Origin of the sequence: Allobosea sp. TAF32 (genome assembly GCF_052113585.1) — a bacterium.
Classification (GTDB): domain Bacteria; phylum Pseudomonadota; class Alphaproteobacteria; order Rhizobiales; family Beijerinckiaceae; genus Allobosea.
Map to the genome: position 1 here is coordinate 734,675 of NZ_JBFRDM010000001.1, position 209,792 is coordinate 944,466.

213 protein-coding genes, 1 other RNA gene and 1 riboswitch (1 of these 215 cut by a window edge) are annotated in these 209,792 nt (G+C 66.5%); of the genes, 79 read left to right on the forward strand and 135 right to left on the reverse strand.

What is annotated here, in order from left to right; all coding sequences use genetic code 11:
- Positions 1-309: the 3' portion of an amino acid ABC transporter substrate-binding protein gene (locus AB4Z16_RS03335; RefSeq protein ID WP_441509889.1), read on the forward strand. It extends 714 nt beyond the left edge of the window; the window shows 309 of its 1,023 coding nt (coding positions 715-1,023); its start codon lies beyond the left edge, outside the window; its stop codon occupies positions 307-309.
- 79 nt (positions 310-388) lie between these two features.
- Here AB4Z16_RS03335 and AB4Z16_RS03340 read toward each other — a convergent pair whose 3' ends face one another.
- The 6 genes from AB4Z16_RS03340 to AB4Z16_RS03365 form a co-directional block, all read right to left on the reverse strand.
- Positions 389-1,978 (reverse strand): copper resistance CopC/CopD family protein, encoded by a 1,590-nt coding sequence (locus AB4Z16_RS03340; RefSeq protein ID WP_441509890.1) that lies wholly within the window; start codon positions 1,976-1,978, stop codon positions 389-391.
- Between the two features lie 47 nt (positions 1,979-2,025).
- Complete coding sequence (locus tag AB4Z16_RS03345) at positions 2,026-2,541, reverse strand: YcnI family copper-binding membrane protein (protein ID WP_441510116.1); 516 nt, start codon at positions 2,539-2,541, stop codon at positions 2,026-2,028.
- Between the two features lie 344 nt (positions 2,542-2,885).
- Positions 2,886-3,278 carry a hypothetical protein gene (locus tag AB4Z16_RS03350; RefSeq protein ID WP_441509891.1) on the reverse strand — a complete coding sequence of 131 codons (393 nt, stop codon included), beginning with the start codon at positions 3,276-3,278 and terminating at the stop codon, positions 2,886-2,888.
- Between the two features lie 282 nt (positions 3,279-3,560).
- Positions 3,561-4,688, reverse strand: a complete 1,128-nt coding sequence (locus AB4Z16_RS03355; RefSeq protein WP_441509892.1) for a ribonucleotide-diphosphate reductase subunit beta — start codon at positions 4,686-4,688, stop codon at positions 3,561-3,563.
- A 154-nt stretch (positions 4,689-4,842) separates the two neighbouring features.
- Positions 4,843-7,758 carry a ribonucleoside-diphosphate reductase subunit alpha gene (locus AB4Z16_RS03360; RefSeq protein ID WP_441509893.1) on the reverse strand — a complete coding sequence of 972 codons (2,916 nt, stop codon included), beginning with the start codon at positions 7,756-7,758 and terminating at the stop codon, positions 4,843-4,845.
- 111 nt (positions 7,759-7,869) lie between these two features.
- A riboswitch (cobalamin riboswitch) is annotated at positions 7,870-8,070 on the reverse strand.
- A 130-nt stretch (positions 8,071-8,200) separates the two neighbouring features.
- On the reverse strand, positions 8,201-9,619 hold the full coding sequence (locus tag AB4Z16_RS03365) for a short-chain fatty acyl-CoA regulator family protein (RefSeq protein ID WP_441509894.1): 1,419 nt from the start codon (positions 9,617-9,619) through the stop codon (positions 8,201-8,203).
- A gap of 133 nt (positions 9,620-9,752) precedes the next feature.
- Between AB4Z16_RS03365 and AB4Z16_RS03370 the strand changes: the two genes are divergently transcribed.
- Both AB4Z16_RS03370 and AB4Z16_RS03375 read left to right on the forward strand, forming a co-directional pair.
- Positions 9,753-11,438 (forward strand): isocitrate lyase, encoded by a 1,686-nt coding sequence (locus tag AB4Z16_RS03370; protein WP_441509895.1) that lies wholly within the window; start codon positions 9,753-9,755, stop codon positions 11,436-11,438.
- A 60-nt stretch (positions 11,439-11,498) separates the two neighbouring features.
- Positions 11,499-11,738 carry a hypothetical protein gene (locus AB4Z16_RS03375; RefSeq protein ID WP_441509896.1) on the forward strand — a complete coding sequence of 80 codons (240 nt, stop codon included), beginning with the start codon at positions 11,499-11,501 and terminating at the stop codon, positions 11,736-11,738.
- Positions 11,739-11,851: 113 nt separating this feature from the next.
- On the opposite strand, the gene AB4Z16_RS03380 is transcribed toward AB4Z16_RS03375, so the two are convergent.
- From AB4Z16_RS03380 to AB4Z16_RS03455, 16 genes are all read right to left on the reverse strand, one after another.
- Entirely contained in the window at positions 11,852-12,301 is a 450-nt protein-coding gene (locus AB4Z16_RS03380) for a hypothetical protein (protein ID WP_441509897.1), read from the reverse strand.
- A 12-nt stretch (positions 12,302-12,313) separates the two neighbouring features.
- The gene (locus AB4Z16_RS03385; protein ID WP_441509898.1) at positions 12,314-13,255 is read right to left on the reverse strand and encodes an HlyD family secretion protein; all 942 of its coding nucleotides are present in this window, start codon (positions 13,253-13,255) and stop codon (positions 12,314-12,316) included.
- Positions 13,252-13,512: a DUF3302 domain-containing protein gene (locus AB4Z16_RS03390; RefSeq protein ID WP_441509899.1), complete on the reverse strand. Its 261-nt coding sequence runs from the start codon at positions 13,510-13,512 to the stop codon at positions 13,252-13,254. The genes AB4Z16_RS03385 and AB4Z16_RS03390 overlap by 4 nt, the downstream gene beginning before the upstream one ends.
- Entirely contained in the window at positions 13,499-14,806 is a 1,308-nt protein-coding gene (locus AB4Z16_RS03395; protein ID WP_441509900.1) for a BatD family protein, read from the reverse strand. The genes AB4Z16_RS03390 and AB4Z16_RS03395 overlap by 14 nt, the downstream gene beginning before the upstream one ends.
- Positions 14,803-15,444 (reverse strand): tetratricopeptide repeat protein, encoded by a 642-nt coding sequence (locus AB4Z16_RS03400; RefSeq protein ID WP_441509901.1) that lies wholly within the window; start codon positions 15,442-15,444, stop codon positions 14,803-14,805. Before AB4Z16_RS03400 ends, AB4Z16_RS03395 begins: the two co-directional genes overlap by 4 nt.
- The gene (locus AB4Z16_RS03405) at positions 15,441-16,358 is read right to left on the reverse strand and encodes a VWA domain-containing protein (RefSeq protein ID WP_441509902.1); all 918 of its coding nucleotides are present in this window, start codon (positions 16,356-16,358) and stop codon (positions 15,441-15,443) included. Before AB4Z16_RS03405 ends, AB4Z16_RS03400 begins: the two co-directional genes overlap by 4 nt.
- Positions 16,355-17,371, reverse strand: a complete 1,017-nt coding sequence (locus tag AB4Z16_RS03410; protein ID WP_441509903.1) for a VWA domain-containing protein — start codon at positions 17,369-17,371, stop codon at positions 16,355-16,357. The genes AB4Z16_RS03405 and AB4Z16_RS03410 overlap by 4 nt, the downstream gene beginning before the upstream one ends.
- Before the next feature lie 2 nt (positions 17,372-17,373).
- Complete coding sequence (locus tag AB4Z16_RS03415) at positions 17,374-17,856, reverse strand: DUF4381 domain-containing protein (RefSeq protein ID WP_441509904.1); 483 nt, start codon at positions 17,854-17,856, stop codon at positions 17,374-17,376.
- Positions 17,853-18,854, reverse strand: coding sequence for a DUF58 domain-containing protein (locus tag AB4Z16_RS03420; protein WP_441509905.1), 1,002 nt, complete (start codon positions 18,852-18,854; stop codon positions 17,853-17,855). Before AB4Z16_RS03420 ends, AB4Z16_RS03415 begins: the two co-directional genes overlap by 4 nt.
- An 11-nt stretch (positions 18,855-18,865) precedes the next feature.
- Entirely contained in the window at positions 18,866-19,849 is a 984-nt protein-coding gene (locus tag AB4Z16_RS03425; RefSeq protein WP_441509906.1) for an AAA family ATPase, read from the reverse strand.
- Positions 19,850-20,049: 200 nt separating this feature from the next.
- Positions 20,050-20,316, reverse strand: a complete 267-nt coding sequence (locus AB4Z16_RS03430) for a hypothetical protein (protein ID WP_441509907.1) — start codon at positions 20,314-20,316, stop codon at positions 20,050-20,052.
- Between the two features lie 60 nt (positions 20,317-20,376).
- The gene (locus tag AB4Z16_RS03435) at positions 20,377-21,336 is read right to left on the reverse strand and encodes a formylglycine-generating enzyme family protein (RefSeq protein WP_441509908.1); all 960 of its coding nucleotides are present in this window, start codon (positions 21,334-21,336) and stop codon (positions 20,377-20,379) included.
- A gap of 4 nt (positions 21,337-21,340) precedes the next feature.
- Positions 21,341-22,246 (reverse strand): polyphosphate kinase 2 family protein, encoded by a 906-nt coding sequence (locus AB4Z16_RS03440; protein ID WP_441509909.1) that lies wholly within the window; start codon positions 22,244-22,246, stop codon positions 21,341-21,343.
- A gap of 181 nt (positions 22,247-22,427) precedes the next feature.
- Positions 22,428-24,023: an arylsulfatase gene (locus tag AB4Z16_RS03445; RefSeq protein WP_441509910.1), complete on the reverse strand. Its 1,596-nt coding sequence runs from the start codon at positions 24,021-24,023 to the stop codon at positions 22,428-22,430.
- A gap of 113 nt (positions 24,024-24,136) precedes the next feature.
- A complete protein-coding gene (locus AB4Z16_RS03450) occupies positions 24,137-24,976 on the reverse strand; it encodes a hypothetical protein (RefSeq protein ID WP_441509911.1) in 840 nt (279 codons plus the stop codon).
- Between the two features lie 125 nt (positions 24,977-25,101).
- Positions 25,102-25,377 carry a hypothetical protein gene (locus tag AB4Z16_RS03455; RefSeq protein ID WP_441509912.1) on the reverse strand — a complete coding sequence of 92 codons (276 nt, stop codon included), beginning with the start codon at positions 25,375-25,377 and terminating at the stop codon, positions 25,102-25,104.
- A 146-nt stretch (positions 25,378-25,523) separates the two neighbouring features.
- On the opposite strand from AB4Z16_RS03455, the gene AB4Z16_RS03460 reads away from it, so the two are divergent.
- The 3 genes from AB4Z16_RS03460 (at position 25,524) to AB4Z16_RS03470 (ending at position 28,862) form a co-directional block, all read left to right on the forward strand.
- The gene (locus tag AB4Z16_RS03460; protein ID WP_441509913.1) at positions 25,524-26,546 is read left to right on the forward strand and encodes a SphA family protein; all 1,023 of its coding nucleotides are present in this window, start codon (positions 25,524-25,526) and stop codon (positions 26,544-26,546) included.
- A 138-nt stretch (positions 26,547-26,684) separates the two neighbouring features.
- Positions 26,685-27,158 carry a Cys-tRNA(Pro) deacylase gene (ybaK, locus tag AB4Z16_RS03465; RefSeq protein ID WP_441509914.1) on the forward strand — a complete coding sequence of 158 codons (474 nt, stop codon included), beginning with the start codon at positions 26,685-26,687 and terminating at the stop codon, positions 27,156-27,158.
- Between the two features lie 81 nt (positions 27,159-27,239).
- Positions 27,240-28,862 carry an ABC-F family ATP-binding cassette domain-containing protein gene (locus tag AB4Z16_RS03470; RefSeq protein WP_441509915.1) on the forward strand — a complete coding sequence of 541 codons (1,623 nt, stop codon included), beginning with the start codon at positions 27,240-27,242 and terminating at the stop codon, positions 28,860-28,862.
- A 9-nt stretch (positions 28,863-28,871) separates the two neighbouring features.
- Here the strand turns inward: AB4Z16_RS03470 and AB4Z16_RS03475 are convergent, their stop codons facing one another.
- From AB4Z16_RS03475 to AB4Z16_RS03490, 4 genes are all read right to left on the reverse strand, one after another.
- Positions 28,872-29,801 carry a glutaminase gene (locus tag AB4Z16_RS03475; RefSeq protein WP_441509916.1) on the reverse strand — a complete coding sequence of 310 codons (930 nt, stop codon included), beginning with the start codon at positions 29,799-29,801 and terminating at the stop codon, positions 28,872-28,874.
- Between the two features lie 80 nt (positions 29,802-29,881).
- On the reverse strand, positions 29,882-31,072 hold the full coding sequence (locus AB4Z16_RS03480; RefSeq protein ID WP_441509917.1) for a diguanylate cyclase domain-containing protein: 1,191 nt from the start codon (positions 31,070-31,072) through the stop codon (positions 29,882-29,884).
- Between the two features lie 144 nt (positions 31,073-31,216).
- Positions 31,217-32,008, reverse strand: coding sequence for a class I SAM-dependent methyltransferase (locus AB4Z16_RS03485; protein ID WP_441509918.1), 792 nt, complete (start codon positions 32,006-32,008; stop codon positions 31,217-31,219).
- Positions 32,009-32,128: 120 nt separating this feature from the next.
- Positions 32,129-32,884, reverse strand: coding sequence for a Crp/Fnr family transcriptional regulator (locus AB4Z16_RS03490; RefSeq protein WP_441509919.1), 756 nt, complete (start codon positions 32,882-32,884; stop codon positions 32,129-32,131).
- 164 nt (positions 32,885-33,048) lie between these two features.
- On the opposite strand from AB4Z16_RS03490, the gene AB4Z16_RS03495 reads away from it, so the two are divergent.
- Both AB4Z16_RS03495 and AB4Z16_RS03500 read left to right on the forward strand, forming a co-directional pair.
- Complete coding sequence (locus tag AB4Z16_RS03495; RefSeq protein WP_441509920.1) at positions 33,049-33,330, forward strand: hypothetical protein; 282 nt, start codon at positions 33,049-33,051, stop codon at positions 33,328-33,330.
- Between the two features lie 112 nt (positions 33,331-33,442).
- Positions 33,443-34,345 carry a transglutaminase family protein gene (locus tag AB4Z16_RS03500; RefSeq protein WP_441509921.1) on the forward strand — a complete coding sequence of 301 codons (903 nt, stop codon included), beginning with the start codon at positions 33,443-33,445 and terminating at the stop codon, positions 34,343-34,345.
- Positions 34,346-34,380: 35 nt separating this feature from the next.
- On the opposite strand, the gene AB4Z16_RS03505 is transcribed toward AB4Z16_RS03500, so the two are convergent.
- Genes AB4Z16_RS03505 through AB4Z16_RS03515 form a run of 3 tightly spaced genes read right to left on the reverse strand, consistent with a single transcriptional unit; the run spans position 34,381 to position 36,834 of the window.
- On the reverse strand, positions 34,381-36,033 hold the full coding sequence (locus tag AB4Z16_RS03505) for a sensor histidine kinase (RefSeq protein WP_441509922.1): 1,653 nt from the start codon (positions 36,031-36,033) through the stop codon (positions 34,381-34,383).
- On the reverse strand, positions 36,033-36,623 hold the full coding sequence (locus AB4Z16_RS03510; RefSeq protein WP_441509923.1) for a sigma-70 family RNA polymerase sigma factor: 591 nt from the start codon (positions 36,621-36,623) through the stop codon (positions 36,033-36,035). The genes AB4Z16_RS03505 and AB4Z16_RS03510 overlap by 1 nt, the downstream gene beginning before the upstream one ends.
- Positions 36,610-36,834, reverse strand: a complete 225-nt coding sequence (locus tag AB4Z16_RS03515) for a NepR family anti-sigma factor (protein ID WP_441509924.1) — start codon at positions 36,832-36,834, stop codon at positions 36,610-36,612. The genes AB4Z16_RS03510 and AB4Z16_RS03515 overlap by 14 nt, the downstream gene beginning before the upstream one ends.
- Positions 36,835-37,046: 212 nt before the next feature.
- On the opposite strand from AB4Z16_RS03515, the gene AB4Z16_RS03520 reads away from it, so the two are divergent.
- The 3 genes from AB4Z16_RS03520 (at position 37,047) to AB4Z16_RS03530 (ending at position 38,970) form a co-directional block, all read left to right on the forward strand.
- A complete protein-coding gene (locus AB4Z16_RS03520) occupies positions 37,047-37,841 on the forward strand; it encodes a response regulator (protein ID WP_441509925.1) in 795 nt (264 codons plus the stop codon).
- 131 nt (positions 37,842-37,972) lie between these two features.
- The gene (locus AB4Z16_RS03525; protein ID WP_441509926.1) at positions 37,973-38,137 is read left to right on the forward strand and encodes a hypothetical protein; all 165 of its coding nucleotides are present in this window, start codon (positions 37,973-37,975) and stop codon (positions 38,135-38,137) included.
- 275 nt (positions 38,138-38,412) lie between these two features.
- On the forward strand, positions 38,413-38,970 hold the full coding sequence (locus AB4Z16_RS03530; RefSeq protein ID WP_441509927.1) for an extensin-like domain-containing protein: 558 nt from the start codon (positions 38,413-38,415) through the stop codon (positions 38,968-38,970).
- Between the two features lie 7 nt (positions 38,971-38,977).
- On the opposite strand, the gene AB4Z16_RS03535 is transcribed toward AB4Z16_RS03530, so the two are convergent.
- A complete protein-coding gene (locus AB4Z16_RS03535; RefSeq protein WP_441509928.1) occupies positions 38,978-39,211 on the reverse strand; it encodes a hypothetical protein in 234 nt (77 codons plus the stop codon).
- Positions 39,212-39,327: 116 nt separating this feature from the next.
- Here AB4Z16_RS03535 and AB4Z16_RS03540 point away from each other — a divergent pair, with 116 nt between their 5' ends.
- Both AB4Z16_RS03540 and AB4Z16_RS03545 read left to right on the forward strand, forming a co-directional pair.
- A complete protein-coding gene (locus tag AB4Z16_RS03540; RefSeq protein WP_441509929.1) occupies positions 39,328-39,822 on the forward strand; it encodes a DUF992 domain-containing protein in 495 nt (164 codons plus the stop codon).
- Positions 39,823-40,043: 221 nt separating this feature from the next.
- Positions 40,044-40,421 carry a response regulator gene (locus AB4Z16_RS03545; RefSeq protein ID WP_441509930.1) on the forward strand — a complete coding sequence of 126 codons (378 nt, stop codon included), beginning with the start codon at positions 40,044-40,046 and terminating at the stop codon, positions 40,419-40,421.
- Between the two features lie 35 nt (positions 40,422-40,456).
- On the opposite strand, the gene AB4Z16_RS03550 is transcribed toward AB4Z16_RS03545, so the two are convergent.
- From AB4Z16_RS03550 to AB4Z16_RS03575, 6 genes are all read right to left on the reverse strand, one after another.
- Positions 40,457-41,845 (reverse strand): sensor histidine kinase, encoded by a 1,389-nt coding sequence (locus tag AB4Z16_RS03550; RefSeq protein WP_441509931.1) that lies wholly within the window; start codon positions 41,843-41,845, stop codon positions 40,457-40,459.
- A gap of 88 nt (positions 41,846-41,933) precedes the next feature.
- A complete protein-coding gene (locus AB4Z16_RS03555) occupies positions 41,934-42,359 on the reverse strand; it encodes a hypothetical protein (protein ID WP_441509932.1) in 426 nt (141 codons plus the stop codon).
- 2 nt (positions 42,360-42,361) lie between these two features.
- On the reverse strand, positions 42,362-42,721 hold the full coding sequence (locus tag AB4Z16_RS03560) for a glycine zipper domain-containing protein (protein ID WP_441509933.1): 360 nt from the start codon (positions 42,719-42,721) through the stop codon (positions 42,362-42,364).
- Positions 42,722-42,830: 109 nt separating this feature from the next.
- Positions 42,831-43,964, reverse strand: coding sequence for an AI-2E family transporter (locus tag AB4Z16_RS03565; protein ID WP_441509934.1), 1,134 nt, complete (start codon positions 43,962-43,964; stop codon positions 42,831-42,833).
- Positions 43,965-44,050: 86 nt separating this feature from the next.
- Complete coding sequence (gene polA / locus AB4Z16_RS03570) at positions 44,051-47,092, reverse strand: DNA polymerase I (RefSeq protein WP_441509935.1); 3,042 nt, start codon at positions 47,090-47,092, stop codon at positions 44,051-44,053.
- 188 nt (positions 47,093-47,280) lie between these two features.
- Positions 47,281-48,219: an aldo/keto reductase gene (locus AB4Z16_RS03575; protein WP_441509936.1), complete on the reverse strand. Its 939-nt coding sequence runs from the start codon at positions 48,217-48,219 to the stop codon at positions 47,281-47,283.
- 216 nt (positions 48,220-48,435) lie between these two features.
- Between AB4Z16_RS03575 and AB4Z16_RS03580 the strand changes: the two genes are divergently transcribed.
- Positions 48,436-49,275, forward strand: a complete 840-nt coding sequence (locus AB4Z16_RS03580) for a universal stress protein (RefSeq protein ID WP_441509937.1) — start codon at positions 48,436-48,438, stop codon at positions 49,273-49,275.
- 45 nt (positions 49,276-49,320) lie between these two features.
- Here the strand turns inward: AB4Z16_RS03580 and typA are convergent, their stop codons facing one another.
- Together typA and AB4Z16_RS03590 are read right to left on the reverse strand one after the other, a co-directional pair.
- Positions 49,321-51,144, reverse strand: a complete 1,824-nt coding sequence (gene typA / locus AB4Z16_RS03585) for a translational GTPase TypA (RefSeq protein ID WP_441509938.1) — start codon at positions 51,142-51,144, stop codon at positions 49,321-49,323.
- 153 nt (positions 51,145-51,297) lie between these two features.
- Positions 51,298-52,584, reverse strand: coding sequence for a TAXI family TRAP transporter solute-binding subunit (locus tag AB4Z16_RS03590; RefSeq protein ID WP_441509939.1), 1,287 nt, complete (start codon positions 52,582-52,584; stop codon positions 51,298-51,300).
- Positions 52,585-52,698: 114 nt separating this feature from the next.
- Here AB4Z16_RS03590 and AB4Z16_RS03595 point away from each other — a divergent pair, with 114 nt between their 5' ends.
- The 3 genes from AB4Z16_RS03595 (at position 52,699) to AB4Z16_RS03605 (ending at position 56,665) form a co-directional block, all read left to right on the forward strand.
- Positions 52,699-53,382 carry a phosphoribosylanthranilate isomerase gene (locus AB4Z16_RS03595; protein WP_441509940.1) on the forward strand — a complete coding sequence of 228 codons (684 nt, stop codon included), beginning with the start codon at positions 52,699-52,701 and terminating at the stop codon, positions 53,380-53,382.
- Positions 53,379-54,623 carry a tryptophan synthase subunit beta gene (gene trpB / locus AB4Z16_RS03600; protein ID WP_441509941.1) on the forward strand — a complete coding sequence of 415 codons (1,245 nt, stop codon included), beginning with the start codon at positions 53,379-53,381 and terminating at the stop codon, positions 54,621-54,623. Before AB4Z16_RS03595 ends, trpB begins: the two co-directional genes overlap by 4 nt.
- Positions 54,624-54,877: 254 nt before the next feature.
- Entirely contained in the window at positions 54,878-56,665 is a 1,788-nt protein-coding gene (locus tag AB4Z16_RS03605) for a glycosyltransferase family 2 protein (protein ID WP_441509942.1), read from the forward strand.
- Here AB4Z16_RS03605 and AB4Z16_RS03610 read toward each other — a convergent pair.
- The 7 genes from AB4Z16_RS03610 to AB4Z16_RS03640 all read right to left on the reverse strand — a co-directional run bounded on the left by AB4Z16_RS03610 (position 56,610) and on the right by AB4Z16_RS03640 (position 64,313).
- A complete protein-coding gene (locus AB4Z16_RS03610; protein ID WP_441509943.1) occupies positions 56,610-57,206 on the reverse strand; it encodes an SCO family protein in 597 nt (198 codons plus the stop codon). The two genes, AB4Z16_RS03605 and AB4Z16_RS03610, sit on opposite strands and share 56 nt — an antisense overlap.
- Positions 57,207-57,239: 33 nt before the next feature.
- A complete protein-coding gene (locus tag AB4Z16_RS03615; protein WP_441509944.1) occupies positions 57,240-57,407 on the reverse strand; it encodes a hypothetical protein in 168 nt (55 codons plus the stop codon).
- A 151-nt stretch (positions 57,408-57,558) separates the two neighbouring features.
- Entirely contained in the window at positions 57,559-58,992 is a 1,434-nt protein-coding gene (locus AB4Z16_RS03620) for an amidohydrolase family protein (protein ID WP_441509945.1), read from the reverse strand.
- A 173-nt stretch (positions 58,993-59,165) separates the two neighbouring features.
- The gene (locus AB4Z16_RS03625; protein ID WP_441509946.1) at positions 59,166-60,755 is read right to left on the reverse strand and encodes an ABC transporter substrate-binding protein; all 1,590 of its coding nucleotides are present in this window, start codon (positions 60,753-60,755) and stop codon (positions 59,166-59,168) included.
- A 43-nt stretch (positions 60,756-60,798) separates the two neighbouring features.
- Positions 60,799-61,710: an ABC transporter permease gene (locus AB4Z16_RS03630; protein ID WP_441509947.1), complete on the reverse strand. Its 912-nt coding sequence runs from the start codon at positions 61,708-61,710 to the stop codon at positions 60,799-60,801.
- Positions 61,710-62,651 carry an ABC transporter permease gene (locus tag AB4Z16_RS03635; protein WP_441509948.1) on the reverse strand — a complete coding sequence of 314 codons (942 nt, stop codon included), beginning with the start codon at positions 62,649-62,651 and terminating at the stop codon, positions 61,710-61,712. Before AB4Z16_RS03635 ends, AB4Z16_RS03630 begins: the two co-directional genes overlap by 1 nt.
- 15 nt (positions 62,652-62,666) lie before the next feature.
- Positions 62,667-64,313, reverse strand: coding sequence for an amidohydrolase (locus AB4Z16_RS03640; RefSeq protein WP_441509949.1), 1,647 nt, complete (start codon positions 64,311-64,313; stop codon positions 62,667-62,669).
- A 324-nt stretch (positions 64,314-64,637) separates the two neighbouring features.
- Between AB4Z16_RS03640 and AB4Z16_RS03645 the strand changes: the two genes are divergently transcribed.
- Positions 64,638-65,216, forward strand: a complete 579-nt coding sequence (locus AB4Z16_RS03645; protein ID WP_441509950.1) for a cupin domain-containing protein — start codon at positions 64,638-64,640, stop codon at positions 65,214-65,216.
- Between the two features lie 24 nt (positions 65,217-65,240).
- Here the strand turns inward: AB4Z16_RS03645 and tam are convergent, their stop codons facing one another.
- The 5 genes from tam to AB4Z16_RS03670 are packed head-to-tail and all read right to left on the reverse strand — an operon-like array spanning position 65,241 to position 69,806.
- Positions 65,241-66,026: a trans-aconitate 2-methyltransferase gene (tam, locus tag AB4Z16_RS03650; protein ID WP_441509951.1), complete on the reverse strand. Its 786-nt coding sequence runs from the start codon at positions 66,024-66,026 to the stop codon at positions 65,241-65,243.
- The gene (locus AB4Z16_RS03655) at positions 66,023-66,802 is read right to left on the reverse strand and encodes a class I SAM-dependent methyltransferase (protein ID WP_441509952.1); all 780 of its coding nucleotides are present in this window, start codon (positions 66,800-66,802) and stop codon (positions 66,023-66,025) included. Before AB4Z16_RS03655 ends, tam begins: the two co-directional genes overlap by 4 nt.
- A gap of 3 nt (positions 66,803-66,805) precedes the next feature.
- Positions 66,806-67,591 (reverse strand): ABC transporter ATP-binding protein, encoded by a 786-nt coding sequence (locus tag AB4Z16_RS03660; protein ID WP_441509953.1) that lies wholly within the window; start codon positions 67,589-67,591, stop codon positions 66,806-66,808.
- Between the two features lie 3 nt (positions 67,592-67,594).
- Positions 67,595-68,656, reverse strand: a complete 1,062-nt coding sequence (locus tag AB4Z16_RS03665; protein WP_441509954.1) for a FecCD family ABC transporter permease — start codon at positions 68,654-68,656, stop codon at positions 67,595-67,597.
- A gap of 13 nt (positions 68,657-68,669) precedes the next feature.
- On the reverse strand, positions 68,670-69,806 hold the full coding sequence (locus AB4Z16_RS03670; RefSeq protein ID WP_441509955.1) for an ABC transporter substrate-binding protein: 1,137 nt from the start codon (positions 69,804-69,806) through the stop codon (positions 68,670-68,672).
- Between the two features lie 300 nt (positions 69,807-70,106).
- On the opposite strand from AB4Z16_RS03670, the gene AB4Z16_RS03675 reads away from it, so the two are divergent.
- On the forward strand, positions 70,107-71,495 hold the full coding sequence (locus tag AB4Z16_RS03675) for an ethanolamine ammonia-lyase subunit EutB (RefSeq protein ID WP_441509956.1): 1,389 nt from the start codon (positions 70,107-70,109) through the stop codon (positions 71,493-71,495).
- Complete coding sequence (eutC, locus tag AB4Z16_RS03680) at positions 71,492-72,259, forward strand: ethanolamine ammonia-lyase subunit EutC (protein ID WP_441509957.1); 768 nt, start codon at positions 71,492-71,494, stop codon at positions 72,257-72,259. Before AB4Z16_RS03675 ends, eutC begins: the two co-directional genes overlap by 4 nt.
- A 72-nt stretch (positions 72,260-72,331) precedes the next feature.
- Here eutC and AB4Z16_RS03685 read toward each other — a convergent pair whose 3' ends face one another.
- The 4 genes from AB4Z16_RS03685 to AB4Z16_RS03700 form a co-directional block, all read right to left on the reverse strand.
- Entirely contained in the window at positions 72,332-73,396 is a 1,065-nt protein-coding gene (locus AB4Z16_RS03685) for a phosphotransferase family protein (RefSeq protein ID WP_441509958.1), read from the reverse strand.
- A 9-nt stretch (positions 73,397-73,405) separates the two neighbouring features.
- Positions 73,406-74,623 (reverse strand): acyl-CoA dehydrogenase family protein, encoded by a 1,218-nt coding sequence (locus tag AB4Z16_RS03690; protein WP_441509959.1) that lies wholly within the window; start codon positions 74,621-74,623, stop codon positions 73,406-73,408.
- Between the two features lie 8 nt (positions 74,624-74,631).
- Complete coding sequence (locus tag AB4Z16_RS03695) at positions 74,632-75,378, reverse strand: SDR family NAD(P)-dependent oxidoreductase (protein WP_441509960.1); 747 nt, start codon at positions 75,376-75,378, stop codon at positions 74,632-74,634.
- A gap of 130 nt (positions 75,379-75,508) precedes the next feature.
- Positions 75,509-75,715, reverse strand: coding sequence for a CsbD family protein (locus AB4Z16_RS03700; RefSeq protein WP_441509961.1), 207 nt, complete (start codon positions 75,713-75,715; stop codon positions 75,509-75,511).
- A 159-nt stretch (positions 75,716-75,874) separates the two neighbouring features.
- On the opposite strand from AB4Z16_RS03700, the gene AB4Z16_RS03705 reads away from it, so the two are divergent.
- Positions 75,875-76,210: a GIY-YIG nuclease family protein gene (locus AB4Z16_RS03705; RefSeq protein WP_441509962.1), complete on the forward strand. Its 336-nt coding sequence runs from the start codon at positions 75,875-75,877 to the stop codon at positions 76,208-76,210.
- A gap of 166 nt (positions 76,211-76,376) precedes the next feature.
- On the opposite strand, the gene lepA is transcribed toward AB4Z16_RS03705, so the two are convergent.
- On the reverse strand, positions 76,377-78,182 hold the full coding sequence (gene lepA / locus AB4Z16_RS03710) for a translation elongation factor 4 (protein ID WP_441509963.1): 1,806 nt from the start codon (positions 78,180-78,182) through the stop codon (positions 76,377-76,379).
- A gap of 249 nt (positions 78,183-78,431) precedes the next feature.
- On the opposite strand from lepA, the gene AB4Z16_RS03715 reads away from it, so the two are divergent.
- Together AB4Z16_RS03715 and AB4Z16_RS03720 are read left to right on the forward strand one after the other, a co-directional pair.
- The gene (locus tag AB4Z16_RS03715; protein ID WP_441509964.1) at positions 78,432-79,031 is read left to right on the forward strand and encodes a helix-turn-helix domain-containing protein; all 600 of its coding nucleotides are present in this window, start codon (positions 78,432-78,434) and stop codon (positions 79,029-79,031) included.
- A complete protein-coding gene (locus AB4Z16_RS03720) occupies positions 79,028-79,564 on the forward strand; it encodes a GNAT family N-acetyltransferase (RefSeq protein ID WP_441509965.1) in 537 nt (178 codons plus the stop codon). The genes AB4Z16_RS03715 and AB4Z16_RS03720 overlap by 4 nt, the downstream gene beginning before the upstream one ends.
- 16 nt (positions 79,565-79,580) lie before the next feature.
- Here AB4Z16_RS03720 and AB4Z16_RS03725 read toward each other — a convergent pair whose 3' ends face one another.
- On the reverse strand, positions 79,581-79,829 hold the full coding sequence (locus tag AB4Z16_RS03725) for a hypothetical protein (RefSeq protein WP_441509966.1): 249 nt from the start codon (positions 79,827-79,829) through the stop codon (positions 79,581-79,583).
- 6 nt (positions 79,830-79,835) lie between these two features.
- On the opposite strand from AB4Z16_RS03725, the gene AB4Z16_RS03730 reads away from it, so the two are divergent.
- Entirely contained in the window at positions 79,836-80,006 is a 171-nt protein-coding gene (locus tag AB4Z16_RS03730; RefSeq protein ID WP_441509967.1) for a hypothetical protein, read from the forward strand.
- A 2-nt stretch (positions 80,007-80,008) separates the two neighbouring features.
- Here the strand turns inward: AB4Z16_RS03730 and AB4Z16_RS03735 are convergent, their stop codons facing one another.
- The 4 genes from AB4Z16_RS03735 to hrcA all read right to left on the reverse strand — a co-directional run bounded on the left by AB4Z16_RS03735 (position 80,009) and on the right by hrcA (position 84,131).
- Entirely contained in the window at positions 80,009-81,274 is a 1,266-nt protein-coding gene (locus AB4Z16_RS03735; RefSeq protein WP_441509968.1) for an N-acetylmuramidase domain-containing protein, read from the reverse strand.
- Between the two features lie 14 nt (positions 81,275-81,288).
- Positions 81,289-82,497, reverse strand: coding sequence for a C40 family peptidase (locus tag AB4Z16_RS03740; RefSeq protein ID WP_441509969.1), 1,209 nt, complete (start codon positions 82,495-82,497; stop codon positions 81,289-81,291).
- Positions 82,498-82,645: 148 nt separating this feature from the next.
- Positions 82,646-82,900 (reverse strand): DUF3297 family protein, encoded by a 255-nt coding sequence (locus AB4Z16_RS03745; RefSeq protein WP_441509970.1) that lies wholly within the window; start codon positions 82,898-82,900, stop codon positions 82,646-82,648.
- 145 nt (positions 82,901-83,045) lie between these two features.
- Positions 83,046-84,131, reverse strand: a complete 1,086-nt coding sequence (gene hrcA / locus AB4Z16_RS03750) for a heat-inducible transcriptional repressor HrcA (protein WP_441509971.1) — start codon at positions 84,129-84,131, stop codon at positions 83,046-83,048.
- Positions 84,132-84,272: 141 nt separating this feature from the next.
- On the opposite strand from hrcA, the gene rph reads away from it, so the two are divergent.
- From rph to hemW, 3 genes are all read left to right on the forward strand, one after another.
- Complete coding sequence (gene rph, locus AB4Z16_RS03755) at positions 84,273-84,989, forward strand: ribonuclease PH (protein ID WP_441509972.1); 717 nt, start codon at positions 84,273-84,275, stop codon at positions 84,987-84,989.
- A gap of 141 nt (positions 84,990-85,130) precedes the next feature.
- A complete protein-coding gene (gene rdgB, locus AB4Z16_RS03760) occupies positions 85,131-85,778 on the forward strand; it encodes an RdgB/HAM1 family non-canonical purine NTP pyrophosphatase (RefSeq protein ID WP_441509973.1) in 648 nt (215 codons plus the stop codon).
- Positions 85,775-86,974: a radical SAM family heme chaperone HemW gene (gene hemW, locus AB4Z16_RS03765; RefSeq protein ID WP_441509974.1), complete on the forward strand. Its 1,200-nt coding sequence runs from the start codon at positions 85,775-85,777 to the stop codon at positions 86,972-86,974. The genes rdgB and hemW overlap by 4 nt, the downstream gene beginning before the upstream one ends.
- Positions 86,975-87,131: 157 nt before the next feature.
- Here hemW and AB4Z16_RS03770 read toward each other — a convergent pair whose 3' ends face one another.
- The 5 genes from AB4Z16_RS03770 to ugpB all read right to left on the reverse strand — a co-directional run bounded on the left by AB4Z16_RS03770 (position 87,132) and on the right by ugpB (position 92,096).
- Positions 87,132-88,211: a sn-glycerol-3-phosphate import ATP-binding protein UgpC gene (locus tag AB4Z16_RS03770; protein WP_441509975.1), complete on the reverse strand. Its 1,080-nt coding sequence runs from the start codon at positions 88,209-88,211 to the stop codon at positions 87,132-87,134.
- A 7-nt stretch (positions 88,212-88,218) separates the two neighbouring features.
- Complete coding sequence (gene ugpE, locus AB4Z16_RS03775; RefSeq protein ID WP_441509976.1) at positions 88,219-89,067, reverse strand: sn-glycerol-3-phosphate ABC transporter permease UgpE; 849 nt, start codon at positions 89,065-89,067, stop codon at positions 88,219-88,221.
- Positions 89,067-89,816, reverse strand: coding sequence for a creatininase family protein (locus tag AB4Z16_RS03780; RefSeq protein ID WP_441509977.1), 750 nt, complete (start codon positions 89,814-89,816; stop codon positions 89,067-89,069). The genes ugpE and AB4Z16_RS03780 overlap by 1 nt, the downstream gene beginning before the upstream one ends.
- Positions 89,816-90,697, reverse strand: coding sequence for a sn-glycerol-3-phosphate ABC transporter permease UgpA (ugpA, locus tag AB4Z16_RS03785; protein WP_441509978.1), 882 nt, complete (start codon positions 90,695-90,697; stop codon positions 89,816-89,818). The genes AB4Z16_RS03780 and ugpA overlap by 1 nt, the downstream gene beginning before the upstream one ends.
- Positions 90,698-90,770: 73 nt before the next feature.
- Positions 90,771-92,096: a sn-glycerol-3-phosphate ABC transporter substrate-binding protein UgpB gene (gene ugpB / locus AB4Z16_RS03790; RefSeq protein ID WP_441509979.1), complete on the reverse strand. Its 1,326-nt coding sequence runs from the start codon at positions 92,094-92,096 to the stop codon at positions 90,771-90,773.
- Positions 92,097-92,291: 195 nt separating this feature from the next.
- On the opposite strand from ugpB, the gene AB4Z16_RS03795 reads away from it, so the two are divergent.
- Complete coding sequence (locus tag AB4Z16_RS03795) at positions 92,292-93,470, forward strand: fumarylacetoacetate hydrolase family protein (RefSeq protein WP_441509980.1); 1,179 nt, start codon at positions 92,292-92,294, stop codon at positions 93,468-93,470.
- A gap of 76 nt (positions 93,471-93,546) precedes the next feature.
- On the opposite strand, the gene AB4Z16_RS03800 is transcribed toward AB4Z16_RS03795, so the two are convergent.
- On the reverse strand, positions 93,547-94,443 hold the full coding sequence (locus tag AB4Z16_RS03800; RefSeq protein ID WP_441510117.1) for a methylated-DNA--[protein]-cysteine S-methyltransferase: 897 nt from the start codon (positions 94,441-94,443) through the stop codon (positions 93,547-93,549).
- 219 nt (positions 94,444-94,662) lie between these two features.
- Between AB4Z16_RS03800 and AB4Z16_RS03805 the strand changes: the two genes are divergently transcribed.
- Positions 94,663-95,265: a class I SAM-dependent DNA methyltransferase gene (locus tag AB4Z16_RS03805; RefSeq protein ID WP_441509981.1), complete on the forward strand. Its 603-nt coding sequence runs from the start codon at positions 94,663-94,665 to the stop codon at positions 95,263-95,265.
- A gap of 5 nt (positions 95,266-95,270) precedes the next feature.
- On the opposite strand, the gene AB4Z16_RS03810 is transcribed toward AB4Z16_RS03805, so the two are convergent.
- A complete protein-coding gene (locus tag AB4Z16_RS03810; RefSeq protein ID WP_441509982.1) occupies positions 95,271-95,813 on the reverse strand; it encodes a DUF2244 domain-containing protein in 543 nt (180 codons plus the stop codon).
- Between the two features lie 20 nt (positions 95,814-95,833).
- On the opposite strand from AB4Z16_RS03810, the gene nth reads away from it, so the two are divergent.
- From nth to AB4Z16_RS03830, 4 genes are all read left to right on the forward strand, one after another.
- Positions 95,834-96,535 carry an endonuclease III gene (nth, locus tag AB4Z16_RS03815; RefSeq protein WP_441509983.1) on the forward strand — a complete coding sequence of 234 codons (702 nt, stop codon included), beginning with the start codon at positions 95,834-95,836 and terminating at the stop codon, positions 96,533-96,535.
- A gap of 130 nt (positions 96,536-96,665) precedes the next feature.
- Complete coding sequence (xylF, locus tag AB4Z16_RS03820; protein WP_441509984.1) at positions 96,666-97,712, forward strand: D-xylose ABC transporter substrate-binding protein; 1,047 nt, start codon at positions 96,666-96,668, stop codon at positions 97,710-97,712.
- A gap of 84 nt (positions 97,713-97,796) precedes the next feature.
- Positions 97,797-99,125, forward strand: a complete 1,329-nt coding sequence (locus AB4Z16_RS03825) for a sugar ABC transporter permease (RefSeq protein ID WP_441509985.1) — start codon at positions 97,797-97,799, stop codon at positions 99,123-99,125.
- A gap of 10 nt (positions 99,126-99,135) precedes the next feature.
- A complete protein-coding gene (locus AB4Z16_RS03830) occupies positions 99,136-99,954 on the forward strand; it encodes an ATP-binding cassette domain-containing protein (protein WP_441509986.1) in 819 nt (272 codons plus the stop codon).
- 45 nt (positions 99,955-99,999) lie between these two features.
- On the opposite strand, the gene AB4Z16_RS03835 is transcribed toward AB4Z16_RS03830, so the two are convergent.
- From AB4Z16_RS03835 to AB4Z16_RS03890, 12 genes are all read right to left on the reverse strand, one after another.
- Positions 100,000-100,362 (reverse strand): SPW repeat protein, encoded by a 363-nt coding sequence (locus tag AB4Z16_RS03835; protein WP_441509987.1) that lies wholly within the window; start codon positions 100,360-100,362, stop codon positions 100,000-100,002.
- Positions 100,363-100,558: 196 nt separating this feature from the next.
- Positions 100,559-101,917: an esterase-like activity of phytase family protein gene (locus AB4Z16_RS03840; protein WP_441509988.1), complete on the reverse strand. Its 1,359-nt coding sequence runs from the start codon at positions 101,915-101,917 to the stop codon at positions 100,559-100,561.
- A gap of 229 nt (positions 101,918-102,146) precedes the next feature.
- Complete coding sequence (locus AB4Z16_RS03845; protein ID WP_441509989.1) at positions 102,147-103,091, reverse strand: 2-hydroxyacid dehydrogenase; 945 nt, start codon at positions 103,089-103,091, stop codon at positions 102,147-102,149.
- Positions 103,088-104,413, reverse strand: a complete 1,326-nt coding sequence (deoA, locus tag AB4Z16_RS03850; protein ID WP_441509990.1) for a thymidine phosphorylase — start codon at positions 104,411-104,413, stop codon at positions 103,088-103,090. Before deoA ends, AB4Z16_RS03845 begins: the two co-directional genes overlap by 4 nt.
- Positions 104,414-105,175: a deoxyribose-phosphate aldolase gene (gene deoC, locus AB4Z16_RS03855; RefSeq protein ID WP_441509991.1), complete on the reverse strand. Its 762-nt coding sequence runs from the start codon at positions 105,173-105,175 to the stop codon at positions 104,414-104,416.
- A gap of 3 nt (positions 105,176-105,178) precedes the next feature.
- The gene (locus AB4Z16_RS03860; protein ID WP_441509992.1) at positions 105,179-105,988 is read right to left on the reverse strand and encodes a purine-nucleoside phosphorylase; all 810 of its coding nucleotides are present in this window, start codon (positions 105,986-105,988) and stop codon (positions 105,179-105,181) included.
- 38 nt (positions 105,989-106,026) lie between these two features.
- Positions 106,027-106,437, reverse strand: coding sequence for a cytidine deaminase (locus AB4Z16_RS03865; RefSeq protein WP_441509993.1), 411 nt, complete (start codon positions 106,435-106,437; stop codon positions 106,027-106,029).
- 1 nt (position 106,438) lies between these two features.
- Entirely contained in the window at positions 106,439-107,413 is a 975-nt protein-coding gene (locus AB4Z16_RS03870) for an ABC transporter permease (RefSeq protein ID WP_441509994.1), read from the reverse strand.
- The gene (locus AB4Z16_RS03875; protein ID WP_441509995.1) at positions 107,413-108,513 is read right to left on the reverse strand and encodes an ABC transporter permease; all 1,101 of its coding nucleotides are present in this window, start codon (positions 108,511-108,513) and stop codon (positions 107,413-107,415) included. Before AB4Z16_RS03875 ends, AB4Z16_RS03870 begins: the two co-directional genes overlap by 1 nt.
- 10 nt (positions 108,514-108,523) lie before the next feature.
- On the reverse strand, positions 108,524-108,937 hold the full coding sequence (locus AB4Z16_RS03880) for a VOC family protein (RefSeq protein WP_441509996.1): 414 nt from the start codon (positions 108,935-108,937) through the stop codon (positions 108,524-108,526).
- Positions 108,934-110,469, reverse strand: a complete 1,536-nt coding sequence (locus AB4Z16_RS03885; protein ID WP_441509997.1) for an ABC transporter ATP-binding protein — start codon at positions 110,467-110,469, stop codon at positions 108,934-108,936. The genes AB4Z16_RS03880 and AB4Z16_RS03885 overlap by 4 nt, the downstream gene beginning before the upstream one ends.
- Positions 110,470-110,664: 195 nt before the next feature.
- Positions 110,665-111,666 carry a BMP family lipoprotein gene (locus AB4Z16_RS03890; protein WP_441509998.1) on the reverse strand — a complete coding sequence of 334 codons (1,002 nt, stop codon included), beginning with the start codon at positions 111,664-111,666 and terminating at the stop codon, positions 110,665-110,667.
- Between the two features lie 161 nt (positions 111,667-111,827).
- Here AB4Z16_RS03890 and AB4Z16_RS03895 point away from each other — a divergent pair, with 161 nt between their 5' ends.
- Entirely contained in the window at positions 111,828-112,610 is a 783-nt protein-coding gene (locus AB4Z16_RS03895) for a HesA/MoeB/ThiF family protein (protein WP_441510118.1), read from the forward strand.
- A 160-nt stretch (positions 112,611-112,770) separates the two neighbouring features.
- Here AB4Z16_RS03895 and gshB read toward each other — a convergent pair whose 3' ends face one another.
- The 3 genes from gshB to rsmI all read right to left on the reverse strand — a co-directional run bounded on the left by gshB (position 112,771) and on the right by rsmI (position 115,194).
- Positions 112,771-113,709 (reverse strand): glutathione synthase, encoded by a 939-nt coding sequence (gene gshB / locus AB4Z16_RS03900; protein WP_441509999.1) that lies wholly within the window; start codon positions 113,707-113,709, stop codon positions 112,771-112,773.
- A gap of 184 nt (positions 113,710-113,893) precedes the next feature.
- Positions 113,894-114,289: a YraN family protein gene (locus tag AB4Z16_RS03905; RefSeq protein WP_441510000.1), complete on the reverse strand. Its 396-nt coding sequence runs from the start codon at positions 114,287-114,289 to the stop codon at positions 113,894-113,896.
- Positions 114,286-115,194, reverse strand: a complete 909-nt coding sequence (rsmI, locus tag AB4Z16_RS03910) for a 16S rRNA (cytidine(1402)-2'-O)-methyltransferase (protein WP_441510119.1) — start codon at positions 115,192-115,194, stop codon at positions 114,286-114,288. Before rsmI ends, AB4Z16_RS03905 begins: the two co-directional genes overlap by 4 nt.
- A gap of 183 nt (positions 115,195-115,377) precedes the next feature.
- Between rsmI and AB4Z16_RS03915 the strand changes: the two genes are divergently transcribed.
- Complete coding sequence (locus tag AB4Z16_RS03915; protein WP_441510001.1) at positions 115,378-116,574, forward strand: penicillin-binding protein activator; 1,197 nt, start codon at positions 115,378-115,380, stop codon at positions 116,572-116,574.
- A gap of 98 nt (positions 116,575-116,672) precedes the next feature.
- On the opposite strand, the gene AB4Z16_RS03920 is transcribed toward AB4Z16_RS03915, so the two are convergent.
- Together AB4Z16_RS03920 and AB4Z16_RS03925 are read right to left on the reverse strand one after the other, a co-directional pair.
- Complete coding sequence (locus AB4Z16_RS03920; protein WP_441510002.1) at positions 116,673-117,308, reverse strand: thioredoxin family protein; 636 nt, start codon at positions 117,306-117,308, stop codon at positions 116,673-116,675.
- Positions 117,309-117,337: 29 nt separating this feature from the next.
- The gene (locus tag AB4Z16_RS03925; RefSeq protein WP_441510003.1) at positions 117,338-119,506 is read right to left on the reverse strand and encodes a protein-disulfide reductase DsbD family protein; all 2,169 of its coding nucleotides are present in this window, start codon (positions 119,504-119,506) and stop codon (positions 117,338-117,340) included.
- 182 nt (positions 119,507-119,688) lie between these two features.
- On the opposite strand from AB4Z16_RS03925, the gene AB4Z16_RS03930 reads away from it, so the two are divergent.
- Complete coding sequence (locus AB4Z16_RS03930) at positions 119,689-120,537, forward strand: SDR family NAD(P)-dependent oxidoreductase (RefSeq protein ID WP_441510004.1); 849 nt, start codon at positions 119,689-119,691, stop codon at positions 120,535-120,537.
- Between the two features lie 13 nt (positions 120,538-120,550).
- Here AB4Z16_RS03930 and AB4Z16_RS03935 read toward each other — a convergent pair whose 3' ends face one another.
- From AB4Z16_RS03935 to AB4Z16_RS03945, 3 genes are all read right to left on the reverse strand, one after another.
- Positions 120,551-121,327: an ABC transporter ATP-binding protein gene (locus AB4Z16_RS03935; protein WP_441510005.1), complete on the reverse strand. Its 777-nt coding sequence runs from the start codon at positions 121,325-121,327 to the stop codon at positions 120,551-120,553.
- A complete protein-coding gene (locus AB4Z16_RS03940) occupies positions 121,303-121,986 on the reverse strand; it encodes an ABC transporter permease (RefSeq protein ID WP_441510120.1) in 684 nt (227 codons plus the stop codon). The genes AB4Z16_RS03935 and AB4Z16_RS03940 overlap by 25 nt, the downstream gene beginning before the upstream one ends.
- Positions 121,987-122,059: 73 nt before the next feature.
- On the reverse strand, positions 122,060-123,088 hold the full coding sequence (locus tag AB4Z16_RS03945; RefSeq protein WP_441510006.1) for an ABC transporter substrate-binding protein: 1,029 nt from the start codon (positions 123,086-123,088) through the stop codon (positions 122,060-122,062).
- Positions 123,089-123,246: 158 nt separating this feature from the next.
- Between AB4Z16_RS03945 and AB4Z16_RS03950 the strand changes: the two genes are divergently transcribed.
- From AB4Z16_RS03950 to AB4Z16_RS03975, 6 genes are all read left to right on the forward strand, one after another.
- On the forward strand, positions 123,247-123,714 hold the full coding sequence (locus AB4Z16_RS03950; RefSeq protein WP_149131741.1) for an Lrp/AsnC family transcriptional regulator: 468 nt from the start codon (positions 123,247-123,249) through the stop codon (positions 123,712-123,714).
- Positions 123,715-123,807: 93 nt separating this feature from the next.
- Entirely contained in the window at positions 123,808-125,085 is a 1,278-nt protein-coding gene (locus AB4Z16_RS03955) for a phosphopantothenoylcysteine decarboxylase domain-containing protein (protein WP_441510007.1), read from the forward strand.
- Positions 125,086-125,090: 5 nt separating this feature from the next.
- Positions 125,091-125,561, forward strand: a complete 471-nt coding sequence (gene dut / locus AB4Z16_RS03960; protein ID WP_441510008.1) for a dUTP diphosphatase — start codon at positions 125,091-125,093, stop codon at positions 125,559-125,561.
- Positions 125,558-126,010 (forward strand): RrF2 family transcriptional regulator, encoded by a 453-nt coding sequence (locus AB4Z16_RS03965; protein WP_441510009.1) that lies wholly within the window; start codon positions 125,558-125,560, stop codon positions 126,008-126,010. Before dut ends, AB4Z16_RS03965 begins: the two co-directional genes overlap by 4 nt.
- An 83-nt stretch (positions 126,011-126,093) precedes the next feature.
- Positions 126,094-127,056 (forward strand): cysteine synthase A, encoded by a 963-nt coding sequence (cysK, locus tag AB4Z16_RS03970; RefSeq protein WP_441510010.1) that lies wholly within the window; start codon positions 126,094-126,096, stop codon positions 127,054-127,056.
- Positions 127,053-127,505, forward strand: a complete 453-nt coding sequence (locus tag AB4Z16_RS03975) for a GNAT family N-acetyltransferase (protein WP_441510011.1) — start codon at positions 127,053-127,055, stop codon at positions 127,503-127,505. The genes cysK and AB4Z16_RS03975 overlap by 4 nt, the downstream gene beginning before the upstream one ends.
- Before the next feature lie 6 nt (positions 127,506-127,511).
- Here AB4Z16_RS03975 and AB4Z16_RS03980 read toward each other — a convergent pair whose 3' ends face one another.
- From AB4Z16_RS03980 to AB4Z16_RS03990, 3 genes are all read right to left on the reverse strand, one after another.
- Positions 127,512-128,381, reverse strand: a complete 870-nt coding sequence (locus tag AB4Z16_RS03980; protein WP_441510012.1) for a VOC family protein — start codon at positions 128,379-128,381, stop codon at positions 127,512-127,514.
- Between the two features lie 117 nt (positions 128,382-128,498).
- Positions 128,499-129,734: an NAD(P)/FAD-dependent oxidoreductase gene (locus tag AB4Z16_RS03985; RefSeq protein ID WP_441510013.1), complete on the reverse strand. Its 1,236-nt coding sequence runs from the start codon at positions 129,732-129,734 to the stop codon at positions 128,499-128,501.
- On the reverse strand, positions 129,734-130,783 hold the full coding sequence (locus AB4Z16_RS03990) for a YihY/virulence factor BrkB family protein (RefSeq protein WP_441510014.1): 1,050 nt from the start codon (positions 130,781-130,783) through the stop codon (positions 129,734-129,736). The genes AB4Z16_RS03985 and AB4Z16_RS03990 overlap by 1 nt, the downstream gene beginning before the upstream one ends.
- 176 nt (positions 130,784-130,959) lie before the next feature.
- Here AB4Z16_RS03990 and AB4Z16_RS03995 point away from each other — a divergent pair, with 176 nt between their 5' ends.
- Complete coding sequence (locus tag AB4Z16_RS03995) at positions 130,960-131,658, forward strand: outer membrane protein (RefSeq protein WP_441510015.1); 699 nt, start codon at positions 130,960-130,962, stop codon at positions 131,656-131,658.
- Between the two features lie 130 nt (positions 131,659-131,788).
- Here AB4Z16_RS03995 and recR read toward each other — a convergent pair whose 3' ends face one another.
- From recR to AB4Z16_RS04020, 5 genes are all read right to left on the reverse strand, one after another.
- A complete protein-coding gene (gene recR / locus AB4Z16_RS04000; RefSeq protein ID WP_441510016.1) occupies positions 131,789-132,394 on the reverse strand; it encodes a recombination mediator RecR in 606 nt (201 codons plus the stop codon).
- A 107-nt stretch (positions 132,395-132,501) separates the two neighbouring features.
- Positions 132,502-132,822 (reverse strand): YbaB/EbfC family nucleoid-associated protein, encoded by a 321-nt coding sequence (locus tag AB4Z16_RS04005; protein ID WP_441471122.1) that lies wholly within the window; start codon positions 132,820-132,822, stop codon positions 132,502-132,504.
- Between the two features lie 21 nt (positions 132,823-132,843).
- The gene (locus tag AB4Z16_RS04010) at positions 132,844-134,709 is read right to left on the reverse strand and encodes a DNA polymerase III subunit gamma/tau (protein WP_441510017.1); all 1,866 of its coding nucleotides are present in this window, start codon (positions 134,707-134,709) and stop codon (positions 132,844-132,846) included.
- 121 nt (positions 134,710-134,830) lie between these two features.
- An RNA gene (gene ffs / locus AB4Z16_RS04015) (signal recognition particle sRNA small type) lies at positions 134,831-134,927 on the reverse strand.
- Between the two features lie 64 nt (positions 134,928-134,991).
- The gene (locus AB4Z16_RS04020) at positions 134,992-135,558 is read right to left on the reverse strand and encodes a Chromate resistance protein ChrB (protein ID WP_441510018.1); all 567 of its coding nucleotides are present in this window, start codon (positions 135,556-135,558) and stop codon (positions 134,992-134,994) included.
- Between the two features lie 126 nt (positions 135,559-135,684).
- Here AB4Z16_RS04020 and AB4Z16_RS04025 point away from each other — a divergent pair, with 126 nt between their 5' ends.
- From AB4Z16_RS04025 to AB4Z16_RS04125, 21 genes are all read left to right on the forward strand, one after another.
- On the forward strand, positions 135,685-136,431 hold the full coding sequence (locus AB4Z16_RS04025; RefSeq protein WP_441510019.1) for a COG4280 domain-containing protein: 747 nt from the start codon (positions 135,685-135,687) through the stop codon (positions 136,429-136,431).
- On the forward strand, positions 136,428-136,643 hold the full coding sequence (locus AB4Z16_RS04030) for a hypothetical protein (protein WP_441510020.1): 216 nt from the start codon (positions 136,428-136,430) through the stop codon (positions 136,641-136,643). Before AB4Z16_RS04025 ends, AB4Z16_RS04030 begins: the two co-directional genes overlap by 4 nt.
- A gap of 197 nt (positions 136,644-136,840) precedes the next feature.
- On the forward strand, positions 136,841-136,975 hold the full coding sequence (gene rpmH / locus AB4Z16_RS04035) for a 50S ribosomal protein L34 (RefSeq protein WP_038364779.1): 135 nt from the start codon (positions 136,841-136,843) through the stop codon (positions 136,973-136,975).
- A 54-nt stretch (positions 136,976-137,029) separates the two neighbouring features.
- Positions 137,030-137,431 (forward strand): ribonuclease P protein component, encoded by a 402-nt coding sequence (rnpA, locus tag AB4Z16_RS04040; RefSeq protein WP_441510021.1) that lies wholly within the window; start codon positions 137,030-137,032, stop codon positions 137,429-137,431.
- 50 nt (positions 137,432-137,481) lie between these two features.
- Complete coding sequence (gene yidC / locus AB4Z16_RS04045; RefSeq protein ID WP_441510121.1) at positions 137,482-139,350, forward strand: membrane protein insertase YidC; 1,869 nt, start codon at positions 137,482-137,484, stop codon at positions 139,348-139,350.
- A 57-nt stretch (positions 139,351-139,407) separates the two neighbouring features.
- The gene (locus AB4Z16_RS04050) at positions 139,408-140,040 is read left to right on the forward strand and encodes a CatB-related O-acetyltransferase (RefSeq protein WP_441510122.1); all 633 of its coding nucleotides are present in this window, start codon (positions 139,408-139,410) and stop codon (positions 140,038-140,040) included.
- 147 nt (positions 140,041-140,187) lie between these two features.
- A complete protein-coding gene (gene yihA / locus AB4Z16_RS04055; RefSeq protein WP_441510022.1) occupies positions 140,188-140,853 on the forward strand; it encodes a ribosome biogenesis GTP-binding protein YihA/YsxC in 666 nt (221 codons plus the stop codon).
- A 7-nt stretch (positions 140,854-140,860) separates the two neighbouring features.
- The gene (locus AB4Z16_RS04060; RefSeq protein ID WP_441510023.1) at positions 140,861-141,229 is read left to right on the forward strand and encodes a DUF423 domain-containing protein; all 369 of its coding nucleotides are present in this window, start codon (positions 140,861-140,863) and stop codon (positions 141,227-141,229) included.
- A 103-nt stretch (positions 141,230-141,332) separates the two neighbouring features.
- Entirely contained in the window at positions 141,333-142,229 is an 897-nt protein-coding gene (gene argB / locus AB4Z16_RS04065; RefSeq protein ID WP_441510024.1) for an acetylglutamate kinase, read from the forward strand.
- A gap of 177 nt (positions 142,230-142,406) precedes the next feature.
- Positions 142,407-143,147, forward strand: coding sequence for a pyrimidine 5'-nucleotidase (locus AB4Z16_RS04070; protein WP_441510025.1), 741 nt, complete (start codon positions 142,407-142,409; stop codon positions 143,145-143,147).
- A 119-nt stretch (positions 143,148-143,266) separates the two neighbouring features.
- Positions 143,267-144,463, forward strand: a complete 1,197-nt coding sequence (locus AB4Z16_RS04075; RefSeq protein ID WP_441510026.1) for an O-succinylhomoserine sulfhydrylase — start codon at positions 143,267-143,269, stop codon at positions 144,461-144,463.
- A gap of 188 nt (positions 144,464-144,651) precedes the next feature.
- Positions 144,652-145,239 (forward strand): imidazoleglycerol-phosphate dehydratase HisB, encoded by a 588-nt coding sequence (gene hisB, locus AB4Z16_RS04080; protein ID WP_441510027.1) that lies wholly within the window; start codon positions 144,652-144,654, stop codon positions 145,237-145,239.
- 70 nt (positions 145,240-145,309) lie between these two features.
- Entirely contained in the window at positions 145,310-145,798 is a 489-nt protein-coding gene (locus AB4Z16_RS04085) for a DUF2628 domain-containing protein (RefSeq protein WP_441510028.1), read from the forward strand.
- The gene (hisH, locus tag AB4Z16_RS04090; RefSeq protein ID WP_441510029.1) at positions 145,795-146,451 is read left to right on the forward strand and encodes an imidazole glycerol phosphate synthase subunit HisH; all 657 of its coding nucleotides are present in this window, start codon (positions 145,795-145,797) and stop codon (positions 146,449-146,451) included. The genes AB4Z16_RS04085 and hisH overlap by 4 nt, the downstream gene beginning before the upstream one ends.
- On the forward strand, positions 146,439-147,194 hold the full coding sequence (hisA, locus tag AB4Z16_RS04095; protein ID WP_441510123.1) for a 1-(5-phosphoribosyl)-5-[(5-phosphoribosylamino)methylideneamino]imidazole-4-carboxamide isomerase: 756 nt from the start codon (positions 146,439-146,441) through the stop codon (positions 147,192-147,194). Before hisH ends, hisA begins: the two co-directional genes overlap by 13 nt.
- On the forward strand, positions 147,191-147,955 hold the full coding sequence (gene hisF / locus AB4Z16_RS04100) for an imidazole glycerol phosphate synthase subunit HisF (RefSeq protein ID WP_441510030.1): 765 nt from the start codon (positions 147,191-147,193) through the stop codon (positions 147,953-147,955). Before hisA ends, hisF begins: the two co-directional genes overlap by 4 nt.
- Positions 147,955-148,275 carry a phosphoribosyl-ATP diphosphatase gene (locus tag AB4Z16_RS04105; RefSeq protein ID WP_441510031.1) on the forward strand — a complete coding sequence of 107 codons (321 nt, stop codon included), beginning with the start codon at positions 147,955-147,957 and terminating at the stop codon, positions 148,273-148,275. Before hisF ends, AB4Z16_RS04105 begins: the two co-directional genes overlap by 1 nt.
- 55 nt (positions 148,276-148,330) lie before the next feature.
- Entirely contained in the window at positions 148,331-149,305 is a 975-nt protein-coding gene (coaA, locus tag AB4Z16_RS04110; protein ID WP_441510124.1) for a type I pantothenate kinase, read from the forward strand.
- 52 nt (positions 149,306-149,357) lie between these two features.
- Positions 149,358-149,804 carry a YqaA family protein gene (locus tag AB4Z16_RS04115; RefSeq protein WP_441510032.1) on the forward strand — a complete coding sequence of 149 codons (447 nt, stop codon included), beginning with the start codon at positions 149,358-149,360 and terminating at the stop codon, positions 149,802-149,804.
- 116 nt (positions 149,805-149,920) lie between these two features.
- Entirely contained in the window at positions 149,921-150,271 is a 351-nt protein-coding gene (locus AB4Z16_RS04120; protein ID WP_441510033.1) for a RidA family protein, read from the forward strand.
- A gap of 212 nt (positions 150,272-150,483) precedes the next feature.
- Entirely contained in the window at positions 150,484-151,791 is a 1,308-nt protein-coding gene (locus AB4Z16_RS04125; protein WP_441510034.1) for a coiled-coil domain-containing protein, read from the forward strand.
- 16 nt (positions 151,792-151,807) lie between these two features.
- On the opposite strand, the gene AB4Z16_RS04130 is transcribed toward AB4Z16_RS04125, so the two are convergent.
- Positions 151,808-152,956 (reverse strand): aminotransferase, encoded by a 1,149-nt coding sequence (locus AB4Z16_RS04130; protein ID WP_441510035.1) that lies wholly within the window; start codon positions 152,954-152,956, stop codon positions 151,808-151,810.
- A gap of 368 nt (positions 152,957-153,324) precedes the next feature.
- On the opposite strand from AB4Z16_RS04130, the gene AB4Z16_RS04135 reads away from it, so the two are divergent.
- The 3 genes from AB4Z16_RS04135 (at position 153,325) to AB4Z16_RS04145 (ending at position 157,609) form a co-directional block, all read left to right on the forward strand.
- A complete protein-coding gene (locus AB4Z16_RS04135) occupies positions 153,325-154,806 on the forward strand; it encodes a cobyric acid synthase (RefSeq protein ID WP_441510036.1) in 1,482 nt (493 codons plus the stop codon).
- A gap of 184 nt (positions 154,807-154,990) precedes the next feature.
- Positions 154,991-155,587 (forward strand): TetR/AcrR family transcriptional regulator, encoded by a 597-nt coding sequence (locus tag AB4Z16_RS04140; protein ID WP_441510037.1) that lies wholly within the window; start codon positions 154,991-154,993, stop codon positions 155,585-155,587.
- A 66-nt stretch (positions 155,588-155,653) separates the two neighbouring features.
- Positions 155,654-157,609: an SDR family NAD(P)-dependent oxidoreductase gene (locus tag AB4Z16_RS04145; RefSeq protein WP_441510125.1), complete on the forward strand. Its 1,956-nt coding sequence runs from the start codon at positions 155,654-155,656 to the stop codon at positions 157,607-157,609.
- Here the strand turns inward: AB4Z16_RS04145 and AB4Z16_RS04150 are convergent.
- The 3 genes from AB4Z16_RS04150 to AB4Z16_RS04160 form a co-directional block, all read right to left on the reverse strand.
- Positions 157,533-158,462: an NAD-dependent epimerase/dehydratase family protein gene (locus AB4Z16_RS04150; RefSeq protein ID WP_441510038.1), complete on the reverse strand. Its 930-nt coding sequence runs from the start codon at positions 158,460-158,462 to the stop codon at positions 157,533-157,535. The genes AB4Z16_RS04145 and AB4Z16_RS04150 overlap by 77 nt on opposite strands.
- Positions 158,455-159,471 carry an MraY family glycosyltransferase gene (locus AB4Z16_RS04155; RefSeq protein WP_441510039.1) on the reverse strand — a complete coding sequence of 339 codons (1,017 nt, stop codon included), beginning with the start codon at positions 159,469-159,471 and terminating at the stop codon, positions 158,455-158,457. The genes AB4Z16_RS04150 and AB4Z16_RS04155 overlap by 8 nt, the downstream gene beginning before the upstream one ends.
- Before the next feature lie 98 nt (positions 159,472-159,569).
- Positions 159,570-160,022, reverse strand: coding sequence for a hypothetical protein (locus AB4Z16_RS04160; protein ID WP_441510040.1), 453 nt, complete (start codon positions 160,020-160,022; stop codon positions 159,570-159,572).
- Here AB4Z16_RS04160 and AB4Z16_RS04165 point away from each other — a divergent pair.
- Entirely contained in the window at positions 160,021-160,446 is a 426-nt protein-coding gene (locus tag AB4Z16_RS04165) for a hypothetical protein (RefSeq protein WP_441510041.1), read from the forward strand. The genes AB4Z16_RS04160 and AB4Z16_RS04165 overlap by 2 nt on opposite strands.
- On the opposite strand, the gene rfbA is transcribed toward AB4Z16_RS04165, so the two are convergent.
- The 5 genes from rfbA to AB4Z16_RS04190 form a co-directional block, all read right to left on the reverse strand.
- Positions 160,422-161,294, reverse strand: coding sequence for a glucose-1-phosphate thymidylyltransferase RfbA (gene rfbA / locus AB4Z16_RS04170; protein WP_441510042.1), 873 nt, complete (start codon positions 161,292-161,294; stop codon positions 160,422-160,424). The genes AB4Z16_RS04165 and rfbA overlap by 25 nt on opposite strands.
- Before the next feature lie 3 nt (positions 161,295-161,297).
- Entirely contained in the window at positions 161,298-162,191 is an 894-nt protein-coding gene (gene rfbD, locus AB4Z16_RS04175) for a dTDP-4-dehydrorhamnose reductase (protein WP_441510043.1), read from the reverse strand.
- A complete protein-coding gene (rfbC, locus tag AB4Z16_RS04180) occupies positions 162,191-162,748 on the reverse strand; it encodes a dTDP-4-dehydrorhamnose 3,5-epimerase (RefSeq protein WP_441510044.1) in 558 nt (185 codons plus the stop codon). Before rfbC ends, rfbD begins: the two co-directional genes overlap by 1 nt.
- Before the next feature lie 16 nt (positions 162,749-162,764).
- Positions 162,765-163,820, reverse strand: a complete 1,056-nt coding sequence (rfbB, locus tag AB4Z16_RS04185) for a dTDP-glucose 4,6-dehydratase (protein WP_441510045.1) — start codon at positions 163,818-163,820, stop codon at positions 162,765-162,767.
- Between the two features lie 107 nt (positions 163,821-163,927).
- Complete coding sequence (locus tag AB4Z16_RS04190) at positions 163,928-165,016, reverse strand: 2'-deoxycytidine 5'-triphosphate deaminase (protein ID WP_441510046.1); 1,089 nt, start codon at positions 165,014-165,016, stop codon at positions 163,928-163,930.
- Between the two features lie 198 nt (positions 165,017-165,214).
- Here AB4Z16_RS04190 and apaG point away from each other — a divergent pair, with 198 nt between their 5' ends.
- Together apaG and argE are read left to right on the forward strand one after the other, a co-directional pair.
- Positions 165,215-165,607 (forward strand): Co2+/Mg2+ efflux protein ApaG, encoded by a 393-nt coding sequence (apaG, locus tag AB4Z16_RS04195; RefSeq protein WP_441510047.1) that lies wholly within the window; start codon positions 165,215-165,217, stop codon positions 165,605-165,607.
- Positions 165,604-166,782 (forward strand): acetylornithine deacetylase, encoded by a 1,179-nt coding sequence (gene argE, locus AB4Z16_RS04200; protein WP_441510048.1) that lies wholly within the window; start codon positions 165,604-165,606, stop codon positions 166,780-166,782. The genes apaG and argE overlap by 4 nt, the downstream gene beginning before the upstream one ends.
- A gap of 115 nt (positions 166,783-166,897) precedes the next feature.
- On the opposite strand, the gene AB4Z16_RS04205 is transcribed toward argE, so the two are convergent.
- From AB4Z16_RS04205 to AB4Z16_RS04215, 3 genes are read right to left on the reverse strand one after another with little or no spacing between them, the layout of a single operon-like run.
- Complete coding sequence (locus tag AB4Z16_RS04205) at positions 166,898-167,899, reverse strand: Hsp33 family molecular chaperone (RefSeq protein WP_441510049.1); 1,002 nt, start codon at positions 167,897-167,899, stop codon at positions 166,898-166,900.
- Positions 167,899-168,819, reverse strand: a complete 921-nt coding sequence (gene argF / locus AB4Z16_RS04210) for an ornithine carbamoyltransferase (protein ID WP_441510050.1) — start codon at positions 168,817-168,819, stop codon at positions 167,899-167,901. Before argF ends, AB4Z16_RS04205 begins: the two co-directional genes overlap by 1 nt.
- 38 nt (positions 168,820-168,857) lie before the next feature.
- Positions 168,858-170,078, reverse strand: coding sequence for an aspartate aminotransferase family protein (locus AB4Z16_RS04215; protein WP_441510051.1), 1,221 nt, complete (start codon positions 170,076-170,078; stop codon positions 168,858-168,860).
- A 542-nt stretch (positions 170,079-170,620) separates the two neighbouring features.
- On the opposite strand from AB4Z16_RS04215, the gene AB4Z16_RS04220 reads away from it, so the two are divergent.
- Positions 170,621-171,169, forward strand: coding sequence for a GcrA family cell cycle regulator (locus AB4Z16_RS04220; protein ID WP_441510052.1), 549 nt, complete (start codon positions 170,621-170,623; stop codon positions 171,167-171,169).
- 77 nt (positions 171,170-171,246) lie between these two features.
- On the opposite strand, the gene AB4Z16_RS04225 is transcribed toward AB4Z16_RS04220, so the two are convergent.
- The 3 genes from AB4Z16_RS04225 to AB4Z16_RS04235 all read right to left on the reverse strand — a co-directional run bounded on the left by AB4Z16_RS04225 (position 171,247) and on the right by AB4Z16_RS04235 (position 174,615).
- On the reverse strand, positions 171,247-172,290 hold the full coding sequence (locus AB4Z16_RS04225) for an amino acid ABC transporter permease (protein ID WP_441510053.1): 1,044 nt from the start codon (positions 172,288-172,290) through the stop codon (positions 171,247-171,249).
- Positions 172,287-173,450, reverse strand: a complete 1,164-nt coding sequence (locus AB4Z16_RS04230; protein WP_441510054.1) for an amino acid ABC transporter permease — start codon at positions 173,448-173,450, stop codon at positions 172,287-172,289. Before AB4Z16_RS04230 ends, AB4Z16_RS04225 begins: the two co-directional genes overlap by 4 nt.
- Positions 173,451-173,583: 133 nt before the next feature.
- Entirely contained in the window at positions 173,584-174,615 is a 1,032-nt protein-coding gene (locus AB4Z16_RS04235) for an amino acid ABC transporter substrate-binding protein (RefSeq protein ID WP_441510055.1), read from the reverse strand.
- 206 nt (positions 174,616-174,821) lie between these two features.
- On the opposite strand from AB4Z16_RS04235, the gene AB4Z16_RS04240 reads away from it, so the two are divergent.
- Positions 174,822-174,956: a hypothetical protein gene (locus AB4Z16_RS04240; protein ID WP_441510056.1), complete on the forward strand. Its 135-nt coding sequence runs from the start codon at positions 174,822-174,824 to the stop codon at positions 174,954-174,956.
- 10 nt (positions 174,957-174,966) lie between these two features.
- On the opposite strand, the gene AB4Z16_RS04245 is transcribed toward AB4Z16_RS04240, so the two are convergent.
- Entirely contained in the window at positions 174,967-176,010 is a 1,044-nt protein-coding gene (locus AB4Z16_RS04245) for a GMP reductase (protein WP_441510057.1), read from the reverse strand.
- Positions 176,011-176,153: 143 nt separating this feature from the next.
- Positions 176,154-177,218, reverse strand: a complete 1,065-nt coding sequence (locus AB4Z16_RS04250) for a DMT family transporter (protein WP_441510058.1) — start codon at positions 177,216-177,218, stop codon at positions 176,154-176,156.
- A gap of 213 nt (positions 177,219-177,431) precedes the next feature.
- Between AB4Z16_RS04250 and AB4Z16_RS04255 the strand changes: the two genes are divergently transcribed.
- From AB4Z16_RS04255 to hemA, 5 genes are all read left to right on the forward strand, one after another.
- Positions 177,432-178,544 carry an AbrB family transcriptional regulator gene (locus AB4Z16_RS04255; protein ID WP_441510059.1) on the forward strand — a complete coding sequence of 371 codons (1,113 nt, stop codon included), beginning with the start codon at positions 177,432-177,434 and terminating at the stop codon, positions 178,542-178,544.
- Between the two features lie 174 nt (positions 178,545-178,718).
- On the forward strand, positions 178,719-179,465 hold the full coding sequence (locus AB4Z16_RS04260; RefSeq protein WP_441510060.1) for an SDR family NAD(P)-dependent oxidoreductase: 747 nt from the start codon (positions 178,719-178,721) through the stop codon (positions 179,463-179,465).
- Positions 179,466-179,687: 222 nt separating this feature from the next.
- Positions 179,688-180,203 carry an invasion associated locus B family protein gene (locus AB4Z16_RS04265; RefSeq protein ID WP_441510061.1) on the forward strand — a complete coding sequence of 172 codons (516 nt, stop codon included), beginning with the start codon at positions 179,688-179,690 and terminating at the stop codon, positions 180,201-180,203.
- Positions 180,204-180,263: 60 nt separating this feature from the next.
- Positions 180,264-181,523 carry an allantoate amidohydrolase gene (locus tag AB4Z16_RS04270; protein WP_441510062.1) on the forward strand — a complete coding sequence of 420 codons (1,260 nt, stop codon included), beginning with the start codon at positions 180,264-180,266 and terminating at the stop codon, positions 181,521-181,523.
- 81 nt (positions 181,524-181,604) lie between these two features.
- Positions 181,605-182,816, forward strand: a complete 1,212-nt coding sequence (gene hemA, locus AB4Z16_RS04275; RefSeq protein WP_441510063.1) for a 5-aminolevulinate synthase — start codon at positions 181,605-181,607, stop codon at positions 182,814-182,816.
- A 129-nt stretch (positions 182,817-182,945) separates the two neighbouring features.
- On the opposite strand, the gene truB is transcribed toward hemA, so the two are convergent.
- The 6 genes from truB to rimP all read right to left on the reverse strand — a co-directional run bounded on the left by truB (position 182,946) and on the right by rimP (position 190,288).
- Positions 182,946-183,896 carry a tRNA pseudouridine(55) synthase TruB gene (gene truB, locus AB4Z16_RS04280; RefSeq protein WP_441510126.1) on the reverse strand — a complete coding sequence of 317 codons (951 nt, stop codon included), beginning with the start codon at positions 183,894-183,896 and terminating at the stop codon, positions 182,946-182,948.
- Positions 183,886-184,329 carry a 30S ribosome-binding factor RbfA gene (rbfA, locus tag AB4Z16_RS04285; RefSeq protein WP_441510064.1) on the reverse strand — a complete coding sequence of 148 codons (444 nt, stop codon included), beginning with the start codon at positions 184,327-184,329 and terminating at the stop codon, positions 183,886-183,888. The genes truB and rbfA overlap by 11 nt, the downstream gene beginning before the upstream one ends.
- 136 nt (positions 184,330-184,465) lie before the next feature.
- Complete coding sequence (gene infB, locus AB4Z16_RS04290; RefSeq protein ID WP_441510065.1) at positions 184,466-187,291, reverse strand: translation initiation factor IF-2; 2,826 nt, start codon at positions 187,289-187,291, stop codon at positions 184,466-184,468.
- Positions 187,288-187,980, reverse strand: coding sequence for an RNA-binding protein (locus tag AB4Z16_RS04295; RefSeq protein WP_441510066.1), 693 nt, complete (start codon positions 187,978-187,980; stop codon positions 187,288-187,290). Before AB4Z16_RS04295 ends, infB begins: the two co-directional genes overlap by 4 nt.
- A gap of 14 nt (positions 187,981-187,994) precedes the next feature.
- The gene (gene nusA, locus AB4Z16_RS04300; protein WP_441510067.1) at positions 187,995-189,587 is read right to left on the reverse strand and encodes a transcription termination factor NusA; all 1,593 of its coding nucleotides are present in this window, start codon (positions 189,585-189,587) and stop codon (positions 187,995-187,997) included.
- A gap of 5 nt (positions 189,588-189,592) precedes the next feature.
- A complete protein-coding gene (rimP, locus tag AB4Z16_RS04305; RefSeq protein WP_441510068.1) occupies positions 189,593-190,288 on the reverse strand; it encodes a ribosome maturation factor RimP in 696 nt (231 codons plus the stop codon).
- A gap of 217 nt (positions 190,289-190,505) precedes the next feature.
- Here rimP and AB4Z16_RS04310 point away from each other — a divergent pair, with 217 nt between their 5' ends.
- The gene (locus AB4Z16_RS04310) at positions 190,506-191,594 is read left to right on the forward strand and encodes a DUF2336 domain-containing protein (RefSeq protein WP_441510069.1); all 1,089 of its coding nucleotides are present in this window, start codon (positions 190,506-190,508) and stop codon (positions 191,592-191,594) included.
- On the opposite strand, the gene trmB is transcribed toward AB4Z16_RS04310, so the two are convergent.
- From trmB to hslV, 17 genes are all read right to left on the reverse strand, one after another.
- Positions 191,569-192,264 carry a tRNA (guanine(46)-N(7))-methyltransferase TrmB gene (gene trmB / locus AB4Z16_RS04315; RefSeq protein ID WP_441510070.1) on the reverse strand — a complete coding sequence of 232 codons (696 nt, stop codon included), beginning with the start codon at positions 192,262-192,264 and terminating at the stop codon, positions 191,569-191,571. The genes AB4Z16_RS04310 and trmB overlap by 26 nt on opposite strands.
- A 194-nt stretch (positions 192,265-192,458) precedes the next feature.
- On the reverse strand, positions 192,459-193,664 hold the full coding sequence (metK, locus tag AB4Z16_RS04320) for a methionine adenosyltransferase (protein WP_441510071.1): 1,206 nt from the start codon (positions 193,662-193,664) through the stop codon (positions 192,459-192,461).
- A 156-nt stretch (positions 193,665-193,820) separates the two neighbouring features.
- Positions 193,821-194,234 carry a helix-turn-helix domain-containing protein gene (locus AB4Z16_RS04325; RefSeq protein ID WP_441473720.1) on the reverse strand — a complete coding sequence of 138 codons (414 nt, stop codon included), beginning with the start codon at positions 194,232-194,234 and terminating at the stop codon, positions 193,821-193,823.
- A 129-nt stretch (positions 194,235-194,363) separates the two neighbouring features.
- Positions 194,364-195,956 carry an apolipoprotein N-acyltransferase gene (gene lnt, locus AB4Z16_RS04330; RefSeq protein ID WP_441510072.1) on the reverse strand — a complete coding sequence of 531 codons (1,593 nt, stop codon included), beginning with the start codon at positions 195,954-195,956 and terminating at the stop codon, positions 194,364-194,366.
- Complete coding sequence (locus tag AB4Z16_RS04335; RefSeq protein ID WP_441510073.1) at positions 195,956-196,945, reverse strand: hemolysin family protein; 990 nt, start codon at positions 196,943-196,945, stop codon at positions 195,956-195,958. The genes lnt and AB4Z16_RS04335 overlap by 1 nt, the downstream gene beginning before the upstream one ends.
- A complete protein-coding gene (ybeY, locus tag AB4Z16_RS04340; protein ID WP_441510074.1) occupies positions 196,942-197,523 on the reverse strand; it encodes an rRNA maturation RNase YbeY in 582 nt (193 codons plus the stop codon). Before ybeY ends, AB4Z16_RS04335 begins: the two co-directional genes overlap by 4 nt.
- Positions 197,520-198,701, reverse strand: a complete 1,182-nt coding sequence (locus AB4Z16_RS04345) for a PhoH family protein (RefSeq protein ID WP_441510075.1) — start codon at positions 198,699-198,701, stop codon at positions 197,520-197,522. The genes ybeY and AB4Z16_RS04345 overlap by 4 nt, the downstream gene beginning before the upstream one ends.
- A gap of 142 nt (positions 198,702-198,843) precedes the next feature.
- Entirely contained in the window at positions 198,844-200,214 is a 1,371-nt protein-coding gene (gene miaB / locus AB4Z16_RS04350) for a tRNA (N6-isopentenyl adenosine(37)-C2)-methylthiotransferase MiaB (RefSeq protein WP_441510076.1), read from the reverse strand.
- A gap of 107 nt (positions 200,215-200,321) precedes the next feature.
- The gene (locus AB4Z16_RS04355; RefSeq protein WP_441510077.1) at positions 200,322-201,122 is read right to left on the reverse strand and encodes a lysophospholipid acyltransferase family protein; all 801 of its coding nucleotides are present in this window, start codon (positions 201,120-201,122) and stop codon (positions 200,322-200,324) included.
- A 79-nt stretch (positions 201,123-201,201) separates the two neighbouring features.
- The gene (locus tag AB4Z16_RS04360) at positions 201,202-201,696 is read right to left on the reverse strand and encodes a GNAT family N-acetyltransferase (RefSeq protein WP_441510078.1); all 495 of its coding nucleotides are present in this window, start codon (positions 201,694-201,696) and stop codon (positions 201,202-201,204) included.
- 53 nt (positions 201,697-201,749) lie between these two features.
- A complete protein-coding gene (gene tsaB / locus AB4Z16_RS04365) occupies positions 201,750-202,433 on the reverse strand; it encodes a tRNA (adenosine(37)-N6)-threonylcarbamoyltransferase complex dimerization subunit type 1 TsaB (protein WP_441510079.1) in 684 nt (227 codons plus the stop codon).
- Between the two features lie 54 nt (positions 202,434-202,487).
- Entirely contained in the window at positions 202,488-203,048 is a 561-nt protein-coding gene (locus AB4Z16_RS04370; protein WP_441510080.1) for a NifU family protein, read from the reverse strand.
- A gap of 95 nt (positions 203,049-203,143) precedes the next feature.
- Positions 203,144-203,638 carry a universal stress protein gene (locus AB4Z16_RS04375; RefSeq protein ID WP_441510081.1) on the reverse strand — a complete coding sequence of 165 codons (495 nt, stop codon included), beginning with the start codon at positions 203,636-203,638 and terminating at the stop codon, positions 203,144-203,146.
- An 89-nt stretch (positions 203,639-203,727) separates the two neighbouring features.
- The gene (gene trpS, locus AB4Z16_RS04380; protein ID WP_441510082.1) at positions 203,728-204,774 is read right to left on the reverse strand and encodes a tryptophan--tRNA ligase; all 1,047 of its coding nucleotides are present in this window, start codon (positions 204,772-204,774) and stop codon (positions 203,728-203,730) included.
- A gap of 46 nt (positions 204,775-204,820) precedes the next feature.
- Positions 204,821-206,392, reverse strand: coding sequence for a murein biosynthesis integral membrane protein MurJ (gene murJ, locus AB4Z16_RS04385; RefSeq protein WP_441510083.1), 1,572 nt, complete (start codon positions 206,390-206,392; stop codon positions 204,821-204,823).
- The gene (hslU, locus tag AB4Z16_RS04390; RefSeq protein ID WP_441510084.1) at positions 206,392-207,702 is read right to left on the reverse strand and encodes an ATP-dependent protease ATPase subunit HslU; all 1,311 of its coding nucleotides are present in this window, start codon (positions 207,700-207,702) and stop codon (positions 206,392-206,394) included. The genes murJ and hslU overlap by 1 nt, the downstream gene beginning before the upstream one ends.
- Positions 207,703-207,754: 52 nt before the next feature.
- Positions 207,755-208,324, reverse strand: a complete 570-nt coding sequence (hslV, locus tag AB4Z16_RS04395; RefSeq protein ID WP_282568291.1) for an ATP-dependent protease subunit HslV — start codon at positions 208,322-208,324, stop codon at positions 207,755-207,757.
- Positions 208,325-208,693: 369 nt separating this feature from the next.
- Between hslV and AB4Z16_RS04400 the strand changes: the two genes are divergently transcribed.
- Positions 208,694-209,792: HAMP domain-containing protein (locus tag AB4Z16_RS04400; protein ID WP_441510085.1), on the forward strand; the 1,099-nt coding region annotated here is incomplete at its 3' end.

A 209,792-nucleotide genomic window follows, 5' to 3' on the forward strand; every position in this document is an offset into this window, starting at 1 on the left:
AATCTCGTACGCTGGACCCTGTTCGCCCTGATCAATGCGGAGGAGCTCGGCGTGACCAAGGCGAATGTCAAGGAGCTGGCGGAGACTTCAGCCAATCCCGAGATCCGCCGCTTTCTCGGCAAAGACGGGAAATATGGCGAAGGTCTCGGCGTGACCGCCGACTGGACCGTTCGGATCATCACCGCGGTCGGCAATTACGGCGAGAGCTTCGAGCGCAATCTCGGCATGAGCTCGCCCATGAAGCTCCAGCGAGGGCCCAACGCCCTCTGGATGGAAGGCGGACTGCAATACTCACCCCCGTTCCGGTAGAGCACCTCGTCACATCGCCCTGAGGCAGATAGCGAATGCGCTTGTTCATGGAATGCTCCCGCCGCCCGCGGTTTGAAACTCATGGCCGGATCAGGACGGCGTCCTTGATCCGGCGCATCTCGAAGTCGGAGATCAGGATTTCGAGCTCGACCTCCCAGCGGCCGGGTACCGGCAGGTTCAGCTCGTCCACCCGCCAGATGCCGTCCTCCCCAAGACGCGCGCGCCGCTCGATCGGCTCGACCCCGGCCGCGGGGTTGCTGAAGCCGAGGCTGAGCTCCTTGGCGGGCAGCGGACCGAACTCGCCGTTCATCAGCACCACATCGACCGAGACCCGTCCCACCCGGCCGGGCGAGACGGTGACGTCCGCCATAGCCTGCATGCTGTGGATATGGACCAAGGCTGGCTGCGTCTTCGCCGCCAGAATGGAGCGCGGCGGCGGCGTGAAGCGCCAGAGCGCAGCGGTGCCCAGGACCACGACCAGCACAGCAAGCTCGGCAGCGATGACACGCCTCATGACGCGTGCGGCGATGAGGTCGCCGGCCTCGGTCCGCCGCGTCAGGCGCCAGCGGTTGAATCCGGCCAGCGTGAAGGCCACGGCGACAAGGGCAAGCTTGGCGAGCAGGACGCGGCCATAAGCCGTCCAGAGCAGCGCCGCAGGCGTTTCGACCTGCACGACGGCCAGAACGAATCCACTGAGCAGAAGCGCGGCGACGACGATCGCAATTCCGGAGGAAAATCGCCGCAGTGCGCCACGACCTGCCTTGATCCGCAGGGCCAGAGACAGCGGCAGCAACGCGCCTGTCCAGAGGGCGATCGCGCTCGCGTGCAGGAACACGGCAGGACGCATCAGCCATTGTGGATGGGCGGCGCTGGCATGCCCGCTGCTCGCGAGGGCAACCCCGGCCAGCAATGCGCTGAGAAGCCCGGCTACGCCCGCCGCCGTTCCACGCAGCTGGATTCCGACGAAGGCGATGGCCAGGGCCATGGCCGCGCCGACGGCGGTCCAGAGATAGCTGGTCGACGCCGCGGCTTTCCAGATCGCCGGTTGGAAGAAGGCAACGAGCGAAGCCCCCATCGCGTCGAGGCCTTGCGCGCTCAAAGCGACGGGCACGCAGATCAAGCCGAGCACGGTCATGACGGTGGCGAAGCGCCTCGCCGGGCCGGGGAGCGGGCCGACCCATGCCCCACTCGCAGCGGCGCCGCAGCCGAGGAACAATCCGAGATAGAGACCCAGCCGGCTCAGCCAGACGAGCATTCGCACGCTCGTATCGAACTGCTCGCCGGTCTCGGGCGCCGTGCTGCTGGGCGCACCGATCGAAAACACCAACGTGCCGCCGACGGGGTGGCCGTCCTCCGAGACGACGCGCCAGCTCAGCGCGTAGGTGCCGCTCACCAGTCCGGCCGGAGCAGTGATCACGACCGTGCCGTCCTTCAGCGCGAAGCGATCGAGTATGCGGGCTGCGCCATCCGGCCCGAGCAGCCTCAGCGCAAGCGGCGAGACCGGCTCGCTGAAAACGAGATCAATCTGCCCCGGAGGAGCCACGAGCACGCTGCCATCGGCCGGAACGGCACGGTTCAGCGCCGCATGCGCCCAGGCGAGACCGGGCGCCCCGGCGCCAACCAGAGCAAGGAGAAGCAGCAGCACATAGCGGCGGAATCGGACTGACATGGCGAATCCTCGCGGCGGAGCGCAGGATGCGCCCCGCCGCCAAGCGGTCACTTCGCGGGGGTGAGCTTCACGCCCGGCGCCGGGAACTTGTAATCGTCCGCTACCTTCCCGGCGGCCGGAATCTCGATCCAGCGCTCGACGGCGCCGCCCTCGCATTCCTGAACGACCGGCATATAGAGCGTCGTGTCGGCCTTCAGATCCTTGGTCAGATAGCCGCGCAGGACGAACTCGTCGTAATGCTCGTCGAGCAGCTTGCCGCCGCTCCAGACCACTTCCCTCACGCCCTCGGAAGTCGGCGTGCCGTAGTAGTCGTAGGACTTGTCGTACTTGCCCTTGACGGTCTCGAGGGTCCAGCCCGGCTTCGGCATCGGCTTCACGGCGATGACGCCTTCCGGGATCTGGACGCGGACCTTGGTCGTCGCCGCGCCCTTGCAGCCATGCGGTACGCGGAGCACCGCCTTGTAGGTCGAGCCGAGGGCGGCTGAGGGGCCTTCAAGCGTGATATGCGCGAAAGCCGGACCGGCAGCGATGAGGCCGGCCACTGCGAGAAGATATTTCATGATGCTTGCCCTTGCTGATTGAGGCCGTTTCGTCGGCCGGTTTGCGACAGGCTGGCAGCCCGCCGGATTGAGAAAAGCGGGAAACGACGGTGCGGAAGCGATGCGCCATGCGGCAGCCCGGCGGCGGCAAGTGGCCGCTCGCGTCCGCCCAGGACATCATCGATGAGCGCGATGGCGGCTGCGATCGCGCCTGTCGCGAAGCGGCCCGCGAGGCGAGCCGGGGTATGGGATGGCATGGCACCGGATCCGCGCCGTGCCGGCGTCGGATCGGGCTATGAAGCGCGTCACAACGGCCGGCGGCAGGCTGAAGTCAGCCGTCGCGGACGCTCAGAGCGCCGGACGGCGGCTCAGACGATAGCCGGAGGGGCGCGCGGGTTAGCGGGAGAATGGTCGGACAGGAATCCGACGGGCCGGTCGAGCCGGCGAGCGAAGGCGACCTGATCGACCGGCCGATGCAGCAGCAGCTGGAATTCCGGCTGGGCCGGATCGGCTCCAGCGAGCATTGGGCAGCCGGCCGTGCAGCAGCTCATGCCGGCATGGTTCTGCGATTTGTCATGGTCGCTTCCCGTCTGCACATCGCCGCCCGGCGCGCAGTGCGTCAACGCGAGCGTGCGGTCCAGCGAGAGCGCATTGGCGTATGTCCCGGCGGCGAAGCCCGCGAACAGGGCCTGGATCACGAGCAGATAGGCCGCGAAAATCGCGACCCAGCTCCTGACATCCGATCCGCTGCGATGGCTCAAGGCATCGACCTCCGATGCCTCGATATCACCGACGCGGCCGAGATCAAATGGCTTTGCGGTCGCAGGCCGACAGGAACTTGCGTCGGCTTCTCCGCTCGCAGTTGGCCAGGAGCGCATTGATCCGCCTCAGGCGAGCCCCGGGGCATCGGGAAGCTCGGCGCGCCGCCGATGCGAGCCCGCTCGGTTCCGCCGCTGGTTCGCTTCCGAGCCCGTGTTCCGCGATAACGCGCTCTACGGCCAACTCGGCGGCGCCGCCATATTCGGTCGCCTCGCCGGTCGTCCTCACTCCCAGCTCAGCGCGCCGCCGTTCTGGTACTCGATGACGCGGGTCTCGAAGAAATTCTTCTCCTTCTTCAGGTCCATCGCCTCGCTCATCCAGGGGAATGGGTTCTCGGTCTCGGCGAACACCGGCTGAAGACCGAGCTGGGCGCAGCGACGGTTGGCGATGAAGTGCATGTACTGCTCGCACAGCGCCGCATTCAGTCCGAGGAAGCCCCTCGGCATCGTGTCGCGGCCATAGGCGGCTTCGAGCTCCGCGGCTTCCCGGAGCATGCCGCGCACCTCGTCCTGGAAGGCCTTGGTCCAGAGATGCGGGTTCTCGATCTTGATCTGGTTGATGACGTCGATGCCGAAGTTCAGATGGATCGACTCGTCGCGCAGGATGTACTGGTACTGCTCGGCGATCCCCACCATCTTGTTGCGTCGGCCGAGCGAGAGGATTTGCGCGAAGCCCGTGTAGAACCACATCCCCTCGAAGATCACGTAGAAGGTGATCAGGTCGCGCAGCAGGGCCTGGTCGTTCTCCGGCGTGCCGGTGCAGAACTCCGGGTTCTCGATGCTCTGCGTGTGCTTCAGCGCCCAGGCCGCCTTGTCGGTGATCGACGGCACTTCCCGATACATGTTGAACAGCTCGCCCTCGTCGAGGCCGAGGCTCTCGACGATGTACTGGAAGGTGTGGGTGTGGATCGCCTCCTCGAAGGCCTGGCGCAGCAGGTATTGCCGGCATTCCGGGTTGGTGAGGTGCCGATAGATCGCCAGCACGATGTTGTTGGCGACGAGGCTCTCGGACGCCGCGAAGAAGCCGAGATTGCGCTTGAGCATGCGCCGCTCGTCTTCTGTCAGCCCGTCCTTGGACTTCCACAGCGCGATATCGGCCTGCATCGAGACCTCGGTCGGCATCCAGTGGTTGTTGCAGCCGGAGAGGTACTTCTCCCAGGCCCATTTGTATTTGAGCGGCAGGAGCTGGTTCACGTCGGCGCGCGCATTGATCATGCGCTTCTCGTCGACGGTGACGCGCCCGCCATTGCGGTCGATCTCGCCGAGGCCGGTGGCGTCGGGCGCGGACGATGGGTCAGTCAGGATGGCGGGGTCGGCCGGGGTCGCCGGCTTGGTGTCGGACCAGTCGAGCATGGGATGTTCCGTTCAATGGAGTGCGGGGCGTCATGCTCGGGCTTGACCCGAGCATCTCTTGCCGAGGAGGCTCCAGCGCCTTGTCCTGACGGAGATTCTCGGGTCTGCGCTTCGCTTCGCCCGAGGATGACGCGGATTGCGATGAAGGCGGCCGTTACTGGCAGGCTTCGCAGGTCGGATCGTCGATCGAACAGGCGTTTGGCACGGCCATGCCGTTTTCCAGCGGGATATCGACGATGATCGGCGCGGCGGCCTTGGCAGCGACCGGCACCGTGGCCGAGACCGCGTTGAGCTTGCCATCGGTGCCCTTCAGCGTCGACTTCTCGACATGGGTCGCCGACAGCGCCCGCAGGTAATAGGTCGTCTTCAGGCCCAGCCGCCACGCCAGACGATACGCCTCGTCGAGCTTCCGGCCCGAGGGCTGCGCCATGTAGAGGTTCAGCGACTGGCCCTGGTCGATCCATTTCTGCCGGCGGGCGGCCGCCCGGATCAGCCATTCGGTGGGGATCTCGAAGGAGGTGGCGTAGAGTGCCTTGAGATCGGCGGGCACGCGGTCGATCTGGCTGACCTTGCCGTCGTAATATTTGAGGTCCGAGACCAACACCTCGTCCCAAAGGCCGCGCGCCTTGAGGTCGTGAACCAGCCCGGCATTCACGACGGTGAAATCGCCCGACATGTTCGCCTTGACATAGAGCTGGCTATAGGACGGCTCGATCGACTGCGAGACGCCGACAATGTTGGAGATCGTCGCTGTCGGCGCGATCGCCATCGTGTTCGAGTTGCGCATGCCGGTGGTCTTGACCCGCTCGCGCAGGCACTTCCAATCCAGCGTCGACGAGCGATCCAGTTCGACGTCGACGTCGCGGGCCTCCGAGAGGATATCCAGCGAGTCGATCGGCAGGATGCCCTTCGACCAGAGCGAGCCCTCGAAGCTCGGATAGCGGCCGCGCTCGGCGGCGAGATCGACCGAGGCCGAGATCGCATGAAAGCTGATCGCCTCCATCGAAGAGTCGGCGAAAGCGACGGCATCCTCGGACGCTGCAGCTAAGCGCAGTGTCTGCAGCGCATCCTGGAAGCCCATGAGGCCCAGCCCGACCGGCCGATGGCGCAGGTTGGAGCGGCGCGCCTCGGGGATCGTGTAGAAATTGATGTCGACAACATTGTCGAGCATCCGCATCGCCGTCTTCACGGTCCGCGCCAGCCGAGCCTGGTCGAGCCCGTCGGGGCCGACGTGGGCGGCGAGATTGACCGAGCCGAGATTGCAGACCGCGACCTCGTCGGCCGAGGTGTTGAGGGTGATCTCGGTGCAAAGGTTGGATGAATGCACCACTCCGGCATGTTGCTGTGGTGAGCGGAGATTGCAGGCGTCCTTGAAGGTGATCCAGGGATGGCCGGTCTCGAACAGCATGGTCAGCATGCGTCGCCAGAGATCGACGGCCTTCAACTTCTTATGGACACGCAGCTCGCCGCGGGCGGCCTTCGCCTCATAGGCCTCGTAGGCCGTCTTGAAGGGCTTGCCATAGAGATCGTGCAGGTCCGGCACCTCGTCGGGCGAGAACAGCGTCCAGTCGCCGCCTGCCTCGACGCGCTGCATGAACAGGTCGGGAATCCAGTTCGCCGTGTTCATGTCGTGGGTGCGGCGGCGGTCGTCGCCGGTGTTTTTCCGGAGCTCGAGGAACTCCTCGATATCGACATGCCAGGTCTCGAGATAGGCGCAGACCGCGCCCTTGCGCTTGCCGCCCTGGTTGACCGCGATCGCGGTGTCGTTGGCCACCTTGAGGAACGGCACCACGCCCTGGCTCTCGCCATTCGTGCCCTTGATATGGGCGCCGAGACCGCGCACCGGCGTCCAGTCGTTTCCCAACCCGCCGGAATACTTAGCCAGCAGCGCGTTGTCCTTCACCGCCTTGAAGATGCCGTCGAGATCGTCGGCGACAGTGGTCAGGAAGCAGGAGGAGAGCTGCGGCCGCAGCGTCCCGGAGTTGAACAGCGTCGGTGTCGAGGCCATGAAGTCGAATGACGAGAGCAGGTCGTAGAACTCGATCGCCCGCGCCTCACGGTCGATCTCGCGGATGGCGAGGCCCATCGCGACGCGCATGAAGAAGGCCTGCGGCAGCTCGAAGCGGGAGCCGCGGACGTGCAGGAAATAGCGGTCGTAGAGCGTCTGGAAGCCGAGGTAGTCGAATTGCAGGTCGCGCTCGGGCTTCAGCGCCGCCGCGATGCGGGCAAGGTCGAAGCGGCCGAGCTCGGGATCGATCAGTTCGTTCTCGATGCCGGTCTTGAGGTAGGCCGCGAAATAGTCGCCGTAGCCGGCGGCCATCTCGGCCTGCGTCGCCTGCTCGGTATGACCCTGGACGAAGGTGAGCGCCTCGCGGCGCAGCTTGTCGAGCAGCAGCCGAGCCGAGACCTTGGCGTAATTCGGTTCGCTCTCGATCAGGGTGCGCGCGGCCAGGATCGGCGCCAGCGCCAGCTCGTCGAGGGAGATGCCGTCATAGAGATTGCGGCGGGCTTCGGCGAGGACCGGCTCGGCCGAAACGCCGTCGAGATCCGCGCAGGCTTCGCGCACCACCTTCTCAAGGCGGCCGGCATCGAGCGGCACCATCGCGCCGTCAGCGAGCTTCATGCGCAATGCTGGTGCCGAGACGGCCTCCGGCTTCGTCTCGGCAACCGCCTTTGCCCGCTCCCGGGCTCGCTCCTCGCGATAAAGCACATAGGCGCGGGCGACCTTGTGGTGCTCGCCGCGCATCAGCGCGAGCTCGACCTGATCCTGGACGTCCTCGATATGGAAGGTGCGGCCGTTCGCGGCGCGGCGGGTCAGTCCTGCAACGACCTGCTCGGTCATTTCCGCGACGGCTTCGTGGATACGACGCGAAGCGGCGGCGTTCGATCCCTCGACCGCCAGGAACGCCTTGGTCAGCGCGACCGAGATTTTCGAAGGGTCGAACGGCGTCACTGCGCCGTTGCGGCGAATGACCTGGTAGCCGGGTTCGCTAGTCGCGGCCTTGGCCACCACAGGATCGGCGGTCGGAGCGACGGCAACCGGCCGTTCGGTTTCAAGAGAAAGAGACATGGCATCAACCCCAAATGTTGGGGGCAAAGGCCAGAGCGGTTGCGTCGAGAAGGCGCGCGGCACCACAAGGCCGCGACCTGCCAAGCGCACCACCGGGACACCCCGCCCGAGGACGTTCACTAGGTCGCGGCAGGTCTCCTGGCTCGCGGGTCGTCGCTCTGGTCCCGTCTTCCCAAAGCCTTCCGGCTTCAGTGACTTGGCTGGGCTCAGAACTCGCCGCTTACAGTTGCGGGGGCAGCGCCGGTATCGCACCGGCTTCCCTCTTAGCTCTCGATCTTGCGATTCGAGAGACCATCGACCACCAGATCTAGTGGCCAACGCTGTTCCGGTGTCAATAGGTCGCTATGCCCTTCATTCGGCGCCTTCGATGATCGCCACCGTCGGCCCGGCACGCATACCGCAACGCGAGCCCAAGGCCTCGCCACGCCCAGTATGAAAGGCTTTACACGGCATTGTACGGCACGAAGCCGTGCATGCGCTCGTCGATGGCGAGCGGCTTGCCGATCGGCGGGAAAGCCCGCTGCGGGCAGTTCGAGCGTTCGCAGACCTTGCAGCCGGCGCCGATCGGCGTCGCCGCGCTCGGGTCGCCCAGATCGAGCCCCTTCGAATAGACGAGGCGGCTCGCATGGCGGATATCGCAGCCAAGCCCGATCGAGAAGGTCTTGCCGATGTCGCCATAGCCGCCAACCGCATCGTTCACGGTGCGGGCGATCCAGAGATAGGTCCGCCCGTCCGGCATCTGCGCGGTCTGCGTCAGAATGCGCCCGGGCTGCGCGAAGGCTTCGTAGACGTTCCAGAGCGGACAAGTTCCGCCCACCCGCGAGAAGTGGAAATCGGTCGCGGACTGCCGCTTGGAGATATTGCCGGCCCGGTCGACCCGGACAAAAAAGAACGGCACGCCGGGCGCCCCCGGCCGCTGCAGCGACGACAGGCGGTGGCAGACGGATTCGAAGCCGACACCAAAACGCCGGGCGAGGCGGTCGATATCATAGCGCTCGGCCTCCGCTGCATCGAGGAAGGTGCGATAGGGCATGAGCAGCGCCGCGGCGAAATGATTGGCGAGGCCAATGCGGGCGAGCGCGTGCACCTCCGCCGCCCCGGCCGCAGCCTCCTCGGCCAGCCGCCCTATCGCCTCCTCCATTTCCAAGAAGCCGATCTGCGTGGCTATCTGGAAGGCGCGTTGTCCGGGATCGAGGAGAGCCGAAAGATGAAGCCGGCGCTCCTTCGGATCGTAGCGCCGCTGGGCCTGCCCCGCCATGTCATTGGAGAGTTGGATACGGACGCCATGCCGGCGATCGAGGCGGCGGGCTAACCCCTCCGCCACCTGCCCGACCTTCAAATCCGCCGTTTCGAAGATGCGCTCCGCCGCTTCGTCGAGTTCGGAAAAATGATTGTGGTGCGCGTAGAAGAAGTCCCGCACCTGCTCATGCGGCATCAGCGCCCGGAAGGTCGCCTCGCCGCCGCTGCCGAGCCCGAGTTCCCCCGCCATCGCATCGGCCCGCTCCAGCGCGTTGCGGTAGCGCCGATGCAGCGCGACGACCGCCCGGCCGAGCGCGGGCATGTTCTCCACCACCTCGCGGATCTCGCTGACACTCACGGAATCGCCATTGGCCGGATCGGCGAAGACCTCGCGCAGGTCGGCGACCATCCGCGCCTCATCCCCTTCCGAGAAGAGCTGGACGTCGACGCCGAAGACCGCGTTGATCTTCAGCAGCACCTGGACGGTCAGCGGGCGCAGATTCTTCTCGATCTGGTTGAGATAGCTCGGCGACACCTCGAGCGCCTGAGCGAGCGCAAGCTGGGTCAAGCCGCGCTCTTCGCGCAGGCGCTTAAGGCGGACGCCCGCAAAGACCTTCTTCATAGGCAAGTTCCATTCGCAAAATTCGCAAACACGTCCTATGCCATTCGCATTATTTCACATTTTCAGTCATTTTGCGCCGCAGCAATAGCGAATATTGTGTGAGTCATTCTTATCAAACGAGAGGGCTTTCGCAATGGATGTGATCGGTTTCGACCCAGCCGCCGGACATCGCGGGACGAACACCGCCGCCAAGGCGCAGGCGGCTCCGCGCAAGACCTATTCGGAACTGAGGGCCGAGCTTCTCGCCCGCTATCCCTCCGGCTTCGGCCCCGGCGGCGTCGCGGTGGATGATATCGTGCAGTTGCGGCAGCAGAACAGCTTCGACACGCATCTCGACATCGCCCGCGCCATGGCGAGCGTGGTTCGCCGCGACATGGCGATCTACGACGCCGACCCATCGCAATTCACGCAGTCGCTTGGCTGCTGGTCGGGATTCCACGCCCAGCAGATGATCAAGTCGGTCAAGCGGCTGCGCGGCACGGCCAAGGGCGCGTATGTCTATCTCTCCGGCTGGATGATCGCCGGCCTGCGCAACCGCTTCGGCCACCTGCCGGACCAATCCATGCATGAGAAGACGGCGGTCGCCGACCTGATCGAGGAGATCTATGTCTCGCTGCGCCAGGCCGACGAGGTCGCGCTGAACGACCTGTTCCGTGCGCTGAAGACGGCGCGGGAGGCGGGCGACGCCAAGGCCGAGGCCGAGGCGATCGCGGCCATCGACGCGTTCGAGACCCATGTCGTGCCGATCATCGCCGATATCGATGCCGGCTTCGGCAACGAGCATGCGACCTATCTGCTCGCGAAGGAGCTGATCAGGGCCGGGGCCTCATGCCTGCAGATCGAGAACCAGGTCTCCGACGCCAAGCAGTGCGGCCATCAGGACGGCAAGGTCACGGTGCCGCGCGAGGACTTCATCGAGAAGCTGCGCGCCTGCCGCCTCGCCTTCGAGGAGCTCGGCGTGACCGACGGCGTTGTCGTCGCCCGCACCGACAGCCTCGGCGCCGGCCTCACCCAGAAGATCCCCGTCAGCCAGCAGCCGGGCGACCTCGCGGCGGAATATACGAAATGGCTCAAGACCGAGCCGGTGACGGCCGAGGCGCCGCTACGCGACGGCGACGTCGCGCTCTGGAAGGACGGCAAGCTCGTCAAGCCGGCACGGCTGCCCAACGGCCTGTTCCAGTTCCAGGAAGGCTCGGGGCGCGCGCGCGTCATCGAGGACTGCATCGCCTTCATCAACGACGGCGGAGCCGACCTGCTCTGGATCGAGACCGACACGCCCAACGTCAACGAGATCGCTGCAATGGTCGCTGAAATCCGCAAGGCGGCACCGAGCGCCAAGCTCGCCTACAACAACTCGCCCTCGTTCAACTGGACGCTGAACCTGCGCAAGCAGGTCCGGGCCGAATGGCTGAAGGACGGTCGCATCAAGGCCGAGGACTACCCGGACAACAATGCGCTGATGGGCCCCGATTTCGACGACAGCGCGCTCGGGCGCGAGGCCGATGAGAGGCTCGCCTGCTTCCAGGTCGATATCTCGGCCGAGGCCGGCGTCTTCCACAACCTGATCACGCTGCCGACCTTCCACCTCACCGCGAAGAGCGTCGACGAGCTCTCCCGCGGCTATTTCGGGGCGGACCGGATGAAGGCCTATGTCAACACCGTCCAGCGCGAGGAAATCCGGCGCGGGATCTCGGCGGTGAAGCACCAGCACGAAGTCGGCTCCGATCTCGGCGACAGCTTCAAGGAAATGGTCGCCGGCGAGCGCGCGCTGAAGGCGGGTGGCCACGCCAACACCATGAACCAGTTCGCCGCCGCCTGATCCAATCGGCCGGCGCGCTCCCGCGCCGGCTCCTGCCCCATCAACCAGAGGGAGGCCGTCATGTCCCAGCCGGAATTCAAGATCGTCCCGAAGGCCGAACTTTCCACCGAGGATCGCGCCATCCACCGCCTTGCGGATGCGGTTCACCGCCTCAATGAGGCCGTCCAGCGCGCGGTCGAGGCGGGCATTTCGATCGAACTGGTGCGCGCCTCCCGCTTTCATGACGGCAGCGGCAACTGGGGCGACCAGATGGTGCCGCTGGTGCGCGCTCCGGCGGCGCCGGCACCGGCTCAGGGCTGAGGAAGACCGCCGACGAGGCCGAGGCGAGGACGCCCGGCCACCCCGCATTCGGTGCCGAGGCCGATCCGGGAAGTCGGCAGCCCGCGCAGACCCTGATCTGCGCGGGTTTCTCGTTATTTGAAGCCGATCAGCACGCCGTCGGCGCCCAGCGAAAGCTGCAGCCCCTTGCGGCGGGTGGCCAGCTTCAGGGTCACGCCCTTGTCGTTTCGCAGCCAGAGCGTGCCGCGCCCCTGGCCGCCAAGCGCCCAGCCTTCACGCAGCTGGAGATAAGCGCCCGGGAAGTCGTCGAGCCGGGTCAGCCCATAAACGGTTCCGTTCGCCGTCAGCTTCGATGCGCCGATGCCGCCGACGCCGAGGCCTCCGACAGTGATGCCGTAATTCCGCTTGCGGAAGTTGAGCGTGCCGCCACCCACCTGGCCAGAGCCGATGAACGCGACCTGGACTTGCTCGATATGGACCCTGCCCGTCGCCGGGCCAAGATTGCCTTGCTGCGCGCTGGCCGGCAGCGCCAGCATCAGGATCGCCACGAGCAGGAAAAGAGCTTTTGCAACGTGCTTCATCATGGTCTCCTCGCTTCAGAAGGGATTGATGTAGTTGGTGATCGCGATCTGCCGCAGCAGGACCTTGCGGATCAGGTGGGCCGGCTTGACCCGGTCAGTGAAGATCGCCGCCGTGCCTGTGCTGCCGGCCGGCAGGGAGCGGGCGAAGGCTTCGTCGTCGAGCTTCACGCGCACCACGAAAGGAGCGGCCCTGATCGCGGTCGGCGTAACGGCGGCACCCGAGGTCTGGACTTGTCCGGTCGAGACGGCCTGCAGAATGCTCTCGACCTTGCCGGCCTGGACCGTTCCCGGCGTCATCTTGAAGGTGAGCTCAACCGGCTGGCCCGGCGCGAGATAGCGCGAATCGACCTGGTTGATCTCGACCCCCGTGATCGTGTCTGCCGTGTCGATGAAGGCCATGACCGGCGAGAGCGGCAGGCTGGAGACGCGAGCGCCCTTGCGCAACGCGACATTCGTGACATAGCCGTCGGCCGGCGCGCGGACCGTCGTCTTGTCGAGATTCCATTTCGCGCCGTCGAGCTGGGCCCGGAGCTGAGCCACGGAGGCCTGGCGCTCCTCGACATCGAAGGCGCGGCCGGTGCCCTGGGTCTGCAATTGCGTCATCTGGGCAAGGCGCGTCTCCTGGAGCGAAAGCTGCGCCTGGATGGCGTCGACCTGCGACTGGAAAGGCGTCGGATCGATCCGGAACAGGATGTCGCCCGCCTTCAACGGCTGATTGGCCTGAACGGGAACGTCGATCACCTCGCCGGCGACATCGGGAACTATCGCGACGGAGTTGCGGACGACGAGCACGCTGCCCTGCGGCGCGCCCCAGCCCATCGGGATGAAAAGGCCGATGAGCAGCAGCAGAAAGACAAGGACGGGCGAGACCTTCCAGAAGGAGTTGAAGGGCACGATCCTGAGTTTCACCAGGATGAAGAGCAGGGCGAGATAGGCGTTGAGGAGGACGACGATCATCGCGCGGCCTCCGCTCCGGAGGATGGGCGCTCCGGCCTCGCGGGGATATCGACATAGGCCCAGATCAGCACGGCCGGCCAGAGCACGAAGCCCAAGAAGAGGGTGATCCAGCCGCCGATCGCCACCGCCTCGGCCCAGGGATGGTTGCGTCGTCTTGCGACCATGCCGGGCCACATCGCCATGAAGACGATGACGAAGACCGTGCTGGCGGCCAGCACGATCAGGACGATCCAGGCGAAGAGATCAAGGCCGGACATCGCTGGACGCTTTGTTCATGCTCGCGCTCCAAGCAGTTGGATTCAGTGGTGGCAGTGAATTCCCGGAGCCTCGCATTGAGCCGTCGCTTCGCTTGCGAAAGGCGACTGCCGCACCCGCCAGCCGTTCCCCCATCTTGCGATCCCAGGTCGCGCCGGCGCCGAAGAGGCTGCGCTCGAGCGACGCGATGGCCGAGCCCAGTTCGCCGGTCGAACGCGCATGTGCTTGCTGATCGGCCGGCAGACGCTGGAGCCATTGAATGAGCGCGCAGTAGGTCGCTGAAGCGTCTCCCGCCTTGGCCGTGCGCGTCAGCTCCCGTCGCGCCGCGCCTTCCGATGCGCGGTGGCGCTGTTCGGCCCGCTGCCGGAGCGCGGCCAACCTCCCGCGCAGCAGGATCAAACCAAGAGCGAGTGCGGCGAGAATGAAACCGGCTGCGAGCCATAGAGGTCTCGACGTCCAACCCAAGCGAACTTCGGGACGGCCCGCCGGCGCTGCGACCGTCACCGCGACGCCGGGCAGAGTTTCCGTCCGCGCCTGCTTGGCCGAGAGGCTCCACCAGGGCTGCGTCAGCGCCGGCAGATCATAGGCTCCGGCCTTCTCGAAGACATAGGTGACCTTGTCGGTGCGGTGGCCTTCGACGGCACCGCGCTCGCTGCGATCCTCGACGACCGGCGGATCGGCATAGATGCGCACGCCGTCAGGTGCGGCAAATGCGAACTCGGCCATGCCGAGCGCAGGCACGCCATCCGCCTGTCGCCGAATGGTCCGCACAAGCGCGCTCCCGGGCCTGAACTGCGCGGTCCGGGGATCCGGCGACCAGCTCTGCGCGACGCTGACGCCGTCGGCAGCGAGCACCGGACCCGACGGATCGAGACCGGGCGGCACCGTTACCGCGATCCGTATCGGGTCGCCCTTCGCTGCCCCCACGGAATCGCCATTGCGATCAAGCAGCGTCACATTCGGCGCGGGAACGGCTATCTCACCACTGCGGCGCGGAAAGACGATGAATTCGAAGCTCTGGCCGACATAGTCCTGATCGTCGATCCGGTCCCGCATCGTCGTCGCCTGCGTCTCGAAGCGCAGGATCTGCGCTCCGGGGGCTTCGGAGATGCTTACGCGTGGCGGATGAAGCATCTCGCCCGGAAACATGACCTGGACATCGAGCCGCACCGGCTGGCCGATCACGATGCCCTGAGCGGGGCTGATCGTCGTGCGGATCACCGGTTGGCCCGCAGGGGCCTGCGCCCAGGCCAAAGCCGGGATCAGCGTCCAGACGAACGCCATCGCGAGCTTCATGGCGCCGCTCCCTCCGCCTGCGACTGGAGCTGATAGGCGAACTTGGCCCGCAGGAAATCAGCGGGCTGCGTCTGGACGCGCTTCAGCCAGAGAGCGCGGACCTGCTCGTCCGACATCGGCTTTTCGCCCTCGACCGTCGAATCCTCGCCGCCCTTCTTCGTCTTGTCGAAGACGATCTCGTCAGGCTTGTCGTCCGTGTTGCCGGTCTCGCCGCCTTCCATCTTCTTCCGCTCGCCGCGGATACGGGCGATCTCGCGGTTGTTCACCGCCGCCGACCAGCCGGGGCGCAGCGCCAGCGCCCGGTCATAGCGCTTCATCGCGTCATCGTACTGGCCGAGCATCACCAGCGCATTGCCCTGATCGAAGGCGCCTTCGGCCGTATCGCGCGCGGCGAAGGCCTGCGCCGCTTCCTTGAATTCCCCGGCCCGGAACAGCGCGACACCGCGCCAGAGCGGATCCCGAAACGCCTTCGCGGCATCCGCCGGACGGCTGCGGCTCATCAATAGCCGACCACGCTGATCGGGCGTCAGCCAGAGATCGCGCCAGCCGATCCGATATGCCGCAGCCGACAGTGCCAGGATCGCAACAAGCGCGATGGCCGCATAGAGAGAAGACCACAGCGAGCGAGCGCTTTTCATGTCAGCACCCAACCGCGGCGGAACCAGAGCAAATTGAGCAGACCGAGCAAGGGAACCAGCCAGTAGCCGGCTTCGCTCCAATGCTCGCCCTCGCCCGCGACGCTGGCAGCGGCATCGCCGCTGTCGAGGCGGCGCACCACGGCGGCGACGTCCGTCTGATCCGGCGTGGTCGGAATCGTGGCGGCGCCCATAGCCCGCGCCGCATCGGCCACGCCGCTCGTATCGACTTCCGGCGGGACCAGGGCGAGCAGCGTCACGGCCGGCCCCTTGATCCGACTGAGATCGGCGACCGCCTCGGGCGCGATCGTATCGGCCATGACCAGGATCGAGCCGCCATCGGCACTGCCTGCGAGCGCGCGCCCGGCCAGCTTCAGCGCCCCCGCGAGATCGTCGCCCTCCTTCGGCATGATGCGCGGCGAGAGCGCCTTGGCGAGATCGAGCACGACGCTGCTATCCGGCGTCGTGGGCAGCACGAGATGCGCGGAGCCGGCATAGGCGACGAGCGCCGTCGAAGCTCCTTCGCGCGCCGCCATGATGTCGGCGAGCTTCTGCCGGGCACGGTCGAGCCGCGTCGGCGCGAGGTCCTGCGTCAGCATCGAGGGCGTGACCTTCAGCACGACCGCGACGGCAGGCTTGGCCTGCGCGAAGGGCGAGGGCTCGCGCTGCCAGGCAGGGCCGGCCACGGCGAGCGTCGCGATGATCCAGGCGAGGAAAAGCCAGTCCGACGGGGTGATGCGCTGGTGCCGATCCGCGCCGACGAGGAGATAAGGCAGCAGCGCCGGATCGATGACGCGGCGCCATTGCTGCAACGCGTCGGAGCTGCGGCGCTCGATCAGCCACAGCGCCGCCGCCGGGAGCAGCGCCAAAAGCCACAGCGGCCGCAGGAAATGGAAGGCGCCGAGTGCGTCCATCATCGCAGCGCTCCCGCGATCGCTGGGGGCTCAGACGCTCCCCGGCGCCGGTGACGCCGCAGAATGAACAGCGCCTGGGCCAGCATGCTCAGCACCAGCATGCCCGCCACCGGCACCCAGTAGATGTCGCGGCGCGGGCGAAAACTCACCGTATCGATATGGCGGGTCTCGATCTCGTCGAGCCTGCGATAGATATCGGCAAGCTGGGCACGGTCGAGCGCACGGAAGAAGCCGCCGCCGGTCGTATCCGCGACCTCCTTCAGCGCGGCTTCGTCGAGCTTGTCCTCGCCCGCCGCCTGCGGATCGCCGACCGCGACCGTATGGATGACGATGCCCTTGTCCCTGGCGACGCGCGCGGCCTCGGCCGGCGGGACTTTGCTCATGGTGTCGTTGCCGTCGGTCAACGCGATGATCGTCCTGGCCTTGACCGTGCTATGGGCGAACAGGCCGATCCCGAGGCCGATGGCATCGCCGAAAGCCGTGCGCGGGCCGGCCATGCCGACATCGGTGTCGCGCAACATCGCGCGGCACAACTCCAGATCGGTGGTGAAGGGCACGAGCGCGAAGGGTGCATCGCCGAAGACGACCACGCCGACGCGATCGCCCTTGCGGCGCGAGAGGAACTCATCGAGCACCTGCTTCACAGCCGTCAGCCGATCGACGGTCTTGCCGGATGCGTCGACGAAATCCTTGGTGTCCATCGAACCGGAGAGATCGACCAGGACGAGCAGGTCGCGGGTCGGCACATCGTGATGCAGGGGCGGTTCGATCCATTGCGGCCGGGCCAGCGCGGCGAGCGTCAGGAGCCACGCCAGCGTCAGGAGCAGCAGGCGTCCGAGATGGCGCCGCGCGACCACGCCGCCGGAATAGGGCTGCTCGCCACTCAGCCGCGCCAGCCTCTCGAAGAAGGGTACCCGCAGGCCGGCACGCCGTTCGGCATGGGCGGGCAGCGCGAACCAGACGAGCAACGGCAGGGGCGCGAGCAATCCGACCCAGGGATAGGCGAAGGAGAGCATCGTCACCTCCGCCCTGAGACACGGCCGCGCTGGCCGCGCAGCCAGGCCTTCGCTTCTGTGGCCAGCGCCACCTGAGCTGGAGCTTGCGCCCCGTCATTTGCCGCGAACAACGCGTCGAGGCGGGCGGCCAATCCGTCCATCGGCGTGCCGGAAGGTGCCGTCGCGCGGATAAAGGCCGTCCAGGACGAGCCGGTCAGGGCGGCTACGCGCTCGCGCCCATAGGCGACCATGGCTGCGCGCTTGAGTACGGCCGAAATGGCGCCGACCGCGTCGCCATCTCGCGCAGCGCTATCGACCTCCTTGGCGGCACGGCGCAGATAGCCGTCGGCGCGATAACGCTGCAGGGCGCGCCAGCCGAACACGGCGAGAGCCGCGACCGCAGCGCTTCCGACGATCCAGATGCCGACGGCCGGCGGCCAAAAGGCGATCGCCGGCGGCAGCGCCAGATCGGCCATGTTGGCGAGATCGCCGGGATCGCCGCTCATGGCGATCTCCCGCTGGCGCTTGCGAGCCTCTGCGCCTGCCGCCGGCCGATCAGCTCGCGCATCTGCTCGGCCACGTCGCGATCAGGCGCGATCGGCAGCACCGGGATGGCGCGGCTGCGCGAGAGCCCCGCCATTCGCGCACGCCATTCCACACGCTCGTCGAAAAAGCGCCGGCGCAGCGACGCCCCGGAGGCATCGACCTCGATCTGCGCCTGCCCCGAGCTGAAGGTCGCCCGGCCGATATCCGGCAGATCCTGCTCCAGGGGGTCCTGCACGAAGACCGCAAGCACGTCGTTATGGGCGCAGAGACGGGTCACAAGCCGCCGGGTTTCCTCGTCCTCGCCGGCGAGATCGGAGATGACGCAGATCAGCCCGTCATGCTTCACCATGCGCGCAGTCGCGCTCAGCGCTTCGTTGAGCCGGCCCGGGCTGCGGTCGGATGGCGAGGCATGTTCGAGCGCCGCATTCTGCCGGGCAACCTCGCTGAGGACACGCACGGCGCCCAGATCCCGGGCGCGCGGCTGGACCGCGACGACATCATCGTCACCGAAGACGACGGCCCCGACGCGATCGCCGAGGGAGGTGACACGCCAGGCCGCGAGCGCGGCGGCCTCGGCGGCCGCAACCGACTTCATCGCCCCCCTGCTGCCGAAGAACATCGTGCTGCGCTGGTCGACAAGCAGGATGACGGGGCGGTCGCGCTCCTCGGAATAGACCCGCACATGCGGGCTGCCGAGCCGCGCCGTCGCGAGCCAGTCGATGGTGCGGGTGTCGTCACCCTCGAAATAGTGCCGGAGTTCCTCGAAATTCAGGCCGCGCCCGCGCAGGTGCGAGGCGTGGCGGCCGGCGAGCAGGCTATGCACGGGCTGGCGCGGCAGGAAGCTGAAGCCAAGGGCGCGATGCTTGAGCCGAAGCAGGTCGTCGAGCGTGGCGAAGGCACGGGCTCCCGCGGCCGGAGCCGGCCCTCCCGTCCTCGCCCTCTCCCGCATCAACGCCATGACGCGCCTCGCTACGCCGCAACGGCGACCTGTTTCACCACCTCGTCGAGCACCGCATCGGCGCTGACACCTGCGGCACCCGCCTCGTAGCCGAGCGAAATCCGATGCCGCAGGCAGTCATGCGCCACGGCCTGCACATCCTCGGGGGTGACGTAGTCCCGCCCCTGCAGCCAGGCATAGGTCCGCGAGCATTTGTCGAGCGCCAGCGTCCCGCGCGGGCTGGCGCCGACCGCGATCCAGTTCTTGAGGTGCTCGCCATATTCGGCGGGCCGCCGCGTCGCCGCGACGAGCCCGACCATATAGGCCTCGACAACACCCTTCGTCGTCACCCGGTCGATCTCGGCGCGGGCATCGAAGATCACTTGCTGCGGGATCGACGCGGCTGTCTCCGGCGGCCTCACATTCGCGGCGGCGGTCTCGGAGCGCACCAGCCGCATCACCTTCACCTCGTCGGCATCGGAGGGGTAGTCGATGCGAACATGCATCAGGAACCGGTCCATCTGCGCCTCGGGCAGCGGATAGGTTCCCTCCTGCTCGATCGGATTCTGCGTGGCGAGCACCATGAAGAGCGGCGGCAGGTCGTAGCGCTTGCCGGCCACGGTGACGTGGCGCTCCTCCATCGCCTCGAGCAAGGCCGACTGGACCTTGGGCGGGGCGCGATTGATCTCATCGGCGAGGATCAGGTTGCCGAAAACCGGGCCCTTGCGGAATTCGAACTGGCCATTGGCCCGCAGGATCTCGCCGCCGGTCACATCGGAGGGCAGCAGGTCCGGCGTGAACTGGATGCGGCTGAACTCGGATTCGAGATTGGCCGAGAGGCTCTTGATCGCCCGCGTCTTGGCAAGGCCCGGCAGTCCTTCGAGCAGGACATTTCCGTTGGCGAGCAGCGCGACGACGATGCGCTCGACGACCCGCTCCTGCCCGATGATGTCGGCATTCATCCGGCTCTGCAGGTCATTCACGGTATCGCGCGCGGTCCGCCCGGCTCCATCCATGGCCCGATCCCTCAACTGCATCCGGATCGGACTGTGGCGAAAGCTGAGCTCAAGTCAGCCGCGTAACCGTTACGGCGGCAGGGGGCGGCCGCGCCCGCGCCATGGCGAGAAGCGGCTCTGTGCGGCCCATGCCTGCGTCGTCAAGCGTGTAACCGTAAATGCCGGGTCGGGGCCGAAGCCCCGAACCGGCATCGCCGGCTTCAGGGAATCTTGGGAACGAGATCGTTGCCGAAGCTGTCCGTCTGGCGCGCGAAGCTGTTCGTGCCGGCCTGGATGTAGGCAGGTCCGCCGGCGCGCGACGGGATCGGACCGGGATCAAGATAGCTGCGCGGCGGCGGCACCGACGTCACGCTGAGCTGCGGCTCCGGCGACGAAGCAGCCTCCTGGGTCGTACAGGCACCCAGCATGGCGGCGGGAACGATGAGCGTGAGCAAGGCGGAGAAACGGAGACTGCTGGTGTCGATCATGCGGATTTCGGCCTCAGCCGTCCTTTTGTCGCGCGTGGTTGCAGCTCATCTCTAGAGCGGTCAGCGCCCGCGGACAACACAGCGAAAGCCGACATGGCTGGTGGAGGTATCGATCGGTTCGGCGTGACGCGCCGCCGGCCGGTACCGCCGGCAATAATTCGGCGCGCAGAGATGGGAACCGCCCTTCAGGACCTTGCGCGGGATGCGGATGTCCGGCATGCGCGGATCATAGCTTTCGGCTTCGGGGCCGCCGCGCGGATTCTGCGGCACGCAGCAGGCTTTCGGCGCATCGCCCTGATGTTGCACCGACCAGAAATCGGCGGTCCACTCCCAGACATTGCCGATCATGTCATAGAGGCCATAGCCATTCGGCGGGAAGGTCCCGACCGGCGAGGTACGGGCCCAGCCATCCTCCTTGGTGTTCTCGAAGGGGAAGTTCCCCTGCCAGGTATTGGCCATGTGTCGGCCACCCGGCATGAGCTCGTCGCCCCAGGCGAATTCAGAATCGTCGCGGCCGCCCCAGGCGGCGAATTCCCATTCCGCCTCCGTCGGCAGCGCCTTGCCGGCCCAGGCCGCATAGGCTTCGGCATCGCGATAGGCGACATGGACCACCGGGTGATCGTCCAGCCCCTTGAGCGAGGAGCCTGCGCCATAGGGCTTGCGCCAGGTCGCACCGAACTTGAAGGTCCACCATTGCGACCAGTCGCGCAGATCGACGGGATGCGAAGGCGGGTCGAACATCAGCGACCCCGCCCGCAACATATGCGGCAGGGCGCCTGGATAGTCCTTCGGGTCCGGGGCGATTTCGGCGAAGGTGACATGGCCCGTCGCCTCCACGAAAGCGCGGAACTGCCGGTTGGTGACCGGCGTCACATCGATCCAGAACGGGTCTACGCAGGCACGATGGCTCGGCGCCTCCTCGGAATAGTGCTTGTCCGAGCCCATCCGGAACAGGCCGCCGGGGAGATGCACCATTCCATCCGTCCCGGCGCGGGCCTCGATCTCCGCGGCATCTGCCATGGCCCTAGTCTCCCTTGCCGTTCTTGCGTTCGCCATCGGCGAGAAGCTGCTTGCGCGCCTTCGCCATCGCCTTGCGCAGATCTTCGTCGAAGGCCGGAAAGCGCGGGTCGAGCTTTTCAAGGCGTTCGACGATCGTCGCCGCCACGACGAGCCGCGTGAACCATTTATTGTCGGCCGGCACGACATGCCACGGAGCGACCTTCGTCGCGGTGGCGGCGATCGCGGCCTGATAGGCCCGCTGGTAGTCGTCCCAATGTTCCCGCTCGACGATGTCGTTCAGATCGAACTTCCAGTTCTTGTCTGGCTCGTCGATGCGCGCGAGCAACCGACGCCTCTGCTCCTCCCGGGAGAGGTTCAGGAAGAACTTCAGCACGACCGTGCCATTCCGCGCGAGATGTTTCTCGAAGTCGCGAATGCTCTCGAAGCGCTTGGTCCAGAGCTCTTCGCCGGCGGGCTCGGGCGGCAGGTTCTGCTTGCGCAACAAATCCTCATGGACGCGCACGACCAGCACCTCCTCGTAATAGGAGCGGTTGAAGATGCCGATTTCGCCGCGCTCCGGCAGTTTGCAGCCGGCCCGCCACAGGAAATCGTGGCGAAGCTCCGACAGGCTCGGAGCCTTGAAGGAATGCACGATGCAGCCCTGCGGGTTCACGCCCGACATGACGTGCTTGATCGTGCTGTCCTTGCCCGCCGTGTCGATCGCCTGCAGAACGATCAGGATCGACCAGCGGCGCTCGGCGTAAAGGCGCTCCTGGAGGTCGTGCAGACGCTTGACGCCGAGCTGCAGTAGCTCCTTCGCCTCGTCCTTCTCGATGTCGAGACCGCAGGTCTCGGCCGGATCGAACTGCTTCAGTCGGAAGCTGTCGCCATCGGCGACCCGGAAACGAGCGATGATGTCATCCGGCCGCATCGCCAGCCCTTTCTCGCGAAGATCGGCCGCACAGGCAACGCCGCGGCATTCTGCTACACTTCCCCCGCTTGGATCGCATGCCGCCCCAAGAGGGCGCAATCGCCATTTGCGACCGCGCCCGTCCTCCGCCCCGCGAAACCTGGGTAGCCCGCCTTTGCAGGCCCCCCGGTTCGGCCAGCGGCTATTTTGAGGCGCCCGTGCGGTCCAGATTGCGCATCAGGGCATCGACCATCTGGTCGACGCTGAAGCTCGCCGGACGTTGGCTCGGCGGATACTCCTTGAAGGTCTGCAGGAACGGCGCGACCTTCCAGACGCCGTATTGGATCAGATAGGCGTTCTTCGCGAGCCAGTCATAATACTGGTCCGAGACGATGTCGGCCCGCTCCATCGGGTCCATGCGCAGGTTGAAGACTTTCGGCGCGCGCAGGCAGGTGAAGGGGTTCGCCCAGACGATGAAACCGCCGGGCTGACGCTGCTCGCAGAACACGATCTTCCAGTCGTTGTAGCGATAGGCGACGAGTTCACCATCGTCATTGAAGTAGAAGAACTCGTTTCGGGCCGATTTCGGCTGCTGGCCGGTCAGGTAGGGCAGCTGATTGTAGCCGTCGAGATGGACCTTGGCCTGTTGGTTGCCGAGCGTCGTGCCCTTGGCGAGCTTGTCCTTGATATCGCCATCGCCAGCGGCGGCGACCAGTGTCGGGAACCAGTCGAGGCCGGAGACCATCTCGTTCGAGACCTCGCCCGCCTTGATCTTGCCCGGCCAGCGGATCATTGCCGGGACGCGGAAGGCGCCTTCCCAATTCGTATCCTTTTCCGAGCGGAATTGCGTGGTCGCCGCATCGGGCCAGGACCATTGGTTCGGGCCGTTGTCGGTGGTGTAGACGACGATGGTGTTGTTGGCGACACCGAGATCGTCGAGCGCCTTCAGGAGCTTGCCGACATCCTCGTCATGCTCGAGCATCCCGTCGGCATAGTCGTTGCCGGGCATGCCGCTGCGGCCCTTCATCGACTCGCGCACATGCGTGTAGACATGCATGCGGGTGGTGTTCATCCAGGTGAAGAAGGGCTTCTGCGCCTTCACCTGCCGCTGCATGAAATCGATCGCAGCCGCGGTGGTCTCGTCGTCGATCGTCTCCATCCGCTTGGCCGTGAGCGGGCCGGTGTCCTCGATCTTGCCGTCGGCGGAGGTCTTGAGCACGCCGCGCGGTGAATTGGATTTGACGAAGTTGGCGTCGTTCTTCGGATAATAGGGGCGCTCCGGCTCCTCCTCGGCATTGAGATGGTAGAGATTGCCGAAGAACTCGTCGAAGCCGTGCCGGGTCGGCAGATATTCGTCACGATCGCCGAGGTGGTTCTTGCCGAACTGTCCGGTCGCGTAGCCCAAAGGCTTGAGCGCCTGCGCGATGGTGACGTCGCGGTCCTGCAGCCCGACAGTGGCGCCGGGGATGCCGACCTTGCAGAGGCCGGTCCGCAGACAGACCTGACCGGTGATGAAGGTGGAACGGCCGGCCGTGCAGCTGTTCTCCGCGTAATAATCGGTGAACATCGTGCCTTCCCGGGCAATGCGGTCGATGTTCGGCGTCCGGTAGCCGACGACCCCATGCGAATAGGCGCTGATGTTGCTCTGCCCGATGTCGTCGCCGAAGATCACGAGGATGTTGGGCCGAGCAGGGGCCGAGGCCGGGGCGGGTTGCTGGGCCTTTGCGGCCCCTGAGAGGCCCATGACGGTGGCCAACGCCGCCGCCGCCACCGCAGCCAGGAATTTTTGGCGTTCCATGAAATGCTCCTGGTTTCGCATCGCGACAGTGGAGACATTGCCGACACAGCGTTCGTCCGCGCACGCGATCGAATGCATCGCACGGGGGCATTCCGGGCTTAAGCTTGTAACAGTTACGGTCGCCCGGCGCCGCGCGCGTGCCGACGCAAGCCGATGGCGGCGGAGATCGCGCTCGTGGCTTCGGCGGCCAGGTTGTCGACGCGCTCATAGCCACATGCGCTCGCGACCACATAGTCCCGGAAACTGGTGGCCAGGACTTCTCCGGTGCCGAGATCGCCCAGGCGCCAGGAATAGCGCATCGTGCTGTCGACGGGGCGCACGGCGATATCGAGCGAAAACGCCTCATGCGGCGCGGAGTAGATGGCCTGAATCGACTCAACTGCCGCCCGGCGCTCATCCGACGGCACCACGCGGATGGAGAAGGAAGCCCTCTGCAGCATCATGGCGAGTGCATCGACGAAAAGCTCGGCCCGCGCCGCCATGTCGTCGTTGCCGCGTCCGGTATGGTCCTGCAGGATGACTTGCGGGGCGAACGACGAATGGTCGGCCCCGCTCTCGACGAGACCACAGCCAGCTTCGATACCGTCGACCACACAGGACCATGCGAAAACCGGGACGTAACCGCCTTTAGGAAGTGAAATCCGGAGAGCGGCATCAGATCCTGCCCCTTCGTAATAGGACGCCAGGGCCGTTCTCAGGCGGGTCGCCTCGATCCTGACGATCGGATCCGTCGTCGGGTCAAAGGCTTCGTCACGGCCGAAAACATCGACCCCGATGGTGTAGGCCTTGATGCGATCGGCCGAGCCCTTGACGGCCTGCGTCACCACAAATGCGAGAAAGCGTCGGTTGCGCTCGGACAGGCGCAGATCATCGGAATTCAGCAGTACTTCGAGGGCTCCGAGAACCTGATCGGCTCCTGGTGGCTCCTGCCCGCTATTCAAGCTCTCGCCCATCGCTCAGCCCCGCTGCTGGACCGAAACCACGTCGATATTCGCAATATGCCGATCGCACTATGACTCTCTGTCAATCCCGTGGGCAAGCGCGAATACGCATGGCGCGCTCGCGAATCTTCCCGACCTCAAGAAAGTCGATTCAAGATATCTTGCTCTGTCGCAATCATCAGCGAACGATATTCCTGCGACCGCTCGAGGGCGGCAGGAGCCGCAGACTTGTCCCAATAGGACGCCGCCTCGCAGGCGACCTCATAAGCTTCGCATAATTCCGCAATCCGCGCATCCCTGTCGAACAGGGTCTTGAGCGCCGCGCGTTTCTGTGGCCACCGAAGCATCAGGCGAGCCAGGCCGCGTCTTTGCGCCTTTTCCATCGGCCGCGCCTTCTTCAGTGGAACGGGCACGTCCGCATTCTGGCTGAGGTCATCGCTTGCTGAACATCATGTAACCGTAACAATGCCGGTCCTGGGACCAGAAACGGAAAGACCGCGCTTCTTGACGACTGAAGCAAATCAGCCCAGCGTCGACGGCAGGGTCAGGGAAATCGTTCATGCGGCGCATCGGTACGGCCGTCTTCGCAGCGACGGCGTGGGTCGTCGCCGGTGCAATTCCAGATACCGCATTCGCCACCGAGGGCGGCGCGAGCCTTTATGTTCCTGGATTTCGCGGACCCGGCGCAGGCATCGTCCCGCCGCCCGGCTTCTACTTCGAAAACGATATCTATTCTTATTCGGGGCGCCTCTCGGCGAGCCGGCAGACGCAGATCGGCGGCGCCGTCCTGGCCAATGTGAAGGTCGAGGCGCGGGTCGATTTCGTCACGCCGACCTGGGTAACGCCGATCGAGATTTTTGGTGGCAATCTGGGTTTCGCCCTGACCCTGCCGTTCGGGCAGCCCCGCGTCAGTGCGGGCGCGCTGATCGCCGCGCCCCGCCTCGGCCGCGCCTTCGGCGCAAAGCTGCGGGATTCGGACTTCCTGTTCGGCGACCCAGTTCTCACCAGCTTCGTCGGCTGGCATGCCGGCAACTTCCATTGGCAGGTCGGCGGCGCCGTCAACATCCCGTCGGGCACTTATCAAGACGGTTCGCTATCCAACCTCTCGTTCAACCGCTGGATCGGCGACATCTACGCCGCCGCGACCTGGCTCGATCCGAAGATCGGGCTGGACATCTCCGGCGCGGTCGGCCTCGAGATCAACGGCACCAACGACGCGACCGACTACAAGAGCGGCAACGCCGTGCATGTCGACCTCGCCGTCAGCCAATATTTCAGCAAGGAATTCTCGGTCGGCGCGTTGTTCGCGCATTACCAGCAGATCACCGGCGACAGCGGTTCGGGCGCGTCGCTCGGCCCCTATAAGGGCCGCGTGACCGCGGTCGGCGGCACGATCGCCTATTCCTTCGCCGTCGCCGGCACGCCGGTCACGGCACGCCTCAAAGTGCTGCGCGAGGTGAGCGTCGAGAACCGGCCACAGGGGACGATCGGTCTTTTCAGCATCGCGTTCCCGCTCGGCGCCGTCGCGCAGGCAGCGCCGCCGCCCGAGCCCGTGCCTGGCGCCCGTGTGGTAAAGTACTAGCCGACCGACGTCGAAGGATCTGCAGGAAGTCGCGGGCGCTGCGCTTTCCAAGTCGCCGGCAAGGGGGTACTTGGCTGTCGCGGTGAGAGCGCTCGCGCCCTGCACCGGTTCCGCCACTAGCCCAGTATTCACCGGATCATGGCCCAGACGACCCCTGCCACCCAGGCATTGAAGCGGCTCGGCATCGGCTTCGAGCTACGCAGCTACGACTATGATCCCAATGCCGAGCGGGTCGGATTGCAGGCAGCCGAAGCGCTGGGCGAGCCGCCCCATCGCGTCCTCAAAACCCTGATCGCACAGGTCGACGGCAAGCCGGTCTGCATCGTGCTCGCCTCCGATCGCGAGGCCAGCATGAAGAAGGTCGCGGCGGCCTTCGGCGGCAAGTCGGCAGCGATGATGCCGGTGCCGGATGCCGAAAGGCTCACCGGCTACAAGGTCGGCGGCGTCAGTCCCTTCGGGCAGAAGCGCAAGCTGCCGACTATCGTCGACGAAGCCGCGTCCGGCGAGACGCTGGTTTACGTCAATGGCGGCCAGCGCGGCCTGCAGATCGCGCTCACGCCCGCCGATCTCCAGCGTGCTGCCGACGCGCGCAGCGCCCCGCTCTCAACCTGATCGCGGCCTCGCGCCGCCTTTCCCACTCGCTCCCGATGGCTTAGTGGCACGGGGGCGCCGCTTCCCAAGGTTTCCAAACGCATGATTCGCCTCGAGAACATCAGCAAGCAGAACGGAAAGCAGATCGTCTTCATCGAGGCGTCGGCCGGGCTCCTCAAGGGCGAAAAGGTCGGCCTCGTCGGCCCCAACGGCGCCGGAAAGACCACGCTTTTCCGGATGGTCACTGGCGAGGAAGCACCGGACGAGGGTCAGGTCTCGATCGATCGCGGCGTCACCATCGGCTATTTCAGCCAGGATGTCGGCGAGATGTCCGGCCGCAGCGCGGTCGCCGAGGTGATGGACGGGGCCGGGCCGGTCAGCACGGTCGCGGCGGAGCTCGCAGAGCTCGAGGCCGCCATGGTCGACCCGGACAGGGCCGACGAGATGGAGGACATCATCGCCCGCTATGGCGAGGTGCAGGGCCGCTTCGAGGAACTCGACGGCTACGCCCTGGACGGGCGGGCCCGCGAAGTTCTGGCGGGCCTTGGCTTCAGCGAAGAGATGATGGAAGGCGATGTCGGCGCGCTCTCGGGCGGCTGGAAGATGCGTGTCGCGCTCGCCCGCATCCTGCTGATGCGCCCGGACGCGATGCTGCTCGACGAGCCGAGCAACCATCTCGACCTCGAAAGCCTGATCTGGCTGGAATCCTTCCTCAAGGGTTACGAAGGCGCGCTGCTGATGACCTCGCACGACCGCGAGTTCATGAACCGCATCGTCGGCAAGATCATCGAGATCGACGGCGGCGCGTTGACCACCTATTCCGGCGACTACGAATTCTACCAGCAGCAGCGCGCGCTGGCCGAAAAGCAGATGCAAGCGCAGTTCGAGCGCCAGCAGGCGATGCTCGCCAAGGAAATCGCCTTCATCGAGCGCTTCAAGGCCCGCGCATCGCATGCCGCGCAGGTGCAGAGCCGGGTGAAGAAGCTGGACAAGATCGAGCGCGTCGAGCCGCCGCGCCGGCGCCAAACCGTCGCCTTCGAGTTCCAGCCGGCGCCGCGCTCCGGCGACGATGTCGCCAGCCTCAAGAACGTGCACAAGGCCTATGGCAGCCGCAGCATCTATGAGGGGCTCGACTTCCATATCCGCCGCAAGGAGCGCTGGTGCATCCTCGGCGTAAACGGGGCCGGCAAGTCGACATTGCTCAAGCTAGTCACCGGCGCGACCGAGGCCGACGCGGGCACCGTCACCGTGGGCAGCAGCGTCAAGATGGGCTATTTCGCCCAGCACGCCATGGAGGTGCTCGACGGCGAGCGCACCGTGTTCGAGGCGCTGGAAGACCGCTTTCCGCAGGCAGGGCAGGGCTCGCTCAGGTCGCTGGCCGGCTGCTTCGGCTTCTCCGGCGACGATGTCGAGAAGCGCTGCCGCTTCCTGTCCGGCGGCGAGAAGGCGCGCCTCGTGATGGCGATGATGCTCTACGACCCGCCGAACTTTCTCGTGCTGGACGAGCCGACCAACCATCTGGACATCGCGACCAAGGAGATGCTGATCACCGCGCTCTCGCAATATGAGGGCACGATGCTCTTCGTCTCGCACGATCGGCATTTCCTCGCCGCACTGTCGAACCGGCTGCTGGAGCTGACGCCCGAAGGCGTCCATGCCTATGGCGGCGGTTACACGGAATACGTTGCGCGCACCGGGCAAGAGGCGCCGGGCCTGCGGAGCTAGACGTTCTCGCTAGCGCGCGAAGACCGACCAGCCGGTCGCCTCGGCCAGGCGTTCCAGCGCCAGCGTGCCGAGCAGCGAATTGCCGTTGGCGTTGAGGCCGGGCGACCAGACCGCGATCGCGGCCTTGCCCGGAGCGACGGCGAGGATGCCGCCGCCGACGCCGGACTTGCCGGGCAGGCCGACGCGGAAGGCGAAGTCGCCCGAAGCATCATAGTGGCCGCAGGTCAGCATCAGCGCGTTGATGCGCCGCGCCCGCTGGGCCGAGACGACGCGCGGGCCGCCCGGTTCGTAGACCCCGCCATGCATCAGGAAGCGCCCGGCCATGGCGAGCTGGCGGCAGCTCATGGCGATCGCGCATTGATGAAAATAGACGCCGAGCGTCAGCTCCGGCGCGTGGGTGACGTTGCCGAAGGCCTTCATGTAGTTGGCGAGCGCGATGTTGCGGAAACCGGTCGCCTGCTCGGCCCGCGCGACAGCGTCGTCGATGACGATCCTGTCGTCATCCGCCAGGTAGCGCACGAAGCGCAGCAATTCGCCGATCGCGACGCGTGGCTCGTGGCCGGCGAGATTGATGTCGGCGACGACGAGCGCGCCGGCATTGATGAAGGGATTGCGCGGCACGCCCTGCTCGCGTTCGAGCTGAACGATCGAGTTGAAAGGCGTGCCGGACGGTTCGCGCCCCACCCTGCGCCAGAGCGTGTCGCCGACCTTGCCGAGCGCCTGGGTCAGGGCGAAGACCTTGGAGACGCTCTGGATCGAGAAGGGTTCCTCGCTGTCGCCGGCGGCGTGCACTGCGCCATCCGCCGTCACGACGCAGAGCCCGAACTGACGCGGATCGATGCGGGCGAGCGGCGGGATATAGGTCGCGACCTCGCCGCGCTCGCCGGCGTCGCGCATCTCGTCGGCAATGTCGCGGACGAGCCGCCCGATATCCGTCACGCCTGAGATCCCGGCTGCTGCGCATGGCAGGCAAGCCCGAGCGGGGCCGCCGGGTCAAGCCCCGCCGCGCCGGCAAACGCTTATTGCAGGCGAAGCGTCTCGCCGGAGGAGGCGCCCCCGATCACCGGACGCTGCGAAGCGATGACGCACAGCGATTTGCCGCGCGACTTCGCCTGGTACAGCGCGGCATCGGCCGCGGTCATCAGGCTGTTCATGTCGCGGCCATGCTCGGGAGCGAGCGCAATGCCGACGGAGGCACCGATATGGAGCCTGTGGCCGCTGTCGAGCTCGTAAGGCTCGGAGATTTCCCTCACGATCCGCTCGCCGAAGCGCTGAAGCTGAACGTGCTCGGTCTGCTCGGAGAGGACGACGAACTCGTCGCCGCCGATGCGCGCCGCGATGTCGGACGCCCGGACGAGGCCGCGCAGCCGCTCGGCCACCAGCTGGAGCAAAGCGTCCCCCGCCATGTGACCGTAGCTGTCATTGACGGCCTTGAAGCCGTCGAGATCGAGATAGACCAGGGCAAGCCCCTTGGGAGGCTTCGCATCGTCGAATTTAGTCGTGAAGGCCTTGGCCAGCCCGGTCCGGTTCGACAGCCCCGTCAGCATGTCGTGCCGCGCGTGGAAGGCATTCTCGCGTTCCGCCCGCATGGTGGAGATCAGCATCCCGTTCAGCTTGTAGGCCGCCATCGTCATGCTGAAGAGATAGAACGGGATCTGCATGAAGGTGATGAGCATCATCGGCTCGGACAGGAAGGGCGCCGCAAGCACGCAGGGACCGAGCGTGAGTGCGACCATCACGCCGGCCATGCGCGGCGCCGCGAAATTTCGAAAGCAGATGCCGCCCACCATCGCAGCGGCCGACAGGCAGGCGAGCGTGGACGCCACCCAGTCGCCGCTCATCAGGCTCAGGAACGTGCCGGCGCCGATGCCGGCCGCCCAGGCGACACCGAGCAGGAGATAGATGTCGGTTGGGGTCGATTGGCCGCGCGCGGCACGCTTGCGCGCCGCAAGCAGGACGCACAGGCGCACGATGCAGCAAACGATCTCGAAAGCACACCAGAGCGTGAATGGCAGGGTCGGGATGCGCCAGGCGATGAGGAAGGACACCGCCAGCGAGTTGATGACGCCGCCGGCGAAGATCGGCAGCGTGCCGTAGAGGCTTGCAACCAGCGCGCCCCGGATATCGGGGGGGACATCCGGGCCGGCATCCGCAAGCCAGCGCGTCACACGCCAACGCGGCAGGCTGAAACGGAGGACTGGGGCACTCATCGGCTGATCCGGCTCCTCTGGCGAGCAGGCCAGCGGAGCACCCGGTCGCGAAGGGTGCCTAGCAATCAGGGGTTACGATTCAGTGAGGAACGCCGCGCGAATCAAGCGTTGTATGCAATGCAGGGCTGCTGAAAACTCGGATCGTCACCGGATCTGGCGGTAGACCCAGACCCGCGCAGGCGGAATGTTGCGCAGCACCCAATCGGAGACGAAGGCCTTGAGGCCGGATCCCTTGCGCGGGATCGGCGAGATCACCGAATAGGTGAACTGGATGAACGGCGCACCCTCGACAAGCAGCGGAAAGGCCTCGCGCGCCAAGGCCGTGCGGGTGGCCGGCGGCCGGTTGAACAGCGGCAGGCTCGAGACGAGCGCGATCGCCTTCTCGTGCAGATGGCCGGTGAGAGTCTTGGACAGGGCATACGCATCGCCCTGCACCACCGTCGCACGCGGAAAGCGCCGACGCAGGAGCTCACAGAACTCCGGGCTGTACTCGACGAGGATGAGACGGCTCTCGTCGATGCCACGCTCGATCAGCGCTTCGGTGACCGGGCCGGTGCCGGGGCCGATCTCAATGACCGGGCCGGGTTGCTCGGGATCGACGAAGGAGGCCATCCGCCGCGCGAGTGCCGGGCTCGACGGCGTCACCGAGCCGGTGCGCAGCGGGTCGTCGATCCAGGACTTGATGAAGCGGGCCTCGTCGCCGAGCTTCGCCCTGGCTTCGCTGACTCGACTCTTGAACTTCTCGGCGGTGCTGCGAACTTCGCTCTCGACCTTGTAGCGGACGGCCGCCACCTTGAGCTTGGCTTCCGCGACGCTGTCGACAAGGTCAGCCGCCGTCACCCGCACCTCGCCCTCGATCCGCGACGCCACGCGGGATTGCCCGAGGCGAGCGGCGAGCGACGTTGCGCGCGGACGATGACGGATCGTCGAAGACATGGCACCCCTTGATCGCCGCAGAGACGACGCGTCTGACGCAGCCGAACGTTACCTGCGCGGCATATGGGGTCAAGAGCGGCCGCCCGCCAAGTTCTTTTCCGCAGTTCCGGCAAAAAGCTGTCAGATCAACGGCCTCGGCGGCGAAGCCTGCTCGTAGACCGCAGCCATATGTGCGGTCAGGCGCGGGTTGAGCAGCGTCAGCCGCCCGCCCGAGAGCGAGAACAGCCCGGCCTTGCGCAGACGCGACCAGGTCTTGCTGGTGTGGACCAGAGACAAGCCCAGCGCATCGGCGAGCTGCTGCTGCGAGAGCGGAAAGGCGAAGCTGTGGTTGCTGACGAGGCCAAGCGTCTCGGCGCGATGGTAGAGCGAGATCACCAGAGCGGCGATGCGCTCGCCCGCGTTGCGCTGGCCGACCGTGGTCAGGTTGTCGTCGATCAGGCTCTCCTCGCGTGAGCCCAGCCAGGCCAACTCATAGGCCAGCGTCGGCATTCTGACGAAGAGGTCCCAGATCCGCCTGCGCGGGAAGACGCATAGCTCGACATCGGTGAGCGCTTCGATGCCGTGCTCGGCCGCGCTGAGCAGGGAAGCCTGCAGGCCGACGAGATCTCCCGGAAGGAGAAAATTGAGGATCTGGCGACGTCCGTCAGGCAAGGATTGGTAGCGGAAGGCCCAGCCCGAATAGAGCGTGTAGAGCTCGGCATCCTCCTGGCCGGGGTGAATGATGTCGGCACCGGCCGGAAGGCTGCGATGGTCGATCTTCATGGCCTGAATGAAGCGGATCTCGTCGTCTGCCTTGTCCTTGAAGGCGGGCTTGAGCCGCAGCGGGCAGGCAAGGCAAGGCGTTCCCAAGCGGCCCTGCTTACTGACGATGTTCATGAACCTATAGGTCCCCCCGACTCCGCCGCGGAACGCATCGGCAAGCGTCCAACGCGCAAGACGGCGGCGCGTTCCGAATCGGCTCCAAAGGAACCATCTCGGCTTCCGCTGCGTTTTCCTGTCGAAATCCGGCCCATCCGGGCCGGAAGCGTTGGGAGATGGACATGCCGAAAGCCAGCCTTGCCCCCGCTGCACGAGCCCTGCTTTTCTTCGGCTTCATGGGTGCGGCCGTCACGGGTCTGACCATCGGAGCGCAACTGCAAATCCCCTCCGACCAGAGTTCGACGAGCGTCGCCATGGCCAGGGGCGAACGCGACAAGGCCGCGGATCTCCGCTTCGCCGCGGTCGATTCCGCTGACCGGACGCGCAGCACGGCGAAGAGGGCGATCGCCTCACCGTCTCAGCAGGCGCTTGCAAGCGGGCCTATAACGCATGTCGTACGCTGAGCCTGCCAGCGGAACCTGACGCGGTTCCCCGCGTTAAACGCGCGGCGCATCCTCGCGTCGCACTTCAAGGCCGCCTCTGGCGGCTTATTTTTTGAGTGCAGGCAGAGCCCCCATGCTGCGTATCCGACACGCAACGACCTATCGCTATGCGCAGCCCGTCGCCTTCGGCCCACATCGGCTGATGCTGCGGCCACGTGACAGCTTCGACCTGCGCGTCGTCGATACCGCCCTCTCGATCTCGCCGTCCGCCAGCCTGAGCTGGATGCACGACGCCTACGGCAATCCCGTCGCCATCGCGAATTTCGAGGGCGAGGCCGATACGCTCGACATCGTCAGCACCCTGATACTCCAGCGCTTCGGCCCCGCCATTCCGCGCTCCGAGATCAAGCCCGGCACAGCGCTGACCGGGGTCGTCTACGGCGAAAACGAGCGGTCGGTGCTGCAGCCGTTCCTCGCTCTCGCCAGCGCCGACCCCGACAAGATGCTCGACCGCTGGCTCGCCGATTTCAGGGCGAGAACCGGCCAGGGCTCGGGCCATCTCCTGCGCGATCTTGCTCACGCTCTCCATGACGCACTCAGCTACACCACCCGTTTCGACGAAGGCACGCAGCACCCCGTCGACACCCTGGAGAGCGGTTTTGGCTCCTGCCGCGACTACGCCTGGCTGTTCATCGAACTCGCACGGCGCATGGGTTTCGCCGCACGCTTCGTCACCGGCTACATCCATGACAGGAGCCCGGACGACGCCCTGCTGACCAGCGCGGTGGGATTGACCCATGCCTGGGCGGACGTCTTCATCCCCGGCGATGGTTGGGTTGAGTTCGATCCGACCAATGATCTCGTTGCCGATCGCCAACTCCTGCGCGTCGCGGTCGCCCGCGTGCCGGAGGATGCCTCCCCCATCGCCGGCAGCTTCACCGGGCCGGCGGGCTCCTTCCTGGGGCTGAGCGTCGGCGTATCGATCGAACCGGTCGACGCGCCCCAAGCCGGATCAGATCTGGCTGCATCAATGTGATCGGCCAGTCCGGCTCCCACTTGGAAAGAGTTCGGTCAGGACGCATGCCTGACACGCCAGCGGCCAAGCGAACCGCCTTGAGGCTCTGCTGTCTGCACCGCCTCGATCTGGGCGAGGAGGCCGGCAAAAATACGCGGCGGCGCGCCGTGGCTGATCTCGCGATCGGCGTCGAGCCAGACCTCGATCGTGTCGTCGTCGATATCGACGACGTTGACCGTGATGCGCACGCTGGGCGTGCTGCGCAGCGCGCGCGAAGCGACATCGGCTACGAGAAATCCGAGCGGGATGATGCGATCCACCGAAAGCGTCGCCGCCGTATCGATCCGGCTCGTCACCCACTGATCGCGGCTGCGGATCAGATTCGAGATCATCGTGACGACGTCGTCGAGGAAGAGATCGACGCGGACCGGCTGCATCTCTCCGTCCGCCAGCGTGAAGCGATAGGCTGCCGAAAGGACATGGACGCGACATTCGGCATCGGCGAGAGCCAGCCGGGCCTCGTCGCGGTAATCGCGCTTACTCAGGCCGATATAACTCTGGACGACCTGCAGGCTGTTCTTCACCCGGTGATGCAGCTCACGCACGAGGAAACGGTTGTCGTCCAGGGCGGTTTGCAGGCGGCGCTGACGCACCTCCTGCTCGTCGACCATGGCGTTGAAAGCTTCCGCCACGCTGCGGATATCGCTCGGCATGTCCTCGGCGAGCGCCACTCTCGCCCGCCCGGACGAAGCCCGCGCACGGGCCGCCGCTTCGATGCCGCGCAGCCAGCGGGCGCAATGCTTGTCGATCGCGCGCAGGTAGACGACGCAAAGCAGTGCAAGAGTGGTCAGCGGCGCGAGCAGGAGCACGAAGAACTGCAGGCGCGCGGCCTGGGCCGGCCCGTCGTCGAAGCTGGCGATGACGTAGAAGTCGGGATCGGCGACCATCCGGGCCGAATAGACGCGATCGGGACCGGCGCGGCTGGGCGCCGTCCAACGTTCGCGGCCGTTCGGAACCCGATTCTGTTGCGGCAACCAATTCATATCCGCATCGTCGCCGCGGTTGGCCACGATGTCACTGCCCCGGCCGATCAACGCGACATTCATGTCCCGCCGCCCATCGCCAAGATCGAAGACGTTCTCCAGCAGCTCCGGCGCGGTCAGGAGAAGTGCCTCTTGCAGACCCCTGCCGGCCGTCTCCGGGTCGGCCATCAGGATGGCGAGATAACGCCGGCCGGCGAGCGTGACCTGATCATAGCGGATTCTGCCGAGATCGGCGCCGTTCCAGTTCGCGACGGAAGGAAGCTTTGCCAGCTGTCTGGCGACATCGCCCAGCGTCTCCTTCGAGAGATCGGCATTGAGAGAAGCCGTGCAGATGCGACCATCGGCGCTGCGCAGGAAGAAGGCGTGGAAGCCGCTCGCCCGCTGCATCGCTTCCAGCCCCGCTTCCTCGCAGACAGCAGGATCGACGCGCGGATCGCTCGCCATCGTTCCAAAAGCGAGCAGTGCGCGCGAAGCCCCCCGATACCAGACGCGCGTGCGCACCGCGAAATCATCGACCGCGCGCAGCTGGGCTGCCTCGATCGTCGCGACGGCAGCGCGATAAGTGGCATAGGCAGCGAAAGCAGTGGCGCAAGCAACCGGGACCGCAATAGCGATCAGAAGGGCCAGAAGGCGCCCTCGAACGGTGCTGAACCGCGCCAGACGCATCAGGAGCCGACTGGTTCGGAACCGACCCTTTGCATCGCGGCCGCGCTGGTGCGGTCCGGCCCAAGATCGTCGACGCCACCGATGGAAAGCAGCTCGGCGAGCTTCGTCCGAGCGCGGTTGACCCGGCTCTTGATCGTGCCGATCGCCACGCCGCAGATGTCCGCCGCCTCCTCGTAGGACAAGCCGGTCGCGCCCACCATGATCAGGACTTCACGCTGCTCCTCGGGAAGCTTCGCCAGCGCCTTGCGGAAATCGGCGAGGTCGAGATGGCTTTCCTGATTGCCATGCGTCGCCATCCTCTCGGCATAGGTGCCTTCGCTGTCCTGCACCTCGCGCCCGCGCTTGCGATAGAGCGAGTAATAGGTGTTCCGCAGGATGGTGAAAAGCCAGGCGCGCAGGCTGGTGCCCGGCTCGAACTTGTCGGAGTTGCCCCACGCCTTGAGAAGCGTATCCTGGACGAGATCGTCCGCGAGCTGCATCGACCCCGACAACGAAGCCGCGAAGGCGCGCAAGTTCGGGATTTCGCGAATCAGGCCGTCCTTGAACTCGTTGGCAGCGCGGGAAGCCTGAGGGAGATCATTTGCACTCATCGGACGACGCTCCGGCTGCGCGCAGTTCCGTCGCTTCGAGCTGCGCCAGCAGCGCAAGGAATTTGTCCGGGACAGGTGCGTTCACAATGTCGTCGTAGTGCGCCTTGAGCGAGCGACCTATGGATTCCTGCACCTTCGCATCCAGAACCAGTTCGAAGTCGTCATTGTCGCCTCCGTCCGGCTCGGACATCGCTGTATCCACGTTGCTCATCTCAGCCCTCGCGCCGCAACCGGGCCTGCTTTTCCAGCAAGTCCCGCACTTCATCTCTCTGTCGGCGAAACCAGAGCCAGATGGCGGTGGCGACACCAATGCGCCCTAATAACAGCCGCGATTTCAAAAGGTTCCGCATCCGGCAAAAAATAAATTCCTTGTCAGCGGCTCATCCTAAGCCATTATCCAGGCACGATAAAAGGGACGCGTTCATGTCTATCGCAAAAGAAATTGCGCCTCATCTTCCTTACCTGCGCCGGTTCGCGCGCGCCCTCAGCGGCACTCAGGCCAGCGGTGACGCCTATGTCGTCGCAATGCTGGAAGCGCTCGTCGCCGATCCATCCGGCTTTCCTCGTGGCATCGATCCGCGCGTCGGTCTCTATCAGTCCTTCCTGAAGCTGTGGTCTTCGGCCGGCGTCGATACCAGCGAGCCGATTGTCGAGCTCACGCGGGCTCCGGCCGAGCGCAATCTCGAGGCGCTGACGCCAAGGCCACGGCAAGCCTTCCTGCTGCGAACCGTCGAGGGCTTCTCGATCGAAGAGGTCGCGACGATCATGGGCGTCGACACGGCCGAGGCGGCCGCGCTCGTCCAGACCGCCGGCCAGGAGATTGCCGAGCAGGTCGCGACCGACGTGCTGATCATCGAGGACGAGCCGATCATCGCGCTCGACATCGAGACGATGGTCGAGGAACTCGGCCACAGCGTCACCGGCGTGGCCCGCACGCAGCGCGAGGCGATCGCGCTGGTCGGCAAGAAGCGCCCCGGCCTTGTGCTGGCCGATATCCAGCTGGCCGATGGCAGCTCCGGGCTCGATGCGGTCAACGAGATCCTGACCTCGATCGACGTGCCCGTGATCTTCATCACAGCCTACCCCGAGCGGCTGCTCACGGGCGACCGGCCGGAGCCCGCCTTCCTGATTACCAAGCCGTTCCAGCCGGAAGCGGTGAAGGCCGCGATCAGCCAGGCGCTGTTCTTCGATCGGCGGGCCGGCCGCAAGGCCGCCTGAGCCTCTTTCCTTGCTGATCAGAAGCCCGCGGCGCGCCGCGGGCTTTTTTTGTCGCGCCCGGAACCAGCACCGCCGCCGCACGTTCCGCAACACGATGTCGGTTTGGTTTTCGGTGCGGGAGGGCATGGACCATGGCGATGACCTGCTTGTCGGCAGCGATCGCAGCGATTTCGGTCGCGGCAACACTGTTTTCAGGAGCCGTGGCACCGGGCGCCATGAGCGGCGAAATTCTGTCACTAGTACTGGCCGCATTGACCAGCCTGGCCGTGGCTGGAGCAGCCGCTCTCGACAGCTGAACTTGGCAAGCCGCCTCGGCTGTTCAGCTGCACGAATACTTCTGCTGACCGCCGTCGGCCTCGTCCCCGCGTCAGTCCGTGCGGAGGTCGCGTCACCGCGGTTCCAGGGGTCCGTGCAAAGATGGTCCTTGCAAAGATTGCCGCCGCCGCGGCCCGCAGAGCTTGCGGCGCGCACGCCCGCTCCTCCCCCGGAGCAAGCCAAGCCCTCGCCCCCCCCGTCCTCCCAGCCCTTGCCCCAGACGACAAGCGTAGAACCCCAGGCTTGCCTCGTCAGGATGGCCTCCATTCCCGGAAACAGGTTGGAGTCTGCCGTTTCGAATGTTTCGAAGGCCGACCCCGCCTGCCGCGTGGACGAGCCGGTCCGCCTCCACGCCCTCGCAATCCGGGGCAGCGCATCGGGACAGACGGTGACCTTCGAGCCGGCGCCGCTGATCAGCTGCGCGATGGCATCGGCCGTCGCAGACTGGCTCGACACCAGCATTCAGCCCTTGGCGCGCGGATATTTCAACCTCAGCCTCGCCGCGATGCGTGTCGGCGGCGGGCAGGAATGCCGGCGACGTAATGGAGCCTCCACCGGACCGATCAGCGAGCATGCGAGCGGTCAGGCCTTGGACATCTTCGCCTTCAAACTCGCGGAAGGCGGCACGTCGGAAACAGTCCTGGTCGAGAAGCCCTCCGGCCTTGTCCAGAACCGCTTCCTCGACGCAGTCCGTCAGTCGGCGTGTGGGGCTTTCATGACGGCGCTGGGGCCCGGCTCCGACGCCGCCCATGCCAATCACCTGCACGTCGACATCCAGACGCGACGTTCGCGCACATCACGTTTTTGCCAGTAGGGGAGATCTAGGCGCCAGTGTCGAAGCGCAGCAGGAAGGACCGGGATTCCGGCGTATCATCAATCCCGTCGCCATCGACAAGCCGCGGAGCGGCGCGCCGCGCCGCCATCACAGCCAGCGCCGCGTCGCAATCAAGTCCGGTCGCCAGCAAATCCTCGAGCTCCCAGAATGGCGGAAGAACCGCCTCGGAGGCCTGGTCGTGGATTGTTGGGATTTCTCCCCGCAGACGACTCACGGACATCGACATTCCCATGCCAAGATAACGAGTCAACGCAACAGGCTAGCTTTGGTTCCCTTACGGCGGAACTGTGGGTTTCTTGGGGCGTTTCGATCGGTCCACCGCCAGGAGCATATGCGATGATTACTGGGCATTCCCGATCCAGCCTTGCCCTCGCCGCCTTCGCAGGCCTGGCATGCCTGACCAGCCCGGCATCGGCCCAGCAGCCGACCGGGCCGTCCACCGGGCGGCTATCCTGCACGCTCAGCAGCCCCCCTGCCGCAACGGTGACGACGCAGAAGCCGATGGAGTGCCGCTTCCGCCCCCGGCGGGGGCCGCTCCAGCAATATACCGGCGTCGTCCGCGGCTTCAGCATGGATCTCGCGTCGATTCGCAGCGCGGCAATGGCCTGGCGCGTCTTCGGTCCGTATGCACGCGCGCCGCTCGGCGCGCTGACGGGTCAGTACAGCGCGTCGGGGACGGGCGCCGGAACAAGCGGACATGTCCTGAACGGGGGGGAGAAAAACCAAGTGACCCTGCAGCCGCTGCCGTTCCAGGGCCATCGGGGCATCAATGTCTCGACGGGCGTGACCGCCCTGGAACTGACGCTCGTGCCTCCCGGCAAGCGGCGCTGAAAGACCGACATTCGATAGGGCGGGAACGCGTTCCCACGACCTGATCAAAACCTCTGGGCAGGCGTGATCCCCCGAAGAATTACTTTTCGCTAACCTTGACCTGGCAAAATTGACTCAAAGTCAACGCTTCTACCCCACGATCGAGATAGAAGCAGGAACATCGGCAATCCCCTGACGTTATCGAGACATCATGGGGTTGCAGAGAGAGAAGCCGCCGGTCGATGGCTGATATCCGCGTTCTGATCGTCGAAGATGACCCGTTCATCGCCATGGACATCGAAAGTGCCGTGGCGGAGCAGCTCGGCGCCGAGGCCGAGCTGATCGTGGTCGTGTCCGTAGCCGAAGCGCGCCGCGCCGCGGCACGAAAATTGTCCTGTGCGCTGCTCGACATCGACGTCGTCGACGGCAAGACCTTCGACGTCGCGCGTGCTCTTCAGGAAGCCGGAACACCCTTCGCTTTCGTCTCGGGATCGGCTCCGAGCGATGTTCCCGCCCCTCTGCGCAGCGAACGCTTCCTGCGCAAGCCGTTCTCGATTCACGAGGTGGCCCGTTTCGTCGTGAATGCGATCGGGGCCCGCGACGAGGCTGCCCAAGGCTAGCGCCAAGCGCTCGATCACCGCACAAACTCAACGCATCAAGGCGAAGGCTGCGAGTTCTCCCGCTTCGGAAACGTCAACGTCACACGCGTCCCGGGCCGTTCGTTCCCCGGGCGCAGCGGCTCGGTCGTCATTGTGGCCCGCATGCTGCGCAGCAGGCTCGCGATCACCGTCTGTCCCAGGCCCTTATTCTCGGCTGCGGCGGGCAGACCGACGCCATCGTCCTCGATCGACATGGTGAGGGCCGGCGCGTCCTCAGCGTCTTCGCGTGCGAAGCGGATCATGACTTTCCCGGGCATACCGTCCGGAAAAGCATGCTTGATCGCGTTGGTGACGAGCTCGTTGACGATGACGACGAAGGAGACGGCATCGCGCCCCGGCAGGCGGATCGAATCCATATCGAGATCGATGGTGATCGGGCGACCTTCCGCCGCCTTGCCGATCTCGGCGAGCAGGTCCTCCATATAGGGGCGCGCGTCGATCTCGTCCGTTTCGATATCGAGGCGCAGTCGCCTCTGGCCGGCCGCGATCGCCTGGATGCGTGACTGCGCCTGAGCCAGCGCGGCCTTCACCGCCGGCTCCCGCGTCTGCCGGCTCTGAACGTTGAGCAACGCCGAGACCATAGCCAGGTTGTTGCCGACACGGTGATTGACGTCGCGCAGCAGCGCCTCGATCCGCAGATGTTCGTTCTCGAGCTGCCTGGTCCGTTCGCTGACGATCTTTTCGAGCTCGGCATTGCTGAGCGCCAGCGCCAGGCTGCGGCGCTGGCGCCGGCGCAGCTGCTGCCAGGCGGCGAACGCCAATCCCGCCAGCGCGATGACGATACCCGTGCTGCCCCAGAGCCGGCGGCGCTCCTCCCGGCGATAGAGAGACAGGAGGCGGACGTTCTCCGTCTGCTGGATCTCCCGCACCGTGTCGCGCAGCCGATCCATCGCGTCGTTGCCGGTGGCATCGCGCACGAGGGCCAGCGCCTCATCGCGGCGCCCTGCCCGCTCGAGCACGATCGTGCGGTCGAGCTCCTCGAATTTAAGGCGCATGTCGTCGCGCAGTTTGGCCACCTGCGCCGTCTGGAGCGGATCGGCATCGACGAGGGCGGCGAGGATATCGAGCTCCGGCCCGGCTGCCGCCCGCCCTTCCGTGAAGGGTTCGAGATAGCTCGCCTGGCCCGTGAGGAGATAGCCGCGCTGGCCGGTCTCGGCATCGCGGAGCCGGCCGAGGAAGCGCTCGGCCCGCTCGCGGATCTCAACGGCATGCGCGGCCGAGTCGGCGGCCTCGCGCGCCTGCTGGTTGATCCACGCAGCCACGACGATCGCCACGGCAACCACGCCGATCGCAATGATCGTGGTCGTCGCCGAGCGAAGCCGCGTGCCGAAGGCCGGGAGGGCCGGAAGCGAAAATCGACTGCGTGTGCTCACTTGGGCAGGCATGCCAGCCTTGTTAAAGGACGCATGCTGATATCCCTATGTAAAATGACACAGGCCGTCCACCGCGGCGGCGCCGAACAGGTCTGTGAGGTCACGCCTCGTCCTTGTCCTTGTCGCCGCCGGCAACGATCTGTCGGCCGAGAATGGCGCCGAGCACGACTACGCCACCGGCGACAGCCATGCGCCAGCTCAGCCTCGGACCGATCAGCTTTGCGGCCAATGGCGCTGCAGCGAGCGCCGCCGCGGCGGTCGGGCGCGGCGGCCGGCGCCGGTTCTTGACGAAAAGCCCGATGCCGAAGGCCAGCAGAGCCGCTGCAAACAGCCCTCCCGCGATCCACAGGCTCGCAGCGATCGCGCCGTAGCGAAGCGCCAGCAGCGTGTGCAGGGCGTTCAGCGCGTAGCCGGCCGCGCAGAGCAGCAGCAAGGCGGCAACACCGAACAGGCCGTAAACGGTGACGTTGCGCTTCACCGCCCCGGAAACCTCCGAAGCGATGAAAGATCCGAGCCCCCCCAGCATGGTCAGCGCGCCGACAGATAGCCGACGAACAGTCCGACCGCAGCCGCCAGGCCGAGGGCGCGCAGCGGGCGCTCGCGGATCTCGTCCTCGATCAACCTCTGCAACTCGGTGGCCTGCTCCTTGGCGACATCGACCATCTTGTCGGTGTCGACGCCGACGGCGCGCAGCCGATCCGTCACGGTCGCCGCGATTTCTTCGGCGCTGCGGGTCAAGGTGTCCTCGAGCGCGCTCGCTTGCCGCGTGGCACGGGCACCGGACTGGCGCATCTCGGCCGCAACATCCTCGGCACCCGCCCCGACTTCGGCCTTGGCGCGCTTGGCGGCCGCGGCCGCCTGACGTTTCGCGGATGTCGTTGTTGCCATGGCGATCGGTTCCTGTCGCTTTCCTGAAAGGGGATGGTGCCGGGGCGGCTGCGCCGCCGCAAGAGGCCCCGCCGCTGTCGCAACGCGCCCGGCTGCGGTTCTGTTCCGGCTAGGCCGCCTGGGCTTCCTGCGCCTCCTCGACGTCAGCCTTGGCCTTCTCGCGGCGATAGCGGGCGAATTCCTCCTGCGCCACCATGGCGACGATCACGATCGGCGTCGAGAGTACCGCTCCGATCGGCCCCCAAAGCCAGAGCCAGAAGATGAAGGCGATGAAGACGAGGAAGGGGGAGATCGTCAGCCGATTGCCGACGAAGACCGGCGTCACGGCATTCCCTTCGACGAGATGGAGGGCGTAGTAGGCCGCGGCCGGCCAGAGCGCGGAGAGAAGTGACGGCGCATCCAGGAGCGCGCCCGCCAGCAGCAGAACGGCGACGATCGCCGGACCGATGAAGGCGAGATAGTTGAGCAGGAAGGCGAGCGCACCCCAGAAAACCGGGAAAGGCAACCCTGCCAGCCAGGCAATGGCCATGGTCAGCACGCCCATCCCGAGATTGATCACTGTCACCAAAGCGAAGTAGCGCGCCACCCGGGTCTCGATCTCCTCGAAGAATGAGCCGGCGGATCGGCGCGCACCGCGGCCGAGGCAGAGCCTGAGGATCCGGGCCTTGAGGTGACGCCGTGTCGCCAGCCAGAAATAGACGGTGGCGACAAAGATCAGCATGCCGCCTGCCGCCGCCGAGGACGTCAGGGCGATATCGAAGAGCGGGTTGCCCTGGGAGACGCTGAGCTCGGCGCCCTTGCCCGTCATCGCGGCGATGCCGCGCTTGAACTCGTCCATGAAGGCGAAGACGCCTGCGAGCTTGGTCTGGAGGGCCGCCATCATCGCGGGGGCCTGATCGCTCCAGCCTGCGACCGGCACGGCAAGGATCGCGACCGCTCCGAGCAGCAGGCCAATGAAGAACAGAACCACGAGCGCCGATGCCGCCTGCTGCGGCACGCCATAGCGAACGAGCCCGTCGACCAGCGGGCCGAGCACCAGCCCGAAGATGACGCCTGCCATGACCGGCATGGCGATGACCTTGGTCAGCGCGAGCGAGGCCGTCGCCAGGATGACGAAGATGCCGACAATGGCGTAGCGGACGATGAGATCATGCTCGTAAGCCGTGACCTCCGCGCTTTCCTCCACCGGTTCCGGTTCCGCAATGTAGCGCGGAAACGGCCGCCAGGCCGATGAGCTGAGCATGTTCCTGCTTCCAACGCGTTAGAGCGCGCGCCCCCTGGCGCGTCGGAAGCGTCAACGCGGGACGGATCGGCCCGGTTCCCGGCGGCTCAGTGCGCCTCGTCCCAGTTGTCGGCGGCGCGGGCCTCGACGGCGAGGGGCACCCTGAGCTGCACGGCCGGGTGCGGGGCGTCGACCATCACCTTCTCGATGATCGGCAGGGTCCTTGCGACCTCCTCCTCCGGCACCTCGAAGACGAGTTCGTCATGGACCTGCAACAGCATCCGAGCATTGAGCCGGTTGGCGGCCAGAGCATTGTCCATGCGGGTCATCGCCCGGCGGATGATGTCGGCGGCCGAGCCCTGGATCGGGGCGTTGATCGCCTGGCGCTCGACGAAGGCGCGCTCCGACGGGTTCTTCGAGGAAACCGCCGGGAAATGGCAGACCCGGCCAAAGATCGTCGTGACCTGGCCGTGGGCGCGCACATGGGTCTTGGTCTGGTCCATGTAGTCGCGGATGCCGGGGAAGCGCTCGAAATATTTGCGGATATAGGCGCTCGCCTCCTCGCGGCCGATGCCGAGCTGGTTGGCGAGGCCGAAGGCCGAGATGCCGTAGATGATGCCGAAATTGATCGCCTTGGCGCGGCGGCGCACCTCGCTCGGCATGCCCTGCACGGGCACGCCGAACATTTCGGAGGCCGTCATCGCGTGGATGTCGATGCCATCCGCGAAGGCCTGCCGGAGCTGCGGAATCTCGGCGATATGGGCGAGCAGGCGCAATTCGATCTGGCTGTAGTCGGCCGAGACGAGCTTATAGCCCTTCTCGGGCACGAAGGCCGTTCTGATCTTGCGGCCCGCTTCCGTGCGGATCGGGATGTTCTGCAGATTGGGCTCGGAGGAGGAGAGCCGGCCCGTCGTCGTCGCCGCCAGCGCATAGGAGGTGTGGACCCGGCTGGTCTGCGGGTTCACATAGCCCGGCAGCGAATCCGTATAGGTCGATTTAAGCTTGGCGAGCTGGCGCCACTCCAGAATCTTGGAGGGCAGCGCGTGGCCCTGCTCGGCGAGGTCCTCCAGCACGCCGGCGCCCGTCGCCCATTGGCCGGTCGCGGTCTTCTTGGCGCCTGCCAGCCCCATCTTGCCGAACAGGATGTCACCAAGCTGCTTGGGACTGCCGATGGTGAACTTCTCGCCGGCAAGCTCGTAGATCTCGTCCTCGAGCCGCGCCAGCCCCTGCGCGAAATCGCCTGAGAGGCGCGACAGGATCTGCCGGTCGATGGCGATGCCGCGCGTTTCCATGGCGGCGAGCACGGCGACCATCGGCCGCTCCAGCACCTCGTAGACCGCGGTCTTCTTCTCGGCGGCCAGCCGCGGCTTCAGCGCGAGCCAGAGGCGCAGCGTGACATCGGCATCCTCGGCGGCATAGTCGGTCGCCTTGTCGAGCGGCACCTTGTCAAAGGTCACCTGCGATTTGCCGCTGCCGGCCACCTGTGCATAGGGGATCGTCTCGTGGCCGAGATGCAGCTCCGAGAGCTTGTCCATGCCGTGGCTGTTGGTGCCGGCATCGAGCGCATAGGAAATCAGCATCGTGTCCTCGATCGGGGACACGGAGAGCCCGTGGCGCTCCAGCACCAGTAGATCGTATTTCAGATTCTGGCCGATCTTGAGCACGCCCTTGTCGGCAAGCAGGGGCTTCAAGGCCGCGACGGCTTGCGCCAGCGGGATCTGCTCCGGCAGCAAGCCCTCGTCGAAGAGGCCGCCATCCCCGGCACGGTGCTGAAGTGGGATGTAGCAGGCGCGGCCGGGAGCAACCGCCAGCGAGATGCCGACGAGATCGGCCTGCATCGCGTCGAGCGAATTCGTCTCGGTATCGAGAGCGACATGGCCGGCCTCATAGGCCCAGCCGATCCAGCGTTCGAGATCGGCGAGCGTGCGCAGGCATTCGTATTTGGAGCGGTCGATCTTGGCCGCGATCGCCTCGTTCTTGCGGGACGCGGCCAGATCGGCTGGCTTCATCCAGCCGGCCTCGCCACCGCTGGCCTCCAGCGCAGTCGCAGCCGGCGACGGCGCAGCGGGGCCGGTGGCAGAGACGGCGTCCTCTATGGCATCGGCGCCGGCATAGAGCGCCTTGAGCTCGGCCGCGCGCGAGCCGCCCGGCGCCAGCGCGGGATCGGGGTCGATCGCGCCGACATCGGCCTCATAGGCCTCGGCGACGCGCTTGGTGATGGTGGTGAATTCCATCGCCTTGAGGAAGGCGACGAGCTTCGCCGGGTCCGGCTGTTCGAGCGTCAGGTGTTCCAGCGGCGTCTCGACCTTCACATCGTCGACCAGCGTGACGAGCTTGTGCGAGATGCGGACCTTCTCGATCACTTCCGGATTGGTCAGCGTCTCCCGGCGCTTCGGCTGCTTGATCTCGCCGGCCCGCGCCAGCAGGGTTTCGAGATCGCCATATTCCCCGATGAGCTGCGCGGCCGTCTTGATGCCGATGCCCGGCGCGCCCGGCACATTGTCGGTGGCATCGCCCGCGAGCGCCTGCACATGCGTGACCTTATCCGGCGTGACACCGAAATACTCGACCACCTCCGGCTCGCCGATGCGGCGCTCGGCCCGGAAGCCGGCACCCTTCTTCTGGTCGCCGGAGGCGGGGTCGTACATCGCGACACCCGGCCCAACGAGCTGCATCAGGTCCTTGTCGGCGGAAACGATCAGCACCTCGGCACCGGCCTCGCGGGCCTGACGGGCATAGGTCGCGATCAGGTCGTCGGCCTCGTAGACATCCTGCTCGACCGGGATGAGACCGAAGGCGCGGACCGCCTCGCGCATCAGCGGGAATTGCGGGATGAGATCGGCCGGCGGCTCGGAGCGGTTGCCCTTATAGGCGGGGTAGATCGCCTTGCGGAACGAGTTCTCCGACTTGTCGAAGACGATGGCGAGATGAGTCGGCCTGACGCCGAGCACGCCTTCACGCACGAACTGGAAGAGCTTGGTGGCAAAGAGCCGGACCGCGCCGGAGGGCAGACCGTCCGAGCGGGCGTTGTATTTCCGGTCCTGGTTGATCGACTGGAAATAGGCCCGGAAGATGAAGTTCGAGCCGTCGACCAGAAAGAGGTGGTCGCCGGGCTTCAGGGCGGGGGCGGTCGTGGCTGCATCGCTCATGGCGCGGACCATAAGCGGGCGCAGGCAGCGGGTCCATTGCGATGGCGGCGCGACGTGCAAGAAGCTGTCAGGAATGGCGGCGCCCAAGCCGTCATGCTCGGGCTTGACCCCAACATCTCCTTCACCGGTGCACGCTTGTTCCGTCATTCTCGGGTCCGCGCGATGCGCGGCCCGAGAATGACGGCAAGCTACTTCACGATCGCATCGATCTCCGCCAATTCCTCGGCGCTCAGCGCCCAGTCGGCCGCTTTGACGTTGGCCGCGACCTGCTCGGGCTTGGTCGCGCCGGCGATGACGCTGGAGACGACCGGCTGCGCGGCGAGCCAGGAGAAGGCGAGCTCGACGAGGCTGTGGCCGCGCGCCTCGGCGAAGGCAGTCAAACCCTCGATCCTGCGCCAGTTATCCTCGCTGAAGATCTCGCCGGCACGCTGCGGCAGCTTGGTCAGGCGTGCGCCTTCCGGCATCGCCGCGCCGCGCTTGTACTTGCCGGTCAGTGCGCCATTGGCGAGCGGGAAATAGGGCAGGAGCCCCATGCCATAATGGGCAATGGCCGGGATCAGGTCCCTTTCGGCGCCACGCTTCAGCAGGCTGTACTCGTCCTGCGCCGAGGCGAAGCCGGGAATGCCGAGATCGCGCGCCGTCCATTGCGCATCGGCAACCTGCCAGGCGACGACGTTCGAGCAGCCGACATAGCGGACCTTGCCCTGGCGGATGAGGTCCTCGAGCGCGCGCAGCGTCTCCTCGATCGGGGTCAGCGGATCGGGCCGGTGGAGCTGGTAGAGATCGATCCAGTCGGTCTTGAGGCGGCGCAGCGAATCCTCGACGGCTTTCATGATGTAGCCGCGCGAACCGCCCTTCTTCACGCCCTCGGCATCCATCTCCATGCCGAACTTGGTCGCCAGCACAATCTGCTTGCGCCTTGCGCCGAGCACCTCGCCCAGCGCCGTCTCCGAGCCGCCGCGCTCACCGTAGACGTCGGCGGTGTCGAACAGGGTGATGCCGTGCTCGATCGCAGCATCGACCACCTTGCGGGTCGCGTCGAGATCGATGCGCCCGCCGAAATTGTTGCAGCCGAGCCCGACGAGCGAGACGCGCAGGCCCGAGCGGCCGAGATTGCGGAATTGCATGGCAGTGATCCTCCTCCGGAAGGCGCACACAGGATCAGAGCCGGGACAGGCCGACAAGCGCAGCCGCCGTTACCCAGGCACTGCGCCGCGCGCAGAACGGAGACTTCCATGCCGACCCGCCTCCGGTTTCCCGTGGGGCATTTGACCCAGCGCAAGGCGCAGGCACAATGATCCGGCAAACGTGTGCCGGACATTGCCCAACAACCGGAGATTTCGATGGCCCCGTCGATCAAGAGCGTCTTCACCGCCTATACCGAGGAAGGTCTGGGCGAGCACGACACCGCGTTGGGCTATGCCCTGTCGCTCGCCGAGCAGGCCGGCGCGCATCTGTCGATCCAGGCGGCGGCGATGCGCTACGCCGTTCCGGCCTCGTTCGTCGGAGACTTTGGCGCCAGCTTCGTCAACGTCGAGAACCGCCGCATCAGCGCGCTCGCCGAGCGCTTCGCCGAGCACGCCAAGACCAGCGCCGGCCTCGCGGGCGTAACCAGCACCATCGAGACGCCACAACTGGTCTATGCCGAGCTCGCCGACCGGCTCGTCAGCGAAGCCCGCGTCCACGACCTTACCGTGCTCGATGTCGAGAAGGACGCGGCAGAGCGCGACCGGGGCCTGATCGAAGCCGCCCTGTTCGACAGCGGCCGGCCAGTGATCATCGTGCCGCCAGGTGCCGAAGCCTTTGCCGCCAAGCGCATCCTGATCGCCTGGGACGGCAGTGCGGGCGCCGCGCGCGCGGTCGCAGAAGTCCGGCCGTTCCTGAAAGGTGCCGAGGTCGAGATTCTCTCCGTCACCGGCGAGAAGGATCTGTCGCGCTTCGTCGCGGGAACGGAGCTGGCGCCGCATCTGGCGCGCCACGGCGCGTCCGTGACCGTTCGGAACGTCGCGGTGAGCGGAAAGAACGATGTGGCCGAGACGATCCGGCAGGCGGCAGCGGATTTCCGCGCCGATCTGATCGTCTGCGGCGCCTACAAGCATTCGCGACTGCGCGAATGGCTGCTCGGCGGTGTCACGCAGTCGCTGCTGAAGTCCACGCCGCTGCCGCTCTTGATGAGCCGCTGAACCGGGCCGAAATGAAAAGGGCCGCCAATATGGCGGCCCAATTCCTCAAGCCACTTCGGCCTTCTGCTTCTGCGAGCGCTTGCGCTCGTTCGGATCGAGGATCGCCTTGCGCAGGCGGATCGACTTCGGCGTGACCTCGACGAGCTCGTCGTCGTCGATCCAGGCCAGCGAACGCTCCAGCGTCATGCGGATCGGCGGCGTCAGGCGGACCGCCTCATCCTTCGACGTCGTGCGGATGTTGGTGAGCTTCTTGCCCTTGAGCACGTTCACCTCGAGATCGTTCTCGCGGGTGTGCTCGCCGACGATCATGCCCTGATAGACCTTCCAGCCGGGCTCGATCATCATCGGGCCGCGATCCTCGAGGTTCCACAGCGCGTAGGCGACAGCCTCGCCGGTCTCCATCGCGATCAGCACGCCGTTGCGGCGCCCGCCGATCTCGCCCTTATAGGGCAGGTAGTCGTGGAACAGCCGGTTCATGATCGCGGTGCCGCGCGTGTCGGTCAGCAGTTCGCCCTGGTAGCCGATCAGGCCACGGGTCGGGGCGTGGAACACGAGACGCAGGCGATTGCCGCCCGACGGGCGCATCTCCAGCATGTCGGCCTTGCGCTCCGACATCTTCTGCACGACGACGCCGGAATGCTCCTCGTCGACGTCGATCACGACCTCTTCGATCGGCTCGAGCAGCTGGCCGTCCTCGCCACGCTTCAGCACCACGCGGGGACGCGAGACGCCGAGCTCGAAGCCCTCGCGGCGCATCGTCTCGATCAGGATCGCGAGCTGCAATTCACCGCGGCCGGAGACGATGTAGCTGTCCTTGTCGGAGGCTTCCTCGATCTTCAGCGCCACGTTGCCCTCGGCCTCCTTGAACAGGCGGTCGCGGATGACGCGGGTCGTGACCTTATCGCCCTCGGTGCCGGCGAGCGGGGAATCGTTGACCATGAAGGTCATCGACACCGTCGGCGGATCGATCGGCTGCGCCTTGATCGGGGTCTCGACCGAGGGGTCGCAGAAGGTATCGGCGACGGAACCCTTCACCAGGCCCGCGATCGAGACGATGTCGCCGGCGACGGCCTCCTCGATCGGCTGGCGCTCCAGCCCGCGGAAGGCGAGGATCTTCGAGATGCGGCCGGTCTCGACGACCGAGCCGTCGCCGGAGAGCACCTTGACGGTCTGGTTCGGCTTCGCCGTGCCCGAGGTCACGCGGCCGGTGATGATGCGGCCGAGATAGGGGTTGGCCTCCAGCAGCGTGCCGATCATGCGGAACGGGCCTTCCTCGACGGTCGGCTCCGGCACATGGGAGAGGATGAGGTCGTACATCGGCGCGAGGCCGTTGTCCTGCGGGCCCTCCGGCGAATGGGCCATCCAGCCCTGCTTGCCCGAACCGTAGAGGATCGGGAAGTCGAGCTGCTCGTCGGTGGCGTCGAGCGCGGCGAAGAGATCGAAGACCTCGTTGATGACTTCGGTGACGCGGGCGTCGGGCTTGTCGACCTTGTTGATCGCCACGATCGGGCGAAGGCCGAGCTTCAGCGCCTTCGAGACCACGAACTTGGTCTGCGGCATCGGGCCTTCGGCCGCATCGACCAGCACGATGGCGGAGTCGACCATGTTCAGGATGCGCTCGACCTCGCCGCCGAAATCGGCGTGGCCGGGCGTGTCGACGATGTTGATGCGCGTATCCTTCCAGACAACCGAGGTCGCCTTGGCCAGGATGGTGATGCCGCGCTCCTTCTCCAGGTCGTTCGAATCCATCACGCGCTCGATGACGCGCTGATTGTCGCGATAGGTGCCGGACTGCTGCAGCAGCTTGTCGACGAGCGTGGTTTTGCCGTGGTCGACGTGCGCGATGATGGCGATGTTGCGCATGGACATGCGGATAGGGCCTTGCTTTCAAGGCCACGAGCCGGTCAGGTTCGAAGCCCTGCCGGCGCAGCCAGTTTCACGTGAATCCGGAATTCGTTGCGCTGCACATAAACGCTGGAAGGCGTTTCGGCAACCGTTGAGGCTGCCGAAAGGTGAGCATGCTCAGACTTCGGCCAGTGCCCGCTGCCGCTCGGCAACGGCCCGCCCGACCTGATCGATGGCAAGCCGGTAGGCGGCCAGAGCGGCGGTATCGAGGTCGCCCTTGGCATAGTCGGCGAGAACGCGGGTCAGAATCTGGTCCGCCTCGCGCCCGAGCCGGGCGAGTTCCGCCTCGTCCTCGCAGGAGCGGATCACGGTGAGCAACTCCAATAGCTCGTCGAGGCCGGACATGGCGCGGCGGCGCCGGTTGGCGCTGTCGCGGCTGAGCAGCGCGGCGCCGCCCGTGCCGACCGCCGACAGGGCCATCGCACCGATATAGAACCAGTCGCCGTAACGATCGAAAAAGGTCTCCTGCTCGCCGTCGATATAGGCTGCGGCGCCCGAATGGACCGGCAGCGGCGCGTCCTTGTCGGTCGAGGGAGTTTCCAGCGCCTGCACCGCCGGCACCTCCCCCGCGAGCGTCAACCTCAGACCGAGGACGTCCTTGGTCAGGTCCCCGACCAGATTGTCGTCGAGGCTTTGCGCGGCGACGAGGCGCGAGGTGATCGAGATCGTCTGCAGGCCCTCGGCCGGTCGGGGCGGGTCGCCGCCCAGCGCGCCGCGGACGATCTCACCGGATTCGATCGCGCGATAGTGAGCCGCCAGCGCGTCGGCCTCGCGGATTGGGATCAGGACCGGGTCCTCGCCCCAGGCGGTCCGCAGGCGGCGCAGGCCTTCATTGTTGGTGTGCGAGCCGACGGCATTGATCGAGAAAAACACCTCGATGCGCCCCTCCTTCGCCGCCGGGATCACCTCGTCGGGCGCCAGAGCGACGATCTCGACATCCTCGGGCCGCACCTCGTACTGCGTCAGGACGCGCTTGAGCAGGGTGAGATTTCCCGGCGGGTTGCGGATCACGCCGACCTTGCGGCCGCGCAGATCGGCAATGCGGGCGATGGCGCTCTCTTTGGTCGTGATGAAGAAGGGAAAGGTCCGCCGGGTGATCAGAACCGTGTCTGCGGTGGAGGGCATGGCGATGTCGGCCCGCAGCATGGCAAGATCGGCCTGTCCGGCATCGATTTTCTTCGCACTGTCCTCGGAGCCTTCCGTCAGGATGAGGCGCAGGCGGATGGCGGCCTTGTCGCGGTTGAGGCCCTGGACGAAGGCCGCCGCCATGCGCGCATCCTCGGAGCCGAGGGGGCCGACAGCCAGACGCAGCGTGTGCGGCTGGCTGACATAGTAAAACCCCGCGGCAGCGAGGCCGGACATGGCGAGCAATGCCGCCAGAACCGCCAGACCGCGCCTGCCCATGCCCAGCCGGACCAATCCGTGCCCCCTTCGTCGCCCCGTTCAGCATGACTTCCTTCGCCATCATGTCGCAAGTACGGCATGCACCGGCGAACGGACCATGCTAAAGGCTCGGCCATGTCGATTGGCTCCCCGTTCCTGGTCAAGATCTGCGGTCTCTCAACCCCCGAGACCATGCGTGCCGCGCTCGATGCCGGCGCGGACATGATCGGGCTCAACTTTCACCCGAAGAGCCCGCGCTTCGTCACGCCCGAGCGCGCCGCCGAGTTGGCCGACATGGCACGCGGCAAGGCCGAGATCGTCGCGCTGGTCGTGGACTGGGACTTGCAGCGCGCCGCCGAACTGGCCCGGTTCCTGAAGCCCGACTGGCTGCAGCTTCATGGCTCCGAGCCGCCGGAACTGGTCTCAGCCATCGCTGCAACGAGCGGCAGGCCCGTGATGAAGGCGCTCGGCATCGCCGAAATCGGCGATCTCGCAGCCATCGCGGCCTATCGCGACGTGGCCGGCCGCATCCTGCTCGACGCCAAGCCGCCGAAGGACGCGGCCTATCCCGGCGGCCACGGCCGGCCCTTCGACTGGACGCTGCTCGCCGATCTCGACCCCGGCTTTCCCTTCATGCTATCGGGCGGGCTCGATCCGGCGAATGTCGCGGACGCTATTCGTATCGCCCGGCCGGCGGCTGTCGACGTCTCCTCGGGTGTGGAAAGCGCGCCGGGGGTCAAGGACCCGCAACGGATCGCGGAATTTATCGCGGCGGCCCGCAAGGCCGCCGCGGCAGTACAGGAAGGCTCGAGCGCATGAACGCCCCCTCCAACCCCAACAGCTACCGCAACGGCCCCGACGAGAACGGCCGCTTCGGCCTATTCGGCGGCCGCTTCGTCGCGGAGACGCTGATGCCGCTCATCCTCGAGCTGGAACAGGCCTACAACGCAGCCAAGGCCGATCCGGCCTATCACGCCGAGATGACGGACGGGCTGAAGCATTATGTCGGCCGGCCCTCGCCGCTCTATTTCGCCGAACGACTGACCGAGCATTTTCGGAGTCAGTCGACGGCCTCCGGCCTATTGGGCGCCAAGATCTACCTGAAGCGCGAGGAGCTGAACCATACCGGCTCCCACAAGGTGAACAACGTGCTCGGCCAGATCCTGCTGGCGCGGCGCATGGGCAAGAAGCGCATCATCGCCGAGACCGGCGCCGGCCAGCATGGTGTCGCCACCGCGACGCTTTGCGCCCGCTACGGCCTGGAATGCATCGTCTATATGGGCGCGGTCGATGTCGCCCGGCAGGCTCCCAACGTCTTCCGCATGCAAATGCTCGGCGCCACCGTCGTTCCGGTCGAATCCGGCACCAAGACGCTGAAGGACGCGATGAACGAGGCGCTGCGCGACTGGGTGACCAATGTCGCGACGACGTTCTACTGCATCGGCACGGTCGCGGGCCCTCATCCCTACCCGGCGATGGTGCGCGACTTCCAGTCGATCATCGGCAAGGAGACCCGCGAGCAGATGCAGGAGGCCGAAGGCCGCCTGCCGGATTCGCTGATCGCCTGCATCGGCGGCGGCTCCAATGCGATGGGGCTGTTCCACCCCTTCCTCGACGACGCCTCCGTCGAGATCTACGGCGTCGAGGCCGCCGGCCACGGCATCCCGAGCGGCCTGCATGCGGCCTCGCTCACCGGCGGGCGCCCCGGCGTGCTGCACGGCAACCGCACCTTCCTGCTGATGGATGATGACGGGCAGATCAAGGACGCCCACTCGATCTCGGCCGGGCTCGATTATCCCGGCATCGGCCCCGAGCATTCCTGGCTGCACGATGTCGGCCGGGTGAAGTACCTCTCGGCCACCGACGAGGAGGCGCTGGAGGCGTTCCAGCTAATCTCCAGGTTGGAGGGTATTATTCCAGCGTTGGAGTCGGCGCATGCCCTCGCCCGCGTCGCCGAGCTTGCCCCGCAGAAGCCGAAGGACCATCTGATGGTGGTCAATCTCTCTGGCCGCGGCGACAAGGATATCCCGCAGGTCGCGGAGTTCCTCGCGGGACGCTGATCGTCGCCTCGCACGCCCAAAGTTCTTGCCTCGCGGCTCTCGACTCCCGGTATATAATCGGCAACCATGAGTTGTTCCGATGCGTTCGCACCGGAACTGCTGCATGAGGCGGGACCGGGCCGGTGGGGGACAGCGGTAGCGACAGCTGTTCGATCGATCCCGGACTCGCGACTGCGGGTTTGCCGGTCGAAATTGCTTTTCTCGCGCGGCACGGCGTAGCCCCTGCCGCGCTGACGCGGGCGGCCGAGCGCGCCATGCGCAACCGCACCGATCCCGCGCGCGAGGCCATGGCGCTCGGCCTGGTCGACGAAGTCGGTTTCTACCGGGCGTTGGCTGCCGAGATGGGCCTACCATTCCGATCCACTCCCCCGCCGCTGCTGCCGGGTGGCCGATATGGCGCGATCCTGCGCCAGGGCATCGCGCCCACGGGGGAAGGGGCCGCGCTCCGCTTCGTACTCGCGCCGGAAGGGCCGGCGCTGCGTCGAATGCTCGAAGGCGGCCCGCGACGGCGCGCGGATATCGCGGTGACAACGCCGCGCCGCTTCGCCGAGGCCTTGCGCCGTTCCAATGCCGCCGAACTGGCGCGCCATGCCGCTGGGCTCGACGAGACCGGGCTCCTCCGCGACAGCGCCCGCACCGGCGCCGGCCGCGGCCAGGTGATCGCCACGGGCATCGGTCTCACTGCGGCGGCGATCGGCGGCATCTTCGCGCCGCTCGAAACGTTCTTTGCGCTCGCCCTGCTGCTCGGCCCGCTCTTTCTCGGCCTCATCATGCTGCGCCTCGCGACTACGATCGAACGCACCACGCCCGATCTCTGGCAAAGCCATCGGTGGCGCGTCGACGATGCGCGCCTGCCGGTCTACACGGTCGCCGTGCCGATGTACCGCGAGGAGGCGGTTCTGCGGCAATTGACCGATGCGCTCTGCGCCCTCGACTATCCGCCAGCCAAGCTCGATATCCGCCTGCTGATCGAGGCCGACGATGCGGGCATGCGCACCGCGCTCGCAAAGATGGCGCTGCCGCCGCACTTCACCGTGATGGTCGTGCCGCCGGGCGTGCCGCGCACGAAGCCGCGGGCGCTCAATCTCGCGCTGCTCGAAGCCCGCGGTTCGCTGTTCACCATCTTCGACGCCGAGGACATCCCGGACCGGCAGCAGTTGCGCATGGCGGCAGCACGCTTCCTTGGCGCGCCACCTGAACTTGCCTGCCTGCAGGCCAGGCTCGTGATCGACCACGCCGAGGAAGGCACTCTCCCTGGCCTTTTCGCCCTCGAATATGCCGGGCTCTTCGAGGTGCTCAACCCCGGCCTGTTGCTGTTCCAGCTGCCGATCATGCTGGGCGGCACCTCGAACCATTTCCGAACCGAGGTGTTGCGCAAAGTCGGCGGCTGGGACGCCTGGAACGTCACGGAAGATGCCGATCTCGGCCTGCGGCTGGTGCGTGCGGGCTATCGCATCTGCGATCTGCCCTCGACGACGCGTGAGGAGGCGCCCCTGACGATCCTGGCCTGGCTCAAGCAACGCTCGCGCTGGATCAAGGGTTACATGCAGACCCTGGTGACGCATTCGCGCAACCCGCTCGCGCTGCTGCGAGAGGCCGGTTTGAGCGCCAGCTTTGCCTTCCTGTCGCTGACTTTCGGCACGATCGCGACAGCGCTGGGCTATCCGGTCTTCGCCCTCGCCGCGCTGCTCGCCTACTGGGATGGTTCGCTGTTCGCGCCGGTCGGCACGTTCGCGACCGTCACCTCGACAATCGCCCTCTGCGTCTGGCTTCTCGGAAGCGTCGCACTTTTCGCGCCCCCGGCGGTCGGCGCGCTGCGCAGGGGCTCGCCCGGCCTGCTCCTGCTGCTGCCGCTGCTGCCGCTCTATTACGCGTTGGTCTCGGTCGCCGCGTGGATGGCGCTCTACGAGTACTTCAATCGCCGCTTCGTCTGGAACAAGACCGAGCACGGTCTGGCGCGCCGGCGCGCGCCCGTCGAGGCGCCGGCTACGAGTGACGCAGCCATTCCGCTGCAGCCTGTGCCGGAGTCTGCTCGATATTGAACGCGCCGATGAAGCTGCCGTCCTTGCCCATCAGATAGACCAGTGCGGTGTGGTCCATCGTGTAGTCGCCATCCTTCAGCGGCACCTTCTTGGCATAGGCGCGGTAGGCCTTGACCACGGCGTCGATCGCCGGCCGGTCGCCACTCAGGCCAATGATGCGGGAATCGAAGGAGCCGAGATAGCTCTTCATGGTTTCCGGCGTGTCGCGCTCCGGGTCGACGGTGATGAACAGCGCCTTGAGCCTCTTGGCCTTGTCGCTCTCGCCAGCGGCCCGCAGCGCCTCGGATATCTCGAAGAGCTTGGTCGGGCAGACATCCGGGCAATGGGTGAAGCCGAAGAAGACCAGGAACGGCGAACCCTTCAGATCCGTGTCCGAAAGCGGCGTGCCGTCCTGCGTCGTCAGCGTGAAGGGGCCGCCGACGCTCGCGGTGCCGCTCCCCCCGCCCTGGCGACCAGGCGCGAAGGTCAGGATCGCAGCCGCGGCCAGCGCGAGCGCGCCGGCAAGGAACACGACGAGAGGCAGGACGATACGGCGGTTCACGAAGAGCTTCCCGGAAGAGCGGACATCAAGCCGCTAGAAACACGCGACGATGGCGGCGATGAGCCCGTCGGTGAAGAGCCGGTCCCCCTCGCGCCACCATAGCAGCAGGCCCGCCAGCAACAGCCCGAAGAAGCCGCCGCCGAGCAACAGAAGCCCGTTGCGGCTCGAAGAGCCCGCCCCGGCTTGCGCTGTCGGATCCACCTGCACCATTCCGCCACCCTATCGCCAGCCGGCGCCGCCCGAAAGCGGGCGGCGTGACGCAGGGGCTCACAATGCGGCGATGCGGCCATGCGCAAGGCACAGCCCGGGCTGGCCGCCGCACGACGACGCGGCTAGGGCTCCGCCCCCCGGCTTACTTCACGGGGAAGGTCAACGGCGAATAGTCGGTGACCGGACGCTTGATCCAGTCATTGCCCGGTGCCGCAGCTTCCGTCCGCTTCTGGGCTTCGTGGAGGCGCAAAGCCGCCGCGGGATAGTCCATGGTCAGGACGGTGCCGTCGCGCACGACAAGCTTCCCGTCGACATAGACGCGGTCGACAGCGCGCTCGGCAGCGGCATAGACCATGCTGCGAACGGGGTCGCGGTGCGGCTGCATCATCGGGTGCCTGAGATCGACCATGACGAGGTCGGCCTTGCAGCCGGCTTCAAGCCGGCCGATGTCGTCGCGGCCGAGCGCGGCGGCGCCGGCCGTGGTTGCGGCCTCGAAGATGTCGGTGGTGGTGAGCGTGCGCGGGTTCTCCGCCATCAGCCGGGCGACATAGCCGACATGGCGCATCTCCTCGAGCATGTTATGCGGATAGGTGTCGGTGCCCAGGCCGATCCGGACGCCGGCGCGGCGATAACGCCCGAAATCATCGAGCGCGATGCCGCGACGCATGAAGACCGTCGGGCAATGGGCCACCATCGTGTCGGTCTCGGCCAGCAGCGCGAGGTCGCGGCGGCTGTGCCAGCCGAGGCGCGGGTAGTCGTCGAGGAAGATGCCGTGGCCGACGATGCTGGTCGCGCCGAGGACGCCGAGCTTCTCCAGCCACTGGATCGGCGTCACGCCATGGCGGCGGGTGATCTCGTGGAACTCGACCGTCGACTGGGCGGCGTGGATCTGCCAGGGCAGGCCGCGACGCCTGGCTTCGGCGTAGCTGTCCTTGATCAGGCCCTCGCTGCAGGTGTCGATCTGGGCGGGGCAGACCATGCCAAAGAGCCGGCCGGACGGGTGCTTCTGGGCCTGCTCGATGACCTCGAAGGCGGTCGCCATGGCAGCGGCACCGGCCTTCTCGTCCCATTCGTATTCCACGACATGGCCGTTCTTAGTGTACCAGCGGGCCGAGCGGAACATCGGCGAGACGCAGACGCGCAGGCCGCTATCGGCGGCGAGATCGAGCCAGCCGGGATGGGCGACCGAGAGATCGGCAAGCGTGGTAACGCCGGAGAGCAACAGTTCGGAATAGGCGACCTGCACGCAGTCCGGCACCGCCTCGGCATCGGGCCGCAGGATCGGCATGAACTCGTAGAGCGAGGAATTGTAGAGCGCGGGCGAGCCGAGCTCGTCGAGGAAGCCCTTGTTGAGCGCCTCGCTCGAGGGGTGCGAATGAATGTTGACAAGGCCGGGCATGACCATGCGCCCGTCGCCGTCGACGGTCTCGTCGGCCTGCCCCTCATAGCGGGCGCCGACATAGCGCAGCGTGCCATCCTCGAAGGCGACGTCGGCTCCGCGCAGATAGACATGCCGGGAGGCTTCCGCATCCCAGGCGACAACGATTTCGGCGTTCTTGATGACCGTGATCGTCATGATGTTCCCTCCTCAGAGCATTCCCGCGCCGCTTCGAAGCGTTGAAATTCTCTATCCCTTTGTTTTGACGCATTTTCTTCACGCGAACCGGTAGCCACTTCGCTCGAAAATGCTTCTCCAGCCAGACGTCGAAAAGGCGCCGCGCGGCCGGGGCCACGCGGCGCGGAGGAAGCTTAGCGCTTCAGCTTGATATCCAGCCCCTTGTAGAGGCCGGCGCCGTAGATGCCGTGGGCGCGCACGCCCTCGACCCGGTCACCCGCGACCACCCAGAGCGGCTGCGAGGCGAGCGGCACCCAGACATTCGCCTCGGTGAGCTGGTTCTGCACGGCGCCGATCGCCTGCTTGCGCTTGTCCGCATCGACGGCTGTAGCCGCCGCCTTGAGCAGCTCGTCGGTCTTCGCGTCCTTCCAGTTCATCCGGTTCGGCGTCGGTGCCTGCCGGCTGGCGAAGTAGAGGTTCAGCGCCTCGGTGGCCGTCACATAGGGGTAGGACATGTAGAAGGCATCGAACTCCTGCGTCGCGAGCTTGCCCCAGGCGACGGTGGCGTCCCAAAGCTGGATCTTCAGGTCGATGCCGACCTTGCGCAGATCGGCCTGCATCGCCTCGGAGATGCGCGGATTCACGTCGTTGCGGATGCCGTAGACGATGAAGGTTGCCTTCTGGCCGTCCTTCTCGCGGATGCCGTCGGCGCCCGGCTTCCAGCCAGCCGCTTCCAGCACCTTGATGGCGCCGGCCGCGTCATGCTTCGGCATCTTGCCGGCCGAGTCCTTGTCGTAGTCGAGCACGGCCGGGTTGAGCAGCGACGGCAACGCAGTGCCCTTGCCGAAGAAGATCGCCTTGGCGATGGCCTGCTTGTCGACGGCCATGTTGACCGCTTCGCGGATCGCGGCGTCCTTCGAGACGGGCTTGTCGACCTTGAAGCCCATGAAGATGTCGTAGATGTAGTTTTCCTGCCGCTGCACCGTCATGCCGGGGATGCGCTGCATCGTGTCGAGCGCGATATAGGGCATGTAATAGGTCACGTCGGCCTGCTTGGCCTGAATCGCGGCCATCAGCGTGTTCGACTCGGGGATAACCTTCCAGACGATCTCGTCGATCTGCGGCTTCGGGTCCTTGTAGATCGGCGGGCCCCAGCTGTAGTGCGGGTTCTTCTTGAGGACGAGCTCCTGGCGCGGGGTCCATTTCGACCAGCAATAGGGGCCGGTGCCGTTGAAGCCCTGCACGCCGAAGTTCGGGCCGAGCTTCTCGACCGTGTTCTTGTCGACGACCGAGGCGAAGGACAGCGCCATCTGGAACAGCAGGTCGCTATAGGGCTCCTTCAGCTCGTAGATCAGCGTGGAATCGCCCTCGGCGCGGATATCCTTGACCGGTCCGCCACGGAAGGAGACGGGCGACTTGTTGGCCGGGTCGGTCCAGCGCTTCAGCGAATAGACGACATCGTCGATCGTCATCGGCCGGCCGTCGCAGAATTTGACGTCGTTGCGCAGCTTGAAGGTGTAGGTCATGCCGTCCGGCGAAACCGTCCAGCTGTTGGCGAGGCCGGGCTTGATCGTCTTCATGTCGAAGTCGACCGTCACGAGCGTATCCGCCATCATGTAGAGCACCTCGGCGGCGGCCGTGGCGGTGGTGCGGATCGGATCGTAGTTGTCGGCGTCGATCACGCGCAGGATCGAGAGCGGCGCCTTCTGCTGCGCCAGGGCCGGCATGGCGGCCAAGGTCGCGGCAGCGGCGCCGGCCAGAAGCAGGGTGGATCGTTTCATCATCGGTCTGGTCCCCTTTTGACGTTTCTTGACTGGAATGAGCGGCTTACTTGCGCAGCTTCGGATCGAGCGCGTCCCGCAACGCATCGCCGAGCACGTTGAAGGCGAGGACGACCGCGAAGATCGCGAGACTCGGCAGGACCGAGACATGCGGCGCGAAGAACAGGAAGTTGCGGCCGTCGGCGGCCATCGCGCCAAGCTCGGCGGTCGGAGGCTGGGCGCCCAGTCCAAGGAAGGAGAGCGCCGCGCCGAGCAGGATGACCTGGCCGAAGCGCAAGGTGACGAAGACGAACATCGCCGAGAGGCAGTTCGGCAGGACGTAGCGCAGGATGATGCGGAGATCGCTGAGGCCGAGCGAGCGGGCCGCCTCGATATAGCCCTGCTGCAGCACCACCAGCGCCGAGCCGCGCACGACGCGCGCCATCAGCGGCACGGTCGCGATCGAGAGCGCGATGATGACCGCCGTCAGCCCGGGCCCGAAGATAGCGGCGATGGCGAGGCCGAACAGGATGGCCGGGAAGGAGAGCAGCACATCCATCAGGCGCATCAGGACGCCCGAGAGCTTGGGATAATAGGCCGCGGCGAAGCCGATGACGCCACCGATCAGGCAGCCGAAGATCACCGAGGCGCTGCCCATGAGCAGCGTCGTCCTGAGGCCGAAGAGCAGGCGAGTAATCATGTCGCGCCCCTGACCGTCCGTGCCGAGCAGCCCGGCCTCGCCCGGCGGCTTCAGCGTGTTGGCGAGGTCGTTGCCGTAAGGATCGGTCGGGGCGAGCCAGGGCGCGAACACCGCGCCGAGGATCGCGAGCACGACGAGGGCGAGCGCGACGCAGGCGCCGACATCGGACAACAGCATCCTGAGCACCGTCTTCCGGCGGACAGGCGTGGCGGCGGCCACGCTGATGGCGGCCTCCACGGTTTTGGCGCCCGGCTGGAACGGGCTGGTCGCGGAACTCATCAGGCGCCCCTCACACGCGGGTCGAGCACGGCGTAGAGGACGTCCACCGCGAGATTGACCAGGATGAAGCCCAGGGACAACACGATGATCGTGCCCTGCGCCATCGGCAGGTCGCTCGACAGGATGGCGCCGACGGCGAGCCGGCCGATGCCGGGCCATGAGAACACGGTTTCCGTGACGACGGCGCCGCCAAGCAGGAAGCCGATCTGTAGGCCGATCAGCGTGACGACCGGGACAAGCGCGTTGCGCAGCGTGTGCCTGATCAGCACAACCCACTCAGCCAGCCCCTTGGCGCGGGCGGTGCGAACATGGTCGGCGCCGAGTTCGTCAAGAACCGAGGTACGGGTCATACGTGCGACCGGGCCGACGAAGACGCCGCCCAAAGTCAGCGCCGGCAGGATGACGCCCTGCAACCCTTCCCAGGTCCAGAGCGGGCCGACGCGGCCGGTGAAAGGCAGGATCGGGTATTTGAAGCCGAAGAGCCAGATCAGGCCGAGCCCCAGGAAGAAGACCGGCAGCGAGACGCCCGCGACCGAGACCGCCATGATCGCGCGATCGAGCAGCGAGCCGCGGAAATAGGCGCCGAGCGTGCCCAGCAGCATGCCGAGCGGGATCGCCCAGACCAGCGATGCGAACATCAGCTCGAGCGTCGGGCCGATGGTATTGCCAAGCTCCTGCACGACCGGGACGTTGTTGATGATGGAGACGCCGAGATCGCCCTGCGCAAGGCGCCCAATATAGATCAGGAACTGCTTCCAGAGGGGCTGATTGAGCCCCAGCTCCTGACGGATGGCCTCGACGACGTCCTGCGTCGCGGTCGGGCCGGCGCGGACCTGCGCTGGGTCGGTCGGCACCACCTGCATCAGCAGGAAGCCGATCAGCAGCACGCCGAGCAGGACCGGGAGGACCAGCAGCAGCCTTTGCAGCGTATGTCGGAGCATGAAGTGGTCCCCGGCCTATTGCGCGGCAGCGGCGAGCTGACCGTGACGGTCGAAGACGACCTCGCCGCCGAGCAGCGTCAGATCGCAACGCACCTCGTTCTCGACCGCTTCGACCGGAACCGAGAAGATGTCGTGCGAGAGCACGGCGACGTCAGCGAGTTGGCCGGGAACGAGCCGGCCGAGCTTGTCCTCGGCGAACTGGGTGTAGGCGCCGAGAAGCGTATAGGCGTGGACCGCCTCCTCCATGCTCAATCGCTCCGCGCCGCCTACCACCGTGTGGCGCTTGGTCTGGCGGGTGACCATGGTGAAGAGGTTCTTGAACGGATCGGTGGCGCAGACCGGCGCATCCGAGCTCGCCGCGGCGTGAAGCCCGGCATCAAGCCATTTGCGCATCGGATAGGAGGCACCGGCGCGCTGCTCGCCGAGATTGATCACGTAGAGATCGCCGAACTCGTAGATGAAGGCCGGCTGCGGCACGGGGTCGATGCCGGCCGCCGCCATGCGCGCGAGCTGGCCGTCGGTCAGGAAGCCGCAATGCTCGATGCGGTGGCGGCGCCCGCGGATCGGATGCTCGGGGCTGTCGGCCTTCTCGATGCCGGAGAGCACCTGCTCGATCGCGGCGTCGCCGATGGCGTGGATGGCGAGCTGGTAGCCGAGCTTGTGATAATGCGCGAGATAGCCGTGCATATCGGCGTCGGAATAGATGAAGATGCCGCGATTGTCGGGGTCGCCGACCAAGTAGGGCTCGCTCATCGCGGCGGTCAGACCGCCGGCACTACCGTCGCCGAAGACCTTCATCGCGCCGTAGCGCAGCAGGCCCGTCTCGCGGCCGAAGCGATAGCCGGCCGCATGCGCCTCGTCGCCGATGCCATCGGCATTGCCGTAGATGCAGACCCAGGTCCGGACCGGCAGCGTGCCGGCGCGTGCGACCTCCTCATAGGCCTCGATCTCGGCCATGCCCGCGCCCATGCCGACACCGGCATCCATCACGCTGGTGAAGCCCTGCGCGAGCATGTAGTGCCCGGCCTTCTCGATCGCCGCCTTCAGCTCGGCAATGCTCGGCTGCGGCATGGCCTCGACGATCAGCCGCATGGCGCTCTCGGCCAGCAGGCCGGTCAGCTTGTTGTCGCGCCGCTCGATCAGGCCGCCAGCCGGGCTGGGAGTATTGTGGCCGATGCCCGCGGCCGCCATGGCCCGGCTGTTGACGACGCCGACATGGCCGCAGGTGCGCTTGATGTAGACGGGATTGTCCGGCGCTATGCGATCCAGCTCCTCGGCCGTGGGATGGCGCCCCTCGGCGAGTTCGTTATGGTCGTAGCCGCGGCCGGTGACCCATTCGCCGGGCTTCTTGCCCTTCACCGCGGCAGCGATGCGGCGCAGGATCTCGTCGATGCTGTTGACGCCTTCCTCAGGGCGCAGATTGACCTCCCCCATGGCGAGGCCGAGCGGCAGCAGATGCATATGCGCGTCGTTGAGGCCGGGAATGGCGACGCGACCGGCCAGATCGACGACCTTCGTTCCCGCGCCCTGCAGAGCGGCAATCTCAGCAGCCGATCCGGCTGCGAGCACCTTGTCGCCCGCGATGGCCAGCGCTTCCACGAAGCCTTCCGCCAAGCCGCAGAAGATGCGGCCATTCAACAAAACGGTCTCGGCCTGCGTCATCGACCCTGTTTACCCTGTTTTCCCTGTTGAATTCTCGCCAGGGGTCTTGGCACGCGACTAGTATTCGGCAAGCAGCTACCGCCACATGGGAACGAAACATCGCTTCCACGCGGTCCTACCGGACAGGATCAGGAATTTAGTCTGGACGGCCTGCTCTAAACGCGAAAACTATTCCACTCCGCCGGTTCCCCATGACACTATTTTCTTATTGGCTTTCCGTCAGCATTGCTCAGAATATTGAGCATGGCAAGGGCCGTCGAGCGGGCGCGCCCTGCATGACGCGCAGAAACGACAAGGCGCGCAAAACGGGGAGGCTGAATAGCGATGAGCTTTGATGTCGGCGGAAGGCTGAAGGAAATAAGGCTCGCAGCCGGGCTTTCCCAGCGCGAACTTGCGGCGCGCTCGGGCGTGACACACAGCCTGATCTCGCTGATCGAGCAGAATCGGAACAGTCCGTCGGTGGCGTCGCTGCGCAAGATTCTCGACGGCATCCCGATGAGCATGGTGAATTTTTTTGACGAAGCCCGGGCGCCGAAGGACAAGGTCTTCTTCGAGGCGCCGGACCTGCTCGACCTCACCTCGCGGCTGCATCAGGTCAATGGCGGCGAAAGCCGGGGGCAGATGTCCTTCCGCCAGGTCGGCGATGCACAGGCGCACAACCTGCAGATCCTGCACGAATCCTACGAGCCCGGCGCCGATACCGGCATCGCCATGCTCAAGCACGATTCGCATGAGGGCGGCGTCGTGCTCGCCGGAGAGCTCGAGATCACCGTCGGCGACCAGGTCAAGGTGCTCAAGCCGGGAGACGCCTATCTCTTCGACAGCCGCATCCCGCATCGCTACCGCAATATCGGCACGGAGCGCTGCATCGTCGTCAGCGCCTGCACGCCGCCCTATCTCTAGGCCGCGTGCCCGGCACCGGTAGCGTCAGCCCTCGCGAACCGCGACGATGAACAGGCGCGGGAAGCGCAGCAGCACCTTGCCGTCCTGTTCGGGCGGATAGGCCGGCGCGATGCGCGCGAGATAGCGCGTGAGGAAGACCTCCCGCTCCTCAGCCGTCAAACGGTCGAGATAGGGCTTTAGCCCCGTGCTCTTGAACCATTCGGCGATGGCCTCGACGCCGGCGAGCGCATGCACATAGGTCGTCTGCCAGATGTCGACCCGGCAGCCTGCGGCCATCAGCCAGCGGCGGTAATCGCCGAAGGAACCGATTGCCGAGCGCTCCGCCTTGGCGGTGGCCAGCCGCACTGCCCAAGGCCCTTGCGCCGCGACCTCGCGCATCGCGACATGCGAGGGCTCCGCGAGATTGTTCGGCATCTGCACGGCGAGGCAGCCGCCCGGCTTGAGCGAACCTGCCAGCCGCGGAAACAGGCCTTCATGGTCGGGCAGCCATTGCAGCACGGCATTGGCGAAGATCAAATCGTAGCCCGCCGCATCCGACCATGAGTTCACGTCGCCCAGCACGAAGGACAGGTTCGGCAGGCGTTTGCGTGCCTTCTCCAGCATGTCCGGCGAGGAATCGAGCCCCTCGGTCGCGGCACCCGCAAACCGCTGCGCGACCAGTTCGGTGCTGTTGCCGGGGCCGCAGCCGAGATCGATGCAGCGCTTGGGATCGCCGAGCGGGACCCGAGCGAGAAGATCGATCGACGGGCGCGTACGCTCATCCTCGAAGCGCAGATATTGTGCGGCGTCCCAGTCGGGCTTTGCGGTCATGCCGAAGGCTTCCGTGCGAGCAGGGCGAAGCGGGTCGAGGATGCCAGCCGGATCGCGTCGTGCAGCGGAGCAGCTCGCTGCTGCTCGCGAACGACCTGGATATAGTCGGCCGGGACGATATCGACGAAGCCCGCGGCCTTCAGCATCTCCTGGAGACGCTGCCGGCTGAGGCCGTCCTTGAAATAGAAGCGCTTGGTGATCGAGGCATGGGTGTCCGCGTCGATCTGGTGGACGGGCGCTCCGCGCCTGTCGCGCAGCCAATTGCCGAAACGGTTGACCAGAGCCTGCCAGCGCGTGCGATTGACCCAGTCGCCGTCGATGACGAGCAGCCGCCCGCCGGGGCGCAAAACCCGGAACCATTCTCCGAGAGCCGCCTCCGGATCGGTCAGCGTCCAGACGAGATGGCGGGTGATCGCCGCATCATAGCTGGCGTCGTCGTCGAGCAAGTGCTCGGCATCGCCGAGCCGGAAACGCGCCGCCTTGCCATGCTTGGCGCGGGCGCGCTCCAGCATGGCCTCGGAGAAGTCGAGCGCGGTGACACGGTGGTTCAGCGAAAGCAGCGCACGGGTGATCTCGCCGGTGCCGCAGGCGAGATCCAGCACGTCGAGCGGTGCGGGGCCGAAGGAATCGCGGATCAGGCGCTGGAAGGCCTGCAACTCCCGGTCGGATTTGATCGCATGGCCGAAGGAAAGATCGAAGCTCTCGGCCCGCGCCGACCAATAGGCCCGGATCTCTTCCTTCAGCGTGAAATTGTCGTGCGGAGCGGAAGCGGACATGGCTCAATGAACCTGGATATAGGGCTCGACCAGAAGCGTGCCCCGGCTGGAATGCTCCAGATGCACGCCGACCGCATATGTCTCGGAGACGGCCGAATGCGCAAGCACTTCGGCCGGTGCGCCCGCCTGGGCGATGCGTCCGCCGTTCATCACGAGGACACGATCGGCGAAGCGCGCCGCGAGCGAAAGATCGTGGATCGCCACGACGGTAACGATGCCGCGCCGGCGCGTGGCCTCGCGGATCGTCGCCATGACGTCGAGCTGGCGGCGCACGTCGAGCGCGCTCGTCGGCTCGTCGAGCAGGAGCACGTCGGGCTCGCGCACCAGCGCCTGGCCGATGGCGGCGAGCTGGCGCTGGCCGCCCGAGAGCGTGGCGATGTCACGCGAAGCGAAGGGAGCGAGGCCCAGCTCCGCGATCACCGCCTCGACGGCGCGCATATCCTCGGAAGAGGCCGCGAGCGCGAAACCGCGATGCAGGCTCTTGCGGGCGAGCAGGATGATGTCGAAGACCGAGAGCGCCACGCGCGCGTCGGTGTCCTGGGCGAGATAGAAGACCTTGCGCGCGCGTTCCCGCGCCGGAAGCATCGCAAGGTCGCGATCGTCGAGCTTCACCATGCCTGCCTGCGGGGCAAGCAGGCCAGCCGCGCAGCGGAACAGGGTCGACTTGCCCGAGCCGTTCGGACCGACCAAGGCGGTCAGTTCGCCGCGCGGCAACTCGCCGGTGCCCAGCCCTTGCAGGACAGGCGTGGCGCCATAGCGGAAATCGAGATCGCGGATGAGCAGTGCCACGGCTCAGGCCCCCCTGTTGCGGATCGACATGACCAGGCTGACGAAGAAGGGCACGCCGATCAGCGCGGTGATGATGCCGATCGGATAGATCACGCCCGGCGTGATCACCTTCGAGACGGTGGAGGCGAGCGAGAGCAGCACCGCGCTCGCGATCGTCGCGACCGGCAGGAAGAAGCGCTGGTCCTCGCCGACGAGAAGCCGCGCGATATGCGGGCCGACGAGGCCGATGAAGCCGATGCCACCGACGAAGGACACCGAGACCGCCGCCAGCAGCGAGGTCGCGATCAGGATCTCCAGCCGCAGCCGGTCGACGCGGACGCCGAGGCTTTCCGCCCGCTCGTCGCCGAGCCGGAGCGCGGTGAGCGCCCAGCCGCGCATCAGGAAGAAGGGCAGGGCCAGCGCGATCAGCACTGCGGCCACGCCGACCTTGCTCCAGCTCGCGCGGGCGAGGCTGCCCAGGGTCCAGAACACGATCTGGGTAAGCTGAACTTCGTTGGAACGATACTGCAGCAGCGCAGTGATGGCGTTGCAGGTGAAGAGCAGGGCGATGCCGACCAGGATCATCGTCTCGGCGCTGACGCCGCGCAGCTTCGTCATGAAGAACAGCACGAGCGAGGCGGAGAGAGCGAAGACAAAGGCGTTGGCCGTGACGATGAAGGGGCCGGCGCCGGGCAGGACGCTCCAGCCGAAGACGATGGCCACCGAGGCGCCGACCGTTGCCGCTGCGGAGACCCCGAGCGTGAAGGGGTCGGCCAGCGGATTGGCGAGGATGGTCTGCATGCCGGCCCCGCTCAGGCCCAGCATGGCGCCGACGGTGAGCGCCATCAGCGCGATCGGCAGGCGCAGGTCCCAGACGATGACGGACAATCGCGGCGAGGCCGATTGCGGGTCGGCGAGCGTGCGCAGGACGTCGCCAAGCGGCAGATTGCCGGGCCCGATCGAGACATCGAGCGCCACCGCAAGCAGCAAGGCCAGCACGCCGAGCAGAACGAGCTTCAGGCGCGTCGTGCTGCGCTTGCGGTAGTCTGCGGACGCAGCCGGCGTCACGGGCAGGACTGCCGTCATCGCTTAGCCGCGCTCACTGGAGTTTGGCCCAGAACACGCCGGAATAGGAGATCGGCAGGAACTTCTCGTGGAACTCCTTGAACACCGCCTCCGGATCGACGTCCTTGAAGCGATCCGGATAGAACTCCTTCGCCATGGCGAGTTCGGCGATGAAGTAATAGGGCATGTCGTAGAACTGATGGTAGAAGGCCATCACTTTCTTGCCCTGCACCGCCTTGAGTTGCTGGAAGCCGGGCCGGCTCATCAGCGCCGCCATCTCCTTCTGAACCTTCTCGGGTGTCGCGTCATAACCGAGGCTGACGGCGTTGCTGCCGGGATTGCTGCCATACCAGTTGGCGCCGGTGAGGAAGTAGATGTCGGGGTTGTCGGAGAGCACCTTTTCCTGCGCGGCCTGCGCCTGGAAGGCGGAGAAGAACTGGCTGCCCCAGTTGCGGCCGCCGGCCTCCTCAATATAGCGGCCGAAATTGAAGGGGCCGAAAGTGGCGCAGCAGGGCAGGAGGCCGGCAGCCCGCTCGACGAAGACCATGGGCTTCTGCTTGTCGGGGATCGCGCCGATTCGGGCGTAGATGCTCCGGGTCTGGCGCAGATAGTAATCGGCGAAGGCGTTCGCCTCCTTCTCGCGGCCCAGGACGCGGCCGAGGAGCTGTACGCTCGGCAGTGCGTTCTGGGTCGGATCCTGGCGGAAATCGACAAAGATCGTAGCGATGCCGGCCTTCTCCAGCTTCCCGAGCAGGCCGGTCTCCTGCGCCTTGAAGTAATTGGAGAGATCGAGGACGTAAACCTCGGTGCCGAGCGCGGCGATCTTCTCCATGCTGACATCGGCGGCATAGGGGTTGCCCATGTTCGCGACATCCTTGGCCTTCGGGAACTTGGCGAGATATTTCGCCCAGGCGCCGGGATCATTCTCGATCAGATCGTTGCCCCAGCCGACGACGCGCTTGAACGGGTCCTCGCGATCGAGCATCGCCAGCGTATAGAGCTGGCGGCCTTCGCTCAGCACGATCTTCGACGGATCGCGCGTGACGCTGACGACGCGGCCGGCGAGATCGGTGACCTCGATCGTTTCGGCGCTGGCGGAGGGAGCGGAGAAGACCGCCAGAGCCAATGCGGCGGCAGGCAGGAGGCGCGTCAGGCGGGACAGAGCGAACATGATAGCCGTCCATATCGAGAAGATCGCCCCGCGCTAACACAACCATTCGCCGGGAGACAAAGCAAATCTTCAGATTTTAATTATTCTAAAGAAATGAATACTGGGATTTTCTTTGAGAACGCACAGCATTCGATCACGGAACATTAACTCCCAAGAGCATCGCGCGCTCGCCGAGACCCGGATTTCCACCCCGACGCAGGGGGTCGACAAGGCTTTTGCCGGACGGCACGATTTGTGCTGGAAATTGCATCGCTCATGATCGGCCCGCCCAGGCCGGCGGCAGCGGAAAGGATAGGATCCGTGCCCTATCGCCATGTCATCGGCTCGCAGAGCTATGTCTTCGAGGATTTGCGCGACCTCATGGCCAAGGCCACGCCGCTGCGTTCGGGCGATCAGCTCGCCGGCCTCGCAGCTGCCTCCGCAGAAGAGGCCGTCGCTGCCCGCATGGCGCTGGCCGAGTTGCCGCTCAAGACCTTCCTCAGTGAAGTGCTGGTCCCCTACGAGACCGACGAGGTCACCCGCCTGATCCTCGACACGCATGATGCGGCGGCCTTCGCGCCCGTAGCAAGCCTGACGGTCGGCGACTTCCGCGACTGGCTGCTTTCGGACGAGGCGTCGAGCGAAGCATTGGCCCGGCTCGCCCGGGGCATCACGCCTGAAATGGCAGCGGCAGCCTCGAAGATCATGCGGCTGCAGGACCTGATCGCAGTCGCGCGCAAATGCCGGGTGGTGACCCGCTTCCGCAACACGATCGGCCTGCCCGGGACCATGGCCGTGCGGTTGCAACCGAACCACCCCACCGACGATCCGCGCGGCATCGCCGCCTCGATCATCGACGGGCTCTCCTATGGCTGCGGAGATGCCGTGATCGGCATCAACCCGGTTTCCGACAATCTCGGCGTGCTCTCGGACCTGCTCAAGCTGCTCGACGAGGTCATCCAGCGCTACGCCATCCCGACGCAGGGCTGCGTGCTGACCCATGTGACATCCTCGATCGAACTGATCGGGCGCGGCGCGCCGGTTGACCTCGTCTTCCAGTCCGTCGCCGGCACGCAAGCGGCCAATCGCTCCTTCGGCATCGATCTTTCCGTGCTGCGCGAGGGCTACGAGGCCGGGCTTTCGCTGAAGCGCGGCACGCTCGGGCAGAACCTCATGTATTTCGAGACCGGCCAGGGCTCGGCGCTTTCGGCGGAGGCTCATCACGGCGTCGATCAGCAGACGCTGGAGGCGCGCGCCTATGCGGTCTGCCGTGCCTTCGATCCCCTGCTGGTCAACACCGTCGTCGGCTTCATCGGCCCGGAATATCTCTATGACGGCAAGCAGATCACTCGCGCCGGACTGGAGGACCATTTCTGCGGCAAGCTGCTCGGCCTGCCGCTGGGCTGCGACGTCTGCTACACCAACCATGCGGAGGCCGATCAGGACGACATGGACGCCCTGCTGACGCTGCTCGGTGCGGCCGGCGTAACCTATGTCATGGGCGTGCCCGGCGCCGACGACGTAATGCTGAACTATCAGTCGACCTCATTCCACGACCAGCTCTACATCCGCGACGTCCTCGGATTGAAGCGCGCACCGGAATTCGAGCGCTGGCTCCGGGAGCAGGGCCTTACGGGGACGGATGGCCGGCTGCTGGCCCAGGCTGGGGCACCGCGCCTGGTGACGTCTTTGGCGGAGATGGTGGCGTGAGCGCGCCCGATCCCTGGCGGCGGCTTTCCGCGCTGACGCCGGCGCGCATCGGCATCGGCCGCGCTGGTTCGGGCCTCGGCACGCACGAAACCCTGCGCTTCGCCCTCGCCCATGCGCGGGCTCGCGACGCCGTCCATGCCGAGCTCGATGCGGCCGTGGTCGCCGCCGAGCTGGCATCTCTGGGGCTTGCCTCCCTGCAGGTCGCCAGCCGGGCGGCCGGGCGCGCCTCCTATCTGCTGCGGCCCGATCTTGGCCGCAGTCTCGCCCCGGAAAGCCGCGCGGCGGTCGCGGCCAGCGGCCTTGCCGGCAGCGATATCGCGCTCGTCATCGCCGACGGCCTGTCGGCGCGGGCCGTGCAGGCTCATGCTGCGTCGTTCATCACAGCTTTCCTGCGGTTGGCCGAGTGCCGCGGCTGGTCGCTGTCGCCGGCCGTCATGGTCTCGCAGGGCCGGGTGGCCATAGGCGACGAGATCGGCGAGCTCCTTGGCGCCAGGCTGACGCTGCTGCTGATCGGGGAGCGACCGGGCCTCTCCTGCCCCGACAGCCTGGGGCTCTACGTCACCTACGCCCCCCATCCTGGCCGCAACGACGGCGAACGCAACTGTGTCTCGAACATCCACGGCGCCGGCCTGTCGCCGATCGAAGCCGCCGGCCGGGCCGCCTGGTTGATCGAGGCTTCGCTGTCGCGGGGTCTCTCGGGCGTCGCGCTCAAGGACGAGAGCACGGCCGGTGCGAGCCCGCGCCTCGCCGCCGACGCGCCCTGAGCCCTGCCGTCAAGGCCGGGCTCGCCCCGACCATCCCGTGATCAACGCGCTCTGGTCCGGAGATTCTAGGTTCTATGCTTCGCTTCGCCCGAGAATGACGCCTGCCCCTTCGATGGCTTCGAGCGCCCGCCGCGCGAAGCGCTGTGCCAGCGGCGCGAAGTCGGCGGCATTGGCAGCCGCCGCCGTGCCGCTCCTGACACGGTCGGCGATGCCGACGAAGATCACGGCGAAGCGGAACAGCGCGAAAACGAGATGGAAGCGCGTGAGCGGAGCGGTTGGCACCGCGTGGACATAGTAATGCGCGAGGAACTCGGCCTCGCTGGGAATGCCGAGCGCCGCATGGTCGAGCCCGAGGATGCCGCCATACTCGTCCGGCGCGGTATGCCAGGGCATGGCGCAGTAGCCGAGATCGGCGAGCGGATGGCCGAGCGTCGAGAGCTCCCAGTCGAGGATCCCGATCACTTCGGGCTGCGTCGGATGGAAGAGCAGATTGCCGAGCCTGAAATCGCCGTGGGCGATCGCGACCTGCTCGTCGTCATCAGGCAAATGCGTGGGCAGCCAGCCGGCCACCGTTTCCAGCTCGGCGATAACCTCGCCCCGTGACTCCCGCAGCTGCTTGGTCCAGCGCGCGATCTGGCGCTCGAAATAGTTTCCCGTTCTGCCGAAATCACCGAGACCGACATCATCGGGCCTGACGGCATGGAGCTTCGCCAGGGCCTCGGCCATGCCGAGATAGAGGCCGCGCCGTTCGGCCGGCGCGATACCGGGCAAGGCGCAATCGTGGAAGACGCGGCCGTCCAGCCGTTCCATCAGGTAAAAGGGCGTGCCGAGCGGTTCGGGTTCGGCGTGGAACAGCACGGCGCGGGGCACGGGCACATTCGTTTGCGCCAGCGCTTCCAGAACGCGGAACTCGCGATCAATCGCATGGGCGCCGCGCAGGATCGGCCCCGTCGGCTGCTTGCGCAGCACCAGCCGCCGCCTGCCGTGATCGACGAAATAGGTCGGGTTCGACTGGCCTCCGCCAATCCGCTCAAGCGATAGCGGAGCGCGGCCAAAGCGCTCGTCGAGGAAACCTGCCAGTGCGGCGGGGTCGAAATCCGCTTTGCCGCCTGCAGCCTCGCCGCTCCCTCCGGTCATGGCGATGCCCTAGCCTCGTGCCTGCCCGGCGACGGGCCAGCGCCAGAAATCCCGGCCTTCCTCGGTGAGGAAGCGGTTCAGCACCATCTTGTGGACCTCGTCGGCGCCATCGACCAGCCGCGCCTGACGGGCATAGCGGTAGATCCACTCCAAGACGGTGTCCTTCGAATAGCCGCGCGCGCCATTGATCTGGATGGCGACATCGGCGGCATCGTGCAGGACATTGGCGACCTGAACCTTCGCCATCGAGACTTCCTTGCGGGCGAAGCCGCCGCGGTCGAGCTCCCAGGCGGCCTTCATCACCAGAATGCGGCCGATCTCGATGCGCATGGCGAGATCGCCGAGCTTGAGCTGGATGCTCTCGCGATCGGCGAGGCGCTGGCCGAAGCCATAGCGCTCGGCAGCATAGGCCTGTGCGATCTCGATACAGCGCTTGGAAAGGCCGAGCCAGCGCATGCAATGGGTCAGGCGGGCCGGCCCGAGGCGAACCTGCGTCACCTTCATGCCCCTACCCTCGCCGCCGAGCACGTCTGCGACGGGAATCTCCAAGCCGTCGAATTCGATCTCGCAATGGCCGCCATGCTCCTCCGGCCCCATGATCTCGATGCGGCGCAGGATGCGCCAGCCCGGCTGATCGGCATGGAAGAGGAAGGCGGTGAGGCCGTTGCGCTGGTCGTCCGAGGTCCGGGCGACCAGAATGAAATGCTCTGCTTCCTCCGCGCCGGTGATGAACCATTTGCGGCCGCTGACGACGTAATGGTCGCCGCGGCGCTCGGCCCTGGTCAGGATCATCGAGGGGTCCGAGCCGCCCCCCGGATGCGGCTCGGTCATGGCGAAAGCCGAGCGGACCCTGCCCTCGACGATCGGCTTCAGCCAGCGCTCCTTCTGGTCGGGCGTGCCGAGCACCTCCAGCACCATCATGTTGCCGTCGTCAGGGGCGGCCGAATTGAACACGACGGGGCCGAAGATCGAGCGGTTCATCTCCTCGTAAGCGACCGCCATGCCCATCTTGCCGAGCCCAGCTCCACCGGTCTCAGGCTTGAGCTGCAGGCACCAGAGCCCCTCGGCGCGTGCCTTCCCCCGGAGCGTCTGCAGCAGGGGCAGCGCGATGTTGCCATGGGCATCATAGGAGGCCCGGTCCGCTTCCAGCGGCATGATCTCACGCTCGACGAAGGAGGCGATGCGGACGCGGTAGTCTTCGATGTGCGGGGAAATCTCGAAATCCATGGTTGTTCTCACAGCGACGAAACGAGATGGCCGCCATCGACCTCGATGGTCGCGCCGGTGATGTAGCTGCCCGCTGCCGAGGCGAGCAGCAGCAAGGCTCCGTCGAGCTCCTCCGGCCTGCCGAGCCTTCGCTGCGGGATGCGCTTGATCAGTTGCATGCCGGGTTCGGTCGCGAAGAAATCCCGGTTGATGTCGGTTTCGATATAGCCGGGGCAGAGCGCGTTGACGCGGATGCCGTCACGCGCCCATTCGAGCGCCAGCGCCTTGGTCAACTGGATCACGCCCGCCTTCGAGGCGGCATAGGCGCTGACGTTGCCGGCAACGCGATGACCGAGGATCGAAGCAATATTGACGATGCTGCCGCCCCCGCCGCTTTCGCGCATGCCGCGCGCGACGGCCTGGGCAACGAAGAAGACGCCCTTCAGATTGGTGTCGAGCACGGCATCCCAATCACCTGCGGAGAGATCCGCCGCCCGGCCGGCCCCGCTCACGCCGGCATTGTTGATCAGGATGTCGAAATGCCGATCGGCGAGAGCTTCCACGATCGACGGGGCACTGGCCACGTCCAGCACGATGCTTTTCGAGATGCCGCCTGCTTCGTCAATCTCCCCGCTCGCCTGATCCAGCGCCGATTGCCGGCGCGCGGCCAGCGTGACCTCGACACCGTGGCGCGCGAGCAGCTTGGCGAAATGCAGCCCCAGCCCACCGGAGGCCCCCGTCACCAGGGCGCTTTTTCCTGAGAGATCCTCGAACATCCGGCATCCCATCTCGAACGCGGCCCAGTCTCGGCCGGCCGCGCGCTGCGATCAAGGCGCCCAAACGTCGAAGCCCGGCGCGATGCGCCGGGCTTCCTCGGTCCATTCATGCCCGGCCGACGGCCGTCGCTCACTGCCAGGTCTGGCGGCCGTACCAGGCGTCGACATCGCTGCGGGCCTTGTCCTTGGCGATCCCGTAGCGCTCCTGGATCTTGCCCTCGAGCTGGTCGCGCTTGCCGGCGATGACGTCGAGATCGTCATCGGTCAGCTGGCCCCACTGCTCCTTCACCTTGCCCTTGAGCTGCTTCCAGTTTCCTTCGACGCGGTTCCAGTCCATCGGGACCTCCTGATGCGAGTGTGGATTCACGGAAAGAACGCCTCAACGGCGCAATTGTTCACTTGGAATGTCACGGCGGTATAATTACCCGGATAAAATCTTGCCTTATTAAAATCCGGGTATTATTTGTGTGCCATCAAACGGGACGGGACAGCACCGATGCAGATGGCGGACAGGAAAGCGGCGACGGCCGCCTACAAGGAACGGAAGACGGTGGCAGGCATCTTTGCCCTCCGCTGTGAGGCGGCCGGGCTGACATGGGTCGGGCGGGCGCCCGATCTCACGACAATCGAGAACCGCCTGCGCTTCACGCTGCGCCATGGCAGCCACCGCCAGCGCTCCTTACAGGCGGCGTGGAACGCGCATGGCCCCGATGCCTTTCGCTTCGAGGCGCTGGAAAGGCTGGCGGACGAGGATATCGCCTATGTGCGGGATCGCGTGCTGAAGGAGCGTCTCGCCCATTGGCAGGCGAAGCTCGGCGCGGAAGCGCTCTAGCGTCTCATCTGCCTCGGGAACCGCATCGTCATCCCGGGCTTGCCCCGGGATCCATCGAAGGGCGCCAGAGCTCTATGATGGATCCCGGATCTGCGCCGCTGACGCGGCTTGTCCGGGATGACGCTCTTCCTGAGAGAGACGGGTATTCGGATTCAGTCCCGCTGGCTCAATCGTCCATCTTGAGGGCGGCGATGAAGGCTTCCTGCGGGATTTCGACCTTGCCGAACTGCCGCATCTTCTTCTTGCCTTCCTTCTGCTTCTCCAGAAGCTTGCGCTTGCGGGTCGCGTCGCCGCCATAGCATTTGGCGGTCACGTCCTTGCGCAGCGCGCGGATGGTCTCGCGGGCGATGATCTTGCCGCCAATCGCGGCCTGGACCGGGATCTGGAACATATGCGGCGGGATCAGCTCCTTGAGCTTCTCGCACATGGCGCGGCCGCGCGCATCGGCGCGCGAGCGGTGGACCAGCATCGAGAGCGCATCGACCGGCTCGGCATTGACCAGGATCGACATGCGCACGAGGTCGCCCTCGCGATAGTCTGTGATCTGGTAGTCGAAGGAGGCATAGCCCTTCGAGATCGACTTCAGCCGGTCGTAGAAGTCGAAGACGACCTCGTTCAGCGGCAGGTCGTAGACGACCTTGGCCCGCGAGCCGACATAGTTGAGGTCGATCTGCAGGCCACGCCGGTCCTGGCACAGCTTCAGCACCGAGCCGAGATACTCGTCCGGGGTGAAGATCGTCGCCCGGATCCAGGGCTCCTCGATGAATTCGATCTTCATCACATCCGGCATGTCGGCCGGATTGTGCAGCTCCAGCGTCGTGCCGTCGCGCAGCTTGAGATGATAGACCACCGAGGGCGCGGTCGAGATCAGGTTGAGGTTGAACTCGCGCTCCAGCCGCTCCTGGATGATCTCCAGATGCAAAAGGCCGAGGAAGCCGCAGCGGAAGCCGAAGCCAAGCGCCGCCGACGTCTCCATCTCGTAGGAGAACGAGGCATCGTTCAGCCGCAGCCGGCTCATCGCGGCGCGCAGCAATTCGAAATCGGCGGCGTCGACCGGGAAGATGCCGCAGAACACCACCGGCTGCACCGGCTTGAAGCCCGGCAGCGGCTCGGCGATCGGCTTCCTGTCGTCGGTAATGGTGTCGCCGACGGCGGTGTCCGCGACCTCCTTGATCGAGGCGGTGAAGAAGCCGACCTCGCCGGGGCCGAGTTCCTTGACCTCCTGCATCTTGGGCTTGAACACGCCGACGCGGTCGACGCCATAGGACGCCTTCGCCCGCATCATCCGAATCGTCATGTTCTTCTTGAGCACGCCGTCGATGACCCGCACGAGAACGACGACGCCGAGATAGGCGTCGTACCAGCTATCGACCAGCAGGCATTTCAGCGGCGCGTCGGGATCGCCCTTGGGCGCCGGCAGTTTCTGGACGATTGCCTCGAGCACGCCCTCGATATTGAGTCCGGTCTTGGCCGAAATCGGCACGGCCTCGGAGGCGTCGAGCCCGATCACATCCTCGATCTGCTGCTTGATCCGCTCGGGGTCGGCGGCGGGCAGGTCGATCTTGTTGAGGACGGTGACGATCTCGTGGTTGGCGTCGAGCGCCTGATAGACGTTGGCGAGCGTCTGCGCCTCGACACCCTGCGAAGCGTCGACGACCAGCAGCGAACCCTCGCAGGCCGCCAGCGAACGTGAGACCTCATAGGCGAAATCGACGTGGCCGGGGGTGTCCATCAGGTTGAGGATGTAATCCTTGCCGTCCTGCGCGCGGTAGTCGAGCCGCACCGTCTGGGCCTTGATGGTGATGCCGCGCTCCTTCTCGATATCCATCGAGTCGAGGATCTGCTCGCTCATGTCGCGGGCGGCGACGGTGCCGGTCTGCTGGATCAGACGATCGGCCAGCGTCGACTTGCCGTGGTCGATATGCGCGACGATCGAGAAGTTGCGGATATTGTCGATGCTGCGGGTGCTCATGCGCGCGCCATAGCAGTGATGCGGGGTGGCGCCAAGCGGTTGACCTGTCCGAAGGTGGCTCCGGGGCGCTTTTCCCGGAACCGCCTCGTCATCCCGCGAGAAGCGAAAGCGGAGATCCGGGATCCATCGTAACGCGACAGACCCCTCCGATAGGTCCCGGGTCAACCCCCGGATGGCGGAGGCTCCGTCGCGGCCCTGTCTGAACGCACGCCCTTGCCAATTCCACTATATCAGAATTATTCTTCAATTATGGAATTCGAAAACGACATCGAGATCGACCGCCTGCTCGGGCAGCGGCTGAAAGCGGCACGCCAGCGCCATGGCCTGACGCTCGACGCCCTCGCCGAGCGTAGCGGCGTCAGCCGTGCCATGATCTCGCGCGTCGAGCGCGGGGAATCGAGTCCGACGGCGGCGCTCCTGGTCCGGCTCGGCTCCGGGCTCGGCCTCTCGCTTTCGGCGTTGCTGGAAGAGCAAACAGGAACCGGCCCGCTCGCGCGCCGCGACGCCCAGCCGGTCTGGCGCGATCCTGCGAGCGGCTATCTGCGCCGCAATGTCTCGCCGCGCGGCACGGGCTCGGGCTTCGAGATCGTCGAGGTCGAATTGCCCGCAGGCGCGGAAGTGCGGCTCGACAGCGCGACCGGCGCTCCGGCGCTCGATCAGCAGGTCTGGGTGCTCCGGGGCCGGCTCGACCTGACGGTCGAAGGCGTCCGCCACGAGCTCGCCGAGGGCGACTGCCTGCAGATGCATCTGCGCGGCGCGATCGTCTACCGCAATCCGGGCATCGCGCCCGCTCGCTACGCCGTCATCCTCGCCGCCAGAAGCGGCACCTTTCCGGGACATACCGCATGAACGCGACCACGCTCACCGTCGCCGTCGAAACGCTCGATGCCGGCGCTATCGAGGCAGCCATTCCCGCGCTTACCGAAATCCTGCGCGACTGCGTCGTCAATGGCGCCTCCGTCGGCTTCATGGATTGGAACACTCTGGCGGATTATGAGCGCTTCTGGCGCGATGTCGCAGCCGGCGTCGCAAGCCGGCAGGTCACCCTGTTCGTTGCACGAACTGCCGGGGGCCTCGTCGGCACGGCGCAACTGCATCTGATCGGCAAGCCGAACCAGCCGCACCGGGCGGAGATCGCCAAGGTGCTGGTGCATTCACGCGCGCGCCGACAAGGCATCGGCGAAGCGCTGATGCGGCATGCCGAGGCCGCGGCGCGGGACATGGGCCGCAATCTGCTCGTGCTCGACACCGACGAACATGGTGCCGCGCGCCGGCTCTACAACCGCCTCGGCTGGACGGAGGTCGGCACCATCCCGCGCTTTGCGCTGATGCCCGGCGGGGCCGATTGCGGATCGACCTTCTTCTACAAGGATTTGCGCTGAGGGGGCTCTTGCGAGGTCAGCTCTTGCGGATCCTGCGCAGCACGACGGTCGGACCGGCCTGCTTGCCGGTGCTGCAGGAAACCTCGGCGATGTCAGCGAACTGGCCGGCTTTGAACGTGCAATCCCGCGGGTGGCCGAACATGCGTCTGCCGCTGCAGTGAACAACGAAGGCGTTGACCTTGGCGCTTGCGGTGCCGCCTATCTGGACGCCGCTGCCTGTCAGCATGCATTCGGCATAGCCAACGCGGATCGTTTCCCGCAGCATCACCTCTTGGCCGACGACATCGATCGCCAGGCCGAGATGGCCTTCGCGCTCAACGACGAGAACCCAGTCGCCTTTGAGATCGGAAAGGGCGGGCGCCGCGGCGAGGGGCTCGATCACGGCGAAAACAGCACCGCAGACGGCGATGCCGCGACATGCCACATGCATCGATCTGCCTAGCATCATCCCCTCCAGTGCTCGACCGGCGCAAAGACCGCACGTGACGGTGAGTTCCTCTCGAAGCCCTTGCGGCGGTCGGCGACGCGCTCCTCTGCAATTCCCGCGATACTGCGAAACAGAAACAATCCCGCCCCGACGGCCGCCGCCGGAACGAGGCCAGCGGACCCGAGATATGGCAGGGCGCCGACAGCGAGGTCGCCGAGAGATTTCGCAACATCGCCAGTTCCGGCCCCCGGCATGAAAATGGCTTTGAAAATGCCTTCGACCGACTGACCGATGCCGGGGATCGCTCCCAGCCCGCCGACGACACCGGCTGCGCCGACACCGATCGCGGCCTTGCGGTTGTTGTCGGCGGCCACGATGGCAGGCACGCCATCCTCATACAGATCTCCCGGCGTCGCCTGCGCTCGCGCCCGCGCGATCGGCATCGGCAACCCGCCCGCGAGAGCCAGCAAGGTCGCATCGTCGGGCTGTCCCGTCGCCGACAGGCCATTCTGCATCTGGAAGGCGAAGAGGGCGCCGGAGGTGATTGGACCGAAGAGACCGTCGATCTTGCCCACCGAATAGCCCAGACGGGCAAGATGCTCCTGCACGCGTTCCATCTCGGTCCGCCCACGCGTGACCGAGGGGGAGAGAACCGTCGCGAGGGCTCCAGGCATGCGCAACCGCGCCGCCCAGGCCCCGTAGGCCGTTTCCAACCGCGTGTCGTAGCGGTTCGCAGCGTAGCCCTTGCCATTATAGCGATACGCGAAACCGGCCCAGTCGCGGCTCCGCAAGGCCCGCGTCATCGCGGGATTCATCGCGATGAAGCGCAGCATCGCCTCGATCTGCGCGGTTACGCCCGTTGCCATGCTCGCGACCATATCGGTGGCCGAGGCGTAGCCCAGCGCGACCGCGTTGAAGCCCATGATCTGGCCGAGGCCCCAAGACGCCGAGCGATTGGCGATCTCCTCGTGAATCGCCCGGGCGCGCTGCAGCACACTCAGACGGCCCGCACGCCCCTGATCGGCGTATTGAGAGGCGCGTTGCCAGCTCGGGATGGCGAGACCCTCCGCTTCCGCCCGCGCCAGCAGCGATGGCGCAGCCTCGCGCAGCAGCCGATGGAAGACATGCTTCTCGAACAGGAAGACGGGAGTGGCGCCGTCGGCCTCGAAGGCGCGACCATTGCTCTCGACCTCGACGACGGCGAGAGCTACGGCCGGCTCCAGCCCCTGTGTCTGGGCCAGCCGCGTGATCTCGTTGACGATGTCCTGCGTGAAATCGACCATAGGCTCCCCCTCGATCAGTAACGCAGATTCGCGCCCGTCCGGTGTTCGTCGACGCGCTGAGCGGTGGTCGCCTGAGCATTGCGCCAGAGCATGACGGCAAGCGCGATCAATATGATCCAGACTCCGCCCCTGGCACCCAGAAGGACCGGCAGGATCGTGGGCAGGGAGCTCCCCGCCTCGTCGGCAAGGGCCGCAGGCATGACCCAGTCCGTCACCGAGGAGGATTGCACGACCTGCGTTGCGGCTGCTTCGGCCTTGGTGGCCAACTGACCGGTCTTCTCGAAGAGACCGGTGCGCGCATCCGTCAGCCCCAATACGCCGAACAGCGCGGTCGCGAGCGCGAGCCAGCGCCCGCGGTCGGTCAACGCGATCGTCTCCGAGCCCTCCCGCTTCAGCTCCCGCGCCGTCTCGTTGCGCCGCTCCGGCCAGAGCGGCATCGGCTCCCCGTTCTGGAGCTGGAACCAGGTCCAGGCATCGACGATGCCCGTCGGCGGGATGCCGTTGGCCTGCTGGAAGGAGAAGACGGCCGTCATTGTCCGCAGCCCGTAATCGCCATCTTCGGTCCCGGGCGGATAGCCTTGCTTGTTCAGCAGCTTCTGGACGGCCTCGACCTTGTCGATGAAATCTGGATTGACGCCAGGACCGAGGGGCAGAAACTCGGGCAGGCCTTGCCCTCCATCGATCGCGCCGAGCACCCCGCGCTGCTCATTCTCCAAAGCCTCCGTCGTGATCTGCTCGTCGGGGACGCCGAGCTGCTGAATGTTCGGCAGGAGGCCGCTGGCCGCAACCGGCACCCGCTCGGTTGGCCACCGAAAACCAAGCAGCCTGGACTTCGAATAGCTGGAGACCGTGACGCTATCCCTCTGATTGCCGCCGAGCACGAACAAGTGCTCGTCATCCTCGCGCAGGAAAAAGCCGACATGACCATAGGAGCTGTTCGCCTCGTTGCGCGAGAGGACGACGATGCAGCCTTCGCGTGGCTCTTCGAGCTTCGCACCGAGGTTGAGATAGCTGCGGGCCATCAGCGAGCGGCTCGACGCGTAGCCGGAAAGCACGAGGCAGGCACCGACGAAAGCCGCACACCACGCCTGTTCGTCGCTGCGGACCTGACCGTGCCCCGACAGGCGGAACATCTCCAAGATCCGCGGTTCCGCGGCTGCGCCCTTGTATTCGGAGATGCCTCGGAGGGTGTTCGCAATCAGCAACCAAGGAGACAGCATCATCGCCTCACGCAACCATTGGTTGCATGATCAATGCATATGCGCCGCCTCAACGCAATGCCGTAGCGGCAACTGCGTTAATGCGAGAGGCTCCCGAGAGCGCCGGCCACTGCCCGGCGCCTCGTCTCCTCAGCCGTATGGGAACCTTCCGTCAGCCCTCGGCCTGAGCCGCGCCGCGGATATAGGGCTCGACGGGCCCCTTGAGCGTGATCGTCATCGGGCGGCCGAAGCGGTCCTTGGCGGCGCCGGCGGCGACCTTCACCCAGCCTTCGGAGACGCAATATTCCTCGACATTGGTCTTCTCGACGCCCTTGAAACGGATGCCGATGTCGCGCGCCAGCACCTCGGCGTCGTAAAACGGGCTGTCCGGGTTGACGGAGAGGCGGTCGGGAAGCTGGTCTGACATGGCTCTGGCCTTGGATGTTCGGGCGCGAACAGGTCGCTTTCGCGCGCAGAGGTAGCCTCATCCGCGCCGGAAGCCAAATCCGTCTTCAAAAGTCAGAGCAGGATCGCGAAAAACCGGTTCCCACTTTTTGCACCCTGCTCTCGACTCAACGCTCGCCGTCGAGCAGGCTGCCGACCACCTTGGCGGTGTAGTCGACCATCGGGACGATGCGGGCATAGTTCAGGCGCGTCGGGCCGATGATGCCGACGACGCCGACGATGCGCTGCTCGGCATCGCGGAAGGGCGCCGCCACCATCGAGGAGCCCGACATCGAGAACAGCTTGTTCTCCGAGCCGATGAAGATGCGCACGCCATCGCCATCCTCCGCCCGCGACAGAAGATCGATCATGTCGGTCTGGGTCTCGAGATCGCCAAAGAGCAGGCGGATGCGCTCGAGGTCCTCCTGCGCCTTCAGATCCTCGAGCAGGTTGGCCTGGCCACGGACGATCAGATGGCGGTCGCTGCTCGGGCCCGACGAGGTGGCGATGCCGTTCTCGACGAGGCGCGCAGTCAGCGCATCGAGCTCGCGCTCCATCTGCGAGCGCTGGGTCGCGATCTCGCCCCGCAGCTCGGCGAGCGTCTTGCCGATGATGCGGGCGTTGAGGAAGTTCGCCGCCTCGCTCAACGCCGAGGCCGGCAGGCCGGGCGGCAACGCCAGCAGGCGGTTCTCGACCGTACCATCGTCCGCGACCAGAACGACCAGCGCACGGGCGGGATCGAGCCGGACGAACTCGATGTGCTTGAGCCTTGGATCGGCCTTGGTGGTGACGACGACACCGGCGCCGCGCGACAGGCCGGAGAGGAGCGCCGAGGCTTCGGTCAGCGTCTGGTCGAGGCTGCGATTGGTTGCGGCAGCCCTGATCTGCGCCTCGATGCGCTTGCGCTCGTCGGAGGTGAGATTGCCGACCTCCATCATCGCATCGACGAAGAAGCGCAGGCCTCTTTCTGTCGGAAGTCGCCCCGCAGAGGTATGCGGCGCGTAGATCAGCCCGGCCAGCTCCAGATCGGTCATGACGTTGCGCACCGTCGCGGGCGAGAGCGACATCGGCAGCAGGCGGGCAATGTTGCGCGAGCCGACCGGCTCGCCGGTCGCCAGGAAGCCGTCGACGATCTGGCGGAAGATCTCGCGCGAGCGCTGATCGGTCTCGACCAGGCTGCTGATCGTCTCGGGGCGGGGCGTATGGGCGCTCATGAACCTTTACGGGCGAACCGTTCCTCCATCCTATTGTCGTCATGCGATGCGCATGGATCAAGGGGCGGAAAGGCTCCTGCCTTGCCGTACCGGGCGGGAGAGCCTAAAAGCCGCCACTCCTCCGCAAGATAGGATCATTTCATGCGACCCTCCAAACGCGCCGCCGACGAGATGCGCAAGGTCACGCTCGAACGCGGCGTGGTGCGCTATGCCGAGGGCTCCTGCATGGTGACGTTCGGCGAGACCAAGGTGCTGTGCGCCGCGACTGTCGAGGAAAAGGGGCCGCCGTGGCTGCGCGGGACCGGCAAGGGCTGGGTCACCGCCGAATATTCGATGCTGCCGCGCGCCACGCATGAGCGCACGCGCCGCGAGGTCACCTCCGGCAAGCCCTCCGGCCGCACGCAGGAGATCCAGCGACTGGTCGGGCGCTCGCTTCGCGCCGTCGTCGACCTGACTGCGATCGGCGAGCGCCAGATCGTCGTCGACTGCGACGTGCTGCAGGCCGATGGCGGCACACGCACTGCCTCGATCACAGGCGCCTGGGTCGCCCTGCACGATGCGCTTAAGTGGATGGAAGGCCGCGGGCTCCTCAAGGGCACCCACCCGCTGAAGGACCATGTCGCCGCCATCTCCTGCGGCATCGTCGCCGGCAACCCGGTGATCGATCTCGACTATGTCGAGGATTCCGGCGCGCAGACCGATGCGAATTTCGTCATCACCGGCGCAGGCGGCCTCGTCGAGGTGCAGGGCACGGCAGAAGGCGCGCCCTTCTCGGAGGAGGAACTGCTCGCACTGCTCAAGCTCGCCAAGGGCGGCGTTTCCAAGCTCGTCGCGCTGCAGAAGGCGGCGGTAGCCTGATCGATTGATCGCACAGACAACGAAACAACGCCGTCATTCCGGACGTAGCGAAGCGAAGACCCGGAATCCATCGTAGAGCTTCGGCGCCTTCGATGGATCCCGGCTCAAGCCCGGGATGACGAGGCGGATACGAGAAAACCGATGCCGAACCACCGCCTCCTCACCGGCAAGGTCGTGATCGCGACCCACAACCAGGGCAAGCTGCGCGAGATGCGCCAGTTATTGGCTCCCTACGGCATCGAGCTCGTCTCGGCCGGGGAGCTCGGCCTGCCCGAACCGGTCGAGGACGGCACCATGTTCTCGGAGAATGCGGCGATCAAGGCCGTGGCCGCCGCCAAAGCGAGCGGGCTGCCGGCGCTGTCCGACGATTCGGGCGTCTGCATCGATGCGCTCGACGGTGCCCCCGGCCTGTTCTCGGCCAACTGGGCCGGGCCGGGCAAGGATTTCGCCCCGGCGATCGCACGCGTGCAGATGGAGCTGGCCAAGCGCGGTGCCGCCATGCCCGACAAACGCAGGGCGCATTTCGTCTCGGCGCTGGTCATCGCCTGGCCGGACGGCCATCAGGAATTGTTCGAGGGCCGCGTCTTCGGCACGGTCACTCATGAGATCCGTGGCGCGGGCGGCTTCGGCTACGACCCGATCTTCCTCCCCGATGGCCAGGGCAAGACTTTCGGCGAGATGACGGCGGACGAGAAGCACGGCATCCCGGCCGATGGCTCGCCCGGCCTGTCGCATCGGGCGCGCGCGTTCCATGTGCTTGCCGCCGCCTGCCTGAGGAAATCGGCGTGAGTGCCGCGGCCGCCCTGTCGGAGCGGCCCACCGCCTCGCATCCGACTGCGGATGCGGGCTTTGCCGTCTATGTGCATTGGCCATTCTGCCTGGCCAAATGCCCCTATTGCGACTTCAACTCGCATGTACGCCTGCAGCCGCCGGATCAGGCCCGGTACATCGCCGCCTTCCGCCGCGAGATCGCGCATCGCGCCGCGCTGGCGCCGGGCCGCACGGTCTCCTCGATTTTCTTCGGCGGCGGCACGCCCTCGCTGATGGAGGGCCGCACGGTCGGGGCGATCCTCGACGCGATCGGCGAGCACTGGACGGTCGATCCGAATTGCGAGGTGACGCTGGAGGCGAACCCGACCAGCGTCGAGGCCGGCCGCTTCCGTGACTTCCGGGCGGCAGGCGTCAACCGTGTCTCGCTCGGGGTGCAGGCGCTGAACGATGCCGATCTCAAGGCGCTCGGCCGAATGCATTCGGCCGAGGAAGCGCTCGCGGCCGTCGCTATCGCACGCAAGTATTTCGAGCGCTATTCCTTCGATCTGATCTATGCCCGCTCGCCGGCGCAGACGCCGGCGCTCTGGCGCGCGGAGCTGGAGCTGGCGATCAGCCACGCGGCCGAGCACCTCTCGCTCTACCAGCTCACCATCGAGCCCGGCACCGCCTTCGAGCGGCTGTTCCGGGCCGGCAAGCTCGCCATCCCCGACCATGATGCGGGTGCGGCGCTCTACGAGACGACGCAGGAGATCACCGCCAAGCACGGCCTGCCGGTCTACGAGATCTCCAACCACGCCCGGCCGGGCGCGGAATGCCGCCACAATCTTGTCTACTGGCACTATGGCGAATATGCCGGCGTCGGCCCCGGCGCCCATGGCAGGTTGGTGACGGCGCAAGGGCGGATGGCGCATTCGACCGAGAAGCGGCCGGAAATCTGGCTGGAACGGGTCGAGGCCGAGGGTCACGCCCTGGTCGAGGACGAGCGCCTGAGCGAGGAATCGCAGGGCGACGAATATCTGCTGATGGGCCTACGTCTGGTCGAAGGTATCGATCCCGCAGTGTTCAAGGCGCTCGCAGGCCGCGAGCTCAATGCCAAGCGCATCGCCAGCCTGATCGAGGAGAAGCTGCTGATGCATAAGCAGGGCGGCAGGCTTGCGGCGACGCCGGACGGCGCGCTGCTGCTCGATGCGCTGGTGGCCGATCTGGCGGCTTGAGGTTCGCCGTCGTTCGGGGGCGTCACCGGCGTCATGCTCGTACTTGTGGCGAGCATCCAGGTCTTGAGCACGAGCCTCGACCAGCAAAGACGTGGATGGTCGGGACAAGCCCGACCATGACGAGGTACCAGCGCCTGCGGCTTCCGCAGCGCCCCGCTCAGTCCTTTCCTAGCCGCGCGCCCGTCTTCGGGTCGAAGACATGGACCTTGCCGGGATCGACCGTGATCCAGAGCCGGCCCTCCTGAGCGGGAACGTCGCCGGTCGCCGCCTGCATCACAAAGGGCTGGCCGGAGAGCTTGCCGTGGAAGAGCTGGGTCGCGCCGAGTTCCTCGATGAACTCGACGTCGAAAGGCAGCGAGCCGGCATCGTCATCGGAGACGATCTCGACATCCTCCGGCCTCAGGCCGACCTCGACCGGCATCTGGGGCGGCAGATCCTCGCGCAGGTCGTGCGCCTGCAACACGGTGTCGCCGAGCGCAACGATGCCGTGGCCGTCGACCACGCCCGGCAGGATGTTCATCGGTGGCGAGCCGATGAAGGTCGCGACGAATTTGCTCGCCGGCTTGCGGTAGACCTCGGCGGGCAGGCCGATCTGCTCGACCTGCCCGGCATTCATCACCACGAGCTTGTCGGAGAGCGTCATCGCCTCGACCTGATCATGCGTGACGTAGATCGCGGTGACGCCGAGCGCGCGCTGCAGCTTCTTGATCTCGACGCGCATCTGGACGCGCAGCTTGGCGTCGAGGTTCGAGAGCGGCTCGTCGAACAGGAAGACCTGCGGCTTGCGCACGATGGCGCGGCCCATGGCGACGCGCTGGCGCTGACCGCCGGAAAGCTGGCGCGGGCGGCGCTCCAGGAAGGGCTCGATCGCGAGGATGCGCGCAGCTTCCTTCACGCGCTTGTCGATCTCGTCCTTCGGCGTGCCGCGGTTGCGCAGCCCATAGGCCATGTTGTCGTAGATGTTCATATGCGGGTAGAGCGCATAGTTCTGGAACACCATCGCGATGTCGCGGTCGGCCGGCTCGATCTGGTTGACGACGCGCTCGCCGATCGCGACCTCACCGGACGAGATCGTCTCGAGACCGGCGACCATGCGCAGCAGCGTGGACTTGCCGCAGCCGGAGGGGCCGACGAGCACGCAGAAGCCGCCGTCGGGGATGTCGAAGGAGACGCCCTTCACGGCCTCGACGCCGCCGGCATAGACCTTCTTGACGCTGTTGAGAGTGACCTGGGCCATTCACGGATTACTTCTCGGTTTCGACCAGGCCCTTCACGAAGAGCCTCTGCATGGCGATGACGACGAGGACGGGCGGCAGCATCGCAAGCATGGCCGTGGCCATGGCGAGCTGCCATTCGGTCAGCGCGTCGGCGGTGACGATCATCTTCTTGATGGCGATGACGATGGTCTGCATCGAGTCCTTGGTCGTCACCAGAAGTGGCCAGAGATACTGGTTCCAGCCATAGATGAACTGGATCACGAACAGCGCCGCGATCGTGGTGATCGAGAGCGGCAGGAGCGTGTCCTTGAAGAACTTGAAGGGGCCGGCACCGTCGATCTTGGAGGCTTCGAGCAGCTCATCCGGGATCGTCATGAAGAACTGGCGGAAGAGCAGCGTGCCCGTCGCCGAGGCAATGAGCGGGACGGCGAGACCCTGATAGGTGTCGAGCATCCGCAGGTCCGAGACGATCTTGAACGTCGGGAAGATGCGGACCTCGACCGGGAGCATCAGTGTAATGAAGATGATCCAGAATGCGGCCATGCGGAACGGAAAGCGATAATAGACCACCGCATAGGCCGAGAGCACGGAAATGAAGATCTTACCCAGCGCGATCGCCATCGCCATGATGAAGGAGTTCAGCATCATGTGGATCACCGGCTCGCGCGTCGTGCTCGACGTGCCGATGAAGAGGATGCGGTTGTAATTCTCCAGGAAATACGGGCCGGGATAGAGCGGCATCTGGCCGTTGATCACGGTCGAGGCATCCCAGGTCGAGGCGACGAAGGTCAGCCAGACCGGGAAGGCGACGATCAGCACGCCGATCGTCAGGATGACATAGGCGATGATGTCGCCCAGGCGGCGGTCCTCGACCATCAGATCCCCTTCCCCATCTCGCGCAGCAGGCCGGCCAGCGCTTCCGCGCAGGCATCGAGACAGGCTTGACCTTTTTCGGCCGTCGCGCGGCGTGCATCGCCGATCACGCCGGTTTCGGTCATGTCCCGGAAGGAACGGTGGCGAGAAACCTCCGGGCGTCCGGACGACCCACCCCGCGCACCGAACGCTTCCGACAGGCGCGGCTCGCGGACGCAGCCCGGCGCCAGCACCATCATCATCGAGGTCTCGACCTCGCAAGCGTGCTGCACACCCTTCTGGTCCTCGAGCAGCGCCGGGAGCGCGGCCTCGGCCAGCAGGAAATAGGTGGTCGCCTCGACATGCAGCCGCGTCTCACGGGCGAAGTCGGGCAGGAAGGCGGTCAGCGCGGCGATGTTGCCGCCATGGCCGTTGACGATCAGGACGCGGTGGAAACCGTGGCGCTCGATACTCTTCAGGAGCGAGAGCAGCACTGCCCGATAGGTCGGGATATCGAAGGTGAAGGTTCCGCCGAAGGCCATGTGATGCTCGGCCATGCCGCACCACAGCGTCGGCGCGACGACGACATCGACATCATCAGCACGCTCAGCCGCGGCCTTGCAGACGCCGCTGCAAAGGATGGTGTCGACGCCGACGGGAAGATGCGGCCCGTGCTGCTCGATCGAGGCGACGGGAAGAACGACGATCGCGTCCTTCGCCGCCTTGGCGCGTAGCTCCTCGGCGGTTAGGTCCATCCAGAGCACGGAGGCCATCAGTAGCTCACCTTGCGCTCGATGAAGCGGAACTGGATCGCGGTCATTCCGATGACCATGATCAGCAGGATCACCGACTGCGCCGCCGAGCCGCCGAGATTGGAGCCGCCCTTGCCGTCGGAGAAAACCTTGTAGACCAGCGTCTCGGTCGCGCCCGAGGGACCGCCGCCGGTGACGGTATCGATGATGCCGAAGGTGTCGAAGAAGACGTAGACGATGTTGACGACGAGCAGGAAGAAGGTCGTCGGCGAGAGCAGCGGGAAGACGATGGTCCAGAAGCGACGCATCGGCCGGGCGCCGTCGATGACGGCAGCCTCGATCACGCTCTTCGGGATCGACTGCAGTCCGGCGAGGAAGAACAGGAAATTGTAGCTGATCTGCTTCCAGGTCGCCGCGAGGATGACGAGCAGCATGGCGTGATTGCCGTTGAGCCGCGGGTTCCAGGGAATGCCGAGCGATTGCAGCCCGCGTGCAAGCATGCCGAGCGAGGGATCGAACATGAAGATCCAGAGAACGCCGGCAATGGCGGGCGCCACCGCATAGGGCCAAATCAGCAGGGTCTTGTAGATTTCAGCGCCGCGGATCTGCCGGTCTGCCATCACCGCGAAGAGCAGCGCGATCGACAGCGAGAACACGCAGACGAAGGTCGAGAAGATGACGGTGTTGATGAAGGCCTTGAGATAGCCGGGATCGGCGAACAGCAGCTGGTAGTTCTCGAACCAGACGAACTCGGTCGAAGTGCCGAAGGCGTCTTCGAGCAGGAAGCTCTGCCAGACCGCCTGGCTCGCCGGCCAATAGAAGAACACGACGGTGATCGCGAGCTGCGGCATCAGCAGCAGGAAGGGGATGGTCAGCCCCCGGAAGTACGCGTTCTTCTGCATCGGCTTCCTTGAACGAGACGGCCATCCCGGACGGACTTGTCCGGGATGGCCTGAAGATGCAAGGGCTATCCGCTCAGCGCGAGGCTGTCCGCTCGAACTGGCGCAGCATCTGGTTGCCGCGCTCGGCCGCCGCGTCCAGCGCCGCCTGCGGCGACTTCTGGCCGTTCAGCGCCGCCTCCAGCTCCTCCGACCAGATGTCGCGGATCTGGACGAGGCTGCCGTAACGCAGGCCCTTCGAGTTGTCGGTCGGGGTCTTGTTGGTCAGCTCGAGGATCGGTGTCTCGAGATAGGGCTTGTCCTTGTAGAAGCCCGACGCCTTGACCTTCTCATAGGCAGCCTTGGTGATCGGCAGATAGCCGGACTCGGTGTGCAGCTTCACCTGACGATCGACATCCGAGAGGAAGGTGAAGAACTTGGCGACGCCCTTGTATTCGTCAGCCTTCTTGCCACCCATGACCCACAGCGAGGCGCCGCCGATGATCGAGTTCTGCGGCGCGCCCTGCACATCGGGATAATACGGCATCGGCGCGTTGCCCCAGTCGAACTTGGCGTTCGCCTTGACATTGCCGAAGAAGCCCGAGGAGGTCAGGAAGATCGGGCATTCGCCCGAGGTGAAGCGGCCCTCGCCATTGTTGGTGCGGCCGGAGTAGTCGTAGGTCTTGTCCTTCTGCAGCTCGACCAGATTGGTCCAGTGCTTGAGGAAAACCGGGCTCTTGTTGAAGTTCAGCACGGCGTCGAAGCCGGCCATGCCGTTGACCTTGGTCGAGAGCGGGATGTTATGCCAGGCGCCGAACTGCTCGATATTGGCCCAGGTCGCCCAGGCATTCGAGACGGCGCACTTGTCGTAGCCGGCGGCCTTCAGCTTCTTGGCGGCCTCGAAGGTCTCGGGCCAGGTCTTCGGCGGCTTCGCCGGGTCGAGGCCCGCCTTCTTGAAGGCGTCCTTGTTGTACCACATCACCATCGAGGACGAGTTGAACGGCATCGAGAGCATGTCGCCCTTAGCCGTCGAATAATAGCCGGTGATGGCGGGGAGATAGGCGTTCGGATCGAACTTCTCGCCGGCTTCCTTCATCACCTCATGAACCGGCTTGATCGCGCCCTTGGCCGACATCATCGTGCCGGTGCCGACCTCGAAGACCTGCAGGATGTGCGGCGCCTGGCCGGCGCGGAAAGCGGCGATGCCGGCGTTCAGCGTGTCGGGATAGGAGCCCTTGTAGACGGGAACGACCTTGTAGTCCTTCTGCGAGGCGTTGAAGTCCTCGGCGAGCTTGACGACCACGTCGTTGTTGGCGCCCGTCAGGGCATGCCACCACTGGATCTCGGTCTGCGCCAGAGCCGGCGAAGCGCCGGCGAGCGCAAAGGCGGCGACCGACATCAGGATGCGCGATTTGATGCTCATGGAGTGTCTCCCTTCCGCGGGCGGGCGCCGCCGCGGTTCTTGTCGTTGGTGCGCAAGCTAGCATGAAGCGCAGGCGACAGTTCAATGACAAAACGACGACAGTTTTTGCAAGGCACTTATGGCCGCGGCCGGCTTGCGCATTCACGCATAAACGGCTGATCTGCGCGTCCTGCCTCGCCTTTTCCGGACCGCATCATGACGAGCCTCGTCCTTTCCGCCTCGACAACCCTGCCGCAGGATGCCGGCGCCGCCGCGCTGGCCGGCCGCGTCTGGCGGCCCGATCTCGGCGGCCCGGCAGTGGTCACGCTGCGCGACGGACAGCTCGTCGACATCACAGCCGAATTCCCGACCAGCCGCGACCTCTGCGAGAGCGCCGATCCGGCGGCCGCGCTGCGCACCGCGAAAGGCGAAGGTCTGGGCTCGCTCGCCGACATCCTGGCCAATACGCCCGTCGACGGCCGCGATCCGAAGCGCCCCTGGCTGCTCTCGCCGCTCGACCTCCAGGCGGTGAAGGCGGCCGGCGTCACCTTCGCCGTCTCGATGCTGGAACGCGTCATCGAGGAGAAGGCGCGCGGCAACCCGGCCGCCGCCGCGACGATCCGCACGGAGATCGGAAAACTGATCGGCGACGACCTTTCGAAGCTGAAGCCCGGCTCGCCCGAGGCGATGCATCTCAAGGAGGTGCTGATCAAGCAGGGGGCATGGAGCCAGTATCTCGAAGTCGGCATCGGGCCGGACGCCGAGATCTTCACCAAGGCGCCGGCGATGTCGACGGTCGGCACAGGCGCCGATGCCGGCCTGCATCCGGCGTCGAGCTGGAACAACCCGGAGCCGGAGATCGTCCTGATCGTCGCCTCGGACGAGCGGATCGTCGGCGCGACGCTCGGCAACGACGTCAATCTGCGCGATGTCGAAGGCCGCTCGGCCCTGCTGCTCGGCAAGGCGAAGGACAACAACGCGGCGGCAGCCGTCGGCCCCTTCATCCGCTTCTTCGATGCCGGCTTCACGCTCGATCACATCCGCAAGACGACCGTGACCCTGACGGTGGAGGGCGAGGACGGCTTCACGCTGGAGGGCTCGTCCTCGATCGCCAAGATCAGCCGCGACCCGGCCGATCTCGCGGCACAGATGATCGGCCCGCATCACCAGTATCCGGACGGGGCGGCGCTTTACCTCGGCACCATGTTCGCGCCGATCAAGGATCGCGACGCACCGGGCGGCGGCTTCACCCATAAATACGGGGACATCGTCACCATCGCCGCGCCCGAGCTCGGCAGCCTCGTCAACCGTATGAAACGCACCGACGCCTGCGAGCCCTGGACCTTCGGCGCCTCGCATCTGATGCGCCACCTCGCGAAGCGCGGGCTGCTTTAGGCGGAGCAGGCAAAGAGCGCGGGCGGATCGCGCTCGCGCTCTTCTGGGATATGTATCTCCGATGTAGGCAGCAAGCTCAGCCAGTGATCGCCTGACCCGCTTCCCAACCGAGGATGGCGCGCTTGCGCGTCAGGCCCCAGTGATAGCCGGTGAGGGCACCCGACTTGCCGATGACGCGGTGGCAGGGCACCACGAAGGAGATCGGGTTCTTGCCCACCGCCATGCCGACGGCGCGCGCGGCACTGGGCTTGCCGATATGGCTGGCGACGTCGCCATAGGTGGTGGCACAGCCGACCGGGATTCGGAGCAGCGTCTCCCAGACCCTGACCTCGAAATCCGTGCCGATCAGCACGACGCGCAAGGGCGTCTCGGCCGTCCAGGCCTTGGGCTCGAAGATGCGGGCGGCATAGGGCGCCGTCAGCACCGGATCGTAGTGATAACCGGCATGCGGCCAGCGGCGCATCATGTCGGCCAGAGCCTCGGCGCGCCCACCGACGACCTTGCCGCCATCGACGCTGTTGGAGACCCAGCCCAGCCCCGCGAGCCCGCGATCCGTGACCACGATCAGCGCCTCACCGAAGGGAGAGGCATGGAAGCCATAGGAGAGCTTCAGCCCCTCGCCGCCGAGCTTCCATTCGCCGGGCGACATCGCCTCATGCGTGACGAAGAGGTCATGCAGCCGGCCGGGGCCGGAAAGCCCGACTTCAAGCGCAGTGTCGAGGATGCTGGCCGAGGAGGCGAGCAGGCCCTTGGCGTGGTCGAGCGTGATCGCCTGCAGGAAGGCCTTGGGCGTCAGGCCGCACCAGCGCCGGAAGAGATGGTGGACATCGGTCGGCGTTGCGCCGGCCGCATCCGCGATCGCCTCGATGGTCGGCTGCTCGCGCCAGTTATGCGTGATGAAGGCCAGGATGCGGCGGACCGTATCGTAGTCCGAGCCCGGCGCCACGGCGGGGAAATCGGCCTCGCTCGGCATGGCTTCGGCAGCGCGCGCCAGCACCGCATTGGAAAAACGCGTCGGGGTCATCGCCGTTTTCATCGGAGCATGAGCGTTCATGGCTTGAAACCTCGCATCATTCGTCATGATGCGAATCTAGGGCGCCAACCATGCCGTTCCCACCCGAAAGCTGACAAGGGCTGGCTTGCAGCCGCTATAGTTTCCGAGCCCAAGAGACCCCCATATTTTGGACGGACAATGGCGACCGCCTCCAGCGCTATCATCGATCTCTACGAGCGACACGCCGCTGCCTTCGACCGGCTGCGCGGCAAGACGTTGTTCGAAGGCGCGTGGCTCAACCGTTTCCTCGCGTTTGTTCCGGAGCATGCCGCCATCCTCGATATCGGCTGCGGTTCGGGCGAGCCGATCGCCCGCTACTTCCTCGGCAGGAACCGCGCCATCACCGGCATCGACTCTGCCGCCGCGCTGGTCGAACTGTGCCGTCAGCGTTTCCCGCAGGCCGAATGGCATGTGCAGGACATGCGCCGACTTGCGCTCGGCCGCCGCTTCGACGGGCTGGTCGCCTGGGACAGCTTCTTCCACCTGACGCCGGAGGACCAGCGGGCGATGTTCCCGGTCTTTGCCGAACACGCCACCGCGACCGCAGCGCTGATGTTCACCAGCGGACCTTCGCATGGCGAAGCGATCGGCTCCTTCGAAGGCGAGCCGCTCTATCACGGCAGCCTGGCGCCGGAGGAGTACCGCGCGCTTCTGGCGGAGAACGGCTTCTCCGTGGTCGCGCATGTCGTCGAGGATGCAAGCTGCGGCGGCCACACGATCTGGCTCGCCCGCAGGGGCTGATCGTCTCAGGATGCGCCATAATCGGGGCCGCGCCGGGCGCTCGCCAGCGCCTTTCCCAACGCATCCGCGAAGCCGGCGCGCTCCCGCGGCGAGAGCGCGGTGGCGACCGCGACGCTCCGGCCCCGCGAGACCAGCGTGAGGCCGAGCAGGCCGTAATCCTCATCGGTCTGACGTTCGAGCCGCGTCCAGGCGGGGTTGGAGCGCCAGATCGCCTCGCGGCCGTGATGCGAGACCTTGCGCAGCAAGACCTCCAGCGGCGTCACCACGATGCGCTCGAAGGCACGCGCATGCCGGAAATTGACGTGGAAGGCGACGAACAGCGCGAGCACGTCAAGGCCGAAGAAGCCAGCGACCGGCCAGGCGCCGAGCACGACGAAGGGGATCGAGGAGATCAGGCTCGCCAGGCAGACCAACGTCATCACGATGCGAAAGCCGTTCTGGCCGAGCGAGCGATGCGGCGTGATCGTCGCGTCGAAGACCGGGCGCCTCATGGCGTCGGTGCTGCCGCTGGCAGGAATCTCGCTGGCAGGGCTCTTGCCGGGGTCCATGGCGGCATTATAACGCCGTCATGGACCCGCAGAACAGGCCCGCCCGCCCCCGCGCCCCCGTCAAGCGCATCACTTTGCCGCGCGCCCGCAAGCCGGCCGAAATCCGCGAGATCTTCGCGCGTTTCCAAGCCGCCAATCCCGAGCCGAAAGGCGAGCTGGAATCCGTGAACGCCTTCACGCTGCTGGTTGCCGTCGTGCTCTCGGCGCAGGCGACCGACGCCGGCGTCAACAAGGCAACGCGCCCGCTCTTCGCCATCGCCGACACGCCGGAGAAGATGCTGGCGCTCGGCGAGGACAAGGTGCGCGACTACATCAAGACGATCGGCCTCTTCCGCACCAAGGCAAGGAACGTGATCGCGCTCTGCGAGAAGTTGATCGCGGAGTTCAGCGGGCAGGTGCCGACCACGCGCGAGGCGCTGGAAAGCCTGCCGGGCGTCGGCCGCAAGACCGCGAATGTCGTGCTCAACATCGCCTTCGGCGAGATCACCCATGCGGTCGACACCCATGTCTTCCGCGTCTCGAACCGGCTCAGGATCGCGCCGGGCAAGAACGTCTTGCAGGTCGAGCTCGGGCTGGAGAAGGCGATCCCTCAGGAGTTCGGCCGGCATGCCCATCACTGGCTGATCCTGCACGGGCGCTACACCTGCAAGGCGCTGAGGCCCGAATGCGGGCGCTGCATCCAGAACGACCTTTGCGACTCTCCCGACAAGCGAGTCGTCTGACGCTGCCCGAGCCGTCCCTTCGCCTGCTTGACAGTCTCCGGCGGCTAGGCTGAGCTTCGTGCGCCGGACGCCTTGGGGGCTCGGAGAAGCCTGAGAGTCTGCGGCAGAGGAAGCTCAGGAGGTCAGTGTGATGAAGCGTTTCGTCCTCGCGGCGAGCATCGCCGTTGCCGCCCTATCCGTTCACGCAAGCGCCTTCGGGCAATCGAAAGGCCCGGTCATCGGGGTCAGCTGGTCGAACTTCCAGGAAGAGCGCTGGAAGACCGACGAGGCCGCGATCAAGGCGGCGGTCGAGAAAGCCGGCGGCACCTATCTTTCCGCCGATGCGCAGTCATCGCCGGCCAAGCAGCTCACCGATGTCGAGAGCCTGATCGCGCGCGGCGCCAAGGCGATCATCGTGCTGGCGCAGGACGCGCAGGCCATTCGTCCCGCCGTCGAGAAGGCGGTCAACGAGGGCATCGGCGTCGTCGGCTATGACCGCCTGATCGAGATCCCGCAGGCCTTCTACCTGACCTTCGACAATGTCGAGGTCGGCCGCATGATGGCGCGCGAGATCCAGAAGGCGAAGCCGGTGGGCAATTACGTCTTCATCAAGGGCTCGAGCTCCGACCCGAACGCCAATTTCCTCTATCAGGGCTCGATCGAGGTGCTGAAGCCCGCGATCGACGGCGGCAAGATCAAGAATGTCGGCGAAGCCTTCACCGATGGCTGGCTGCCGGCGAACGCCCAGCGCAACATGGAGCAGATCCTGACGCGCAACCAGAACAAGGTCGATGCCGTCATCGCCGCCAATGACGGCACGGCGGGCGGCGCCATCGCGGCGATGGATGCACAGGGGCTCTCCGGCTCCGTGCCTGTCTCCGGCCAGGATGCCGACCGCGCGGCGCTCAACCGCGTGGCGCTGGGTACCCAGACCGTGACGATCTGGAAGGATGCGCGCGAGCTCGGTCGCAACGCCGCCGAGATTGCACTGAAGCTCGCAGGTGGCGCCAAGCTCTCGGAGATCCCAGGTTCGGCTGCCTGGGACCAGGGCCCGTCCAAGCAGAAGATGACGGCGCTCTTCCTCAAGCCCGTGCCGGTGACGAAGGACAACCTCGCCGTCGTGATCGAGGCCGGCTGGGCACCGAAATCGGCGGTTTGCCAGGGCGTCGCGTCCGGCAAGGTCAAGGCCTGTGACTAGAGCAGGCTGCGATAAATTGGGAACCGGTTTTTCGCGCTCCAGATTTTTGATGAGAGACGGATTCGGATGTCAGATGGGGTCGCTATGCGATCCCATCTGACATCGTCCGGCTCTGACGTGGCACCCGCGCCGGCCAAGCAGGTGCAGGATGAGCGCGGCCTTGCCGATCGTCTGCGCGAGATCGAGTTCGATCCGCGCATGATCGGCATGGTCGCCGCGCTCGCGGTGATCTGGCTCGGCTTCAACTGGCTGTCGGACGGCGCCTTCCTGACGCCGCGCAATCTCTGGAATCTGCTGGTCCAGACCGCCTCGATCGCGATCATGGCCTGCGGCATGGTGCTGGTCATCGTCACCCGCAACATCGACCTCTCCGTCGGCTCGATGCTCGGCTTCGTCGGCATGGTGGTCGGGCTCGTGCAGGTCCGGCTCCTGCCCGAGATCTGGGGCTTCGAGCACCCGCTGACCTGGGTCGTCAGCCTGCTGCTCGCGATGGCGCTGGGCGGGTTCGTCGGGCTGCTGCAGGGCGCGCTGATCGCCTATCTCGCCATCCCCTCCTTCATCGTCACGCTCGGCGGCCTCCTGATCTGGCGCGGCGCGGCCTGGTGGGTGACGCAGGGCCAGACCATCGCGCCGATGGATTCGCGCTTCCGCCCGCTCGGCGGCGGCGTCGAGGGCGCGATCGGCACAAGCGCCTCCTGGGCGATCGGCATCGCGCTCTGCGCCGCGATCTCAATCGGCGCGGCGCTGATCCGGCGCCGGCGCAAGCGCTTCGGCTTCCTGCTGCGCCCGCTCTGGGCCGAGATCACGATCGCCGGCCTCGGCTGCGCCACGGTTCTGGCGATGGTGATGGTGGCGAACGCCTATGCGCTGCCCGCCGGCATCGCCCGGCGCGTCACCGAGGCGAAAGGCGGCATATGGCCTGAGGGCGGCCTGACCATCGGCCACGGGCTCGCCGTTCCCGTGCTGATCGCGCTCGCGGTCGGCGTCATCATCACCTTCATCGCCAACCGCCTGCGCTTCGGCCGCTACGTCTTCGCCATCGGCGGCAACCCCGAGGCGGCCCAGCTCTCCGGCGTAAACACGCGCAAGGTGCTGATGCTGGTCTTCGGTTTGATGGGTGTGCTCGTCGGCATCTCCGCCTGCATCTCGACGGCGCGCCTGAACGCCTCGACCAACGCCGCCGGCACGCTCGACGAGCTCTATGTCATCGCTGCCGCCGTCATTGGCGGCACCTCGCTGGCGGGGGGCGTCGGCACCATCGTCGGCGCCATGCTCGGCGCGCTGGTGATGCAGTCGCTGCAGTCCGGCATGGTGCTGATCGGCGTCGATGCGCCCTTGCAGAACATCGTCGTCGGCATCGTCCTCGTCCTCGCGGTCTGGCTCGACGGGGTCTACCGCAAGCGGCTGAGCTGAGGAGGGAGCGATGAGCATCACGGAATCGGCTGGTCTCGCCGACACCCATCCGGGCCAGGGCACGCCGCTGATCGAGATGCGCGACATCTCGATCGCCTTCGGCGGCATCAAGGCCGTCGATGGTGCGAGCATCGACCTGATGCCGGGCGAGGTCGTCGGCCTGCTCGGCCACAACGGCGCCGGCAAGTCGACGCTGATCAAGATTCTGTCGGGCGCCTACCGCGCCGATGCCGGCACGATCCGCGTGAATGGCGAGGAAGCAGCGATCACGAGCCCACGCGACGCCAAGCAGCAGGGCATCGAGACGATCTATCAGACGCTCGCGCTTGCCGATAACGTCGATGCCGCCGCCAACATCTTCCTCGGTCGCGAGCTACTCTCCGGCTGGGGCACGCTCGACGATGCAACGATGGAGGCCGAGACTCGCAAGGTGATGGGTCGACTCAACCCGCATTTCCGCCGCTTCAAGGAGCCGGTGAAGGCGCTCTCGGGCGGCCAGCGCCAGTCGGTCGCGATCGCGCGCGCCATCTATTTCAACGCCCGCGTGCTGATCATGGACGAGCCCACGGCGGCACTCGGCCCGGCCGAGACGAAGCAGGTGGCGGAGTTGATCTTGCAGTTGAAGAAGCAGGGCATCGGCATCTTCCTGATCAGCCATGACCTGCACGATGTCTTCGATCTCGCCGACCGCGTCACGGTGATGAAGAATGGCAAGGTCGTCGGCACGGCGCGCACTGCCGACGTCACCCAGGACGAGGTGCTGGGCATGATCATCTCGGGCAAATGCCCGCCGGCCGCTGTGGCCGGCCCCGGCGCGCTACGCAGCTAGATCGCGCCGGGTCGATTTCTGAAGCGGCGGGAAGCGCGAAGCTCCCTACGCCGTCGCGTGCGGCTCGTGCCGATAATCCCAGACTGCCCAGCCCGAGATCGCCGCAGTCAGCAGGCCGACGATCATGTGAGGCCAGAAGGCGCGGAGGTTACCGGTGAAGCCGAGCATCCAGGGCGAGGCCACCAGCCAGAGTCCGAGCGCGAGATTCAGCCACTCCTCCCATTCGGCGAAAGCCGAAAGCGCAGCGACCGCAATCACGGCGAGAGCCACGCTGACGATCCATGCATTGCGCGTCGGCACGAAGTCGCCGACGAAGCCCATGTACCATGGTGAGAAGAACAGCAGCCCGGCCAGGATCAGATTACACCAGTCCTGCGGTCGCCTGGCATTCGTATTCGCGGTCAACATGATCACCTCCATCGGTGACGATCATCCAACCACTACGCCTCGCGCATGAGGCGCTTGGTCATTTTTATTATACGCTCAGGTCAGCAATAGCTCAAGAACAGAGTAGGAACGCCCGGCGGCCGATCGAATCCGACCGCCGGGCAAGACGACATGAGCCGCATCGCTGCGCCCAACCGAGCCAGCGATGCGGGCGTTCTCACTTCGCGTCGAGCAGTTCCTTCACCGAGAGCAGGACGAGTTCGTTGTCATCCGCCTTCTTGGGATCACGCGAGGACGAGAACGGCAGGTTGTTGTCGTTGCCGACGACGATGATGCCCTTGGCGAGATCGACGACGTCGACGTTCTCGATGGTGAAGAACGGGAAAGGCAGCACGCCGTCGATGGCGCCCTGCTTCGCCTTCTTGTCGGGGTCGGCGATCTTCATCAGGTCGATGAAGCCGATCTTGCGCACGGGCTTGCCGACATTGGCGTCGGTCATCTCGATCTTCACGATGCGCTTGAACTTGGCGAGGTCGTGGAAGCAGTCCGGGCCCTTCTGGCCGGCGGCACAGGCCTTGTCGGCAGTGCCTTCGCCGTTGTCGCGCTCGATGATCAGCGCCGTCGTCGCGTCGATCATGTTGAAGTCGCCGATGGCGAGGCCCTTCTGCTCCAGCGGGAAGAACCAGGAGCGGCCGGTCCACTTCTCGTTGGCGACATCGAATTCGAGGATGCGCAGCACTTCCTTGCCGTCGACCTCTTCATTGCCCTTGGTCTCGGCGTTCCAGAGCGGCCCCTCCAGCAGCGGGTAGAGGAAGCGCCCGTCGGGAGACTGCGCCATGCCCTCATAGCCCTTGGAGCGGCGGACATTGAATTCGACGGACTGGTTCGGTGCGCCGGGCGTCGTCACGGCGTAATGGTCGGGCGAGCGGGCCGGCTTGCCGTCGACGGTGGTCTCGAACACCGCCTCGACCTTGCCGTTGGCATCGACGCGGATGAGGTAGGGGCCGAACTCCTCGCCGATCCAGTACTTGCCGCCGATCGGCTGGATCGACTCGGGATCGAAATCGGCGCCGGTCAGATAGCGCTTGTCGGTGCCCTCATGAACGATGCGAAACGGCACCTTCTTGTCGGGGTCGTGCAGGAAGGTGGTCGAGAGACGCTCGATCGCGCCCTTGTCGAAATCGGCCTTGAGACGATGGAAGAACAGCATCGCGTCGGGCGAATTGACCTTGGAGCCGAAGCCGTTGTCGGTCAGGACGAGGAACTCGCCATTGCCGAGCGAGCGGATGCCGGAGAAGCCCTGCACGGGCTGGCCGGCGAAGGGCGTGGAAAGACCTGTCGGGCGGCCGCCCGAGGTGCCCATCACCGAACCGACGGTTTCGACGCGCTTGCCCGGGGTTACGAACTTGCCGGACACCTTGAGATCGGCCGGCGCATCGGCAGGAGCCGGGATGATCGTGTTCGCCGGCAGCAGGGCGTGACCGACGAGCTTCGACGGAAACTCCTTCTGGGCGTCCTGGGCCCCGGCGAGCATGGTCGAGGACAGGAGCAGGGCAATGACGAGCGACGAGCGCATGAAATTCTCCGGGCTGGAAATGACCAACCCGCTTCACCCGCCCGGATTGCGGCCCGACGACAGCGCGGCGACCGTTCGGTGACGGGGCATTGAACTCACCAGCCCTCATCGTGGCGAGCAGGCGAAGCCTGTGTCTTCCGGTCGCGCTCGAACCATCCTTCGAGACGCCGCTTTCGCGGCACCTCAGGATGAGGACTGGAGATGAACAGCCGCAGAGGCGGCCGATCCTTCAATATCCCCTGGCCGGATCGACCACATGCTGCAGGGGCTCGCCGGCTTCCAGGCGCCTGATCTGCGCCGTGATCAGCGAAGCGATCGCTTCAGGCTCCGACATGGCCGCGTTATGCGGCGTGATCGTCACGCCCGGATGGGTCCAGAGCGGCGAGGCGGTCGGCAGCGGCTCGGTCTCGAAGACATCGAGCGTTGCCCCTTTCAGCGTGCCGGATTCGAGCGCCGCCAGGATATCCTCTTCCACCTGCAGGCCACCGCGGCCGGCATTGATCACGAATGGACCGCCGAGGCGACCATCCTGCGCCAGCCCTGCGATCAGCCCGGCGTCGATGATGCCGCGCGTCTCCGGCGTGAGCGGCACGAGGCAGACGAGGATGTCCGTCCGCGCCAGGAACTCCTTCATGCCCTCCTCACCTGAGAAGGTGCACAGCCCCTCGATGCTCTTCGGCGAGCGGCTCCAGCCGGCCACGTCGAAGCCGATGACCTTGAGCTTGGCGGCGGCATCCTGCCCGAGTTCGCCCAGCCCCATGATGCCGACGCGAACCGAGCGGGCCGCTGGCTGGTTGCGATCGTCCTCCCAGAGCCTTTCGCGCTGCTGGCTGAGGTAGCGGTGCTGCTGGCGCAGATACATCAGGCAGTGCAGCACGACGTACTCGCTCATCCGCGTGGTCAGATCGGGATCGACGACGCGGGCGATCGGCACCGCCGGCAGCTTGTCGTCGGCGAACAGGAAATCGACGCCGGCGCCAAGCGAGAAGATCGCAGCGAGATTGGGCAGGCCGGTCAGGCTGCCGGCCGGGTGCTTCCAGCTTGCCACATAATGGACGGCGCGGCGGTCGAAGGGCTCGCCGAGAACCACGATCGGCATCTCCGGCAGCAGCGCCTGGAACCTGGCGCGCCAGTCCTCGACATGCCAGCCCGTCATGGCCAGAAGCAAACTCATGCCGACACCCTCTCCGTGATCCGTTCCGCGACGAGCCGGCCGCGCGCCGCACCCTCACCGATCCGATAGGCCTTGCGCAAGCGCGCACTCGCCGCGGCGAAGTGCGCCTCGTCGCGCGCGTGGATGATCCCGAGCGGGCGCTCCGCGCCAATCTCGGTTCCAATGCCAGCCAGTTCGACGATGCCGACGGCATGGTCGATCGGGTCCTGTGGGCGGACGCGGCCGCCACCGAGCGCGACGACCGCAAGCCCGACCGCGCGCGTGTCGACCGCGATGACCGACCCGGCCGTTTCGGCGAAGACCGGCTTCACGATCGGCGCAGCGGCGAGATGATTTGCCGGCTTTTCCAGCAGGTCCGCCGGTCCTCCGAGCGCCGCCACCATCCGCGCGAAGCGCTCGGCCGCCGCACCCGAGGCGAAGGCATTCTCGATCTTTTCGCGCGCCGCATCGAGATCGGCGGCAAGCCCGCCCAGGAGCAACATCTCGGCGCCCAGCGCGACCGTGACCTCATGGAAGCGCGCCTCGCGGCGGCGGCCGGTCAGATGGTCGAGCGCATAGGCGACCTCGAGCGCATTGCCGGCGACCGAGGCCAGCGGCTCGTCCATATCGGTCAAGAGCGCATGTGTCGGCAGCCCGGAATCGTTGGCGACGGCGACGAGAGCCTGCGCCAGCGCCTGTGCCTTGGCGTAGTCGGGCAGGAAAGCACCGGAACCGAACTTCACATCCATGGCGAGGCCGTGCAGCCCGGCGGCGAGCTTTTTCGACAGGATCGAGGAGACCAGCAGCGGAATCGTTTCGACCGTCGCCGTCACGTCCCGGATGGCATAGAGCCGCTTATCGGCCGGGGCGAGATCGGCGGTCTGGCCGATGATGGCGCAGCCGACCTCCCGCACGACCTTGCGGAACAGATTGATGCCCGGCTGGGTGACATAGCCCGGCACGGCATCCAGCTTGTCGAGCGTGCCGCCGGTATGGCCGAGGCCGCGACCGGAAATCATCGGGACGTAGCCGCCGCAGGCCGCCACCGCAGCCGCCAAAGGCAGGCTCACCGTGTCGCCTACGCCGCCGGTCGAGTGCTTGTCGAGGGCGGGGCCGGGCAGATCATCCCAGCGCAGCACGGTGCCGGAATCGCGCATGGCGAGGGTGAGCGCGACGCGCTCCTTCTCGTTCATGCCGTTGAAATAGATCGCCATGGCGAAGGCGGCCGCCTGTCCTTCGCTCACCGAGCCATCGGTCAAACCGGCGATGATCTGGCGAATATCGGCATCGGGCAGCTCGGCACCGTCGCGCTTGGCGGCGATGATCTCCTGGGTCAGGCGCATTCAGTAGCTCCCACGCGGCGGCGCTCCGGGCGCAGCGCCGCCGATTTCCTCGATGAGCGCGGTGTAGAGACCGCTCGCACCGAAACGGAAAGTCGCGGGCGTCGCCCAGTCCGGGCCCATCATCGCGTCGGCGAGAGCAAGGTAGCTCTTGGCATCCGCCAGAGTTCGGATCCCGCCCGAGGGCTTGAGCCCGATCGGGCGTGCTGTCATGCCGATCACGCCGAGCATGGCGCGCGCCGCCGGAATGCTGGCCGAGCGCGCGGTCTTGCCCGTCGAGGTCTTGATGAAATCGGCGCCGGCCGCGATGGCGAGCTCGGACGCGACTCTGACCTTGTCGAGATCGGGATATTCGCCGGATTCCAGGATGACCTTCAGCAGCTTGTCGCCACAGCGCATCTTGACGTTGCGGATCATGGCGCCCGCTGTGGTGAGCTGCCCGGCCAGCACGGCGCGCCAGGGCAGGACAAAGTCGATCTCGTCCGCGCCAGCCTCGAGCGCCTCCTCGGTCTCGCGGATGGCGGGCGCGATCGGGGTGTCGCCCTCCGGGAAATTCACCACCGTCGCGATGCGCACCGGGCTGTCGCCGAGCGCTTGGCGCGCCACGGCGACGAAGCGCGGCCAGAGGCAGACGGCAGCGACCGGCACCGGGCCGGAGACGGCGCGCCGGCACAGGTCGCGCGCGCCGTCGGCGGTCGCGACGTCGGCGAGATCGGTCAGATCGAGTAGCGCGAGCGCGCGCCTGGCGGTATCCGCATCCGACATGGTTCAGAGCTCCGAAAGGAAGGCGCGCAGCAGGCGCCGCAGCGCGCCGGCCGCCACAGCCGCGACATCGCGCGTCTCTGCATGGTGCGGCGCGCCGCCCTGCAGGCCGGCGCCCATATTGGTGACGATGGAGAGCCCGGCGACGCGGATGTCGTGGCGCCGCGCCAGGATGACCTCCGGCACCGTCGACATGCCGACGAGATCGGCGCCGAGCGTCTTCGCCATGCGGATCTCTGCCGGCGTCTCAAAGCTCGGACCGGAGAACCACATGTACACGCCCTCGCCGAGCGGCAGCGCCACCTTCTGCGCAGCCCGCTTCAGCCGGCCGCGCAGATGCGGGTCATAGGCATCGACCATCGGGACGAAACGGCCGTCGCCCTTGTCGCCGACCAGCGGATTGGGCCCATTGAGATTGATATGGTCGGTGATGAGGGCGAGGCTGCCCGGCCGCATGGCGGGGGACAGCGATCCCGCCGCATTGGTCAGGATCAGCGGTGGCGAGCCGAAGGCCGTGAGAACACCGAGCGGAACACGCATGACGGCCGGATCGCCGCCCTCGTAATAGTGGGCGCGGCCCTGGTAGATCAGAACCTTGCGGCCATGCAGCGTGCCGTAGCAAAGCTGGCGGGCGTGACCGGACACCTCGCCGCGCGGAAAGCCGGGCAATTCGGCATAGGGGATCCGCACTGCATCCTGCACATCCTCGGCGATGGAGCCGAGGCCGGTGCCCAGCACAAGCGCGCAATCGATCGTGTCTACGCCACGCTCGGCCAGCACGGATGCCGCCTCATCGAACACCGGATCGGCCGCCATCAGTCCCTCTCCCCGGCCACCGCAGCAGCCGTCGCAAATCACCGCGGCAAATTGGCCGGTCCGAAGGAGGCTGGCAACAGCTCCGCCAGGGTGAAACGCGCGCGGATGCCTTCGGGCCCCGCGATCGCCACCGGCGTTTCGGGCATGGCGAATTCGCGGATGCGCTGGCGGCAGGCGCCGCATGGCGTAACGAGTTCAGCGCCGTCGCCAAAGACGAGGATTGCGCGGATCGCCTGCCCACCCCCGGCGACCATCGCGGCGATGGCGCCGGCCTCTGCGCAGGTGCCGACCGGATAGGCGGCATTCTCGACATTGCAGCCGGCATACACCGCGCCGTCATCGCCGAGGAGCGCGGAACCCACCTTGAAGCGCGAATAGGGCGCATAGGCGCGCGGCTGGATCGCCGCGGCCGCGGCAAAGAGCGTGTCGAAATCGGGCGCGGCCGGCAAATCAGCGTTCCTTGACATAGGGCAGGCCGGAGGCCTTGGGCGGCGTCGCCTTGCCGATGAAGCCCGCGAGCAGGACGATGGTCATCAGATAGGGCAATGCCTGGATCGCTTCCACCGGCACGAGGCCGATACCCGGCAATGTCACACCCTGAAGCCTTATTGCGACCGCGTCGAGCACGCCGAAGAGCAAGCAGGCGCCAAGCGCCGGCCAGGGCCGCCAATTCGCGAAGATGACGGCGGCAAGCGCGATGAAGCCGCGCCCGGCCGTCATATGCGGCAGGAAGCCGGCCGATTGCGCGACGGCGAGATAGGTGCCGCCGATGCCGCAGAGCACGCCGCAGATCGCGACCGCGCCATAGCGCAGACCGGCAACGGAAATACCGGCGGTATCGACCGCAGCCGGATTCTCGCCGACGGCACGGATGCGCAGGCCGAAGCGCGTCCGGCCCAGCGCGAAGGCCGTCAGGAGAACGCAGGCGAAGGCAAGATAGGCCGGCACGGCATGGCCCGAGACGACCTCGTCATAGAGCAGGCCGAGAATCGGAACGTGCTCCCGCGCCCAGGGCGCGAAGGGCAGCGTCAGCTCGCCGAAGCGTGCGGCACCCTCCAGCGAGGGCGTGCGCCCGCCCTGCCCGTACCAGGCATTGCCGAGGACAACCGTGAGACCCGCAGCCAGCATGTTGATGGCGACGCCGGAGACGATCTGGTTGCCGCGCCAGGTGATGGCGGCGAAGCCGTGGACCAGCGCCAGCGCCACTGCCGCGAGGATGCCGGCGCCAAGACCGATCCAGGCCGAGCCGGTGACGAAGGCCGCGACCGCCGAGGCGAAGGCCCCGATCAGCATCTTGCCCTCGAGGCCGATATCGACGACGCCGGCCCGCTCCGACCACAGACCAGCCATCGCCGCGCAGATCAGCGGGATCGACAACCGGATCGTCGAATCGAGCACGACGGCGAGTGTCTGGAGCCAATCCATCAGACGGCACCCCGGCCGATGCGCAGCACACCCGCAACCAGCCGGCGAAAGAGCCCGTCGAGCGCTCCGGCGAAGAGGATGAGGACGCCGCCGATCACGACCACCATGTCGCGGGTGATCGCCGGCTTGTCGAAGGAGAGTTCCGCCCCGCCCTGGTAGAGGACGCCGAAGAGCAGGGCCGCGAGCGCGACGCCCACGGGGTGGCCGCGCCCCATCAAGGCGACGGCGATGCCGACGAAGCCGTAGCCGGCGGTGAAATCAAGCACCAGCCGATGCTGCACGCCGAGCGCCTCATTGACCGCGAGGCCGCCGGCGAGCGCGCCCGAGATCGCCATCGCGACCATCGTGACGGCAGCCGGCGAGATGCCGGCATAGGCAGCGGCGCGCGGATTGGCTCCGACGGTGCGGATCGCGTAGCCGAGCCGCGAGCGATAGATCAGCAGCCAGACGGCGAAGAGCGCCATCAACGCCAGCAGGAAGGCGCTGTTGAGCGGGGTTGAAGGGAGGCTCAGCCCGAGCGGAGCGAGAAGCTGATGCATCGGCGTCAGCACCGCCTGGGCCGGAAAATCCGGCGTCTCCGGCTGCATCGAGCCGGGTTTCCCGATCACCTCGCGCAGGAGGTAGACGATCAGCGTCGCCGCGACGAAATTCAGCATGATCGTGGTGATGACGACATGGCTGCCGCGCTTCGCCTGGAGCCAGCCAGGGATGAAGGCCCAGAACGCGCCGCCCGCCGCCGCCGCCAGGACAGCGAGCGGGACCGCGAGGATGCCCGGCGCCCAGGAGAGGCCGAGGCAGGCCACGGCCATCGCGACGCCGGCTATGGTCGCCTGCCCCTCGCCGCCGATGTTGAACAGCCCGGCATGGAAGGCGACCGCCACGGCAAGCCCCGTAAAAATGAAATTCGTCGTGTAATACAGCGTGAAGCCAATGCCCTCAGCGCTGCCCAACGCGCCGCGCAGCAGCAGCGTCGTCGCTTCCAGCGGGTTCTCGCCGATGCCGAGCACGACGAGCCCGGCCACAAGCAGCGCGGCAGCGACCGATACCAGCGGCACCAGCGCGACATCGGCCCAGCGCGGCAGGTTGAGCGGGGCCGTCATCCGGCGAGCGTCACGTTGCCAGCGAGTCCAGCGGGAAGAACGGGTTATGGGCGAGTTCCCAGAGATGGCCGTCGGGATCGGCGACATATCCGGAATAGCCGCCCCAGAACACCTTCCGGGGCGTCTTCACTGCCGTCGCCCCCGCCGCGACCATCTCCGCGAACAGGGCATCGACCTCCGCCTCGCTGCGCAGGTTGTGGGCGAGGGTGATGCCGGAAAACCCGGCCGGCCCGTCCGCCACCTGCGCATCCCCCGCCAACTCGGCCCGCGGAAACAGCGACAGGCCGATGCCGTTCAGCTGGAAGAAGGCGACGCTGCCCTGCCGCGGCTCGATCTCGCGCCAACCCAGCGAGCCATAGAATCGCCGCGAGCGCTCCAGATCGGCGACGCCGAGCGTCACCAATGTCAGCCTCTGTTCCATCATGCGGCCTCCTCGACGCCAGCCATCAGCAGGCCCAGTTCGCGCTCATCGGCACCGGACCCGGCCCGCTCGCCGGTGATCCGGCCGCCGCACATGGCGATGATTCGGTCGGAGAGCGCCATCACCTCCTCGAGTTCGACCGACACCAGCAGGATCGCGACGCCCTGATCGCGCAGTTCGATCAGACGACGATGAATGAACTCGATCGCGCCGATATCCACGCCCCGCGTCGGCTGCCCGACCAGCAGAACCTTGGGATGGCGCTCGATCTCACGGGCGAGCACGATCTTCTGCTGGTTGCCGCCGGAGAACTTTGCCGTCTTCAGCGCCGGATCGGGCGGGCGCACGTCATAGGCGGCGAAGGCATCGCGGGCATGGGCCTCGATCCGGGCGGGCGACAGCAGCGGGCCGGGACCGAAGGCGGGATCATGCTGATAGCCGAGGATCGCGTTCTCGGCGGCCGAGAAGGCGGTGACGAGGCCGCTGCGATGGCGATCCTCGGGGATATGCATCAGCCCGCGCTCGCGCAGCCGCGCCGGATGGCGATCTGTGCCCGACAGGATCTCGCCGCCAAGGCGGATGACACCGCGCGTCGGCTGAAGCAGCCCGGCCAGCACTTCAAGGAGTTCGCTCTGGCCGTTTCCGGCGACACCGGCGATGCCGACGATCTCGCCGGCATGGAGGGTCAAGCCAACGTCCCGAAGAGTGTCAGCCCCGCGCGCATCACGGCAGGACAGGCCGACCGCCTCCAGGACGGGCGCACCGCGCTCGCGCGGCGGCTTCTCCACCCGCAGCAGCACGCGCCGGCCGACCATCGCCTCGGCGAGTTCCGGCGGCGAGGTCTCGGCGGTCGCGACATGGGCGACCATCTCGCCACGGCGCATCACCGAGACCTTGTCGGTGACATCCATGATCTCGCGTAGCTTGTGGGTGATCAGGATGACGGTCTTGCCCTGCGCCTTCAGCGCCCGGAGCAGGGCGAAGAGCTGATCGGCTTCGGCGGGCGTCAGCACCGCCGTCGGCTCGTCGAGGATGAGGATCTCCGCACCGCGATAGAGCGCTTTCAAAATCTCGACGCGTTGCTGCAGGCCGACCGAAAGCTCGCCGACGATCGCATCGGGATCGATGACGAGGCCATAGTCCTGCGAGAGTCTGGCCAGCGCCGCCCGCGCCTGCGAGAGTCCGCCCGTGAGGAAGGTGCCGCCTTCGGCGCCGAGCACCACGTTTTCGACCACGCTCAGCGTCTCAACCAGCATGAAGTGCTGGTGGACCATGCCGATCCCGGCCGCGATCGCATCCGCCGAGGAACGGATGCGGCGCGGCGTGCCGGCGATCCTGATTTCGCCGTCATCGGCCTCGTAGAAGCCGTAGAGAATCGACATCAGCGTCGATTTGCCGGCGCCGTTCTCGCCGACGATGCCGTGGATCGAGCTGGCCGCGACCGAGAGGGACACGTCCCTGTTGGCAGCGACCGGGCCGAAGCGCTTGGAGATGCCGACGAGCTCAATGGCGGGTGGCGAGACGGTCTCCATCATCGCACGGGAACCACGACGTAGAACCCCTCTCCTGGATGGGAGAGGGGTAGGGGTGAGGGACCGCCGCTGATTGTTGGGGCGAGGCGACCGCCGCTGCACCTTCTACGGATAGGGCGTGCCCTCATCCCTGCCCTTTTCCCACACGGGAGAAGGGTTCTCCGCGCATCATTCGGTCCCGTCGGCACGATCCCTCGCTCACATCGTGCATTTCTGGTCGGACATGTAGTCGTGGACCTTCACCGTACCGGCGATGATGTCGGCCTTTGCCCTGTCGGCCGCGGCCTTCATCTCGGGCGTGATCAGCACCTTGTTGGCGTCGTCCAGCGCCCAGTCGATACCGCCTTCCTTGAGGCCGAGCACGGAGATGCCCGGCTTCCACGAGCCGTCCTGCGCAGCCTTGAAGGAGTTGTAGGCGGCGACGTCGACGCGCTTGAGCATCGAGGTCAGGATCTTGCCGGGATGGAGCGCGTTCTGGTTGGAATCGACGCCGATGCCGAGCTTGCCGGCATCGGCCGCGGCCCTGAGCACGCCGATGCCGGTGCCGCCGGCGGCGTGGTAGATCACATCTGCGCCGCGATCGATCTGCGACTTGGCGAGTTCGCCGCCCTTGACCGGATCGGCCCAGGCCGAGGGCGTCGAGCCGGTCATGTTCTGGTAGATCTCGGCATCGGCCTTGCCCGCCTTGACGCCCTGGACATAGCCGCAGGCGAATTTGCGGATCAGCGGAATATCCATGCCACCGACGAAACCGACCTTGCCGGTCTTCGAGGCCATCGCGGCCAGCAGGCCGACGAGATAGGAGCCTTCATGCTCCTTGAAGACGATCGACTGCACGTTCGGCAGGTCGACCACCATGTCGATGATGGTGAATTTCAGGTTGGGGAATTCGGCCGCGACCTTCTGCAGCGCAGTTGCCTGCGAGAAGCCGACCGCGATGATCGGCGAATGGCCGTCGCGGGCGAAGCGGCGCAGTGCCTGCTCGATCTGGGCATCGTTCGTCGGCTCGAAATCGCGGAAATCGACGCCGGTCTCCTTCTTGAACCTGTCGGCGCCGATGAAGACGCCCTCGTTGAAGGATTTGTCGAATTTCCCGCCCTTGTCATAGACCACGGCCGGCTTGATCGCCTGCTGCGCCAGCGCCGCCACAGCCGAAAGCGCAACACCGGCCAGTGCCGCCGCAAAAGAACCCAGACGCATGAACCGATCCCCTTTGAAGCCGGGCGCCGTTGTCCGGCCCTCGATGGCGACACGATGGCATGGCTCGGCGGCGCGGCCAAGCCAGCCAAAGTTCATGCTCGGCGATGCCGCAATCGACCATGCCGATTGCCGAAGTTCGGCAGTGGTCTTACGCTGCCGTGATGATGATGGGCGACGACGAGATCGAGCGCTATGCGCGCCATATCGTGCTGCCGGAGATCGGCGGCCCGGGGCAGCAGAAGCTGAAGAATGCGCGCGTGCTCGTCATCGGCGCCGGCGGACTGGGCGCGCCGCTGATCCAGTACCTCGCCGCAGCCGGCGTCGGGAAGATCGGCATCGTCGACGACGACATCGTCTCGCTCTCGAACCTGCAGCGCCAGACCATCTTCACGACCGAGGATATCGGCGCCCACAAAGCTGTCGCAGCCGCCCGCTTCGTGCGCAATCTCAACCCGAACGTCGTGGTCGAGGAGCATGTCACCCGCATCGACCCGCACAATGCCCGCGCGCTGATCGCCTTCTACGACGTGGTGGCCGAGGGTTCCGACAATTTCGCGACGCGTTATGCCGTCTCCGACGCCTGCTTCCACGAGCACCGGCCGGTCGTGATGGGGGCGCTGGGGCGCTTCGACGGTTCGCTGACCACGATCCGCGCCCATGAAACCGGCCCGGACGGCGTGCCGAATCCAACCTGGCGCTGCCTCTTCCCCGAGGCCCCGCCTCCCGGCTCGATCCCGACCTGTGCGGAAGCCGGCGTGCTCGGCGCCCTGCCGGGCGTCCTCGGCTCGCTGATGGCGCTGGAGGTGATCCGCGCCGTCACCGGCTTCGGCGAGCCACTGGTCGGCAAGCTCTTGCTGCTCGACGCGCTGACGATGCGCTTCGAGACGCTGCGCTATGGCTGGGACGAGATGAACCCGCTGAGCGGCGGCAGCGTCGCGGCTTAGTCTAATCCAGCCCTCCGAGCCCTCATCCTGAGGAGCCATTCCCAAGGAATAGCGTCTCGAAGGATGCAGGAAGCTCCGGAGCAAGTTAGATCATCCTTCGAGACGCAGCCTGAGGCTGCCCTCAGGATGAGGGCTCACTCCATCAGAAGCCAGGCGTGGCTCAGCGCTTCGACTCGATCACGTCCCAGAGCTGCGCCGCCAGATCCGGCCCGCCGAGCTTCTTGATGGCGCGCACGCCGGTCGGCGCGGTGACGTTGATCTCGGTGAGCTTGCCGTGGATGACGTCGATGCCGACGAGCAGCAGCCCGCGTTCGCGCAGCGCCGGGCCGATCGCCTCGCAGATTTCAAGCTCCTTCTTCGACAGGTCGGTCGGCCGGGCAGCGCCGCCGCGGACCATGTTGGCGCGCAGGTCGCCCACCGCCGGGACGCGGTTGACCGCGCCCGCCGCCTTGCCGTCGATCAGGATGATGCGCTTGTCGCCCTCGGTGATCTCCTTGATGAAGCCCTGCACCACCCAGGGTTCCCGGAAGAGATTGCTGAACAGGTCGAAGAGCGAGCCGAAATTGGGGTCGGTCCTGCTGGTCTTGAACACCGTCGCGCCGCCATGGCCGTAGAGCGGCTTCATGACGATCTCGCCATGCTCGTCGCGGAAGGCCTCGATCTCGGCCTTGTCGCGGGTGATCAGCGTCGGCGGCATCAGCTCCGGGAAATGGGTGACGAAGATCTTCTCCGGCGCGTTGCGGACTTCGGCCGGGTTGTTGACCACCAGCGTCTTCGGATGGATGCGCTCCAGCATATGCGTGGTGGTGACATAGGCCATGTCGAAAGGCGGATCCTGCCTGAGCAGGACGACATCGAGCGTCGAGAGATCGATCTTCTCCTCGGCTCCCGCCGTGAAATGATCGCCCTCGGCATCCCGCACGGTGACCGGGCGCATCGGCGCCGTGACCTTGCCGTCGCGCATCGAGAGCTTGTCGGGGGTGTAGGTGTAGAGCGTGTGGCCGCGCGCCTGCGCTTCCAGCATCAGGGAGAAGCCGGTGTCCCCGGCGATCCGGATGCGCTCGATCGGGTCCATCTGGATAGCGACGGAGAGAGTCATGGCAGGCCTTCCTGTTGCGGCCGGTTCTTATCGGGCCGCGGGCGGGGTTCCTGCAAGTGGGTGGCATCGATCACGTCGCATTCTGACGGAATCGTCAAAATTCGAAAAACGTGATCGATCTTAAAATCTTAGAGCATTTCTGCAGCAAAAACCGGCACCCACTTTTTTGCGCAATGCTCTTGCGTCACAGGACGAGCGCAAAGGCGGCCGGCACATGGCGCGGCCGTCGCCAGGGCGCCAGGAACACCGCATCGGCGCGCAGATGATGATCGTTCGCCCAGGGGTTGCGCGCGAGCCAGTGCCGGATGCGCCGCTCGACGAGACGGCGCTTTTCCGGGGTCACCGAAGTCAGCGCATCCTCCAGCCGGCCACGTGCCTTGACCTCGACGAAGGCCACGGTGCGGCCACGCTTCATCACGAGATCGATCTCGCCGCCCTTGCCGCCGAAGCGCCGTTCGAGCAGCCGGTAGCCCTTCGCGGTCAACCAGAGGATGGCGAGCCATTCGGCGCGGTGGCCGGTAAGCCCGGAGCGTCTTGCCTTGCGGCTGCGCTTGCCCGGATCGGCCGCCGCTCCGCTCACGGATGGTCGCGGGTGAGTTCGAGGGCGCGCGCGTAGACTTTCCGGCGCGGCTGGCCGGTCTCGGCTGCGACCTGCGCGACGGCCTCCTTCAGCGAGACCCTGGCCAGCGCCACGCGCAGCCGTTCGTCGATCACATCATCGGTCGGGACGAGCTCGGTGGCGCCGGGCGGGCCGATGATCACGACGATCTCGCCGCGCGCCTCCTCCTCGCCATCATAATGGGCGGCCAGCTCTGGAAGGGTGCCGCGCCTGACCGTCTCGTAGAACTTGGTGAGTTCGCGCGCGACAGCCCCCGGCCTCGCGCCCAGCACGGCGGCTGCATCGGCCAGCATCTCGGCGAGGCGGCGGGGCGATTCGAAGAAGACCAGCGTTCCGGGAATGGCGGCAAGTTCGGTCAGCCGCGTGCGACGTCCTCCCGATTTCGGCGGCAGGAACCCTTCGAAGAAGAAACGGTCGGTCGGCAGCCCCGCCAGCACCAGCGCCGCCAGCACCGCGGAAGGGCCGGGAATGCCGGTGACCGGCAGGCCTTCAGCCACCAGCTCGGCCACGAGCTTGTAGCCGGGATCGGAGACCAGCGGCGTGCCGGCGTCCGAGATCAGGGCGAGCTTGCCGCCCTCGCGCAGTTTCGCCAGCACCTTCGGCCGCATCTGCGCGGCATTGTGCTCGTGATAGGGCAGGAGCGGCGTCGAGATACCGTAATGCGCCAGCAGCGTCTTCGAGGTGCGGGTATCCTCGGCCAGGATCGCATCGGCGGCGGCGAGCGTCGCCAGCGCCCGGAACGAGATGTCGCGCAGGTTTCCGATCGGGGTGGCCACGATGTGCAGGCCCGGCGCCAGCGGCTCGGCCTCGGCGCGCAGGCCGAAGGCGGTGTAGCTGGGAGGGCGGGCGGCGGCATCGTTCGACATCGCGCCACGCTGCCACAGCGGCAGCCGCCGCGCCATGGCACAACGTCCCGCTGCGTGTGCAACCCATAGTTAACAACTTGAAAATAAGATTCCGCACTGGCACGTGTCCGGCGGGGCGATTCTTCCGCTGGAACTCATCGCCGGGCGAGCGCCTGCCTGCCCGGCCACGACTGGAGATCGCCCGTGTTGCATCATCGGTATGTCGCGCCGGTCCTGCGGTTCAAGGCACGGGCTCTCGCGGTTCTTCTACCGCTCACGCTGGCCGCCTGCGGCGGCGGCACCTCGGGCCTGCCGGGCTTCGATTCGGCGCCGGGCGGGGCACCGACCGGGCAGACCATCGGCAACGGCAAGGTCAAGGTCGGCCTCGTGCTGCCGCTGACGGCGGAAGGGCAGGGCGCGGTCGTCGGCAATTCGCTGAAGAACGCCGCCGAGATGGCGCTGGCCGAGTTTCCGAACGCAGATCTCACGCTCCTGGTGAAGGACGACCGCGGCACGCCGGAAGGCGCGCGTGCGGCAGCGCAGGAAGCGCTGTCGGAAGGGGCGGAACTGATCATCGGCCCGCTCTTCGCCCCCTCGGTGCAAGCGGCGGCGCAGGTGGCGCGCGGTGCGAATCGTCCGATCATCGCCTTCTCGAGCGACACCAGCGTCGCCTCGCGCGGCGTCTATCTGCTCTCCTTCCCGCCCGAGAACGACGTCAACCGCGTCATCGCCTATGCCAGCCAGCAGGGCCGGAAATCCTATGCCGCCCTCCTCCCCGATACCGCCTATGGCAAGGTCGTCGAGGCAGCTTTCCAGCAGGCCGTCGCCAGCAGAGGCGGCCGTGTCGCCGCGATCGAGCATTTCGGCGCCGATCCCGCGGCGATGCGCGGCGCGGTCCAGCGGCTGATGCCCTCGCTGCAGCAGGCGGACGCGCTGTTCGTGCCCGCCGCCGCCGATACTATGCCGACGCTCGGCCAGTTCCTGCAGGAAGCCGGCTACAATCCCGCGAAGGTGAAGCCGCTCGGCACCGGCGTCTGGAACGATGCAGGGATCGCACGCGTGCCGGCGATCCAGGGCGGCTGGTTCGCCTCGCCCGACACTGCCGGCTTCAACGCCTTCGCCGGGCGCTACCAGCAGCGCTTCAACAGCGCACCGACCCGCACCGCGACGCTCGCCTATGACGCGGTTTCGCTGTCAGCAGCGCTGGCCCGCACGCAGGGCTCGCAGCGCTTTTCCGAGAGCGTTCTGACCAATGCCTCCGGCTTTGCCGGCGCCGACGGCGTCTTCCGCTTCCGGCCGGACGGGCAAGTGGAACGCGGGCTTGCCGTGCTGGAGCTGCGCAACGGCCAGATCGTGACGATCAACGCCGCCCCGCGCGATCTCGGCCCGCGCTCGCAATAACCACGCGACAGCAGACCGTCATGCCCGGGCCTGACCCGAGCAACTCTTACCGGAGATTCTCGGGTCTGCGCTCCGCCCGAGAATGACGGCTTTGAGCCTCAGCTCAGCGGCGCGTATTTCACGACGCAGCCATAAGCCTTGGTGCTCGCCTCAGAAACAGGCTTGCCGGCCTTCAGCTCCGCGATCGCCTGGCGGACATAGCTCTTGGCGCCTTTGAGGCTCGAGGCTGCGGAAGACGGCCTGTCGTCGATCGCGCCCATATAGGCGAGCGTGCCCTTGGGATCGATGATGTACATATGCGGCGTGGTCTGCGCGCCATAGGCCCGCGCCACCTGGCTCTTCGGATCGAGCAGAATGCCGGCCGGCGCCGCGTCACGCTGGACCGTCAGCTCCTTTGCCCTGGCACCGTCGACATAGCCCTGCTCGCCCGGCGGCGAGGAGATGACCGAGAGCCAGACGACGCCTTCCTTCGCCATGTCTTTCTGCAGCGTCTGCATGGTCGCGCTGTTGTAGTGCTTCCGCACATAGGGGCATTCGTGGTTGGTCCATTCGAGGATCACGGTCTTGCCCGCGAACTCGGAGAGGTTGCGGGTCTTGCCGTCGGCATCCACGGCCTGAAAGGCCGGGGCCGACGCACCGACCTTGGCGGCTCCCTGAGCGGAGGCGACCGCCGGAAAGGCGAGGCCGGCCATAGCGAGGCCAGCGATGAAAATCTGTCTGGTCAGGCTTTTCATGTCTGTCTCCCTCTCTGTTCACGGGAAGATTAAGGCGTTGCCGCCGCGGTCTTCGCCTCCCGGCCCGCCGCGCGCTGGGCGGCCGCGATCACAGCATCGGGCGTCAGGAGCTGCGGCAGGATCTCGGCCTGCCCGTCCTTGCGACCCGGATAAAACAGATAGAGCGGCACACCGGCACGGCCCTGCTCGGCCAGCGCCTTGGCGATGCGCGCATCGCGGTTGGTCCAGTCGGCCTTGAGATAGGCCACGCCGAGCTTGGCGAAAGCATCCTTCACCTCCTGGCGGGAGAGCGCGACCCGCTCGTTGGCGATGCAGGTGATGCACCACGCAGCGGTGAAGTTGACGAAGACCGGCTTTCCCTGCGCCTGCAGTGCCGCGACGCGCTCAGGCGACCAGGCCTGGATATCGCCCGCATGCGCTTCGGTCGTCGCGCCGGGAACGGCGTTCTGGACCGTGAACCAGCCGGCGCCGAGCACAACCAGCGCCGCCAGCACCGAGCCGAAGACGCGACGCGGCAGAGAGCCGCGCGTGACGCCGACAAGCCAGACGACGAAGCCCGCGGCCAGAACGGCGACGAGCGCCGCCAGAACGCCCTGCGGACCGCTCTGCACCGAGGCGACCCAGATCAGCCAGATCGCGGTCGCAAACATCGGGAAGGCGAAGGCCTGCTTCAGCACCAGCATCCAGCGGCCGGGCTTCGGCAGCAGGCGCAGCAGGCCGGGCGCGAAGGAGAGTGCCACCACCGGCAGCGCAAAGCCGAGCGCCAACGCCACGAAGACGGAGAAAGCGACCGCCGGCGGCTGCGCCACCGCATAACCCATCGCCGCCCCCATGAAGGGCGCCGTGCAGGGCGTCGCCACGACCACGGCGAGCACGCCGGTCATGAAGGCGCCGAAGCGACCGCCCCGGCTGGCGAGGCCGTCGCCGACCCCGGTGACCGAGGCTCCGATCTCGAAGGCGCCGAGCAGATTCAGGCCGATCAGCACCATCACCACCGCCAGTGCAATGACGAGCGGCGGGGACTGGAGCTGGAAGCCCCAGCCGACGCTGTTGCCGAGCGCTCCCAGCGCAATCACCGCACCGGCCAGCACCGTGAAGGCGATGAGCACACCGCAGAGGAAGAGCAAACCTTGCTCACGCACCGCGTTGCGATGGGCGTGAGCGAGCTGCGCAAAGCCGAGCGCCTTGATGAAAAGCACCGGCAGTACGCAGGGCATCAGGTTGAGGATCAACCCGCCGACGAAGGCCAGTGCCAACGCCGCCCAGATCGTCAGATCGGCGCCTTCGACCGGGACCGGAATCCGCACCACGGCGGGCCGAGCCTCCGGCGTAGCTGTTTCGGCCGCGGTCAGCAGCGCGGGGTCGGCATCGGCGGCGAGCGTCACCGCCTTGGCCTCGCCATTCTCGCTGAAGGTCAGGACACCGGAAACCTCCGGCTCCAGCAGCTTGAAGGCGCCCGAGCGCACCAGCGTCAACATCGGCTTCGCGCCGGCGGTGAGCGGCTGGTCGGCCGCATGCTCGATCAGCGTATCGAGAACCGGAAAAAAGCGCACATCACTCGCGCCGGACGGAAGCCCCGGCAGATCCAGCACGAGCTTGTCGCCTTCGCCGCGGAGCTTGCCGCGGAACGATGCCGGTTTCGGCAGAGCTGCCAAGGCCGCATCGATGCGCGCCTGCGCCGCCTCGTCGGTGATGCCGGCAGCCGCAATCGGCAGATCGAGGGTCAACGAACCCTCCTCGGGAATGCAGATCTTCTCGCAGACCAGCCAGGTCGCATCCGCTTTGAGCGTGAAATTGTCTCCGGCTCTGGCATCAGCGGGCACCGTGATCTCGACCGGCAGCAGCACCGTACCCTCGAAGCCGAAATTGACGAGCGGCTCGACCCGGATCGCCTTCGGCGCCGGCCACTGGATCTCGCCGGCCGTGGCACCGGCGGGCAGCGTCCACTGAATCGCCGTCGGTTCGCCGGAATCGCCGGGGTTCAGCCAATAGGTATGCCAGTGCGGCGCGAGCTTCTGGACCAGCGCGACCTTGAAGCGCTCGCCGGGCGTCACCGCATCGCGACCAGACAGCAGCGTGGCGGTAACGCGCGGCGAGGTCACCGGGGCGGACTCGCCCGCCAGCGTCAGCCGGGGCGCCAACAGCCCCAGCGCCAACATGGCCTTGCCCAGGAAACGCCCATCGAAAATGCGCTGCATGATCTCGTCACTGTCCTCGAATATCCCGACCCATGCCTCAATCCAGTCTCGCATACCAATGACAAGGCGGTGAGGCGGGTCTCGCCGCATTCTCCGTCATGCGCTTGCGGCGGGCAGCGTGCCATGATGTCGCCGCGGCTCGCGCCTTAGCTCCACCGCCCCAATCCTGGACCGAGAAGATCATGACAAGCCACCCCGCTCTCGCTCCCTCGCATGTCGCGGTCATCACCGGCGGCGCGTCAGGGATCGGCTTCGCCGCTGCCCGCGCCTTCGCCGAGCGCGGCATGAGGATCGCGATCGCAGACAGTGACGCCGAGGCGCTCAAGGCAGCCGGTCAGGTTCTGGCGGCTCTGATCGGCGACGCCAATGTGCTTGCGGTGCAGACCGATGTCTCGCGCCGTGACGAGATCGCCCATCTGCACGAGGCGGTCATCGCCCGCTTCGGCAAGGTCCATGTGCTGATGAACAATGCCGGTACCCAGCCGGGCAGCGCGATCTTCTGGCCGCAGGACAATTGGGAACGCACGCTCGCCGTCAATCTCGGCGGCATCATCGCCGGCACGCAGCTCTTCGGGCCGGAGATGATCGCCCATGGCGAGCCGGCGCTGATCATCAACACCGGCTCGAAACAGGGCATCACCACCCCGCCGGGCGACCCGGCCTACAATGTCTCAAAGGCCGGGGTGAAGGCCTTCACCGAGGCGCTGCAGCACGAACTGCGCAGCACCAAAGGCTGCAAGGTCACCGCCCATCTGCTGATCCCCGGCTTCGTCTTCACGCCGCTGACGGCGCGCGGACGCGTCGAGAAGCCGGACGGTGCCTGGACGCCGGAGCAGACTGTAGACTTCATGCTGGAGCGTCTCGGTGCCGGGGACTTCTACATCCTGTGCCCCGATGGCGAGACGACCCGCGCCCTCGACGAAAAGCGGATGGCCTGGGCAATGGGCGACATCATCGAGAACCGCCCGCCGCTCTCGCGCTGGCACAAGGACTACAGCGAGGCGTTCAAGGTTTTTCTCGGCAAGGACTGAGCTTCGCGCTTGTTTAGATCGCCGCTCCGTCCATGACGATGTCGGCGCCGAGCCCGTGGCGGACGGCCCGCACGATCTCGGCCTCGGCCGCGGCACCGCGCCGGCGGGGGCGGGCCGCGTCGACGCGGTGCTCGGCGATGATCTGGCCGGGCGCGCCGGAGAGGATCACCACCCGGTCGGCGAGATAGGCGGCTTCGTCGATGTCGTGGGTGACGAAGAGCACGGTCTTGCCGGTGCGCTGCCAGACACGGATCAACTCGTCCTGCAGGGTTTCGCGGGTGAGGGCGTCCAGCGCCGAGAAGGGCTCGTCCATCAGCAGGATCTCGGGCTCGACCGCGAGCGCACGCGCCAGCGAGACGCGCTGGCGCTGCCCGCCCGAGAGCTGGTGCGGCCAGCGCTGCGCCAGCGGGCGCAACCCGACCAGATCGAGCATCTCGCCGGCCTTTGCGAGACGCTCGGCCCGTGAGACCCGGCCTTCCAGGCCGAAGCCGACATTCGACACCACCTTGCGCCAGGGCAGCAGGCGCGAATCCTGGAAGACGAGGGCAACCGGCCGGCGCGTCGTATCTTTCGCGTGGATGACCACCTCGCCGCCGCTCGGCTGTGCAAGACCGGCGATGACGCGCAGCAGCGTCGACTTGCCGACTCCCGATGGCCCGACGATGGCGAGGAACTCGCCGCGCCCGACGCTGAGGTCGAGCTTGTGCAGCACCTCGGTCTGCTCGCCGTCGCGTGTGAAGGTCAGCGACAGGCCCTTGATCTCGATCACGCTTTCCAACGCAGCACCCATTTCTGGAAGGCGACGAAGCCGGTGTCGAGCAGGCCGTAGAGCGCCGCCATGGTCAGCATGTAAACGACGACGATGTCGGTCGCGAGCAGGCTCGAGGCCTGCATCATGCGTTGGCCGACACCAGCGACGCCGAAGATCTCGGCCGCCACCACCGCCATCCAGGCCTGGCCCAGCGCCGTGCGGAAGCCGACGAGGATCCCCGGCATCGCCGCCGGCAGGAGGATCTTGAAGAGGCGCTGCCAGGGCGAGCGGAAGCCGAAGGCGTCGGCGACCTCGACGAGATCGCGATCGACGCCGCGGATCGCCCCCTGCGCTGCAAAGAAGGCGATCCAGAACACGCCGATGGCGATGATGAAGACCGCCGCGCCCGGCGTGACGCCGAACCAGATGATGGCGAAGGGCACCCAGGCGAGGCCGGGGATCGGCCGGAGGACGCGCACGACCCAGGCCGTCGCCTCCTCGGCGATCCGCGACATGCCGACGAGGACGCCGGCCGCGATGCCGAGTCCCGCGCCAACGAAGAGCCCGACGAAGTAATGCCAGAGGGAGCCCAGTATGGCCGTCAACCAGGCGCCGGACGAGACCTCACGCATGAAAGCCTTCGGCAGCGCACTGGGCGGCGGCAGGAAGGCCGGATTCACCAACCCGAACCAAGGCATCGCCTCCCACAGCAGCAGGAAGGCGAGGAGGCCCACTAGGGCGAGGGCCGGAGCCCGAAGCCGTGCCACCGTGTCAGCCGTTCGTCTTGACCGCGCGCTCGTAATACTGCGTCTCGAACAGGCCGTCGAAGGGCAGCTCCTTCTCAAGCGAGCCGAGCTTGACCTGGTAGGCCTGCATGGCGCGCGAGGGCTCGATGATCTTGCGCGGATCGATCTCGAACCGGCTCGCGGGCGAGACCAGCGCCTTCTGGATCAGCTCGGGGTCGACAATGCCTTTGCCCAGGGCGGCGCCGACATGCGGTGCGGCCTTGGCGGGGTTCGCCTTGATCAGCGCGGCGGCCTTGACGAGGCCGTCGACGAGCGCCTGCACGGCTTGCGGGTTCTTGGTGGCGAAGGCGCCGGAGACGGCGACGACCGTGCCGGGCTGGCCGGGAAAGACCTCCTCGCCGCCGGCGATCAGCTTGATCTGCGGGTTGCGGCTCTGGATGATCGTCAGCGCCGGCTCGCGGACGCTGCCGCCATCGACGGCGCCGGCGAGAATCGCCTGCTGGGTGGCGTCGATGCCCATCGGCACGATCTCGACATCCGCCCCGTCGACCTTCGCGACCTCCCAGAGCCAATATTGCAGCGTCGTATTCGGCACCGAGCCAGCCGGCTGGGTTGCGAGGCGGGCGGCTTTTCCATTGGCGGCTCGGAAGGCCTTGAAGGCGGCTGCGGCACCGGTACCCGGCGTGAAGAACTTCGTCAGCGACGGCGCGCTGACGACCACGTTCTCGCCGATCGCCGTCGAGGCGACCACGCGGATATCGACGCCGCGCGAGCGGGCGACGGCCAGCGGGGCTACGCCGGCGACATAGACGTCGATGGTGCCGGAGGCGAGCGCCTGGATCATGTTCGGGCCGGATTCGAAGACGGTGACGGCGACGTCGATGCCGCCCTGCTTCAGCCAGCCCTCGCCATTGGCGACGAAGAACGGCGCCGTACCGACGATCGGGATATAGCCGACGCGGGCCGTGACGCTCTGCTGCGCACGAGCAACGCCGGCGAAAGTTGAAGCTGCCGCCAGGCTCGAACCGGCGATGAGAAACTGGCGGCGATCCATCGTCGAAACCCTTCAGAACGGTGCCGGAAAGGCACCCCATTGACAGATTGAGAAAAGGATTTTCTATCTGAATGCAATAGATTAGCCTCAAAAAGATATTTTATCTCTATGATGGCAGCATTGAAGTATAAAGCACTCCAGAGAGCGAGTTTGAGAGAATGGACGCCATCGACCGGAAAATTCTCACTGTCCTGCAGGCCGACGCGAATATTTCCATTGCCGAGCTCGCGGACCGGGTCGGGCTGTCGCAGACGCCATGCTGGAAGCGCATCCAGAAGCTCGAACAGGCCGGAGTGATCCTGAAGCGCGTCGCGCTGGTCGCGCCGGAGAAGATCGGGCTCGGCCTCACCGTCTTCGTCCAGATCGAGACGGCCGATCATTCCGGCCCCTGGCTGGAGAAATTCGCGCAGATGGTCGCGGCGATGCCAGAGGTGATGGAGTTCTACCGGATGGCGGGGGATGTCGACTACATGCTGCGCGTCGTCGTCGCCGACATGGCAGCCTATGACGGCTTCTACAAGAAGCTGATCGAGACGATCCCGCTCAAGAACGTCACCTCGCGCTTCGCCATGGAGCGGATCAAGGCGACGACGGCCTACAAGGTGCCGGACCTGCCGCGCGACTGACGAAGGCGGCAGCTTGCCGCGGCGCATGACAGCGCTGCACCACGGGTGCTAGGAAGCGGTCAGTTCGCCGCAAGCCTTACCCGAGGAGCCGCCTTGTCCGCTTCCCGCTCCGTTCTCCTGATCATCGGCGGCGGCATCGCCGCCTACAAGGTGCTCGAAGTCATCCGCCGGCTGAAGGATCGCGGCATCGCCTCGCGCTGCATCCTGACCAAGGCCGGCGAGCAATTCATCACGCCGCTCACCGTCTCCTCGCTCGCCGGCGAGCGCTGCTTCACCGACCTGTTCTCGCTGACCGACGAGGCGGATATCGGCCATATCCAGCTGTCGCGCTCGACCGACCTCATCGTCGTGGCGCCGGCGACCGCAGATCTCATCGCCAAGATGGCGCACGGCCTCGCCGACGATCTCGCCTCGACCGCCCTGCTCGCCACCGACAAGCGCATCCTGATCGCGCCGGCGATGAATCCGCGGATGTGGCAGCATCCGGCGACGCGCCGGAACATGGCGCAACTCGAAAAGGACGGCGTCCTCGTCGTCGGCCCGAATGTCGGGGCGATGGCCGAACGCGGCGAGAGCGGGCCGGGCCGTATGGCGGAGCCGCCCGAGCTGCTGGCCGCGATCGAGGCCGCGCTGGCCGGCGAAAAACCCGCGGCCACCCGTGCCATCGGCTTCCTCGGCCGGCTGCCCGGCGGCGACCACGCCAAGCCGGGGCCCCTTGCCGGCCGGCATGTGCTGATCACATCGGGGCCAACACATGAGGCGATCGATCCCGTCCGCTACATCGCCAACCGCTCTTCCGGGAAGCAGGGCCACGCCATCGCGGCGGCCGCGGCGGCGGCGGGCGCACGGGTGACGCTGGTCAGCGGCCCGGTGAATCTGTCCGATCCCGACGGAGTCGAGACCGTCCATGTCGAATCCGCCCGCCAGATGCTGGCCGCAGTCGAAACCGCCTTGCCGGCCGATATCGCGATCTTCGCCGCCGCCGTCGCCGACTGGCGCGTCGCCGATGCCGCGCCCGAAAAGATGAAGAAGGACGGCAAGGCGCTCGCGCCGCTCGCGCTGGTCGAGAATCCCGACATTCTGGCCACCGTGGCGCATCGCAAGAGCGGGCGCCCGCCGCTGGTCGTCGGCTTTGCCGCCGAGACCCAGAGCGTCATCGACTACGCCAAGGCCAAGCTCGCGAAGAAGGGCTGTGACCTGATCGTCGCCAACGACGTCGGCGGCACCGGCGTGATGGGCGGCGATGCCAATACGGTCCATCTCGTCACCACCGCGGGTGTCGAAACCTGGCCGACGCTTCCGAAGGATGAGGTTGCGAGCCGGCTGATCGCCCATATCGCGGGCCTTGCCCTGACCGGCCGGGCGGGCTGATCGCGATGGTGACGGTCGCGCTGCAACGCCTGCCGCATGGCGCCGATCTGCCCTTGCCGGCCTATGAGACGGCCGGCGCGGCCGGCCTCGATTTGCGCGCCGCCATCGCCGGGCCGCTCGTGCTTGCACCCGGCGAAAGGGCGCTGATCCCGACAGGGCTCGCGATGCAGCTGCCTGATGGATTCGAGGGGCAGGTTCGCCCGCGCTCGGGCCTTGCCGCCAAGCACGGCGTCACCGTGCTGAACGCGCCGGGAACCGTGGACAGCGACTATCGCGGCGAGGTCAAGGTGCCGCTGATCAATCTCGGGCAGGAGGCCTTCGCCATCGCGCGCGGCGACCGGATCGCGCAGCTGGTGATCGCGCCCGTGACGCATGCCAAGCTGACGGAGGTCGCAAGTCTCGAGGCCACCGCGCGCGGCGCGGGCGGCTTCGGCTCCACCGGCGTCGGGGGCAAACACGGAGAGAAGCGGCCATGATGCTGCTCTCGCGCCGCAGCCTGCTTGCCATCGCAGCCGTGGTCGACATCGCGCTGCACGCCCGGCCTTCGCCGGTCGCCGCAAAGCTTCTGGCCGCGCGCCATGCCTTGCCGCCGCGCCATCTGGAGACGCTGCTTCAGACGCTCGTACGCGTCGGCATCCTCAAGGGCGTGCGCGGCCCGCGCGGCGGCTATGAACTCGCCCGCGAAAGGCGCAAGATCACGGCCGGCGACATCGCCCGCGCCGCGATGCAGGAATCCGGCGAAGAAGGGCTCGGCCCCCTGCCGCAATCGCGGCTCGTCGACGAGGTCGTCGGGCCGGAGGTTGAGGCCGCGTCGGCCGCCTTCCTGGCAATGCTCGACAAGGTGACCGTGGAAGAGCTCTGCCAGCGGGCGCAGGCTAGATCCGTCTTCGGCAGAGGTAGTTCCGGAGCAGATTTCACTATTTAAGATTGTGATTTGCTTCTTTAATCGACACAATCTGTGAATTGACCTAGCTTCACCGCTGGCAGGCCCTCCAGGAGGATTCATCCATGGCTGAAGCGACAAAGGCCCCCGGACGCGGGCGCATCTACAACTCGATTACCGACACGATCGGCGACACCCCTCTCGTCAGGTTGAACCGCCTGCCGGCCGACCGCGGCGTCAAGGCGACGATCCTCGCCAAGCTCGAATTCTTCAACCCGATCTCCAGCGTGAAGGACCGCATCGGCGTCAACATGATCGATGCGCTGGAAGCCTCCGGCGCGCTGAAGCCGGGCGGCACGCTGATCGAGCCGACCTCAGGCAACACCGGCATCGCGCTCGCCTTCGTGGCGGCGGCACGCGGCTATCGCCTGATCCTGGTCATGCCCGAGACGATGTCTCTGGAACGGCGCAAGATGCTCGCCTTGCTGGGCGCCGAGCTCGTCCTGACGCCCGGCCCCGGCGGCATGCGCGGCGCCGTCGCCAAGGCCGAGGAGCTCAAGAGCGAGATTCCCGGCGCGATCATCCCGCAGCAGTTCGAGAACCCGCACAATCCGGAGATTCACCGCCAGACGACGGCCGAGGAGATCTGGAACGACACCAGCGGCCAGGTCGACATCATCATCTCCGGCGTCGGCACCGGCGGCACCATCACCGGCGTCGGCCAGGTGCTGAAGGCACGCAAGCCCAGCGTGCAGATGGTCGCGGTCGAGCCCGAGGATTCGCCGGTCCTCTCTGGGGGACAGCCCGGCCCGCACAAGATCCAGGGCATCGGCGCCGGCTTCGTGCCGGGCGTGCTCGATCGCAGCGTGATCGACGAGGTCGTCACCGTCGGCAATCAGACCGCTTTCGATACGGCGCGCGCGCTCGCCAGGAGCGAGGGCATTCCGGCCGGCATCTCCTCGGGAGCGGCCGTTGCAGCGGCGCTCGAAGTCGGCGCGCGGCCGGAAAACGCCGGCAAGACCATCGTGGTGATCATCCCCTCCTTCGCCGAACGCTACATCTCCAGCGCCCTGTTCGAGGGTCTGTGAACCCGCCAGCCATTCAGATCGTCCGGCTGGCCGAAAGCCTGCCGGACGATTTCGAGGCCTTGCGCCACGAGGCGAGCGCGGAAAGCTATCGTTTCGTCGAAGGCCTGCGCGAGGAATGGCTGGCAGGGCATTATGCCGGCAGCGACGACCGCTTCGCTGCCTTCGCGGCCTTTCAGCAAGGGGAACTCGCCGGCATCGGCGCCCTCACGCCCGATCCCTACGATCCCGAGCCGGACCTCCTGCGGGTCAGACATGTCTATGTCAGGCCGCTCCATCGCGGCAGCGGTGTCGGCCGCGCGCTCGCCGCGGCGCTCATTCAGCAGGGGCTGGCACTGGCGCCGCGCTTATCGCTGCGCGCTGGCGATCCCCATGCCGCGGCGTTCTGGGAGGCGAACGGTTTCAAGCAGGATGCGGGCGGTAGGCGCCGGTCCCATCTGCTGACGCGCTGAGCTTTCTCAGCGGGCCAGGACCAGCCTGTTGCCCCAGGGATCGGCAATCGTCGGCGCCCCTTCGGCCTCGCTGCCGCCGCCGGCAAGGATGCGCTCGCGCATCGCCGCGAAATCCACCTCGCCCCGCGCCACGACCTCGAAGCGATCGAGCCCGGCCTCCCCGGGCCGGCGCGGCCCGGCGCCGCGGCTGCCCCAGATATTGCCGGCGATATGGTGGTGGTAACCGCCGCTGGCGAGGAAGCTCGCGCCGGGATAATGGACCATCAGATCGAAGCCGAGCAGGTCGCGATAGAAGGCCTCGGCCGCCACCGTGTCGCCGACGCGCAGATGAATATGGCCCATGCCGGTGCCTTCGGGCATGCCCGCATAGGGGGCGCTCTCGGCCTCGGCGAGCAGCTTGTCCAGGTCGAGCCGCTCGGTCGCCATGGCAATGCCGCCATCGGGACGGCGCGGCCATTCCGCCCGTTTGCGATCGCGGTAGATCTCGATGCCGTTGCCCTCGGGGTCCGAAAGGTAGAGTGCCTCGCTGACGAGGTGATCGGAGGCGCCTTCGAGCGGGATGCGCGTCTCGGCGGCGTGCTTCAGCCAGTTGGCGAGATCGCGCCGCGACGGCAGCAGGATGGCGAGATGGAAAAGGCCGGCCGCCGAACTCGGCTGCGCCGCCCCGGCCTGAAGCCGGACCAGCACCTGCCCGCCGATGCCGAGCTCCGCGCTGTCACGGTCTTGCCGGCTCAGCCGCAGCCCGATCGCATCGCGATAATAGGCAACCAGCTTGGGGAGATCGCGCACGCGCAAGGTGACAGCCCCGACATGATAGGGAGCGTCATGCGCCTCCAGAATGGCGAGAGGCGCGGTCTTCTCTGCGGTCGCGGACATGGCGGGATCCTTTCACGGCAGCCGCACTGGCCGCCGTCATCAAACATGGCGCTTCCCACCCCGCTTGTCGCCATCTTCGCCGGCAAAGGCGAGATTGCAACGCTGCAATGCGATCGTTCACCCAGGTCGCGAGCGGTCGATCGCGAAATGCCCGAACCAGCCTTCCTCCCGGCCACGGACGAGCGAGCCGATCAGGCGGGACGCGAGGAAACTGAAGGTGATGCCATTGCCGCCATAGCCGTAGGCGGCGAGGAGACGCGGATGACCCGGCACGCGCCCGATCAGCGGCAAGCCGTCCTCCGTCTGGCCGAAGGCACCGGACCACGCATGGTCGACATCGAGGCGCGCCTGGGGGATCAATGCCTGAAGCCGGTGCAGCAGGGCTTGCGTCTTCAGCATTCCCAGCGCCTCGCGCCGGTCCGGGTCCGCGAAATCCTCGTCCTCGCCGCCGAAGACGATGCGGCCGCCGGCCGTGGTCCGGCAGTAGCAATAATCCTCGGAAGCTTCCCAGACGAGAGCCGGACCCGGCCAAAAAACCCCAGGCTGCTGCGGGGCAGTGGCGATCGCCCAGCTCGACGCGATGCGGTGCAGGTCGTCGCGCACGATCTCCGGCATGACATAGCCGGTTGCGAGCACGACATGCCCGGCTTCGACGACATGGCCCCCGGACAGGCTGACGGCCGCGCCACGGGCGGCTCCGTCGAAACCGATCGCCTCGTCGCGAATCAGGCGCGCGCCGCGCCGGGCGGCGACCGCGATCAGGCCGTGACAGAGACTCACGGGATCGGCCTCGGCAGAGCCGGGCGAGACGATCGCCGCTTTGCGATCGAAGCCGAAGCTGCCGAGCAGGGCCGCGTGCTCGACGAATTCGCCCGGCAATCCCGCCCGGCCGCGCAATTCGGCCTCATCGCGCAACTCGCGCGGCCCAATCTCCCCGGCGGCCAGATAGATCGTGTGGCGCGGCGAGAAACTGCAGGAAAGCTCGAGCTCGCCGACAAGCCGGCTAAGCCCGGCAACCGCTCCGGCGCTGAGCCGATAGATCTCGGCCGCCCGGTCGAAACCATAAAGCGCCGCCAGTTCGCGCAGCGGCAGATCGATCTCCCATTGCAACATGGCCGTCGAGGCCGCCGTGCTGCCGACCCCTTCGCGCTCGCGATCGATCAAGACGGTGTCGAGCCCCATCGCCGTCAGATGCTCGGCCAAGAGCGCGCCGGTGATACCCGCGCCCACGATGGCCACGTCGCAACGCGTATCGGCTTCAAGCGGCTGCCCGGCCGGCCGGTCGATGCCGGCGCGCCAGGGACCGGTCCCACTGCGCAGATCGTCCTGGCGTGTGGTTTCGGGATCGAGCATCACTCCGCCTTCGCCGGGCCGACCCGGTCGGCGAGAGTGGCGCCGCGCTGGCCGAGAGGCTTCGGTTTGCCCGTCGTGGTGTCGTGCGCGGTCTGGTGTTCCAGCTCCGCGTTCAGCTCGGCCCCCGCGAGCACGATGGTCGCCGAGAGCCAGAGCCAGGTCATGAACACCACGACGGTCGCGAGCGAGCCATAAGCGGCGGTGTAGTTGCCGAGCGTGCTGACATACCAGGAGAACGCATAGGAGGCCGCGCCCCATAGAAGGGCCACAGCGATGGCGCCGGGCATGACCCAGACGAAGCGCATGCGCTGGCGGCTCGGGCCGATCCAGTAGAGAACCGCTATCGAGAGCGTTGCCATGACGAAGAAGGCGGGCCAGCGCACCAGCCGGATCAGCCGTTCCAGCTCGAAATGGAAGGGAAATAGCGCGGTCACGACCGGCAAGCTGGCGATCGCGACCAGCGCCGCGACCAGCAGCACGACGCCGCTCACCGTGGTTAACAGCGAGATCGCGTTGAGCTTGAGGAAGCTCCGCTTCTCCTGTTCGCGATAGATGATGTTGAGCGCGTCGAAGATCGCCTTCACCGCCGCGTTGGCGGACCAGGCCGCGACGAGGAGGCTGATGTAGAAGGTCAGGGACAGGCTGACTCCCGACTGGGTCGAGAGCCGCATCGCCTGCTCGTGGATGAGCTCCCGCGCGGCCTGCGGGAACATGGTCGTCACCGCGTCGAGCTGCCCGGCGATGGTCGCCGGATCGGTGAAATAGCGGTAGATCGTCACCAGCAGCGACAGCGCCGGGACCAGCGAGAGCAGGGTGAAGAAGGCGACCGCGCCGGCAAGGGAGGTCAGCCGGTTGTCGGCGACATTGCCGACGAAGCGCAGCAGCACGTCCTTCCAGCCAAGCCACGTCATCTGCAGCGGTGTACGCGCTTGCCGTCCGCGAGCCTCCTCTTGCCGGCGCCGGCCGCGGCGATTGGCAAGCACCCCGGACAGATAGCCGAGCGCGACGCCGATGCCGGCCGCACCGGTGATCCGCTTCAGGAATGCCATCTCGGATTTCGCGCTCCGCCCTGCCTCGCCGCAGCTTGCGGTGAACCGCGCTCGGCCGCAATCGTTCCCGCGCTTTCCTCCCCCGGCACCAATTTAGCCGATTGTTAACCTTAATGCTTCGTTATGTCCGGGCGCGTTCGACCATTCGGGCGCATCACATGTCCTCGGAAAGCCCGATGTCGAAGCTGAGATATGCCCTGGCAGCATGCGTGGCGCTGCTGTCCGGCGCGTCCGCCGCGGCCGATCTGCGCGGCGTCGCCCTGCCGCCCGCGCCTGAACTGCCGGCGCTCTATTCCTGGACCGGTGTCTATGCCGGTCTCCAGGGCGGCTACTCCTGGGGCAGCAACCGCGTGCGGATCGGCTCGCCGATCGGCCCCTTCGCGCCGATGAGCTTCCGCATCGACGACGACTCCACCTTCGGCGGAGCCCATGCCGGCTTCAACTATCAGTTCGACAGCGTGATGCTCGGCCTCGAGGGCGACATCGAAGCCGTCGACAGCCGCAGCCGCTTCGCCGGCATCGGCGTCAACGGCCGCGTCTCGCAGGACTGGCAGGGCGCGGCGCGCATCCGCATCGGCTATGCCTTCGACCGCATGATGATCTATGCCGCAGGCGGCGCCTCCTTTACCGAATATGAGCGGCGCGTTTTCGATGCGGCCGGCTTCGGCGAAAGGCTGACCAGCGCACGCACCGGCTGGAACCTCGGTGCCGGCGTCAACTTCGCCTTCACCGACAACCTGATCCTGGGCGCCGAGTACCGCTACACCGATTTCGGGCGGAACCGTTTCGCCAGCTCCGGCGCCTTTCCGGGCCTGACAGGCGATCAGGAATTCACGGCGCACAGCGCCCGCGCCAGCATCGCCTACAAGTTCTGAGGACGCTTCCGCTTGGCCGTCATGCTCGGGCTTGACCCGAGCATCCCGTGACAAAAACGCTCGCGCGCCTCGTCCGGCCTGCGATTCTCGGGTCTGCGCGTCGCTGCGCCCGAGAATGACGCGCCACGTCTCAAAACCCCGTGCGCTGGCGTATCGCGGCGGCCAGCGTGCCGTCGTCGAGATAGTCGAGCTCGCCGCCGACCGGAACGCCATGGGCGAGCTTCGTCACCTTGACCGGCAGATGCGCGAGCAGGTCGGTGATGAAATGCGCCGTGGTCTGGCCGTCGACCGTGGCGCTGAGCGCGAGGATGATCTCCTTCACCGCCGGATCGGAAGCGCGCGCCACCAGGGCATCGAGCGAGAGATGCTCGGGCCTGACGCCATCGAGCGCCGAGAGCACGCCGCCGAGCACGTGATAGCGGCCAGAGACCGCGCCGGAGCGCTCCAGCGCCCAGAGGTCCGAGATATCGGCGACGACGACGATCAGCCCGTCGTCACGGCGCGGATCGGAGCAGAGTCCGCAGGGGTCGCTGGTGTCGACATTGCCGCAGCGCGAGCAGACGACGATGCGCTCGCGCGCCACCGCCATCGCCTCGGAGAGCGGCCCGAGCAATTGCTCGCGCTTCTTGACCAGATGCAGCGCCGCGCGCCGGGCCGAGCGCGGCCCGAGCCCCGGCAGCTTGGCCAGGAGCTGGATCAGCCTTTCGATCTCGGGACCGGCAATGGCGCGGGACATGATGACTCGTCGATGGATACGTCATGGTCGGGCTTGACCCGACCATCTCAGGACGGGAGCCCTTCTGCACGAGATGCCCGGGTCAAGCCCGGGCATGGCGGCCTGTCTCAGAACAGCTTCATGCCCGGCGGGATCGGCAGGCCCTTGGTGATCTCGGCCATGCGCTCCTGCATGACGCGCTCGCCACGGGTCCGGGCATCGTTCGCGGCGGCGACGATCAGGTCCTCGAGGATCTCGCGCTCGTCCGGCACCATCAGGCTCGGGTCGATCTTCACGCCCTTGAGCGCGCCCTTCGCCGTCATCGTGACCGTGACCATGCCGCCGCCCGCCGTGCCCTCGACCTCGATGGCGTCGAGCTCGGCCTGCATGTCGGCCATCTTCTGCTGCATCTGCTGAGCCTGCTTCATCAGACCCATCATGTCGCGCATGGGAAATCCTCCTTAAAAAACTCAGAAATCGATGCCGTCGAAATCCGGCTCGGAATCATCGAAAAGCGGCTCGGCATCAGGCAGGTACTCGTCCTCGGCCGGCGCCGAGGCTGCATTCTCGGCCGCGGCGATGGCGCGCGGATCACGGACGTCGACGATGCGCGCACCGGGAAAGCGCTCCAGCACGGCCTTGACCGAGGGATGAGCCGCAGCGTCGCTCTCGCGCCGGTCCTTGGCCGCCACCGCCTGTTCGCGCAGGGTCGCGCCGCCCTCCTCGTTGACGACGGCGACCATCCAGGTCTGGTTCGTCCACTCCTTGAGGCGGCGCGAGAGATCCTGCGCGAGGGTGCGCGAGGCGCCCTCGGCAAGCGAGAACTCGATGCGGCCAGGCTCGAAGCGCACCGGCCGGATATCGCGCTCCAGGGCGATCTTCAGGGTGATGTCGCGGTTCTGCGAGGCCAGCGCAACGACATCCTCGATCGAGGCGACGATCGCGGCGGGGGCGGCGGCAATGCGTGCTACCGGCACAGGGGCCGGATTGGCGCTGGCGAGGATCGGCCGGGCGGCGAGCGCGGTGTTGCCGCCGCCGGAAGGCGGGCGCGGCGCGCCGCCGCCATTGCCGTTTCCGGCGGGGACGGAGCCCATGCCGTCGCGCAGCAGCTTCAACGCCTCGTCAGGCGTCGGCAGATCGGCGGCGTGGGCGAGGCGGACGAGGACCATCTCGGCGGCCATCACCGGGCGGTCGGCCTGCTTCACCTCGCTGATACCCTTGAGCAGCATCTGCCAGGTGCGGGCGAGGATGCGAACCGAGAGGCGCTGGGCGAAATCGCCGCCGCGCACGCGCTCGGCCTGGGCGAGGCTGTTATCCTTCACCGCCTCGGGCACGAGCTTCAGGCGGGTGACGAGATGGGTGAACTCGGCGAGATCGTTGAGCACCACGACCGGATCGGCGCCGGCATCGTACTGCGCCCGCAACTCGCCCAGCGCCGCGGCAATGTCGCCCTTCATCACTGATTCGAAGAGGTCGATGACGCGCGCCCGGTCGGCGAGGCCGAGCATGGAACGGATGTCGTCGAGCGTGATCCGCCCGGCCGCATGGGCGATCGCCTGGTCGAGGATCGAAAGCGAATCGCGCACCGAGCCCTCGGCTGCGCGGGCTACGGCCGCGAGCGCCTCCTGCTCGGCATCGACGCCCTCGGCCTTGCAGATGCCGGCGAGGTGATCGACCAGCACATCGGCCTCGACGCGGCGCAGATCGAAGCGCTGGCAGCGCGACAGCACCGTAATCGGCACCTTGCGAATCTCGGTGGTCGCGAAGATGAACTTCGCGTGCGGCGGCGGCTCCTCCAGCGTCTTCAGGAATGCGTTGAAGGCGCCGGTCGACAGCATGTGCACCTCGTCGACGATATAGACCTTGTAGCGCGCCGAGACCGGGGCATAGCGCACGGCGTCGTTGATCTGGCGGATGTTGTCGACGCTGTTGTTCGAGGCGGCGTCGATCTCCATCACGTCGATATGGCGGCCCTCGATGATCTCGCGGCAATGCACGCCGAATTCGCGCAGATCGGTGGTCGGGCCGCCCTGTCCGTCGGGCGTCTGGAAGTTGAGCGCACGCGCCAGGATGCGGGCGGTGGTCGTCTTGCCGACGCCGCGCACGCCGGTCAGCATCCAGGCCTGCGGAATACGGCCCGCGGCGAAGGCGTTGGTGAGCGTGCGCACCATCGCTTCCTGGCCGATCAGATCGCCGAAATGCGCCGGCCGATACTTGCGGGCGAGCACGCGATAGGGCGCCGGCGCCGCACCGGACGCCGCCTGCGGCGCAGGCGCCGGATCGAAACCGGCGAAACCCGGTTCGTCAGCAGAGGCGGCGTCGATCTGGTCGGTCATGAAAACTGGTTTCGCCAATCGGGAGGCGAGGGTCAATGGCGCTATGCCAGTTTGCGCGCCGCGCCGTTTGACCTCGGCCCAGGCATGACGCCGGTGCACGGCGCTTTCACGCGGCGCATGAGGTGGGAGGCTGGACGAAGACCCGTTCGGTCTCGTTAGGGCTGCTTCCTTCCGGACCTGACCCGGTTGGCGAGTGAGACGTCCCTCGCCAACCTCCCGGGCGCTATATCGGGGATGTCGGCGCGAAGTGCAAGCCTGCCGGCACCAGATCCGCCAGCGCGGTCACGGTCGCTTCGGCGCCTCGGGAGCGCGATTCTCCTCCTGCGCCGCGAAAACATTGTGCGCGTAGGCGTCGAGGATCGCTTCCGAACGCTGCAGGCGCTCGGCCGCCTCGCCGGCGCGGGGCGCGCCGTAGAAATCCAGCTTGCGGATCTTTTCGATCCAGTTCCGGAATTTCATCAGCTCCTGCTCGTTCTCCTCGAGCTCGGCGAAGGTGAAATGCGAGACCCGCGTCTCCTCGTCGATCTCGGCCTCGAAGGCGAGACACTTCTCGATGAACTCCTTGTACTCGTCGTCGCGATCGGCATTGAAGCGCGCGACGACCTTCTCCTGCTGTTTCTGGTCGAGACCGACCGTCGCCAGCAACAGCGCCTCGCCCTCCGCCTCGGCGATCTCGTTCTCGAGCATCTTGAGACGCCGCAGATGGTCGTCGGTCTTCGGCAGCAGGCAGACGCCGCCCTGCAGATAGACCGCGCCCATCCCCTTGAGCTTGCGCCAGATGGAGACCCGCTTGCGCGCCGGTTCGGCCGGAACCTTGTAGGTCAGCAACAACCATTCGAGCGACGCCATGGAACCTCTTGAATGTTACCGCTGTTACAAATAACATTTTACCACAGCCATTCAAGGCCGAAGCGGCAGTGACAGCAGAAGCCGCCATTGTCACCTGCCGGCGAGACCATTCACAAGAGGTCGCTCATGACGTGGACCATGGCCGCTCCAGCGCTTTCCGCCGCCTTCCTCGCCTCGCTGGTCGAGGTCGTCGAAGCCTTCACCATCGTCCTCGCAGTCGGGACCGTCCGCGGCTGGCGGCCGGCGCTCATCGGCACGGGCTGCGCGCTGGCCGTGCTCGCATTGCTGGTGCTGCTGCTCGGCTCGGCCCTGACACGGGTGCCACTGCAGGCCCTTCAGCTCGTCATCGGCGTGCTGCTCATGATGTTCGGCCTGCGCTGGCTGCGAAAGGCCATCCTGCGGGCCACCGGCTTTATCGCGCTCCATGATGAGGAAGCGGCCTTCATCAAGGAAACAGGGGCCTTGCAGGGCGGCGATGGCGGAGCGGCAGGCCATCACGACTGGATAGCGGGACTGACCGCCTTCAAAGCCGTGATGCTCGAAGGCATCGAGGTCGTCTTCATCGTGCTCGCCGTCGGCGCCGGCCGGGGCCTGCTCTGGCCCGCCAGCCTCGGGGCGCTCGCCGCCTGCGCGCTCGTGCTCGCGCTCGGCCTCGTCCTGCGCAAGCCACTCGCCAGCGTTCCCGAGAACACCCTGAAATTCGCCGTCGGCGTGATGATATCGGCCTTCGGCATCTACTGGACGGGAGAAGGGTTGGGCGTCGATTGGCCCGGCGGCGACTTCGCAATCCCGGCGCTGGCGGCGCTCCTGCTGGCGAGCGGACTCACCCTCGCCGCAACCTTTCGCCGGAACTCCATGGAGACTGCAGCATGAAGACGATCGGCATGATCCTGCGCGAAATTGCCGCTCTGTTCATCGATGACGAACGGCTCGCCCTCGCCATCCTTGTACTGGTCGGGCTATGCGCCTGCCTCGCTTTCGGCCTCCACGCCAGCCCGGCCGGCGTGGCCGCGGCTCTGACGGGCGGCTCCATCCTGGTTCTGGCCTTCAGCGTCCGCCAGGGCACGAAGCGCCGGCCGCGCTGAATGATGCGCGGAGCTTCGCCGCAGATGGCGGCTTCGCGGATCATTCGGCATTGACTCGGTGTCGTCCATCCGTCATAAGCCCGCCACCTGCGCAGCCGAAAGGCCGCGCCGACCCTTATCGCATGACAGGCTCGGTTGGCCATGCTTTCCCCGGAAAGCCGCGGCCGTCGTGCTCATAAAGGCCCCGGAGACGGACCGTGAAGAGAACCTATCAACCCAGCAAGCTGGTTCGCAAGCGCCGCCACGGCTATCGCGCTCGCATGGCGACCAAGGGTGGCCGCAAGGTCATCGCTGCTCGCCGCGCGCACGGCCGCAAGCGCCTGTCGGCCTGACAAGCACTGGCGCGTGACCATAGCGCGCCCGTTCCGGAAGACTGGCCAACCGCCATGCGCCTCGCCCGTCTGACGCAACGCAAAGAATTTCTGGCGGCGGCCGACCACGGCCGCCGTTTTCGTTCGCCTGCCTTCATGGCACAGGTGCGCGACTGCATGCCCGAGGAAGAGCGGGACGGGCTCAGGCTCGGGCTCACCGCCTCGCGCAAGACCGGCAATGCCGTGAAGCGCAACCGCATCCGCCGCCGCCTGCGCGCAGCCGCCGCCAAGGCGCTGCGTGACCAGACCGCGAAGCCCTGCGACATCGTGGTCGTTGCCCGCTCCGAAGTGCTGAAGGCAGATTTTCACGCACTCGTGGCCGATCTGTCCATTGCCATCGACCGGGCGAAGCCTCAAAAGCCGCATGCTGACCGGCACCGCTCGCGCATGAAGCGCGATGCGGCGCCGCGAGGCTGACCAGACACGCCGCCCCCTGCCGGACCAAGCGAGATTCGTTTCCGATCATGATGAAAGAAGACAACCGCAATCTGCTTCTCGCGATCGTCATGTCCGTGGTCATCCTGCTCGGCTGGCAGTTCTTCTATGCCAAGCCGCAGATGGAGAAGCAGCAGGAGGCCGCGCGGCAGAACCAGCAGGCCCAGAGCCAGCAGGCGCCTGCAGCTTCCGGCTCGACCCCGACGCCCGCCACGCCCGGCCAGCCCGGCGGCTCCGCCGCGCCCGGCGCTCCCGCGACGCAGGCCGTCGGCACGCGCGAGCAGGCGCTGGCTGCCAGCCCGCGCATCAAGATCGACACGCCCCGGATCGCTGGCTCGATCTCGCTGACGGGCGCTCGCGTGGACGACGTCTCGCTCAAGGCATTCCGCGAGACGGTAGACCCCAACAGCCCGATCATCGTCCTGCTTTCGCCGGCCGGCGGCCCCAACGCCTATTATTCGGATTTCGGTTGGGTCGCAGCGCCCGGCAGCTCGGTAGCTGTGCCCAACGCAAAAACCGTTTGGACTGCGGATAACCAGACCCTGACCCAGGCCGCGCCGGTCACGCTGAGCTGGGACAACGGCCAGGGCCTGATTTTCAAGCGCATTATCAGCGTCGACAACAACGCTATGTTCACGATCCAAGACGAAGTCGAGAACAAGGGCGCCACCGCGGTCACGCTCTTCCCGTACGGCCAGGTCGTCCGTCAGGGCCGACCGCACACGCTGGGCTATTACGTTCTCCACGAAGGCCTCGTTGGCTATGTCGGCGACCACGGCCTGGAGGAATGGACCTACGATAAGCTCGATAAAGAGCCGGCGCTGTCGCCCGGAACCGTCGGCCGGAACTGGAAGGATGCCGTCGGCGGCTGGGTCGGTATCACCGACAAATATTGGGCGGCGACCGTCATCCCCGACCAGAAGCGCAAGTTCGAAGGCCGTTTTTCTTCGGTCCAGACCGGTTCGGAGCGCACCTACCAGGCCGACTTCCTCGGTGAAGCCGTGGCGGTGGCGCCGGGCGCGAGTGCTGCGTCGCAGTCGAAGCTTTTCGCCGGTGCAAAGGAAGTCGCGGCGATCAATGGCTATGAGCGCGATCTTCAGATCACGCGCTTCGACCTGCTGATCGACTGGGGCTGGTTCTATTTCATTACCAAGCCGATGTTCCTGCTGCTCGACTGGATCTACAAGCATGTCGGCAATTTCGGCGTCGCGATCCTGATCGTCACGGTGCTGCTCAAGGCGCTGTTCTTCCCGCTCGCCAACAAGTCCTACGCCTCGATGGCGAAGATGAAGGCGCTGCAGCCGGAAATGACGGCGATCCGCGAGCGCTACGCCGACGACAAGATGAAGCAGCAGCAAGCGCTGATGGAGCTTTACAAGACGCAGAAGATCAACCCGGTGGCCGGCTGCTGGCCGGTGCTGCTGCAGATCCCGGTGTTCTTCGCGCTCTACAAGATCCTGTTCATCACCATCGAGATGCGGCACGCGCCGTTCTTCGGCTGGATCCACGATCTCGCCGCGCCCGATCCGACGAACATCTTCTTCTTCCTGCCCGCGGCCATGACGAGCTATCTGCATCTCGGCATCTGGCCGATCATCATGGGCATCACGATGTTCATCCAGATGAAGATGAACCCGGAGCCGCCGGACCCGGTGCAGAAGATGATGTTCACCTGGATGCCGGTGTTCTTCACCTTCCTGCTCGGCTCGTTCCCGGCCGGCCTGGTGATCTACTGGAGCTGGAACAACCTGCTCTCGGTGACCCAGCAGGGCTTCATCATGCGCAAGAACGGGGTGAAGATCGAATTGTTCGATAACATCAAGGGCATGTTCGGCAAGAAGCCGGCTGCAGCGCCCGCCGCACCGGCGCCGCCAAAGCCGGCCAACACCAACAAGAAGTGAGTGATCGAAGGGCGGGTCTTCCCGCCCTTCGCCTTTTCAGGCCAAGGCCTTCCCGCGATGCCGCTTCCCGATCCGCAGACGCGCCACCCCATCCCCGGCTGGAAGGGCACCGCCTTCCTGAAGGCGGTCGTCGATCATCCGCTGATCGAGGTCGGCGACTACAGCTATTACGACGACTCGCGCGGGCCCGAGCATTTCGTCGCCCGCTGCGTGCGCTATCATTTCGACTTCATCGGCGACCGGCTGATCATCGGAAAATTCGTCGCCATCGCGCAGGCCGCGCAGTTCATCATGAACGGCGCCAATCATCCGATCGGCGGCTTCTCGACCTTCCCCTTCCAGATGTTCGGCCTCGGCGATCCCGAGGCGCTCAAGCGCCCCGGCCCGAACAATCGCGGCGATATGGTCATCGGAAACGATGTCTGGATCGGGCGCGAGGCGGTGATCATGCCCGGCGTCAGGATCGGCGACGGCGCGATCATCGGCACGCGGGCGCAGGTCACCAAGGACGTGCCGCCCTATGCGGTCGTCGCCGGCAATCCTGGCCGGGTCGTGAAGATGCGCTTTGCGCCCGAGATCGTGGCGGAACTGCTGGCGACCCGCTGGTGGGACTGGGAGGCGGACAGGATCGCGCGCCATATCGACGCGATCCAGGGCGCCGACATCGACGCGCTGCGCGCAGCCGTGTAAGAGCGAGCCATCCTCAGCCCTCATCCTGAGGAGCAGCCCTCAGGCTGCGTCTCGAAGGATGTTCCGGTACGCGCGGGAGCATCCTTCGGGACGCTGCTTGCGCGGCTCCTCAGGATGAGGGCTTCTGATTTCGAAAGAGCGGAAGCCATGACCACCTCCACGACCAAGCCCTATGACGCCGAAGAGATCGAAGCCGCCCGCAAGCTCTTCGAGGGGCCGTGGGATTTCGTCTGGGCCTCGACCAAGATCGACGATCTGCCGCCTATGGTCGGGCAGGAGATCGCCTTCGCCGGCCGCTCCAATGTCGGAAAGTCCAGCCTGATCAACGCGCTGACGCGGCGCAACGCCCTGGCGCGGACGTCGCATACGCCGGGCCGGACGCAGCAGCTCAACTTCTTCCGCCAGGTCGACCATGACGAGCGGCTGACGATCGTCGACATGCCCGGCTATGGCTATGCCGCCGTGGGCAAGGAGAAGGTCGCGGCCTGGACCAGGCTGATCCACGATTATCTGCGCGGCCGCTCGAACCTGATGCGCGTCTACGTGCTGATCGACGCGCGCCATGGCATCAAGGATGTCGACGGCGCCGTGCTGGAGACGCTCGACAAGGCCGCCGCGTCCTATCAGGTGGTGCTCACCAAGGGCGATGCGTTGAAGCCGGGCGACCAGCAGTTCATGTGCGAGGCGACCTATGACGAGATCAAGCGCCGGCCGGCGGCCTTCCCCGAGGTGCTGCTGACCTCCAGCGAAAAGGGAGTGGGCATTCCCGAATTGCGCGCCGCGATCGGCCGGGTTCTCGCCGAGCGGTTGTGAGAATCGCATGAACGCGACAAAGACCCATCTCACCTTCGCCGCCCTGATGGGCCTGGCGGGCGTCGCGCTGCTAGCGGCTGCCGCCCACGTCACCGGCACGGCCAATGTCCAGACTGCCGGGCAGATGCTGCTGTTCCACGCTTCAGTCGTCATTGGCGCCACCGCCGCCCGCAAGGGCGGGCATCTGCAGGATGCGCTGGCCCGTTTCGCGCTCTCGGCCATCATCTTCGGTGCGGTGCTGTTCGCGGCCGATCTGGCCCGCCGCGGCTTCGCCAACGAGGCGTTGTTCCCGCGCGCGGCGCCGATCGGCGGCTGGTTCATGCTCGGCGGCTGGCTCGGCCTCGCCGTCGCGGCCGTGACAGCCAGGCGGACTTGACGACCGGGCGCGCCTGACCGGCGCCGGACGTCCTTCCGCCGTCGCGCAAGTTCGGGTAGAAGCGCGCCCGGACCCTTCCTGCGGCCGCGCGGAGCCTGCCCGAATGACCGACCATCCCCTTCTGACGCCGTCGCAATCCGCCGAGCTGCTCGTCCAGGCGCTGCCTCACATGCAGCGCTACGACCAGGAAATCATCGTCATCAAGTATGGCGGCAACGCCATGGGCGATGCCGCCACCGCCGAGGACTTCGCCGAGGATATCGTGCTGCTCGAGCAGTCCGGCCTGAAGCCGGTGGTCTGCCATGGCGGCGGCCCGCAGATCGCGGCGATGCTGAAAAAGCTCGGCATCCAATCCGAGTTCAAGCAGGGCCTGCGCGTCACCGACGAAGCGACCGTCGAGGTCGTCGAAATGGTTCTCGCCGGCTCGGTCAACAAGGAGATCGTCGGCTACATCACCCGCGAGGGCGGCCGCGCCATCGGGCTCTGCGGCAAGGACGGCAACATGGTCACCGCGCGCAAGGTGACCCGCACGATCGTCGACCCGGATTCCAAGATCGAAGAGGTTCTCGATCTCGGCTTCGTCGGCGAACCCGACGCGGTCAACACCACCGTGCTCGACGCCGTGCTTAAGGCCGAGCTCATCCCGGTGCTGGCGCCGGTCTGCGCCGCAGCCGACGGCCAGACCTACAACGTCAACGCCGACACTTTCGCCGGCGCCATTGCGGGCGCGCTGAATGCCAAGCGCCTGCTGCTGCTGACCGACGTACCGGGGGTACTGAACAAGGACAAGCAGCTGATTCCGGAACTCACTGTCGAGGAATGCCGCCGCCTGATCGCCGATGGTACGATCTCGGGCGGCATGATCCCGAAGATCGAGACCTGCATCTACGCGCTGGAGAAGGGCGTCGAGGCCGTCGTCATCCTCGACGGCAAGGTGCCGCATGCGGCGCTGATCGAGCTGTTCACCGACACCGGCGCCGGCACGATCATCCGGCGCTAGTTTCAGCCGTCATTCTCGGGCGACGCAAAGCGCCGACCCGGGAATCGCGTGACCAGAAAGCACTGGTTTCGGAGATGGTCGGGTCAAGCCGACCATGACGGTGGGAAGCGCTATGGCGATTAAGCCTTGACCAAGGACTTGCGGCGCAGACTCCGGATCGCCACATCACGGAGTCCTATGAAAATACTCGCTGACATACCTGCCGCGGCACCGCCCTTTCCGACAGAGGGCTTCGCGCATGTCGATCACTGGATCTTCGATCTCGACAACACCCTCTACTCGCATGAGGCCAAGGTCTGGCCGCAGGTCGACGAGCGCATCACCCTGTTCCTCGCAGAGCTGTTCGGGCTTGATGGGCTCTCTTCGCGCGCGCTGCAGAAATATTACTACCAGCACTACGGCACCACGCTGAAGGGGCTGATGGAAGAGCACGGCGTCGATCCCGGCGATTTCCTCGACTTCGCCCACCAGATCGACCTGACCCTGCTCGACCCGAATCCCGATCTCGGCGAGGCGATCGCGGCCCTGCCCGGCCGCAAGCTTATCCTGACCAACGGCTCGCGCGGGCACGCCGAGAACGTCGCCGGCAAGCTCGGCATCCTCCATCACTTCGAGGATATCTTCGACATCGTGCAGGCCGGCTTCACGCCCAAGCCCGAGCGTTCGACCTATGAGACCTTCCTCGCCAAGCATTCCGTCGATCCGGGCCGGGCGGCGATGTTCGAGGATATCGAGAAGAACCTCGTCGTCCCCAGCGCGCTCGGCATGAAGACCGTGCTGATCGTGCCGAAGACGCCCGATCCCTTCCGCGAGACCTGGGAACAGGTCGCGGTCGAGGCCGGACACGTCCATCATGTCACGGCCGACCTCACCGGCTTCCTGAAGCCGCTCGGGCGCCCAACCGAACCCTGCACCTGAAGCCGCAGAAGGTTTGTCGCGAGAGCGGTTTTCAAAAAAGGAAATTCTGTTCTTCTTTACGAACAGAAGGGGAAGTGCTAGTGGCTTTGTCCGTTATAAAGAACGGACTGAGGTTCCCCATGTCGGCATCGGACAACGCCGCAGCCAAGCTGCATCCTGAAACTCGCCTCGTCCACGCCGGCACCATGCGCTCCCAGTTCGGCGAGACCTCCGAGGCGCTGTTCCTGACGCAGGGCCATGTCTACGACAGCGCCGAGCAATGCGAGGCCCGCTTCCTGAACAAGGATCCGGGTTTCCAGTACGCCCGCTTCTCCAACCCGACGGTGTCGATGCTCGAAGGCCGCATGGCCGCCTTCGAAGGCGCCGAGGCCTGCCGCGCCACGGCGACCGGCATGGCTGCCGTCACCGCGGCCGTGATGGCGCCCTTGCGTGCAGGCGACCATGTCGTGGCGGCCCGGGCGCTGTTCGGCTCCTGTCGCTACATCGTCGAGGATCATCTGCCGCGCTACGGCGTCGAGTCGACGCTGGTCGACGGCACCGATATCGAGGCCTGGCGCAAGGCGGTCCGGCCGAACACCAAAACCTTCTTCCTCGAAACGCCGTCGAACCCGACGCTCGAGGTGATCGATATCGCGGCCGTCGCGAAGATCGCCAAGGCAGCCGGCGCCCGGCTCGTCGTCGACAACGTCTTCGCCACGCCGCTCTTCCAGCGCCCGCTCGAGCTCGGCGCCGATCTCGTCGTCTACTCGGCGACCAAGCATATCGACGGGCAGGGCCGCTGCCTCGGCGGCCTCGTCGTCGGCTCGAAGGAGCTGATCGAGGGCGATATCCAGACCTTCCTGCGCCAGACCGGCCCGGCGATTTCCCCCTTCAACGCCTGGGTGATGCTCAAGGCGCTGGAGACGCTGCCGCTGCGCGTGCGCCAGCAGGCTGAGAATGCCACCAAGGTCGCGGATTGGCTCGCCGCCCATGCCAAGCCGTCCAAGGTCATCTTCTGCGGCCACAAGAGCCACCCCCAGGCCGAGATCATCGCCCGCCAGATGAGCGGCCCCTCGACGCTGATCGCCTTCGAGGTGCCGGGCGGCAAGGAAGCCGCCTACCGCCTGCTCAACGCCTGCAAGCTGATCCGCATCTCCAACAATCTCGGCGACGCCAAGAGCCTCATCGTCCATCCGGCGACGACCACGCACCAGCGTTTCACGCCGGAGGTCCGTGCCGATATGGGCGTCACCGACGGCATGATCCGCCTTTCGATCGGGCTGGAGCACGCCGACGACCTGATCGCCGATCTGGAGCAGGCGCTGGCGAGGGTTTGACCCAGGCCGTCATTCTCGGGCGGAAGCGCCGACCCGAGAATCGCGAGCAGGATAAGGTTTCGGAACCTCTCCTGGCATGAGATGCTCGGGCCAAGCCCGAGCATGACGGCTGTTGGAGCGGCCAGTGGCCATCTCCGCCCGCCCCTGCTAAAGCGGGGCCGGTTCCCGCCAAGGCTTGAGAGGCCAGCATGCGTTCGGGCGAAGTGAAGCGCCGCACCAACGAGACCGATATCGCGGTCTCGCTTCTGATCGACGGCACCGGCAAGGCCGAGATAGCCACCGGCGTCGGCTTCTTCGACCATATGCTCGACCTCTTCGCCCGCCATTCTCTGATCGATCTCAAGGTCGCGGTGAAGGGCGACACCCATATCGACGACCACCACTCGGTCGAGGATGCCGGCATCGCCATGGGCGAGGCTTTGAAGCAAGCTCTCGGCACCAAGAAGGGCATCCGCCGCTATGCCGATGTCCACCTGCCGATGGACGAAACGCTGACGCGCGTTGCGATCGACGTCTCCGGCCGGCCGTTCCTGGTGTTCCGCACGGAGTTCAAGGCGCAGAAGATCGGCAGTTTCGATACGGAGCTGGTGCGCGAATTCTTCCAGGCCTTCGCCATCAACGCCGGCATCACGCTGCATGTCGAGACGCTCTACGGCGACAACGCCCACCATATCGCCGAAAGTTGCTTCAAGGGGCTGGCACGCGCGCTGCGCCAGGCACTGGAAGTCGATCCGCGCGAGGGCGACCGCATCCCCTCGACCAAGGGCGCTCTCTGATTCTTCGTCTACGCATTTTCTTCACGCGAACCGGTAGCCACTTCGCTCGAAAATGCTCTAGGAGGCGGCCATGGCATTCTACACCGTCCTGAGACCGCCGCCGGCCGCGGGAGGCCACGGCGAGGAAATCGAGCAGGCGCGCCTCATTCCCGAGAGCTTCTCCTGGGGCGCCTTCCTGCTCACCGGCCTCTGGCTCCTCGGCAAGAGGCTGTGGCTGATGACCCTGCTGTTCGCGCTGGCTGTGGCCGGGCTCATCTATCTGCGCAGCCGCTTCGGCCTGCATCCGAGCGCGCTGTCGCTGATCTATTGGTCGAGCGCGCTGTTCCTCGGCGTCGAGGGCAACGACCTTGTCGTCCGAAAGCTCCTCCGCAAGGGCTGGCGCGTCGCCGACGTGGTCGAGGCCCGCAGCCTGCCCGAGGCCGAGCGCCGCTATTTCGAGCGGGCGCTGGCCGGCAAGGCCGCGCCGCCGCGTGCAGAGCCTGCCGCTCCTGCCCCGATGGTCCGCCCGAGCGGATCGCTGCCGATCATCGGCCTGTTCCCGGAGGCCCGCGGACGATGAGCCAGAGCGTCGCCATCATCGATTACGGCTCGGGCAATCTGCACTCCGCCGCCAAGGCTTTCGAGCGGGCGGCGCAGGAGAGCGGCATCGCCTCGACCATCCACGTCACCAGCGACACCGGCATCGTGCGCGCGGCCGACCGTATCGTGCTGCCGGGCGTCGGCGCCTTCGCCGATTGCCGGCGCGGGCTCGATGCCGTGCCGGGCATGGTCGAGACGCTGGAAGAGGTCGTGCGCGCCAAGGGCCGCCCCTTCCTCGGCATCTGCGTCGGCATGCAATTGCTGGCGTCGCGCGGGCTGGAATACACCATCACGAAGGGGCTCGGCTGGATCCCCGGCGACGTCACGCTGATCGAGCCGGACGACGACAGCCTCAAGATCCCGCATATGGGCTGGAACGTCCTGCACAAGCAGGATGAGCACAAGCTGCTCGACGGCATCGAGACCGGGCCACAGGGGCTGCACGCCTATTTCGTCCACTCCTACGCGCTGGCGGCGGAGCGCCCGCAGGACGTGCTGGCCCTGACCGACCATGGCGGGCCGGTTACTGCGATGGTGGCGCATGGCAATGTCGCCGGCACGCAGTTCCACCCCGAGAAGAGCCAGAAGCTGGGGCTGAAGCTCATCGCCAATTTCCTGAGCTGGAAGCCATGATCCTCTTTCCCGCGATCGACCTGAAGGAAGGCCGCTGCGTGCGGCTGAAGCAGGGCGACATGGCCCAGGCCACCGTCTTCAACGACGATCCGGCCGCGCAAGCTGCCGCCTTCGAGGCGCAGGGCTTCCAGTGGCTGCATGTCGTCGATCTCGACGGCGCCTTTGCCGGCAAGCCGATGAACGGGGCGGCGGTCGAGGCCATCCTGAAGCGTGTCGCCTTTCCGGTGCAGCTCGGCGGCGGCATCCGCGACATGAAGACGGTCGCCGGCTGGCTCGATAAGGGCATCGCCAGAGTCATTATCGGCACGGCGGCGGTGCGCGATCCCGGCTTCGTACGCGAGGCGGCCAAGGCGTTTCCGGGACAGGTCGCGGTCGGCATCGATGCGCGCGACGGCTTCGTCGCCGTTGAGGGCTGGGCGGAAACCTCCTCGCTCGCGGCGGCCGATCTCGGCCGGCGCTTCGAGGATGCCGGCGTCGCTGCGATCATATACACCGACATCGCCCGCGACGGCATGCTCCAGGGCATCAACTGGGAAGGCACGATCGCGCTGGCGAAGGCGGTCTCGATCCCGGTCATCGCCTCGGGCGGACTTGCCTCGATGGCCGATATCGAGCGCCTCTGCGCCGATGATGCCGCCATCCTCGAAGGCGCGATCACCGGCCGTGCCCTCTATGACGGGCGGATCGACCCGGCGGCGGCGCTGGCGCGGCTTCGGAGCGCGACGAAGGGAGCGGCGGCATGACCCTGAAGACCCGCATCATCCCCTGCCTCGACGTCAAGGAAGGCCGTGTGGTCAAGGGCGTCAAGTTCCTCGACCTCGTCGATGCCGGCGATCCGGTCGAAGCCGCCAAGGCCTATGACGCGGCCGGCGCCGACGAGCTCTGCTTCCTCGACATCACCGCGAGCCATGAGGATCGCGGCATCCTGCTGGACGTGGTGACGCGCACGGCGGAAGCCTGCTTCATGCCGCTCACCGTCGGCGGCGGGGTGCGCAAGGTCGAGGATATCCGCGCGCTGCTGCTCGCCGGCGCCGACAAGGTCTCGATCAACACCGCCGCCGTCACCAACCGCCAGTTCGTCAAGGAAGCGGCGGAGAAGTTCGGCGCCCAGTGCATCACGGTCGCGATCGACGCCAAGCAGGTCTCGCCCGGCCGCTGGGAGATCTTCACCCATGGCGGGCGCAACGCCACCGGCATCGAGGCCGTCGCCTTCGCCCGCGAGGTCGTTTCGCTGGGAGCGGGCGAGCTCCTCGTCACCTCGATGGACAGGGACGGCACCAAGTCGGGTTACGATCTCGGGTTGACCTGTGCGATTGCCGACGCAGTCTCGGTCCCGGTCATCGCCTCGGGCGGCGTCGGTAATCTCGACGATCTCGTCGCCGGAGTCAGCAGGGGCCATGCCTCGGCTGTGCTGGCAGCCTCGATCTTCCATTTCGGCACCTACACGATCCAGCAGGCTAAGGCGCATATGGCGGAAGCCGGGCTTCGGATGAGGCTGGACTGATGGCCGACTTCACGCTCTCCGAGCTCGAAACCCGCATTGCCGAGCGCGCCGGCGCCTCGCCCGAGGAATCCTGGACCGCCAAGCTGCTTGCGGCGGGGCCGGAACGAGCCGCCAAGAAGTTCGGCGAGGAGGCGGTCGAGGCCGTGATCGCCGCCGTGAAGGGCGATCGCGATGAGCTGATCGCCGAGAGCGCGGACGTGTTGTATCATCTTTTGGTGGTGCTCAAGGCGCGCAATGTTGCATTGCGGGACGTCTTGAGCCAGCTTGAGGCCCGCACCGCCCGCTCCGGACTGGCGGAAAAGGCGGCCCGGCCCCGTTGAGTACCGCGAGGATGGACCCGCGTTGAATCTCGAATCCTGGATTGCGGGCCGCGTCATGGACCAGCGTCTCGTCACGCCTGCGCCCGAACGCGAACTGGTCTCGCCCTACCGCCTGTTCTCGCGCGACGAATGGGCGCATCTGCGCGCCGATGCTCCGCTGACGCTCTCGGTCGACGACCTGACCAAGCTGCAATCGATCAACGATCCGATCTCGCTCGACGAGATCGTCGCGATCTATCTGCCGCTGTCGCGCCTGCTCTCGCTCTATGTCGCGGCGACTCAGGGGCTGTTCAAGGCGACGCAGCGCTTCCTGATCGCCGAGTCCGAGGTCAAGGTGCCCTATGTCATCGGGGTCGCCGGCTCGGTCGCGGTCGGCAAGTCGACGACTGCACGCGTGCTGAAGGCCCTGCTCTCGCGCTGGCCGAACACGCCGAAGGTGGAGCTCGTCACCACCGATGGCTTCCTTTTGCCAAATGCCGAGCTCGAACGGCGCGGGCTGATGCAGCGCAAGGGCTTCCCCGAAAGCTATGACGGGGCGGCGATCCTGCGCTTCCTGTCGGATGTGAAGGCGGGCAAGCCGCAGGTAGCAGCGCCGGTCTATTCGCACCTCGTCTACGACGTCGTGCCGGGCGAGACGGTGACGGTCGAGCGGCCGGACATCCTGATCCTCGAAGGGCTCAACGTGCTGCAGCCGAGCCGGATGCCGAAGGATGGCACGGCCATCCCCTTCGTCTCGGATTATTTCGATTTCTCGGTCTATCTCGACGCCGACGAGAATGACCTGCATCGCTGGTACGTCAACCGCTTCATGACGCTGCGCCAGACCGCCTTCCGCGATCCCCGCTCCTTCTTCCGCAAATATGCGGAGATCGGCGAGGACGAGGCGCTCGCGATCGCTGAGAAGCTCTGGACCGGCATCAATCTACCGAACCTGCAAGAGAACATCCTGCCCACGCGTCAGCGCGCCAGCCTGATCCTGACCAAGGGCGCGAGCCACCGCATCCAGCAGGTCGCCTTGCGGCGGCTTTGAGCATTTCAAGCCACCGAGCGCTCCTTGCCGTAGCAGCCTCTCCGAGAGCCCCATGGAACCGCTCGCATCACTCGCCGCCATGGCGGGCGCGGCCTTCGTCGCTGCAACCTTGCTGCCGGCCCAGTCCGAGGCCGTCTTCGTCGGGCTTCTCGCGGCAAAGAGCGTCGACCCGCTCGCGCTGTTCCTGACCGCGAGCCTGGCGAACACGGCCGGCTCCGTCCTCAATTGGTGGCTCGGACGGCTGATCGCGCGTCACGGCGTCGAGAAGCTGCCGGCACGGCTGCGCCCCGATCCGGCCCGCTTCGCGCAGGCGCAAACCTTCTTCGCCCGCTTCGGCTGGCCGTCGCTGCTCCTGGCCTGGTTGCCGATCGTCGGCGACCCCCTGACCTTCGTCGCCGGCACGCTGAACTATCCCTTTGGCCGCTTCGTCGCACTCGTGCTCATCGGCAAGGCCGGGCGCTACGCGGCGCTCTGGGCGGGCTGGGCGAGCTTCGCCTGACCTCCCCGCCGCGGAAGGGGGATTTGACGACATCTTCCCTAAGGTCAGGCGCATATCATTTGCGAAACCGACCGGGCCGGGCTACCAGCGAAGCGTCCGTTCAAGGAGATCAGATTATGACCATTCAGCGTATCGGCGTCGGCCCGCGCATGTCCAAGGCCGTCGTGCACGGCAACACCGTCTATCTGGCCGGCCAGGTTGCGGACAAGGCCGCCGGCAAGAGCGTGGGCGAGCAGACCGCCGACATCCTCGGCATCATCGACGGGCTCCTGGCCGAGGCCGGCACCGACAAGTCGAAGCTGCTGATGGTCAACATCTGGCTCTCCGACATGTCGACCTTCGCCGAGATGAATGCCGTCTGGGACAAGTGGGTCGTTGCCGGCCAGACCCCGGGCCGCGCCACCGTCGAGGCCAAGCTCGCCGCGCCGCAGTTCACGGTCGAGATCGCGGTCATCGCCGCGAAATAAGTATTTGGAGCATTCCGTGTTCTTCGACGCGCGGAATGCTCTATCTCTTCGTGCTGTCGCATTTTCTTCACGCGAACCGGTATCCACTTCGCGCGAAAATGCTTTAGGCCGAGCCGGAGCGGGAGGCAATCATCAGTCAACCCGACGAGATCGTCCCGCTTCTGGCGCGCGTCGCAGGACGCCACGGCCTGCCGCCGGTGGCGCTGGCGGCGATGATCGCGGATTGGCTGCGCCGCCCCGGTTCGACACCTCCCGCTGAGGCCCTGCTCGATCGCAAGGCGGGGGATTTCCAGGCCCTGGTCCAGCGCCTGGCGATGGAACATGGCGACGGCGAGATCCAGCGCCTGCGCCGCGAGGCCGCCGGCGCCCTGGCCACCGGGCGTCTTGCCGAAGCGGACAGGGCTCTGGCGCAGACCGAGTTGCATGCCATCGGCGGATCGACCGACCTTTCGACATTGCCGATCGAACGCCGGCTGCTGATCGGCGAGAACCGGGCAGACCGGGCGGCGCTCAGCTTCCTGCGCACTACCGCCGAGAGCTATCAGGAGGCTTCAACCCGCTACGGCGAGGCCTCCACCCTGATCGGCCTCGCCGATGTCGAGCGCAGCCGTGCGGCGGCGCTGGAACAGGCCAAGGCTCTGGCACGCATCAGCGACGATTTCGGCGGGCGTGAGGGCTATGACGGGGCCGTCGCAACATTGCGCCGCTTGCTGGAAGGTCTCGACCGTCTGGCGGATACCGTGGCTTTTGCCGGCGCCCAGGACGCGCTGGCTGCTGCTCTCGAAGGCCTTGCGGGGCTCACCGGAGAGGCGAAACTGCTCACGGCCGCGCTCGCCCATTGCCGTTCGGGCGCCGAATATCTCAGCCGCGACGAGGATCCACCGCTGTGGCGAGCGCTCAAGCTGCGCATCGGCCGCATCGCGGTCAAGCTCGGGGTCGCGCAGAAGGATGACGAGCTTCTCGAGGAAGCCATAGCCACCTACGCCAGCGTCCTCAGCGCCTGGAACCGCGCCGATGACGAACCGCGCTGGCTCGAAGCCGAGCATATGATCTCGCGCGCCCGGGCGACGCTCGGTCGGCGCCGGAGCGATCTTTCGCTGCTGGAGCGCGCCTTCAACGGCCTTAACCGCGTGTCCATGGCGACGGAGCGCAGCCGCGAGCCGCTGCGCTGGGCGGAGCTGCAGGACCAGATGGGCAGCGTGCTCGCCGCCATGGGCGAACGCTACAGCGAACCGGTCGTCGTCGAGGAGGCGATCGCAGCCTTTGCCGCCGCCCTGCAGGAACGACGGCAGGACAAGGTGCCTTTGCTCTGGGCACGCAGCTTCGCCAACCAGGCCGAAGCCATGCTTCAGCTGGCGCGGCGCAACAAGGACAAGGAGCTGGCGCAGAAGGCGCTGGCCCAGCTGATGACGGCGACGGAGACGGCGCGGCGCGCGCCAGGCGGGGATTCGCTCGCTGCCGACCTCCAGAAGCGGCTCGTCGCCGCCGGCGCCGTCGCGACCAAGCTGATCGGCGGCTGACGAACAGCCATCCGCCTCAACGCGGACGGCGGATCGCAAGCCTCTCCAGCGCCGCATCGAGCGTCGCGTCGCGCTTGGCGAAGCAGAAGCGGACGACGTTCTTGACCGCTCCTTCGGCGTAGAAGGCGCTGACCGGGATCGCAGCGACGCCGCTTTCGGTGACGAGGCGCCGGCAGAAATCGGCGTCGTCGCTCTCGCCGAGCGGGGCGATATCGACATTCAGGAAATAAGTGCCGGCGCTGGGCAGCACCGCAAAGCCGAGATCGCGCAAGCCCGCGGCGAAGCGGTCGCGCGAGCGCTGGAAATCGGCACGCATACCCTCGAAATAGTCATCGCCCTTGCCCAGCCCATAGGCGACGGCCGCCTGCAGGTTCGGCGGGGTGGTGAACGTGATGTATTGATGCGCCTTGGCAAGGACCCGCATGATCGCCGGAGCGGCCATGACGAGCCCGACCTTCCAGCCCGTGAGCGAGAAGATCTTGCCCGCAGAGGAGATCTTGACGGTACGTTCGCGCATATCCGGCCGGCCCAGCACCGAGGCATGGCGGTGCCCGTCGAACACGACATGTTCCCAGACCTCGTCGCAGATCGCGATGGCGTCGTGCCGGACGCAGAAATCGGCGAGGAGATCGAGGTCTGTCTTGCCGAAGATCGTCGCCGTCGGGTTGAGCGGGTTGTTGAACAGCACGACCTTCGTCTTGGGGGAGAAGGCCTTGGCCAGCGCCTCCTCCGTCAGACCGAAATGCGGCGGCGTCAGCGTCACGAATTTCGGGATGCCGCCAGCGCGCCGAACCAGCGGCAGATAGGCGTCGTACATCGGCTCGAACAGCACGACCTCGTCGCCGGGCGTGACAAGAGCCATCAGCGCCCCGGCGATCGCCTCGGTCGCGCCGGACGTCACCATCACCTCGGTGTTCGGATCGAGATCGAGCCCCTGCCAGTGCTTGTAATGCGTGGCTGCGGCCTGACGCAGCTCCGGCAGGCCCATCATCGGCGGATATTGGTTCCAGCCGTCCAAGACGGCGTCCGCGGCCTTGCGCCGCACATCCTCCGGACCGGGATCGTCCGGAAAGCCCTGGCCGAGATTGACCGCGCCGGTTTCGCGCGCGAGCTGCGACATCGTCTCGAAGACGGTGGTCGGAAGGGCGGAGAAGATCGGATTCATCGCAGAGGCCGGCAGAAAAGAGGACGAAGCCGGCTTTAACATGCCGGATGGCGGCGCGCATCCCGATGCTTGTGCCGAGCCGGAGCGCCCGCATCAAGTGCCGAGTGATGAATGTTGACATTCATCATCGGTCAGTGTCTATTGAGTCTCAGCCGGTCCTCGGCGGGATCCTGTTACGACTTCGCCCCTTTGGCGTAGCAAGGTGCCGCAGTGGACCGGCGAACCTTGTCAGCATGGTGATCCTTCCGGGGCGTATTCCGCCTGGGAACGCCCGATGCAGACGGCACCAAAGTTCAACACCTTCCTTGCGTGACGATTGCCCCGGCTGGCGGCTTTCCGCACCCCGTGAAACCGGGCTAAGCAGGGCGATGTCCCGCGCGTCCACGCCCGCCATCATGATCCTCGGCACCGGCTCCAATGTCGGAAAGTCGCTGGTGGTCGCCGGCCTTTGCCGGCTCTTCGCGAATCGCGGTCTCGCCGTAGCGCCCTTCAAGCCGCAGAACATGTCGAACAATGCCGCCGCCACGGCAGCGGGCGAGATCGGGCGCGCGCAGGCGCTGCAGGCGCGCGCCGCGCGCATCGCGCCGCATCCCGACATGAACCCGGTGCTGCTGAAACCCGAGGGCGAGCAAGGCAGCCAGGTCATCCTGCAAGGCCGCGTCGCCGGGCGGCTCACTTCCCGCGATTTCGCTCGGCGCGGCGATTTTCTGCCCCGCGTTCTGGAAAGCTTCGAGCGCCTCGGCGAGCAGGCCGATCTGATCCTCGTCGAAGGAGCGGGCTCGCCGGCCGAGACCAATCTGCGCGCGCGCGACATCGCGAATCTCGGCTTTGCGCGAGCCGCCGGCGTTCCTGCGGTGCTGGTCGGCGATATCGACCGGGGCGGGGTGATCGCCAGCCTCGTCGGCACCCATGCAGTGCTGGATCGGGCCGACCGGGCGATGATCCGCGCTTTCGCGATCAACCGCTTCCGCGGTGATGTCGGGCTTTTCGGCCCCGGCCTCGACACCATAGCGGCGGCCACCGGATGGCCCTCGCTCGGCGTCATCCCCTGGTTCGCGGATGCGGCGCGCCTGCCTGCGGAAGACGGCCTCGATATCCGTTCAGGGCGCAAGCCCGGTGCGCGCATCAAGATCGCAGTGCCCGTGCTGCCGGGCATCGCCAATTTCGACGACCTCGATCCGCTCAAGCTGGAGGACTGCGTCGACCTTGCGATGATCGGCCCGGGCCAGGCGCTCCCAGGGGATGCCGATCTCGTCATCCTGCCGGGCTCCAAGACGACCTTGCGGGACCTTGCGGCACTGCGACGGGAGGGCTGGGACATCGACATCCTCGCCCATCGCCGCCGCGGAGGGCATGTCCTCGGCCTCTGCGGCGGCTATCAGATGCTCGGACGCGTGGTGCGCGACCCGCTCGGCCTGGAAGGCCCTGCCGGAGAGGCGACCGGCCTTGGCCTTCTCGATGTCGAAACCAGCCTCGATGCCGAGAAGACCGTTCGCGAGGTCGGCTTCAGCCACGTTGCCAGCGCCACCAACGGGCAGGCCTATGAAATCCATCTCGGCCGAACCGTGGGCGGCGACACCGCCCGCGCGCCATTCCAGGTCGATGGTCGGGCCGAGGGTGCGGCCAGCGCCGACGGACGGGTTGCCGGCAGCTATCTGCATGGCGTCTTTGCCTCGGATGCAGTGCGCAGCGCCTGGCTCGCCCATATCGCAGGTGCCAACCTGTCCTCGGCGCTGGGCTACGGCGACGCCGTCGACAGCACGCTCGACGCGCTTGCGGGCCATATCGAGCGCCATATCGACATCGATGCGCTGCTCGACATCGCAAAATCGCGCTCTCCGACCGTATAGGGCAGCGCCCGCGGATCGCGGCCCATCGCCCATGGCAGCGGCTTGTCAGGATTTGACTTCAGCCAGAATTGATGCAGGTCAACGCAAAAGTCTTTATCTGCCATAATGTTGACGAATGACGAAATTCGTCATAAGGATCAATTCTTCACCGCATTCGTTGAAATACAAACAAGCCGGCGACGCCGTGAGTCATTCCGAACGCGATACCAAGCAGATCATCGTCGACACCGCCGAGCGCTTTTTTCGGGACATCGGCTATCAGAAGACGACCGTGGCGGACATCGCGAAGTCCCTACGGATGAGCCCCGCCAATGTCTACCGCTTCTTCGATTCCAAGAAGTCGATCAATGAAGCCGTGCTGGAGCGCTACAAGCGCGAGCAGGAAGAAGCGATCGCCACCATCGCCGCCGAGGATCGGCCTGCGGCCGACCGGCTTCGCGATATCCTCGCGACCTCCTACCGGCTTAACGCCGCCCGCTTCGCCGGGCATGCCCGTATGCAGGAAATGGTCTGCGCGGCCATGGAGGAAAGCTGGGATGCGATCATCGCCCATATCGAGCGCTTCGACGTCGTCCTGCGCCGAGTCGTGGCCGACGGCATCTCCCGAGGCGAGTTTCGGCCTGTTGAGCCTGCCCATGCGACGGGCTGCATCCGCACGGCGATGATTCGCTTCATGCACCCGCTGCTGATCACGCAATGCGAGTGTATTCCCGGCCCTTCGCCCGACGAAATGATCGCCTTCGTCCTCAGCGCGCTGGAAGCCAGGCCGCCCGCGAACTGAGCAAGCGCCCATCGGCGCGTTGACAAGCCATCGAGGGAGCGGGATACCCCGCCTGACATGGCCATCCTGCCCAAACAGAATCTGAAGAAGACGGCGGTCGTCGTCCACGACCTCGTGATGACGGCGCTGGCGATCTGGCTCGTCTTCGTCGTCCGCTTCGAAGGCGCGCTGCTCGACGAGCATTTGCGCTATCTGCCGCGATTCCTGCCGTTCTTCGTGGCTTATGCCGGGCTGGTCTACTGGTTCTTCTCGCTCTATCGCTCGAAGTGGCGCTTCGCCTCGCTGCCGGACCTGTCGAATATCGTCAAGGCCGTCTCGGTTCTCACCGTCTCGCTGCTGGCTGTCGACTATGTGCTCGTCGCGCCCAATTTCTACGGCAATTTCTATTTCGGCAAAATCACCATCGCCCTCTACTGGCTCGTCCAGAATTCGCTGCTGGGCGGACCGCGCCTTGCCTATCGCTATCTGAAATATGCCCGGTCGCGCTCCAGCGCAGGGCGCGAGGCGACCCTGCCGACGCTGATTCTCGGGCGCGGCGTCGAAGTCGAAATGGTGATCCGCGCCATCGAGACGGGAACGATGAAGCGACTACGCCCTGCCGGCATTCTGTCGCCCCGCCCCGACGATCTCGGCCAGTCGATCCGCGGCGTCCCGGTGCTCGGCCTGCTGTCCGACATCGAAGGAATCGCGTCCGAGGCTGCCGAACGTGGCGAGGCCTTCCGCCGCATCGTCGCCACGCCCTCGGCGCTGTTGCCGGAGGCGCAGCCGGAGAAATGGCTCGCCCGGACCCGTAAACTCGCCCTGCCGATCTCGCGCATCGAGGCGCTCGGCGAGGGCGCGCGCGACACCGAGGTTGCACCGCTGGAAATCGAAGACCTGCTGGTGCGCTCGACGGTCGCCATCGACCGCGAACGGCTGGGCGGGTTCCTCAAAGACAAGCGGGTGATCGTGACGGGCGGCGGCGGCTCGATCGGCTCGGAGATCTGCCTGCGCTGCGCCGCCTTCGGCGCCGCCGAACTGCTGATCGTCGAGAGCTCCGAGCCCGCCCTGTTCCAGATTACCGAGCAGCTGGCCGTCCAGGCGCCGGACACGGCTGTCTCGGGCGTCCTGGCCGATGTGCGAGACCGCCAGCGCATCATCCCGCTCTTCGTCGCCTTCCGGCCGGATATCGTGATCCACGCCGCCGCGCTTAAGCACGTCCCCTATCTCGAGGCGGATTGGAGCGAGGGCATCAAGACCAACATCTTCGGCTCGGTGAACGTGACCGACGCCGCCGTTGCGGCGCAGGCGAAGACCTTCGTGATGATCTCGACCGACAAGGCGATCGAGCCGGTCTCCATGCTCGGCGCGACCAAGCGCTTTGCCGAGATGTATGCGCAGTCGCGCGATGCCGAGTTTGTGGCCGCCGCCTCCGACATGCGGCTCGTGGCCGTGCGCTTCGGCAATGTGCTCGGCTCGGTCGGTTCCGTAGTGCCGAAATTCAAGGCGCAGATCGCGCGCGGCGGCCCCGTCACCGTCACCAGCCCCGACATGATCCGCTATTTCATGACGATCCGCGAGGCCTGCGACCTCGTGCTGACCGCGGCGTCGCACGCCACCGTCGGCGGGCAGGATGCCGAGCGGGCGGCGGTCTATGTGCTCAAGATGGGCCAGCCCATGCGAATCATGGATCTGGCCGAGCGGATGATCCGCCTTGCCGGCTTCGAGCCGGGCGAGGATATCGAGATCATCGTGTCAGGCGTCAGGCCCGGCGAACGCCTGAACGAAATCCTGTTTGCCCGGGACGAGCCGATGGCCGAAACGGGGCTTGACGGCGTCATGGCCGCCAAGCCGATCTTCGCCGGCCGCGCCCGCCTGCAAGGCTGGCTGACCCGGCTTGAAGCGGCGATCAAGGCCGACGACCGTGGCGCGGCCAATGCAGTGCTCGAAGAGGCGATCCCAGATTTCAGCCAGCGCGAGGCGCAGCAGCAAGGCGCGCCAGAGCCGCGCCCGTCTCTACAGGCGGCCGCCAGCCGGCCTTGAGCAGGCGCTCGGGCCGCGCGACGAGGCTCCCTGCCAGCTTGAGAAAGGTTTCCTCGCGCCCGGCGAGACGCGCCAGCCGCCTGAGAAGCGATTCCGGCACCGAAATCAGCCCCGGCGAACGACCGAGGCCGGAGCGCAACGCCGCCAGCATGTCGGCGACGCTCATCGGCTCGGGGTCGGCGACCGCATAGGCCTGCCTTGCCGGGCAATCGGGCGTCAACGCGAAACGGACGGCATCGGCCATGTTCTCGACGGCGAGCAAGGAGCGTGGCGCGTTTAGGGCACCAAGCGGGAGGGGCAGCGGCAGGCTTGCCAGCCTGAGCAATGCCGCCATGTTGGCCTTGACGCCTGGGCCATAGATCAGCACCGGCCGCAGCGCCACCCAATCGAGAGAGAGCTGATCGAGCCCTCGTTCGGCCGCGAGCTTGGAACGGCCATAGGCATCGCCGGGCACAGGCTCCGCTGTTTCTGACAGGGGAGGCCCGTCGAAAGCGCCGGACAATGCCTTGATCGAGGAAAGGTAGACGAAGCGCCGCACGCCGGCCACCGCGGCCGCCTGTGCCAGTTCCAGCGTCGCTTCGGTGTTGATGCGGGCGTAGAGCGCTTCGTCCAAGCCAGGCCCGGCGTGGGCCAAGCCCGCCATATGGACCACGTGATCGACGCCTTCGAGCGCCGGCGTCCAATCGATCGGCCCCGCCAGGTCGCCCGTCAGGATGGTTTCGACGCCGGGTGGCACATCATGGGGCCGGCGCTGGGCGAGACGCAGGCGATAGCCGGCCTGCGTCAGAGCTGCAACGACATGCGGGCCGACGAAGCCACTGGCGCCGGTCACGAGGATCAATGGGCTAGCCATGGCGCGGACCCGCCGCAAAGCGGCGCAGCAGCAAACCCGTCAGCAGGCCGGCGGCAACGAGGCAACCTAGCTGGACCCCGGTCTGCGGCCAGGCGATCGAGATGCCAGCCAACACGACGAGAGCGACATTCAAGAGCGCGACGCGGCGGACCACAGCAATCACGCTGAAGCCGTTCGTCGTCGCCTGCTGGTAGAAATGCGAGCGATGCGCCTCCCAGACCTTCTCGCCGCGCGCCAGCCGGCGCAGCAGCGTGATGGTGGCATCGGCGATGTGGTAGAGCGGCAGGATCACCGCCGCGGCAAAGGCGCCGGTCCCGGCGAGCCGGTAGAGCAGATAGGCCGTGACGAGGCCGATCGGGAGCGAGCCGACATCTCCGAGAAACAGCCGGGCTACCGGTTTGTTGAAGGGGGCGAAGCCGATCAGCCCGCCACAGAGCGCAGCGGACAGCCAACCGGTAACCGGATCGATCGCGCCCAGGCTTCCCGCCAGTGCGAGAGCGCCGGCGAGCGGCACGATGCCCGCGACGGTGATCCAGTCGAGCCCATCCATGAAATTGACGAGGTTGACGAACCAGACTCCGGCCAGAAGGGCCAGCGCCCGCTCGACCGCCAGCGGCACGATCTCCGGAAACAGGCGCAATCCAGGCGCGGCGCCAAACAGCACATAGCCGACGCAGGCCGCCTGCAGCACCAGACGGAGGCTGGCCGGCAGGGGCCGTATATCGTCCCAGGCTCCGACCACGGCCAGCGCCACGACTGCCGAGCCGAGGATCAGCACCGTCCGCCACGCTTCGCTTTCCGCCCGGCCGAGCCAGAGCGCCACGGCCAAGGCCAAGAGGGTTCCGATCAGCACGGCGAGGCCCCCGCCCTGCGGCGTCGGCACTTTGTGGCTTGAGCGCGCATTCGGCCGAGCCAGCGCATAGCGCAACAGAAGCGGGCGCAGCCGAACGCATAGCAACGCCGCCAGGAAGGCGGCGGCGAAGAGAGCGACAAACGGGATCAACAGCATCGACAAAGCGGGCCGCACCATAGCCGAGGCTGCGCAAAAGCCTAGTGGCTAAATGCGCGAGATGACCTTCGCCGACCCGTGCCAGCCCGCGATGGAGGCTATTGCTTGAAGGCGACCAACACGCCGTCGGCGCCAAACGAAAGCTGAAGCCCCTCCCGACGCGTCGCGAGCCGCAGGGTCACGCCCTTGTCGTTGCGCAGCCAGACATTGCCGCTTCCCTTATTGCCCACGGCCCAGCCTTCCTTCAACTGGACATAAGCGCCGGGGAAGTCGGAGACATTGCGCAGCCCATAGACCGTCCCCGTCGCGACGGTCCGGGAGGCGCCGACCGTACCGATTCCGATACCGCCGACAGTGATCGGATAGGAGCGGCCACGGAAGCGCAAGGTTCCGCCGCCTCCCTCGCCCGAGGCGATAAAGCCCGCCTGAAGCTGCTCGATGCGAACGGAACCCGTGGAAGGCCCGAGCGAGCGCGCCGACTGCGCCATGGCTGGCGGAGCCAACATCATGAAGGCCGCGAGGGAAACGGCGGTGTGCCTGATCGTGATCATGTCCTACTCCTTGCGCCCGGTTGGCAGCGCGAGGAATGAACCCGCGAAACGCGATTTCGATCCCGACAGAGGGGCGAAGCCAACAAATCTCGCGTTGCCGGGGTGCCTCCGGGAGGGGGCGAAAGCCAAAACATCAGCCTCAAAGGCCGGAACCATGCAAATCGACGCAATTTTACCTGTCGAATTGATCGCGATTTCAGAGCTTGCCGGCATCGTCCCGCGCAACGTTCCATCCGCCGCAGGTCACCATGTCTCCCGTTCGCTTCGTCAGCTTCGCTTTCCTGCTGGCGCTCGCCGTATTTTTCTTCTCGGCGGCGCAATCGGCACCGGTGTGAACCGGCTTTTGGCGCCCCCAAATCGTCGTTTCGGCTGCTGGCTCCGTTGCCCTGGCCCGCCGAGCTATGCCCCCGTTTCAGCGATCTGAACGATGTAGCGGCCGTAATCGCTCTTAGCGATTTCCTCGCCGAGAACTCTTAACTGGACGCTTGAAATCCATCCCTGGCGATAGGCGATCTCCTCGGGGCAGGCGATGCGCAGGCCCTGGCGTGCTTCCAGCGTGCGGACGAACTCGCCGGCCTCGAGCATGCTGTCGGGGGTGCCGGTGTCGAGCCAGGCGAAGCCGCGGCCCATGGATTCCACCGAAAGCTCGCCGCGCTCCAGATAGATGCGGTTGATGTCGGTAATCTCCAGCTCGCCACGCGGCGAGGGCTTCAGGGATCTTGCGATGTCGACGACCTGGCCGTCGTAGAAATAGAGGCCCGTTACAGCCCAGCTCGACTTCGGTACGGGAGGCTTTTCCTCGATCGAGATCGCCTTGCCGGTCTTGTCGAATTCGACGACGCCGTAACGCTCAGGGTCGCGCACATGATAGGCGAAGACCGTCGCGCCGCGGGTCCGCGCCCTTGCGCGGGCCATCATCTCAGGCAGGCTGTGGCCATAATAGAGATTGTCACCGAGGATCAACACCGACGGCCTGCCACCGACGAAGTCCGCGCCGATCAGATAGGCCTGGGCCAAACCGCCGGGATGAGGCTGTTCCGCATAGCTGAGGCTCATGCCCCAGCTCGATCCATCGCCGAGCAGCCGCTGGAACTGCGGCAGATCGTGCGGGGTCGAGATGATCAGCACCTCGCGGATACCGGCCAGCATCAGCGTCGACAGCGGATAATAGATCATCGGCTTGTCGTAGACCGGCAGAAGCTGCTTCGACATCGCCAGAGTCATCGGATGCAGTCGCGTGCCGGAGCCGCCGGCTAGGATGATGCCCTTCATCGTCTAGTCCTGATCCTTGAGAAGCCGCTCGACACAAGCCCGAAGCGAGCCTTGCCACTCCGGCAGGCCGACGCCATGCGTCACTGCCAGTTTCGTCGAGTCGAGCCGCGAATTCGCCGGCCGGCGCGCCGGCGTCGGATAGTCTGCCGTCGCAATGCGCTTCACCGCGACCGACTTGCCGCCCAGGCGCACCTGTTCGGCGAAGATCGCCTCGGCAACATCGGCCCAGACGGCCTCGCCCCGGGCTGCCATATGGAAGATGCCGCGCAGGGAAGCCTCGCCTGGCCGCTCGACGAGATTGCGTGCCACGGCGAAGATCGCGTCGGCAATGTCGAGCGCACTGGTCGGGCAGCCCCGCTGATCGGCGACGACGCCGACCTCGTCGCGCGTCTCGGCCAGGCGCAGCATGGTCTTGACGAAATTCTTGCCGAAGGGGCTGTAGATCCAGGCTGTGCGCAGGATCGCGTGGTTGTCGGTCGCCGCAGCGACAGCCTGCTCGCCGGCGAGCTTGCTGGCGCCATAGGCCGAGATTGGCCCGGTCGGGTCGTTCTCGCGATAGGGGCGGTCGAGCGCGCCGTCGAAGACATAGTCGGTCGAGAGCTGGATCACGGGAACGCCGAGAGCCGAGGCGGCCCGGGCCGCCTCGCCAGCCGCCTCGCCGTTGACGCGCATGGCAAGCTCCGGCTCGCTCTCGGCCTGGTCCACGGCCGTATAGGCGGCGGTGTTGACGATGACGTCAGGCCGGGCTGCGCGCAGGGCTGGCGCGACCGTTCTGGGGATGGCGAGGTCGAGGTCCGGCCGGCGCAGCGCGATGACCTCGGCGCCGACGGGCACGCGTTCCAGCATGGCGCGGACGACCTGGCCGGCCCAGCCGGTGACGACGATGCGGAGTGTCATCAGTCGAAATAACGCAGCATCTCGGCGAGGCGCGGATGCTTGCGGTCCTTGTCGGAGAGGGTGAGCGAGGCCAGCGGCGCGCCCCAGTCGATGCCGAGCGCCGGGTCGTCGAAGGCGAGCCCGTGATCGTTCTCGGGCGCATAGGGTGCCGTGACCTTGTAGAGCACCTCAGTATCCGGCTCGAGCGTGACGAAGCCATGCGCGAAACCGGTCGGGACCAGGATCTGCTTCCAGTTCTCGGCCGAGAGCTCGACTGCGACATGCCTGCCGAAGCTCGGGGACGAGGCGCGGATGTCCACCGTGACGTCGAGAATGCGGCCGCGCGTCACCCGCACCAGCTTGTCCTGCGCGAAGGGCGGCGACTGGAAATGCAGCCCGCGCAGCGTGCCCACCGGTGCCGACAGCGACTGGTTGTCCTGAACGAAATCGAGATCGAGCCCAGCCTCGGCGAAGGCTTTGCGGCTCCAGGTTTCCGAGAAGAAGCCGCGATGATCGCCGAACTTCTTCGGCGTGATGACCTTGACGGCAGGGATCGCCGTTTCCTCGACGCTCAGCATCGCTTCCGTTTCCCCTTCAGGCCGCGCCGAGGCGCTCGCCGCGATAGATGCCGGAACGGATGTCGCCCCACCATTTCGGATTGGCGAGATACCATTCGACGGTGCGGCGCAAGCCGGTCTCGAAAGTCTGCTTCGGCTTCCAGCCGAGCTCGCGGCCGATCTTGCCTGCATCGATCGCATAGCGCGCGTCGTGGCCCGGCCGGTCGGTGACATAGGAGATCAGGCGCTCGCGCGCACCCTTCGGGTCGGGCCTGAGCTCGTCGAGGATGGCGCAGATCGCCTTCACCACCTCGATATTAGTCTTCTCGTTATGGCCGCCGATATTGTAGCTCTCGCCGAGCTTGCCGGCGGTCGCCACCGTGAGCAGGGCGTCGGCATGGTCGTCGACATAGAGCCAGTCGCGCACATTGAGCCCGTTGCCATAGACCGGCAGAGGCTTGCCCTCGAGCGCGTTGATAATGATCAGCGGGATCAGCTTCTCGGGGAAGTGATAGGGCCCGTAATTGTTCGAGCAATTGGTCATCACCACCGGCAGGCCGTAAGTGTGGTGCCAGGCCCGCACGAGATGGTCCGACGCCGCCTTGGACGCCGAATAGGGCGAGTTCGGCTGATAGGCCGTATCTTCGCGGAAGAAGCCGTCAGCGCCCAGCGAGCCGAAGACCTCGTCGGTCGAGATATGGTGGAAGCGGAAGCGCGCCTTGTCCTCGACCGGCAGCGTCCGATAGTGGCGCAGCGCCTCCTGCAGCAGCGTGAAGGTGCCGACAACATTCGTCTCGATGAAGGCGGCCGGTCCGTCGATCGAGCGATCGACATGGCTCTCGGCCGCCAGATGCATCACCACGTCGGGAGCGAAATCGGCAAAGATCGCCTTCATCCGCAGGGCGTCGCCGATGTCCGCCTGCTCGAAGCGGTAGCGGTTGCTGCCTGCAACAGGATCCAGCGATGCCAGATTGCCGGCATAGGTCAGCTTGTCGACCACGCAGACCTGATGCTCGGTCTCCCCGATCAGCTTCCGAACAACCGCCGAACCGATGAAGCCGGCACCGCCGGTGACGAGAAAACGCGAGGGCATTCTTGCGCGCCTCCGAGCAAGCCAGTGTCTTCAGCCGTGAAGCTCAGGGCAAGGACCAGCCTTGAGACGACGTGTCAAGCATCGCGCGTTCGCCGCCCCAGTCCCGGTCAGGCCTTGAAATGCTTGGAGAGCTTGAGGGCCTGGCCCTGATAGTTCGATTTCAGGCCGGCGCCGTAGAGCGCCTCCGGCCGTGCCGCCATGGTCTCGTAGACGAGCCGTCCGACGATCTGGCCGTCCTCGATGATGAACGGCACGTCGCGGGAGCGAACCTCGAGCACGGCACGCGCGCCTTGGCCACCGGCGGCGCTGTGGCCGAAGCCGGGGTCGAAGAAGCCGGCATAGTGCACCCTGAATTCGCCGACGAGCGCATCGAAAGGCGTCATCTCCGCGGCATAATCCGGCGGGACGTGCACAGCCTCCTTGGAGGCCAGGATATAGAACTGGCCGGGGTCGAGGATCATGCTGCGCGAGCCGTCGGCGGGAATCGGCTCCCAGAAATCGGCGGCGCGATAGGCGCCGACGCGATCGACATCGATCAGTGCGGTGTGATGCTTGCCGCGATAGCCGAGCAAACCGTCGAAACCCGAGAGGTCGACGCTGACCGCGACGCCGCCTTGGAAAGAGGGCTCAGCGGCCGTGACCAGCGTCTCGCGGGCATGAACCTCTTCGAGTGCACGGTCACCGAGCCAGGTCTCACCGGAGCGGAAGCGGATCTGCGAGAGCCGCGAGCCGGAACGTACCAGCACCGGGAAGGTGCGCGGCGAGATCTCGATGAAGAGCGGCCCCTCATAGCCATCCTCGACCAGATCGAATTCACGAGCCCGGTCGGTGATGACGCGGGTGAAGACGTCGAGACGGCCGGTCGAGCTCTTCGGGTTGGCGGCGGCGCGCAGCCCCTTGGGCAGCATCAGGCCTTCCATCAGCTCCGCGATGTAGACGCAGTCCGTTTCCAGTACCGCGCCGCGCGTCAGATCGATCTCATGCAGCGAGAGATCCTCGATCCGGCTGCGCACGGTGCGCTCGGGGCCAGGCAGGAAGCTGGCACGGACACGATAGGCACGATCGCCCAGCCGCAGATCGAGGCTCGCGGGCTGAATCTGCCCTTCCGCCGGCGGCCGGGCAAGCCTGATCGCGCCCTGCTCGATGAAGGCGCGGATGGAGCTGTCTGGCTGGATGCCGGGCTTGAAGGGCAACATGCGAGGTCCGCAGGGGTAATCGATCATAGCTAGCGAAGCACTCCTGAAAGGCCAAGCACGGCGGACCGCATGCGGGCAATAGCCACAGGGTTGTCCACGCCAGAATCACGGCACAGATGCATTGACGCTGCCGCTGGCAGGCCGATAACTGAACCGTGGCGGCAAACGTCGTCACAGGCTGCAGCCGGAGCCTCGACGATGTATCAGGCACAGACGCGCGGCGTGCGTGTGACCGTGGCGCCATCCTTCCTGGAAGCGGAATCCTCACATGCGCAGGGCCGCTATTTCTGGGCCTACGCGATCGAGATCGTGAATCTCTCGACGCAGACGGTGCAATTGATGACCCGCCACTGGTTCATCACCGACGGGCGCGGCGAGATGCACGAGGTGCGCGGCGAAGGCGTCGTCGGCAGGCAGCCGGTGCTCAGACCGGGCGAGAGCTTCAACTATACCTCAGGCTGCCCGCTGACGACGCCGGACGGCTCGATGCACGGTTTCTACGCCATGCAGGATGAGAGCGGCACGATCTTCGACGTGGAAGTGCCGCTCTTCCCGCTCGACTCCCCTTATGTGAAGAAGGTTCTGCATTGACCGCCTCCGCTCAAACCGGGCAGCGCTACACGCCGCTCGAGATGCTCGCCCGCCTCGTCGCCTTCGACACGGTCAGCGACAAATCCAACCTGCCGCTGATCGATTTCGTCGAGAATTATCTCGCCGGTTGGGGCGTGCCGTCCGTGCGCTTCCCGAATGCGGCGGGCGACAAGACGGCGCTGTTCGCGACCGTCGGCCCGCAGGATCGCGGCGGCGTCGTGCTGTCGGGGCATACCGACGTCGTGCCGGTGACCGGCCAGGCCTGGAGCCGCGACCCGTTCACGCTGCATGTCGAGAACGGCCGCGCCTATGGCCGCGGCGCCGTCGACATGAAGGGCTTCCTCGCGTTGGGGCTGGCGCTCGTGCCGGATTTCCTCGCTGCCGACCTCAAGACGCCGATCCACTTGTTCCTGTCTTATGATGAGGAGGTGACCTGCCTCGGCGTCGTCGACGGCATCACCGCGATGGGCAAGACGCTGCCGCGGCCGCGCGCGGTCATCGTCGGGGAGCCGACCTCGCTGGACATCTGCGACGCGCATAAGGGCGTCAGGACGTTCCAGACCGTGATCAAGGGCTTCGCCGCGCATTCCTCCAAGCCGCAGCTCGGCGCCAGCGCCGTCCATGCCGGGGCGCTGCTCGCAGCCGAGCTCGACCACATGGCCGAGGACGCCAAGCAGAGGCTGGATGCGAGCGGTCGCTTCGACCCGCCCTACGACACCGTCCATATCGGCTCGTTCCATGGCGGCATCGCCCGCAACATCCTGGCCGATCACAGCGAGATCCTCTGGGAGATCCGCACCCTGCCGACCTCCGATCCCGAGGCGGGCCCCGCCCGCTTTGCCACCGTGTCGGACAAGGTTCAGGCGCGCATGCGCTCGACCGCACCGAGCGCGGCGATCTTGACGGAAATGACCTCGGATGTGCCGGGGCTCGCGCCCGAGCCGGGCTCAGAGGCCGAGCGGCTCGCCATGCGCCTGTCCGGGCGCAACCACACCATCGCGGTCGCCTATGCGACAGAGGCAGGGCATTTCCAGCATGCGGGGCTGGCGACCGTGGTCTGCGGGCCCGGTTCGATCGACCAGGCGCATCAGCCCGACGAATACATCACGCTGGAGCAGCTCCAGGCCGGCGAGGCGTTCATGCGAAAGCTGATGGCGGAGTGTCAGAACGGCTGAAGCTGACGTCATTCTCGGGCCGCGCCCGGCGCGGACCCGAGAATCTTCCACCGGAGAGGTTCGGGAAACGCTGCCTTCTCGTCATGCGATGCTCGGGTCAAGCCCGAGCATGACGTCAAAGCCCCGCCGACAACCCGTCCTCGACCTCGGCCGGGTCGAAACTGTAGCGCCGCGAGCAGAACTCGCAGGTGACGCCGAGCTTCCCGTCATCGGCGATCATCGCGCGGCGGTCCTCGGGCGCAAAGCCGCGCAACATCGCCAGCACGCGCTCACGCGAACAGCGGCAGGCCTCGCGGACGAGGACCGGCTCGAAGACGCGGGCGCCACGCTCGTGGAAGAGCCGGTAGAGCAGGCGCTCGCTCTCCAGCATCGGGTCGAGCAGCTCATGGTCCTCGACCGTCTCCACCAGCGAGCGCGCCTCCATCCAAGCGTCGTCGCTGATGCCGTCGGGATCACCGCTCAGGATCTCATGCCCCTCCGGCGCATCGCCGGGATGGATGTCGGCGGCCCGCAGGCGATCGGGCGAATGCGGCATGAACTGGACGAGGATGCCGCCGGCGCGCCATTGCGGCCGGCCGCCGGTCGTGACCGTGCCGACGCCGAGCCGCACGCGGGTCGGGATCTGCTCGGACTGGCGGAAATACTGATGCGCCGCCTCTTCGAGCCCCTGGCGCTTCAGCGCGACGATGCCCTGGTAGCGGGTCGTGGTCGTCCCTTGGTCGACCGTCATGGCGAGGTGGCCCTCGCCCAGCAGCTCGCCGGTGGAAAGCTTCTCGAGCGCGATCGCCTGGGCAAGCTTCGCCTCGTCGATATGGGCGACGGCGCGGAAATTGTCGGGCGCGTTGAAGTCGACCACCATCATCGAGATCGCGCCGTCGCTCTTGGTCTGGAGCTGGAAGCGCCCCTCGAACTTCAGCGCCGTGCCCAGCAGCACGGTCAGCGCAGCCGCCTCGCCCAGCACGCGCGAGACCGGCGCGGGATAGTTGTGTCGCTCGAGAATCGTGTCGATCGACGGGCCCAGCCGCGCCACGCGGCCGCGCACATCGAGATCGGGCACGGCGAAGGGCACGACCCGGTCGTCGAGCCCCGCGGTGACGCCTGTGTCGTCGGCGGCCATCAGGCCGCCACTCCGCCGAAGCACCAGGCGAGGATGCCCTTCTGCGCATGCAGCCGGTTCTCAGCCTCATCGAAGACCGCCGATTGCGGACCGTCCATGATCTGGTCGGTGACCTCCTCGCCGCGCGAGGCCGGCAGGCAGTGCATGAAGATCGCGTCCTTCTCGGCGCGCTCCATCAGCCTCTCATCGACCTGATAGGGCCGCAGGAGGTTGTGGCGCGTGCCCTCCTCGTCACCCATGGACACCCAGCAATCAGTGATGACGCAGTCGGCGCCCTCCACCGCTTCCTCGGGCCGGCTGGTCAGCGAGAGCTTCGCACCCTGCTTCTTGGCCCAGGAGATCAGGGCCGGAGGCGGGGCGAGTTCCTCGGGTGTTGCTATCGCGAGCTCGAAATCGAGGCGTCCGGCGGCGTGGACCCAAGAGGTCAGCACGTTGTTGGTGTCGCCGGTCCAAGCGATGCGCTTGCCCTGGATCGAGCCCTTGCGCTCCTGGAAGGTCATGATATCGGCCATGACCTGGCAGGGATGCTGGCGCTTGGTCAGCCCGTTGATCACCGGCACCGTGGCGTATTTCGCCATCTCCACCAGCGAGTCGTGATCGAGGATACGGATCATGATCGCATCGACATAGCGCGAGAGGACGCGGGCGGTATCGGCAATGGTCTCGCGCTCACCGAGCTCGATCTCATGGCCGGCGACCATCATCGGCGAACCGCCGAGCTCACGGATGCCGACATCGAAGGAAACGCGCGTGCGCAGCGAGGGCTGCTCGAAGATCATGGCGATGACCTTGCCTTCGAGCAGGCGATCCCCCGCGGCGGCCGGTGTGCGACGTCGCGATTTCATCTCCTCGCCCGCGCGCAGGATCGCGCGCAGCTCACTGCCGGAGAAATCGGAGAGATCGAGGAAATGGCGCGTCACGGGCGCTTCCTTCGCTTCGCGGGGTGGATGGGTTGAACTTATTCGGCGGCCGGGCGCTTCAGCGTCGCCTCGACGGCGCCGGCGGCCCTGTCGAGCCGCGACACGGCCTCGGCGACATCCGACTCGGTGATGATCAGCGGCGGCAGCAGGCGCACGACGTTGTCGCCGGCGCCGACGACCAACAGGCCCTGTGCCCGGGCTTCATTGACGAAGTCGGTGTTGGGCGTGTGGAGCTTGAGGCCGAGCATCAGCCCCTCGCCGCGGATATCGGCGATGACATCGGGATGCTTGTCCTTGAGCTCGGCCAGCGACTGCTTCAGCCTGAGCGCGATCTTGCCGACGTTCTCGATGAAGCCCGGCGCCAGCACCACGTCGAGCACGGCGTTGCCGACCGCCATGGCGAGCGGGTTGCCGCCGAAGGTGGTGCCGTGGGTGCCGAGCGTCATGCCGGAGGCGGCTTCCTCCGTCGCGAGGCAGGCGCCCATCGGGAAGCCGCCGCCGATGCCCTTTGCGATCGACATGATGTCGGGCGTGACGCCGTACATCTCATGAGCGAAGAACTTCCCGGTGCGGCCGACGCCGGTCTGGATCTCGTCGAAGATCAGCAGCAGGCCGTTTTCGTCACAGAGCTCGCGCAGCAGCTTGAGGAAGCGGGGCGGCACGGAGCGCAGCCCTCCCTCGCCCTGGATCGGCTCGATCATCAGCGCGGCGGTCTCCGGCGTGATCGCGGCCCGCAACGCCTTCTCGTCGTCGAAGGGTACCTGGTCGAAGCCGTCGACCTTCGGGCCGAAGCCGTCGATGTATTTCTGCTGGCCGCCGGCGGCGATGGTCGCCAGCGTCCGGCCGTGGAAGGCGCCTTCGAAGGTGATGATGTGATAGCGCTCGGGATGGCCCTTCGCGGCATGGTATTTCCGCGCCATCTTGATGGCGCACTCGTTCGCCTCGGCGCCCGAATTGGTGAAGAAGACACGCTCGGCGAAGGTCGCCTCGCAGAGACGGCGGGCCAGCCGCTCGCCCTCGGGCGCGCCATAGAGGTTCGAGGTGTGCCAGATCTTGCCGGCCTGCTCGGTCAATGTCTTGACCAGATGCGGATGCGCATGGCCGAGCGCGTTGACGGCGATACCGGCGCCGAAATCGAGATAGCGGGTGCCGTCAGCCGTGATCGCCCAGGGGCCTTCGCCGCGCTCGAAGGCGACGGGCGCGCGGGCATAGGTCGGCACGAGCACGGATTGGCTGGCGGAAGCAGGGGCGGGGGCCATGGGGCGAAGATCCTCGCGAAGGGGACGGGGTGAGAACGGATTGGCGCTGAATTGAGAACGACGATCCGGGATGGATGCTGCAGGCGCGCAGCCACGGTAAGACCCGGTTACGACGTTATCGTCGCACCCAACTCCTGAACTCTCGTCGCGCCGTCATCCGCATCGTTCGGGCCTTGATTCCGCAAACATAAGCGCCGCCCGAACGGGGCGGCGTCACCTTGTGGATAAATATGCTTAAGGCGGCCCGGACTGTCAATTCAAAGCGGCGGCTACGGTGTTGCCGAAAGGATTCGCTTGACGACGCAATCGCGAATCGTCTGGGGAAAAGCTGTTTTCGGATTCGCCGACTCTTGTTCGCGAGTCACCGCAGCTTGTATGGTCGGTCTTGTCAGATACGACATTTCGTGCGGCGTCCCCTGTACCGTCTGTTGCGGCAGCAACGGCATTGCCCCTGTGGCAAGGCCGTTGATCCCGGATTCCGTCACGAAGCGCCCTTAAAGGCTGGCCCCGCAAGGGCTGGCCGGACAAGACAGGTGATGCGGATGAACGAAGCCGGAGCATGGACTGACGAACGCGTCGAATTGCTCAAGAAGCTCTGGAGCGACGGGCTGAGCGCCAGCCAGATCGCCGCCGAGCTGGGCAATGTCACACGCAACGCGGTGATCGGAAAGGTTCACCGTCTCGGCCTTTCGGGCCGTGCCAAGAGTGCGGCCCAGCCTGCCGCACCGCGCAATGCCGCCCCCCGCAAAGCGCCGCCGCGCTCGCCCAGCCACCCGATGGCGACCCCGGCGACCCATGCCACGCGCGGCGCCCACGCCCTGGCGCCGGTATTCGCGCCCGAGGCCGAGATCGAGGCAGAGGCTGCACCTTTGCCTTCCGAGGATGTCGTGATCCCGTTCTCCGAGCGCGTCACCATCATGGAGCTGCGCGAGTATATGTGCCGCTGGCCGATGGGCGACCCGACGAGCCCGGATTTCCGTTTCTGCGGCGGGCGCTCGCAGACCGGCATGCCCTATTGCAGCTACCACTCGCGCATCGCCTACCAGCCCGCGGCCGACCGCCGGCGCGACCGGAGCAAGGTGCGGGCCTGATCCAGGAGAACCATCTCCGAGAAAAAGAAAACCGGCCTTCGGGCCGGTTTTTTGTTGCGTGGTTCAGAAAGCCCCCATCAGAGCCGGCGCTTGTTCTCCAGCGAACGGCTCCAGCGCGACAGCGCGAAGCAGATCAGCCAGTAGATCGCACCCGAAAAGGCGTAGGCTTCCATGTTCATGCCGACCCAGTTGGGATCGGCGAGCGAGGCCTGGGCGATGCCGAGCAGGTCGAGGATCGAGACCACCAGCACCAGCGTGGTGTTCTTGATCAGCGCGATGAATTCATTGGTCATCGCCGGCAGTGAGATGCGTAGCGCCTGCGGCAGGACGATCAGGCCGGTCGCCTTCCAGTAGTTCAGGCCGAGCGCCGTTGCGGCCTCGCGCTGGCCCTTCGGCAGCGCCTGCAGGCCGCCGCGCACGGCTTCCGCCATATAGGCCGCGATGACGAAGCCGAGCCCGATCACGGCGCGCGCCAGCCGATCGATGCCGATGCCCCCGGGCAGGATCAGCGGCAACAGCAGCGAGGCGAGGAAGATCACCGCAATGATTGGAACGCCGCGCCAGAACTCGATGAACAGGATGCTGATCAGGCGGATGACGCGCAGTTGCGACTGGCGCCCAAGCGCGAAGAGGATACCCAGCGGGATCGCGATCAGGCTCGAATAGACCGAGATGAACAGGGTGAGCATCAGCCCGCCCCATTCGCGCGTCTCGATGTAGCGCAGCCCGAAACCGCCGGAGAGCAGCCAGATGCCGAGCGGCGGCAGCAGCACGAGCATGGCAACGCCGAGCTTGAGCTTCAGCCGCTGCGGCGCCAAGACGACCGAGGCGATGCCGAGCACGAAGGCGATGCCGGCGATATCGACGCGCCAGCGCTGGTCGACGGGATAGAGCCCGTACATGAACTGACCGAAGCGGGCGCGGATGAAGACCCAGCAGGCACCGCCGGGCGCGCAATCAGCCCGCGTCGTGCCGACCCAGGTCGCATCAATCAGCGCCCAGCGGATGATGGGCACCGCGACCCAGGCGATCGCGAGCGCCAGCACCACGCTGACGAAGCCGGTGAAGGGCGTGCCGAACAGGCGCTCGCGCCAGAGGGAGAGGGACGAGGCGCGGTTCATCGCGTCACCAGGGCGATACGGGCGTTGTACCAGTTCATGATCGCCGACACCGCAAGACCGATGACGAGATAGACTGCGAGCGTCATGGCGATGATTTCGATCGCCTGGCCGGTATTGTTCAGGGCCGAGCCCATGAACAGGCTGACCACGTCGGGATAGGCGATGGCCGCGCCGAAGGAGGAGTTCTTCAGTACGTTGAGATACTGGTTGGTCAATGGCGGGATCATCACCCGCAGCGCCTGCGGGATGGTGACGAGGCGCAGGATCTGGCCGGGGCGTAGCCCCAGCGCCGACCCGGCCTCGGTCTGGCCATGCGAGACCGACTGGATACCGCCGCGGACGATCTCGGCGATGAAGCCGGCGGTATAGGTGACAAGCGCGGCGAGCAGCGCGACGAATTCGGGGATGACGGCAAAGCCGCCGCGATAGTTGAAGCCGCGCAGGACCGGCACGTCCCAGCGCGTCGCGAGCGTGGCCCAAACCAGCATCAGGAGCGGCACGGCCAGCAGCAGTGCGAGGCCAACGGCCAATGTCGGCGCCTGCTGGCCCGTGCGTTCCCGCCGCCGGCGCGCCCAGACGGAAAAGGCCCCGTAGACGAGGACGCAAGCGAGGATGACGAGCCCGGCGATACGGAAGTTTTCCATCCCGTCGGGCAGCGGGATCGTCACGCCGCGATTATTGAGGAAGGCGACGCCGAACAGGCTGATGCTCTGGCGCGGCGCAGGCAGCGCAGCGATGACGCCGAAATACCAGAACAGCACAAAGAACAGCAGCGGGATGTTGCGTACGAACTCGATGTAGGCGCCGGCGATGGTCGAAATCAGCCAATGCGATGAGAGACGGGCAATGCCGACGACGAAGCCCAGCAGCGTCGCCAGCACGATCGCGATCACCGTCACCAGCATGGTGTTGGCGACGCCGACCCAGAACAGGCCGAGGATGTTGTCGGCCTGGGTATAGCCGGTCAGGACGAAGGGTACCTCGATGCCGGAAGTCCGCCAGAGGAAGTCGAAGCCCGAGGCGATGCCGGCCTTTACCATGTTCTCCGAGGCATTGCGCACGAAGAAGATGGTGATGCCGACGAGGAAGACGACGACGGCGATCTGGTAGATCCAGTCGCGGACGCGCTTGTCGTTGATGAGAGAGAAGAAGCTGCTCACGCCGGCCTCGATCGGGAGTCGCGGGCGTCATTCCCGGGCGAAGTGAAGCGCTGACCCGGGAATCTCGTGACGCTCAGGCTGGTTTCCGAGATGGTCGGGTCAAAGCCCGACCATGACGTGCTTCAAGCCGCTCTCACTGGAAGGGCGGGGTGAAGAGCAGGCCGCCCTTGGTCCAGAGCTGGTTCTGGCCGCGCTCGAGCTTCAGCGGGGAGCCCATACCGACATTGCGCTCATAGCTCTCGCCGTAGTTCCCGACCTGCTTGATCGCATTGTACATCCAGTCGTTCGACAGGCCCATCATCGCACCGAAACCACCTTCGGCGCCGAGCAGGCGGCGCACTTCCGTATTCTTGGAGTTCGCCTTCATCTCATCGACGTTCTTTGAGGTGACGCCGAGCGCCTCGGCCGCGATCGTGCCGTTGAGCACCCAGCGGACGATGAGCTGCCAGCGCTCGTCGCCCCAGCGGGTCACGGGTCCCTGCGGATCGTTCGAGATCGGCTGGGTCAGGATGATGTGCTCGTCGGGATTCTTGAGCTTGGCGCGCTGGCCGGCAAGGGCGCCGACGCCGGCCGTGTAGGCATCGCAACGGCCCGAATCATACGCGGTGATGGCGTCGTCGTTCTTCTGAAAATTGGTGATGGTGACCTTGAGGTTGCGTTCGCGGAACCAGTCGGCGGCGTTCTTCTCCTCGGTCGAGCCGGCGGCGACGCAGACCGAGGCGCCGTCGAGACCGGCGGCTTCCTTCACGCCCGTCGATTTGCGGACGACGAAGGTCTGGCCCTCGTAGAAGTTGATGCCCTGGAAGTTCAGGCCGAGCGTGGCATTGCGCGAGAAGGTGATGGTCGAGTTCCGGGAGAGCACGTCGACCTGGCCCGATTGCAGGATCGGCCAGCGCTGCTGCACCGAGGTCGGGGTGTACTTGACCTTGGTGGCATCGCCGAGCACCGCGGCGGCAAGCGCCCTGCAGTAGTCGACGTCGAGACCCGTCCACTCGCCCTTGTCATTGGCGAAGGAGAAGCCGGGCAGGCCGAGATGCACGCCGCATTCGAGATTGCCGCGTGCCTTGACCGCATCCAGCGTCGGGCTCGGGGCGAGCTGCTGCGCCTGCGCAAGCGAGATTCCGGCGGCAAGCACGCCCGCCACGCTCAAAATTCTGATGGTCATATCCGTCTCCCCGAAGCCATTGGCGGCCTTCTGCATTGGAAGCCGACTATGCAACAGCCGCACCGAAAGCGATAGCACCCGGCACGAGCTCGCTTCGGCGCGGCGCCTGAACCCTGTCGAAGGCTGTCAGGAGGCCCGCGCGTGATGGGTCTCTCCATGGGCTGATCTCCGCCGGCCATTCGGTCGGCGCGGCGGCTGGCGCCTTCATGGGCGGCTATCTCGTCGACATGAGCGCGCGCTACGACGCGGTCTGGCTCAGCGCCGTCGGCCTTGCGCTGATGGCGGGCGCGATGGTGTTCCTGATGCGCGAGCAGCCGAAGGCCCAGGCCATTCCGGCCTGAACCGCAGGGCTCAGTTGCCGAACACCGTGTTGAGCTGGGCACCGACCATGATGAAGGTGGTGCGCTTCGACATCTCCTTCAGGCGGACGGCGCCGATATAGGTCATCGCCGAACGCACGCCACCCATCAATTCCTGCATCGTGTCGGCGACGGGACCGCGATAGGGCACCTCGACCGTCTTGCCCTCGGATGCCCGGTATTTGGCGACGCCGCCCGAATACTTCTTCATCGCGGTGTCGGAGGACATGCCGTAGAAGGTCATGGCGACCGGCACCTTCTCGCCGCCGCGCTCCTCGTAGCGGATCTCGCCCTCGCATTCGTCATGGCCCGCGAGCATGCCGCCCATCATCACGAAATCGGAGCCGCCGCCGAAGGCCTTGGCGACATCACCCGGCACGGTCAGCCCGCCATCGCCGCAGACCAGGCCTTTCAGCCCATGCGCGGCATCCGAGCATTCGATGATCGCCGAGAGCTGGGGATAGCCGACGCCGGTCATCTTGCGGGTGGTGCAGACCGAGCCGGGGCCGATGCCGACCTTGACGATGTCGGCGCCGGCCAGGATCAGCGCCTCGGTCATATCGCCGGTGACGACGTTGCCCGCCATGATCGCGGCGTTCGGGAAGGCGGCGCGCGTCGCCTTGACCGTGTCGACGAACTTCTCGGTGTAGCCATTGGCGACGTCGAGGCAGATCTTGCCGATCGGCGACTGGGCGTGGACCGCCTTGAGCTTGTCATGGTCGGCGTCGGTCGTGCCCAGCGAGTAGAAGGCGTTGGCCGATCCGGGCTCGCGGAAGAAGGCGATCAGCTCTTCGGCGCTGTAGTGCTTGTGCAGCGCGACCATGGCGCCGTGCTTCAGCAGCGCCCGCGCCATGCTCATCGTACCGACCACGTCCATATTGGCGGCGATCAGCGGGAAGCCCTTCCACTCCTTGCCCGTATGGGCAAGGTGGAAGCTGCGCTCGACATCGACCTCGGCGCGGCTGCCGAGCGTCGAGCGCTTCGGACGGATCAGTACGTCACGGAAGTCGAGCTTCGGGTCGTTCTCGATGCGCATCGGATTGGCCTCTGGTGGCGTTCTAGCCGGCTCGAGCCGGGAATCCCGAGGGTTTGTGCCCGGGCGACGCACGCGAAGGAGGCGTGCGCTGACATTTAGCGCCGGGTCCCCGGTGATGCAATCCCGAGCCGCCCGGCCGGCGCTCAGGCCGAGGCGGGCGAGACCGGCGGGCGCGCGTTCTTGCGGATGGTATAGAGCGTCGCCCCGATCACGATGACGGCGCCGATCCAGGTGGTGAGCGCCGGAATCTCGGCAAAGAAGACGAAACCGGTGAAGCTCGCCAGCAGCAGGCGGCTGAAATCGAGCGGTGCCAGCGCCGCCGCCTCGCCGACTTGATAGGCGCGGGTGATGAGCCACTGCCCGGCAGTGCCGAACACGCTGAGGACGACCAGCCAGAACCACTGGTTCGGCGTCGGCGGCTGCCACCAGAGCCAGCAGGGCACCGCAAGCAGGGCGATCAGCACGATGCCCTGATAGAGCAGGATGGTGTCGGTGCGCTCGCTCGCCGCCAACTTGCGGACGCTGACGGTGATGCCGGCGCCGAACACCGCCCCGGCGACCGAGAGCAGGGCGTAGACATCGAGCCCGTCGCTGCTCGGTCGCAGCATGATCAGCACGCCGATGAAGCCGATGATCGTCGCAGCCCAGCGCCGGCCATCGACCGCCTCCTTCAGCACGAGGACCGCGGCGATGGTGACGAAGAGAACCTGGCTGAAGCCGATCGCCGTCGCCTGGGCGAGCGGAATCTTGACCACGGCGGTAAAGCCGCAAAGCATCGAGAGCAGCGTGATCACGCTGCGGAAAATCTGCAGGCCGAGACGCTCCGTATGCAGCGCCCGGCGCAGGCTGCCGGCCGCGAAGGCAAGCAGGATCGCGGTCATGATCACCTGCCGGATCAGCAGGATCTGCACCAGCGGGATCGCCTGGCCGACATGCTTGATGCCGGCGACCATCACCGCATAGACCAACAAGGCCGAGATCATGAAGACCGAGCCCCGCAGATTGGGGCTCGCGCCGCGCCACCAATGCCGCAGCCGGCGCAGGGCCTGCCTCCGACCTCCCGGCACCTCGGAGAGGACGATCGGACCGGGCGCGTCGGGTGCGACCAACTCGCCGGAGAGCGGCGGCGCAGCCGGCTCCTGCCAGGCAGGCGCCTCGCCTTCCACATCCGCCCGGCTTAGCCGGCCGGCTTGCCGATCCTCACTCATCGCCCCTCGACCCGGCCGGCCTTGAGGCCGACTCCGCGTTTGTCTCTGTGCAAATCATTGATGAAGCGCGGCAATCCGGCCAATGACAATGTCACATGACCGGGTTGTGCCGGCGGCGCGGCCGGAGCGGACCCGGCATTCCCCACCGGGGGGTGGGCAACCGCACCAACAGTCTCTAGGAGGGCTCCTGTTTCTGTGCCGCGGAGCACGTTCTTGAAAGTTCTGCTCGAAGATTTCGCGAACGGAGTTCGGGGCCTGGCGCCGAGCCGCTTTCCCTATCGCCGCTTCGCCCTGGCGCTGGCGCTCGGCGGGCTCGGCGGCTGGCTGTTCGTGCAGGCGCGGCTGCCCCTGCCCTGGATGCTGGGCTCGATGGTGTTCTGCACCGCAGCCGCACTGATCAAGCTTCCGGTCGCAGCCCCGCCGGTGATCCGGCCGCCGATGACCGCGGTGATCGGCGTGATGCTCGGTGCCTCCTTCAAGCCGGATGTCGTGGCGCAGCTGCCGAACTGGCTGCCGACGCTGGCCGGCCTCGTGCTGTTCATGGTCGCCTGCGGCCTGTGCTGCGTCGGCTATTTCCGCCGCGTTGCCGGCTTCGACCCGGTCACGGCCTTCTTTTCCGGGATGCCGGGCGGGCTCATCGAGATGGTGACGGTCGGCGAGGAGAAGGGCGGCGACGCCCGCATCATCGCCCTGATCCATTCCGCCCGCATCCTGCTGGTGGTGATGACCTTGCCCTTCATCGTGCAATGGATCGGCGGCGTCTCCCTCGGCGGCGGCCGTGTCGCCGGCCCTTCCTTCACGCAGACGCCGCTCGGCTCCGAGCTCTGGCTGATCGGCTGCGGCATCCTCGGCGTGATCGCCGGCCATTGGCTGAGATTGCCGGCTAAATACCTACTCGGCCCGATGCTGATCAGCGCGATCGTCCATGTCACCGGCCTCAGCGCAGCGGTGCCGCCGGCCGAGATCGTCAATGCCGCGCAGCTCGTGCTCGGCGTCACCATCGGCTGCCGCTTCGTCGGCACGCCGCCGCGCATCATCCTGCGCGTGCTGCTGCTCTCCGTGGGCTCGACCGTGATCCTGCTCGGGCTGACGCTGAGCTTCGCCTGGCTGGTGGCGCTGGTCTCGGTGCACGGCCATGTGCCGCTGATCCTCGCCTATTCGCCGGGCGGCCTCGCCGAGATGAGCCTGATCGCGCTCGCACTGCGCACCGAGGTGGCCTTCGTCGCCGCGCATCACATCATCCGCGTCTTCCTGGTGATGGTCTCGGCCGGGCCGATCTTCGGACTGATCGGCCACCGCCGCGAGAAGACCGCGCCGGCGGAATAGCGCCGGTTCTGCCGGCGTAGCGGCCAAACTGCGCGCCCGCTCCGATGACTCTGCCGTTGTCCTCATCGTTTCGCATGCCCGGTCTGCGCCAATCACCGAAACGGAGGCATGCTCTGGCCGGTGCCGATCAGCGAAGCTAGGGTGACCGCAACAACATCGGGGAGGCTGACGGACATGAACCAAATCGATTTAAAGAACCGCGTCGCTATCGTTACCGGCGGGGCCCAGGGAATTGGCCGGGCCGTCGCCGAGCGCTTCGCCGCGAGTGGCGCGACGGTCGCGATCTGGGATGTCGACGGCGCCCTGGCGGAGAAGGCCGCCGCCGAGATCGGCCATGGCGCCGTCGGCGTCGCCGTGGACGTGACGGACGCAACCGCCGTGCAGAAGGCGAGCGACACGCTGGAGGCGAAGCACGGCAGCATCGACATCCTCGTCACCAGCGCCGGTATCGCCGGCCCCAACCACAAGACCTGGGAATACCCGCTGGAGGACTGGGCCCGCGTCATGAAGCTCAATGTCGACGGCACGCTGCATTGCTGCCGGTCGGTGATCCCCGGCATGGTCAAGCGCAATTACGGTCGCATCGTCCTCGTCGCCTCGATCGCCGGCAAGGAAGGCAACCCCAACGCCTCGGCCTATTCGGCCTCGAAGGCCGCGGTGATCGCGCTGACGAAGTCCCTCGGCAAGGAGCTCGCCGACAAGGACATCGCCGTGAACTGCATCACGCCGGCGGCAGCGCGCACCCGCATCTTCGACCAGATGAGCGAGGAGCATATCGGCTACATGCTGGCCAAGATCCCGCGTGGGCGCTTCCTGCTGCCGGAGGAGGTCGCATCGATGGTCGCCTTCCTGGCCTCGGCCGAGAACAGCTTCACCACCGCCGGGGTCTTCGATCTCTCGGGCGGGCGGGCGACCTACTAGGCGAAGCGGCGTCGGCAGCCCGGCGTGGAGCCGGCCGCGGGGCTTCTGGCTGCCGCGCCCGGCTGTGGAAAACACCCCTCAAACGGCCGGCGTCGCCTCCAGAAGGGCGCCGAAACGTGCCCCGGACGGCCCTGCGCCAGATCGACGCACAAATATCTTGATCATGTTTACGCCTCGGTAAGGCTCTCTTTTCACCCTGAAGGGGCAAAAGGAGATAAAGCGATGATCAAGATGGCGCTCTCAACGGCCGCCCTCGTCCTTCTGACGGCCTCGGCAGCTCAGGCCGTCACAGCCAAATCGCTCGGGCAGTTCAGCGACTGGAACGCTGCGACCTATGAGCACAGCGATAACCAGCGTTGCTTCATCATGGGCAGGCCATCGACCGAGGAACCTTCCAGCCTGCGCCATGGCGAGGTGTTCTTCTTCGTCCAGACGGGCAGCCGCGAGAGCGATACCGAATCAAGTTTCCAGACCGGCTACGACTTCGCCAAGAACTCGGTCGTCACCGTGACCATCGGCGACGACAGCTTCCGCATGCTGACGGAGGGCAACAACGCCTGGCTCGAACGGCTGGAACGCGAGCCGGCGCTGCTCGCCGCGATGCGGGCCGGGAGCAGCATGGTGCTGGAGGCGCGCTCCGCCCGGGGCAACGTCACGAGCTACACCTTCTCGCTCACGGGCGTCACGGCTGCCTCGCGCATGATGCAGCGCTGCGATGCGGGGGCGACGCAGAGCTAGAACAGGACCTTTGCGAAAAACCGGTTCCCGTTTTTTGGTATCCTGCACTAACGTCGGGGCATGACGCAGACGCTTCCCTCCGCCGCCGTGCTCGGTGCCCGCGCCTTTGCCGCGCTTGCGGGCCTCAACCGCTTCAGCGACGAGCCCGGCAAGCTAACTCGGCTCTACCTTTCACCGGCGCATCGGCAGGCGGCGGAGTGGGTCAAGGGCGCCATGGAGGTGGCGGGGCTTACCGCCTTCATCGATGCCGCCGGCTCGGTGCAGGGGCGGCGCGACGGCACGGTACCCGGCGCACCGGCCGTGCTGGTCGGTTCGCATATCGATACGGTCAAGGATGGCGGTCGCTTCGACGGCAATCTCGGCGTCGTCGCCGGCATCCTCGCGGCCCAGGCGTTGCGCGATGCGGGTATCAGCCTGCCCTTCCCGCTCGAGATCGTCGCTTTCGGCGACGAGGAGAACGTGCGCTTCCCGACGCATCTGTCCACTTCGGAAGCATTGGCGGGCGCCTACGACCCAGCCTGGCTGGAAGCGCGCGACAGCGAGGGCGTGAGACTTGGGGATGCGCTCGTCGCCTTCGGCGGAAACCCAGGCGGCATCGCCGCGCTCGCGCGCAAGCCCGGCTCGATCCAGGCCTATCTCGAAGTCCATATCGAGCAGGGCCCGGTGCTGGAGGCGGAGAACGAGCCGGTCGGCATCGTCACCGCGATCAACGCCCAGAGCCGGGCCCGCGTGCGCGTCACCGGCGAGGCCGGCCATGCCGGCACCGTGCCGATGGCCCTGCGCAAGGACGCGCTGACGGCCGCCGCCGAGATGGCGCTGGCGCTGGAACAGATCGCGGCCGGCCATGAACTCTCCGTCGGGACGGTCGGCGTGCTCAGGCCCGAGCCCGGCGCGACCAATGTCGTCCCCGGCGCGGCCGAGTTCACCATCGATTTCCGCGCGCCGAAAAACGAGACGCTCGCAGCGATGGAAGCCGAGATCCGCAGCCGTTTTGCCGAGATCGCGTCGCGCCGCGGCGTCGGTCTCGAGATCGTGCCCTATGCGAAGGCCGATGCCGTCCCGATGGAGCAGCGCCTGCAGGACGCCTTGGCAGCCGGCATCGCCAGATCCGGAAGCAACATCGCCGGCCGCAAGCTCCCGTCCGGAGCGGGGCACGACGCCATGACCATGGCGGCGATCGCGCCCGCGGCCATGCTGTTCGTGCGCAACGAAAAGGGCATCAGCCATTCGCCGCTGGAGAACATGAGCGAGGCAGACGCCGGCATCGCCATCAAAATCTTGATCGAAACGCTTCTGGAACTGGCCGAAAGGTCAAAGTAGAAGAATTCCAGCCGCGACACCGCGCACCATTCCGCAAGAGGCCGGAAAGGCCTAGGAGGGGCGCGCCGCAGGAGGCTGGCCATGGATTTCGAGAGTTTCTTCCGTAGCGAACTGGACGGGCTGCACCGCGAGGGCCGCTATCGCGTCTTCGCCGACCTGGCGCGCCAGGCCGGCCGCTTCCCGATCGCGACCTATCACGGCGAGGGCGGCCTGCGCGAAGTCACCGTCTGGTGCTCGAACGACTATCTCGGCATGGGGCAGCATCCGAAGGTTCTGGCCGCGATGCATGAGGCGCTCGACGGCTGCGGCGCGGGCGCCGGCGGCACCCGCAACATCGGCGGCACCAATCACTACCACGTCCTGTTGGAGCGCGAGCTCGCCGATCTGCACGGCAAGGAAGCGGCGCTGCTGTTCAACTCCGGCTATATGTCGAACTGGGCCTCGCTCTCGACGCTCGCGGCCAAGCTCCCCGGCTGCGTCATCCTGACCGACGCGCTCAACCATGCCTCGATGATCGAGGGCATCCGCCATTCGCGCGTCGAGAAGCATATCTTCGCGCATAACGACCCGGATGATCTGCGCCGCAAGCTCGCCGCGCTCGATCCTGCCCGGCCGAAGCTGATCGCCTTCGAGTCGGTCTATTCGATGGATGGCGACATCGCGCCGATCAAGGGATTCTGCGACATCGCCGACGAATTCGGCGCGATGACCTATCTCGACGAAGTCCATGCCGTCGGGCTCTACGGGCCGCGCGGCGGCGGCATCTCCGAGCGCGACGGCCTGACCGACCGGATCACCCTGATCCAGGGCACGCTGGCGAAGTCCTTCGGCGTGATCGGCGGCTACATCACCGGTTCGGCCGCGCTCTGCGACTTCATCCGCAGCTTCGCCTCCGGCTTCATCTTTTCCAGCTCGCTTCCGCCTGCGGTGGCGGCCGGCGCCATCGCAGCGATCCGGCATCTCAAGGAGAGCTCGGCCGAGCGCGAGCGCCAGCAGGACCGCGTCGCGGCACTGCGCGGCAAGCTCGATGCGGCCGGCATCCCGCATCTGGCCAATCCCAGCCATATCGTCCCGGTGATGGTCGGCGAGGCAAAGGCCTGCAAGTCGATCAGCGACGAGCTGCTGGCGCGCTTCGACATCTATGTCCAGCCGATCAACTATCCGACCGTGCCGCGCGGCACGGAGCGGCTCAGGATCACGCCCTCGCCCTTCCATTCCGATGCCGATATCGACAATCTGGTCGCCGCGCTCGGCGCGATCTGGGCGCGCGACGGGCTGAAGCGCGCGGCCTGAGGGCTGCCGGAGGCGTCATTCTCGGGCGGAGCGAAGCGCAGGCCCGAGAATCTCCGGACAAGAAGGGCGCCCGGAGTTTCCTCCAGGGCGAGATGCTCGGGTCAGGCCCGAGCATGACGCTTCGTGATGTCAGAGATTGAAGACGCGGTGCGGCACGAATTCGCCGTTCTCGACCGAACCGGTGGCGATCAGCGTGCCGGCGCAGGTGGCATAAGCGGCCTGGAGCTCGATCGGCGCACCGGCGCCGCGCAGCAGGGCGCTCTGGCCGCGTTTGATGCGGGCAGCGGCATCGCGGTGGATCACGATCTCAGGGATCAGCGTCAGCGCCGACTTGACGGGTTGCAGGGCCGCAAGCGCGCTCTCCGGACTCTCGCGCAGTGTCTCGACGCTCGCTGCCTCAGCGACCGAGAAGGGGCCGACGCGGGTGCGGCGCAGATGCGCGACATGGCCGAGGCAGCCGAGCGCGAGGCCGAGATCGCGCGCGATGGCGCGGACATAGGTGCCCTTGCCGCATTCGGCCTCGAAGGTCGTGGTCGCGCCGTCATGGCTGACGATCGAGAGCGCGTCGATCTCGACCGGGCGTGCCTGGAGCTCCACCTCCTCGCCGTCGCGGGCGAGATCATAGGCGCGCTCGCCCGCGATCTTGATCGCCGAGAACTTGGGCGGCGTCTGCAGGATCGTGCCAGTGAAGCGCGGCAGCAGGGCCGCGATCGCGGCCTCGTCCGGGCGCTGCTCCGAGGTCGCGATCACCCGGCCCTCGGTGTCGTCCGTATCGGTCTGCGAACCCCATGAGACGGTGAACTGATAGGCCTTGCGGCCATCCATGACGAAAGGAACGGTCTTGGTCGCTTCGCCGAGCGCGATCGGCAGCAGGCCGGAGGCCAGCGGATCGAGCGTGCCGGCATGGCCCGCCTTCTTGGCGGAAAAAGCCCGCTTCACGACGCTGACCGCATGGGTCGAGGTCATGCCGATCGGCTTGTCGAGCACGACCCAACCATGGACGTCGCGCTTCTTCGGACGCGGCGCCGGAGTGGCGCCCTCCTGGCTCTCCGCAGCTTCGGGATTGCTCTCAGTGGTCATGGTCAAGGTCGTCGTCTTCTTGGTCTTGGTCGATCTTCAGGCGCTGGCGTTGGGTGTCGCGGCGAACCTCTTCGGTATCGAGCAGCGCATCGATGCGCTCGGCTTCCGCGAAGCTCTCATCGGCGCGGAAGCGGATATCCGGGGCGTATTTGAGGTTCACCCGATGGGCCATTTCGCCGCGGATATAGCGCTTGTTGGCCTCGAGGGCCTTGAGCACCGGTTTAACGTCCTGCCCGCCGAGCGGCATGATGTAGGCGGTCGCGAGCTTAAGGTCCGGCGAGAGACGCACCTCGGGCACGGTGACGACGTGCTTCGCCAGCACATCGTCATGGATGTCTCCGCGCGAAAGCATATCCGCCAGCGCATGACGGATGAGTTCGCCGACGCGCAGCTGCCGTTGGGACGGACCGGAAGGTTTTGCAGGTTTCGCCATGGTTCTCGTGTTCCGGGATCGGACCGGATGGACGGGCCAACGTCATTGGCCGGGCGCGAGGCCCGGCCATCTCTATGGGAGCGCGGATAAACAGGGATAGGCTGCCCGGGTCAAGCCCGGACAAGCCATCCCATTCTCAGAGGCTGCGCTTGATCTCTTCGACGCGATAGCACTCGATCACGTCGCCGGCACGCATGTCCTGGTAGTTCTCGAAGGACATGCCGCATTCCTGGCCGGCCACGACTTCCTTGGCGTCGTCCTTGAAACGCTTGAGCTGGCCGAGCTTGCCCTCGTGAACCACGACGTTGTCGCGGATCAGGCGGACATTGGCACCGCGCTCAATCGTACCGTCGGTGACACGGCAGCCGGCGATCTTGCCGACCTTCGAGACGTTGAAGATCTCGAGGATCGTCGCGTTGCCGAGCATGGTCTCGCGCAGGGTCGGCGCCAGCAGGCCCGACATCGCATCCTTCACATCATCCATGAGGTTATAGATGATGTTGTAGTAGCGGATCTCGACGCCGGCCCGATCGGCCGCCTCGCGCGCTTCCTTGTGGGCGCGCACGTTGAAGCCGACCACGACCGCGCCCGAAGCCTGGGCGAGCGTAACGTCCGACTCCGTGATGGCGCCGACGCCCGAGGACAGCACGCGGGCGCGCACCTCGTCGTTGCCGACTTTTTCAAGAGCGCCGACGATGGCCTCGACAGAACCCTGCACGTCGCCCTTGACGACGAGCGGGAACTCCTTGCGGCCGGCGCCTTCCTTCAGATCGCGCATCATGTCGGCGAGCGAACGGCCGGCGCCGGAGGCGGCGCCACGAGCCGCCTGACGATCGCGGCGCTGACGCTCGCGGTACTCGGTGATCTCGCGGGCACGGGCTTCGGACTCGACCACCGCGACGCGGTCGCCGGCCTCGGGCGTGCCGTTGAAGCCGAGAACCTCGACCGGCATGGAGGGCGGGGCCTCCTTCACCTGAGCGCCGGTATCGGCGATCAAGGCGCGGACGCGGCCCCATTCGGCGCCGGCAACGACGATATCGCCGGTACGCAGCGTGCCGCGCTGGACGAGAACGGTCGCAACCGGGCCGCGGCCGCGATCGAGCTTGGCCTCGATGACCGTGCCTTCGGCGGGACGATCGGGATTGGCCTTGAGATCGAGCAGTTCGGCCTGCAGGGCGATCGCTTCCAGCAGCTTGTCGAGGTTGTGACCGGTCTTGGCGGACACCTCGACCTCGAGCGTCTCACCACCGAGCGTCTCGACCTGGATCTCGTATTGCAGCAGTTCGGCGCGCACCCGGTCCGGGTTGGCGTCGGACTTGTCGACCTTGTTGATCGCGACGATCAACGGGACGCCGGCAGCCTTGGCGTGGTGGATCGCCTCGGCCGTCTGCGGCATGACGCCGTCATCGGCGGCCACGACGAGCACGACGACGTCCGTCACCTTGGCGCCGCGGGCGCGCATCGCCGTGAAGGCGGCGTGGCCGGGGGTGTCGATAAAGGTGACCTGGCTGCCCAGCGGGGTCGTCACCTGATAGGCGCCGATATGCTGGGTGATGCCGCCGGCCTCGCCGGTGACGACCTTGGTCTTGCGGATCGCGTCGAGCAGCGAGGTCTTGCCGTGGTCGACATGGCCCATGATCGTCACGACGGCCGGGCGGGAAGCCAGGGTCTCATCGGTGTCCGGCGTATCGAACAGGCCTTCCTCGACGTCGGATTCGGCGACGCGCTTGACGGTGTGGCCCATTTCCTCGGCGATGAGCTGGGCGGTGTCGGCGTCGATCACGTCGGTGATCTTGTGCATCGCGCCCTGCTTCATCAGCAGGCGGATGACGTCGACGCCGCGCTCCGTCATGCGGTTCGCGAGTTCCTGGATGGTGATCGTCTCGGGGATAATCACCTCGCGCATCACGCGCTCTTTCTGCGCGTCCGATGCACGGTGGCCGGTCATGCGCTGCACGCGGCGGCGGAAGGACGCGACCGAGCGTGTCCGCTCGTCCTCGCTCCCGGTCGCCGTCGACAGTGTCAGGCGGCCGCGCGGCTTGTCGTTGCTGGTCTTGGGCGTCTTGGGTGCAGCCGGAGCGGGACCACGGCCAGGACCGGCGCCCAGGCCGGGACGGCGGAACGCGGCCTTGACGTCGACATCATCAGAGCGATTGCGCGTGGTGTTGGCCGACGGAGCCTGACGCACCGGACGAGCGACCGCGGGCTCGGCCGGAGCCGAGGAATCCATGCGCGGCGGACGCGGCGAGTCGGAACGCGGCGGGCGCGAATCCAAGCGCGGCGGGCGGGCGCCGGTGTCGCGCATCGGCGGACGCGACGTGAACTCACGCGGGCCGGACGGAGCCGGGCGACCGTAATACTGGGTCGGCTGCGGCGCAGGCGCCTGGGCCGGGGGGGCTGCCTCGCGCGGAGCAGCCGGGGGAGCGGGCGGGCGGGGAGCATGCTCCTCGCGCTGGCGCACGACGCTCTCGGCGCGGCGCTTCTGCTCGTCCTCCTGACGGCGGCGGTCCTCTTCCTGGCGCTGGCGCGCAGCGGCGGCTTCGCGCTCCTGGCGTTCGCGCTCGATGGCGGCTGCGCGCTGGCGCGCATCCTCTTCAGCGACGCGGCGCGCTTCGGCCTCGGTGCTGCGGGCTTCGGCAAGCGCGCGCTGGCGAGCGTCCTTCTCCTCGTCGGAGAGGGTGCGCAGCAGCATGCTGCCGGCCGGGCGCTGCGGCGCCTGCTGGCTCGGGGCGGGGCGCGGCGGAGCAGCCTGCGGGGCAGGAGCCTGCGGAGCGCGCGGCGCAACCGGTTCCTTCACCTCGTGACCGGCGGCGCGGCGCTTGACCTCGACGACGACCTGCTTCGAACGCCCATGCGAGAAGCTCTGTCGAACAGTGCTCTGCTCGACAGGCCGCTTCAGCGACAGGGTCTTGGGCGGGTTGACGGAGAGTGTCTTGTCGCCCGGGTTTTTGGTATCGGTCATTCCGCGTTCGGTCCTGCCGGTTCGGTCGTGTCTTCAATATCGTTCTGGTCGGGTGCGGCGGTATCGTCCGTCCGGTACCGGACGAGCCGACGCCAGCGCGAGAGGACGCCCTCGGCCGCTGGACCCGGAGCAAGCGCGGCATGTATCACATGTGCGCGCCCCAACGCCAATTCCAAATCCGCCGCCGCGAAAATCGCGACGATGGGCAGTTCGCGGGCCTTGAGCCCGTCGGCCTCGCGCGCCGCCGCCAACCGGCGGACAGCCTGGCCAATCTTGCGCTTGCCGTCCTCGGCGCCATCGCTCGCGGCGATCACCGCGAGACATCGGCCGCTTTCGATCAGCGCCTCAACCTTGGCGAAGCCGGCGGTAACCAGCCCGGCCTTATTGGCCATCGACAGCGCCTGCAGCGTGTCGCGGTACATCAGCCCGTCGACGATATCCGGCAAATCCGCCGGAACCGCGACCTTCGCCTTGAGCGAACGCTCGAAGGCTTTCCGCTTGATCGCCTCGGCAACAGTCTTGCGGCTGAGGCTCGCCCAGACGCCGCGCCCAGGCAGCTTGCGTCGCAGATCCGGGACAAGCACGCCGTCCGGCCCCGCAATAAAGCGGATCAGGTCGTCAGGCGCCTTGACGGCCCGTGTGACGACGCAGCTCCGCTCCGGTCCTTCCTTCTGCGCCGCCGCTTTCACTGCGAGGGCTCCGCTCAGGCCTCGGCCTCCTCGCCGGCTTCCGCCTCAGGCTCCTCGGCCGGCGCCTCGATCCAGCCGGCGTGAATGCGTGCAGCCATGATAATGGCTTCGGCATCCTGGCGCGAGAGATCGAAGCCGTCGAGATAGCCGGCGTGACGAGTCGACTCGCCGTCCTTGCGCTCGGTCCAGCCGACCAGATCATCGGTGGCGCAGCCGGCGAGATCCTCGACGGTCTTCACATCGTTCTCGCCGAGCGCGACCATCATGGACGTGGTGACGCCCTCGACTTCGCGCAAGGCGTCCTCGACTCCGAGAGCCCGACGTTTCTCGTCGAATTCAGCCTCGATAGCGGCGAGGTGTTCCTGCGCGCGGGTCTGGATCTCGCCTGCGGTGTCCTCGTCGAAGCCCTCGATCGAGGCGAGCTCTCCGAGTTCGACATAGGCGAGCTCCTCGACATTGCGGAAGCCTTCCGAGGCCAGCAGCTGGCCGACCGTCTCGTCGACGTTCAGCGCGTTCATGAACAGCTCGGTGCGCTGCACGAACTCCTTCTGGCGACGCTCCGACTCTTCCTGCTCGGTCAAGATATCGATGTCCCAGCCGGTGAGCTGCGATGCCAGGCGCACATTCTGGCCGCGGCGGCCGATGGCGAGCGAGAGCTGCTCGTCCGGCACGACGACCTCGATCTTGTCGGCCTCCTCGTCGAGCACCACCTTCGCGACCTCGGCCGGCTGCAGCGCATTGACGACGAAGGTCGCGACGTCCGGCGACCACGGTATGATGTCGATCTTCTCGCCCTGCAGCTCGCCGACGACGGCCTGCACGCGCGAACCGCGCATACCGACGCAGGCGCCGACGGGATCGATCGAGGAATCGCGGCTGATGACCGCGATCTTGGCGCGCGAGCCCGGATCACGGGCGACCGCCTTCACCTCGACGATGCCGTCATAGATTTCCGGCACTTCCTGGCCGAAGAGCTTGGCCATGAACTGCGGATGGGTGCGCGAGAGGAAGATCTGGGGGCCGCGCGGCTCGCGGCGCACATCGTAGACATAGGCGCGGGCGCGGTCGCCGACCTTGAAGGTCTCGCGCGGGATCATCTCGTCGCGGCGGATGATGGCCTCGCCACGGCCGAGATCGACGAAGACGTTGCCGTATTCGACGCGCTTGACCGCGCCGTTGACGATCTCGCCGATGCGATCCTTGTACTCGTCGTACTGGCGGTCGCGCTCGGCCTCGCGCACCTTCTGGACGATGACCTGCTTGGCCGACTGGGCCGCGATGCGGCCGAAATCGAAGGGCGGCAGCGGATCGGCGATGACGTCGCCGACCTGGGCGGCCGGGTTGTGGCGCTTGGCCTCGTCGACGGTGATTTCGACCGCCGGGTTCTCGACGGTCTCGACGACCTGCAGGTGGCGGGCCAGGCGCAGCTCGCCGGTCTTGGTGCTGATCTCGGCATGGACGTCGGTCTCGGCGCCGTAGCGCGAGCGGGCGGCCTTGGCGATGGCGTCCTGCATGGCATCGACGACGATCTGGCGATCGATCGACTTCTCGCGCGCGACTGCGTCGGCGATCTGCAGCAGTTCGAGCCTGTTGGCGCTGACGACCATGACGCTCACTCCTCTTCAGTGTCGTTGTTCTGCGGGGCCGTCTTGCCGGTCTTGCCCGGCCGCGGTCCCAGCGATTTCCCTCGGCCCTTCTTCGGGCCTGCGATCTCATCGGCGGCCGGCATCGCCGGCGGCAGGCCGGACTTGCCGCGACGCAGCGATTCGGTGACGAGCGCATCGGTCAGCACCAGCCGCGCCTCGGCGATCAGCCGCATCGGAATGGCGACGTCGCGCTCTTCCTCGCTCTTGGCGTCGTCCCGCGTCAGCAGAGCGTCCTGACCGGAAGCGCCGCGCAGGATGCCGCGGAAACGCTTGCGGCCCGCGACCGGCTCGCTCGTGTCGATCTTGGCGAGGTGGCCGGCCCAGCGCTCGAAATCGCTTGCACGCACCAGCGGCCGGTCGATCCCCGGCGACGAGATCTCGAGATGATAGGCCGCCTGAATGGGATCGTCGACGTCTAGCGCCGGCGAGATCGCCTGACTGATCTCCTCGCAGCCCTCGACGGTCATCGAGCCATCCGGCAGCTCGGCCATGATCTGCACGGTGCAGCCGTTCTGAGCCGTGACGCGCACGCGCACCAGCCGATAGCCGAGATCGGCGATCGCCGGCTCGACGATCGCGGCGACGCGCGCAGCCACGCCGTTCTCGACGACGAGGCGCGCTTCCTGATCGGGCGCTGCTGTCGGTTCGCTTGGTTCGTTCATGGTCCGGGCCGTCCCGTCTGCCTCCGGCGGGTTGCGGCCAATAAAAAAGAGCGGGCCGGCCGGCCCGCTCTTGATCATCGGCGTTAACCGATACCAGAGCTGTTGGCCGCTATTTAGTCCGCATCGCCCCGATATGCAAGCTCCGAGCGTCGGCGATAACCCAATGGTCATCCTTGCCTGCCAGTCTGGCTGACGGGATAGCGGTCGAGGACAGGGTATGAGTACGGTCGCAACGCTGCTGCGGGATCTCGAGACGACGATGGCGCGCGGCTCGGGTGACGAGCGCGCCGTCATCCTGTCACGTCTGACGGATCTCTTCCTCGCCACCGCGATCGACATGGACGAACAGCAGGTCGGCGTCTTCGACGCGGTCATCGGGCGGTTGTCGCGGGCCATCGAGCTGCGCGCCCGGATCGAGCTCTCGGAGCGGATCGCGCCCGTGCCGAACGCGCCGAGCGGGGTCGTGCGCCAGCTCGCCCTCGACGAAATCGCCGTGGCGCGTTCCGTCCTGGTGCAGTCGCCGCGGCTGACCGACCAGGATCTCGTCGCGGTGTCGGCGGCCAAGGGCCGCGACCACATGCTCGCTATCACGGAGCGGCCCGATCTCGGGGAACCCGTCACCGATTTCCTGATCCTGCGCGGCGGACGGGTCGTCACCCATGCGGTCGCGGCCAATCAGACGGCGCGGTTCTCGCAGCATGGCATGGGCGTTCTGGTGATGCGCGCGGCCCAGGACGACGCGCTTCAGGCGACGCTCGGCTTGCGCCGGGACATCCCAACGGAGCTGGTCGGGCAACTCATGACCGCCGCCAAGAATTCCGCCCGCCGACGCCTGAACGAAAGCCTGGAGCCGACGCTGGCCGGCGACGTCGACGGTGCGGTCGAACGCGGTGCCGACGCCGTCGCGGCCGGCGGCCAGATGCCGGGCGAACTGGGCGCCATCAGCGCCGCGCTCGTCGAGATCCGTGAGCTCAACGAAGCCGGGCTGCTCGACGAGGCCAAGGTGCGCGATTTCGCGCGGCAGGGTGCAACCGAGCACGCCATCTGCGCCGTCGCGGTGCTGGCGCAGCTCAGCCTGCCGGCGAGCGAGCAGGTCATCCTCGGCAGCGACCGCGAAGCGATCCTGATCGTCGCGCGCGGCCTCGGCTGGTCGTGGGAGACGACTGCAGCCCTGATCTCGCTGCGGAAGGATTTCGGAAAGTCGCAGGCGGCCCTCGACCGTGCCCGCGAGAGCTTCCGCAACCTCGCGCAGAGCACCGCCCAGCGCGTGCTCGGCTTCCTCAGGATGCGCGACGCAAAGCCGTGAGATAGCTGGAGATGCGGCCCTCCCGGACCGCCTTCGCCTCGTAACGCGTGCGAATCCAGCCCGGATAGGGCGTGCGCCAGTCGCCAGGCCGCTCGTCCGTCCAGTCGAAATCCGGCGAGGCCAGCAGCCGCGACAGCGTCCAGCCGACATAATCGTCGATGTCGCTGGCGAAGCGGAAGCGGCCGCCGGGACGAAGCGTGCGCGCGAACAGGGCGAGAGTATGCTCGGAGACAAAGCGGCGCTTGCGCTGCCGGCGCTTCGGCCAGGGGTCGGGATAGAGCAGGTCGATGGCATCGAGGCCGCCTGCAGCCAAACGCGGCAGCAGCAGCGCGGCATCGTCGTCCCAGACGCGGATATTGGTCAGCCCCTCGCGTTCGGCGACGGCGAGGAACTTGGCCATGCCGTTGATGAAGGGCTCGACGCCGATGAAGCCGATCTGCGGGCTCTCCCGCATCCGCATCAAGAGATGCTCGCCGCCACCAAAGCCGATCTCAAGCCTGACGGCCTCGACAGGCCCGGGAAAGAGCGCCTTCAGATCGGCAATCTCGCCCTCGGGCAGGCGCAGTCGCGGCAGGGTGTGCTCGATCAGATGGCTCTGGCCATCGCGCAGCGCCTTGCCCTTGCGGCGGCCGTAGAAAGCCCTTTCATCGTGGTCGGGTTCGTGGGTCATGATCCGTGTTCGTACCGCATTATCCGATGGAGCGCCGTCCTTCCGGACGCAGCGACGCGGAGCTCCGGAGTGCTCCGACAGATCCCGCGTCAAGCCCGGAATGACGGCGGTGTTTCAGCGACCTCATCTATCAAGTCAAAGAAAAAGGCCGGGGTTGACCCCGGCCTTCTTGCTCATGACCCGGCGAGGTCGTTTCAGTTGACGGCCTTCTTCAGCGCGTCGACGAGATCGGTCTTCTCCCAGGAGAAGGAACCGTCGCGGCCGGCCTTGCGGCCGAAATGGCCATAGGCCGAGGTCTTGGCATAGATCGGCTTGTTAAGGCCGAGATGGTTGCGGATGCCGTTCGGCGAGAGATCGACGAGCTTGCCGAGGATGTCCTCGAGCTTGGCCTCGTCGACCTTGCCGGTGCCATGCAGGTCGACATAGATCGACAGCGGCTTGGCGACGCCGATGGCATAGGAAAGCTGGATCGTGGCGCGGTCGGCGAGCTTGGCCGCGACGACGTTCTTGGCAAGGTAGCGCGCCGCATAGGCCGCCGAACGGTCTACCTTGGTCGGGTCCTTGCCCGAGAAGGCACCGCCGCCATGGGGAGCCGCGCCGCCATAGGTGTCGACGATGATCTTCCGGCCGGTGAGGCCGGCATCGCCGTCCGGGCCGCCGATCACGAACTTGCCGGTCGGGTTGATGTGCCAGACGGTGTCCTTCGAGATCCAGCCTTCCGGCAGGGCCTCGCGGATATAGGGCTCGACGATCTTGCGGACGTCGGCCGAGGACAGCGTCTCGTCGAGATGCTGGGTCGAGAGCACGATCTGCGTCACGCCGACCGGCTTGCCGTTCTCGTACTTGACCGTGACCTGGCTCTTGGCGTCGGGGCCGAGCTTGGCGGCGTCGCCCTCGCCCTTCTTGCGGGCGAGCGTCAGGGTCTCGAGGATCTTGTGGGCGTAGTAGATCGGGGCGGGCAGCAGCTCAGGCGTCTCACGGCTGGCGTAGCCGAACATGATGCCCTGGTCGCCGGCGCCGACATCCTTGTTGCCGGCCTCGTCGACGCCCTGCGCGATATCGGCCGACTGCGGATGCAGCAGCACGTCGATCTTGCAGGTCTTCCAGTGGAAGCCGGACTGCTCGTAGCCGATGTTGCGGATCGCCTTGCGGGCAGCCGACTTCACCTTCGACTTGATCTGCTTCTCGTCGAGATGGGTGCGGACCTCGCCGGCGATGACGACCCTGTTGGTCGTCGCCAGCGTTTCGGCCGCGACGCGGACCTTGGACGGCTCATAGCCAGCCTTGACCGCCTCCTTGAAGAACAGATCGACGATCTCGTCGGAGATGCGGTCACAGACCTTGTCGGGATGTCCCTCGGAGACGGACTCGCTGGTAAACAGATAATTCTGGCGTGACACGGTCGGAGGATCCCTGAAACAGCACATGGAAAAGGCTGGCGCATGACACCAGCCTCAACAAACGCGCCGTCATCGCAGCGGACGCGTTCGTCGTCAAGTGGGGAAATCCGTTAATCGAAAAGCGCGTTCGTCAGAACGAACGAAAACATCCCGGAATCACGCATTTTCAGTGTCTTGCTCGGCCAGCGCTTCGACGAGATCGATGATCCGCCTGCGGACGCGGCCGTTCTTGATGCGGGTGAAGGCCTTGGTGAGCTGCACGCCTTCGCTGGTCGCGAGGAAGTCCGAAATATACGCCGTCGCCGCGGAATCGGCGAAACCGCCAGCCGGCATGTCGCCCGTGGGGGCACCATCAAAGAAAAAGGAAACCGGCACGTCGAGCATCTTGGCAATCTGCTGCAGACGACTCGCGCTGATGCGATTAGAACCCTTCTCGTATTTCTGAACCTGCTGAAAGGTCAGCCCCAGTGCGTCACCCAGCTTTTCCTGGCTAATACCGGCAAGCATTCGACGCATGCGGACGCGGCTACCGACATGCTTGTCGACCGGGTTGGGGACTTTCTTGATCATGATTAACCTGCTCTTACGTCAGTCGTCATGACCAGGAGCCGCCATCCTGGTCGGCGCGGAAACGTTGGTGTATTATAGCCGTCACGGACGGTCCACTCTTTCTCGCAAAATTTGTTCCAAATGGGATGATCAGCTTTTTTTGAAGCGAGAAAGCATCAAAAAAACGAGCAGCATACCGGCAAAAATGGCATCGCCACCCCGGGAATAGGGCGTCACCGGCCCGCTGCGCGGGAGCGGGGCATCCAATACTCCCTCCACGCCCAGAGGCAGGCTCGCGACGACCCGGCCATAGGCATCGACCACCCCGGAAATACCGGTGTTGGCGACCCGGACGAGCGGCAGGCCTTCCTCGACGCTGCGAAGCCGCGCCTGGGCGAAGTGCTGATAGGGGCCGCTGGTCTGGCCGAACCAGCCATCATTGGTAACATTCAGGAAAAACCCTGCGCGAGGGCCGCGCGGAGCGACATCTCCCGGAAAGACAACCTCATAGCAGATGAGCGGCGCTGCGACGGGAAGTCCCTTGACCGCAAGAGGCATCCGGCTGATTCCGGATGAAAACCCGCCGGGCACGGACACGAATTCAGAGAGGCCGACGCGGCGGATCAGCGCCTCGAGAAAAGGCGGAAGATACTCGCCGAAGGGGACCAGATGGAGCTTGTCGTAGCTCGCGACGATAACGCCTTCGTCGTTGACGACCTGAATGGCATTGTAGATCGGCGGCCTGCCCTCTCCCGGCAGCATCTCGCCAGCCCTGGCCGCGCCCGTGATTAGGGTCACGTCGGGCGGCAGGACCGCCGCGATGCGGGACAGCGCTCCGGGCGTGCGGCCCAGTAAGAAGGGAAAGGCGGATTCGGGCCAGATCAGATGCGTGACCGATTGCAGGCCGGGCGTCGTCGGGCTCGTCGCCCGGTCGCTCAGCGCGAGGTACTGGTTGAGGATGGCTTCGCCGTTGCGCCCGTTGAACTTGGCGTCCTGCGGCAGGTTGGGCTGCATGAGCCTGAGCTTCACGCCCGCCACGACCGGTGAGGGGCCCGGCGGAATGCGCCAGAAGCCAAAACCGAACAACACGGCGACGCCTGCCAGCGCGATCAGCGGAGTCGCCCAGCGGCCGGCCGGAGTCTTGGCAGTGGCAATCACCGCAGGCGCCGCGCCAATCGCGACAGCCAGCAGCGTGAGGCCGTAGAGCCCTGCGAACGAAGCGAACTGGGCGAGGTGAATCTCCCCCGCCAGCATCATGCCGTAGACGTTCCACGGAAAGCCGGTCAGCACATGGCCACGAAGCCATTCGCTCATCGCCAGCGCTGCGGCGAGGACGAGAATGCGCCGGGCTCCGTCAGGCCAGTACAAGCGCGCCGCGCCAAAGGCCACGGCCGGGAAGATCGCCAGAAAGGCCGGCAGCGCGACGACCCCCAGCGGCATCGCCCAGGCAAATTTGTCGGCCTCGACGAGAAAGGCGGCGCCGAGCCACCACAATCCGGCGAGGAAAAAGCCGAAACCCCACCACCAGCCGGCAGCGAAGCCTGCACGGAAGCGACCTAGCGCTGTGGTGCCAACCGCACCGTCAAGGAGCCAGACCGCCACCGTCATCGGGATGATGACGAGCGGCCAGAGATCCAGGGGCGGCAGGGCGAGCGCACCGCTCGCTCCCGCGAACAGCGCGATGAGCCGCTTGCGCCATCCCCAAGCGAGAATGACGGCTTCCGCAAGCCGCGCCACGCGCATCAGCCAGGCTCCATCGCCGTTTCTTCGGGCGCCGTCTGGCTGCGGCGATGGATCGTCAGGCGCTTCACGCGGCGCTGATCGGAATCGAGGATCTCGAAGGTCAGCCCTTCCGGACCCTCGACGATCTCGCCCTGCGCCGGAACACGGCCGGCCAGGGTCACGATCAGCCCGCCGAGCGTGTCGATGTCATCCGCGACCTCGTTCCGAGAGAGATCGACGCCGGTTGCACGCTTAAGCTCCTCCAGCGTCGCGCGCGCATCGGCGGCGAAGCTGTCCTCGCCGGTGGGTGCGATCGGTGTCTCCTCGAGATCGTGCTCGTCCTCGATGTTGCCGACCACGATCTCGATCAGGTCCTCGATGGAGACGAGCCCGTCGGTGCCGCCATATTCGTCGATGACGAGCGCGATATGGGTGCGCGTCGCCTGCATGCGGACCAGAAGGTCGACCGCAGGCATCGAAGGCGGAACATAGAGAACCGGGCGCAACAGCTTCGTCGCCGAGAGCGGCGTGTTCAGGTCGACCGCCGCAAGGTCATGCGGGATGGCAAGCTTGCTTCCGTCTTCGGAAGGCACGTCCCCTTCAGGGCGAGCCTTCTCCGCGAGATATTCCAGAAAGTCGCGGATGTGGACCATTCCGCGTGGGTCATCGAGCGTGTCGTCGAAGACCGGCAGGCGCGAATGGCCGGCAGTCCGGAAATGGGCCAGCAGTTCGTCCAGCGTCGCATCCGCCGGCACGGCCACGATGTCGGCGCGGGGGATCATGACGTCGCTCACACGTCGCTCGCGCAGGCTCAGCACATTGCTGAGCATCGCGCGCTCCTGGGCGGAAATGTCGGCGAGCTCGCCGTTCTCTTCGGCCAGGGCCTCGACGATCTCTTCACGCGCCGTGCCGCCGGCACGCAGGCCGAGACGTTCGAGGAACTGGGCGAGCCAATGGCCGAAGCCGCGGCCATTGGTTTCAGACTGGGATTGTCGACTGTCGTCGGTCATGGCTGCGGGGACTGTGCGGAAGAAGGGGCCGCCGCGGCGATGAGCTCGCCATCGGCATAGGGGTCGGCAATGCCGAGGCTGGCGAGCGCCTCGACTTCGAGGGCTTCCATGCGGCGCGCCTCGTCGTCGGTCTCATGATCCTCGCCGAGCAGATGCAGCAGGCCATGAATGACCAGATGGCGCAAATGGTCGGCGATGTCCTTAGCCTCCGCCCGGGCTTCGCGCTCCACCGTCTCGAAGGCGATGACGATGTCGCCGAGCAGCGGGCTCGCCGCAATGCGCTCCGGCGGGGCTGCCGGGAAGGAGAGCACGTTCGTCGCCTTGTCGAAGCCGCGCCAGTCGCGGTTGACGATGCGGATGCGCTTGTCGTCGGTCAGCAACAGGCTGAGCTCCGCGCCCGCCATGGGCTTGCGGGGGGCCACGGCAAGACCCGCCGCCAAGGCCTCATTGATCAATGCCCGCAGGCTCGCGAGATTGCCCACCGCCTGCCACCGGCGCGACTGGGCCCTCAGATCGAGATCAAGCGACATCTTCTCGGGTGGCGGCGCCGAGCGCCGCCCGCGAGGTCGATCGTTCATCGCGGCCGCTCCCGCGCCAACATTCGCTTCAGCCCTTCGCTGTCGCCCTCGCGGTGGGAATCCGCGGGCATATCGGGATTGCGCAAGCGCTCCTCCCGTTCGGCGCGCTCATGGCGCGACGCGGTCTCATAGGCCATCACGATGCGCCGCACCAGCTCATGCCGGACAACATCGCCTTCCTCGAAGCGGGCATAGCCGACGCCCTCGACGTCCTTGAGCAGCTTGACCGCCTCGACGAGGCCGGAGCGCTGGCCCGGCGGCAGGTCGATCTGGGATGGATCGCCGGTGATGATCATGCGCGACCCCTCGCCCAGACGGGTGAGGAACATCTTCATCTGCATCGAGGTGGCGTTCTGGGCCTCGTCGAGCAGCACGACCGCGTTGCTCAAGGTGCGGCCGCGCATGAAAGCCAGCGGCGCGATCTCGATCATACCAGTCTGGAGCCCCCGTTCGACATGGCGGGCCTCCATGAAATCGTTGAGCGCGTCGTAGATCGGCCGGAGATAGGGGTCGACCTTCTCGCGCATGTCGCCGGGCAGAAAGCCGAGCCTTTCGCCCGCCTCCACCGCCGGACGCGACAGGATCATCCGCTCGACCACGCCCTGCTCGATCAGCGAGACGGCGTGCCCGACCGCGAGCCAGGTCTTGCCGGTGCCTGCCGGGCCTTCCGCGAGCACCAGTTCATGCCGTTTGAGCTGGCGCAGATAGGCGTCCTGCGCGGCGTTGCGGGCCCTGACCGGCCCACGCTTGCGAGTGACCACGGCATCGAAGGAGGCCTTGCCGACATCCGCGGCCGGAAAGAGCGAGCGCTGGACATTGCTCTCCTCGATCGCGCCGTCGACCTCACCGAGGGTAACGGAGGCACCGGCCTTGGCACGGGCGTAGAGCGTCTTCAGCACGCGGCCTGCCTGCTCGGCGGTCTCGCGCGGGCCCTTCACCGTGGCGTGGTTGCCGTTGGGATTGACCACGACGCCGAGCCTGCGCTCGAGATGCGCGAGATTCTGGTCGTACTGACCGAAAACAAGGCTGGCGAGGCGGTTGTCATCGAAGGACAGCACGACCTCGGTGGCCGGCAACCCGTCGCGGCCCGCGCCCTCGGGGCGGGCTGGCGACACGTCTCGCCGCGGGGTCCGATCGGGTCTTTGCGTCGTCGAATCAGCCTGTGCCAAATGCGTCATCTCCGGAGAGGGCTTTTGCGCCCGTTCCCGCCGGGCAGGAGCGCCCGGCCGGGTCGTCTCGCAGCATATCCGAACGCAACAATCTCAGCCTGATGACAGGCCAGAGCCTTACAGCAGGAGATGGGCACGAACCGCAGCGCGCTCAAGCGGCCATGTCCTTTCCATCCGTCCGCCCCGCCTCCGCCAGCCGGCCGAAGAGCGAATTGGAACCGGCCCGCTCGATCGTCACCTGGACGATGTCGCCGATCTGATTCGTCTCGCTCTCGATCTGCACAGCCTGCAGATAGGGTGACTTTCCGGCAAGCTGGCCGGGGTGGCGCCCGGCCCGCTCCAGCAGGACATCCACAGTTCGTCCGACTATCGCGGCGTTGAAAGCCTGGCGGTGATGTTCGATCCGCTCCTGCAGCCGGTAGAGGCGCTCATCCATCACCGCGCGTGGAATCTGCGCGTCGAGCTCGGCCGCGGGCGTGCCCGGGCGCGACGAATACTTGAAGGAATAGCTCGAAGCGAAGCCGATCTCGTCGACGAGACGGATCGTATCCTCGAAATCGGCATCGGTTTCACCGGGGAAGCCGACGATGAAGTCCGACGAGAGCGCGATATCGGGACGCGCTTCGCGGATGCGCTCGATCAAGCGGCGATACTCGTCGCTGGTATGCTTCCTATTCATCGCGGCGAGGATGCGATCCGAGCCGGCCTGAACCGGCAGATGCAGGAAAGGCATCGCCTGCGGCAGGTCACGATGGGCGGCGATGAGATCGTCGTCCATGTCGCGCGGATGGCTCGTCGTGTAGCGGATGCGGGCGATACCCGGCACTTCGGCGACGCGGCGCATCAACCGCGCCAAGCCCCAGACCGCCCCGCCCGGCCCCTCGCCGTGGTAGGCGTTGACGTTCTGGCCGATCAGGGTGACGTCGCGCACGCCGGCCTCGGCCAGACGTTCGACTTCGGCGAGAACCTGGGCGGCAGGGCGCGAGAACTCGGCGCCGCGCGTATAGGGAACGACGCAGAAGGCACAGAACTTGTCGCAACCCTCCTGGACCGTGACGAAGGCGGAAACGCCGCGTGCGCGGATGATCTGCGGCTTCGGCGCCGGCAGGAAGCCGAACTTGTCCTCGATCGGCAGGTCGGTATCGACGACGCGCTTCCGCGCGGCCTCGGCCAGCAATTCCGGCAGGCGATGATAGGCCTGAGGCCCGACCACGAGATCGACGGCAGGCTGGCGATGCTGGATCTCGGCGCCCTCGGCCTGGGCGACGCAGCCGGCGACGACGATCTTCGTCTCCTGCCCCCCGGCCAACTGGGCGTTCTTGATGTCGCGCAGCTTGCCGAGCTCGGAGTAGACCTTCTGCACGGCGCGGTCGCGGATATGGCAGGTGTTCAGCAGGATCAGATCCGCGCCCTCCGGCGTCGCCGTTTCCTCATAGCCCTGATGGCTCAGGATGTCGGCCATGCGCTGCCCGTCATAGACGTTCATCTGGCAGCCGAAGGACTTGATGTGGACTTTCTTCATCGCCGCGGATCGGGTCTCCAAAAGGTTTTCTTTACCGCGGATCGGCCGCCTTGAAAACGGTCCGACTTCGCCGTCATCGCAGCAGGCAAGCCGTGCGCCAACCCGTCTCAGATGGCCGGCCGGCCCGTGATGGCCTCGTTCCGCGCCGCGCGTACCGCATCCTCCGCCCGTCGCGTCGCCGCCTTGCGCGACATGGCGCGGCCCATCGCGATCGGTTCACCCCAGACCAGCTCGACATCGATCGCGCCGCATTCCAGCACCAGCTTCAGATGCGGCCAGAGCTCGGTATCGCCGTACCAGGCCAGCGCGGCGCGCTCGAGGCGCCCTCCCGGCAACCCCTGCCAGCCGGTATAGGTGATGGTCAGCGGATAGATCGTGACATCCGTCTCTGCGTCGCCCATGGCATGATGGACCGCGCCGAGCAGCGAGGAGCGGAAGGGCAGGATGCGCGTGCCGTCGCCGGTCGTGCCCTCGGCGAAGAGCACCACTTCCTCTCCGGCCGCGATGCGGGCGCCCATCGTGGCAGCGGTACCCGCGGTCGCGCCGCGTCGTTGCCGGTCGATATAGACCGTGCGCTGGAGGTTGGCGAGGAAGCCGACCACCGGCCATTTGCCGACCTCGCTCTTTGCAACGAAGGCCAGCTCACGCTCGGCGCCGAGGACGCCGATATCGAGCCAGGAGACATGATTTGCGACGATCAGCGCCCCTGCGCCAGCCGGCGGCGGCAGCCCCCTGACGCGGCGGCGCACGCCCAGGCACCAGCAGGTCAGGCGATGGAAATGCAACGGCAGGACACCCCGGTATTTCGGGGCGAACCGCATCACGCCGAGCTGGAACGGCACCAGCCCGAACGTGCCGGCGATCAGCAAGGCAAGGCGGACAAGCGCGCCGACGCGGAGGTCCTTCATGCGCGGACGGGCCCGCTGATCGTCAGGGAGACCATCTCGCTGCTCGAAGCGCCGTCAATGGCGCGATTGTTCCGCAGAGTCATGTGAGATCGAGGCGCATCGCGATTGCAGTGGCGCGGCTGCCATCGGGCTTGGGGTAGTATCCCTTGCGGCGCCCGACCTCGCGGAAGCCGAAATGCCGATAGAGCCGCTCCGCCGCGAGATTGCCTTCCTCGACTTCGAGAAAGACATGAGCGACGCCGTCCTCCGCGAGGCGGGCAAGATGAGCCGAGAGCAAGACCCGGCCGAGGCCTTCGCGCCGGCTGGCCGGGGCGACCACGATGCTGAGGATCTCAGCCTCGTCGGCGGCCTTGCGCGACATCACGAAGCCGGCCGGATCGTTGTTCTTGCCGAAGACACCGTCGGTGGCGACGCCGGCATCGGCGATCAGAGCGGCGCATTCGGCCGGCTGCCAGCCACGGGCGAAGCCGCCCTGATGATGCAGCATCGCGACCTGGCGGGCGTAGCCGGCATCGAGCCGCATCGTGCGCGCGGGCGCCGAATCAGGGTGCAGGAGCTTGCGCAGCCAATCCATCCCGCTTGTTCGCATGGATTGATGTTTCGGCAACCACCATTTGGAGGAGGCGTTCACCGGCGCGGCAGGCGGGCTTTGTCCTGCGGCGTCGTCTCGGGCGCCTTCAGGTAGAGCGGACGCGGCGGGGCGGTCTCCGGATCGGCGATTAGGCCGAGCCGCGCGACCCAGGCGATATCCGGTGCCTTCGTATCGTCGACGACCACGGCATCGAGGCCGATCGCCCAGGCCTCGTTGGCGACGGCCAGCGCCGAAGATCCGACGAGGCTGACGGGGCCGGCGCCGATGGCGCGTGCCGCATCGCGATAACTCACCTGCCGGAGCGAGACGAGCGGCTTGCCTTCCGAGGTCAGCGCCTGGAACCAGACCTGGCCGTGCTTGGCGTCGAGCGCAGCCGCGATGACGCGACCGGACTCGCGGCCGATCAGCGGGGCGGCGCAGGCGACGACCGTGGTGACGCCGACGGCCGGGATCCCGGCCGCGAAAGCGATGGCGCGGGCCGCGCTGACCCCGACCCGCAAGCCGGTATAGCTGCCGGGACCGACCGTGACAGCGACGCGGCCCAGCGAGGAAAAGCCGCCGTCGACGGCCTTCATCACCCGCTCGACCAGCGGCATCAGCGCCTCCGCATGGCCACGGTCCATGGCGAGCTGCTCCTGCGCCAGCGGCTCCATCTCACCGGCTTCGAGGACACAGGCCGAGCAGGCCCCCAGCGCGGTGTCGATCGCGAGAATGCGCATCAGATCTTCATTCCGCGAAAGCCAGGCCCGTCACGCGCTCATCCCTTGGCCAACTCAAACCGACTCGACTTCGCGCACTTCCGGGAGGAAATGGCGCAGCAGGTTCTGGATGCCGTGCTTCAGCGTCGCGGTCGAAGAGGGGCAGCCCGAGCAGGCGCCCTTCATGACGAGATAGACCGTGCCGTCGCGATAGCCGCGGAAGGTTATGTCGCCGCCGTCGCCAGCCACTGCCGGGCGGATGCGGGTCTCGAGCAGATCCTTGATCGTATCGACCGTCTCGGCATCTTCCGGAGCGAAGAACTCGCCTTCCTCCTCGATGTCGGCAGCGGAATTCTCGGCCAGCACCGGCGCGCCGGACATGAAGTGCTCCATGATCGCGCCGAGGATCGCCGGCTTCAGATGGGGCCACTCGCCTTCCGACTTGGTGACGGTGATGAAGTCCGAGCCGAGGAAGACGCCGGAAACGCCGGAAACGCCGAAGAGGCGCTGGGCCAGCGGCGATCGGGCGGCGTCATCGGCGTCGCGCAGGTCGAGCGTGCCGCTGCCCATGACGATACGGCCGGGCAGAAACTTCAAGGTCGCCGGATTTGGCGTCGCTTCGGTCTGGATGAACATGAATACCTCCGGTACCGGCGGTTCAAGGTCGCCGTTCCTGGTCTCGATATAGGCGCGTCGCTGGAATCATTCCAGCGCGAAGGAAGGCGCCGGCCTCAAGCCAGAGCGTCGATTTCCTCGTCTTCCAGATGGCCCGGGACGATGGCGACGGGAATCGGGAAGCTGGCCGAGGATTTGCCGGCCAGCGCGCTGACCAGCGGGCCTGGGCCTTCGCGCCCGGTGCCGGCGGCGAGCACCAGGAGCGAAATATCCTCGTCCTCCTCGATCAGCTTGACCAGCTCTCCGGCTTTGTCGCCGATACGCACGACGCGCTCGGGCTCGAGGCCGGCCAGCATCCGGACGGCGATGGCAGCCGCGTCGAGCCGCTTCTCGGCCTCGGCCTCGGCTTCCGCCCGCATCACGTCGCCGACGCCGAGCCATGTCTCGTGCTCGGGCGGCGGTGCGACTGCGAGCAGCACGATCGCAGCGCCCAGACGGGCGCAGCGGCGCGCCGCAAAGCGAAGCGCCTTGGCGCACTCTTCGGTATCGTCGACCACCGCGAGAAATTTCGGCCGATGGCCCGTCTCGTAGGACCGCCGTTTCTTGACCATGAAACTGTCCTGCCGCCGCTTGAAGGGACTACCATGGTGGCCTGCGCCGGCCCTCCGGCGCAAGCCCGTCGCGCCCAAGGGGGTCCGTGTCAGCTGCGCACGAAGCCGACGATGTCCTTGACCTCGCGCATGATCGGCGCGGCGATGGCATCGGCCCTGGCCGCGCCTTCGCCGAGGATCGCGTCGATATGCTTCGGTTCTGCCAGCAGGCGGCGCATCTCCACGGCGATGGGCGCGAGCTTCTCGACCGCGAGATCGACCAGCGCCGCCTTGAAGCCCGAGAACTGGCCGCCGCCGAATTGCTGCAGCACATCGCCCTTCGCCATGCCCGACAAGCCGGCATAGATGCCGACGAGGTTCTCGGCCTCCGGGCGGCCCTCGAGTCCCTTCGCCTCGGAGGGCAACGCCTCCGGGTCGGTCTTGGCCTTTCGGATCTTCTGGGCGATAGCGTCGGCGTCGTCGGTCAGGTTGATGCGCGAATAGTCGGAGGCGTCAGATTTCGACATCTTCTTGGTGCCGTCGCGCAGGCTCATCACGCGCTGGGCCGGCCCCATGATCATCGGCTCAGGCAGCGGGAAGAAGCCGAGCTCGCCCGTGCCCAGACCCAGCTCGGCGATCTGCGGCGCGAAGTCGTTGTTGAACTTCTGGGCGATGTCTCGGGTGAGCTCCAGATGCTGCTTCTGGTCTTCGCCGACCGGCACATGCGTCGCCTTGTAGAGCAGGATGTCGGCTGCCATCAGGCTCGGATAGGCGTAGAGGCCGAGCGAGGCATTCTCGCGATCCTTGCCGGCCTTCTCCTTGAACTGGGTCATGCGGTTCATCCAGCCCAACCGCGCGACGCAGTTGCAGATCCAGGCGAGCTCGGCATGGGCCGAGACCTGGCTCTGGTTGAAGATGATGCTCTTCTGCGGATCGATGCCGGCCGCGATATAGGCGGCCGTGACCTCGCGGATGGCGCGCTTCAGGTCGGCCGGATCCTGCCACATCGTGATCGCATGCATGTCGACGACGCAGAACACGCAATCATGGGTCTTCTGCATCGCCACCCAATTGGTCAGCGCGCCCAAATAATTGCCGAGATGCAGCGTCGAGGTCGGCTGCATGCCTGAGAAAACGCGCTGATGAAAACCCGACATGGGGCACTCCGTCGTCACCATGGAGGAGGGAAGCGGCGCTTCTGGCTCAAGCCCGCCGCTTGCGCAAGGGGAGAGCGCCGAAGGCACCGAGCGCCCAACCCGCTGCACAATAGCTGGCGAGCCCCGCAAGGCAGAGCAGGCCGAGCGCGCCGATGCGGTGGGATGCCGGTTGTTCCGGCATCAACGGCTCCGCCAAAAGCCGCAGCAGGAGGACCAGCACGACGAGCATGAGCGCGCTGGCGGCGAGGCTGGAAGCGATGGGCCGTAGATTGCCGGGACTCGGCCGCCAGATGCCGTCGCGCAGCAGGGCGATGCCGAGCATGAGCGCCTGAACGGCAAAGGCGAGCGCCGCCGCCAAGGCCGCCATCTGCGCTGCGTTGCGGCCGCCCGGCAGCAGGAAACCGGCGACTAGCGCGACGAATACCGCCAGGCCGCCCGAGATCAGCGGCAGCCGCGGCCGGCTGCGCGCGAAATAGACCTGGCCGAAGACCTTCGCCACGACGGCAAAAGGCAGGCCGCAGCCAAAGGCCGCCAGCGCTGCAGCCGTGCGCTCGCGGTCGCCGGCATCGAAGCGGCCATATTCGAACAGCGCCGACACGATCGGCTCGGCGAGCGCCACGAGCGCGGTCGCCGCCGGCAAAGCGAGCGCGAGGCCGAGCGCCAGCGACTGTCCGAGCATGGCATCCGGGCCGCCGCGTGTCGCGGCCAGCGCCATGTCGGACAGAACGACCGTGCCCATCGCCACGCCGACGAAGCCGAGCGGAAGCTGGAAGACGCGGTCGGCATAGTAGAGCGCCGCCACTGCACCCGACTCGGAGGAGGCGATCTGCGTCGCGACCAGCAGGACGAGCTGGGCCGCGGAGGCCGCCAGCAGCGTCGCGCCGCCGGTGCGGATCAGCCGGGTCATTTCCGGCGACCAGCGCAGGCTCGGACGCGGCAGGCCGGGGCCGCGCAGGCTGGCCAGGATCATAGCCAGGTGAGCGAGCCCGGTCAGGCTGACACAGAGCGCGAGCCAGCGCGCCCCGGCTTCCGGCGCTGCACCCATCACATGCAGAACGAGCAGGACGCCGAGCAGGATCGCATTCATCAGCGCCGGCGCGAGGGCCGCGACGGCAAAGCGGCGCTCGGCGTTGAGCAGGGCTGCCAGCAGCGCCGCAAGCGTCGTCAGCAACAGGAACGGCAGCATCAGCCGCGTATAGGAGGCCGCCAAGGCGAGGGTTTCGGGCTCATCGGCGAAGCCACCGGCAAGGCCGAGCACGAGCCAGGGCGCAAAGAGCTCACCGAGCGTGACGAGCACCAGCAGCAGCAGGCCGAGTTGGCCAGCCGCCTCACCGGCGAAGCGCCGCGCGGCTTTCTCACCCTTGTCAACCTTGATGGCCAGATAGAGCGGCACGAAGGGCGCGTTCAGCCCGCCCTCGCCGAGCACGCGCCGCACGAGATTGGGCAGGCGCAGCGCCGCGAGGAAGGCATCGGCCGCCGGCCCGCCGCCGAGCAGGCGCGCGATCAGCACGTCACGCGCGAAACCGAGCAGGCGCGAGGCGACGGTGGCTGCCCCGACGACGGCAGAGTCACGGGCGAGGCGAGAGGCTTCCGGCGCGGACGCGGCCGGCTCTTCCATCAGAGGATGAACCGGCTCAGATCGGCGTTCTTGGCCAGATCTCCGATGCGGGCCTCGACATAGGCCGCATCGATGACGACGGTCTCGCCCGCGCGGTCCGGCGCGGTGAAGGAGATGTCGTCGAGGATGCGCTCGATGACGGTCTGGAGCCGGCGGGCGCCGATGTTCTCGACCGTGGAGTTCACGTCGACGGCGATGCGGGCGATGGCATCGATCGCGTCGGGCTTGAACTCGACCTCGACCTCTTCGGTCGCCATCAGCGCGACCGACTGCTTGATCAGGCTCGCCTCGGTCTCGGTGAGGATGCGTTTGAAATCCTCGATGTCGAGCGGGTAGAGCTCGACACGGATCGGCAGGCGGCCCTGCAGTTCCGGCAGAAGATCGGAGGGGCGGGAGACATGGAACGCTCCGGAGGCGATGAACAGGATATGGTCGCTCTTGACCGCGCCGTGCTTGGTCGCGACGGTCGTGCCCTCGATCAGCGGCAGCAGATCGCGCTGCACGCCTTCGCGCGAGACATCGGCGCCGCCCTTGCCTTCGCGGGAGCAGATCTTGTCGATCTCGTCGAGGAAGACGATGCCGTTGTTCTCGACCTCGCGGATCGCGGCCTGCACGATCGCTTCCTGGTCGATCAGCTTGTCGCTCTCCTCGGCGAGCAGCGGCTGGTATGCGTCCTTGACCAGCATGCGCTTCGGCTTGCCCTTCTGGCCGAAGGCCTTGCCGAACATGTCGGAGAGGTTGATTGCGCCGATCGAGGCGCCCGGCATGCCGGGAAGCTCGAACATCGGCGTGGCCGCACCGGAGCCTGCCGCCACCTCGACCTCGATCTCCTTGTCGTCGAGCTCGTTGTCGCGCAGCTTGCGGCGGAAGGAATCGCGCGTCGCCTGGCTGGAATTCGCGCCGACCAGCGCGTCGAGCACGCGTTCCTCGGCCGCGAGATGGGCCTTGGCCTGGACGTCCTTGCGGCGGCTCTCGCGCACCAGCGCGATAGCAATCTCGACAAGGTCACGCACGATCGATTCAACGTCGCGGCCAACATAGCCGACCTCGGTGAACTTGGTCGCCTCGACCTTGAGGAACGGCGCGTTGGCGAGCTTGGCGAGGCGGCGCGCGATCTCGGTCTTGCCGCAACCGGTCGGCCCGATCATCAGGATGTTCTTCGGCGAGACCTCCTCGCGCAGCGGTCCTTGGAGCTGCTGGCGGCGCCAGCGGTTGCGCAGCGCGATGGCGACGGCGCGCTTGGCATCCTTCTGGCCGACGATGAAACGGTCGAGCTCGGAGACGATCTCGCGGGGGGAAAAGCTGGTCATTACGATACGATATCCGGGTGAAATACCTTGGGAAGCGCCTTGGCTGCGGCGATCACGCCGCCTCCAGCGTCTCGATGACGAGGCTGTGGTTGGTGTAGACGCAGATGTCGCCGGCGATCTTCATCGCCTTGCGCACGATCGTCTCGGCATCGGGTTCGATATCGATCAGGGCGCGGGCTGCCGAAAGCGCGTAGTTGCCGCCCGAGCCGATCGCCATCACGGCCCCGTGCTCGCTCGCCTCCGGCTCCAGCACGTCGCCGGTGCCGGAGATCAGCAGCGAAACTTCCTTGTCGGCGACGAGCAGCATCGCCTCCAGCCGGCGCAGATAGCGATCTGTGCGCCAGTCCTTGGCGAGTTCGACACAGGCGCGCAGCAATTGCGTGGGATATTGCTCGAGCTTGCTCTCCAACCGCTCGAACAGGGTGAAGGCATCCGCAGTCGCCCCGGCAAAGCCGGCAATCACCTGCCCCTTGGCGAGACGGCGCACCTTCTTCGCATTGCCCTTCATGATCGTCTGGCCGAGCGAGACCTGGCCATCGCCACCGATGACGACACGGCCTCCCTTGCGGACCATCAGGATGGTGGTCGCGTGCATGACCGGGGCGTTGCTGGATTCGGACATCGGGATCAGGACCGGAAATTGGACTGTGGAAGATGCAACATGTTCAGGCGAGGCCGCTCTATCAAGGGGGGCGGCGCGCAGCATATCTCTAAAGTTGCAATTAATGAATAGATCCCCGATTGATTGCAAAGCGCTCGAGTAAACGATTTCAACCACCGAACGCCATCGAATAGTTTAAGTCTAAATCGTTTACTTGTGCTAATGCACTTGAGCTTCGCCAAAAGGAATATTCCTCATCTGGCTCGCCGAACGGGTTGAATCTTACGTCATCGATCCGGTCAGTTTTTAAGTAGTTTTTTATCGATCGGGGCGAATGGTCACAGGTGGAAACGAACTCCTCGTTCAGGAGGTCGCCTTGGGACCGTCGTCATGAAATCCATCCGCCTGAAGCTTCTCGCCATGCTCGCCATCGTCGCTGGCGGAGCCATTATTTCTGCGATCATCAGCATCTACGGTCTGCACAAGGCGGATGACCTCAATACGCGTTCCGAAATCCAGGGCAATGTCGCGCTGCTGACGCAGCGTATCAACGGCGTCGTCACGGCCGTGGTGATGGAGTCGCGCGGCATCTACATGGCCAAGACGCCGCAGGAAGCCGAGGCCTACGCCAAGGGAATCGACGATCGCATTCCAACTTTGCGCAATTTCGTCGCCGAGCTGCAGAAGGTCGCGCCGGCCGAAGAACGGGAGACGGTCGCGCAAATCGGCAAATCCGTCGCGGAATTCATCGGCTTCCGCACCGAAACCGCCCGGCTCGGGCGCCAGGTTTCGCCAGAAGCCGCCAATGCGCAGGGCAACAACGAAGCGAATCGTGCCAACCGGAAGGCTCTCAACGACCTGCTGATCAGCTTCAGCCAACGCATCGAGAAGGCCGGTATCCTCGTCGGCGAGGAGGCGACGGCCTTTACCCGTCAGGTTCAGTGGCTCTTGCCGCTCGTCCTGCTGGCGACCCTGCTCTTCTCTGTTGGCGTGGCGCTTGTCTTCGCACAGCGTTCGATCACCCGCCCGATCCTCGATCTCAGCGAGGTGATGGAAAAACTCACGGCCGGCGAAACCCGTATCGACGTGCCGCATGCCGACCGTCCGGACGAGATTGGCGCCATGGCGCGCGCAGTCTCGGTGCTGCGCGAGAGCACGGAACAGGTCGCGCTGCTGCAGGAACAGGAGCGTGCTGCCGCCGCCGCCCGGCTGGCACGGGCTCAATCGATGGAAGCGGTGGTGTCCGATGTCGGCGAGGTCGTCGCGGCGGCGGCGGCCGGCGATTTCTCGGCCCGGTTGCAGATCAGCGATGCCGACGAGCAGATGCAGCGGCTGGTAGCGGGCATCAACGAGATCAACCTCGTGGTTGATTCGGCGACGACGGAGTTCGCGCAGGCATTGTCGGCGATCGCGGGCGGGGATCTGACCAACCGGGTCGAGACCGCCTATCGCGGCCGCTTCGCCGACCTGAAGGGCGCGATCAACGAGA

Excerpts from the sequence above, each read along its gene's own strand:
- AB4Z16_RS03340 (WP_441509890.1), bottom strand. The coding sequence starts at position 1,978 with ATGTCAGTCCGATTCCGCCGCTATGTGCTGCTGCTTCTCCTTGCTCTG.
- AB4Z16_RS03355 (WP_441509892.1), bottom strand. The coding sequence starts at position 4,688 with ATGCTCGACTGGTCCGACACCAAGCCGGCGACCCCGGCCGACCCCGCC.
- AB4Z16_RS03360 (WP_441509893.1), bottom strand. The coding sequence starts at position 7,758 with ATGTCTCTTTCTCTTGAAACCGAACGGCCGGTTGCCGTCGCTCCGACC.
- AB4Z16_RS03365 (WP_441509894.1), bottom strand. The coding sequence starts at position 9,619 with ATGAAGAAGGTCTTTGCGGGCGTCCGCCTTAAGCGCCTGCGCGAAGAG.
- AB4Z16_RS03370 (WP_441509895.1), top strand. The coding sequence starts at position 9,753 with ATGGATGTGATCGGTTTCGACCCAGCCGCCGGACATCGCGGGACGAAC.
- AB4Z16_RS03375 (WP_441509896.1), top strand. The coding sequence starts at position 11,499 with ATGTCCCAGCCGGAATTCAAGATCGTCCCGAAGGCCGAACTTTCCACC.
- AB4Z16_RS03380 (WP_441509897.1), bottom strand. The coding sequence starts at position 12,301 with ATGATGAAGCACGTTGCAAAAGCTCTTTTCCTGCTCGTGGCGATCCTG.
- AB4Z16_RS03385 (WP_441509898.1), bottom strand. The coding sequence starts at position 13,255 with ATGATCGTCGTCCTCCTCAACGCCTATCTCGCCCTGCTCTTCATCCTG.
- AB4Z16_RS03390 (WP_441509899.1), bottom strand. The coding sequence starts at position 13,512 with ATGTCCGGCCTTGATCTCTTCGCCTGGATCGTCCTGATCGTGCTGGCC.
- AB4Z16_RS03395 (WP_441509900.1), bottom strand. The coding sequence starts at position 14,806 with ATGAAGCTCGCGATGGCGTTCGTCTGGACGCTGATCCCGGCTTTGGCC.
- AB4Z16_RS03400 (WP_441509901.1), bottom strand. The coding sequence starts at position 15,444 with ATGAAAAGCGCTCGCTCGCTGTGGTCTTCTCTCTATGCGGCCATCGCG.
- AB4Z16_RS03405 (WP_441509902.1), bottom strand. The coding sequence starts at position 16,358 with ATGATGGACGCACTCGGCGCCTTCCATTTCCTGCGGCCGCTGTGGCTT.
- AB4Z16_RS03410 (WP_441509903.1), bottom strand. The coding sequence starts at position 17,371 with ATGCTCTCCTTCGCCTATCCCTGGGTCGGATTGCTCGCGCCCCTGCCG.
- AB4Z16_RS03415 (WP_441509904.1), bottom strand. The coding sequence starts at position 17,856 with ATGAGCGGCGATCCCGGCGATCTCGCCAACATGGCCGATCTGGCGCTG.
- AB4Z16_RS03420 (WP_441509905.1), bottom strand. The coding sequence starts at position 18,854 with ATGGCGTTGATGCGGGAGAGGGCGAGGACGGGAGGGCCGGCTCCGGCC.
- AB4Z16_RS03425 (WP_441509906.1), bottom strand. The coding sequence starts at position 19,849 with ATGGATGGAGCCGGGCGGACCGCGCGCGATACCGTGAATGACCTGCAG.
- AB4Z16_RS03430 (WP_441509907.1), bottom strand. The coding sequence starts at position 20,316 with ATGATCGACACCAGCAGTCTCCGTTTCTCCGCCTTGCTCACGCTCATC.
- AB4Z16_RS03435 (WP_441509908.1), bottom strand. The coding sequence starts at position 21,336 with ATGGCAGATGCCGCGGAGATCGAGGCCCGCGCCGGGACGGATGGAATG.
- AB4Z16_RS03440 (WP_441509909.1), bottom strand. The coding sequence starts at position 22,246 with ATGCGGCCGGATGACATCATCGCTCGTTTCCGGGTCGCCGATGGCGAC.
- AB4Z16_RS03445 (WP_441509910.1), bottom strand. The coding sequence starts at position 24,023 with ATGGAACGCCAAAAATTCCTGGCTGCGGTGGCGGCGGCGGCGTTGGCC.
- AB4Z16_RS03450 (WP_441509911.1), bottom strand. The coding sequence starts at position 24,976 with ATGGGCGAGAGCTTGAATAGCGGGCAGGAGCCACCAGGAGCCGATCAG.
- AB4Z16_RS03460 (WP_441509913.1), top strand. The coding sequence starts at position 25,524 with ATGCGGCGCATCGGTACGGCCGTCTTCGCAGCGACGGCGTGGGTCGTC.
- ybaK (WP_441509914.1), top strand. The coding sequence starts at position 26,685 with ATGGCCCAGACGACCCCTGCCACCCAGGCATTGAAGCGGCTCGGCATC.
- AB4Z16_RS03470 (WP_441509915.1), top strand. The coding sequence starts at position 27,240 with ATGATTCGCCTCGAGAACATCAGCAAGCAGAACGGAAAGCAGATCGTC.
- AB4Z16_RS03480 (WP_441509917.1), bottom strand. The coding sequence starts at position 31,072 with ATGAGTGCCCCAGTCCTCCGTTTCAGCCTGCCGCGTTGGCGTGTGACG.
- AB4Z16_RS03485 (WP_441509918.1), bottom strand. The coding sequence starts at position 32,008 with ATGTCTTCGACGATCCGTCATCGTCCGCGCGCAACGTCGCTCGCCGCT.
- AB4Z16_RS03490 (WP_441509919.1), bottom strand. The coding sequence starts at position 32,884 with ATGAACATCGTCAGTAAGCAGGGCCGCTTGGGAACGCCTTGCCTTGCC.
- AB4Z16_RS03495 (WP_441509920.1), top strand. The coding sequence starts at position 33,049 with ATGCCGAAAGCCAGCCTTGCCCCCGCTGCACGAGCCCTGCTTTTCTTC.
- AB4Z16_RS03500 (WP_441509921.1), top strand. The coding sequence starts at position 33,443 with ATGCTGCGTATCCGACACGCAACGACCTATCGCTATGCGCAGCCCGTC.
- AB4Z16_RS03505 (WP_441509922.1), bottom strand. The coding sequence starts at position 36,033 with ATGCGTCTGGCGCGGTTCAGCACCGTTCGAGGGCGCCTTCTGGCCCTT.
- AB4Z16_RS03510 (WP_441509923.1), bottom strand. The coding sequence starts at position 36,623 with ATGAGTGCAAATGATCTCCCTCAGGCTTCCCGCGCTGCCAACGAGTTC.
- AB4Z16_RS03515 (WP_441509924.1), bottom strand. The coding sequence starts at position 36,834 with ATGAGCAACGTGGATACAGCGATGTCCGAGCCGGACGGAGGCGACAAT.
- AB4Z16_RS03520 (WP_441509925.1), top strand. The coding sequence starts at position 37,047 with ATGTCTATCGCAAAAGAAATTGCGCCTCATCTTCCTTACCTGCGCCGG.
- AB4Z16_RS03525 (WP_441509926.1), top strand. The coding sequence starts at position 37,973 with ATGGCGATGACCTGCTTGTCGGCAGCGATCGCAGCGATTTCGGTCGCG.
- AB4Z16_RS03530 (WP_441509927.1), top strand. The coding sequence starts at position 38,413 with ATGGCCTCCATTCCCGGAAACAGGTTGGAGTCTGCCGTTTCGAATGTT.
- AB4Z16_RS03535 (WP_441509928.1), bottom strand. The coding sequence starts at position 39,211 with ATGTCCGTGAGTCGTCTGCGGGGAGAAATCCCAACAATCCACGACCAG.
- AB4Z16_RS03540 (WP_441509929.1), top strand. The coding sequence starts at position 39,328 with ATGATTACTGGGCATTCCCGATCCAGCCTTGCCCTCGCCGCCTTCGCA.
- AB4Z16_RS03545 (WP_441509930.1), top strand. The coding sequence starts at position 40,044 with ATGGCTGATATCCGCGTTCTGATCGTCGAAGATGACCCGTTCATCGCC.
- AB4Z16_RS03550 (WP_441509931.1), bottom strand. The coding sequence starts at position 41,845 with ATGCCTGCCCAAGTGAGCACACGCAGTCGATTTTCGCTTCCGGCCCTC.
- AB4Z16_RS03555 (WP_441509932.1), bottom strand. The coding sequence starts at position 42,359 with ATGCTGGGGGGGCTCGGATCTTTCATCGCTTCGGAGGTTTCCGGGGCG.
- AB4Z16_RS03560 (WP_441509933.1), bottom strand. The coding sequence starts at position 42,721 with ATGGCAACAACGACATCCGCGAAACGTCAGGCGGCCGCGGCCGCCAAG.
- AB4Z16_RS03565 (WP_441509934.1), bottom strand. The coding sequence starts at position 43,964 with ATGCTCAGCTCATCGGCCTGGCGGCCGTTTCCGCGCTACATTGCGGAA.
- polA (WP_441509935.1), bottom strand. The coding sequence starts at position 47,092 with ATGAGCGATGCAGCCACGACCGCCCCCGCCCTGAAGCCCGGCGACCAC.
- AB4Z16_RS03575 (WP_441509936.1), bottom strand. The coding sequence starts at position 48,219 with ATGCAATTCCGCAATCTCGGCCGCTCGGGCCTGCGCGTCTCGCTCGTC.
- AB4Z16_RS03580 (WP_441509937.1), top strand. The coding sequence starts at position 48,436 with ATGGCCCCGTCGATCAAGAGCGTCTTCACCGCCTATACCGAGGAAGGT.
- typA (WP_441509938.1), bottom strand. The coding sequence starts at position 51,144 with ATGTCCATGCGCAACATCGCCATCATCGCGCACGTCGACCACGGCAAA.
- AB4Z16_RS03590 (WP_441509939.1), bottom strand. The coding sequence starts at position 52,584 with ATGGGCAGGCGCGGTCTGGCGGTTCTGGCGGCATTGCTCGCCATGTCC.
- AB4Z16_RS03595 (WP_441509940.1), top strand. The coding sequence starts at position 52,699 with ATGTCGATTGGCTCCCCGTTCCTGGTCAAGATCTGCGGTCTCTCAACC.
- trpB (WP_441509941.1), top strand. The coding sequence starts at position 53,379 with ATGAACGCCCCCTCCAACCCCAACAGCTACCGCAACGGCCCCGACGAG.
- AB4Z16_RS03605 (WP_441509942.1), top strand. The coding sequence starts at position 54,878 with ATGCGCAACCGCACCGATCCCGCGCGCGAGGCCATGGCGCTCGGCCTG.
- AB4Z16_RS03620 (WP_441509945.1), bottom strand. The coding sequence starts at position 58,992 with ATGACGATCACGGTCATCAAGAACGCCGAAATCGTTGTCGCCTGGGAT.
- AB4Z16_RS03625 (WP_441509946.1), bottom strand. The coding sequence starts at position 60,755 with ATGATGAAACGATCCACCCTGCTTCTGGCCGGCGCCGCTGCCGCGACC.
- AB4Z16_RS03630 (WP_441509947.1), bottom strand. The coding sequence starts at position 61,710 with ATGAGTTCCGCGACCAGCCCGTTCCAGCCGGGCGCCAAAACCGTGGAG.
- AB4Z16_RS03635 (WP_441509948.1), bottom strand. The coding sequence starts at position 62,651 with ATGCTCCGACATACGCTGCAAAGGCTGCTGCTGGTCCTCCCGGTCCTG.
- AB4Z16_RS03640 (WP_441509949.1), bottom strand. The coding sequence starts at position 64,313 with ATGACGCAGGCCGAGACCGTTTTGTTGAATGGCCGCATCTTCTGCGGC.
- AB4Z16_RS03645 (WP_441509950.1), top strand. The coding sequence starts at position 64,638 with ATGAGCTTTGATGTCGGCGGAAGGCTGAAGGAAATAAGGCTCGCAGCC.
- tam (WP_441509951.1), bottom strand. The coding sequence starts at position 66,026 with ATGACCGCAAAGCCCGACTGGGACGCCGCACAATATCTGCGCTTCGAG.
- AB4Z16_RS03655 (WP_441509952.1), bottom strand. The coding sequence starts at position 66,802 with ATGTCCGCTTCCGCTCCGCACGACAATTTCACGCTGAAGGAAGAGATC.
- AB4Z16_RS03665 (WP_441509954.1), bottom strand. The coding sequence starts at position 68,656 with ATGACGGCAGTCCTGCCCGTGACGCCGGCTGCGTCCGCAGACTACCGC.
- AB4Z16_RS03670 (WP_441509955.1), bottom strand. The coding sequence starts at position 69,806 with ATGTTCGCTCTGTCCCGCCTGACGCGCCTCCTGCCTGCCGCCGCATTG.
- AB4Z16_RS03685 (WP_441509958.1), bottom strand. The coding sequence starts at position 73,396 with ATGACCGGAGGGAGCGGCGAGGCTGCAGGCGGCAAAGCGGATTTCGAC.
- AB4Z16_RS03690 (WP_441509959.1), bottom strand. The coding sequence starts at position 74,623 with ATGGATTTCGAGATTTCCCCGCACATCGAAGACTACCGCGTCCGCATC.
- AB4Z16_RS03695 (WP_441509960.1), bottom strand. The coding sequence starts at position 75,378 with ATGTTCGAGGATCTCTCAGGAAAAAGCGCCCTGGTGACGGGGGCCTCC.
- AB4Z16_RS03700 (WP_441509961.1), bottom strand. The coding sequence starts at position 75,715 with ATGGACTGGAACCGCGTCGAAGGAAACTGGAAGCAGCTCAAGGGCAAG.
- AB4Z16_RS03705 (WP_441509962.1), top strand. The coding sequence starts at position 75,875 with ATGCAGATGGCGGACAGGAAAGCGGCGACGGCCGCCTACAAGGAACGG.
- lepA (WP_441509963.1), bottom strand. The coding sequence starts at position 78,182 with ATGAGCACCCGCAGCATCGACAATATCCGCAACTTCTCGATCGTCGCG.
- AB4Z16_RS03715 (WP_441509964.1), top strand. The coding sequence starts at position 78,432 with ATGGAATTCGAAAACGACATCGAGATCGACCGCCTGCTCGGGCAGCGG.
- AB4Z16_RS03720 (WP_441509965.1), top strand. The coding sequence starts at position 79,028 with ATGAACGCGACCACGCTCACCGTCGCCGTCGAAACGCTCGATGCCGGC.
- AB4Z16_RS03725 (WP_441509966.1), bottom strand. The coding sequence starts at position 79,829 with ATGCTGCGGGAAACGATCCGCGTTGGCTATGCCGAATGCATGCTGACA.
- AB4Z16_RS03735 (WP_441509968.1), bottom strand. The coding sequence starts at position 81,274 with ATGGTCGATTTCACGCAGGACATCGTCAACGAGATCACGCGGCTGGCC.
- AB4Z16_RS03740 (WP_441509969.1), bottom strand. The coding sequence starts at position 82,497 with ATGATGCTGTCTCCTTGGTTGCTGATTGCGAACACCCTCCGAGGCATC.
- AB4Z16_RS03745 (WP_441509970.1), bottom strand. The coding sequence starts at position 82,900 with ATGTCAGACCAGCTTCCCGACCGCCTCTCCGTCAACCCGGACAGCCCG.
- hrcA (WP_441509971.1), bottom strand. The coding sequence starts at position 84,131 with ATGAGCGCCCATACGCCCCGCCCCGAGACGATCAGCAGCCTGGTCGAG.
- rph (WP_441509972.1), top strand. The coding sequence starts at position 84,273 with ATGCGACCCTCCAAACGCGCCGCCGACGAGATGCGCAAGGTCACGCTC.
- rdgB (WP_441509973.1), top strand. The coding sequence starts at position 85,131 with ATGCCGAACCACCGCCTCCTCACCGGCAAGGTCGTGATCGCGACCCAC.
- AB4Z16_RS03770 (WP_441509975.1), bottom strand. The coding sequence starts at position 88,211 with ATGGCCCAGGTCACTCTCAACAGCGTCAAGAAGGTCTATGCCGGCGGC.
- ugpE (WP_441509976.1), bottom strand. The coding sequence starts at position 89,067 with ATGGTCGAGGACCGCCGCCTGGGCGACATCATCGCCTATGTCATCCTG.
- AB4Z16_RS03780 (WP_441509977.1), bottom strand. The coding sequence starts at position 89,816 with ATGGCCTCCGTGCTCTGGATGGACCTAACCGCCGAGGAGCTACGCGCC.
- ugpA (WP_441509978.1), bottom strand. The coding sequence starts at position 90,697 with ATGCAGAAGAACGCGTACTTCCGGGGGCTGACCATCCCCTTCCTGCTG.
- ugpB (WP_441509979.1), bottom strand. The coding sequence starts at position 92,096 with ATGAGCATCAAATCGCGCATCCTGATGTCGGTCGCCGCCTTTGCGCTC.
- AB4Z16_RS03795 (WP_441509980.1), top strand. The coding sequence starts at position 92,292 with ATGACGAGCCTCGTCCTTTCCGCCTCGACAACCCTGCCGCAGGATGCC.
- AB4Z16_RS03800 (WP_441510117.1), bottom strand. The coding sequence starts at position 94,443 with ATGCCGAGCGAGGCCGATTTCCCCGCCGTGGCGCCGGGCTCGGACTAC.
- AB4Z16_RS03805 (WP_441509981.1), top strand. The coding sequence starts at position 94,663 with ATGGCGACCGCCTCCAGCGCTATCATCGATCTCTACGAGCGACACGCC.
- AB4Z16_RS03810 (WP_441509982.1), bottom strand. The coding sequence starts at position 95,813 with ATGGACCCCGGCAAGAGCCCTGCCAGCGAGATTCCTGCCAGCGGCAGC.
- nth (WP_441509983.1), top strand. The coding sequence starts at position 95,834 with ATGGACCCGCAGAACAGGCCCGCCCGCCCCCGCGCCCCCGTCAAGCGC.
- xylF (WP_441509984.1), top strand. The coding sequence starts at position 96,666 with ATGAAGCGTTTCGTCCTCGCGGCGAGCATCGCCGTTGCCGCCCTATCC.
- AB4Z16_RS03825 (WP_441509985.1), top strand. The coding sequence starts at position 97,797 with ATGCGATCCCATCTGACATCGTCCGGCTCTGACGTGGCACCCGCGCCG.
- AB4Z16_RS03830 (WP_441509986.1), top strand. The coding sequence starts at position 99,136 with ATGAGCATCACGGAATCGGCTGGTCTCGCCGACACCCATCCGGGCCAG.
- AB4Z16_RS03835 (WP_441509987.1), bottom strand. The coding sequence starts at position 100,362 with ATGTTGACCGCGAATACGAATGCCAGGCGACCGCAGGACTGGTGTAAT.
- AB4Z16_RS03840 (WP_441509988.1), bottom strand. The coding sequence starts at position 101,917 with ATGCGCTCGTCGCTCGTCATTGCCCTGCTCCTGTCCTCGACCATGCTC.
- AB4Z16_RS03845 (WP_441509989.1), bottom strand. The coding sequence starts at position 103,091 with ATGAGTTTGCTTCTGGCCATGACGGGCTGGCATGTCGAGGACTGGCGC.
- deoA (WP_441509990.1), bottom strand. The coding sequence starts at position 104,413 with ATGCGCCTGACCCAGGAGATCATCGCCGCCAAGCGCGACGGTGCCGAG.
- deoC (WP_441509991.1), bottom strand. The coding sequence starts at position 105,175 with ATGTCGGATGCGGATACCGCCAGGCGCGCGCTCGCGCTACTCGATCTG.
- AB4Z16_RS03860 (WP_441509992.1), bottom strand. The coding sequence starts at position 105,988 with ATGGCGGCCGATCCGGTGTTCGATGAGGCGGCATCCGTGCTGGCCGAG.
- AB4Z16_RS03870 (WP_441509994.1), bottom strand. The coding sequence starts at position 107,413 with ATGGATTGGCTCCAGACACTCGCCGTCGTGCTCGATTCGACGATCCGG.
- AB4Z16_RS03875 (WP_441509995.1), bottom strand. The coding sequence starts at position 108,513 with ATGACGGCCCCGCTCAACCTGCCGCGCTGGGCCGATGTCGCGCTGGTG.
- AB4Z16_RS03880 (WP_441509996.1), bottom strand. The coding sequence starts at position 108,937 with ATGATGGAACAGAGGCTGACATTGGTGACGCTCGGCGTCGCCGATCTG.
- AB4Z16_RS03885 (WP_441509997.1), bottom strand. The coding sequence starts at position 110,469 with ATGATGGAGACCGTCTCGCCACCCGCCATTGAGCTCGTCGGCATCTCC.
- AB4Z16_RS03890 (WP_441509998.1), bottom strand. The coding sequence starts at position 111,666 with ATGCGTCTGGGTTCTTTTGCGGCGGCACTGGCCGGTGTTGCGCTTTCG.
- AB4Z16_RS03895 (WP_441510118.1), top strand. The coding sequence starts at position 111,828 with ATGATGATGGGCGACGACGAGATCGAGCGCTATGCGCGCCATATCGTG.
- gshB (WP_441509999.1), bottom strand. The coding sequence starts at position 113,709 with ATGACTCTCTCCGTCGCTATCCAGATGGACCCGATCGAGCGCATCCGG.
- rsmI (WP_441510119.1), bottom strand. The coding sequence starts at position 115,194 with ATGTCGAACGATGCCGCCGCCCGCCCTCCCAGCTACACCGCCTTCGGC.
- AB4Z16_RS03920 (WP_441510002.1), bottom strand. The coding sequence starts at position 117,308 with ATGAAAAGCCTGACCAGACAGATTTTCATCGCTGGCCTCGCTATGGCC.
- AB4Z16_RS03925 (WP_441510003.1), bottom strand. The coding sequence starts at position 119,506 with ATGCAGCGCATTTTCGATGGGCGTTTCCTGGGCAAGGCCATGTTGGCG.
- AB4Z16_RS03930 (WP_441510004.1), top strand. The coding sequence starts at position 119,689 with ATGACAAGCCACCCCGCTCTCGCTCCCTCGCATGTCGCGGTCATCACC.
- AB4Z16_RS03935 (WP_441510005.1), bottom strand. The coding sequence starts at position 121,327 with ATGGGTGCTGCGTTGGAAAGCGTGATCGAGATCAAGGGCCTGTCGCTG.
- AB4Z16_RS03940 (WP_441510120.1), bottom strand. The coding sequence starts at position 121,986 with ATGCCTTGGTTCGGGTTGGTGAATCCGGCCTTCCTGCCGCCGCCCAGT.
- AB4Z16_RS03945 (WP_441510006.1), bottom strand. The coding sequence starts at position 123,088 with ATGGATCGCCGCCAGTTTCTCATCGCCGGTTCGAGCCTGGCGGCAGCT.
- AB4Z16_RS03950 (WP_149131741.1), top strand. The coding sequence starts at position 123,247 with ATGGACGCCATCGACCGGAAAATTCTCACTGTCCTGCAGGCCGACGCG.
- dut (WP_441510008.1), top strand. The coding sequence starts at position 125,091 with ATGGTGACGGTCGCGCTGCAACGCCTGCCGCATGGCGCCGATCTGCCC.
- AB4Z16_RS03965 (WP_441510009.1), top strand. The coding sequence starts at position 125,558 with ATGATGCTGCTCTCGCGCCGCAGCCTGCTTGCCATCGCAGCCGTGGTC.
- cysK (WP_441510010.1), top strand. The coding sequence starts at position 126,094 with ATGGCTGAAGCGACAAAGGCCCCCGGACGCGGGCGCATCTACAACTCG.
- AB4Z16_RS03980 (WP_441510012.1), bottom strand. The coding sequence starts at position 128,381 with ATGTCCGCGACCGCAGAGAAGACCGCGCCTCTCGCCATTCTGGAGGCG.
- AB4Z16_RS03985 (WP_441510013.1), bottom strand. The coding sequence starts at position 129,734 with ATGCTCGATCCCGAAACCACACGCCAGGACGATCTGCGCAGTGGGACC.
- AB4Z16_RS03990 (WP_441510014.1), bottom strand. The coding sequence starts at position 130,783 with ATGGCATTCCTGAAGCGGATCACCGGTGCGGCCGGCATCGGCGTCGCG.
- AB4Z16_RS03995 (WP_441510015.1), top strand. The coding sequence starts at position 130,960 with ATGTCGAAGCTGAGATATGCCCTGGCAGCATGCGTGGCGCTGCTGTCC.
- recR (WP_441510016.1), bottom strand. The coding sequence starts at position 132,394 with ATGTCCCGCGCCATTGCCGGTCCCGAGATCGAAAGGCTGATCCAGCTC.
- AB4Z16_RS04005 (WP_441471122.1), bottom strand. The coding sequence starts at position 132,822 with ATGCGCGACATGATGGGTCTGATGAAGCAGGCTCAGCAGATGCAGCAG.
- AB4Z16_RS04010 (WP_441510017.1), bottom strand. The coding sequence starts at position 134,709 with ATGACCGACCAGATCGACGCCGCCTCTGCTGACGAACCGGGTTTCGCC.
- AB4Z16_RS04020 (WP_441510018.1), bottom strand. The coding sequence starts at position 135,558 with ATGGCGTCGCTCGAATGGTTGTTGCTGACCTACAAGGTTCCGGCCGAA.
- AB4Z16_RS04025 (WP_441510019.1), top strand. The coding sequence starts at position 135,685 with ATGACGTGGACCATGGCCGCTCCAGCGCTTTCCGCCGCCTTCCTCGCC.
- AB4Z16_RS04030 (WP_441510020.1), top strand. The coding sequence starts at position 136,428 with ATGAAGACGATCGGCATGATCCTGCGCGAAATTGCCGCTCTGTTCATC.
- rnpA (WP_441510021.1), top strand. The coding sequence starts at position 137,030 with ATGCGCCTCGCCCGTCTGACGCAACGCAAAGAATTTCTGGCGGCGGCC.
- yidC (WP_441510121.1), top strand. The coding sequence starts at position 137,482 with ATGAAAGAAGACAACCGCAATCTGCTTCTCGCGATCGTCATGTCCGTG.
- AB4Z16_RS04050 (WP_441510122.1), top strand. The coding sequence starts at position 139,408 with ATGCCGCTTCCCGATCCGCAGACGCGCCACCCCATCCCCGGCTGGAAG.
- yihA (WP_441510022.1), top strand. The coding sequence starts at position 140,188 with ATGACCACCTCCACGACCAAGCCCTATGACGCCGAAGAGATCGAAGCC.
- AB4Z16_RS04060 (WP_441510023.1), top strand. The coding sequence starts at position 140,861 with ATGAACGCGACAAAGACCCATCTCACCTTCGCCGCCCTGATGGGCCTG.
- argB (WP_441510024.1), top strand. The coding sequence starts at position 141,333 with ATGACCGACCATCCCCTTCTGACGCCGTCGCAATCCGCCGAGCTGCTC.
- AB4Z16_RS04070 (WP_441510025.1), top strand. The coding sequence starts at position 142,407 with ATGAAAATACTCGCTGACATACCTGCCGCGGCACCGCCCTTTCCGACA.
- AB4Z16_RS04075 (WP_441510026.1), top strand. The coding sequence starts at position 143,267 with ATGTCGGCATCGGACAACGCCGCAGCCAAGCTGCATCCTGAAACTCGC.
- hisB (WP_441510027.1), top strand. The coding sequence starts at position 144,652 with ATGCGTTCGGGCGAAGTGAAGCGCCGCACCAACGAGACCGATATCGCG.
- AB4Z16_RS04085 (WP_441510028.1), top strand. The coding sequence starts at position 145,310 with ATGGCATTCTACACCGTCCTGAGACCGCCGCCGGCCGCGGGAGGCCAC.
- hisH (WP_441510029.1), top strand. The coding sequence starts at position 145,795 with ATGAGCCAGAGCGTCGCCATCATCGATTACGGCTCGGGCAATCTGCAC.
- hisF (WP_441510030.1), top strand. The coding sequence starts at position 147,191 with ATGACCCTGAAGACCCGCATCATCCCCTGCCTCGACGTCAAGGAAGGC.
- AB4Z16_RS04105 (WP_441510031.1), top strand. The coding sequence starts at position 147,955 with ATGGCCGACTTCACGCTCTCCGAGCTCGAAACCCGCATTGCCGAGCGC.
- coaA (WP_441510124.1), top strand. The coding sequence starts at position 148,331 with ATGGACCAGCGTCTCGTCACGCCTGCGCCCGAACGCGAACTGGTCTCG.
- AB4Z16_RS04115 (WP_441510032.1), top strand. The coding sequence starts at position 149,358 with ATGGAACCGCTCGCATCACTCGCCGCCATGGCGGGCGCGGCCTTCGTC.
- AB4Z16_RS04120 (WP_441510033.1), top strand. The coding sequence starts at position 149,921 with ATGACCATTCAGCGTATCGGCGTCGGCCCGCGCATGTCCAAGGCCGTC.
- AB4Z16_RS04125 (WP_441510034.1), top strand. The coding sequence starts at position 150,484 with ATGATCGCGGATTGGCTGCGCCGCCCCGGTTCGACACCTCCCGCTGAG.
- AB4Z16_RS04130 (WP_441510035.1), bottom strand. The coding sequence starts at position 152,956 with ATGAATCCGATCTTCTCCGCCCTTCCGACCACCGTCTTCGAGACGATG.
- AB4Z16_RS04135 (WP_441510036.1), top strand. The coding sequence starts at position 153,325 with ATGTCCCGCGCGTCCACGCCCGCCATCATGATCCTCGGCACCGGCTCC.
- AB4Z16_RS04150 (WP_441510038.1), bottom strand. The coding sequence starts at position 158,462 with ATGGCTAGCCCATTGATCCTCGTGACCGGCGCCAGTGGCTTCGTCGGC.
- AB4Z16_RS04155 (WP_441510039.1), bottom strand. The coding sequence starts at position 159,471 with ATGCTGTTGATCCCGTTTGTCGCTCTCTTCGCCGCCGCCTTCCTGGCG.
- AB4Z16_RS04165 (WP_441510041.1), top strand. The coding sequence starts at position 160,021 with ATGTCCTACTCCTTGCGCCCGGTTGGCAGCGCGAGGAATGAACCCGCG.
- AB4Z16_RS04160 (WP_441510040.1), bottom strand. The coding sequence starts at position 160,022 with ATGATCACGATCAGGCACACCGCCGTTTCCCTCGCGGCCTTCATGATG.
- rfbA (WP_441510042.1), bottom strand. The coding sequence starts at position 161,294 with ATGAAGGGCATCATCCTAGCCGGCGGCTCCGGCACGCGACTGCATCCG.
- rfbD (WP_441510043.1), bottom strand. The coding sequence starts at position 162,191 with ATGACACTCCGCATCGTCGTCACCGGCTGGGCCGGCCAGGTCGTCCGC.
- rfbC (WP_441510044.1), bottom strand. The coding sequence starts at position 162,748 with ATGCTGAGCGTCGAGGAAACGGCGATCCCTGCCGTCAAGGTCATCACG.
- rfbB (WP_441510045.1), bottom strand. The coding sequence starts at position 163,820 with ATGCCCTCGCGTTTTCTCGTCACCGGCGGTGCCGGCTTCATCGGTTCG.
- AB4Z16_RS04190 (WP_441510046.1), bottom strand. The coding sequence starts at position 165,016 with ATGTTGCCCTTCAAGCCCGGCATCCAGCCAGACAGCTCCATCCGCGCC.
- apaG (WP_441510047.1), top strand. The coding sequence starts at position 165,215 with ATGTATCAGGCACAGACGCGCGGCGTGCGTGTGACCGTGGCGCCATCC.
- AB4Z16_RS04205 (WP_441510049.1), bottom strand. The coding sequence starts at position 167,899 with ATGGCCGCCGACGACACAGGCGTCACCGCGGGGCTCGACGACCGGGTC.
- AB4Z16_RS04215 (WP_441510051.1), bottom strand. The coding sequence starts at position 170,078 with ATGGCCCCCGCCCCTGCTTCCGCCAGCCAATCCGTGCTCGTGCCGACC.
- AB4Z16_RS04220 (WP_441510052.1), top strand. The coding sequence starts at position 170,621 with ATGAACGAAGCCGGAGCATGGACTGACGAACGCGTCGAATTGCTCAAG.
- AB4Z16_RS04225 (WP_441510053.1), bottom strand. The coding sequence starts at position 172,290 with ATGAACCGCGCCTCGTCCCTCTCCCTCTGGCGCGAGCGCCTGTTCGGC.
- AB4Z16_RS04235 (WP_441510055.1), bottom strand. The coding sequence starts at position 174,615 with ATGACCATCAGAATTTTGAGCGTGGCGGGCGTGCTTGCCGCCGGAATC.
- AB4Z16_RS04240 (WP_441510056.1), top strand. The coding sequence starts at position 174,822 with ATGGGCGGCTATCTCGTCGACATGAGCGCGCGCTACGACGCGGTCTGG.
- AB4Z16_RS04245 (WP_441510057.1), bottom strand. The coding sequence starts at position 176,010 with ATGCGCATCGAGAACGACCCGAAGCTCGACTTCCGTGACGTACTGATC.
- AB4Z16_RS04250 (WP_441510058.1), bottom strand. The coding sequence starts at position 177,218 with ATGAGTGAGGATCGGCAAGCCGGCCGGCTAAGCCGGGCGGATGTGGAA.
- AB4Z16_RS04260 (WP_441510060.1), top strand. The coding sequence starts at position 178,719 with ATGAACCAAATCGATTTAAAGAACCGCGTCGCTATCGTTACCGGCGGG.
- AB4Z16_RS04265 (WP_441510061.1), top strand. The coding sequence starts at position 179,688 with ATGATCAAGATGGCGCTCTCAACGGCCGCCCTCGTCCTTCTGACGGCC.
- AB4Z16_RS04270 (WP_441510062.1), top strand. The coding sequence starts at position 180,264 with ATGACGCAGACGCTTCCCTCCGCCGCCGTGCTCGGTGCCCGCGCCTTT.
- hemA (WP_441510063.1), top strand. The coding sequence starts at position 181,605 with ATGGATTTCGAGAGTTTCTTCCGTAGCGAACTGGACGGGCTGCACCGC.
- truB (WP_441510126.1), bottom strand. The coding sequence starts at position 183,896 with ATGACCACTGAGAGCAATCCCGAAGCTGCGGAGAGCCAGGAGGGCGCC.
- rbfA (WP_441510064.1), bottom strand. The coding sequence starts at position 184,329 with ATGGCGAAACCTGCAAAACCTTCCGGTCCGTCCCAACGGCAGCTGCGC.
- infB (WP_441510065.1), bottom strand. The coding sequence starts at position 187,291 with ATGACCGATACCAAAAACCCGGGCGACAAGACACTCTCCGTCAACCCG.
- nusA (WP_441510067.1), bottom strand. The coding sequence starts at position 189,587 with ATGGTCGTCAGCGCCAACAGGCTCGAACTGCTGCAGATCGCCGACGCA.
- rimP (WP_441510068.1), bottom strand. The coding sequence starts at position 190,288 with ATGAACGAACCAAGCGAACCGACAGCAGCGCCCGATCAGGAAGCGCGC.
- AB4Z16_RS04310 (WP_441510069.1), top strand. The coding sequence starts at position 190,506 with ATGAGTACGGTCGCAACGCTGCTGCGGGATCTCGAGACGACGATGGCG.
- trmB (WP_441510070.1), bottom strand. The coding sequence starts at position 192,264 with ATGACCCACGAACCCGACCACGATGAAAGGGCTTTCTACGGCCGCCGC.
- AB4Z16_RS04325 (WP_441473720.1), bottom strand. The coding sequence starts at position 194,234 with ATGATCAAGAAAGTCCCCAACCCGGTCGACAAGCATGTCGGTAGCCGC.
- lnt (WP_441510072.1), bottom strand. The coding sequence starts at position 195,956 with ATGCGCGTGGCGCGGCTTGCGGAAGCCGTCATTCTCGCTTGGGGATGG.
- AB4Z16_RS04335 (WP_441510073.1), bottom strand. The coding sequence starts at position 196,945 with ATGACCGACGACAGTCGACAATCCCAGTCTGAAACCAATGGCCGCGGC.
- ybeY (WP_441510074.1), bottom strand. The coding sequence starts at position 197,523 with ATGAACGATCGACCTCGCGGGCGGCGCTCGGCGCCGCCACCCGAGAAG.
- AB4Z16_RS04345 (WP_441510075.1), bottom strand. The coding sequence starts at position 198,701 with ATGACGCATTTGGCACAGGCTGATTCGACGACGCAAAGACCCGATCGG.
- miaB (WP_441510076.1), bottom strand. The coding sequence starts at position 200,214 with ATGAAGAAAGTCCACATCAAGTCCTTCGGCTGCCAGATGAACGTCTAT.
- AB4Z16_RS04355 (WP_441510077.1), bottom strand. The coding sequence starts at position 201,122 with ATGAAGGACCTCCGCGTCGGCGCGCTTGTCCGCCTTGCCTTGCTGATC.
- AB4Z16_RS04360 (WP_441510078.1), bottom strand. The coding sequence starts at position 201,696 with ATGGATTGGCTGCGCAAGCTCCTGCACCCTGATTCGGCGCCCGCGCGC.
- tsaB (WP_441510079.1), bottom strand. The coding sequence starts at position 202,433 with ATGCGCATTCTCGCGATCGACACCGCGCTGGGGGCCTGCTCGGCCTGT.
- AB4Z16_RS04370 (WP_441510080.1), bottom strand. The coding sequence starts at position 203,048 with ATGTTCATCCAGACCGAAGCGACGCCAAATCCGGCGACCTTGAAGTTT.
- AB4Z16_RS04375 (WP_441510081.1), bottom strand. The coding sequence starts at position 203,638 with ATGGTCAAGAAACGGCGGTCCTACGAGACGGGCCATCGGCCGAAATTT.
- trpS (WP_441510082.1), bottom strand. The coding sequence starts at position 204,774 with ATGTCGGGTTTTCATCAGCGCGTTTTCTCAGGCATGCAGCCGACCTCG.
- murJ (WP_441510083.1), bottom strand. The coding sequence starts at position 206,392 with ATGGAAGAGCCGGCCGCGTCCGCGCCGGAAGCCTCTCGCCTCGCCCGT.
- hslU (WP_441510084.1), bottom strand. The coding sequence starts at position 207,702 with ATGACCAGCTTTTCCCCCCGCGAGATCGTCTCCGAGCTCGACCGTTTC.
- hslV (WP_282568291.1), bottom strand. The coding sequence starts at position 208,324 with ATGTCCGAATCCAGCAACGCCCCGGTCATGCACGCGACCACCATCCTG.